Consider the following 224,694-nt stretch of genomic DNA (forward strand, 5'->3'; position numbering starts at 1 on the left):
CACGCGCTTGAGGTCGTACAGGATGAAGAACGAGAAGATGCCGATCACCAGCACCGACAGGGTGATCATCAGCGCGCCGCTTTGCAGGAACACGTTGGCGATGCCGGCCACCAGCACCAGGATGGCCCCGATGAACATGAACTTGGCCATGCTCGACAGGTCGCGCTTGACGATGGTGGACATCGTCGCCATGCCCAGGAAGATGGCGCCCGTGCCGGCGAACGCGGTCATCACCAGGCTGGCGCCGTTGCTGAAGCCCAGCACGATGCCCAGCAGGCGCGAGAGCATCACGCCCATGAAGAAGGTGAAGCCCAGCAGGATCGGCACGCCGGCCGCCGAGTTCTTGAACTTCTCGATGGCGAACATGAAGCCGAAGGCGCCGCCCAGGAACACGATCAGGCCGAGGCCGGGCGACAGCGCACGGGCGATGCCGGTTTGCAGGCCCAGCCAGGCACCCAGCACGGTCGGCACCATCGACAGGGCCAGCAGCCAGTAGGTGTTGCGCAGCACACGGTTGCGCTCCTGCGCCGGCGACAGGGCATAGCCGTAGCCGGCTGCGGAAGTGACTTGCTCGTTCATCCGGTAACTCCTTTGACTGGACGGTTATTGGATGCGGGGATTCTAGGTGGGTTCCCCGGCCGGCCCGAAAAAGAAAGACCACCGGGGGCCAGCCGGTATCCTCGGCCTTTTTCCAACGCGACAACCATGAAGACCAGACTCACCCTCGAACTCGCCGACCTGAAGGCCATTGCCGCCGCCGCCGAAGCCGAAGCGCTCAAGCACCAGTGGGCCGTCACCATCGCCATCGTCGACGACGGCGGCCACCTGCTGTGGCTGCAGCGGCTCGATGGCGCCCCGCCGGTGTCGGCCCACATCGCGCCCGCCAAGGCGCACACGGCGGCGCTCGGCCGGCGCGAGAGCCGCGTGTACGAGGAAATCATCAACGGCGGGCGCTACTCGTTCCTGAGCGCGCCCGACCTGCGCGGCATGCTGGAGGGCGGCGTGCCGATCCTGAAGGACGGCCAGTGCCTGGGCGCCGTGGGCGTCAGCGGCGTGAAGTCCAGCGAGGACGCGCAGATCGCCCGTGCCGGCATCGCCGCCATCGGGCTCTGACCGGCGCGTCGCCGCGCCTTCTTACTTGGTGAGGATCAGCTTGCCCAGCCGGGTGGCCTGCAGGCGGTAGACCTCGCCCTGGTGGCGGATCTCGACCCAGCGGTTGCCGGCCAGCAGCGCGTCGCTGTCCAGCGGCTTGCGGGCCGCCGGGGGCGGCGCCGGTGCCTGGCTGCACCGGGGCTCGCCAGGGGGCGCGGGGGCGGCCGGCCCGGCGTTCATGGCTGGCGCGGCTCCATGATGAATCCGATCTTGCGCAGCCCAGCCTGCTGGGCGGCCGCCATCGCCTGCGCCACCTTTTCGTAGCGCACCGCCTTGTCGCCGCGGATGTGCAGGTCGGGTTGCGGATCCCTGGCGGCCTCGGCGCGCAGCAGGGCGGGCAGTTCGCCTTCGCCGATGCGGCGTTCGTTCCAGAAGTACTGGCCGTCGGCATCGACCGACAGGCGCACCGTCTGCGGCTTGATGTCCTGCGGCTGGCTGCTGGCCCGCGGCAGGTCGATGTTGACCGAGTGCTTCATCACCGGCACGGTGATGATGAAGATGATCAGCAGCACCAGCATGACGTCCACCATGGGCGTCACGTTGATCTCGTTCATCACCTCGTCGGTGTCGTCCTGGGTGCCGAAGGCCATGCTCAGCTTCCCTTCTTCATGGAGACCACGTTGGCCGGCGCGCTGCCGGCGCTCACGCGCGTGCCGGTGAGGAAGTAGGCGTGCAGGTCGTGGGCGAAGCGGTTGAGCTTCATCAACACCGACTTGTTGCCGCGCACCAGGGCGTTGTAGCCGAGCACCGCCGGAATCGCGACCGCCAGGCCCATCGCCGTCATCACCAGCGCCTCGCCGATCGGTCCCGCCACCTGGTCGATCGTGGCCTGGCCGGCCGTGCTCATGGTCAGCAGCGCGTGGTAGATGCCCCAGACGGTGCCGAACAGGCCGATGAAGGGCGCCGTGGAACCGACCGAGGCCAGCACCGCCAGCCCCGATTGCAGGCGCGCGGTGGATTCGTCGATCGAGTTGCGCAGGCTGCGCGTGAGCCATTCGCTGGCGCCCAGCGTATCGTGCAGCTGCGGCTGCGCATGGTGGTGGGCGGTGGACTCGCGCCCCTCGGTGGCCAGCGCGCGGAACGGGTTGGCCGGGTCCGCCCCCAGTTTGGCCAGGCCGTCGGCGAAATCGGCGCTGTGCCAGAAGCTTTCGGTGCGGCGGGCCTGGGCGGCGTAGCGGCGCAGGTCCAATGCCTTGACCACGATCACCCACCAGGAGGCCAGCGACATGGCCAGCAGCATCAGGGCCGTGCCGCGCATCACGAGGTCGCCCTGGGCCCACAGGTGCAACAAGCCGAATTCGTTGTTCATCGCGTTCTCTCCGCGTATCTCACTGGAAAATCGTAGGTCCACTCGACCGGCACGCCGTTGCGCGTGGCCGGCCGGAACTTGAGCTTGCGCGCGCCCTCGAGCGCGGCCTTGTCCAGGCGGTCGTAGCCGCTGGAGCGAGCCAGCTCCACCCGCGTGGCGAAGCCGTTGACGCCCACGGTCACGCGCAGCAGCACGGTGCCGTACTCGCCCAGCCGGCGCGAAATCGCCGGTGGGCGGAAGGCCTCCTCGTTGGCGGCGTAGTCCGCGTCCACCATCGGCAGGCTCACCGGCGCCGGCGCCGGCGGGGCGGGCGGCGCGGGCACCGAGGCGGGCGCGGGCGGCGCCACCGGCGCGGCAATGGGCGGAGCCGGCGGCTGGGGCGCCGTCGTGCCCAGCGGTGCCGTCGGCGAAGGCGCGGTCTCGGGAATGGCGGCCGGCAGCGGTGCGGGCGGCCGCGGCGCGGGGCGGGGCGCCGGAGCCTTGCGGGGAACCGGCGCAGGCGCGGGCCTGGGCGGCGGCGGGACCGGGGGCGGTGGTGCCGGCGGCGGCGCGGCGGGCTCGGCCGGCTGCGCGGGGATGATTTCGCTGACGACCTGCACCGGCACCACGATCTCGGGCGGCTGCTGGCGCAGCAGCCCATGCTGCAGCGCCCACAGCGCCGCTGCGTGCGCCAGCAGCACGCCACCGGCTACGGCGGCGTTGCGGCGGCGGAAGGGCAGGGAAATCGGCGGCATCGACACGGTGCGGGGCGGCGGGGGCTCAGTCGCGCAGGGCCCACCAGGCAGCGCCCAGCACCAGCGGCAGGATCAGGCCAAGGAGGACGAACAACCCCATGCGCCCGCTCCGCAACCACAGCCTTCATGCTGCACCGCCGCGACGGGAGCCGCCGGGTTGCATTGTGCGACCACGTCCCGGGCGCAAGTCTCGCACTGGCCGCACTGGGTCGCCACGCCCAGCTCGAACTGGATGTCGTCGAAGCTCATCCCCGCGCGGGCATGGCGGGCGATCTCGCGGTCGGAGATACGGCGGCAGACACAGACGATCATGGCGGGGTACTGCGGAGGGGATGCTGGAAGGCGATGGGCAAATTTTAAATGCGAATCGATCGCATTTGCAATGACCCAGATCAATTTCCTTGATGGCGCCAAGGAGGCTGCGGCACCGCATGGCCGGACAAGGCCAAGTCGCGTGAAAGACTGGCCAGTGACGCCAGCCCGCACAGCGCCATGGCCGCTTCCAGCTCGTCGCGCAGCAGCCGGATGACGTGGGCCACCCCCATGGCACCGGCACTGGCCAGGCCCCAGACCAGCGGCCGGCCGATGAGCACGGCGCGGGCGCCGAGCGCCAGGGCCTTGAGCACATCGGTGCCGCGCCGGATGCCGCCGTCGACCAGCACCGGCACGGCGCCGCCGGCGGCCGCCACGATGGCTGGCAGGGCCGATGCCGTCGCGGGCGCGCCGTCCAGTGTCCGGCCGCCGTGGTTTGAGACGATCAGGCCGGCAGCCCCGGCCGCCACCGCGGCGCGGGCGTCGGCCGGGTGCAGCACGCCCTTGACCAGCACCGGCAGGCGCGTGGCGCCCAGCAGCCAGTCGAGGTCGGCCCAGCCGGGCGCCGTGGCCAGAAGCTCAGCCAGGCTTGCGGGGCCCGCCGCGGCCGGGAGGTTGGCCGCGATGACGCCCGGCGGCAACCGGAAGCCGGCGCGCCGCTCGCCATCGCGCACCCCGTTGACCGGCGCGTCCACCGTGAACACCAGCGCTTCGTAGCCGGCCGCCTCGGCCCGCTGCACCAGGTCCAGCGTCCGCCCGCGGTCGCGCTGGAAATACAGCTGGAACCACAACGGCCCGCGGCCCGCATCGCCGCACACGGCAGCGGCAACCGTCTCCAGCGACACGCTGGACAGCGTGCTGAGCGCGAAGCCGGCGCCCTGCGCGGCGGCGGCGATGGCGCTGGCCAGCTCGCCGTCGTCATCGAACAGGCGCTGGTAGGCCAGTGGCGCCAGCAGGACCGGATGGGCGAGGCGGCGGCCCAGCAGTTCCACCTGCGTGTGCAGGCCGGCGAGCGGCTGCAGCACGCGCGGCCACAGCCGCAGCCCGTCCCAGGCCGCTCGATTGGCGTCGGCGGTGTGGCCGTCGCCGGCCGCGCTGCCCAGGTAGGCCGCGGCATTCGGGTCGAGCCGCGCCAGCGCGCGGGTTCGGTGGTCGTCGAGGCTGACGACCTCCGGCGGCAGTGCCTGCGCCTTCACGTGGCCGCCCACATGCGCAGCAGGTTGTGGTACGTGCCCGTGAGCTGCACCAGCGCAGGGTCGTCGGCATCCCGCGAACGCAGCTGCAGCAGGGCCATGTCCATCTCGAACAGCAGCTGGCGCTGCTCGCCGCTGCGCACCATGCTCTCCACCCAGAAGAAGCTCGCGATGCGCGCGCCACGCACCACCGGCGTGACCTCGTGCAGTGTCGTGCCGGGATACAGCACCAGGTCGCCCGCCGGCAGCTTGAGGCGGCGCTCGCCCTGCGGCTCGCGGATCACCAGCTCGCCGCCCTCGTATTCGTCCGGCTCCGCGAGGAACAGCGTGCAGGACAGGTCGCTGCGCACCCACTGGGGCGGGTGCTGCGAACGCAGCACGGCGCCGTCGATGTGCTCGCCGTAGTGGTTGCTGTCACCGCCATAGCGGTTGAACAGCGGGTTGAAGATCTTGCGCGGCAGGGCCGCGGAGAAGAAGAGCGGATCGCGCTGCAGGGCCGCGAGCACCAGCTCGCGCAGCTGCGCCGCGGCGGCGCTGTCTTGCGCGAGCTGCTCGTTGTTCTTGCGCGCGACCGCCTGCGTGCCGGCGCTGCCGCGGCCGTCGATCCACGGTGCGTCGGGCCCGAGCAGGGCGCGCGCCTGCGCCACTTCGTCGGGCGCGAGGATCTTCTTCAGGTGCAGCAGCATGGGGAGCCTCAGAACATCGACTTGAGCGTCAGCTCCACCCGGCGCGGCGCGCCCGGCACGTAGAAACCCCGGTACAGCGAGTCGGCGTAGAGCCGGTCGGTCAGGTTGGTGACGTTCAGCTTGGCCGTCCAGCGATCGTTGATCAGGTACTCGGCCATGGCGTCCGCCGTAACGAAGCCGTCGGCGCGCACGGCGCGGTTGCCTTCCGGGTTCTGCGAACCGCGCCAGTTCAACCCCATGCCGAGCCGCAGGCGGGGGAGCACCCGGTAGCTGGTCCAGAGGCTGCCGCTGTGGCGCGGCGTCAGGCCGGGCCGGTCGCCGGCGACCTGCGGGCCGGTGCCGGCGGGGTTGGCTACCTGGTTGCTCTGGTCGATCGTCGCGTCGGGGATCCAGGTGTGGTTGAAGAACACCTCCCATTTCGGCGTGAGGCGGCCGGCCAGGTTGAACTCCATGCCGGCGGCGTGGCGCTTGCCGGAGAGCAGTTCCTGGGTGGCCGCGGTGTCCGGGTCGGTGTTGCGCTCGTTGTGCTTCTCGCTGTAGAAGAAGGCCACGCCCAGCAGCGCGCGTTGGTCGAACAGGTCCCACTTGCCGCCGACCTCGAAGTTGCGGCTCTTCTCGGGCGGCGTGTTGGCCGTGCGTTGCTGTCCCGCGTTGAAGTTGACCGCGAACTGATAGGCGTCGCCCGAGGTGTTGTACGAGGTGCCGTAGGAAACGTAGTAGCTGGCGCTGTCGTCCGGCTGGTACAGCACGCCGACGCGCGGACTCCACAGGTTGTCCGAGCGCTCGCCGGAGAGGGCTCCTTGCGCATCCCGGTAGGAAGCCGTGAAGCGGTCGAACCGCAGCCCTGCCAGCAGCTTGACCATCGGCGTCAGGGCGAAGGTGTCCTGGGCGTACAGGCCGATGTCGCGGGCATCGAAGGTGTTGAACGGCACCGGGCCCCGCGTGTCGGGGCGCACCGCACCGTCGTTGGGGGTGCCGATGGTGGTGGTCGGGGCGGCGGCGAGTCCGGTCGTGAAGCTGTTGTTGCGCCGCGCGTCGTCCTGGTAGATGTCGACGCCGGCGAGCAGCTGGTGCCGCCCGAACGTGCCCGAGTAGTCGCTGGTGAGCTGGGTCAGCTCGCTCTCGCCGATGCGCGCCTTGGGGTTGCGCCGCAGCACCGTGGCGTCGCTCAGGGTCGCCCGGGTGGTCGGCGTGGCGAATCCGATCGCGCTCGCCAGCAGGTCGCGCTCGTAGCGGCCATGGCGCAACTGCGTCCTCAGTTGTCCCTCGTGGTCGAAGCGGTACACGTGCGACAGGTTCAGGTAGGTCGCACTGGTGTTCAGGTGGTCGTTGGCCAGCCCGTAGTAGTTGCGTGCCGGCAGCACCTCGGTGATGCGGCCGTTGTCCAGGATCCAGGGGTGGTCGTAGAGCGGCCGACCCTCGATATCCAGGTGATAGAAGCCCACGGCGAACTCGTTGCGCGTGCCGATGCCCCAGCGGTAGGTGGGCGCGATGCCGGACTTGCGCTGCCGGGCGCCCCAGTTGTCGGCCTCGTGCGCCATCGCATTGAGGCGCAAGGCCGCGTTCTCGCCGGTGTGGAAGTTGAAGTCGCCGGTGAGGCGGTGCAGGCCGCCGCTGCCGGCGGTGTAGTCCACCTCGTGCTGGGTCATGAGGAAGGGCTGCTTGCTGACCTGGTTGACCACGCCGCCGGTGGAGCCCTTGCCGAACAGCATCGAAGCGGAGCCCTTGAGTACTTCCACCCGGTCCTCGTTGAACGTGTCGCGTTCATACAGCGCGCCGTCGCGCAGGCCGTCGCGGTAGATGTCGCCGGCCTGGCCCAGCGAGAAGCCGCGCAGGCGCACGTCCTCCTCGCCGGTCTCGCCGGCCTGGAAGGTGACGCCGGCCGTGCTCCTGAGCACCTCGCGGAAGTCGTCGAGGTTGCGGTCGTCCATCAGCCGCTCGGTCTGCACGGTCACCGATTGCGGGATGTCGCGCAGCTGCTGCGTGCCCTTGCCGATGGTGGTGGTGGTCGCGTGGATGGTGTCCTTGCCTGGCGCCGCGTCGGGTGAGTCGCGCACCACCATTTCACGCAGGGCGCGCGAGCCGTCCGCAGGCCCGCCCGGCGAGGCCTGGGCCAGGGCATTGCAGGACGCGGCCAGCAGCAGCGCGCCCAGGGGCAGCAGGGGAGTGGGTGCCGCAGCGGGAACGGCGGCGGGGGCCGGGCAGCAGGGCCAGGACAGGTTGGCGGATGACACCAGGAAAACCTCCAGCGAGAGCGGTCCCATGGGGGGACCGGGTCGATGACGAGGCTGGCTGGCGGAAAAGGCTGGCTGGCCGATGGATGGGGTACGGTCCCGCGGATTCTATGCGTAAATGCGAATCGATCGCATTAAGGGCGGAGCTCCCAGCGGGGCCTGGGGAAAAAAAACGGGCCCCGAAAGGGCCCGCGGGTCGGCGGCCGCGCCGCCTGCTAGGGGGGAAGAAAGCCGGGCCGAAGGTCCGTCAGCTCGCGTCCCCCATCTGCGACTGCAGGTAGTTCTGCAGCCCCACCTTGGACAGCAGTTCGATCTGCGTTTCCAGCCAGTCGATGTGCTCCTCGGTGTCTTGCAGGATGTCGGCCAGGATCTCGCGCGAGACGTAGTCCTGCGCGGCCTCGCAGGCGGCGATGCCCTGCTTGACTTCGGCCTGGGCGCCGCGCTCGCTGCGCAGGTCGCAGTCGAGGATCTCGGGCACGTCCTCGCCGACCAGCAGCTTGCCCAGGTCCTGCAGGTTGGGCAGGCCGTCGAGCATGAGGATGCGTTCGATCAGCCGATCGGCGTGCTTCATCTCGCCGATCGACTCCTCGTACTCCTTCTTGGCCAGCCGCTCGAACCCCCAGTGCTTGAGGATGCGGTAGTGCAGGAAGTACTGGTTGGTGGCGGTCAGCTCGTTCTTGAGCTGGGCCTGCAGATGCTGCAGGACTTGCGGGTTGCCTTGCATTGTTGTTCTCCGTGCGGGGCTGCGATGCGGGCATTCTCGCCCGAATCGCAGCCCGCGCGGATCACCCGCCGGGAAGTCCCGTCACGGCGGGCGGCGCGCGTGCTCAGGCCGGCACCGCCTCCTCGGCCGTTTGCGCTGCCGGCGTTGCATCGGCCGGCGCCGACGTGCGGATCAGGTGGTCGAACGCGCCCAGCGCCGCCTTGGCGCCATCGCCGGCCGCGATGATGATCTGCTTGAACGGCGTCGTCGTCGCATCGCCGGCGGCGAACACGCCCGGCACCGAGGTCTGGCCGCGCGCATCGACCACGATCTCGCCGTGCTTGGACAGTTCCACCGTGCCCTTGAGCCATTCGGTGTTGGGCACCAGGCCGATCTGCACGAACACGCCTTCCAGCTCGACGCGGTGCTCCTGGCCGGAGACCCGGTCCTTGTAGACCAGGCCATTGACCTTCTGGCCGTCGCCGGTCACCTCGGTGGTCTGCGCGTTGCGCAGCGTCGTCACGTTCGGCAGGCTGGCCAGCTTGCGCTGCAGCACCGCGTCGGCGCGCAACTGCTCACCGAACTCGATCAGTGTCACATGGCCGACGATGCCGGCCAGGTCGATCGCGGCCTCCACGCCGGAATTGCCGCCGCCGACCACCGCCACGCGCTTGCCCTTGAACAGCGGGCCATCGCAGTGCGGGCAGTAGGCCACGCCCTTGTTGCGGTACTGCTGCTCGCCGGGCACGCCCAGCTGGCGCCAGCGCGCCCCGGTGGTCAGGATCACGCTGCGGCCCCTGAGCGTCGCGCCGCTCTCCAGCTCCACCTCGATCAGGTCCTTGCCCGGCTTGAGCGCCTTGGCGCGCTGCAGGTTCATGATGTCCACGTCGTAGTGGCGCACGTGCTCTTCCAGGGCCAGCGCGAACTTCGGCCCTTCGGTCTCCTTGACCGACACGAAGTTCTCGATGCCCAGCGTGTCCAGCACCTGGCCGCCGAAGCGCTCGGAGGCAATGCCGGTGCGGATGCCCTTGCGCGCCGCGTACACGGCCGCCGCGGCACCGGCGGGTCCGCCGCCGACGATCAGCACGTCGAACGGGTCCTTGGCCGCGATCTTCTTGGCCTCGCGCTCGGCGGCGCCGGTATCGACCTTGGCCAGGATTTCCTCCAGGCTCATGCGGCCGGTGTCGAATAGGGTGCCATTCAGGAACACGGTCGGCACGCCCATGATCTGGCGCTGCTCGATCTCGTCCTGGAACAGGCTGCCCTCGATCATGGTGGCCTTGATGCGCGGGTTCTGCACCGCCATCAGGTTGAGCGCCTGCACCACGTCCGGGCAGTTGTGGCAGGTCAGCGAGACATAGACCTCGAATTCCAAGTCGGTGTCGATCGCCCGGATCTGCTCGAGCACGTCCTGCTCCACCTTGGGCGGGTAGCCGCCGACCTGCAGCAGGGCCAGCACCAGCGAAGTGAACTCGTGGCCCATCGGCAGGCCGGCAAAGCGCGGCCCGTGGCTTTCGCCGGGGCGGTTGATCGAGAACGAGGGCGTGCGGTGCGGGCCGTTCGACTGCACGCTCTCGCTGACGCGCACCAGCGGCGAGGCCTCGGCGATGTCGCGCAGCAGCGCCTGCATCTCCCCGGAGGCAGGCGTGTCGTCCAGCAGGGCGGTGATCTCCACCGGCTGGGTGATGCGTTGCAGGTAGGCGGCCAGTTGAGCCTTCAGGCTGGCGTCGAGCATGTTCGGAGTCCCTCTCTTGCTGGATGGTGAATGGAAAGAAAAAGGCCCGGGCGCAGGGCGCACCCGGGCCTTCAGCGTTGGCTGCAGCCGGCGGCGCTTAGATCTTGCCGACCAGGTCCAGCGACGGCTTGAGCGTCTCGGCGCCTTCGCTCCACTTGGCCGGGCAGACCTCGCCCGGGTGGGCGGCGATGTACTGGGCGGCCTTCAGGCGGCGCAGGGTCTCGGTGGCGACGCGGCCGATGCCGTTGTCATGCACCTCGATGGTCTTGATGCGGCCTTCCGGATCGATGATGAAGGTGCCGCGCAGCGCCAGGCCGGTGTCCTCGCCTTCGGTGATCAGCACGTCGAAGAAGCGGGCCAGCTGGTGGCTCGGGTCGCCGATCAGCGGGTACTGCACCTTCTTGATGGTGTCCGAGGTGTCGTGCCAGGCCTTGTGGGTGAAGTGGGTGTCGGTGGACACGCCATACACCTCTGCGCCCAGCTTCTGGAACTCGGCATAGTGGTCGGCCAGGTCGCCCAGCTCGGTCGGGCAGACGAACGTGAAGTCGGCCGGGTAGAACACCACCACCGACCACTTGCCCTTGAAGCTCTCGTCCGAAACCGGCACGAACTTGCCGTTGTGGTAGGCGGTCGCCTGGAAGGGGGTGATCTGGGTGTTGATGAGGGACATGCGGTTTCCTTCCTTTTAAGTCGAGGTTGCGATAGGTGTCAGAGCCGTAGTTTCGCCCCGTTGTTCCAATAAAGCCAATTTATTGATTCAATTCATGCCATTGGAAAGGTCTATTGGGTTGCCGCGCCAAGCCGCTGACGACGGCGTCAGTCGGGGCCACACTTGATTGGACGGCGGCTGTAACCGCCAAACTGCGCGATGAAGAACCTCCTGCGCGATCCCCGCTTTCGCTCGCGCAGCCTGGCCGAGGCCGTCGGCCGGGCCGGTTTCCGCAAGTGGTACGAACGGGAATTGCTCTCCAGCCATGCACACATGGTGCTGGCTTTTCTGAGTCTGGTTGCCGTGTTCGGTGCGCTGGAGGCGGCCCGCGAAGCCGCCCTCGGCGAACGGCTCGTCAACACCGTCTACGTGCTGCTGTCGGCGGCTATCGGGGCCTGGGCATTGCGCCGCTACTTCTTTCTACTGAGCCGCGCGGAGGACGTGGCCAACCAGGCCCAATGCGAAGGTTGCGGCGAATACGGCCGTTTCAAGGTGGTGGGCGGAAGCGAGGCCGAGGCGCAGGTCTGCTGCCACCGCTGCCACCACCGCTGGGTAATCAGCACGGTCGGCTGAGCCGGCTCAGTATTCCAGGCGCTCGGGCCGGATCTCCTGCAGGATGGTGGTTGCGATCTCCTCGATCGACTTGGTGGTGGTGGACAGCCAGCGAATGCCGGCGCGCCGCATCATCGCCTCGGCCTCGGCCACCTCCATCCGGCAGTTCTCCAGTGACGCATAGCGCGAATTCGGACGCCGCTCGTTGCGGATCTCGGACAGCCGCTCCGGCTGGATCGTCAGGCCGAACAGCTTGCGCCGGTTCGCCGCCAGCGCGGGCGGAAGCTGCTGGCGCTCGAAGTCGTCCGGGATCAGCGGGTAGTTGGCGGCCTTCAGGCCGTGCTGCATGGCGAGGTACAGCGAGGTCGGCGTCTTGCCGCTGCGGCTGACGCCCACCAGCACCACGTCGGCCTGTTCCAGGTCCCGCTGCATCTGGCCGTCGTCGTGCGCCAGGCTGTAGTTGATCGCCTCGATGCGGTCGTGGTAGGCCTGGCTCTTGCTGACGTCGGAAAAGCGCCCGACCCGGTGGTTGGACTTCATGCCCAGCTCGATCTCCAGCGGCCGCACGAAGGTGCCGAACATGTCCAGCAGCATGCCGCGGCAGCCCTCCTCGATGACCTGCAGGATCTCCACGTTGACCAGGGTGGTGAACACCAGCGGGCGGCGCCCTTCCAGCTCGGCGACGTGGTTGATCTGCCGCACCACCTGGTGCGCCTTGTCCACCGTGTCGATGAAGGGCAGGCGCACGTGCCGGGGCTTGAATTCGAACTGCGCCAGGATGGCGTTGCCGAAGGTCTCGGCGGTGATGCCGGTGCCGTCCGAGATGAAGAAGACGGTGCGCGTGTGCTGGGTGGACATCGGTACTTTCGGGCCGTGTGGCCGCCCCGGGGCAAGGGCGGGTGCCTACAATGGCCGGCAATTATCCGCCGCATGTCATGACGCGTTCAGGCCTCCTACAAGACCGACAAAGCCGACACGCCCGACACGGCCGCGCGCATCGCTGCAGCGCAGACCCGTTTTCAACTTCCGGAGTTTTTCCATGTCTGCACGCTTCAGCCCGGCCGCCCTGGTCGTGCCTTTCGAAAACCTGAGGATGAGCGACGTCGAGGTGGTCGGCGGCAAGAACGCCAGCCTCGGCGAGATGATCTCCCAGCTGCCCCAGGGGGTGCGCGTGCCCACCGGGTTTGCCACCACCGCCCACGCCTTCCGCGAGTTCCTCGCTTACGGCGCGCTCGGCGAGCGCATCAACGCGCGGCTGGACGACCTGGACACCGAGGACGTGCGGGCGCTGGCCGCCGCCGGCGCCGAGATCCGCGGCTGGGTCCTGCAGCAGCCGTTCCCGGCCGAGCTGGAGCAACAGATCCGCCAGCAGTTCGCGCGGTTGTCCGAGGGCAGCGCCGATGCCAGCTTCGCGGTGCGCTCCTCGGCCACGGCCGAGGACCTGCCGGACGCCTCCTTCGCGGGGCAGCAGGAGAGCTTCCTGAACGTGCACGGCATCGAGCACGTGCTGGACAAGATCAAGGAGGTGTTCGCCTCGCTCTACAACGACCGCGCGATCAGCTACCGCGTGCACAAGGGCTTTGCCCACGCCGACGTGGCGCTGTCGGCCGGTGTGCAGCGCATGGTGCGCAGCGACCTCGGCGCGGCCGGGGTGATGTTCACCATCGACACCGAATCGGGCTTTGCCGACGTGGTCTTCATCACCTCCAGCTACGGGCTGGGTGAGACGGTGGTGCAGGGCGCCGTCAACCCCGACGAGTTCTACGTCCACAAGCCGATGCTGCGCGAAGGCAAGCGGGCGGTGATCCGCCGCAACCTCGGCTCCAAGCTGATCCAGATGGTGTTCACCACGGCCGACGAAAAGGCGCGCGAGGGCAAGCTGGTCAAGACGGTGGACGTGCCGCTGGAGCAGCGCAACCGCTATTCGCTGACCGACGCCGAAGTCGAGCAACTGGCGCGCTATGCGCTGGTGATCGAGCAGCACTACGGCCGGCCGATGGACATCGAGTGGGGCAAGGACGGCGAGGACGGCCAGCTCTACATCCTGCAGGCGCGGCCCGAGACGGTGAAGAGCCAGCAGCAGGGCAAGACCGAGATCCGCTACAAGCTCAAGGGCAAGGGCAGCGTGCTGGCCGAGGGGCGCGCCATCGGCCAGAAGGTGGGCACCGGCCCGGTGCGGCTGGTGCACGGGCCGGCCGAGATGGATCGGGTGCAGGCCGGCGACGTGCTGGTGACCGACATGACCGATCCCAACTGGGAGCCGGTGATGAAGCGCGCCAGCGCCATCGTCACCAACCGGGGCGGGCGCACCTGCCACGCGGCCATCATCGCGCGCGAACTGGGCATCCCGGCCGTGGTGGGCTGCGGCGACGCCACCGAGATTCTGAGGGACGGCACGCTGGTCACCGTGAGCTGCGCCGAAGGCGACACCGGCCACATCTACGACGGCCTGCTCGAGACCGAGATCACCGAAGTGCAGCGCGGCGCCATGCCGCCGATCGCCACCAAGATCATGATGAACGTGGGCAACCCGCAGCTGGCGTTCGACTTCGCCCAGCTGCCCAACGAGGGCGTGGGGCTGGCGCGGCTGGAGTTCATCATCAACAACAACATCGGCGTGCACCCCAAGGCCATCCTCGACTACCCCAACGTCGATGCCGACCTGAAGAAGGCGGTGGAGTCGGTGGCGCGCGGCCACGCGTCGCCCCGGGCGTTCTACGTGGACAAGGTGGCCGAAGGCGTGGCCACCATCGCCGCGGCGTTCTGGCCCAAGCCGGTGATCGTGCGGCTGTCGGACTTCAAGAGCAACGAATACCGCAAGCTGATCGGCGGCAGCCGCTACGAGCCGGAGGAGGAGAACCCCATGCTGGGCTTCCGCGGGGCGGCACGCTACCTCAGCGGCGACTTCCAGGAAGCCTTCCGCATGGAGTGCGAGGCGCTGCGCCGGGTGCGCGAGGAGATGGGCCTGACCAACGTGCAGGTGATGGTGCCCTTCGTGCGCACCCTGGGCGAGGCGCGCGGCGTCACCGAGCTGCTGGCGCGCCAGGGGTTGAGCCGGGGCGAGAACGGCCTGCAGGTGATCATGATGTGCGAGATCCCGAGCAATGCCCTGCTGGCCGAGCAGTTCCTCGAGTTCTTCGACGGCTTCTCGATCGGCTCCAACGACCTGACCCAGCTCACCCTGGGCCTGGACCGCGATTCGGGCCTGGAGCTGCTGGCCGCCGAGTTCGATGAGCGCGATCCCGCCGTCAAGGCGCTGCTCTCGCGCGCCATTGCCGCCTGCCGCGAGCAGGGCAAGTACGTCGGCATCTGCGGCCAGGGGCCGAGCGACCACCCGGACTTCGCCCGCTGGCTGGCCGACGAGGGCATCGCCTCGATCTCGCTCAATCCGGACAGCGTAATCGCCACCTGGCAGCAACTGGCCGCGCGCTGAGGTCCACGTCGGCGAGACCAGGTAGCCCGGCAATGCGATGATGTGGCCCCGCGAGGAGGGCCGCACCGCATGGCTGAGAGGGACAGGGCCTATGAGCGCCGCCTGGCGCGCATCTTGGCCGGCTACGTGCTCGGGCTGTGTACCGTACTGCTGCTGCTGGCCTGGGCCGAGCAGCAGGGCCTGTCGCGGCAATGGCTCGGGCCCTTCCTGCTGTTCGCGACTGTGATGCTGTACGCCGGCATCGGCGTCTGGGGCCGCACCAGCGAGGCGCACGAGTACTACGTCGCCGGCCGCCGCATCCCGCCGATGTACAACGGCATGGCGGCGGCGGCCGATTGGATGAGCGCGGCCTCGTTCATCAGCCTGGCCGGTGGCTTGTACCTTCAGGGGTTCAGCGGCACGTCCGGCCAGCCTGGCGGCCTAGCCTATGTGCTCGGCTGGACGGGCGGCTTTTGCCTGGTGGCCTTGCTGGTGGCACCCTACCTGCGCGGGATGGGGCTGTACACACTGCCCGACTTCTTCCACCAGCGCTATGGCGGCGAGTGGCCGCGCCGGCTGGCGGCGCTGGGAGCCATCGCCTGCTCGTTCACCTACGTGGTGGCTCAGATCTACGGAATCGGGCTGATCGCATCGCGGTTGACCGGCGTGCAGTTCGAGATCGGTATCCTGCTCGGGCTGGGCGGAGTGCTGCTGTGCTCCTTCCTGGGCGGCATGCGCGCCGTCACCTGGACCCAGGTGGCGCAGTACGTCGTGCTGCTGCTGGCATTCTTGATCCCGGTGTCCTGGCTGGCCTGGAAGCAGGTTGGGAACCCGGTCGCGCCGCTGGTCTACGGCGGCCAGTTGCAACGCATCGGCGACATCGAGCAGCAACTGGTGGCTTCGCCGGCGGAGAAGGAGGTACAGGCCGAGTACCGGCGCCGCGCGCAGCAGTACCGCGAATGGCTGGCCGATGTCGAGGTCTCGTTGCAGCGCGAGCGCGAGGCGGCGCAGCAGCGCATCCGGCGACTAAAGGTTCAGGACGCCGATTCCGACCGCATCGTCGCAGCCTACCGGGAACTGGCGGCGCTGCCCCGGGATCCTGCGGCGGCTCGCGAGCTGTGGACGCGGGCCCTGCAGGAGGCCCTGGACCGCTCACGGCCGCTGACGGGACTGCAACCGCACGCCCGCCCCTTTGCGGGTGATCCGGACGGGACGCCGCAGCAGCAGGCCGCATTCGAGGCGTCGCGCCTCAATTTCCTCGCGCTGGTGTTCTGTCTGATGGCCGGCACGGCGGGGCTGCCGCACCTGCTCACCCGCTTCTACACCACGCCGGGCGTGGCCCAGGCACGCACCTCGGTGGCCTGGGCGCTGTTCTTCATCGCCTTGCTGTACCTGAGCGTGCCGGCGCTGGCAGTGCTGGTGAAGTTCGAGGTGATGCAGCACCTTGTGGGCAGCCGCTTCGACGCGCTGCCAGGATGGATCGTGCAGTGGGCACGGGTCGATCCGTCGCTGATTTCGGTGGCCGACGTCAACGGCGACGGGCTCGTCCAGTTCGGCGAGATCCGGCTCGGCGCCGACATCATCATGCTGGCCACGCCCGAGATCGGCGGGCTGCCCTACATCGTCTCGGGCTTGGTCGCTGCCGGCGGACTGGCGGCGGCGCTCTCCACGGCCGACGGACTGCTGCTGACCATCAGCAACGCCATGGTGCGCGACCTCTACAGCCATGACATCGCGCCGCAGATGACGCCGGAGCAGCGCGTCATCCTGTCCAAGTTCACGCTGCTCGCTGTCGCCCTGCTGGCCTCGTTGGTGGCTTCCCTCAAGCCGTCCGACATCCTGCCGCTGGTTGCCGCGTCGTTCTCGCTGGCCGCGTCGGTCTTCGTGCCGGCATTGGTGCTGGGGATCTTCTGGCCCGCCACGACGGGCATAGCGGCGGTCGCCGGAATGAGCGCGGGCTTTGGCGTGACCGTGTACTACATGATCGCCAATGCCGCGTCGGTGCGCGACGCGCTCGGCCTGGCGGGGCCGGGGCCGCAGTGGTTCGGAATCCTGCCTGTCTGCGCCGGAGTGTTCGGCGTCGGTCTCGGAACCGCCGTGATCGTCGTGGCCAGCCTGACGGCGCGGCGCCGCGCCCTGCCCGGCTGAGGCCCGCTCAGGCTCAGGCCGGTCGGTGTGCCTGCATGTCGGCCATGAAGGCGGCTGCCGCCTGCGCGCCCCGTGCCGTGCGGATCGCCAGCTCGGCCCGCTTGAGCACCGCCAGCAGGTCCTGCGCCGTGCGCGCGCGTTCGATGCGAAGGCACAGTTCGTCGGCGGTAGGCCCCAGCAGATCGGTGAGGCCGCGCACTGCGGCCCGCTGGGCCTCCGGCAGCGTGAGGATGCGCTCTGCAGACGCGGCGGTCGAGGGCGCCTGACCATTGCCGCCTGTTGGCGCCTGCGCTGCCTGCAGCGGTTCGATCATCCCGAGCTGGAGCAACTGCTCGAACAGTTGCTGCATCTCCGCCGGCGCGGCCGATAGCCTGGCCAGTTCATCGGCGCTTCGCTTGCCGTCGACCATGATCAGCAGCGAGCGCAGCCGCATGCTCAACGCCGGGTCTCGCGTGGCGAGCGCATCGGAGCCCCGCGCGGATTTCCGGTACACCGCAATCTTCTGGACCATGGGCCTACTCCAGTGACATGTCGGTCGCTGCAGGATAGCCCTGCAGAGCCAGCCGTGGCCCGAGCTCCGCAGCAGTCCACGACGAGCGGATGGGGATTTTCGGGAAATCCCTAGTGCGCCGGCAGACTCCTGTAAGGACACCGTAAGCGCACCTGAAAAGCATGGCGTTGCCCTTGAAGGAGGACGCGTTTGCTGCTGCTGGTCGAAACCCTCAAGCTGCTGGCCGAGATCGCCTTACTGTGTCTCGTCGGGCAAGGAGTGCTCGCAATCCTGGCTGGTGCGAAGCGCCAGCAGAACCTGTTCTATCAGCTGTTCCAGGTGTTGACCCGGCCGCTGCTGCGCGGCGCCCGCCTGGTATCGCCCCGAGTCGTGCTCGACCGCCATCTCCCGATCGTGGCCTTCCTGCTGCTGTCGTTCGTCTGGCTGGTCGCGACGATCACCAAGATCGACATCTGCGTGCGCATCGGAGTCCACCTATGCAAGACCTGATGCGGCGGCTTCGCTGGCGCGGGTTCAAGTGGCGTGCCATCGCGCTGCTGGCGCTCGGTCGCCGCGACGCGGCGCTGCAGGTGTTCCAGGACATGCTGGCCGAGTTTCCGGGTGACGCCTACCCCCTGGCCAGCATCGCCCACCTGCAGGGGCAGGGCGGCGCAACTGACGCCGCGCTCGCCACCATGGCCCGCTTGCTGAAGCTGCATCCCGGCGACGGTGCCCACTGGTTCAATCAGGGCTTCCTGCTGGAGGCTGCCGGCCGTTACGGGGAGGCGGAGACGGCCTTCCGCCGCGCTGTCGAATTGCGCCCCGCGCTCGACCGCGCCTGGTACGGCCTGGGACTTTGCCTGATTCGACTGGGCCGCCTCGACGAAGCCGTCGATGCGCTCAAGCGCAACACCCAATTGCAACCCATGAGCCCCTACGGCTGGTATCAGCTCGCACGGGTCCATGCGGATCGGCACGAAGCGGAGGAGGCCCGGCGGATCATCCGTCACCTGCAACGCTTCGAGCCCAAAGTGGCCGCTCAGCTGGTACGCGAGACGGGCCTGCTCGTCTCGTCCGCCAGCTGAGAGGGTACTTGAACCGGCCCGGTTGCAAGGCCGTCGGCGCGAGCCGGCGACCGGGCCGCAGGCGTTGACAATGCCAGGACCGGAGGGTCCGCAAGGAGACAAAAGCATGCAGCTCACAGAGCGACACAAGGAGTACTGGCGAAAGAACCTGAGAGTCACAGGTATCCTGCTGGTGATCTGGTTCGTGGTCACTTTCGTCGTCGGGTATTTCGCCCGCGACCTCAACTTCCAGTTCTTCGGCTGGCCGTTCAGCTTCTGGATGGGCGCCCAGGGCGCGCTCGTCGTGTACGTGGCCATCATCGGCTTCTATGCGCACTACATGAACAAGCTGGACCAGGAATACGGCGTGGCGGAGGAGGAATAAGCCATGGCAACGACCACCACAGCGGGCGCCAACGCCGCCTTCCGCAAGCAGCTCAACAAGGTCTATGGGTTCTACACGGGCGGCTTCATCGCCTTCGTGATCGTCCTGGCCATCCTCGAGCAGCTTGGTCTCAACCGCGACTGGATCGGCTTCATCTTCCTGCTGGCCACCATCGGGCTGTACGCCGGAATCGGCATCATGAGCCGCACCACCGACGCCGCCGAGTACTACGTGGCCGGCCGGCGCGTGCCGGCGGTCTACAACGGCATGGCCACGGGCGCCGACTGGATGTCGGCCGCCTCGTTCATCGGCATGGCCGGCACGCTGTACCTGACCGGCTACAGCGGCCTGGCGTTCATCATGGGGTGGACCGGCGGCTACTGCCTGGTGGCGCTGTTCCTGGCGCCCTACCTGCGCAAGTTCGGGCAGTTCACGATCCCCGACTTCCTTGGCGAGCGCTATGGCGGCAACCTGCCGCGCTTCCTGGGCATCTGCGCCGCCATCCTGTGCTCGTTCACCTACGTGGTGGCGCAGATCTACGGCGTGGGCATCATCACTTCCCGCCTGACCGGCGTGGCTTTCGAGCTGGGTATCTTCCTCGGCCTGGGCGGCATCCTGGTGTGCTCGTTCCTCGGCGGCATGCGTGCGGTCACATGGACCCAGGTGGCCCAGTACATCATCCTCATCATCGCCTACATGATTCCGGTGGTCTGGCTGTCCGTGAAGCAGACCAGCGTGCCGGTGCCGCAACTGGTCTACGGCTATCAGATGGAGAAGGTCACGGCGCTGGAGGAAAAGCTGATCAAGGACCCGAAGGAGCTGGAAGTCCGCAAGGTCTTCGCCGATGAGGCGAAGGCGCTGGACGGGAAGATCAAGGATCCGAAGACGGCACTTGCCGCGGACCGTGCCGCGGCGGAGAAGAAGGTGGCCGACCTCAAGGCCTCCAATGCGCTGACCAGCCAGCTGACCGCCGCAGAGAAGGAGCTTGCCGCCGTGCCCAAGGACGAGGCTGCAGCCGTCAAAGCCTGGACCGCCGCCAAGACCGCTGCCGAGGCGCGCGACAAGCCGCTGGCCGGCATGCCACGGCATGGCCAGATCTTCTCCGGCGATCCGAACGGCGATGCCAAGGCCAAGGAGACCTACGACACGTCGCGGCGCAACTTCCTCGCACTGATCTTCTGCCTGATGGTGGGAACCGCCGCGCTGCCGCACATCCTGATGCGCTACTACACCACGCCCAGCGTGAAGGAGGCGCGGCAGTCGGTCACCTGGTCGCTGTTCTTCATCTTCCTGCTGTACTTCACGGCGCCCGCGCTGGCGGTGCTGGTGAAGTACGAAATGTTCAGCGCGGTGGTGGGTGCGTCATTCAACGACCTGCCATACTGGATTTCTTCCTGGCACAAGGTCGATCCGAGTCTGCTCTCGGTGATGGACGTCAACAAGGACGGCATCCTGCAGCTGGGCGAGCTGAAGATCGGTGGCGACATCGTGGTGCTGGCCACGCCGGCCATCGGCGGGCTGCCCTACGTGATCTCCGGCCTGGTTGCGGCCGGCGGCTTGGCGGCGGCGCTATCCACTGCCGACGGCCTGCTGCTGACGATCGCCAACGCGCTCAGCCATGACCTGTATTACAAGATGATCGACCCTAACGCGCCGACGGCACGCCGGGTCATGATGTCCAAGATCCTGCTGCTGGTGGTGGCCCTCGCGGCAGCCGCGGTGGCGGCGCAGAAGCCGGCGGACATCCTGTTCCTGGTCTCGGCCGCGTTCTCGTTCGCGGCGGCGGCGTTCTTCCCGGCGCTGGTGCTCGGCATCTTCTGGAAGCGTGCCAACGGCATCGGCGCCACGCTGGGCATGGCCGCCGGCCTGGGCATCACGTTCTACTACATGGCCACGACGCAGCCCTGGCTGCGCGGCGTGTTCGGCGTCACCTCGCCGATCGAACTGTGGTGGGGCATCCAGCCGATCTCGGCGGGCATCTTCGGCGTGCCGCTGGGCTTTGCCGTGATCATCATTGTCAGCCTGCTGACGCCGGCCCCCGGTCAGAAGACCCAGGAGCTGGTCGAACACGTGCGCTACCCGAACCTGGCCTCGCCCCGCGCGGCCTGACGCGGCGCATGCCAGCCGAGCCCCGCGGCCAGACCGCGGGGCTTTTTTCTTGTGCCCGCGAAGGCGCCGCCCATAATCCTCGCATGACCGACCTTCATCCGACTGCGACGCTGACGCCGTCCGCCGGCTTGCTGTCGGTGCTGCGCAAGGAGCTGGCCGGCCATCCACCGTTCGCGCAGATGGCGCCGGCCGACATCGACTTCTTCGTCGCCCGCAGCGAGCAGCGCTATTACGCGCCGGGGGAGGCGGTGCAGGCGCCCGCGCTCGGCCCCGTGCAGTCGGTCTTCTTCATCCGCCAGGGTTCGGTGACCGGTCGCAAGGGCGTGGCCGAGCTCTCCGGCGGGGCCATCCACTACGAACCAGGTGACCTGTTCCCGCTGGCCGCGGCCGTGGCGCAGCGACCGGTGACGGCGACCTACGAATCGGCCGCCGACACCTTCGTGCTGGCGCTGCCGGTCGCCTCGATGCAGGAACTGGCCGAGCGCAGCGCACCCTTCGCCGATTTCCTCAACAGCCGCATCGGCCGCTACCTCGAGGTGTCGCGGCGGGCGATGCGCGACCTGCACGCGTCGGAGGTGCTGTCCGGGCAATCGCTGGAGACGGTGCTGGGCGAACTGGCCCGCCAGCCACTGGTGAGCTGCGCGTCCGGTGCCACGCTGCGCGAGGCGCTTTCCGAAATGGACCGGCGCCGCATCGGCTCGATCGTCGTGACCGGGCCCGATGGCGCCGCGGAAGGCATCCTGACGCGGCACGACGTGCTGGCCAAGGTGGCACTGGCCGAGGTGCCCCTGGACCAGCCGGTGTCGGCGGTGATGACCTCGCCCGTGCACACGCTGACGGTGGAGCACAACGCCGAGGACGCGGCACTGCTGATGTCTCGGCATGGCATTCGGCACGTGCCGGTGACACGCGCCGGGCAGGTGGTCGGCGTCGTGTCCGAGCGCGACCTCTTCGCGCTGCAGCGCCTGTCGCTCAAGCATGTCGGCACCTCGATCCGGCTGGCCGCCGATGTACCCGCGCTGCAGGACGCCGCCGCCGATGTGCGCCGCCTGGCCCGCAGCCTGCTGGGGCAGGGCGTGCAGGCGCGCCAGCTCACCGGGCTGATCAGCCACTTGAACGACCTGCTGACCCGCCGCATCCTGGAGATCAAGGCGGCGGCGCACGGCGTTTCGCTCGACCAGGCGTGCTGGCTGGCGCTGGGCTCGGAAGGCCGCAGCGAGCAGACCGTCGCGACCGACCAGGACAACGCGCTGATCCTGCCGGATGGCGCCGGCCCCGATCTGCGCCGACAGCTGGTTCGCTTCGCACTGGACGTGAACGCGACGCTGGACACCTGCGGCTATCCGCTGTGCCGCGGCGGGATCATGGCGGGCAGTCCGGCCTGCAGCCTGACGCTGGCTGAATGGCGCGAGCGGTTCTCGCACTGGATCGAGCACGGGTCGCCGCAGGACCTGCTGGACGCCAGCATCTTCTTCGACCTGCGCGGCCTGGCCGGCAACCTGTCGCTGGCGCAGCGGCTGCGCACCGAGGTGCTGGGCCGGGCCCAGGCCAATCCGCGCTTCCTCAAGCAACTGGCGCTCAACGCTCTCTCTCGCGAGCCGCCGCTCAACTGGCTGGGCGGCATCGAGACGAACGAAGTCGGCAGCATCGACCTGAAGCTGCAGGGCGCCGCGCTGTTCGTCGACGCCGCCCGCCTGTACAGCCTTGCGCACGGGCTCGACCTCACCGGCACCCGCGAGCGCCTGCAGGCGGTGGGCGAGCGCATCGGCCTGCCCGCGGCGGAAACCGGTGCCTGGATCGCAGGTTTCGAGTTCCTGCAGACGCTGCGCCTGCGCGTGCAACTGGGCGAGGCCGGGCCGGCAGCCGAGCCCAACCGGGTGCGGGTGCAGGACCTCCATGACATCGATCGCCGCATCCTCAAGGAAAGCCTGCGCATGGCGCGCCGGCTGCAACAGCGCATGCGGCTGGACTACGAGCGCTGAGGTGGGCTGGATTTCCGCATGGCGCGGCGCGCCGGCCGTGGACGAGCGCCGCTGGGTGGTGCTGGACGTGGAAGCCAGCGGGCTCGATGCGGCCCACGACCGCCTGCTGGCGATCGCCTCGGTGGCGGTGCGCGTCGACTGGGGTGCACGCGCGCTGGTCGTCGACCTGGGCGACAGCTTCGAGGCCGTGCTGCGCCAGGAACAGCCCTCCAGCCGCGACAACATCTTGCTGCACGGGATCGGCGTGGCACGGCAATCGGGCGGGCTGCCCATGGCGCAGGGGTTGCAGGCATTTGCCTCCCACGCAGGCCACTCGCCGCTGCTGGCCTTCCATGTCGCGTTCGACCGCACGCTGGTGCAGCGCCATGCCCAGGCGTCGCTGGGGCGGGCCCTTTCGCAGCCCTGGGTGGACATCGAGCACCTGTGCGGCGTCACTCACCCCGAGGTGCCGGCCCGCTCCCTGGATGAATGGATGGCGCACTTCGGTATCCGCTGCGCCGCACGCCACCAGGCCGCCGCGGACGCGCTGGCCGAATGCGAGTTGCTGCTGCGCGTCTGGCCCCGGGTGGCGGCCGAGTGCCGCTGCTGGCGCGACGTGCAGCGCCTGGCGCAGCGCCGCCGCTGGATCGCCCGCGGCTGAGGAGCGGAGGGCCGAGACCGCCCCTTGCTATAATGCCCGGCTTTGCCTTGCCACACTGCCACGACGCGGCGGGTGGCTCAACCACAAGGAGAGTCCATGCGTCACTACGAGATCGTGCTCTTGATCCACCCGGACCAGAGCGAGCAGGTTCCGGCCATGCTGGAGCGCTACAAGGGAATGATCACCGCCGGCAACGGCAAGATCCACCGCGTCGAGGACTGGGGCCGTCGCCAGCTGGCCTACCAGATCAACAAGCTCGGCAAGGCGCACTACCTGTGCATCAACATCGAGGCCGACCAGAACGTGATGGGCGAGCTCGAGCACGCCTTCCGCTTCAACGACGCCGTGCTGCGCCACCTGACGGTGCTGAAGAAGAAGGCCGACACCGGCCCCTCGGCGATGATGAAGACGGTCGAGCGCGAGGAAGCGCGCAAGGCCCAGCAGGCGGAGTTCCAGTCGTAAGGCGCGCGCCGTCGCGGACCGCCCGCCGGTGAACCACGTCGCCCTGAGCGCCTGCATCGCCGAAATCGGCGCCTTGCGCCACACCCCGGCGGGCCTGCCCGCCCTGGACCTGAGGCTCGAACACGAGTCGCAGGTGGTGGAAGCGGGGCAGCCGCGGCAGGTCAAGGCGGCGGTCCGGGCGGTGGCCCTTGGCAGCGTGGCGGAAGCGATCGCCCGCCAGCCGGTCGGCAGCCCCTGGGGCTTCACCGGTTTCCTGGCCACTCCGCGCAACGGCAAGCACCCCGTGCTCCACATCCAGTCGTTCGAATCCGTTTGAGAGAAAGAGGCACACCATGGCCACGTTCAAGAAATTCAACAAGGACAAGCGTCCCAAGCGCAACACCCAGTCGCTGCTGTTCAAGCGCAAGCGCTTCTGCCGCTTCACCGTCGCCGGCGTCGAGGAAATCGACTACAAGGACGTCGATACCCTGCGCGACTTCATCGGCGAGAACGGCAAGATCACCCCGGCGCGCCTGACCGGCACGCGCGCGATCTACCAGCGCCAGCTCAACACCGCCATCAAGCGCGCGCGCTTCCTGGCCCTGGTGCCGTACAGCGACCAGCACCGCATCTGAGGGAGCGACCAACATGCAAGTCATTCTTCTGGACAAGGTCGTCAACCTGGGCAGCCTGGGCGAGATCGTCAAGGTCAAGGACGGCTATGCCCGCAACTTCCTGATCCCGACGGGCCGCGCGCGCCGCGCCACCGAGGCGAACAAGGCCGAGTTCGAGGCCAAGCGGGCCGAACTGGAGAAGGCCGCCGCCGCCAAGCTGGCCGAGGCGCAGGCGCAGGGCGAGAAGCTCGCCGGCACCTCGCTGAAGCTGACGCAGAAGGCCGGCGTCGATGGCCGCCTGTTCGGCTCGGTCACCAACCATGACATCGCCGAGGAGCTCGAAAAGCAGGGCTACAAGGTGCACAAGTCGCAGGTGCGGATGCCCTCGGGCCCGATCAAGATGGTCGGCGAGTCCACCGTCCAGGTGGCTCTGCACACCGACGTGGTGGTGGAAATCATCGCGACGGTGTACGGCGAGACCGCGTAATCCGTTTCGCTCCAACAGGAACGAGGCTGCCTGCGTCAGCCTTGTCCCTCGATGACGCCGCCCTCCCGGGCGGCGTTCTTTTTGGGGACCGTGTTCGTCCACAGGTTTCAGGCCCCAATCCACAGCTTTTCCACCAGCTGTTCCCAGCGTTGTGCATGGACATCTCTCCAGTGCCCGATAGCATGATCAACCCCAGCCGAAAGCCTGCATGTCCGCTGTCCTGAGTCCCGCCGAGAACGATCCGTCGCGCGACCGGCAGGTCAGCCAGCTGCGGGTACCCCCGCATTCGGCCGAGGCCGAATCCAGCGTGCTGGGCGGCCTGCTGTTGGACAACGGGGCCTGGGATCGGGTCGGCGACCTGCTCACCGACGGCGACTTCTACCGCTACGAGCACCGGCTGATCTACGCGGCCATCGGCTCCCTGATCAACGCCACCAAGCCGGCCGACGTGGTGACGGTCTACGAGCAGCTGCAGGGCCTGGGCAAGGGCGAGGAGGTGGGCGGGCTGGCCTACCTGAACGCGCTGGCGCAGTACGTGCCCAGCGCCGGCAACATCCGCCGCTACGCCGAGATCGTGCGCGAGCGCGCCATCCTGCGCAAGCTGGTGTCGGCGTCCGACGAGATCGCCACCAGCGCCTTCAACCCGCAGGGCAAGCCGGTCGAGCAGATCCTCGACGAAGCCGAGCAGAAGATCTTCCACATCGGCGAGGAGGGCTCGCGGATGAAGCAGGGGTTCCAGGCCATGGAGAGCCTGGTGGTCCAGTTGCTGGACCGGGTCACCGAGATGGCCGACAACCCCAACGACATCACCGGCGTGCCCAGCGGTTTCCACGACCTGGACCGCATGACCTCCGGGCTGCAGGGCGGCGACCTGATCATCCTGGCGGCGCGGCCGTCCATGGGCAAGACCTCGCTGGCCATCAACATCGCCGAGCACGTGGCCCTGCACGAGGGCCTCCCGGTGGCGGTGTTCTCGATGGAAATGGGCGCAGCGCAGCTGGCGGTGCGTATCGTCGGCTCGATCGGGCGCATCGACCAGACCCACCTGCGCACCGGCCGCCTGACCGACGAGGAGTGGCCGCGGCTGACCGAGGCGATCGAGAAGCTGCGCAACGTCTCGCTGCACATCGACGAGACGCCCGGCCTCACCGTGAGCGAGCTGCGCGCCAACGCGCGCCGGCTGGTGCGCCAGTGCGGCGGCAAGCTGGGCCTGATCGTGGTCGACTACCTTCAGCTGATGAGCGTGTCCTCGGGCATGAGCGACGAGAACCGCGCCACCGCGGTCGGCGAAATCTCGCGCGGCCTGAAGGCGCTGGCCAAGGAACTGGGTTGTCCGGTGATCGCGCTGTCGCAGTTGTCGCGCGGGGTGGAGTCGCGCACCGACAAGCGGCCGATGATGAGCGACCTGCGCGAGTCGGGTGCGATCGAGCAGGACGCCGACGTGATCATGTTCATCTACCGCGACGACTACTACAACAAGGAGTCCAAGGAGCCCGGCGTCGCCGAAGTCATCATCAGCAAGCAGCGCAACGGCCCCACCGGCACCGTGAAGCTGGCCTTCGTCAAGCCGCTGACCAAGTTCGAGTCGCTCGCCAGCGGCACCGAGGACTTCTGATCGCCCTGCCTCAGTAGGCCCAGTAGGGACCGGCTCCGGCCGGCGTGGCGGCGCCGGCACGTGCCGTGAACACGGTGCGGCCGAAGAAGAACGGCAGGCCCCAGTCGAAGGTGTTCGCGAAACCGATGCTGCCTGCGATGTGCGCGGCCGCGGCATCGCTGCGGATCGCGGTGACGCTGTCCAGGATGAAGTCGATGCTGGCGCTGGTCAGGGGTGGGGCGGCCGCGGTGTTCACCGCCGTCAGGGACAGCGGGCTGCCGTCGGGGCAGTAGAAGTCGCCGCACTCGGTGAAGGCGTCGTTGAAGAAGTAGCCGTTCGAGCCGCTGTCGATGAAGCTGGCGTCATAGGCCACCCCCTTGTAGGTGGTGGTGAACACGTAGCCCAGGGTGGGCCTGAGGACGGGCCGATAGATGCCGGCCGAACCCAGCTGGTTGTTCGACTGCGTTCCGATGCCCAGGACGAGCCAGCCGGTGACGCTGGCGGCGCCGCCCGAGGGCACCGCCGGCAACGCGATCATCACGCCGTTGCCATTGGCCGCGAACGAGGCCGATGGGTTGGAGACCTGGGAGGCTGCGGCGAGGGCAATCGAATTGCAGGTGGCCCCGGCGCAGCGGAAGTAGGTTCCGTTCGACGCGTTGGTGGTGCATTCGGGGCAATCCTCCGTCGTGAAGCCGACGCCCAGGATGCCGTTGCCGCCGAGCGAGCTGCCGATGTCGGGCGCGCACTGGCCCAGCGGCTTCGGCGTGGCGGCGTCGTCGATGACCTGGATGGACACCCCGGCGGCCACTTCGCCGCCCATGCGCACGTCGGCCCGGCGGACCGCCCCCCAGGTGCGGCCACTCGCGAAGGCATGGCACTGGGCGACGTTCTGCAGGTTGTCGGTGACGGCCGGCAGCGCCAGTCCGCCCAGTGCCGAGCCGTTGATGCGCAGGCCCGATGACCCGGTATCGACCACGACGCGGTCCACATCGATGCAGGTTGCACTGCCCGGCAGGCAAACGCGAACCGTCACGAACGGCGTATTGATCAGGTTGGCCTGGCCGCTCTTCTCCACACGGATCTGGAGGACGTTGGCGCCGGCGATGGGTGCAGCGGCAACACTCGCGACGCCCGGTTCGGTGTCGCTGCGCAAGGCCGGCGCGTCGCCGCCGCCACCCCCGCCACAGCTGGCCACCACGAACGCTGCGCCGATCGCCGCCAGCCGGCGCAACAGCGCGCGCGCACGGCTCGAGTGCATGGCGGTCCTCATTGCAGCCCGCGGGTATCGAAACCCAGCGGCAGCCCGGCGGGCAGCCAGGCGTGCCCCTGGAAAGCGCCCATCCGGCCGCTGGAAACGATCACGAGCCCGGGCTGCCGCACGACCACGCTCGGGCTGCGGCCGACCGCCTTCGCGTGCTGCTCGAAGCTGGCGTAGTGGCGTCCCAGCAGCGCCTGCAGTTCGGGCAGGAACGGGCCGGCCCAGCCCACGGCGAAGACGATGCCCTGCGCATCGACGTATTCCGAGACGGTGGTCCCCGAGTCGAGCCGTTGCTGGACGCGCGTGTAGGCGGCTCCGGCCGGCGTGCGCAGCGTGGCGACCGTGACGCCCGGTGCGGGGCCACGAGGCGTGGCCGGGTCACCCAGCGCGGCCCAGCCGGTGCTGAACGCGGCCAGCAGGCTGGCGGCAAGCAGACGCTTCATGGGACCGGTGCTCCAGGCAGTGCGCAAGTCCCGAGCTTAGCGGCAGCCGGCGGCTTCGTGGGGCGCCGCTGGCCCGCCGCCGACGGCCCGATCGGGCTACAGCACTTCGCTGGCGAAATCGGCCAGGCGCGAGCGCTCGCCGCGCGCCAGCGTGATGTGGCCGCTGTGCGGCCAGCCCTTGAACTTGTCCACCACGAAGGTCAGGCCGGACGACCCTTCGGTCAGGTAGGGCGTGTCGATCTGTGCGAGGTTGCCCATGCAGATGATCTTGGTGCCGGGGCCGGCACGCGTGATCAGCGTCTTCATCTGCTTGGGCGTGAGGTTCTGCGCCTCGTCGATGATCAGCCACTTGTTGAGGAAGGTGCGGCCGCGCATGAAGTTCATGCTCTTGATCTTGATGCGGCTGCGGATCAGCTCGTTGGTGGCGGCGCGGCCCCATTCGCCGGCGCCGCTGTCGGTCTTGCCCAGCACTTCGAGGTTGTCGTCCAGCGCGCCCATCCAGGGGCCCATCTTTTCCTCTTCCGTGCCGGGCAGGAAGCCGATGTCCTCGCCCATGCTGACCGTGGCGCGGGTCATGATGATCTCGGTGTAGCGGCGGTCGTCCAGCACCTGTGTCAGGCCAGCGGCCAGCGCCATCAGCGTCTTGCCGGTCCCCGCCGTGCCGGTGAGGGTGACGAAGTCCACTTCCGGGTCCATCAGCAGGTTCATGGCGAAGTTCTGCTCGCGGTTGCGGGTGGTCACGCCCCAGACCGAGTTCTTCAGGTGACCGAAGTCCTTGAGCGTGCGCAGCACCGCGGTCTTGCCGCGGATCTCGGTCACCCGGGCGTACAGGCTGGGCTCGCCGGGCGCCTCGAAGTACACGAACTGGTTGATCATCAGACTGGGCACGATCGGCCCGGTGACGCGGTAGAAGGTGGTCTGGCCGCTCTGCCAGCTTTCCACCGTCTTGCCGTGGCGGGCCCAGAAGTCCGGCGGCAGGGCCAGCGCGCCGGCATACATCAGCTCCAGGTCGTCCAGCGTCTTGTCGTTGCGGTAGTCCTCCGTGGCCAGCCCGAGCGCGCGCGCCTTGACGCGCATGTTGATGTCCTTGGACACCAGCACCACGTCGCGCGGCGCGTACTGCTCGCGCAGGGCCTGCACCACGCCCAGGATCTGGTTGTCGGCCTTGCCCTGGGGCAGGCTGGGCGGCAGCTGGTTGGCCAGCGCCTGGGTCTGGAAGAACAGGCAACCGCCGGCCTCGCCGTGCCCCGTCGAGTTGAGCTTGAGACCGGCGCCGATGTCCGCGCCTTGCGCGCCGGCCAGCGCATCGAGCGACCGGCTGGCCTGGCGGGCGTTGCGCGCCACTTCGGTCGTACCCTTCTTGTGGCCGTCGAGCTCTTCCAGCACGACCATGGGCAGGAAGATGTCGTGCTCCTCGAAGCGGAACAGGCTCATCGGGTCGTGCATCAGCACGTTGGTGTCGAGCACGAACAGCTTGGCCGGGCCGGTAACCTTGGCTTTCCTGCGCGGCGCAGCCTCGGGCGCGGGCGTGGCGCGGCGGCGCGCTGCCGGCTTGTCCTTCTCCTGCACCGGCGTTTCGTCGAACAGCGCGGCCGGGTGCACGGGTTCGCGCTCCCCGCCGCCACGCGGGTCGAAGTCCTCGACGTGGAGCCGGTCAGCCAGGGGACTGTCGGCGGCGGGCGCCTCCGATTTGCGCGCGGCCTTGTGCGAGGACCGGGCCGGGGCGTCGTAGGCCTCGGGCGGGAGCAGGGCGGCGCGGCGGGTGGGAGCGGGGGGCAGCGGCATGGGTCAGCGGTTTCCCGGAAAAGCAGGTCAGGAAACGAAAAAGCCGCCGGGCGAGCCGGGCGGCTTTTCCTTCGGATGCGGTTTCGACGCGGGGCGCCGGGATCAACTGCATGAACCCATTATGCACAACGCATGTCGCGCTGCCATGACGGGTTGTGTGCTGTTGTGCTGCGGCGTCAACGCGCCTGTCAGGCGGCCTTCTTGAGCAGCTTGACCGCCTTGAGCACTTCGTCCACGTGGCCGGGCACCTTGAGGCCGCGCCACTCCTGCTTGAGCACGCCGTCGGGGCCGATCAGGAAGGTGCTGCGCTCGATGCCCTTGACCTTCTTGCCGTACATGATCTTGTTCTTGACCACCCCGAACATGTGGCACATCTTCTCTTCGGTGTCGGCGATCAGCTCGAATGGCAGCTCAAGCTTGGCCTTGAAGTCGTCATGGGACTTCATGTTGTCGCGCGAGACGCCGAACACGGTGGCACCGGCCTTGACGAAGTCCTTGTACTTGTCGCGGAACTGCATGGCTTCGGTCGTGCAGCCGGGCGTGTTGTCCTTGGGATAGAAGTACAGCACCAGCACCTGGCCGAGGTGGGAGGTGTTGCTCACCTTCAGTCCGCCTGTGGCGTTCGCTTCGAATTCGGGGATGGGCTTGTTGACAACGATCGCCATGGATTTTCTACTCGTGTGACAGGGGTTGCTCGTTGTTGGCGGCGCACGCGCAGCGGGCCGCCAAAGGACGATTTTACCCGATTCCCCCTTGGGCCGGGTCTCAGCGGGGCTGTTCCAGCAGCAGCGCAACCACCACCTGGCGCCCTTCTTGCGCCAGGATGTTGTAGGTGCGGCAGGCGGCCGCGGTATCCATCGTTTCGAGGCCGATGCCGCGCGATACCAGCTCGCGCAGCCAGGCCGGCCGTGGAAAGCGGATGCGATCGCCGCTGCCGAAGATCACCACCTCGGGCTGCAGTCGAGCCAGCTCATCGAAGTGGCCGGCGCCGAGCTCGTCGTAGCTCGCGCAGTTCCACGCGATTCGCTCGCCGCGCGAACCGATGATCACGCTGTGCTCGATTCGCTCCGGCCCCACCTGCACCCACCCCGGCCCCTGGCCGGTGATGGCCTGCACGTCGAACCGGTCGGGCTGCAGCTTCATGGGATATGGGGACGAAACGGGCTGCCTCAAGGGTGGGGCAGCCCATCGGAACTATGGTCAAATTATAGGTTTCACCCTTGACAGCGCTCCCCGGGAGGGGCTTTTGAAGACCGTCCACAAATCCGCCAAGCTCGCCAACGTGCTGTACGACATCCGCGGTCCGATCATGGACGCGGCCCGGCAGATGGAGGAGGAAGGGCACAAGATCATCAAGCTCAACATCGGCAACCTCGCGGTGTTCGGCTTCGATGCCCCGGAAGAGATCCAGCAGGACATGATCCGAAACCTCGGCAACTCGGCCGGGTACTCGGACAGCAAGGGCATATTCGCGGCGCGCAAGGCCGTGATGCACTACACCCAGCAGCAGGGCATCGAGGGCGTCACGCTCGACGACATCTGGCTGGGCAACGGCGCCAGCGAGCTGATCGCCATGGCCACCAACGCGCTGCTCGACGACGGCGACGAGCTGCTGCTGCCGTCGCCCGACTACCCGCTGTGGACGGCCGCCACCAGCCTGTCGGGCGGCACGCCGGTGCATTACCGCTGCGACGAGGCCAACGGCTGGATGCCCGACCTGCAGGACCTGCGCAGCAAGATCACGCCGCGCACCAAGGGCCTGGTGGTGATCAACCCGAACAACCCGACCGGCGCGCTCTATTCCGACGAGCTGCTGCGCGAGCTGGTGGGCATCGCGCGCGAGCACGGGCTGGTCATCCTGGCCGACGAGGTCTACGACAAGGTGCTGTACGACGGCGTCCGGCACACCGCCATCGCCAGCCTCTCGCAGGACGTGCTCACGCTGACCTTCAACTCGCTGTCCAAGAGCTACCGCTCCTGCGGCTACCGCGCCGGCTGGCTGGTGGTGTCGGGCGACAAGCGCGCCGCGGCCGACTACATCGAGGGCCTGACCATGCTCTCGAACATGCGGCTGTGCGCCAACGTGCCCGGCCAGTACGCGATCCAGACCGCGCTGGGCGGCTACCAGAGCATCAACGAGCTGGTCGGCCCTGGCGGGCGGCTGCGCCGCCAGCGCGACCTGGCCTACGAGCTGATCACCGCCATTCCCGGCGTCACCTGCATCAAGCCGCAGGCGGCGCTGTACATGTTCGCGCGGCTGGATCCCCGGCTCTACCCGATCGCCGACGACCGCCAGTTCTTCCTCGAGCTGCTGCAGCAGACGCGTGTCATGCTGGTGCAGGGCTCGGGCTTCAACTACCCGGACAACCAGCATTTCCGCATCGTCTTCCTCCCGCACGAGGACGACCTTCGCGAAGCCATCGGCCGCATGGCCCGATTCCTCGACAACTATCGCAAACGACACTCCCAATGAAAGCCATCCAGGTCGGCCTGCTCGGCGCCGGCACCGTCGGCAGCGGCGTCTTCACGGTCCTGAAGCGCAACCAGGAAGAAATCCAGCGGCGCGCCGGCCGCGGCATCGAGATCGCCATGGTGGCCGACCTCGACACCGCGCGGGCGGCGTCGATCGTCGGCGACCACGCCACGGTCGTGAACGATGCGCGCCAGGTCATCGCCAACCCGGACATCGACATCGTCATCGAGCTGATCGGCGGCTACGGCATCGCGCGCGAGCTGGTGATGGAAGCCATCGCCGCCGGCAAGCACGTGGTCACCGCCAACAAGGCGCTGCTGGCCGTGCACGGCACCGAGATCTTCGCGGCCGCCCACCAGCGCGGCGTGATGGTCGGCTTCGAGGCCGCGGTGGCCGGCGGCATCCCGATCATCAAGTCGCTGCGCGAGGGCCTGACGGCCAACCGCATCGAGTGGGTGGTGGGCATCATCAACGGCACCACCAACTTCATCCTGTCGGAGATGCGGGACAAGGGCCTGGACTTCGACGCCGTGCTGAAGCAAGCGCAGCGCCTGGGCTATGCCGAGGCCGACCCGACCTTCGACATCGAGGGCGTGGATGCGGCGCACAAGGCGACCATCCTGAGCGCCATCGCCTTCGGCATCCCGGTGCAGTTCGACAAGGCCTACGTCGAGGGCATCACCCGGCTGGCGCCGCAGGACATCCGCTACGCCGAGCAGCTGGGCTACCGCATCAAGCTGCTGGGCATCACCAAGCGCGTGCCCAAGGGCATCGAGCTGCGCGTGCACCCGAGCCTGGTGCCCTCGAAGCGGCTGCTGGCCAACGTTGAGGGCGCGATGAACGCCGTGGTGGTGCGCGGCGACGCGGTCGGCACCACGCTGCACTACGGCAAGGGTGCGGGCAGCGAGCCGACCGCCAGCGCGGTCATCGCCGACCTGGTGGACATCACGCGCCTGCACACCTCCGATGCGGCGCACCGGGTGCCGCACCTGGCCTTCCAGCCCGACCAGATGAGCAGCGAACCCGTGCTGTCCATGGACGAGGTGGTGACCAGCTACTACCTGCGCCTGCGCGTGGCCGACCAGCCCGGCGTGCTGGCCAAGGTCACCGGCCTGATGGCCGAGGCCGGCGTGTCGATCGATGCCGTGCTGCAGCGTGAGGCAGGCGAGGGCGAGAAGCAGACCGACCTGATCATCCTGACCCACGACGTGCGCGAAGGCGCGATGAACGAGGTGCTGGCCCGCGTGCAGCAGCTGCCCACGGTGCTGGCGCCGATCGTGCGCATCCGCAAGGAAGAGCTGGCCTGATGCGATACCTGTCGACGCGGGGCCATGCGGACCGCAAGCGCTTCTGCGAGATCCTGCTGGAAGGCCTGGCGCCCGACGGCGGCCTGTACCTGCCCGAGCACTATCCGGCCGTCGACGCTGCCACGCTGGCAAGCTGGCGCGGGCTGCCCTACCACGAGCTGGCCTTCGAGATCCTGTCGCTATACATCGACGACATCCCGGCCGCGGACCTGCGCGCGATCTGCGCCCGGACGTATACGCCCGAGGTGTTCGGCACGCCGCAGATCGCGCCGCTGAAGCCGCTGGAAGAAGGTCTCTTCCTGCTCGGCCTGTCGAACGGCCCGACGCTGGCCTTCAAGGACATGGCCATGCAGCTGCTGGGCAACCTGTTCGAGTACGAGCTGGGCCGCCGCGGCGAGGAGCTCAATATCCTGGGCGCGACCTCCGGCGACACCGGCAGTGCCGCCGAGTACGCCATGCGCGGCAAGCAGGGCGTCCGGGTCTTCATGACCTCGCCGCACGGCCGCATGAGCCCGTTCCAGCAGGCGCAGATGTTCAGCCTGCAGGACGCCAACATCCACAACCTGGCGATCCGAGGCGTGTTCGACGACTGCCAGGACATCGTCAAGGCCGTGTCCAACGACCTCGCCTTCAAGCGCCAGTACCGCATCGGGACCGTGAACTCGATCAACTGGGCCCGGCTGGTGGCCCAGGTGGTGTACTACTTCGCCGGCTACTTCCAGGCCACGCGAGCCAACGACGAGAAGGTTTCCTTCGCCGTGCCTTCGGGCAACTTCGGCAACATCTGCGCCGGCCACGTGGCGCGCCAGATGGGCCTGCCGATCGACCGGCTCGTGCTGGCGACCAACGAGAACGACGTGCTGGACGAGTTCTTCCGCACCGGCGTGTACCGGGTGCGCGTGGGCGTCGACACGCACGAGACCTCCAGCCCCTCGATGGACATCAGCAAGGCCAGCAACTTCGAGCGCTTCGTGTTCGACCTGCTGGGCCGCGACGCGGCGCGCACGCGGGCGCTGTTCGACGACGAGCTCGCGCGCCAGGGCCGCTTCGACCTCGACGGCGATCCCGCATTCGCCCGCGCGGCCACGCAGTTCGGTTTTGTCAGCGGCAAGAGCACCCATGCCGACCGGCTGGCCACCATCCGCGACACCTGGCAGCGCCTGGGCGTGATGGTGGACACGCACACCGCAGACGGCCTGAAGGTGGCGCGCCAGCACCTGCGCGCGGGCGTGCCCATGATCGTGCTGGAGACGGCGCTGCCGGTGAAGTTCGCCGCCACCATCGTCGAGGCGCTGGGGCGCGAGCCCGAGCGGCCTGCGAAGTTCGAGGGCCTGGAGCTGCTGCCCAAGCGCGTCACGGTGCTGCCGGCCGATGCCGGCGAGGTGAAGTCCTACATCGCGGCGCACTGCGCCTGAAGGTCGCCCATGAAAGTCGTCGGGTTTGCGGGTTTTTCCGGTTCGGGCAAGACCACGCTGGTCGAGGGCATCATTCCCGAGCTGCGGCAGCGCGGGCTGCGGGTGTCGGTGGTCAAGCACGCCCACCACAGCTTCGATATCGACCATCCCGGCAAGGACACGTTCCGTCACCGCGAGGCCGGCGCCTTCGAGGTGGTGGTGGCGTCCAACAAGCGGCTGGCGCTGATGCGCGAGTTCGAGCAGGAAGCGCGGCTGTCCGTGCACCAGCTCATTGCCGAGCTCTACGACGGCGTCGACTGGGTGCTGGTGGAAGGCTTCAAGGACAGCGACCTGCTCAAGGTCGAGGTGTGGCGGCCGGGCGCCGGCCCGAAGGCCCGCTACCCCGACGACGACTTCATCGTGGCGATCGCCACCGACGCACCGGACCGGCTTCCCGAAGCGACCCTGCGGCCGGTGCTGGACCTCAACGCCCCGGCTGCGGTGGCGCAGTGGCTGGTCGAGAATGGCCACCGGTTCGACTACAACCCGGAGATGTACGGATGAACGTGCGATGCCTGGATCGCGAGGAGGCGAGCCGGTGAGCACGCGCCCACCGCTCAAGCCGCTGGACGAAGCGCTGGCCGAGCTGCTGGCGCGCACGGAGCCGCTGCAGCAGGCCGAAGACGTGCCGACCTTCGACGCCGACGGCCGGGTGCTGGCCGAGGACCTGGTGTCCGCGCTGCAGGTGCCGCCGCAGGACAACAGCTCGATGGACGGCTACGCGGTGCGCCGCGCCGAGATCGCCGACGAAGGCGTGGTGCTGCCGGTCAGCCAGCGCATCGCCGCCGGCCAGGCGGCGCAGCCGCTGCAGCCCGGCACCGCCGCGCGCATCTTCACCGGCGCTCCGGTGCCGCCCGGCGCCGATGCCATCGTGATGCAGGAGCACACCGAAGCGGCCGGCGAGGGCGGGGTGCGGATCCTGTCGGTGCCGCAGGCCGGGCAATGGATCCGCCGCAGCGGCGAGGATGTGTCGCGCGGCAGCGTGGTGCTGCACGGCGGCCAGCGGCTGGACCCCGCGGCCTGCGGCCTGGCCGCCAGCATCGGCCGCGACCGGCTGCGCGTGGCGCGCCGGCCGCGCGTGGCACTGTTCTCCACCGGCGACGAGCTGGTCATGCCCGGCACGGTGGCCCCCGAGCAGATGCCGCCGGGCGCCATCTACAACTCCAACCGCTTCTTCCTGCGCCAGCTGCTGGCGCGCTGCGGCTGCGAGGTCAGCGACCTGGGCATCGTGCCCGACCGGCGCGATGCGACGGTCGACGCGATCGGGCAGGCCTCGCAAGGCCATGACCTGATCCTCACCAGCGGCGGGGTGTCGGTGGGCGAGGAAGACCACATCCGCCCGGCCGTCCAGCAGCTCGGCTCGCTGGACCTGTGGCAGATCGCCATGAAGCCGGGCAAGCCGTTCGCCCACGGCCGGGTGGGCGCCGCCCACTTCATCGGCCTGCCCGGCAACCCGGTGTCCAGTTTCGTCACCTTCCTGCTGCTGGTGCGGCCGTTCCTGCTCAAGCTGCAGGGCGCCAGCCGGCTGCAGCCGGCGGCCCTGATGCTGCCGGCGCACTTCGACTGGCCGCATGCCGACAAGCGCCGCGAGTTCCTGCGCGTGCGGCGCAACGCGGAAGGCGGGCTGGAGCTGTTTCCCAACCAGAGTTCGGGCGTGCTGACCTCCACGGTCTGGTGCGACGGCCTGCTCGACAACCCCCCGGGCCGCACCATCGCACGCGGCGACGCGGCCCGCTTCCTTCCTCTTGCGGAGCTGCTGGCATGAAGGTGTCGCTGCGTTATTTCGCTTCCGTGCGCGAGGCCATGGGCCGCGGCCTGGAAGAGCGCCAGACCGGCGCGTCCACCCTGGCCGGCCTGCGCGACGAGCTGCAGTCGCTGGGCGAGCCCTACGCCCAGGCGCTGGGCGCCGGCAAGGCCGTGCGCATGGCGCTGGACCAGGTCATGGCCGAGGGCGACGCACCGCTGCGCGACGGCTGCGAGGTCGCCTTCTTCCCGCCCGTCACCGGGGGCTGACATGGCGCCCCGCGTGTCCATCCAGGCGGCCGACTTCGACGTCGGCCAGGAACTGGCGCGCCTGCGCGCGGCCGACCACCGCGTGGGCGCCGTCTGCAGCTTCGTCGGCACCGTGCGCGCGGCGGGCGAGGGCGGTGCCGACGAGGTGCTGGGCATGGAGCTGGAGCACTACCCCGGCATGACCGAGAAGGCCATCGAGGCCATGATCCACGAGGCCCACCGCCGCTTCGAAATCTTCGCCGCCCGCGTGGTGCACCGGGTCGGCCCGCTCGCGCCCGGCGAGCAGATCGTGCTGGTGGCCGTCACGTCGTCGCACCGCGGCCAGAGCTTCCAGGCCTGCGAATTCCTGATGGACTACCTCAAGACCCAGGCGCCGTTCTGGAAGAAGGAGCGCACGCCCGCTGGCGAGCGCTGGGTCGATGCCCGCTCCAGCGACGATGAGGCCCTGGCCCGCTGGGGCATCCAGGCCCGCAACGGCTGACCGGGGTCAGGCCCGCCTTTCCGGCGCGCCGCGTGCCGCAGGGCCTCAGTTGAGGTAGCGGGGCCGCTCGCCGGCCAGCCCCGGTTCGGCGGCATCGGCCGGCGCCGGCAGCGCCGGCGTGGTGAACGGGTCGCGCCACTGGGAGCGCGCCAGCGACTGCTCCAGCAGGTGCATCAGGCCCTGCATCAGCTTGGGGTCCAGCTCCATCTGGAAGCCGCGCGCCTTGGCCGCGCCCGACACCGAGGCCCGCTCGTTGAAGGCCAGCCGCAGGCGGGCGTCGGCCAGCGGCGTCGCGTCCACGTCGGTCACCAGCAGCGGCTCGCTGCCCAGCGGGAGCTTGTGCTTGTCCTGGTAGGGCGTCTCGAAGTCGGCTTTCTGCAGGAACTCCTCCTTGCGGAACTCGGCGAACATGCGTTTGAGCTCCTCGTCGCCGCCCTCGACCGCGCTGGCCGAGGGCTCCGTCTTGATCACCTGGTCGGTGTGCAGCCTGCCCAGCAAGGGCCACAGGCCGTGCATCAGCCGGCGCGTGAGCCACATGCGCATCTCCTCGCCGCCGGTGCTGTTCACGCGCAGCAGGATGCGGTCCTGTTCGGCCTGGTAGGTCACCGACAACTGGTGGATCTGCATCGCCTTGATTCTAGTCAGCCCATCCATGCACGCCGGCCGCCAAGAGACCCTTGAAATCCGCGGGGAAAGGCGCAAGCTGGTACGCAGTTCGGAGATTCCCCACCCATGCGACTCGACAAACTCACCACCAAGTTCCAGGAAGCCCTGGCCGAGGCCCAGACGCTGGCGCTGGCCAACGACCACGCCTACATCGAAGCCGAGCACCTGCTCGTGGCCATGCTGCGGCAGGAGGACGGGCCGCGCGCGCTGCTGCAGCGCGCCGGCGCCAATGTGCCCGGCCTGCTGGCCGCCGCCGAAGGGGCGATGCACCGGCGGCCGCAAGTCCAGGGGCAGGAGCAGGTCCAGGTCGGCCGCGAGCTGGTCGGCCTGCTGCAGGCGGCCGAGAAGGAGGGACTCAAGCGAGGCGACCAGTTCATCGCCAGCGAGCTGTTCCTGCTGGCCGTGACGGACAGCAAGTCCGACATCGGCCGCATCGCCCGCGAGAACGGGCTGACCCGCAAGTCCTTCGAGGCGGCGGTGGAGGCGGTGCGCGGTGGCCAGAACGTGGACAGCGCCGAGGCCGAGGGCCAGCGCGAGGCGCTCAAGAAGTACACGCTCGACCTGACCGAGCGCGCCCGCCAGGGCAAGCTCGACCCGGTGATCGGCCGCGACGAGGAAATCCGCCGTGCCATCCAGGTGCTGCAGCGGCGCACCAAGAACAACCCCGTGCTGATCGGCGAGCCCGGCGTCGGCAAGACGGCCATCGTCGAGGGCCTGGCCCAGCGCATCGTCGCCGGCGAGGTGCCCGAGACGCTCAAGGGCAAGCGCGTGCTGTCGCTCGACATGGCAGCGCTGCTGGCCGGCGCCAAGTACCGCGGCGAGTTCGAGGAACGCCTGAAGAACGTGCTGACCGAGCTGGCCAAGGACGAGGGCAACACCATCGTCTTCATCGACGAGCTGCACACCATGGTGGGCGCCGGCAAGGCCGAGGGCGCGATCGACGCCGGCAACATGCTCAAGCCGGCCCTGGCGCGCGGCGAGCTGCACTGCGTGGGCGCGACCACGCTGGACGAATACCGCAAGTACATCGAGAAGGACGCCGCGCTGGAGCGCCGCTTCCAGAAGATCCTGGTCGGCGAGCCCAGTGTGGAGGCCACCATCGCCATCCTGCGCGGCCTGCAGGAGAAGTACGAGGTGCACCACGGCGTCGAGATCACCGACCCGGCCATCGTCGCCGCGGCCGAGCTCTCGCACCGCTACATCACCGACCGCTTCCTGCCCGACAAGGCGATCGACCTGATCGACGAGGCGGCCGCCAAGATCAAGATCGAGATCGACTCCAAGCCGGAGGCGATCGACCGGCTGGACCGCCGGCTGATCCAGCTGCAGATCGAGCGCGAGGCGGTGCGCAAGGAAAAGGACGAAGCCTCCCAGAAGCGCCTGGGCCTGATCGAGGACGAGATCGGCAAGCTGGGCAAGGAGATCGCCGACCTCGAGGAGATCTGGAAGTCCGAGAAGGCGACGGCCCACGGCAGCGCCCAGGTCAAGGAGGAGATCGACAAGCTGCGCCGCGAGATCGAGGAGCACACCCGCAAGGGCGACTTCAACAAGGTCGCCGAGCTGCAGTACGGCAAGCTGCCGGCGCTGGAGAAGCAGCTCAAGGAAGCGCAGGCCGCCGAGTCGGCCAAGGGCAAGAGCGGCAAGCCGCAGCTGCTGCGCACCCAGGTCGGTGCCGAGGAGATCGCCGAGGTGGTGGCGCGCGCCACCGGCATTCCGGTGTCCAAGCTGATGCAGGGCGAGCGCGAGAAGCTGCTGCACATGGAAGAGCGCCTGCACCAGCGCGTGGTCGGCCAGGACGAGGCGATCAGCGCGGTGTCCAACGCCATCCGCCGCTCGCGCTCGGGGCTGGCCGACCCGGATCGGCCGACCGGCTCGTTCCTGTTCCTGGGGCCCACCGGCGTCGGCAAGACCGAGCTGTGCAAGGCGCTGGCCGCCTTCCTGTTCGACACCGAGGAGCACCTGATCCGCGTCGACATGAGCGAGTTCATGGAGAAGCACTCGGTGGCCCGCCTGATCGGCGCGCCGCCCGGCTACGTGGGCTACGAGGAGGGCGGCTACCTGACCGAGGCGGTGCGGCGCAAGCCGTACAGCGTGATCCTGCTCGACGAGGTCGAGAAGGCGCACCACGACGTGTTCAACGTGCTGCTGCAGGTGCTGGACGATGGCCGCCTGACGGATGGCCAGGGCCGCACGGTCGATTTCAAGAACACCGTGATCGTGATGACCAGCAACATCGGCTCGCACATGATCCAGGCGATGGTCGGCAAGCCCTACGAGGACATCAAGGAAGCGGTCTGGGACGAGCTGAAGAACCACTTCCGCCCCGAATTCCTCAACCGCATCGACGAGACGGTGGTGTTCCACGGGCTCGGCGCCGAGCACATCGCGCAGATCGCGAAGATCCAGCTCGAGGTGCTGGAGCAGCGCCTGGCGAAGATGGACCTCACGCTGCAGGTCTCGCCGGCGGCGCTGGAGGAACTGGCCAAGGTCGGCTTCGATCCGGTGTTCGGCGCGCGGCCGCTCAAGCGGGCGATCCAGCAGCGCATCGAGAACCCGCTGTCCAGGCTTATCCTGGAGGGGCGCTTCCCGCCCAAGAGCGTGATCCCGGTCGAGGTGGATCCGGTGCTGCAACCCGGGGTGTTCCACTTCGGGTCGGTGCAGGAACCGGCCGAGGCCGCAACTTGAACCGGGCGAGTCCGATGGGCGAGAGGGTCAAATCCGCGCCGGCTTGCCCCGGTCGGCGCCCGGGGTCACACTGCATCAACCCATCGATTCGCCCATGTCTGCCCTGATTGCCTTCCTCGCCCGCCTGCTGGCCCTCGCGGCCGGTCTCGTCTTTGCCGCCAGCGTCGCGCTCGCGGCCGTGATCGCCGCGGCCGTGCTGCTGCTGCGGGCCGGCTGGGCCCGCCTGACCGGGCGTCCGGTCTCCGGTGTGCTGGGCGGTGCATGGCGCATGGGCGGTTTCCGGGCAGCCGCGCGTCGGCCGGGGCACCCCTTCGCGCCCCAGCGCGTGCGGGTGCGCGCCGACGTCACCGACGTCGATCCCAAGTAGGCGCTGCGGCGACGGCTCGCCCCTTGGGGAGGTGCCGGGCGCCAGGTTCGCTGGGCGCCGTGACCGCAAGGTCCGGCACGGCGCACGTAGGACAAGGCCGACAACTGCTGGGCTTGGGGCCTGCGGACGGGCTCCGCCCCCTAAGATGCGCGGCTTCATGCCCCATCCATGAAGCCGATCCCAGCCGCGCCGCTCGCGTTCGTCCTGCTTGCCTGGGCTGCCACCGCCCAGGGTGCCTCCGCCGTCCAGTTCGCTTCCGCCCACCCGCTGGCCGACCTGACGCTGGAGCAGCTGAGCCACATCGAGGTGACCTCGGTGTCCGGACGCCCGCAGGGGCTGATGCAGGCGGCGGCTTCGATCTACGTCATCACGGCGCAGGACATCCGCCGCTCGGCCGCCACCAGCCTGCCCGAAGTCCTGCGCCTGGCGCCCAACCTGCAGGTGGCGCAGACCAGCGCCGGCCAGTGGGCGATCAGCGCGCGCGGCTTCCAGGACTCGATCGCCAACAAGCTGCTGGTGCTGGTGGACGGTCGCACCGTCTACTCGCCCCTGTTCGCCGGGGTGTTCTGGGACGCCAACGACCTGGTGCTGGAAGACGTCGACCGGATCGAGGTGATCAGCGGCCCCGGTGGCACGCTGTGGGGCGCCAATGCGGTCAACGGCGTCATCAACGTGGTGACCCGCAACGCCGCCGAGACGCAGGGCGTGCTGGCCCTGGCCGCGCGGTCGGGCCATGGCGGCCGCGAGGTGGTGCGCTGGGGCGGCCGCATCGGGCCTGACGCCCACCTGCGCATCCACGGGCTGGCGGTGGACCGCGACAACACCTGGCTGCCCGGCGGCGCGCCGCGCGACGACGCCAGCAACCGCCTGCAGGGCGGATTCCGGGCGGACTGGGCCGACGGACCCTCGGCCCTCACGCTGCAGGGGGAGGCCTACCGCGGCGGCGAGCTGCCGTCCAACAACCTGGCGCCCGAGCTGCGCGGGCAGCACCTGCTGGGGCGCTGGAGCAGCCGCTTCGCGGACGGCTCGAGCTACACCTTGCAGGCCTACTACGACGGTTCCGAGCGCGACGACGGCAACCTGTTCCGCAACCACAGCCGCACCGTCGATCTCCGTTTCACCCACGAGCCGCGCGGGGCCGGCCCGGGCCAGTTGCTGTGGGGCGCCGGGCACCGGCGCGCCCGCGATTCCACGCAGCCGACCCCGATGCTGGCGTTCCTGCCGGCCGAACGCACGCTGAGCTGGACCCATGCCTTCGCCCAGTACCAATGGATGCTGGGCGACCAGCTGCAAGCCACCGCCGGCGCCAAGGTCGAGCACAACAGCTACACCGGCGCCGAGCTGCTACCCAGCGTGCGCCTGGCCTGGCTGCACTCGCCGCAGGCCACCACCTGGGCGGCGCTGTCGCGCGCGGTGCGGGCGCCGGCGCGGATCGACCGCGACTTCTTCCTGACCCTGCCGCCGGGCATCGCGGTGATCGCCGGTGGGCCGGACTTCCGTTCGGAAACGGCCACCGTGCTGGAGGCCGGCCATCGGGCCCAGCTGTCGCCGACCCTGAGCTGGTCGGCCACCGTGTTCCGCCACTTCTTTCATGGCCTGCGCTCCGGCCGTCCCGGGCAAGCGCCGCCGGCGACCGTGGAAAACCTGGTCGAAGGGCCGGTGGACGGGCTCGAAGCCTGGGGCCAGTGGCAGCCGCTCGAAGGCTGGCGGCTGTCGGCCGGCTACCTGGCGCTGCACAAGGACCTGCGGTTTGCCGGTGGGCTGAGTCCCGCGACCCGCTCCTTTCCCGGCCTCGGCAACGATCCGCGGTCGCAGGTGTCGCTGCGCTCGAGCCTGGACGTCGGAGCCAACGGCGCCTTCGACCTGGCGGTGCGCCGGGTCGGCGAACTCACCGACCCGCGGGTGCCCGGCTACACCGCGGTCGATGCCCGGCTGGGCTGGCAGGTGCGCCCCGACCTGCGCCTCGAACTGCTGGGCACCAACCTGCTGGGCCGGCGGCACGTGGAGTTCGCCGGCGGCAGCGAGATCGGCCGCCGTCTCCTGCTGCAGCTCACCTGGCAGCTGGAGGCCCGCAGCCGATGAGGGCGGCCCGGCACTGCCTGCCCCAAGGCTGGAGGCGGGGCATGCTGAAGCTGCTGCTCCTGTTGCCGGCGGTATCGGCCTGGTCGCAGGGGCCGGGCAGCGCGCGCGAAAGCGCCGTCAAGGCCGCCTTCCTCTACAAGTTCGCCGGCTTCGTCGAATGGCCGGCTGGCACCTTCCGGCGCGCCGACGAACCGCTGGTGGTCGGGGTGCTGGGCAACGAGGCGATCGCCGCCGACCTGGAGCAGATCGCCGCCGGACGCAACGTCGATGGCCGCGCGGTGGTGGTGCGACGGTTGCGCCCGGGCGAGGCGGCCGGCCCGCTGCACGTGCTGCTGATCGGCGCCGGCCCCGACCAGCAGGTGCGCGAGCAGGCGGCGGCGATGGCCGGGCCGGTGCTGGTCGTGACCGAGCAGCCGCAGGGCCTGGTTCCGGGCGGGGTGCTCAACCTCGTCACGGAGCGCGGGCGCGTCCGCTTCGCGGCCTCGCTGCCGGCCGCCGAGACGCGCGGGCTGAGGCTGAGCGCACGCCTGCTGGCGGTGGCGCAGAACGTGGAAGGCCGCAGCCGATGAAACCGGTCCGCGCCCGCTCGGTCCGCAGCAAGCTCAACCTGGCGCTGGCGGCCACCACCCTGATCGCGCTGGTGCTGGCCGGGCTGGCGCTGCTGGTGGTGGACCTGCAAAGCGAGCTGGAGGACATGCGCGAGGACCTGATGACGCACGCCGACGTGATCGCGCTGGTCAGTGCCCCGGCGCTGTCGTTCGCCGATCCGGCGGTGGCGGCGGAGAACCTGGCGGTGCTGCGGGTCAAGCGTGGCGTCACGGCAGCGGCGCTGTACGACGACCGCGGGCGGCTGTTCGCCAGCTACCGGCGCGACGGCGGCGAAACCATCCCGCCACGGCCTGAGCCGGTCGGCGGCGCCGCGGACAGCGTCCGGGTGAACGGCGACTGGGCCGTGGTCTGGCGCCCGGTGTTCTCCAGCGAGGACCGGGTGGGCACGATCTGGCTGCAGCTGCGGCACGACCGCTGGCGGCAGACGCTGGAATACCTGGGCGTGCTGGCCCTGGTGATGGGCTGCAGCCTGGCTGCCGCCCTGCTGCTGTCGCACCGGCTGCAGCGGACCCTGACGGCGCCGGTCCTGGGCGTGAGCGAAGTGGCCCGCAAGATCCTGCGCGGCGAGACCGGCAACCTGCGGGCCATCCGCACCAGCGACGACGAGGTCGGCGACCTGATCGACGCCTTCAACGCCATGCTCGACGAGCTGGGCCGGCGGGCCCGGGCGCAGGAAGACGCCAACCGCGCGCTGCGCGCGAGCGAGGCGCGCTACCAGCTCGCGGTGCGCGGCTCCAGTGCAGGCCTGTGGGACTGGGACATCGCCGCCGGCACCATGTTCTACTCGCCCCGCTTCAAGGCCCTGCTGGGCTACTCCGACGAGGACTTCCCCGACCGGCCCGATTCGGCCGGCAAGGTGCTGCACCCGGACGACCTGCCGGTCATGCAGGCTGCGCTGCGCGGCCACCTGCGCGAGCGCCAGCCGTTCCAGGTCGAGTGCCGGCTGCGCGACCGCGACGGCCGCTGGCGCTGGTTCTTGGTGGCGGGGGCGGCGCTGTGGGATGCCGCCGGGCAACCCTACCGCATGGCCGGCTCGGTGATCGAGGTGACCGAGCGCAAGCAGGCCGAGCAGGTCCTGCACGAGGCCAATCGGGCCAAGGACGAATTCATCGCCACGCTCGCGCACGAGCTGCGCAACCCGCTGGCGCCGATCCGCACCGGGCTGGAGATCCTGAAGAAGGACAAGGCGAACGGGCCGCTGTCCGAGCGGGCGCGCGCCACCATGGAGCGCCAGCTCAGCCACATGATCCGGCTGATCGACGACCTGCTGGACATCTCGCGCATCAACCGCGGCAAGATCCGGCTGGACATCTCGCGGCTGCGGCTGCGTCCGGTGATCGACGGCGCCGTCGAGATCGGCCGGCCTGCCGTCCAGGCCGGTCGCCACGAGTTGCACGTGGACTACCCCGGGGCCGACATCGAGCTGATGGGCGATCCGACCCGGCTGGCGCAGGCGCTGGGCAACCTGCTGAACAACGCGGCCAAGTACACGCCGCCGGGCGGGCGGATCGACTTGCGCGTGCGGCGCGAAGGCGACAGTGCGCTGATCGAGGTCGAGGACACTGGCGAAGGCATCCCGGCCGACATGCTGGAGAGCATCTTCTGCCTGTTCGCCCAGGTGCGCGGCAGCATGGACCGCGCGCAGGGCGGCCTGGGCATCGGGCTGTACCTGGTGCGCAGCCTGGTGGCCTTGCACGGCGGCAGCGTCGTCGCCAGCAGCGCCGGCCCGGCCCGCGGCAGCCGCTTCACCGTGCGGCTGCCCTGCCTGCCGGCCACGGCCCAGCCCCTGCCCGCCGCGCCGGCGATCCAGGCAGACGCGCGCACCAGCGGGCTGAAGGTGCTGCTGGTTGATGACAACGTCGATGCCGCCGAGACCCTGTCGCTGGTGCTGGGCATGGCCGGCTGCGAGACGCGCATGCTGCACGAGGGCACCGGCGTGCTCGCCGCGGCCCGCGCCTTCGGCCCCGATGCGGTGCTGCTGGACATCGGCCTGCCCGGCCTGAACGGCTACGAAGTGGCCGCGCAACTGCGCAGCGAGCCGCGCTTTGCCCGGACGCTGCTGGTGGCGATCACCGGCTGGGGGACCGACCAGGATCGCCGGCGCTCGCAGGAGGCCGGCTTCGACCACCACCTGACCAAGCCGGTGGACATGGCCGACCTGGAGCCCTTGCTGCAGGCACTGGCCGCCGGCGGCGACGGCAGCGACTGCGGCTGAACCCGGGTCGCCGGCGCGGCTCCGGCCGTTGCTACCGGCCGTCGCCGGGCCGGTGCTGTGCCAGCCGGTCGAGGAAGGGATGCTGCGCCGGCAGCAGCTTGCGGCGGGCGTCGGGCATTGCGAACCAGCCGGCGCGGTCGACCTCCGGGAACTGCTGGCGCCGGCCCGAGCGCGGCGGCCACTCCAGCTCGAACAGGTTGCAGCGCAAGGTGGCCGGATCGAAGTCGCCTTCGAATGCCCAGGCCTGCACCCGCTTGCCGCTCTTCTGCCGCACTTCGCCGAGGTCGACGAAGGGGCCGGCCGGCGCGCAGCCGGTTTCCTCCTCGAACTCGCGCAGCGCCGTGGCGAAGGCGTCCTCGCCGTCGTCGACCTCGCCCTTGGGCAGGGTCCAGGCGCCGTCGTCCTTGCGGGCCCAGAACGGCCCGCCGGGGTGGGCCAGCAGCACCTGCAGGCCGTCGCCGGTGCGGCGGAACATCAGCAGGCCGGCGCTGCGGGTCATGCCGCGACCGCGCCGCGGGCCTGGAAGTGGCGCGGCGGCTGGCCCATGGCGGCCTTGAACATGGCGCTGAACGCGCTCTCGCTGGCGTAGCCGGTCGCGGCCGCGACCTGGTTCACCGCGACGCCGCGTGCCAGCAGCGGCAGGGCGTGCGCCAGCACCACCTGCTGGCGCCACTGCTGGTAGCCGCTGCCCAGTTCGGCCTGGAACAGGCGGGCCAGGGTCCGCTCACTGGCGCCCACGCCGGCCGCCCAGCCGGCCAGGCTGGCCCGCTCGCCGGGCGAACGCAGCACCGCCTCGCACAGGGTGCGCAGGCGCTTGTCGCCGCCCGGCGGCGGCAGCGGCACACCCAGGGCCTGCGGGTCGGCATGACGCAGTTCCTCCAGCACCAGCGCGCTGAGCAGCTGCTCGCGCGGCCGCGCCAGCGGCGCCTGGTCGAGCGCCTCGACCAGCTCGCGCAGCAGCGGCGAAACGCGCAGCACGCGGCAGCCGGCCCAGCCCGCCGGGGTCACGTCCGCGTGCAGGTAGAGCGTGCGGAACTGCGCTTCCTGCAGCACGTGCACCGAGTGACGCGCGCCCGGCGCGATCCAGACGGCGCGCGAAGGCGGCACGATGTAGGCGACCTCGTCCGGTGCGCCGCCGCCGCGCTCGGCCGTGACCTGCAGCACCCCGCTGGCGCAGTAGGCCAGCTGGGCCCAGGCATGGCGGTGCGGCTCGAAGTGGGAGTCGGCGGGCAGTGAGCGCGCCCGCAAGCGCACCGGCTGGCCGGGAGTCGGCCGGAACGCGACGTCGTCGGCCAGCGGCTGGGGCAGGGCGGATCGGCGCGGCACGGCACCATTCTGGCTGAAATCCGCAAGAAGCTGGCATCCCGTCGCATTCCGGAAACCAGCGGCCGCGGCTAGCATCGCTGGCCATGAGTACTGCCGCTGCGATGCCGCTGCCGCCCTTGCGCCACGATGCCGGCGTCATCGGGCTGGTCGGCCTGGCCCACCTGATCAGCCACTTCAGCCAGTTGCTGCTGCCGCCGCTGTTTCCCTGGCTGAAGGACGCGCTCGACGTCAACTACGTGCAGCTCGGCTTCCTGATGACGGTGTTCTTCGTCGTCTCCTGCGGCGTGCAGGCGGCCTCGGGCTTCCTGGTCGATCGGCACGGGCCGCGGCCGGTGCTGTTCGGCGGGCTGGCGCTGGTGGGCCTGGCGGCGTTCGGCTTCGCCGCCAGCACCAGCTACTGGATGATGGCCGCGTTCGCGGTGGTGGCCGGCCTGGGCAACGGGGTGTTCCATCCGGTCGACTACACCCTGCTCAACCGCAAGGTCAGCGCGCCGCGCCTGGGCCATGCCTACAGCTTCCACGGGATCACGGGCAGCCTGGGCTGGGCGCTGGCGCCGGCGCTGGTGGTGCCGCTGGCCATCGCCTTCTCCTGGCGGGTCGCCCTGGCAGCGGCCGGCCTGCTGGCCTGGGGCGTGCTGCTGTTCCTGTGGCTGCACCGGCGCAAGCTGGAACTGCCCGCGGCGCCGGCGGCGCCGGTTTCCACCGCGGCCCCCGCCGGCGGCACGTTCGATTTCCTGCGGGTGCCGGCGGTGTGGATGTGCTTCGCCTTCTTCTTCGTGTACGCCGTCGTGCTGAGCGTGGTGCAGGCCTTCGCGCCGGAAGCCGCGCGGCTGCTGCATGGCGTGCCGGTCGGGCTGGCGGCGGCGTGCCTGACCATCTTCATGGTGTGCAGCGCCGGCGGCATGGTGCTGGGCGGCTTCCTGGCATCCGATCCAATGCGCTGCGAGCGCATCGTGGCCGCCGGCTTCGGCATGGCGGCGCTGGTGGCGCTGGCGGTCGGCGTGGCCCCGGTGCCGGCGCTGGCGGTGCCGGCCCTGTTCGGTGTCATGGGCTTCGCCAGCGGCATCGCCGGCCCTTCGCGCGACCTCATCGTCAAGCGCTCGACGCCGCCCAATGCGAGCGGGCGCGTGTTCGGCGTCGTCTATTCGGGGCTGGACATCGGGCAGGCAGCGGCGCCGCTGGTGTTCGGCAGCCTGATGGACCAGCACCGCTACGGCGGGGTCTGGCTGGGGCTGGCCGGCATGCAGCTGCTGCTGATCGCGAGCGCCTTCAACGTGCGCCGGGTGCGCCGAACCGCGCTGGCGCCGGCCTGAGCGCCGCGGTCGCGCTCGCGGCTTGGCGAGTGGGCGGCCCACGCGGGCTGCCTCGACGGTTATCCTTGTCGACCTATGTACGCGCCGTATTTCGGGCTGTCGCAGGAGCCGTTCTCGATCGCGCCGGACCCGCGCTACCTGTTCATGAGCGAGCGCCACCGCGAGGCGCTGGCCCACCTGCTGTACGGGCTGGGGGGCGGCGGCGGCTTCGTGCTGCTGACGGGCGAGATCGGCACCGGCAAGACCACCGTGTGCCGCTGCTTCCTGGAGCAGATTCCGGCCGACTGCAACGTCGCCTACATCTTCAATCCGAAGCTGACGGTCACCGAGCTGCTGCAATCGGTCTGCGACGAGTTCCGCATCGAAGTGCCCCGCCCCGAGGGGCGCGCGCCGACCGTCAAGGACTACCTGGATCCGCTCAATGCCTTCCTGCTGCAGTCGCACGCGCAGGGCCGCAACAGCGTGCTGATCATCGACGAGGCGCAGAACCTGTCGGCCGACGTGCTGGAGCAACTGCGCCTGCTGACCAACCTGGAGACGCGCGAGCGCAAGCTGCTGCAGATCATCCTGATCGGCCAGCCCGAACTGCGCGACCTGCTGGCGCAGCCGCAACTGGAACAGCTGGCCCAGCGCGTGATCGCGCGCTACCACCTCGACGCACTGCGCCGCGACGAGACCGAACACTACGTGCGCCACCGGCTGGAGGTGGCGGGCCTGTCGCGCGCATTGCCGTTCGAGCGGCGTGCGCTCGAGCGCATCCACCGGCGCAGCGGCGGTGTGCCGCGCCGCATCAACCTGCTGTGCGACCGTGCGCTGCTGGGTGCGTTCGGCCGCAGCGAGCCGGCCGTAACGCCGGCCATCGTCGACCAGGCGGCGCGCGAGGTGTTCGGGGGCGAAACGGCGCGCCCGGCGGCGACACGCTGGCGGCAATCGGCCGCGTTGCTGGCCATCGGCTTCGTGGCCGGCGCGGGCTTGCTGCTGGCAGCCCGGCTCTGGCTCGAGCCGACGACAGCCGCCGTTGCGGCCCCGGCAGCGGCCAGCGAGGAGGACGCCGCTGCACCGAGCCGGGCCGGCACCGGTACCGTGGCCGCCCCCGAGGCGGCGACCGCCGTGGTACCGGTCTCGGCGCCGGCCGCCGCAGTCCCGCCGACCCTGTTCGGCGACGAGAAGCAGGCCTGGCGCGAGCTGGCCCGGGGTTGGCAAGCGCAGGTCGGTGAGGGCGAGCCCTGCGCCGAGCTGGCGCGCGATTCGCTGCACTGCTTCACTCGCGTGCTGCCGCTGGCGCTGATCCGCCAGCTCGACCGGCCCGGCATCGTGGTGCTGGACCGCCACAGCGGCAAGCCTTCCTATGCGGTGCTCACGGCGCTGGGCGACAAGGCGGCCGTCCTGTCCGCCGCGGGAACCGAGCAGACCGTCACGCTGGCCGCCCTGGCCGCGCGCTGGAACGGCGAATGGGCCACCCTGTGGCGGGCGCCGCCCGGCTTCGATGCGCGCTCGCCCGAGCGCAGCAGCGCCGGCGTGGCCGCATGGGTGGGCGCGCAACTCGCCAAGGCGGGCGGCAACGAGGCGCGCGCCGGTGGCCTGCACGAGCGGATCCGCAGCTTCCAGCTGGCCCACGGCCTGCCCGCCGACGGCGTGCTGGGACCCTTGACCTTCATGCAACTCAATCGCAGTGCCGGCGTGGACGAGCCGCGGCTGCGCGCGGTGCCCTGAAGTGAAAGACCACCCCGAAGCGCCTGCGGCGCGAAACTGATATGTCCTACATCCTCGACGCCCTGCGCAAGGCCGACGTCCAACGCGAGCGCAACCGCCTGCCGGGGCTGCAGGCGCAGCCCCATGCCACGCCCGAGCCGGCAAGACCGATCGCTCGGGGCGCCTGGCTGCTGGCAGGCGCAGCCGCCGTGCTGGGAATCGGCGGGGTTGCCGCCTGGCAATCGCTGCAGGGCGGCCCGGTAACCGATTCCGCGCCGCCGGCTGCGCCGGCCGTGGCGGTTGCCGCGCCGTCGCCGACCCCGCAGCCGGCACCCGCCGCGCAGATCCTGCCGCCGGCGCCACCGCCGCTGCCCGCACCGGCACCGGCAGCGGCAGCGGCAGCGGCGAAGGTCCCTGCGGCCCAGCGGCCGCTCGCCGCCGCCTCTTCGTCGGGCGGCGCCGAGGCATCACTCGCGAAGGCAGAACCGGGGATTTCCTCGACTGTTCCGGCCGGGGCGCCGGCGCTGGCGATCAGCGGCGGCGTCTGGTCGCAGAACCCGGCCCAGCGCATGCTGATCGTCAACGGCCAGGTGTTCAGCGAGGGCAGCGAACTCGCGCCCGGCGTGCGGCTGCAGGAAGTGAAGCCGCAGCGGGCGGTGCTGGAGTTCCGCGGCCAGCGCTACTCGGTGCCGTACTGAAGTCAGCGCTCCAGCGGCGGCTGGAACACCGACCAGTGGCCGTCCTTGAACAGGTACAGCGCCGATGACACGCGGCGGCGCGCCGACGCGGCATAGAGCGCGGTGGCGCTGAAGCGCAGGGTGGCCACGGCTTCGTCGTCGTCGACCGGCGCGTAGAGCAGGCCGCCACGCACCGGAACCGCCGCGACCACGCCGCGCGGGTGGCGCGCCTCGAGCGCGCGCCAGAACGGGCGGTCGAGGAAGTAGCTGCTGTTCAGGTCGTCGGCGCGACCCAGCACCTGCATCAGTCCGCCTTGCCAGGGTTGCACGTCCGGCTCGCCGTAGGTGCGCCGCATGTTCTGCACCGCCAGCTGCACGGCCTGCTCGGGCGCCAGCCGCAGGCGCTGCAGGTCGTCCGGCGACGCGCTCTGCAACTCGGTGCGGCTGTCGAACACCAGCCGGATGTGCATGTCGCCCACGTAGCGGAACCAGCTCATCTCGAGCTCCACCTCGCGGCCATCGGGCAGCTCGGCGACCAGCTTGCCGTAGGGCTGCAGCGTCTCCTGCGGCTGGCTGCCACCGTCCGACGGCCGCAGCACGGCCAGCAGGTTGCCGGCCTCGGTGTCGAAGCCGGACGGCACGGCGGGTTGGGCCTGCGCCCCCAACACCGACAACGCCATCCAGGTGGCGGCCAGCGTGCGCGCGAATCGAGTCATGTCGGGGTGTCTCCTTGCTGCCGAGCATCCTGCTCAGCTGCGGCGCTCGGCGCAATCGCGTTACGAAATGTGTGGTGGACGCGCTGCAGACGCGTGGCATGTAAACAGTTACCGAACTTGCGTACACAACGATGCGTGTAAGCAAGCCCATCCCTAGCATTCATGGCTCATCCAATCCACCGAGGAGTTCATCGCGATGGCACTGCAGTCCCCCTTCTTCAACAACAAGCGCGACAACGAAGTGCGCCTTGGCACGCCCAACGCTGCCGCGCTGGCCGCCACCGTCACCGCGCCCGCTCCCGCTGTCCCCGCCGCCAACAGCGCGGCCTCCGCCGCCGTCGGCGAAGCCAAGCTGACGGTCGGCCCGAACATCAAGCTCAAGGGCGTCGAGATCACCGACTGCGACACACTGGTGGTCGAGGGCTCGGTCGAGGCGACGATGGATTCGCGCATGATCCAGATTTCCGAGCGCGGCTCCTTCACGGGCTCGGCCGAGATCGACGTGGCCGAAATCCGTGGCGCTTTCGACGGCAACCTGACCGTGCGCCAGAAGCTGGTGATCTATTCCACCGGCAAGGTGACCGGCCGCATCCGCTACGGCAAGGTGGTGATCGAGGAGGGCGGCCAGCTCTCCGGCGAGATCGAGTTCGGCACCAGCGGCGCCAGTGGCGCCAGCGCGGCCGTGCGTCCGCCCAAGCTGCAAGTGGCCTGAGTTCGAATTAGTCTCCATCTCCATTTCCTGACAAAGCGCGGCCGAGGCCGCGCTTTTTTTTGTTGCCTGGTGCCTGTGCCGCGCCGGGCGAGGCCGTCGCCGCCGCCGCTAAGATCGTGCGCAGCATGACGACCGAACCTGCCAGCCGCCTCGCCGGCCACCTCATCGTCGAGTGCCTCGTGGCACAGGGCGTGACCCACGCTTTCGGCGTGCCGGGCGAGAGCTACCTGGCCGTGCTCGACGGCTTCCATGCGCTGCGCGAGCGCATCCGCTTCATCGTCAACCGGCAGGAAGGCGGCGCCGCCTTCATGGCCGAAGCGGCCGGCAAGCTGACCGGCCGCCCCGGCGTGTGCTTCGTGACCCGCGGCCCGGGCGCCACCAACGCCTCGATCGGCGTGCACACCGCCTTCCAGGACTCCACGCCGATGGTGCTGTTCGTCGGCGACGTGGCCTCCGACCAGCGCGATCGCGAGGCCTTCCAGGAAGTGGATTACGCGAGCTTCTTCGGGCCGAGCACCAAGGGCATGGCCAAGCGGGTGGAGCGCATCGACGAGCCCGATCGCATTCCCGAAGCCGTCGCGCGGGCCTTCGCCACGGCCATGAACGGCCGCCCGGGTCCGGTGGTGCTCGTGCTGCCGGAGGACATGCTCGTGCGGCAGACCTCGGCACAGCCGTTGCCCCGGGTGGAGCCGGTGCAGGCGGGCTGCGATCCGCTGGCGCTGGAGCGGGTGCGCCCGCTGCTGCTCGCTGCCCGGCGGCCGTTCGTCATCGCCGGCGGCAGCGGCTGGACGCCGGCCGCGGCGCAGGCGCTGCAGCGCTTTGCCGAGCAGTGGCAGCTGCCGGTCGGCAACGCCTTCCGCTTCCAGGACTGCTTCGACAACCACCACCCGCTGTACGCCGGCGATGTCGGCATCGGCATCAACCCGAAGCTGGCCGCCCGGATTCGCGAGAGCGACCTGGTGCTGGCCATCGGGCCGCGCCTGGGCGAGATGACCACCGGCGGCTACACGCTGCTGCAGCCGCCGCGGCCGGCCCAGAAGCTGGTGCACATCCACGCCGGCGCCGAGGAGCTGAACCGGGTCTACCAGGCGGACGTGGCGATCAATGCCGGCATGGAAGCGGCCGCGCGGGCCTTGCAGGCCCTGCCGCCGCCGGCGCAAGCGGCCTGGCGCGACTGGACGGCCGCCGCCCACGCCGATTACGAGGCCAACCTGCTGCCGCAGCCGCTGCCGGGGGACATCGACATGCCGGCCCTCGTGGCGGTGCTGCAGGCGCACTTGCCGGCCGATGCGGTGCTCACCAACGGGGCCGGCAACTTCGCCAGCTGGGTGCACCGCTTCTATCGCCACCACGGCCTGGCCAAGGGCTTCAAGACGCAGCTGGCCCCGACCTCGGGCGCCATGGGCTACGGCGTGCCGGCCGCGATCGCCGCCAGCCTGGTCACTGGCCGCACCGCCTTCACGATCGCCGGGGACGGCGACTTCCTGATGACGGGGCAGGAGCTGGCCACGGCCATGCAGTTCGGCGGCAAGAGCATCGTCGTGCTGCTGAACAACGGCATGTACGGGACGATCCGCATGCACCAGGAGCGCGAGTACCCGCGGCACGTGCACGGCACCCAGCTGGACAACCCCGACTTCGCGGCGCTGGCACGCGCTTACGGCTACGCCGGCGTGCGGATCACGAGAACGGCGCAGTTCGAGCCCGAGTTCGTGGCGGCGCTGGAGCGGCCGCAAGGCACGCTGATCGAGGTCATGCTCGATCCGGAGGTGATCACCACGCGCGGCACGCTCAGCGCGATTCGGGAAGCGGCGCTGCAGCGCCGCTGAGCGGCCGCTGCGGAACGGCGACCGCGCCAAGCGGCGCCATGAAAAAGGGCCGCATGAAGCGGCCCTTGATGTCAGCGAACGCGGCTCGTCTTACTTGACGTGCTTGCCGATCAGGCCGGCCATCTCGAACATCGAGACCTGGGCCTTGCCGAAGATCTCGCGCAGCTTGGCGTCGGCGTTGACCATGCGCTTGTTGACGGAGTCCTGCAGCTTGTTCTTCTTGATGTAGGCCCACAGCTTGCTGACCACCTCGGTGCGGGGCATCGGGCTGGTGCCGACCACGGCCGCCAGCTGGGGGCTGGGGGTCAGCGGCTTCATGAAGGCCGCGTTGGGCGTGCGCTTCTTGGCGGGCGCCTTCTTGGCGACGGCCTTCTTCGCCGGCGCCGCCTTCTTGGCCGGAGCCGCCTTCTTGGCGACGGCCTTCTTGGCCGGTGCCGCCTTCTTGGCCGGAGCTGCCTTCTTCGCCGGCGCCTTCTTGACCGCAGCCTTCTTCGCCGGGGCCTTCTTGGCGGGGGCCTTCTTCGCCGCCGCTTTCTTCGCAGTTGCCATGATTTGATTTCCTTCTAGAAGTGGATCGATCGCCAGCGGCTACGGCTGGCCACCACTGGCAAAGCGGATGCTAATTGAGAAAAAACGCGTTTCCAAGGGGAAATCGGCATTTTTCGCTGGGGGCTGTCGCTTTTTTTCAGTGGCGCCCGAGGCGCGTCACCACCGTGCGTGGCCTCGATCCGCCGGGGCGGCTCCGCTCAGGCGTGCTCGCGGTTGCGCCGGCCGCGCACGATCAGCACGACGCCGGCCAGCACCACGGCGCAGGCACCCCATTCGGAGGCACTGACGGCTTCGGCTCCGACCGTGACGCCCAGCAGCAGTGCGATGACCGGGTTGACGAAGGCATAGCTGGTGGCCAGCGCCGGCGAGGCATGCGCGAGCAGGTACAGGTAGGCGCTGAAGGCCACGAGCGAGCCGGCAACCACCAGGTAGACCCAGGCCGCGACGGCCAGCGGCTGCGGCGGCCATTGCGGCCGCTCGCCCAATGCCATCGACGCGGCCATGAGGACCACCCCGCCGCACAGCATCTGGCTGGCGAAACCCGCGGCGCCCGGCGCCGGCGGCAGGCGCGTGGTCGACAGCACCGAACCGAGCGACCAGGCCAGCGTGGCGGCGCCGATGCTGGCCAGCGCCTGGGGCGAGGCGCCGAAGCTGGCGCCGCGCATCAGCAGCAGCACGCCCGCCAGGCCCACGGCCATCCCCGCGATTTCGAGCCGGCCGGGCCGCTGGCCGAACAGCAGCCCCCACAGGCCCACCAGCAGCGGCACGACCGCGATGAAGGCGGCGACCAGGCCCGAGCCCACGTGCTGCTCCGCGCTGGCCGTCAGACCCATGCCCAGGCCCAGCATCAGCGTGCCCACCACGCCGGCATGGGCCCACTGGCGTGCGGTCGGCCAGGCGCCGCCGCGCAGCGCGACCCAGCCGGCCAGCAGGGCGCCAGCGCACAGGAAACGGGTCCCCATCTGGAAGAAGGGCGGGAAGCTCGCCAGCGCCAGCCGGATCGCCAGGTAAGTGGAGCCCCACACCAGGTAGCAGGCCAGCAGCGCCGGCAGCAGCAGGCTGCGCGGGCGCGCCAGGGGCAGCGCGGCGGTGTTCATGGACGTCGATCGTAGGGGGCGCGTGCCGGCCTGCACATGCACAATCGAAGCTCGTCATCCATTGCAGCCTTCGAATTGAAGGTTCAAAGCCATGCCCGCCGAATTTTCCGGAATCGATGCCTACGACGCCCGCATCCTGGCGGAACTGCAGGGCGACGCCCGCATCAGCATGGCCGAGCTGGGCCGGCGCGTGCACCTGAGCCAGCCGGCAGTGACCGAGCGGGTGCGCAAGCTGGAGCTGCAGGGCGTGATCAAGGGCTATCGCGCCGTGGTCGATCTGCAGCGACTGGGCTACGGCATCCGGGCGCTGGTGCGGATCGGGCGGGTGGAGTACGCGCGGGTGGTGAAGCTGATCGAGCAGACGCCGGAGGTGATCAATGCCTTCAACGTCACCGGCGAGGACAGCTGGATCCTGGAGATCGCGGTCATCGACGTCGAGCACCTGGACGCCGTCGTCACGCGCTTCTGCCTTCTGGGCGAAACCTCGACCTCCATCGTGCTGAACATGCCGCGCGAGAACGCGCCGGTGCGGCCGGCCCGGCGCGAGGACATCAAGCCGGCGATCCGGAAGGTGACGGGGCGATGAGCCGGCGCGGCGGCCCGTTCAGCGGCCGGCGCCCGGCCCGAAAGGCAGCGTGGCCAGCAGCACCCCGGCCAGCGCCAGCGCGAAGGCCGTGGCCTGCAACGTGCCGAAGGGCTCGCCCAGGGCCAGCACGCCGACCGCCGCCGCCGACACCGGCAGCATCACGGTGAACACGCCGCCCTGCGAAGCAGGCAGCGAACGCAGCCCCGTCATCCACAGCCACACGCTCCAGATGCTGGCCGCCAGCGAATAGAACAGCAGCAGCCCCCAGGTGCCCGGCCCGGGCGCGCCGAAGTCGAATTGCCAGGCCTGGTACAGGCCGAGCGGCGTCATCAGGGCCAGGCCCCACAGGTTCACGATCGAGGTGATGCGGCGCGGCCCGACCGTGCCGGTGAGCTTCTTGCCGATCACCGCGTACGAGGCTTCGCACAGCACGGCACCGAACACCAGCAGGTTGCCCAGCCCGGAGCTCGCGCCGCCGCCGGCGCCGTTGCGTGCGAGCGCCAGCAGGCCGATGCCGGCTGCGGCGCAAGCCACCGCGCTCCACACGCGCAGGGGCACGCGCTCGCGCAGGAAGGCCCAGCTCAGGATGGCGACGACAGCCGGGATGGCCGCCATGATCACCCCGGCCGACACCGCGCTGGTCATGCTGACCCCGTACAGCATCAGGATCGAGAACAGGAAGTTGCCCAGCAGCGACTCGAGGAACAGGAGCCGGCGCACCTGCGGCGTGAGTGCCGGCTCGTTGGCCGGCCGCCGCAGCCAGTGCGGCATGGCCAGGGCGGCGATGGCGAAGCGCAGCCAGGCCAGCAGGAACACCGGGATGGCCGCGACCAGCGGCTTGGACAGCGCCACGTAGCTGCCCACCAGCGACATGCTGAGGGCGAGGCAGGCAAAGGCCAGAAACCGGGAAGGGCGGGTCGGCACGGTGGGCGAAAAGCGCGCATCTTGCCTGAGCCGGTGCCAGCCGCCCGCCACGGCATTTGACGGCCCGCAAGGTCCTCGCCATCGGGCGAAAGCGTGGGTGCGGGGGACTTGCCTGGCCAGCCGAGAACGTGCGCCACCCCGTGAGCCCGTTCCTCGCGCAAAGCCATTTCTTAATGCGGAAATCTCCTTTGTTGCGTCGCGGCAAATTTTCCCAATATGGGAAGTGGATTGCCACCATGCGGAATGTCGCAATCAAGTTATTGAATTTGAACGAAAAAATTATTGTCTTCTATAAGACAGAAGAGATGCCCAAGGTCTTCTACAAGACCTAAAGTGCTTGCCAGGGCGAAGCACTCGCCACCGCACTTGCAACCACCACGGAGAAAGACCATGAGCAACTGGACCCACCTCAGCCGCGAGCAGCAGATCGCGCAACTCGAAAAGGATTGGGCGGAGAACCCCCGCTGGAAGGGCATCAAGCGCGGCTACAGCGCGGCCGACGTGGTGCGCCTGCGCGGCTCGCTGCAGATCGAGCACACGCTGGCCAAGCGCGGCTCCGAGAAGCTGTGGAACCTGATCAACACCGAGCCCTTCGTCAACTCGCTGGGCGCGCTCACCGGCAACCAGGCGATGCAGCAGGTCAAGGCCGGCCTGAAGGCGATCTACCTGTCGGGCTGGCAGGTGGCGGGGGACGCCAACAGCAACGGCGAGATGTACCCCGACCAGTCGCTGTACTCGGTGGATTCGGTGCCCAAGGTCGTGCGCCGCATCAACAACACCTTCCAGCGCGCCGACCAGATCCAGTGGAGCGAGGGCAAGGGCCCCGGTGACGAGGGCTACGTCGACTACTTCGCCCCGATCGTGGCCGATGCCGAAGCCGGCTTCGGCGGCGTGCTCAATGCCTTCGAGCTGATGAAGTCGATGATCGAGGCAGGCGCCGCCGGTGTGCACTTCGAGGACCAGCTGGCCGCCGCCAAGAAGTGCGGCCACATGGGCGGCAAGGTGCTGGTGCCCACCCGGGAAGCCGTCTCCAAGCTGGTGGCGGCGCGGCTGGCCGCCGACGTGATGGGCACGCCCACCGTGCTGCTGGCCCGCACCGACGCCGAAGCGGCCGACCTGGTGACCAGCGACGTGGATGCCAACGACCAGCCCTTCTTCACCGGAGAGCGCACGGTGGAGGGCTTCTATCGCACCCGCAACGGCCTGGAGCAGGCCATCAGCCGCGGCCTGGCCTATGCGGAGTACGCCGACCTGATCTGGTGCGAAACCGGCACCCCGGACCTGGCTTTCGCCAAGGCCTTCGCCGACGCGATCCATGCGAAGTTCCCGGGCAAGCTGCTGGCCTACAACTGCTCGCCGTCCTTCAACTGGAAGAAGAACCTGGACGACGCCACCATCGCCAAGTTCCAGAAGGAGCTGGGCGCCATGGGCTACAAGTTCCAGTTCATCACGCTGGCCGGATTCCACAGCCTCAACTACTCGATGTTCAACCTGGCCTACGGCTACGCGCGCAACCAGATGAGCGCGTTTGTCGAGTTGCAGCAGGCCGAATTCGCCGCTGCCGACAAGGGCTTCACCGCCGTCAAGCACCAGCGCGAGGTCGGCACCGGGTACTTCGATGCCGTGACCACCACCATCGAGAAGGAAGCCTCCACCGCCGCCCTGAAGGGTTCGACCGAGGACGCCCAGTTCTTCGACGAGAAGAAGGCGGCCTGATCCGCCCGCGGCGGCCGCAAGGCCCGGAGGCTCGCCGGCCTTCCGGCTGTGGCCGTCCCAGCCGCGGCCGGAGTACCACTCGATCCAGCGGCGGCCCGGGCCGGGGCGCGGAGATCGTCCTGGTGCTGCCGATCGCCGGCCAAGGTCCGGGGCGGCAGTCTTCGGCCGAGGCCTCCGCCCCGTCCGCGGGCGGCTGACCTGCGGGCTGTACCTCTTGCGCTGCGGCCGTTCGCCGCTAGAGTGGCGCCAACACAGGCAGGCGGAGGGCGCATGACCGACGACAACGAGAAGACGGGCGTGTTCGACGCGCGCCTCCTGAACCAGCAGCGCTGCCCCGAATGCGGCGGCGCGGGCGTGCTTCACGTCGAGAGCGAGAACATCAACGAGCACTTCGAAGTGGAGAGGCAGGTCGTCATCGCCCCCTGCGCCCGCTGCAACGGCTCGGGCATCACCCCGGCAGGGTAGAATCGGGGCTTCCTCCACCAGTCAAGAAACGGGAAAGGCAGCTTCGGTTATGACACCGCGAACTACCCCGCACGGAACGGCCCGCTAGCGGCCGGGTAGTCGCGCACGCACTGAACGCATTCCCGATGTCCAGCAAGAGCGCGGCTACAGGCCGCGCTTTTCGTTTGTCCCGCTGGAGTCTTTTCCCCCGCCGGAGGTTTCCCCGCCCATGATCCAGATCACGCTTCCCGACGGCTCCCGCCGTGAGTACCCCGGCCCGGTGACGGTGGCCGAGATCGCCGCATCGATCGGCGCCGGCCTGGCCAAGGCCGCCCTCGCCGGCAAGGTGGACGGCAAGGTGGTGGACACCGCCTACACGGTGGAGCGCGACGCTCCGGTGTCCATCATCACGGCCAAGGATCCGGAGGGGCTGGAGGTGATCCGCCACTCCACCGCCCACCTGCTGGCGTATGCCGTCAAGGAGCTGTTCCCCGAGGCCCAGGTGACCATCGGCCCGGTGATCGAGAACGGCTTCTACTACGACTTCGCCTACAAGCGCCCGTTCACGCCGGAAGACCTGGCGGCCATCGAGAAGCGCATGGCGGAACTCGCGGCCAAGGACGAGCCGGTGGTGCGCCGCGTGCTGCCGCGCGATGCGGCCGTGGAGTACTTCAAGGGCCTGGGCGAGCACTACAAGGCCGAGATCATCGCCAGCATCCCGCAGAACGAAGACGTCTCGCTATACCGCGAGGGCGCCTTCGAGGATCTGTGCCGCGGCCCGCACGTGCCCAGCACCGGCAAGCTCAGGCATTTCAAGCTGATGAAGGTGGCCGGCGCCTACTGGCGCGGCGACCACCGCAACGAGATGCTGCAGCGGGTCTACGGCACGGCCTGGGCCAGCAAGGAGGACCTGCAGCAGTACCTGACCATGCTGGAGGAGGCGGAGAAGCGCGACCACCGCAAGCTCGGCCGCGAACTGGACCTGTTCCACATCGACGATGTCGCGCCCGGCGTGGTGTTCTGGCATCCCAAGGGCTGGGCCGTGTGGCAGCAGGTCGAGCAGTACATGCGGCAGGTCTACAAGGACACCGGCTACCAGGAGGTCAAGGGGCCGCAAATCCTGGACAAGAGCCTGTGGGAGAAGACCGGCCACTGGCAGAACTACCGCGAGAACATGTTCACGACGGAGAGCGAGAAACGCGACTACGCCCTCAAGCCGATGAACTGCCCCGGCCACGTGCTGATCTTCAAGTCGGCGCTGCGCAGCTACCGTGACCTGCCGCTGCGCTACGGCGAGTTCGGCCAGTGCCACCGCAACGAGCCCTCGGGCGCGCTGCACGGCATCATGCGCGTGCGCGGCTTCACCCAGGACGACGGCCATGCCTTCTGCACCGAGGACCAGATCCTCGACGAGTGTGTGGACTACACGGCCAGGCTGCAGCAGGTCTACGCGGACTTCGGCTTCACCGACATCCTCTACAAGGTGGCGACGCGTCCCGAGCACCGGGTCGGCTCCGACGAGCTCTGGGACAAGGCCGAGCACGCCTGCATGGAAGCGCTGCGCCGCTCGGGCGTGGAGTTCGAGATCTCGCCCGGCGACGGCGCCTTCTACGGCCCCAAGATCGAGTACACGCTGAAGGACGCGCTGGGCCGGCAATGGCAGTGCGGCACGATGCAGGTGGACTTCAACACCGCCGAGCGGCTGGGCGCGGAGTACGTCACGGAAACCAGCGGCCGGGCCCACCCGGTGATGCTGCACCGGGCCATCGTCGGCAGCCTCGAGCGCTTCATCGGCATGCTGATCGAGCACCACGCCGGCGCGCTGCCGGCCTGGCTGGCGCCGGTGCAGGTGGCCGTGCTGAACATCACGGACGGGCAGGCCGATTGGGCCCGCGAGGTTGCGAAAAGTCTGCGAAATCAAGGCTTTAGGGTCGAGCTGGACCAGCGCAACGAGAAGATCACGTATAAAATACGGGAGCATTCGATGCAAAAGCTGCCTTACATCCTGGTCGTCGGCGACAAGGAGAAGGCGGCAGGCGCCGTCGCAGTGCGCGCCCGGGGCAACCAAGACCTCGGTGCAATGCCCCTTCAGGCTTTCTCCGAAAGGCTGGCGGCGGACATTGCCGGCAAGAGCTGACCTTCACCGAAGTTGCGGCCTTGGCGTTCGCGCGGACCGCGGCGGTATTGCTGCTGGCGCAGCCATTTTTTTGAAGGATACTGACCATCGCTACTGACTTTCGCGACCGCCGCCACCGCGAGGAACGCAAGCACCGCCTGAACCGGGAAATCATGGCTCCGGAAGTGCGGCTCTCCGGCCCCGACAACGAGCCCCTGGGCATCGTCAGCCTCCAGGAGGCGCTGCGCATGGCCGGCGAACTGGACGTCGATCTGGTCGAGATCGCCGCCACTGCCAATCCGCCGGTGTGCCGGCTGATGGACTACGGCAAGTTCAAGTACCAGGAACAGAAGAAGGCCGCGGAAGCGAAGTCCAAGCAGACGGTCATCGAGATCAAGGAAGTCAAGTTCCGACCGGGTACCGACGACGGCGACTACAACATCAAGATGCGCAACATCCGGCGCTTCCTGGCCGAGGGCGACAAGTGCAAGATCACGCTGCGCTTTCGCGGTCGCGAGATCACGCACCAGGAGATCGGGATGGCGCTGCTGCAGCGCATCCGCGAGGAACTGGGCGACACCATCATGGTGGAGCAGTTCCCCAAGCTGGAAGGCCGCCAGATGATCATGATGATCGCGCCGAGCCGCAAGAAGTCGGTCCAGCCGAAGGCGGCGGCCGAAGCGGCGGCGTAGCCGCAGGGGTTTGGCAGAAGCCGGGTCGGTCGCCCGGCCGATGCGACAGGCGGCGGGCCCAGGCCCGCCCCACAAGTGGCTCGGGGCCATCAAGACGCGAAGGATTCGCGGCGCCTCACGAGCACAAACAAGAAGGAGCAGTCATGCCCAAGATGAAGACCAAGAGCGGCGCCAAGAAGCGCTTCCGTGTCCGCCCCGGCGGCACCGTCAAGCGCGGCCAGGCGTTCAAGCGCCACATCCTGACCAAGAAGACCACCAAGAACAAGCGCCAGCTGCGCGGTGCCGTGAACGTCCACGAGACGAACCTCGGCCAAATGGCGCAGATGTTGCCGTTCGCCGGCCTGTAACCCGCAGACGAAAGAAGGAGAACACACATGCCTCGCGTCAAACGTGGTGTCACGGCCCGCGCCCGCCACAAGAAGGTGCTCGCCCTAGCCAAGGGCTTCCGCGGCCGCCGCGGCAACGTCTTCCGCATCGCCAAGCAGGCGGTGATGAAGGCGGGCCAGTATGCGTACCGCGACCGTCGCAACAAGAAGCGCGTGTTCCGCCAGCTGTGGATCGCCCGCATCAACGCCGCCGCGCGCGAATGCGGCCTGACCTACAGCCAGTTCGCCAACGGCATCCGCAAGGCCGGCATCGAGATCGACCGCAAGGTGCTGGCGGACATCGCCGTGCACGACAAGGCCGCCTTTGCCGGCATCGTGGAGCAAGTCAAGGCCAGGCTGGCGGCTTGAGTTTCACGGTGGGCGCCGCCTTCTCGCAAGCGGCACCCGGCGCAACCCAATGGAACAGGGCTAGGGCTGGCAGGCACTAGCCCTGTTTTTTTTTCTTCCCATGACCGAAGACTTGCAATCCATCGTCGAAGGCGCCCGGCGCGCCTTCGCCCAGGCCGCCACCCCGGCGGAGCTGGAGAACGCCAAGGCGCAGTACACCGGCAAGGCCGGCCGCATCACCGAGTTGATGAAGGGCCTGGCATCGCTGCCGGTGGACGAGAAGAAGACGCGCGGCGCCGCGATCAACGTCGCCAAGCAGGCCATCGAAGGCGCGCTGGGCGAGCGTCGGCAGGCGCTGGCCGACGCCGAACTGGCGGGGCAGCTCAAGGCCGAGGCGCTGGACGTCTCGCTGCCCGGGCGCGGCCGCGAGCCGGGCGGCCTGCACCCGGTCAGCCTGACGCTGGAGCGCATCGAGCTGATCTTCGCCAGCATGGGATTCGACGTCGCCGACGGCCCCGAGATCGAGAGCGACTGGCACAGCTTCACTTCGCTGAACAACCCGCCCAACCACCCGGCGCGCTCGATGCAGGACACGTTCTATGTCGACATCGACGGCGAGGACGGCATTCCCTACAACCTGCGGCCGCACACCAGCCCGATGCAGGTGCGCTATGCCCACCGGCACGTGAAGCAGCACGCCGCCGCGGTCGCGGCCGGCCAGCCCATGCCGGAGATCCGCGTGATCTGCCCGGGCCGCACCTACCGGGTCGACAGCGACGCCACCCATTCGCCGATGTTCCACCAGTGCGAAGGCCTGTGGCTGGGCGAGAACGTCAGCTTCAAGGACCTGAAGGTCGTCTTCACCGACTTCTGCCGCACCTTCTTCGAGAGCGACGACCTGGCGCTGCGCTTCCGGCCCAGCTTCTTCCCGTTCACCGAGCCCAGCGCCGAGATCGACATCCAGTTCCAGAGCGGGCCGCTGGCCGGCCGCTGGCTGGAAGTGGCCGGCTCCGGCCAGGTGCACCCGGCGGTGGTGCGCAACATGGGGCTGGACCCCGAGAAATACATCGGCTTTGCGTTCGGCATGGGCCCGGACCGGCTGACCATGCTGCGCTACGGCGTCAACGACCTGCGCCTGTTCTTCGAGGGCGACATCCGTTTCCTGCGCCAGTTCCGCTGAGCACCGCAAGCCGAGGCAAAGACAAGACATGCAATTTCCCGAGTCCTGGCTGCGCGAGTTCTGCAACCCGCCGCTGTCCACGAAAGAGATCGCCGACGTGCTCACCATGGGTGGGCTGGAGGTCGAGGACCTGCGCCCCGTGGCCCCGCCCTTCAGCAAGGTGGTGGTGGGCGAGATCAAGGAAGCCGTCCAGCACCCCAACGCCGACCGCCTGCGCGTCTGCCAGGTGGACGTGGGGCAGGGCGAGCTGCTCAACATCGTCTGCGGCGCGCCGAATGCCCGCGTAGGCATCCGCGTTCCGACGGCTCTCGTGGGCGCCGAACTGCCGCCCGGCGACGACGGCAAGCCCTTCGCCATCAGGCTGGGCAAGCTGCGCGGCGTCGAGAGCCAGGGCATGCTGTGCTCGGCGCGCGAACTGCAGCTGTCGGAGGACCATGGCGGCTTGCTGGAGCTGGCCGCGGATGCGCCGCTCGGCCAGGATGTGCGCGAGGTGCTCCAGCTCGACGACCACGTCTTCACGCTCAAGCTCACGCCCAACCTGGCTCATGCGCTGAGCGTGTACGGCGTCGCCCGCGAACTGTCGGCGCTGACCGGTGCGCCGCTCAAGCAGCCGCAGTTCCAGCCCGTGCAGCCCGCGCACGACGCCCGCCTGCGCGTGAAGGTGCAGGCCCCCGACCTGTGCGGCCGCTTCTCCGGCCGCGTCGTGCGCGGCGTTGACACGAAGGCGAAGACCCCGGCCTGGATGGTCGACCGGCTGGCCCGCTGCGGCCAGCGCAGCGTCACGGCGCTGGTGGACATCTCCAACTACGTGATGTTCGAGTTCGGCCGCCCCTCGCACATCTTCGACTTCGACAAGATCCACGGCGGCCTGGACGTGCGCTGGGGCCGCCCCGGCGAGCAGCTCAAGCTGCTGAACGGCAACACCATCGCGGTGGACGAGAAGGTGGGCGTGATCGCCGACGACCGGCAGGTCGAGTCGCTGGCCGGCATCATGGGCGGCGACGCCACCGCCGTATCCGACGACACCCGCAACGTCTATGTCGAGGCCGCCTTCTGGTGGCCGCAGGCCGTGCAGGGGCGCTCGCGCCGGTTCAACTTCTCCACCGACGCCGGGCACCGCTTCGAGCGCGGGGTCGATCCGAGCCTGACGGTGGAGCACATCGAGCACATCACGCGCCTGATCCTGGATATCTGCGGCGGCGAAGCGGGCCCGATGGACGACCACGTGCTCGCACTGCCCGAGCGCCAGCCGGTGTCCCTGCGCGTGGCACGCGCCGCCAAGGTGATCGGCATGCCGATCGGACGCGAGCAGTGCCTGGACGCCTTCGACCGCCTGGGCCTGCCGGCAAAGGCCGAGGGCGACACGATCGTGGTCACCCCGCCGCCGTACCGTTTCGACCTGGCGATCGAGGAAGACCTGATCGAGGAGGTCGCGCGCATCGTCGGCTACCAGCAGCTGCCCACCACGCCGCCGCTGGCCCCGGTCACGCCCAACCTGCGGCCGGAGAACCAGCGTTCGCGCTTCGCGGTGCGCCGCCTGCTGGCGGCCCTGGGTTACCAGGAGACGATCAACTTCAGCTTCGTCGAGGAGGCCTGGGAGAAAGACCTGGCCGGCAACCCCGATCCGATCCGCCTGCTCAACCCGATTGCCAGCCAGATGGGCGTGATGCGGTCCTCGCTCATGGGCTCGCTGCTGCAGGTGCTGCGCCACAACCTGGATCGCAAGGCCGAGCGCGTGCGGGTGTTCGAGCTGGGCCGCGTCTTCCTGCGCGATGCGTCGGTGGCCACGGGCGACGCGACCGTGCGCGGCGTCCGCCAGCCGATGCGGGTGGCGGGCCTGGCCTATGGCGAGCCCGACGGCCTCCAATGGGCGCGCAAGAGCGTCGGTGCCGACTTCTATGACGCCAAGGGCGATGTGGAGGCGCTGCTGTCGCCGCTGCGCGCCACCTTCACGCCGGCGGAACACCCGGCGCTGCACCCGGGCCGCTGCGCGCGCATCCGCATCGACGGCCAGGACATCGGCGTGCTGGGCGAACTGCATCCGCGTTGGCGCCAGGCCTGGGAACTGCCGCAGGCGCCCATGCTGTTCGAACTCGACCTCGATGCGGTCACGGTGCGCCGCGTGCCGCAACTGCAGCCGGTGCCGCGCTTCCAGCCGGCCCAGCGCGACATCGCCGTGATCGTGGCCGAAGCGGTGGCGCACGACACGCTGATGGAGGCGATCCGCTCGGCCGACACGGGCGGGCTGCTGCGCGATGCGATGCTGTTCGACGTCTACCGGCCCAAGCAGGCCGTGGCGGGCATGGCGCCCGGCGAGAAGAGCCTGGCGGTTCGCTTGACGCTCGCCAGCCCGGGGGCCACACTGACCGACGAGCAGATCGACGCGGCCGTGCAGGCCGTCGTCGAGAAGGTCGCCGGCCGCCTGGGTGGGCGGCTGCGCGGCGCAGGAGGGTGAGCGTGCTCACGACAACAATGGAAAAGCCGTCCATGGACTTCACGGTCGAAAGCCTGGAGACGCCGGCCCTGACCAAGGCGCAACTGGCGGAATTGCTGTTCGAGCAGATCGGGCTGAACAAGCGCGAGTCGAAGGACATGATCGATGCGTTCTTCGACCTGATCGCTGGCAGCCTGGTCGAGGGCAAGGACGTCAAGATTTCCGGCTTCGGCAACTTCCAGATCCGCACCAAGGCACCGCGCCCGGGCCGCAACCCGCGCACCGGCGAGGCCATCCCGATCAAAGCGCGCCGGGTGGTCACCTTCCACGCCAGCCACAAGCTCAAGGAGCAGATCCAGGGCCCGGGCGCCGCCCCGGCCGGGGACGATTGAGCAACACCCGCGCGGCGCCCGCAGACCCTGCTTTGCACCCCGCGCGGTCTTAGAGTAACCTCGAAGCTTTCTCTTCTAGCGCATTGATTTCAGTGGAGAAAGCCCTCCCCGCCATTCCCGCCAAACGGTACTTCACCATCGGTGAGGTCAGTGACCTGTGCGGCGTCAAGCCGCACGTGCTGCGCTACTGGGAGCAGGAGTTCACGCAGCTGCGCCCGATGAAGCGGCGCGGCAACCGCCGCTACTACCAGCACCACGAAGTGCTGATGATCCGCCGCATCCGGGACTTGCTGTACGACCAAGGCTTCACCATCAGCGGCGCGCGCAACAAGCTGCAGGAACTGGTGCAGCTCGAGCGCGACCGCCGCCGCGCCGGCGAGGTGATGCTCGATGGCGTCGAGGTGATCGAGGTCGAGGACTCCCAGCTCGAGGACTTCGAGGACAGCGCGCCCCCGCCGGACAGCAGCGCCATCTCCGAGAAGCTGCTGCTGGTGCGACGCGAGCTGTTCGAGATTCGCGACCTGCTCTCGGCCAGCCACTGACGCCGGCTATAATGGCGGGCTCGGCGTGTAGCGCAGCCTGGTAGCGCACTTGCATGGGGTGCAAGGGGTCGCGAGTTCGAATCCCGCCACGCCGACCAACGACACGAAAGCCCGGTTTCCGCAAGGATGCCGGGCTTTCTCTGTTCTGGCTGCGAAAAGCTCGAAAAATCTAGGCGTTGCAAGCACTTAGCGGGCACGAGCAGAAGAATCCGGTCCGATACAGGAAGCGAAGTCGCTGAATGCCTGTGGTCTCCAGTGGTCCTGGTCGTGCGACAACTTTGCGACAACTGCAGGCACCTCTCAAAGGACGTGCTTGCTTACGTGGTTATAAGGTCGGCGAATAATTTCCCATAACGGGCCGCCGTGGGCTGGCGGCTACCGCACGTGTTCTTTGGCTCGACCGCGGGGGTATCCTTCCGACATGGAGCGCCCGAACTCTCCGCTGCCGCGCGCCAAGGAAGCCTTGGCCGCGTACTACGGCGAGCACGGCACCATGCCTAGCGTGCAGCGCTGGCGAAGCTCCTGGGCTCGCCTCGACGTCCTTCGCCAACTACCTCGTGCAGAAGCTCGCTTTCAGGTCGACATGGTCAAGAGCAGAGCTGTGGTAACTACGCTGGAGCGCGCCAAATAGGCCGTCCTTCGGTCTTGGCGACGCGCTTCAGGACGAGCTCGGATGGCGCGCTGCGTTCGCCGTGTGTTGAGCATTGACGGACGACGTCAGTACGTGAGTCGCCGCTTGTCGTGCTCCCAAAGACCGTATAGGGGCTGGCTCGCTCGACGGTGCTCGGGCAAGTCACACCGCATCAGGCATTGACGTTCAAAAAAAAACCAACCGAATGCGCACTGACCCTGCTGCAGCAGCAGAGGCATTCTGAAATGCGCACGGTTTGTGTACGGCCTTGGCCTTCAATGATTCGACTGTCGTTGAATTATGGCATTATACGGGTCATGACCGAAGCAGAAGTCGTCAAGTCCCTTGCGGCGCTCGCGCAGCCGGTTCGACTGCAGGTGTTCCGCGCCCTTGTCATCGCGGGGCCGCGTGGCATGACCCCGTCAACCATGGCGGAAGGCTTGGGCATCGCCGCGAGCTCTCTCTCCTTCCATTTGAAGGAACTGACAAACGCTGGCCTGGCAACCCAGGAGCGAGCTAGCCGCAACCTCATCTACCGCGCCGCGTTCGAGCACATGAACGAGCTGCTCGGCTACCTGACCGAGAACTGCTGCCAAGGCACCGAGTGCGCCGTCGAGCCTGCCGCGGCGGACTGCCGCTGCTGAACCGCCTTGTCCCCAAGGAGCTGACCATGCGTTTTCACGTCCACACACACGTCGACGACCTGCAGGCGAGCATCGCCTTCTACTCAAAGATGTTCGGCGCCAAGCCCGTTCGAACGGAGAGCGACTACGCCAAGTGGCATCTCGAGGATCCGCGCCTGAACTTCGCCATCAGCACGCGTGGCAGCAAGCCGGGTGTCGACCATCTGGGCTTTCAAGCTGACACTCCCGAGGAGCTTGCGGAGCTGAAAGCCCGTGCCGGGGCTGCCGATGCCGCAGTGCTGGATGAGGGCGCGACCACTTGCTGTTACGCCAAGAGTGAAAAGCACTGGGTCACCGACCCTCAGGGCATCGCGTGGGAGCACTTCCAGACCCTCGGCGACATCCCCGTGTTCAGCGAGTCGAAGACCATGCCATCGCCGGCCGCACAGGCGTCGGCCTGCTGCGCGCCGCGCGGCAAGCCGGTCGGAATCCCGGTGAAAGCCGGCTCGTCCTGCTGCTAAAGGCTGGCCATGGCCCACAAACCGTACAAAGTGCTGTTCCTTTGCACGGGAAACTCCGCACGCTCCATCATTGCCGAGGCGCTCCTGAACTCCGTCGCCGGAGACCGCTTCGTCGCGTACTCCGCCGGAGTCACCCGACAGGCAAGCTAAACCCGCTCGCCATGGAGGAGCTCATCAGGCTTCGCATCCCCACTGACGGTCTGCGCAGCAAGAGCTGGGAGGAGTTTGCCCGGTCGGGTGCGCCGGAGATGGACTTCGTCATCACGGTCTGTGACAACGCCGCGGGCGAAGTGTGCCCGGCCTGGCCAGGACAGCCCATTACCGCTCACTGGGGCATGCCTGACCCGGCGGCCGTGGAGGGTGCAGACGAGGCCAAACGTAGTGCGTTCCACGACGTCTTCGTGATGATGAAACGTCGCATTGACATCATGCGGTCGCTTCCGCTCGAAAGCCTCGACCGTCTGGCCATCCAGAAACAAGTTCGCGACGTCCCCAACCAATGACCACCAACGTCCTCATCCTGTGCACGCACAACTCCGCCCGCAGCGTGTTGTCCGAAGGCATGCTGAATCATCTAGCTCGCAAGCTTGACAAAGACGTGCAGGCGTACAGCGCCGGCAGCGCGCCCAGCGGCCGCATCAACCCTTACGCGCTGGAAGCGCTTTCCAGCGCCGGTATTTCGACTGAAGGCTATCGCAGCAAGAGCTGGGATGAGTTCACCGAGCCTGGGGCGCCGACCATGAGAGTGGTCATCACCGTCTGCGACAGCGCGGCCGCAGAGCAGTGCCCTTACTGGCCTGGTAGCCCGGTGAAGGTGCACTGGGGCTACCCCGACCCTTCGAACGCGCCGGAAGCCGACAAGAAGAACGCCTTCGAACTCACCCGCCAAGCTATCGGGTACCGGATGCTGCAGCTGCTGCAGCTGCAGCTCGATGCCATGAGCAATCAGGAGCTGCAGAAGGCTCTCACCGAAATCGCGAATTCCTGACATGAGCGCCACAGACCTCGCCGCGGGTTCCTCCGCCTCCGCCAAGCCAGCCATCGGCTTCTTCGAACGCTACCTGACCATCTGGGTTGCGCTGTGCATCGTCGCCGGTGTGACGCTCGGGCAGTTGCTGCCGGGCTTCTTCCAAGCCGTAGCGTCTCTTGAGGTGGCGAAGGTGAACCTGCCGGTAGGCGTGCTCATCTGGGTCATGATTATTCCAATGCTCCTGAAGATTGACTTCGGGGCACTGGGGCAGGTGAAGTCGCACGCGCGCGGCATCGGCGTGACGCTCTTTATCAACTGGGCGGTCAAGCCGTTCTCAATGGCGCTGCTCGGCTGGATTTTCATCCGGCATGTGTTCGCCCCGTACCTGCCGGCCGACCAAATCGACAGCTACATCGCCGGCCTCATCCTGCTTGCGGCCGCGCCGTGCACCGCGATGGTGTTCGTGTGGTCGCAGCTGTGCAAAGGCGACCCGTACTTCACGCTGTCGCAGGTGGCGTTGAACGACTCCATTATGGTCGTGGCCTTCGCACCCATCGTGGCGCTGCTTCTCGGGCTGTCATCCATCACGGTGCCCTGGGACACGCTGCTGACGTCCGTCGGCCTCTACATCGTCGTGCCGGTCGTCATCGCCCAAGTCTGGCGTAAGGCGCTGCTGCGCAAAGGCGTTAAGCACTTCGAGCAAGTTGTGGGCAACCTTGGGCCGTTCTCAATCTCGGCGTTGCTGCTGACGCTCGTCCTGCTGTTCGCGTTTCAAGGTGAGGCCATTCTCGACCAGCCCCTGGTCATCGCACTTCTCGCCGTGCCCATCCTGATTCAGGTGGTGCTGAACTCCGGACTGGCGTATTGGCTGAATCGGCGCATGGATGTACAGCACTGCGTGGCCGGCCCATCTGCGCTCATCGGGGCAAGCAACTTCTTCGAGCTTGCGGTGGCGGCCGCCATCAGCTTGTTTGGCTTTCAATCTGGAGCCGCGCTGGCGACGGTGGTAGGAGTGCTTATCGAGGTGCCGGTGATGCTGGCCGTCGTGGCTATTGTGAATCGCAGCCGCGATTGGTACGAAGCTGGGCTGGGGAGAGCGGGCTAGGCGCGGACAACCGACTCGGGACGAGACGTCATGCAAAACGAACCCTTGAGTTTGTCGGTGTTAAAGGCGCCACCCGCCTTCCTGTTCTTCACTGGGAAGGGCGGCGTCGGAAAGACGTCGCTCGCCTGTGCCTGTGCACTTGCTCTCACGGAGTCCGGAAAGCGCGTACTTCTGGTCAGCACGGACCCTGCCTCGAACCTCGACGAAATGCTGCGGACCACTCTGTCCGACGAGCCCCGTCCAGTCTCCGATGCGCCGAACCTGTTTGCCATGAACATCGACCCCGATGTCGCGGCACAGAGGTACCGCAGCCGAGTCCTTTCTCAGATGGCGCCAAGCAGTCCTGAGTCGGAGCGGGAAAAGGTGCGTGAGCAGCTCTCCGGAGCTTGCACGACCGAGATTGCAGCGTTTGACGAGTTTGTCGGGTTGCTGGCAGGCAACGCAAGGGACTATGACCACGTTGTCTTCGACACCGCGCCGACTGGACACACGCTGCGCTTGCTCAGTTTGCCGCAGGCGTGGGCAGGCTTCTTGGCGGGAAACGACCGCGGAGCATCGTGCCTGGGTCCGCATTCCGGGTTGAAGATGCAAGAGGACCGATTCCGAGCCGGGTTGGCCGCACTGGGAGACCCGGCACAAACCGCCATCGTGCTGGTCACACGCGCGGACCGCGCCGCTCTGCGCGAAGCAGAGCGAACTCACGGCGAATTGCTCGCGCTGGGACTGGCCAATCAACGTCTGGTCGTCAATGCGGTGTTTTGGGCTTCTGTTGCAGACGACCAAGTTGCTGTGGCCCTCCAGCGGACCGGTGAGGAGGCGATGGCAGCCATGCCGGAGACCCTTCGCGCGCTCCCTCAGGACCAAGTGCCGCTGCGCCCGTTTGACATGGTGGGTCTACCGGCGCTGCGAGCGTTGTTGAAGCCCCATGCGCCTGCGCTCGACTCCCCGCTCGCGAGTCCTCCATCAACTGATGTGCCACCGCTGAGGGAGCTTGCGGAAGAACTGGCCACCAAGGAGCGCGGCCTCATCATGGTCATGGGAAAAGGTGGCGTTGGAAAGACAACCATCGCCGCCGCGCTGGCCCTGGAACTTGCGCGTCGCGGCAAGACGGTCCACCTGTCGACGACGGACCCGGCTGCACATCTCGCATCCACCCTCGAAGGGCAGATGCCTGGCCTGGAAGTGAGTCGCATCGACCCAAAGGTGGAGACCGACAGGTACATCGCCAAAGTCATGTCCAGCCGCGCAGCGGAGTTGGACAACGCTGAACGGGCGCTGTTGCTGGAGGACCTTCAATCCCCGTGTACGGAGGAGGTCGCCGTCTTCCATGCGTTCTCGCGTACTGTGAACGAGGCGACGAGCGCGTTCGTGGTGCTCGACACCGCGCCAACCGGCCACACCCTGCTGCTGATGGACGCTACGGGCGCCTACCACCGCCAGATGGTGAGTTCGATGGAGAAAAGGGGGGCAGTTCCCCGCTTCGTCACTCCCCTGATGCGACTGCAAGACCCCGAGTACACGCGCATCGTGCTTGTTGCCTTACCGGAAGTCACCCCGGTTTCGGAAGCAGCTTCTCTCCAGGAGGACCTGCGCCGCGCGCGGATTGAGCCGTTCGCCTGGGTGGTGAACCGCAGTCTTGCCTCCTGTGGCTCGCGTGACCCGGTTCTCTCCTCACGTATTGCTCGAGAGCAGGAGCAGATTCAACGGGTCAAAGGGCTCGCGAAGCGCACTTATCTCGTGCCTTGGTTTGCAAGGCCTCCCGTGGGCCTTGGTCCTCTATTGGAACTTGCTGGTCACCATGACTGACATCACCATTTTTCACAACCCGGCGTGCGGCACGAGCCGCAACACGCTATCCCTAGTTCGCCAAGCCGGCATCGAGCCGCGGGTGGTCGAATATCTGAAGACGCCTCCATCCAAGGAAGAAGTTCGCCAGCTTCTGAGCGAGATGGGCATCAGCGTGCGAGAGCTGCTGCGGGAGAAGGGCACCCCCTATACGGAGCTTGGCCTGGCCGACCCGAAGTGGACCGATGAGCAACTCCTCGACTTCATCCAGAAGCACCCCATCCTGATGAACAGGCCGGTGGTGCGGACTCCCCTCGGCACCAAGCTTTGCCGCCCGTCGGAGGCGGTCCTTGAACTGCTGCCGGTGGGCAAGCTGCCGCCGTTCACCAAGGAGGACGGCGAGGTTGTCCAGGACAGTGGGGTGCGCCGTGCTTGAGAAGGAACCTACTTTCCCGGCGCTGCGGGCGGACTTGTTCGATGTCCCGACTCTGGACCGGCTGCTGCCCGCCAAACCGGCGCAGCACCGACCTCGGTTCCTGATGCTGTACGGCTCGCTTCGCGAGCGCTCGTACAGCCGCCTTCTGACGTTCGAGGCCGCGCGGCTGCTGCAGGCGATGGGCGGTGAGGTAAAAATCTTCGACCCTACTGGGCTACCTTTGGCGGATGGTGCACCCGACACGGACCCAAAGGTCCAGGAGCTGCGCAGGCTCGCCGAGTGGTCTGAGGGGATGGTCTGGTGCTCACCTGAGCGCCATGGCTCGATGACCGGGGTGATGAAGACGCAGATTGACTGGATTCCGCTTTCCGCCGGCGCGGTGCGGCCGACTCAGGGAAAGACACTTGCTGTCATGCAGGTCTCTGGAGGCTCACAGTCGTTCAATGCCGTGAATCAGCTGCGTGTGCTCGGTCGGTGGATGCGTATGGTGACCATCCCGAACCAGTCGAGCGTGGCCAAAGCGTTCAACGAGTTTACGGAAGACGGCCGGATGAAGCCGTCCGCCTACTACGACCGTGTGGTGGACGTGATGGAAGAACTCTTCAAGTTCACGCTGCTGACTCGGGACGTCGGGCCGTACCTTGTCGACAGGTACAGCGAGCGCAAAGAGAGCGCCGAAGAACTCTCTAAGCGGGTGAACCAGACGGCCCTCTGAGGAGGCCATCATGCTGCGCGAAATCCTGCTTGCATACGACAACAGCCGCAACTCGGAAGCAGCATTGGCGCTAGGTTTCGACCTGGGCCGCAGCCTGAATCCGCTGCTGCACGTGGTCACCGTTATTGGCGGGGGAACCGGGCCCGCGAAGGGCCCTGAACTTGAGGCGGACCGGCGCGCGGCGTGGCAAACCCTTCGAAGCCTGGAACGCGGAGCTGCTCGCGCCGGCATCTCGATTCAGATGAACGTCTTGGTGGGGGACGCGGCGGCCGAAATTTTGAAGCGGACGACTGAGATGTCGGCTGACATCTTGGTGTTGGGGCGCTCGCAATCGACGACCGTTGAGAGACTCGCCTTCGGTTCCGTCGCCGACCTGGTGCTGGCCGAAGCACCTTGTGCGGTCCTCTTGCCGAAAGTTGCCAACCCGTGAGCAAGCGTGAAGCAGTGGTCGCCGCGCTCGGCGTGGCTCAGACTCTTGCTTGGGCTTCAACGTACTACCTGCCGGCCATCTTGGCTGCTCCGATGGCACGGGACCTGGGCGTCTCTGTTCCGACGGTCTTTGCAGCATTCTCACTGTCGCTGGTGGTGGCGGCTTTTCTCGGCCCGCATTCAGGACGCGCCATCGACAGGTGGGGAGGACGTCCGGTGCTCATGGCCACGAACGTCGTCTTCTCCGCAGGCCTGGCGCTCCTCGGCTCATCCCAGAGCGTCGGAATGCTGTTCCTGGCGTGGGCGGTCCTCGGCATCGGCATGGGCAGTGGCTTGTACGAGGCTGCTTTTGCCGCCTTGGTGCGCCTGTACGGTAGTGCAGCGAGGAAGCCCATCACCGGAATCACGCTGCTCGCGGGTTTTGCGAGCACAGTGGGATGGCCGCTCACGGCTTGGCTGGAGACGAACTCAGGCTGGAGGGAAGCCTGCTACGTGTGGGCTGGCCTGCACCTTCTCCTTGGACTGCCCCTGAACTGGTCTCTCCCGAGGGCGGCTGCGCTTGCTGAGTCCGCCGCGGCTCCCGTTGCGGCTCAATCGGCCGGGGTCCCGCTACGGTCGGTTGTGCTGCTCTCGTTCGTCTTTGCGGCAACCTGGTTCGTCAGCACGGCCATGGCGGCTCACCTGCCGCGTCTGCTCCAGGCCAGCGGCGCCACGTCGACGGCGGCTGTCGCTGTGGGTGCGCTAATCGGGCCAGCGCAGGTCGCAGCCCGAGTGCTCGAGTTCAGATTCTTGAGCGGAGTGCATCCTCTACTTTCGGCACGCGTAGCAGCGGCGATGCACCCAGTTGGTGCCGGCGTCCTGGCGCTGTTTGGCGCTCCGGCCGCTCCTGTGTTTGGCGTCCTGCACGGCGCAGGTAACGGCATCCTGACCATCGCGAAGGGTACGCTGCCGCTCGTGCTTTTCGGGTCGCTTGGGTATGGCCACATCCAAGGTGTACTCATGGTGCCGGCGAGGTTGGCGCAGGCATTCGCACCTTGGTTGTTCGGGCTCGCCTTGGACAGCTGGGGAGCCGGGTCGCTGATGCTGTCAGCCGGGATTGGTATGGCGGCATTCGCGGCCTTGCTCGTCCTTCCCACAGCAGCACGCGAGCCAGTCCAAGCAGGCGGCCGCTTCAAGACACCAGAGAACGCGGCCCCCTCACCACCGAAACGATGAAGTGACGCCGGTTTTTCTGTCATATGGGGAACTGTGACGGACCCCGATTTCGCCCACCGGGCGCGCCCTGCAATCAGGAGCGCAAGGATGGCAGCACTGTCAATGGGTTCTCAGAGAGCATGAAGCCGCCCCCGCCACGCCGACCATCTTTGCCAGACGGCCCGAAAACCGGCGCGACACCTGTCGCGCCGGTTTTTTTTGGTCTCGGCTGTGCCTTTCGATCGGCTGCCGGCTGTGTCCGTCCCTTCCAGGCCGCCCGGGCCCATTTTTCGGCTGTCGCCGTCCGTTCTTTCGACTGCCACCGCCCCTTTTTTCGGCCCCCACCGTCCCTTTTTCCCGGCAGAGCTGGCGCATACAATGATTGCCACATGGCCACCGTCGTTTTTGCTGACCTCGTCGGAAGCACCGGCATCTTCGAGCGGCTGGGCGACGAAACGGCCGGCCGCTTCGTCACCCAGCTGACCACGGCTTTGTCGCGCAGCTTCGAGCAGCACCGTGGCCGGGTCGTGAAGCTGCTGGGCGACGGATTGTTCGTGGTCTTTCCCGAGGAATCCGACGCGATCGCCGCCTGCATCGGCATCCAGAAGCGCCTGCAGGAGACGCCGGTCTATCCCGGCGGTACCGGCAAGGCCGTGCAGATGCAGATGGGCGTCGAATCCGGCGAAGTCGTGGAGATCGAAGGCGACTGTTACGGCGACGCCGTCAACAGCGCGGCCCGGCTGGCCGACCTGGCCGGCGCCGAGCAGATCCTCGCCACCGGCCGCGTGCGCGAGGCGCTCGCCCCCGAGCTGCGCGGCAAGCTGCGCAGCCTCGGGCCGATGTTCCTGCGCGGCAAGAACGAGCAGACCGAGGTCTATCGCGTGCAGTGGCAGCCCGAGCGCGACGTCGATGCCACCATGATGGGCGCGTCCATGTTCAAGGCCACGCCCAACGCACGCCTGGAGCTCACGGCCAACGGGCAGACCTTGCGGCTGGATCCGCACGGCCCGTCGCTGACGCTGGGTCGCGCCACCACCGCCACCCTGTCGATCAACGACTCGCGCGTCTCGCGCGTGCATGCCACCGTCGACTGGAAAGGTGGCCACTTCATCCTCAACGACCAGTCCAGCTTCGGCACCTGGGTCTACATGGGCGGTGGCAACACGCCCCTGGTGTTGCGCCGCACCGAGTGCTACCTGGTGGGCAACGGCCTGATCACGCTCGGCTGCGAACGCGAGGCCGAGGCCGCGCCGAGGGTGGAGTTCACCGTGGTCGCCTGACCGCGCGGCCGGAGGGGCAGCCGTGCATCTGAAGAAGCTGGGCCGCTACGAGCTCGTCCGGGTGCTCGGCAAGGGCGCGATGGGCGTGGTCTATGAAGGCCGCGATCCCAACCTGGACCGCCGCGTCGCCCTCAAGACCATCATGGTCGATGGGCTGTCCGGCGACGCCGCCGCCGAATACGAATCGCGCTTCCGCACCGAGGCACGCTCGGCGGCGCGCCTGCAGCACCCCAACATCGTCACCGTCCACGATTCCGACCGCGACGGCGACACCGCCTTCCTGGTGATGGAGTACATCCAGGGCGAAGACCTCAAGCAGCACCTGGACCGTGGCAAGCGCCATTCGCTGGGCGAGGCGTTGCGCCTGCTGCACGACCTGCTGGCGGCGCTCGAGTTCGCCCACCGCCAGGGCGTCGTCCATCGCGACATCAAGCCGGCCAACCTGCTGGTGGAGGAGGGGGGCAGCCTCAAGCTCACCGACTTCGGCGTCGCGCGCATCACCGGCGAGGCGACGCGCACCCAGGGCTCCATGATCGGCACGCTGAAGTACATGGCGCCCGAGCAGGTGCAGGGCCTGAAGGTCGATGCGCGGGCGGACCTGTTCTCGGCCGGCGTCGTCGCCTACCAGCTGCTCACCGGCACCCGCCCGTTCGACGGCGACAACGACTTCTCGATCATCCAGCAGGTCATCGGGCACACGCCGCCGCCCCCCACCAGCCTGGCGCCGCTGCTGCCCGCGGCCGTCGATGCGGTGCTGGCCCGGGCGCTGGCCAAGAACCGCGACGAGCGGTTCCAGTCCGCCGCCGAGTTCTCGCAGGCGCTGCGCGAGGCTTTCGCCGGGATGGACGCAGGCGCGCTGGCCTCGGTGCAATCGCCGGCTCCCGCATCGCCGGCCGCGGCGCCCACGGCGCCCCTGTCGCGGCCGGCCCTGACCGTGCCCGGCGCGCCGATCACCCAGGAGCTGGAACTGGAGTACTGGCGCGACGTGCGCGACGCGACCGACGCGCGCGAGCTCGAAGGTTTCCTGGCGCGCTTTCCGCAAGGCATCTACGCCGACCTCGCGCGCCGCCGGCTGGAACGGCTGACCAGCACCAGCGACGACCCCGAACGGACCGTGCTGCACGGCATGACGCGTCCGCCGAGGCCGGCGCACGCGCAGTCGGAGCCTGCTCCCGCGATCGAGTCGCCGGTGCCGGCCGCATCGGCCGCAGCTGCGCCGGCCGACGAAACGCCAACCCCGCCGCACGCACCGGCGCCACAACCGGTTCCCGTGCCAGTGGCCTCCGGCTCCGCGCCGGCGCCGAACCAATCTCGCCCGCGCCGCGGCGTCCTGTGGGCTGCTGCTGCCGCCGCCGGGTTGGCGGTGGCGGTCGTGCTGATCGCCGGGCGTGCAGGGGGGCCGGTTGAAACCCAGGCGGCGGCGTCCGAAGCAGCCTCCTCCGTGGCGCCAGCCGCCTCCGCGGCAGTCCTGCCGGCGGCTGCGGTTGCCGTTGCGGCTAGCGCCGCCGCCGCCCCGGTTGCCGCCCGCGCGACGAAGCCAGCGGCCTCCGGCGCGCCGGTGCCCAGGTCCGCTGCGGCTTCCGTGGCCGCGCGTCGCGCGGCGCCCGCGGACACCGCGCCCTCGGCCGCCGAGCCGCCGGCGCCCGCGGCGGCGACCGACAAGCCGGAGAGCACCGCGGCCGTGCAGCAGGCCACCCGGCCGCAAGGCCAGCGGCTGGTGCCGCCGGGGGAAACCTGCGGCGACAAGTTCTTCCTGGCCCGGGAGTTCTGCCTGCAGAGCGAGTGCGCCAAGCCCGGCTACCAGAACTTCCCGGCGTGCCAGAAACTCAGGGAACAGGCGCGCCTGCGCGAAGAAAGCAAGGTGCGCAACTGAGAAGCCGCGTGCGTGCGGCTTCCAGGCCGGGCGCTGCTACAGCACCTCGAGGTTGTGCACGCCGAACTGGCCGCGCCGGCGGTCCTCGAAGTAGCGCAGCAGCGTTTCGCGCACGGTACGGAAGGCGATTTCTTCCCAGGGGATCTCGTGCTCGGCGAACAGGCGGGCTTCCAGGGTTTCGTGTCCCGGCTCGAACCGTTCGCTCAGGAGCCGGGCGCGGTAGTACAGGTGCACCTGGCCGACCCGCGGCACGCTGATCACGGTGAGCAGGTCCTCCATCTCGATCTGCGCGCCGGCCTCCTCGTCGGTTTCGCGCTCGGCGCCCTGCACGGTGGTTTCGCCCAGCTCCATGAAGCCGGCAGGCAGCGTCCATTTGCCCCAGCGCGGCTCGATGTTGCGCTTGCACAGCAGCACCCGGTCGCCCCAGTGCGGCACGGTGCCGACCACGTTCAGCGGGTTCTCGTAGTGGATGGTGCCGCAGGCCGGGCAGATGGCGCGCTCGCGCGTGTCGCCGTCGTCGGGAACCCGGTAGGCCACCGCCGCGCCGCAGTTGCGGCAGTGCTTGATCGGGATACGGAAGGCGGGCACGGCGGGTGTCGGTCGGCTCCCGGACGAAAGCAAAGGGCTCCCGAGGGAGCCCTTTGCGCGGGAAGGCCGGTGAAGTTTAAGCCTTCTTGGGCGCCGGCGTGGTCTTGCCGTGCTTCTCGATCAGCGCCTTGGCCGTCTCCAGCAGCTTCTTGCCGTCGAAGCCGCGCTTGTTCATGTCCTCCACCCACTCGGCCTCGACCCGGGCGGAGCGCTTCTTGAACTCCTGCGCGTCGGCGGCGGGGATGGTGTAGATGGTGCTGTTGCGGTCGACCGCGGTCTTGCGGCCGGGGATGTCGTTGCCCTGCTGCACCTTGCCCAGCCAGCCCGAGGTCTCCATGCCGGAGTTGGCGTCGATCACCTTCTTCAACTCGGGCGACAGCGACTCGTACTTGGCCTTGTTCATCGCCATCACGAAGGTCGTGGTGTACAGCGCGCCGCCGGCGGGGTCGAACTCGCTGTGGAACTTGGTCAGCTCGTGCACCTTGACCGAGGGCACCACTTCCCAGGGAATCACGCAGCCGTCGATGGTGCCCTTGGACAGGGCGTCCGGGATCTGCGGCAGCGGCATGCCCACCGGGATGGCGCCCAGGTAACCCAGCATCTTGGTGATCTGGCGGGTCGGGCCGCGCAGCTTCATGCCGCGCAGGTCATCCGGGTGCTTGATCAGCTTGTCCTTGGTGTGGAACATGCCCGGGCCGTGCACCTGCAGCGCGATCGGGTGGGTGTCCTTGAACTCGTCCTGGGCGACGGTCTGCACGTACTCCCAATAGGCCTTGGAGGTGGCCTCGGCGTTGTTCATGATGAACGGCAGCTCGAACACCTCGATGCGCGGGAAGCGTCCGGCGGTGTTGCCCGGCAGCGTCCAGACCACGTCGACCACGCCGTCCTTGGCCTGGTCGTACAACTGCACCGGCGTGCCACCGAGCTGCATGGCCGGGTAGGCCTCGAACTTGATCTTGCCGCCCGAGTCCTTCTCGACCTTTTCCATCCACGGCTTGTGCATGCCCAGCCAGACGTTCGACTGGGGCGACATGAAGGTGTGGAATTTCAGGGTGACGGCCTGTTGCGCCAGGCCGCTGAGGCCGGGCGCACCGAGGACCACCGCTGCGGCAGAGGATTTCAGCAGGGTGCGTCGCTGGATCATGGGGGTTCTCCGAGGGAATGGATTGCAACTTGACGAAAGTACAACAGCGGGGGCCCCGCAGGTTACGGGGCTTTCCCTCAGCAGTGCGTCAGCCGACGAACTGCACGAACCACAGGGAGATCGGCGGGAAGAACAGCAGCAGCAGCGTGCGGATCACGTCGCTGGCGAGGAACGGCATCACGCCGCGGTAGCTCTCGCCGATCGGGATGTCGCGCGCCATGCCGTTGACGATGTACACGTTCAGTCCCACCGGCGGCGCCAGCAGGCCGAAGCCGACCGTCATCAGCACCATGATGCCGAACCAGATCGCCACCGATTCGGGCGGCATGCCGAAGTCCAGCCCCATGACCATGGGGAAGAAGATCGGGATCGTCAGCAGGATCATGGACAACTCGTCCATCACCGCGCCGAGCACCACGTAGAACAGCAGGATCGCCGAGACCACCGCCACCGGCGACAAGCCCCAGCTGCCCACCACGCTGGCCAGCTGCGCCGGCACCTGGGTCAGCGCCAGGGCGGCGTTCATCAGGTCGGCGCCCAGGAAGATCATGAAGATCATGGCCGACCCTTCGGCCGTGGCGTAGAAGCAGTGCTTGAACTTCTGCCAGGTGATCTCGCGCTTGAGCAGCGCCGCGACGAAGGTGGCCGCTGCACCGACGGCGGCGCCCTCGGTGGGCGTGAAGAAGCCGCCGTAGATGCCGCCGAACACCAGCAGGAAGATCACCGCGATCGGCAGCACGCCGCCCAGGGCCCGGAGCGTCAGGCGCGGCGCATCGTCGTCGTGCCGCTCGGGCGCATGGCCCGGCACCAGCCGGACGTACACCGCGATGGCGATCATGTAGCCCAGCATGGCGATGATGCCGGGGATCATGGCGGCGGCGAACACCTTGGCGATGTTCTGCTCGGCCAGGATGGCGTAGATCACCAGCGGCACCGAAGGCGGGACCAGGATGCCCAGCGTGCCGCCGGCCGCCAGCGTGCCGGTGGCCAGGCGGCCGGAGTAGCCGTGCCGCTTCATCTCGGGCAGCGCCACCGAGGTGATGGTGGCGGCGGTGGCGACCGAGGAGCCGCAGATCGCCCCGAAGGCCGCGCACGCCATCACCGACGCCATCGCCAGGCCGCCGCGGAAGCGCGACATCACGGCGCTGGCGAACTCGAACAGCGCGCGCGAGATGCCGCCCTGGGTGGCGAAGTGCCCCATCAGGATGAACAGCGGAATGACCGACAGGTCGTAGCTGGCGAAACGGGCGAAGGCCTGGGTGTTGAGGAAGTTCGCCAGCGGCAGCCAGCCGGCCTGCAGCACGTAGCCGATGGCGCCGGCCGCGAACATGGAGATGGCGATCGGCGTGCGGATCGCCATCAGCAGCAGCATGATCCCGAAGATCAGCGCGGTGAGGGCCAGCGGGCTCATTGCACCTCCGGGCCGAAGCCGCGCAGCGCCTGCCACAGCGCGATCACCACCGTCAGCACCAGCGGCGGCACCATGCAGGCGTAGACGACCCACTCCGGGAAGCCCAGCATCATGGTGCCGGACTGCGTCTTCCAGGCGTTGACGCCGCCCAGCACCGTGCGCCAGGACAGCAGCGCCATCGCCAGGGCCAGCAGCAGCGCACCGAAGCGGTCCAGCGCCGCGTTGGTGCGCGCGCTGGCCTTGGTGGTGAAGAAGTCGACGATGATGTTGCCGCGGCGAACCTGGCACCAGGGTATGAAGAGGGCGATTGCGGCGCCGGCGGCGACGCCGGTCAGCTCGAAGTCACCGACCAGGGTGATGCCCACCGTGTTGCGGCCGATCAGGCTGCCGCACGTCATCAGGGTGATGGCGGTCAGCAGCAACCCGGCCAGCACGGCACACAGCTTGGCCAGGGGTTCCAGTACGCGCAAGGCGATGCTCCTCTCTCTCGTTCTTCGTTGCAGCGGCCATCGAGGGCCGCTGCCGGCGCCCCTCGCGCCGGTGCCGGATTATGGTCGCGCCGGCCGTCGCCTGGCGCGCCTCAGGCGATGCGCACGCGCAGCTCGCCCAGGCCGTCCACGCCGCCCACCAGCGTGTCGCCCGACGCCACGGCAGCCACGCCCTCGGGCGTGCCGGTGAAGATCAGGTCGCCGGGCGCCAGCTCCCAGGCGGCCGACAGGTGCTCGATGGTTTCACCGATGTTCCAGATCAGCTTGGAGACGTTGCTGCGCTGGCGGTCCTGGCCGTTGACCTGCAGCCAGATCGCGGCGTTGACGACGTCGCCGGCCTGGTCCGCCGGGGTGATCGGGCCCATCGGGCCGGACTGGTCGTAGGCCTTGCCGATGTCCCAGGGCCGGCCCTGCTTCTTCATCTCGCCCTGCAGGTCGCGGCGCGTCATGTCCAGGCCGATGCCGTAGCCGAAGATGTGCTTGTGCGCGTCGGCGGCCTTGATGTTGCGCCCGCCGGTGCCGATGGCCACCACCAGCTCGATCTCGTGGTGCAGGTTCTTGGTGAGCGTGGGGTAGGGGATGGAACCGGTCTCGCCCTGCGCCACCGGCACGATGGCGTCGGCCGGCTTGAGGAAGAAGAAGGGCGGCTCGCGGCCGGTGAAGCCCATTTCCTGGGCGTGCTCGACGTAGTTGCGGCCGACGCAATAGACGCGGCGGACCGGGAAGCGCTCGGCGCGGCCCAGCACCGGAACGGATGTGACCGCGGGGGCGGCGAAGACGTAGCTCATGACAACCTTTCTTCTCTGTGGATGGCCAGCGCCTGGTGCACCGGCCGGTCGGAAAAACTGAACAGCACGCAGCCGCCCGGCGAAGACAGGCGGGCGGTGTGCCAGGACGGGATGACGAAATGGTCGCGCGGCCCGAAGTCGAAGCGCCAGCGCTGCTCGCCCGCTTCGACCTCGACGCTGCCGGAGCCTTCGACCACGCTGTAGACCGCGCCGTCGGTCTGGCGCCAGCACTTGCCGGCAAAACCCGCCGGCAGCTTCTGCATGAAGGTGGCCATGGTCGGCATCGGGTAGCCGCCGGTCAGCGGGTTCACGTAGCGCAGCTTGACGCCGTCCCAGGCGTCGATCGGGGCGTCGCGCTCCAGTTGCTCCAGCGCCTGGCGGCTGCGCTCGTACGGGTAGCTGAAGATCGGCGAGGTGGCGCCGAACGGGGCATCGTGGCGCACCGGCACCATGTTGTGGCCATAGCGCGCGAGGCTGCTGCCTTCGGCGCGCGTCACCTGCTGGGAGCGCGCGGTGTCGTTCTCGGCGAAGCCGGCGTCGAGGAAACGCACCATCGGGATGTCCAGCCCGTCCAGCCACACCACCGGGCCGTCGGCCTCGTTGCCGTGGTCGTGGAAGGTCCAGCTCGGCGTGATGATGAAGTCGCCCGGGTGCATGGTGGTGCGCTCGCCATCGACTGCGGTGTAGGCGCCGCTGCCTTCGACGATGAAGCGCAGCGCGCTTTGCACATGGCGGTGGCTTGGCGCCACTTCGCCTGGCAGGATCAGCTGCAGGCCGGCATACAGCGACTGGGTGGCGGCGGACTGGCCGCGCAGCGCCGGGTTCTCCAGGATCAGCACGCGGCGCACCGCCTCGTCCGCCGTGATGGCCTGGCCGGCGCGCATGAGGAAGGGACGCACCTCGTCGTACTTCCAGTGGGCGGGCACGCAGGGGCTGCGCGGCTGTGGCGGCACCAGCGCATGCAGCACCTCCCACAGCGGCGTCAGGTTGTGCGGGTCCATGTCGCGGTACAGCTGCTGCCGTGCCTGCACGGCGGCGTCGGGCGCGTTCATTGGCAGTCTCCTGGCGGTTGGAATCAGTCTTCGCGGCCGAGCCAAGCGCCGTGCGCTTCGAGCCGGGCCTGCAGGGCGCCGACATCGACGGCGGCGGCGCTGCTGCCGGCCGAGAGGGCGAGGTCGGCCGCGCTGCCGGCCGCCTGCCCCATGACGAAGCAGGCGCCGGTCACTCGGGCGGCGGATTGTGCCTCGTGCGACATCGAGGCGCAGCGGCCGGCCACCCAGAGGTTGTCGACGCCCTGCGGCACGACCATGCGGTAGGGCAGGTGGTTGAAGCCGCGGCTTTGCGGGATCGGCGGCCAGCGGAATTCGACGTCGCCCTTCAGGTGCAACTCCAGCGGCCAGCCGTTGACGCCGATGGTGTCGTCGAAACTGGCGCAGCCCAGCACGTCCGCCTCGGTGAGCTGGTACAGGCCGCGCATGCGGCGCGTCTCGCGGATGCCGACCTGTGCCGGCAGGTCCACGATGTAGCTGCGCTCGAAGCCCGGCACCTCGCGCAGGAAGCCGGCCACGCTCGCGATCTGCCGGCGCCCCTGCAGCTCGGCCTGGGTCAGTGCGTCGGCATCGGTGCCGTCCAGCGCGTTGCCGCGCTCGTCGGCCAGTTGCGTGAGGTTGACGCGCCACTCGATGCCGCTCTTTTGCGGCCGCACGATCGGCGTCTTGCGCGGAAAGCGATGGCGGCCTTCGGCCTCGGCCTGGAGCATCAGGCCGGGAATCGTCTCCCAGGCCTTGCCGGCGCGCTGCGGGTCGATGTCGTTGAGGCGGAACAGGGTGGACGGGTAGAGGAAGTTGCCGGCGCCGTCGCCCATGTCGTACGGCACGCCGGCCCAGGCCGCCAGGTCGCCGTCGCCGGAGGCGTCGATGAAGGCGCGGCCCAGCACGGCCCGGCGTCCCGATTTGGTCTCGAGCAGCAGGGCGCCGATGCGGCCGGGCGCGTCCATCACGACGCCCGCCGCCAGCGCATGGAACAGCAGCTTCACGCCGGCCGACTGCATCAGCTGGTCGGCGGCGATCTTGTAGGCCGGCGTGTCGTAGGCCTGTGCCACGGTCTTGCCGAACAGGGCATGGGGCGCATTCAGGCCGCCGAGGGCATCGATGCGCGCCAGCAGCTCGGTGGCGACGCCGTGCACCACCTGGCGGATCTCGCCGTGCACGTTGGCGTGCAGGCCGCAGAAGTTGGTGACGCCGGCGGCGGTGCCCATGCCGCCGAGGAACCCGTAGCGCTCCACCAGCAGGGTGCTGCGGCCGGCCTGCGCGGCGGCGACGGCCGCCGCCATGCCGGCCGGGCCGCCGCCGAGCACGACCACGTCGTACTCGCCATAGATCGGGGTCTGGCGGCTGGGCTCGGTCAGGCTGTGGGGCGGCATGGATGATCTCAAGGGAAAGGTGCGAAGGCCCGTGGGGGCAAGTTGTCCGGAGTTCGGGGTGAACTGCTAAGCATACATACTATGACGCAGCTGCCCATCGGGGTTGGCCCGCGCGGCGGCTGGCTACACTGGCGCCCCATGCCCAAGAGCTACGACTTCGAGCATGCGCCCGGCTACCTGATCCGGCGCGCGCACCAGGTCGCCGTGGCCGTCTTCATGGAAGAGACCGGCGAGCACGAGGTCACGCCGGTGCAGTTCGCCATCCTCAATGCGCTGATGGCCGCCCCCGGCGAGGACCAGGTCACCCTGGCCACCAAGGTCGCGTTCGATGCCGCCACCTTCGGTTCGGTGATCGGCCGGCTCGAGGCCCGGGGCTGGGTCTGGCGCGAGCCCGATCCCGCCGACCGTCGCCGCAAGCGGCTGTGGGTCACGCCGGAGGGCAAGCAGGCGGCCCAGCGGATGAAGCGCCCCGTGGCCCGGTCGCAGCGGCGCCTGCTCGGGGCGCTGCAACCGCAGGAGCGCGAGGCGCTGCTCGCCTTGCTGGCCAAGCTCGTGCGCGGGCACGAACAGGTCGGCTGAGCCTGGCGGCATTGTCCTGCACGGATCGTTGGCTTCCGCGTGCACGGCGGCACGCGGCGCGGCGTTGAATCGGGGCATCGCCGTCCGTGGAGGTTTGCCATGCACAACCGCATCCGGGTTCCCCGCCACATCCTGCTGAGCGTCACCGCGGCCACTGCCCTGGCCGGCTGCGCCGACATGAACCTGCCGCAGATGAGTCCCACGGCCCGCAACACGGCCATCGGCGCGGGTGTCGGCGCCGTCGCTGGCGGCGTCATCGGCCGTGACGCCGGCAGCGCGGCCGTCGGTGCCGGCCTGGGTGCACTCGGCGGCTACGTCTGGTCCACCCAGATGGAGCGCAAGAAGCAGGAAATGCAGCGGGCCACCGCCGGCACCGGCGTGACCGTGGCGCAGACGCCTGACAACCAGCTCAAGCTCGACATCCCGAGCGACATTTCCTTCGACACCGGCCGCGCCGACATCAAGCCGAACCTGCGCCCGGTCCTCGACCAGTTCGCCACCGGCCTGTCGAGCCAGCCGAACACCGAGGTGCGCATCGTCGGCCATACCGACAGCACCGGCTCGGATGCCATCAACGACCCGTTGTCGCAGCGGCGTGCCGATGCCGCGCGCAGCTACCTGGCCGAACGCGGCATCGATCCGCGGCGCATCGTCACCAGTGGTCGCGGCAGCCACGAGCCGGTTGCCGACAACAACAGCGACGCCGGCCGCGCCAGGAACCGCCGGGTGGAGATCTTCCTGGGCGAGCGGGCCAATGTCGCGGGCGGACCGGCACCGCAGCCGGCACCCGCGAGCCCGGGCATTCCGGCCACCCAGGTGCGCTGAACCGGCGCAGGGTCCGGTGGGCTGCCGGGTCGCGGTCGGCTCTGCCGCGCAGAGCACCGTCAGTTCTGCGTGGCCGGCAGGTCCACCGTCAGGCCGTCCAGCGCCGGCTCGAGCCGGATCTGGCAGGACAAGCGGCTGTTCGCCTGGCGCGGCGACGCGGTGAACGCCAGCATGCCCTGTTCGTCGCCATCGGCCGGCGGCAGCATCGCGGCGAACGGCTCGCGCACGTACACGTGGCAGGTCGCGCAGGTCAGCAGCCCGCCGCACTCGGCGTCGATGCCCGGGGCGTTGGCCGCCACGGCCGCCTGCATCAGGCTCTGGCCGGGCTTGCCTTGAAGGGTGACGGGCGTGCCGCCGCCGGCGGGTACCAGGTGGACCTTGATCATGGTTCGGGGTTTAGAAGCGGCTGAAGTATTCGCGGCGCTGGAAGTCGGCGTTGTCCTCGGCCTGCAGGTGGCGCTGCAGTTCCGATTGCTTGACGTTGCAGAAGTAGTCGACGAAGGACTGGCCGAACCCTTCCACCATCACGGCGTCGGCCTGCAGGGCCTCCAGCGCATCGCCCAGGCTGGTCGGGATGCGCTCGCCCGAGACGCCGTAGGGCGAGTCGGTGGCGGGCGGCGCCTCCAGGTGCTGCTCGATGCCGTCCAGCCCGGCGTGGATCTGCGAGGCCAGGTACAGGTAGGGATTGGCGGCCGGCTCGCCGATGCGGTTCTCGATGCGGGTGGCCTTGTCGCCGCATTCGCCCACCACGCGCAGCATGGCGCCGCGGTTGTCGCGGCCCCACAGCACCGACTGCGGCGCCAGCGCGTTGGGCCGGAAGCGGCCGAAGCCGTTCACGGTGGGCGTGCAGAACACGGCCATTGCGCGCGCGTGCGCCAGCAGGCCGGCCAGGTAGTTCTCGCCCAGCTCCGACAGCGTGTGGCCCGCGTCGTCCGGCAGGCTGCCCGGCGCCGGCGCTTCCCGCACGAAGGCGTTGCGGCCGGTCTGCGCATCGACCAGCGACTGGTGCAGGTGCCAGCCGCTGGACATGATGTTGGGAAAGGGCGGCCGGCACATGAAGGTGGCGTGGTAGCCGGCGCGGCGCAGCGCCTGCCGCACGCCGTTGCGGAACAGCACCATGTTGTCGGCGGCGGCGAGGGCGTCGGTGACGTCGAACACCGCTTCCACCTGGCTCGGGCCCAGCTCGATCTCCAGCGACAGCAGCGGCAGGCCGAGCGCCTGCGCGGTGTGCTGCACGATGCGCAGCGGCTCCTCGGCCAGGTCGAACCAGTTCTCGGTCAGCAGGTTGTAGCCGGGGTGGATCAACCGCACGGCCGGCGGCAGGCCGGGCCAGGCCGCCTGGTCGGGGTCGAGCTGGGCGGCGGTGTCCTCGATGCGGTAGATGTGGAACTCGATCTCCAGCCCGCAGCGCATGCGCAGGCCGGCGCGCTCGAGCCGCTGCAGCGCGCGCTGCAGCACGCGCCGCGTGTCCAGCTCGACCGGCTGGCCGTCCTGGAACCAGGGCTGGGCACGCAACCAGCCGCTGCCCGGCGACCAGGGCAGCTGGCGCAGGCTTTCCGGCTCGGGCAGCAGCACCAGGTTGTTGGCGAAGCCGAAGCCGGGCAGGGTGGCGGTGCCGCCCGGCTCGAACACCTTGTAGGCCGTGCGGTCCGAGGTGTCCTTGAGCATCAGCGTGCTGACCATGCCGACGCCGTCGTCGAAGGCGCGGCGGGCGGCCGAGGCGACCAGCGTCTTGCCGCGCGTCACGCCGTGCAGGTCGCACCAGGCGACGCGCACCAGCTCCAGGCCGTCGGTGCCGATCTGCCGGGTAGCGCGCTGGGTCGCTTCCTCGCGGGCGGCGTCGTGCAGGCCGCAGCGCTGGGCAAACGTCGTCATGCGGTCTCCGCGGCGGCCGGGGCCTTGGCGATCCAGGGTGCGCCGTCGCGCTTGGCCTGCACGCGCGCCTGCCACCACGTCGGCCACTCGCCGGCGGGGGCGATGCCGTCGACGGTGTCCGGCCCGACCATCTGCGCCGCCAGCGAAGCGTCGGCCACGCCCGGCGCGGTGCCGCCGGCCTGCACGGTCTCGATCGCCTTGAGCAGCATGCGGCGGTTGGCCATGATCACCTTGTCGGTGGTGCCCAGGTGCTCGCGCGTGCGGTCCTGGATCGGGCCCATGCTCTCCACTGCCCACTGGTCGTGCACGTTGATGTCTTCCTCGCCCATGCCCAGGTAGGTCTGCGAGCGCTGTTCGTCGGCGTTGAAGCCCCAGTTGTTGTGGCGGCCGGACTTGGGGATGTAGTCGGGCAGCGAGACGAACTGCAGCCGCTGGTTGCGCATTGCTTCCTTGTCGACCGGGCCGGCGAAGCTGGTGAAGATGGAATACCAGTAGGTGTGGGTGTCGTCCACCGGCACGTGCATCTGGGTGATCGTCAGCGTCTCGGACAGCGGGATGACGAAGGTGTGCGGGAAGATCGCGTTGGTGATGCGCACGTGCGTGAGCTCGTCCGTCATCGGCCGCAGCGCCGTCAGCCGCAGGCCCCAGGGCATGGACTCGAAGCTGATCTCGGGCTGGCAGAACTCGCGCATGATGCGCGTCATCGGCCAGCGCTCGCCGCCGGCGGCCTCGCCGGCGCTGGCGCTGCGGAACTGCTTGCCGGCGGCGTTGTCGCCGATTGCGTCCAGCGGGGCGTCGTTCAGGAAGCGGTGCAGGAACGACGGGTGGGCCGGATCGATCCCGACTTCGAAGGCCTGCAGCCAGTTGGCGTTCCACAGCCCCTTGAAGGCGAAGGTGTGGCTGGCCGGCGCCGCGAAGCAATCGAAGTGCGGGAACGGCGGCGGCTCGCTGCCGGCCTCGCCGAACCAGCCGAACAGCACGCCGCTTTTCTCCACCACCGGGTAGCTGCGCTGGCTGACCCGCTCGCACAGCTTGCTGCCGGCCGGCTCGCCCGGCGTTTCCAGGCAGGCGCCGGCGGCATCGAACTTCCAGCCGTGGAAGGGGCAGCGCAGGCCGTCGCCCTCGAGCCGGCCGAAGGACAGGTCGGCGTTGCGGTGCGGGCAGTCGCGGTCCAGCAGGCCCCAGCGGCCCTGGTCGTCGCGGAACAGCACCAGGTCCTGGCCCAGCACGCGCACGGCCTTGACCGGCCGCCCGGCCATGCGCGGGTCCAGCGCCGGGTCGAACTCGTCCACCAGCGCGACGGGCTGCCAGTACTGGCGCAACACGGCCCCGCAGGCCGTGCCCGGGCCGATGCGCGTGACGAGTTCGTTCTGCTCTGCCTTCATGGGGCTTCCTTCCTAAACGGTATACCGATTTGAAAGTTCAGTGTACAGTTGCTCCCATGAACCTGCAAGAGACCGTGCTGATGCAGCTGCGCGACCTGATCCTGCGGGGCGAGTTCGCCCCCGGCCAGCGCCTGGCCGAGCAGCAGCTGGCCGAGCGCCTGGGCGCCTCGCGCACCCCGGTGCGCGGGGCCTTGGTCACGCTGGAACAGGAAGGGCTGGTCGAGGCCAACGAGACCGGCAAGTACCTGGTGCGCCAGTACACGCCGCGCGAAGTGGCCGACGCGATCGCGGTGCGCGGCCACCTGGAAGGCATGGCGGCGCGGCTGGTGGCCGAGCATGGCGTGTCGCGCCAGCTGCAGCTGGACCTGGAAGCCTGCCTGGCCGATGGCGACCGCCTGCTCGCTGCCGATCCGCTCGGCTACGAGAACTACGCCGGCTACGCCGCGATGAACGACCGCTTCCATGCGCTGGTGCTCGAAGCCAGCGGCAACCGCGCCCTGCAGCGCGCGATCGCCCTGAACAACGCGCTGCCGTTCGCGCCTGCGTCGGCGACGCTGCCCATGATGTCCACCGCCGAGCAGGATCGCGAGTGGATGCTGTATGCGCACCGCCAGCACCACATGCTGTTCGACGCCCTGCGCCGCGGCGAGGGCGCGCGGGCACAGGCGCTGGCGGTGGAGCACACCGAGGTTGCGCAGATGAACATGCGGCTGGCGCTGGAGCGGCGCAGCGAGACCGAGCGCGTGCTGCCGGCGATCCGGCTGGTGGTGGGCGGCTGAGGCCGCGGCGGGCACCGGCGGTTTATCCTCGCCGGCATGAAGCTGCACAACTACTTCCGCTCCTCGGCCTCGTTCCGCGTGCGCATCGCGCTGGCGCTCAAGGGCCTGCCTTACGAGTACCTGCCGGTGCACCTCGCCAAGGGCGAGCACAAGCAGCCGGGCTACGCCCGGGTGTCGCCCTCGCTGCTGGTGCCGACGCTGGAAACCGACGGCGGCGAGCGGCTGGGCCAGTCGATGGCGATCATCGAATACCTGGACGAGACGCACCCGCAACCGCCGCTGCTGCCGGCCGACCCGCTGGCCCGCGCCCGGGTGCGCGCGCTGGCGCAGCTGGTCGCCTGCGAGATCCACCCGCTCAACAACCTGCGCGTGCTCAAGTACCTGGTCCACGACCTGAAGGTCAGCGAGGACGCCAAGAACGCCTGGTACCGGCACTGGGTGCGCGAAGGCCTGCTGGCGTTCGAGCGCGAACTGCAGCAGCTGCCGCGCGGCACCTACTGCTTCGGCGACACGCCCACGCTGGCCGATTGCTGCCTGGTGCCTCAGGTCTTCAACGGCAAGCGCTTCGGCGCCGACTTCTCCGGCCTGGACCGCACCATGGCGGCGTTCGAGGCCTGCATGCAGCACCCGGCCTTCATCCAGGCGCAGCCCTCGAGCTGCCCGGACAACGAGGCCTGAGCCACACGAAGGCAGGAGCTGCGGGCGTGATCGTTCCCGACTGGCCGGCGCCGCCCGGCGTGCTCAGCCTGCTGTCGCTGCGCGAGGGCGGCGTCTCGCATCCGCCCTACGACAGCCTGAACCTGGGCGACCACGTGGGCGACGACCCGGCCGCGGTGGCCGAGAACCGGCGGCGCTTCGCCGCGACGCTCGGTGCGCGGCCGGTGTTCCTGAAGCAGGTGCACGGCTCGCGGGCAGCGCACCTCGATCGCGACAGCGTCGATGGCCTGGAGGCCGACGCGTGCTGGACGAACGAGCCGGGCGTCGCCTGCACCATCATGGTGGCCGACTGCCTGCCCGTGCTGCTGGCCGACCGCGAAGGCCGCGCCGTCGCGGCGGCGCATTGCGGCTGGCGCGGGCTGGCGGGCGAGGGCGGACGCGGCGTGCTGGAGGCCTTGTGGGAAGCGTTCTGGCCCCAGCTCGCCGGCACGCCCGCCGAGGCCGCGGCCCGCACGCTGGCCTGGCTCGGCCCCTGCATCGGACCCGGCGCCTTCGAAGTGGGCGCCGAGGTCAAGGCGGCGTTCGAGTCAGCGGCGCCGGGCGCCGCCACGCGCTTTCGCGCTGCGCCTGCCGGCAAGTGGCTGGCCGACCTGCCCGGGCTGGCGCGCGACCGGCTGCGCGCGCTCGACATCACCCGCCTTCACGGCAACGACGGCAGCGCCGACTGGTGCACCGTCACGCAGGCCTCACGGTTCTTCTCGCACCGGCGCGACCGGATCAGTGGCCGCTTCGCGGCCAGCATCTGGCTGGCCTGAACCGCCGGCCGGGGGCGCTGCCTGGCGCGCCCTCGCGGCCTGCTCAGCTTCGGCCTTCTCGCGCGCCCGGATCGCCCGCTTGCGGGCCGGCGTCGCCATCAGGTAAACCACCAGCGCCACCGGCAACACGCCATACAGCAGGAAGGTGATGATGGCGCCAAGCACGGTGCCGGTGGTGTTGGTGGCTTCGGCCACCGCCATCATCAGGGCCACGTACAGCCAGCCTATGACGACGAGGTACATCGGGACGTCCGGAGTGTTGATGTTGCGATGCAACATGATTGATGAAATACTCCGGCGCAAGACCGAATAAACCGACAAGAGCGCAGGAGACAAGCATGCATTCTCAGACAGACTGGAACGCCATCGCCCAGCGCTTCCATCAGGACCTGGGTGAGGGCTGGAAGAAGGCCATGGAAGCCTTCGCGGGGGGCAAGGGCCTGGAAGCGTTCTCGGGCCTGGGTCCCGCCCTGGTGCATGGCCAGCCGGTGCCGCAGCTGAGCTTCTCGCCGGACAAGCTCGCATCCCTGCAGCAGGCCTACCTGAAGGAAGCATGCGAGCTCTGGAACCACGGGCTGTCCGGCGCCGCCGCCGGTGACAAGCGCTTCAGTTCCGAGGCCTGGGGCAGCAACCCGATCGCCGCGTTCAGCGCCGCCGCCTACCTGCTCAACGGGCGCACCATGCTGGGGTTGGTGGAAGCGGTGGAGACCGACCCCAAGACCAAGGCCCGGCTGCGCTTCGCGGTCGAGCAGTGGATGGCCGCGACCGCGCCGTCCAACTTCCTGGTGCTCAATGCCGAGGCCCAGCAGAAGGCGATCGAGACGCGCGGCGAGAGCATCGCCCGCGGCATGCAGAACCTGCTGAACGACCTGCAGCAGGGCCACGTGTCGATGACCGACGAAAGCCGGTTCGAGGTCGGCCGCAACGTCGCCACCACCGAGGGCGCGGTCGTGTTCCAGAACGAGCTGATCCAGCTGATCGAATACAAGCCCCGCACGGCCAAGGTGTACGAGCGTCCGTTCCTGGTGGTGCCGCCCTGCATCAACAAGTTCTACATCCTCGACCTCCAGCCCGACAACTCGCTGGTGCGGCACCTGGTCGAGCAGGGCCACCGCACCTTCGTGGTGAGCTGGCGCAACCCGGACCCGTCGCTCGGCGACAAGACCTGGGACGACTACGTGGGCGATGGCGTGCTGGAGGCGATCCGCGTGGTGCGCGAGATCGGCGGCGCCAAGCCGGTCAACGCGCTCGGCTTCTGCGTCGGCGGCACGCTGCTGGGCACGGCACTGGGCGTGCTGGCGGCACGGGGCGAAAAACCGTTGGCCAGCGTCACCCTGCTGACCACGCTGCTCGACTTCAGCACCACCGGCATCCTGGACGTCTTCATCGACGAGGCCTCGGTGCGTTTCCGCGAGGCCCAGATGGGCCAGGGCGGCCTGCTCAAGGGCCAGGAACTGGCTTCCACCTTCAGCTTCCTGCGGCCCAACGACCTGGTCTGGAACTACGTGGTGGGCAACTACCTCAAGGGCGAGACGCCGCCGCCGTTCGACCTGCTGTACTGGAACAGCGATTCCACCAACCTGCCCGGGCCGATGTACGCCTGGTACCTGCGCAACACGTACTTCGAGAACAACCTGGTCAAGCCGGCCAGGCTGACCATCTGCGGCGAGAAGCTGGACCTGCGCAAGATCGAGCTGCCGACGTACATCTATGGCTCGCGCGAGGACCACATCGTGCCGATCGAGGGTGCCTATGCCAGCGTCCATGTCCTGCCCGGCAAGAAGCGCTTCGTGATGGGCGCGTCCGGCCACATCGCCGGCGTGATCAACCCGCCGGCGAAGAACAAGCGCTCTTACTGGACCAACGACAAGCTGCCCAAGACCCATGCCGCGTGGGTGGAAGGTGCGAAGGAGCACCCCGGCAGCTGGTGGCCCGACTGGATGGCCTGGCTCAAGCCGCACGCGGGCAAGCAGATTGCCGCGCCGAAGCGCTACGGCAAGGCCGCTGCCTACCAGGCCATCGAGCCCGCGCCCGGGTCCTACGTGAAGGCCAAAGCCTGAAGGCCTGGCTTGCGCCGAGCCCGCAGCCCCTCAGTCCCCCAAGGAGTCCCTCATGCAACACGACATCGTCATCGTCTCCGCCGTCCGCACCGCCGTCGGCAAGTTCGGCGGCACGCTTGCCAAGACGCCCGCCACCGAGCTGGGCTCGATCGTGATCCGCGAGGCGCTGGCCCGTGCCCGGGTCGAGCCGGCGCAGGTCGGTGAAGTGATCATGGGCCAGGTGCTGGCGGCCGGCGCCGGCCAGAACCCGGCGCGCCAGGCCTCGCTCAAGGCCGGGCTGCCCAGGGAAGTGCCCGGGCTCACCATCAACGCCGTCTGCGGCTCCGGCCTCAAGGCCGTGATGCTGGCGGCGCAGGCCATCGCCTGGGGCGACAGCGAGATCGTGGTGGCCGGCGGCCAGGAGAACATGAGCGCGGCGCCGCACGTGCTGCTGGGCTCGCGCGAGGGCCAGCGCATGGGCGACTGGAAGATGATCGATTCGATGATCGTCGACGGCCTGTGGGACGTCTACAACCAGTACCACATGGGCGTGACCGCCGAGAACGTGGCGCGCGAATACGGCATCGCCCGCGACGCCCAGGACGAGCTGGCCCTGGCCAGCCAGAAGAAGGCCATGGCCGCGCAGGACGCGGGCCGCTTCAAGGACGAGATCGTGCCCGTCGCCATTGCGCAGAAGAAGGGCGACCCGGTGCTGTTCGACGCCGACGAGTTCATCAACCGCAAGACCAGTGCCGAGGCGCTGGCCGGCCTGAGGCCTGCGTTCGACAAGGCCGGCAGCGTGACGGCCGGCAATGCCTCGGGCATCAACGACGGCGCCGCCGCCGTGGTGGTGATGTCGGCGCGCAAGGCCGCCGCGCTGGGCCTCAAGCCGCTGGCGCGCATCGCCGGCTTCGCCACGGCGGGGCTGGACCCGGCCACCATGGGCATGGGGCCGGTGCCGGCCTCGCGCAAGGCGCTGCAGCGCGCCGGCTGGAACGCGGAGGACGTCAACCTGTTCGAGCTCAACGAGGCCTTTGCCGCCCAGGCCTGCGCCGTCAACAAGGAGCTCGGCCTGGACCCGGCGCGGGTCAACGTCAACGGTGGCGCCATCGCGCTGGGCCACCCCATCGGTGCATCCGGCTGCCGCGTGCTGGTGACGCTGCTGCACGAGATGCAGCGGCGCGAAGCCAAGAAGGGCCTGGCCGCGCTGTGCATCGGCGGCGGCATGGGAGTTTCCCTCGCGGTCGAACGCGCCTGATTGACTAGAGTGGAGCGGCAGGCCGGCCCGGATGGGCGGCCACGCTGTCGCACACCTCAAGGAGAGAACAAATGGCACAGAAAACGGCGTACGTCACCGGCGGCATGGGCGGAATCGGCACCGCGATCTGCCAGCGCCTGCACCGGGAAGGCTTCAAGGTGATCGCAGGCTGCGGGCCCACGCGCGACTTCGCGAAGTGGCTCGACGAGCAGAAGACCAAGGGCTTCACCTTCCATGCGTCGGTCGGCAATGTCGGCGACTGGAATTCCACGGTCGAAGCCTTCAGCAAGGCCAAGGCGGAACATGGCCCGATCGACGTGCTGGTCAACAACGCCGGCATCACGCGCGACCGCATGTTCCTGAAGATGACCCGCGAGGACTGGGACGCGGTGATCGAGACCAACCTCAACTCGATGTTCAACGTCACCAAGCAGGTGGTGGGCGACATGGTCGAGCGCGGCTGGGGCCGCATCATCAACATTTCGTCCGTCAACGGCGAGAAGGGACAGGCCGGCCAGACCAACTACTCGGCGGCCAAGGCCGGCATGCACGGCTTCACCATGGCGCTGGCGCAGGAGCTGGCCAACAAGGGCGTCACCGTCAACACGGTCAGCCCCGGCTACATCGGCACCGACATGGTCAAGGCGATCCGCCAGGACGTGCTGGACAAGATCGTCGCCACCATCCCGGTTCGCCGGCTGGGCGAGCCGAGCGAGATCGCGTCGATCATCGCCTGGCTGGCTTCGGACGAAAGCGGCTACTCCACCGGGGCCGACTTCTCGGTCAACGGCGGCCTGCACATGGGGTGAGCTCGTGAGGCCGGCTCTGGCCTTCGCCGAGAGCAGGCTCACGACATCACGCGCAAGGCAGCAGGGCGCATCCGCCCGGGCTAGGCCAGGTCCTCGATCACCAGCCGCCGGTACCGCTGCGCGTGCGAGGGCGGCTGCTGGTGTTCCTCCAGCGTCTTCATCACCCGCTCGGCGGTGGCGTTGTCCGGGGCGTGGATCATCAGCGCCCAGTGGCCTTGCGCCGCCAGCTGGCCGAAGCGCCGGACGGTGTCGGCTTCGGTCCCCGGCGACGGCAGCGGGATGTCGGCGCTGCCCACGCTGCGCACCACGTCGCGCATCATCACCTCGGGCGTGATCAGGCTGAGGCCGTCCTCGCTGATGCCGGCCTCCACCAGCGTACGGCCGGCCGAGCGCGCGGCGTCCTCGCCCGGAAACAGCGCGATGATCTGGTTGACCGGATAGAACTGGCCGCGGATGTTCAGCAGCTCGGGGGTGAGTTCGAAGTATTTCAAGGGGCCTCCGTGGGCAGTCGGCGAACCGGACCATTGCAACCCGGCCGCCGCCGCCGGCATGTCGGCAGTCGGGGGCCGGCCCTGTAGGAGCCTGCGCACGGTGTCCGCCGTCGCAGGCCGTGGGTCACTGGCTCGTAGAGATGTCGGCACGCGGCCGACATCGCCGTTGCACGCGGCCGTGCTGCGGCCGCCTCGCAGCCAGGCCGTGCTCAGCGCGGACAATGGCGACTTCCATGACGACCCCTCCCGAATTCCTGGACCGCGCGCGGCGCCTGTGCGTCGCGCCGATGATGGACTGGACCGACCGCCACTGCCGCTACTTCCACCGGCTGCTGAGCCGACACGCGCTGCTGTACACCGAGATGGTGACGGCGGGCGCGCTGCTGCACGGCGACGTGCCGCGCCACCTGGATTTCCTTCCCGAGGAGCACCCCGTCGCATTGCAGCTGGGCGGCAGCGAGCCGGCCGAACTGGCGCAGTGCGCCCGGCTGGGCCAGCAGTGGGGCTACGACGAGATCAACCTCAACTGCGGCTGTCCCAGCGAGCGGGTGCAGCGCGGCGCGTTCGGCGCCTGCCTGATGGCCGAGCCGGCGCTGGTGGCCGATTGCGTCAAGGCCATGGTCGATGCGGTGGCTGTGCCGGTCACGGTCAAGCACCGCATCGGCATCGACCAGGAGGAGCGCTACGGCTTCGTGCGCGACTTCGTCGGCACGGTGGCCGAGGCCGGCTGCCGGGTGTTCATCGTCCATGCCCGCAACGCCTGGCTCAAGGGCCTGTCGCCCAAGGAGAACCGCGAGGTACCGCCGCTGCGCTACGAGGTCGTGCACCGGCTCAAGCGCGAGTTCCCGCACCTGCAGATCGTGGTCAACGGAGGCATCGCCGAAAGCGGGCAGGTGCATGAGCAGCTGGCGCAGCTCGACGGCGTGATGGTCGGGCGCGAGGCCTACCACAACCCCTGGTGGCTGGCGTCCTGGGAGCACGACTTCTTCGGCGCCGAGCCGCTGGCGCGCAGCCGCGACGATGTCGAGGCGGCCATGGCCGACTACATGGCGCGGCAGGCGCGCGAGCACGGCACGCCCTGGAGCGCGATCGCCCGGCACATGCTGGGCCTGCGCAACGGCCTGCCCGGCGCGCGCCGCTGGCGCCAGGTCTGGAGCGACCACCGCCTGCGCGAGCTCGATCCGCGCGAGGTGATGGACCTGGCGCACCGGCCGGCCGCGCTGGCCGCCTGATCGGCCGAGCGCCGCCAACCTGATCACGTCGACTTGCCGCCGCGCCCAAATGCTTTAAACTTAAATTATCCAGGCTTGGAGTATCCGGATGAAGATCGTCTGCATCGGCGGCGGCCCCGCGGGGCTGTACTTCGCGCTTCTGATGAAGAAGCAGGACCCGCGCCACGACATCACGGTGGTCGAGCGCAACAAGCCGTACGACACCTTCGGCTGGGGCGTGGTGTTCTCGGACCAGACGCTGGGCAACCTGCAGGCGGCCGATGCGCAGACCGCCGGCGAGATCCTCGGCGCGTTCAACCACTGGGACGACATCGAGGTCAACATCCGCGGCCACCAAATCCGCTCCGGCGGCCACGGCTTCTGCGGCATCGGCCGCAAGCGGCTGCTCAACATCCTGCAGAAGCGCTGCGAGGATCTGGGCGTCAAGCTGGTGTTCGAGCAGGACGTGCAGGGCGACGAGCAGTTCCCCGACGCTGACCTGATCATCGCCAGCGACGGGCTGAACAGCCGCATCCGAACCAAGTACCAGGCCAGCTACCAGCCCGACATCGACGTGCGCGATTGCCGCTTCGTCTGGCTGGGCACGCACAAGAAGTTCGAGGCGTTCACTTTCGCCTTCGAGGAAACCGAGCACGGCTGGTTCCAGGCCCACGCCTACCAGTTCGACGGCGACACCTCCACCTTCATCGTCGAGACGCCGCAGGCGGTCTGGGAGAAGGCCGGCATCGACCGGATGGAGAAGGAGGAGTCGATCGCCTTCTGCGAACGCCTGTTCGCCAAGTACCTCGATGGCCACAAGCTGATGTCCAACGCCGCCCACCTGCGCGGCTCGGCCCAGTGGATCCGCTTTCCGCGCGTCGTGTGCAAGACCTGGGTGCACCACAACGGCCGCCAGCCGGTGGTGCTGATGGGGGACGCCGCCCACACCGCGCATTTCTCCATCGGCTCGGGCACCAAGCTGGCGCTGGAAGATTCGATCGAGCTGGCGCGCTGCATCGGCACCGCCGGCGGCGACCTGAACCGGGCGCTGGCCGACTACCAGGCGGTGCGCAGCGTGGAGGTGCTGAAGATCCAGAACGCGGCGCGCAATTCCACCGAGTGGTTCGAGAACGTGGCGCGCTACGTCAACCTGCCGCCGCCGCAGTTCGCCTACTCGCTGCTGACCCGCAGCCAGCGCATCAGCCACGAGAACCTGCGCCTGCGCGACAAGGGCTACGTCGAGGGCTACGAGGACTGGATCGCGCAGGCCTGCGGGGTGCAGCGCGCGCCGGCGCAGCAGCCGGTGCCGCCCATGTTCACGCCGTTCCAGCTGCGCGGCACGATGCTGAAGAACCGGGTGGTGGTCTCGCCGATGGCGCAGTACCTGTGCCAGGACGGCCAGCCCGGCGACTACCACCTCGTGCACCTCGGTGCGCGCGCGATGGGCGGCGCCGGCATGGTGGTGGCCGAGATGACCTGCACCTCGCCCGATGCGCGCATCACGCCCGGTTGCCCGGGCCTGTGGAACGAGCAGCAGCAGGCCGGCTGGAAGCGCATCGTCGATTTCGTGCACGGCTTTTCCGACGCGAAGATCGCCATGCAGCTGGGCCACGCCGGCCCCAAGGGCTCGACCCGGGTGCCATGGGAAGGCGAGGACCAGCCGCTCGAATCCGGCAACTGGCCGCTGCTGTCGGCTTCGCCCGAGCAGTACATCGACGGCGTGAGCGACTGGTCGCGCGCCATGACCCGCGCCGACATGGACCGGGTGAAGGGCGACTTCGTGCGTGCCGCGCAACTGGCGGCCGGGGCGGGCTTCGACTGGCTGGAGCTGCACTGCGCCCACGGCTACCTGCTGTCCAGCTTCATCTCGCCGCTGACCAACCAGCGCACCGACGACTACGGCGGCTCGCTGGAGAACCGGCTGCGCTACCCGCTGGAAGTATTCCGCGCCATGCGCGCCGTCTGGCCGGAGCACCTGCCGATGTCGGTGCGGATCTCGGCGCACGACTGGGTCGAAGGCGGCATCACGCCCGACGACGCGGTGGCGATCGCCCGGGCCTTCAAGGCGGCCGGCTGCGACCTGATCGACTGCTCCTCGGGGCAGGTGAGCAAGAAGCAGAAGCCGGTGTACGGGCGCATGTACCAGACGCCCTTCGCCGACCGCGTGCGCAACGAGGCCGGCATCGCCACCATGGCCGTGGGCGCCATCACCGACGCCGACCAGGTCAACAGCATCATCGCCGCCGGCCGCGCCGACCTGTGCGCGATCGCCCGGCCGCACCTGGCCAACCCGGCCTGGACGCTGCTCGAGGCGGCCAAGCTCGGCTACGGCGACGTGAAGTGGCCGGTGCAGTACCTGTCGGGCAAGGCGCAGCTGGAGCGCAACCTGGAGCGCGAGAAGGCGATGGCGGCGCAGGCCGCCGGCCTGTCGCCGCTGGAGCAAGCCAACCAGGCGCAAGGCGTCTGACCACCCGACTGACAGGAGACCCCATGACGAACGACAACCAGGACCGCGTCGACCCGGCGCTCGTCGCCGGCAACCGCAAGCAGCTGGCCGGCTACCAGGCCCGCCACTTCGGCTGGTCGGTGCAGGGCAAGGTAGCCACGGTCACGCTCAATCGCCCCGAGCGCAAGAACCCGCTCACCTTCGACTCCTACGCCGAACTGCGCGACCTGTTCGGCCAGCTTCGCTATGCCACCGACGTCCAGGCGGTGGTGGTGGTGGGAGCCGGCGGCAACTTCTGCTCCGGCGGCGACGTGCACGAGATCATCGGTCCGCTGGTGCGGCTGGAGGCGCCGGAGCTGCTGATGTTCACCCGCATGACCGGCGACCTGGTCAAGGCCATGCGGGCCTGCCCGCAGCCGATCGTGGCGGCGGTGGACGGCGTCTGCGCCGGCGCCGGCGCCATCGTGGCGATGGCCTCGGACCTGCGCCTGGGCACGGCGCGCAGCAAGACCGCCTTCCTGTTCAACCGCGTCGGCCTGGCCGGCTGCGACATGGGCGCCTGCGCCATCCTGCCGCGCATCATCGGCCAGGGCCGCGCCAGCGAGCTGCTCTACACCGGCCGCTCGATGGCGGGCGAGGAGGGCGAGCGCTGGGGCTTTTTCAACCGCCTGTGCGAGCCGGAAGCCGTGCTGGCCGAAGCGCAGAAGCTGGCCGCCGACCTGGCCGACGGCCCGACCTTCGCCAACGGCATCACCAAGACCATGCTGCACCAGGAATGGGCCATGACGCTGGAGCAGGCGATCGAGGCGGAAGCGCAGGCCCAGGCGATCTGCATGATGACCGGGGACTTCAAGCGCGCCTATCACGCGTTCGTGGCGAAGCAAAAGCCGGTGTTCGAGGGGAACTAGGGTGGCCGACCGCGACTACCTCGACTGGCCCTTCCTCGAGCCACGCCACCGCGAACTGGCGCTGGCGCTGGACGGCTGGGCCGCGCAGAACATCGCGCATGCGCATGGTCCCGACGTCGACGCCGAGTGCCGCGCGCTGGTGAAGTCGCTCGGCGCGGCCGGCTGGCTGCGCCACGCCGTCGGCGGCGGCCACGGCGCGGCGCCGGCGATCGACACCCGCGCCATCTGCCTGATCCGCGAAACCCTGGCGCGGCACAGCGGCCTGGCCGATTTCGCCTTCGCCATGCAGGGCCTGGGCTCGGGCGCGATCAGCCTGCAGGGCACGCCCGAGCAGAAGCAGCGCTACCTGCCGCGCGTGGCCGCCGGCGAAGCCATCGCGGCCTTCGCCCTGTCCGAACCCGAAGCCGGCTCCGATGTCGCCGCCATGCAGTGCAGCGCCCACATCGAAGGCGACCACGCCGTGCTGAACGGCGAGAAGACCTGGATCTCCAACGGCGGCATCGCCGACTTCTACGTGGTGTTCGTCCGCACCGGCGAAGCGCCGGGCGCGCGCGGCATCTCGGCCTTCATCGTCGATGCGGGCACGCCCGGTTTCGAGATCGCCGAGCGCATCGACGTGATCGCGCCGCACCCGCTGGCCCGCCTGCGCTTCACCGATTGCCGGGTGCCGCTGGCGCAGCGCATCGGCGCCGCCGGCGAGGGCTTCAAGGTGGCGATGCGCACGCTCGACGTGTTCCGCACCTCGGTGGCGGCCGCCGCGCTCGGCTTTGCCCGCCGTGCGCTGGACGAGGCGCTGCAGCGCGCCACCACCCGGCGGATGTTCAACCAGGTGCTGGCCGACTTCCAGCTCACCCAGGCCAAGCTGGCCCAGATGGCGACCACCATCGACGGCTCGGCCCTGCTGGTCTATCGCGCCGCCTGGCAGCGCGACCAGGGCCGCAACGTCACGCGCGAGGCCGCCATGGCCAAGCTGACGGCGACCGAGGGCGCGCAGCAGGTGATCGACGCCGCCGTGCAGCTGTTCGGCGGGCTGGGCGTGGTCAGCGGCCAGCCGGTCGAGGCCCTGTACCGCGACATCCGCGCCTTGCGCATCTACGAAGGGGCGAGCGAAGTGCAGCAGCTCATCATCGCCCGCGAGCTCTTGAAGACCATTGGAGAAGCGAAATGACCCACGAGGTGGTGCTACCGGCCGGCTGGCCGCGTCCCAAGGGCTACGCGAACGGGGTGATCGCCACCGGCCGCCAGCTCTACATCGCCGGCATGATCGGCTGGGACGCCGACCAGCGATTCCACAGCGACGACTTCGGCGACCAGGCCCGGCAGGCGTTGCAGAACGTGGCCGACATGCTCAAGGCTGCCGGCGCCCAGCCCCAGCACATCGTGCGCATGACCTGGTACGTCACCGACAAGCGCGAGTACCTGGCCGCCGGCCGTGCGGTCGGCCAGGCCTTCCGCGACTGCATCGGGCACTACGACATCGCCATGACGGCGATCGAGGTCAAGGACCTGATCGAGGACCGGGCCAAGGTCGAGATCGAGGTGACCGCCGTCATCCCCGACGCTGCGTAGCCGGCGCTGCCGTCCCGGCGCACTCGTCCAGCAACCACTGGCGCAGCTCGGCCACGGCCGGGCTTTCCTCCCGGTCGGCGGGGGTGACCAGGTAGTAGCCCAGGCTGCCCATGGCGTGCCGCACGGGCACCACCAGGCGCCCGGCCGCTTCCTCCGCCGCCACCAGGTAGTCGGGCACCAGGGCCACGCCCAGTCCGGCCACGGCCGCCTGCAGCGAGAACGAGAACAGCTCGTAGCGCGGCCCGGCCAGCGCGTTGACGTCGGTCACGCCGGCCGAGGCGAACCACTCGCGCCAGCCGTAGGGCCGCGTGGCCTGCTGCAGCAGCGGCAACTGCGCCAGCTTGCGCGCGCTGACCTGGCGCGCCGGCGCGATCAGCGCCGGGCTGCACACCGGCACCACGCGCTCGGGCATCAGAAAGGTGGCCTGGGTGCCGGGCCAGGGGCCGGTGCCGGCGTGGATCGCGGCGTCCAGCCCCGAGTCCTGGAACAGGAAGGGGCGGGCCCGGCTGGCCAGGTGCACCGTCAGGTCCGGGTTGCGCTCGCGCAGCCGCGGCAGCCGCGGCACCAGCCACTGGGCGCCGAAGGTGGGAACCACGCCCAGCTCGATGCTGCCGCCGCGCCCGCGCCGCCCCTGCAGGTCCAGCACCTCGCGCTCCATGTCGTCGAGGGCGCGGGCCGCGTGCCGGTAGTAGGCGATGCCGGCGTCGGTCAGCGCGATGCCATGGCGGGTGCGGCGGAACAGGGGCACGCCCAGCAGGTCCTGCAGTGCAGCCACCTGCCGGCCGACGGCACTTTGCGTCAGCGCCAGCTCGCTGGCGGCGGCGGTGAAGCTCTGGTGGCGGGCGGCCGCCTCGAAGGCGGCCAGCATGGCCGTGCCGGGCAGCTTGCGTCGCATCGGGAATCCCTCCAGTTCTGCAATTCTTGCAGAACTACGTGCGAAACCGTCGTTTGCCGTAAAGGCCGGACGGGACTAAAGTGCCGCGTGTTCCAAGACTTTCCCGCACATCTGAAATGAGCCAAGCCAAAGCCAAAGCCGCCTTCAACTGGGCCGACCCGCTGCTGCTGGACCAGCAGCTCAGCGGCGACGAGCGCGCCGTGCGCGATGCCGCCCAGAGCTATTGCCAGGACCGGCTGGCGCCGCGCGTGCTGGAGGCGTTCCGCGCCGAGTCCAGCGACCCGGCGATCTTCCGCGAGATGGGCGAGCTGGGCCTGCTGGGCCCGACGATTCCCGAACAGTACGGCGGCGCGGGCCTGAACTACGTCTGCTACGGCCTGATCGCGCGCGAGGTCGAGCGGGTCGATTCGGGCTACCGCTCGATGATGAGCGTGCAGTCCTCGCTGGTGATGGTGCCGATCTTCGAGTTCGGCAATGAAGCGACCAAGCAGAAGTACCTGCCGAAGCTGGCCACCGGCGAGTGGATCGGCTGCTTCGGCCTGACCGAGCCCAACCACGGCTCGGACCCCGGCAGCATGGTCACGCGCGCACGCAAGGTCGACGGCGGCTACAAGCTGACCGGCAGCAAGATGTGGATCTCCAACTCGCCGTTCGCCGACGTGTTCGTGGTCTGGGCCAAGGACGACGAGGGCGCGATCCGCGGCTTCGTGCTGGAGAAGGGCTGGAAGGGCCTGTCGGCGCCCAAGATCCACGGCAAGGTCGGCCTGCGCGCCTCCGTCACCGGCGAGATCGTGATGGACGAGGTGTTCTGCCCCGAGGAGAACGCGTTCCCCGAGGTGCGCGGCCTGAAGGGCCCTTTCACCTGCCTGAACTCGGCCCGCTACGGCATTGCCTGGGGTGCGCTGGGCGCGGCCGAGGACTGCTGGCACCGCGCCCGCCAGTACGTGCTGGACCGCAAGCAGTTCGGCAAGCCGCTGGCGGCCAACCAGCTGATCCAGAAGAAGCTGGCCGACATGCAGACCGAGATCACGCTGGGGCTGCAGGGCTGCCTGCGGCTGGGCCGCATGAAGGACGAGGGCACCGCATCGGTGGAGATCACCTCGATCATGAAGCGCAACTCGTGCGGCAAGGCGCTGGACATCGCCCGCCTGGCGCGCGACATGATGGGCGGCAACGGCATCAGCGACGAGTTCGGCGTCGCCCGCCACCTGGTGAACCTGGAGGTGGTCAACACCTACGAGGGCACCCACGACATCCACGCGCTGATCCTGGGGCGGGCGCAGACCGGGATCGCGGCGTTCTGAGGCAGGCCGCCGGCGCGCGCTTCAACACTGGATCGTGTTGCGGCAGAAGTGGCTGAGCTCGCTGACGACCGATTGATCGGCCACGGGGTTGACGGCGCGGGCGCCCATCTCCAGGCTCAGCCGCATCTCGTACTTGCGGAAGAACTCGCTGAACAGCTCGCCGCCCAGCGTGCCCCAGGCCGTGAGCGTGTCGGTCCGGGGGTCGTGCGACAGCAGCACGGCGCACAGCGGCTGCTCGGCCGGGCCTGACAGCACGCGGGCACCCTGGGCCGGGTCGTACTGGCTGTTCTCCGAGCAGCAGTGGATCAGCTGGTCGCGCACGCCCTTGGTGGCCCGCGTCTTGCGGAAGCTGATGAAGCTCACCTCCCGCGTCGGGTACACCAGTCGGTGCGCGCAGATGGCCGAGAACGCGACGATGCTGCGTCGCGGGCCGACTCCGCCCGGCCAGGCATAGCGTTCGCTGCCCTTGGTGCTGAGCGCGGCCGGTTCCGCGGCCTTGCCCAGGTCCAGCAGGAACACCGGCGTCGCTTCGTACGGATAGTGGAAGACGTAGTTGGTCTGCGGCTGCAGGCTCGAGGCCTTGAACGGGCGCCGTTGCTCGTCGACCAGCAACGCCTTCGCGTACTCCCGCGGCTGTGCATCCTCGGCCCAGGCGGCTGCCGGCAGGCTCGCGACCGACAGGCTGCCCACGCGGGCGGCACACGACTCGATGAAGCTGCGGCGATCCATGCGGAACTCCTTGCGGCGACCAGCGACTCCGCGCAGGGTATGCGAGTCCGCACGGGATATCAATCGAGTGGCATCAGGCATGGCACCACGCGCGGCCCACGGGAGCCGTCTGTCCGCCCGGCGAGGGCCACGCGGCGTTGGCGCTCAGCGCGAGCCGGGCGTCGGCGCCGCCGACGGGCTGGCGCCCATGGCGCTGCCCGGCTGGCCGGCGTCGCGCATTCGTGCCAGCGTCTCCTGCGACACCAGCCGGGCCTGCCCGTCCTGCACCATGAGCGCGACCGCCGGCGCGGCGGCGCTGCCGGTGCCCAGGAGCAGGCCGTTCGGCCCGGCCGTGACCACCGCCAGCGGCTGGCGGTCCTCTCCGGTGAGCGTGGGCATGTACTGGTGGCGGTCGCGCAGCGAGACGCGGTTCCAGTCGGTGGGTGGCGGAGCGGCGCAGCCGGCCACCGCGAGCAGCGCCGCGACCAGCAGCACCCGCCTGGCCGGGGCCCCCTGGGGCTTGTTCATCAGGACCTCCCTGCGACGGCGCCGATGCGCGCGCTTGCCGCTCAGCCAATCTAGGAGGTCGGCTGCAGCTCGTGTGTGTGCGCGTGTGTCAGCTGTGTACGGCCGTGCGGCCGGCCCCCACACCTTGCGCGGTCGCAGTCCTCAGAAGATCAGCTTGCCGAAGCCGAGCACGACCAGCAGGCCGATGAGGAAGATGATCCCGACGATCCACAGCAGCACTTTCATTGCAGCGACTCCGTTGTTGCGGCCACTCTATCGGGCCGATGCGCTGGCCGTGTCGGCCCGGCGCGCCTCGTCGCGTCGGTGATGCGCCAAAGCTGCCGCGCACCGGCCGAGCCATCTCTGGGACACTCGGCGCGTCGATCACTCACTCTTCCGGACTCGCCATGAAGCTTCCACAGGACCCCCAGTTCCAGACCGGCCTCGCGACCCGCCGCCAGGTGCTCGGCGAGGAGTACGTGCAGGGCTCGCTCGACAAGGCCACCGATTTCACGGCGCCGCTGCAGGAGTTCGTCACCCGCAACGCCTGGGGCAACACCTGGCAGCGGCCCGGCATCGACCTGCGCACGCGCAGCATCGTGACGCTGTCGCTCCTGCTGGCGCGCGGCCAGATGCACGAGTTCAAGATCCACGTGCGCGGCGCGCTGAACAACGGCGTGACGCCGGCGGAGCTGCAGGAAATCATCCTGCACGCCGGCGTGTACTGCGGCGCGCCGATCGCGGTGGACGGTTTCCGTGCCGCGGCGGAGGTGATCGAGCCGAAGTCGTAGCCGCCGGTCACTGGGCTCGCCCGATCAGGGACCTGCGGCGAGCCGCCGCCCGGGCGCTTGAGCACGGTGGCTTGCACCTAAGCGCCCCGCGCCGATTGCTTAAGCCGGTTACGGCACTGTCGGTGCCGGCACCGGAACATCCCGCCTTCGCCTAGGCGGATGGCTGCCGCCAGCTCATCCGTGCGCTTCCAGACTGCCTTCCAGGGCCAAGTGGTTCGGGAGGTGCGTGATGGAGGGCAGGCGGGCGGTGGCCATGGCGGCGCTGCTGGCAGGCTGGCTGTCGTGGGGCGCTCCCGCTGCCGCCGCGACCCGCTGCGAACCCACCGCGCAAGCCGGCGTGGAGCGCTGCGTCAGCGGGCTGCCCGCGGCGACCCTGAAGGCGATGGCGCAGGCCCAGCGCGCCAGCCAGTGGTGCTGGGCCGCCAGCATCAGCATGGTGCTTCGCGCCTGGGGCGTGGACGTGCCGCAGGAGCAGATCGTGCGCCAGCACTACGGGGCGGCGGCGGACCTGGGCGTGGAAGGACCCGTGATCGACGAGCTGCTCAGCCGCACCTGGCACGATCGGCTGGGCCGCTCGGTGTCGGTGTCGGCCGGCGCGCTGCCGCCGTCCGCGAGCCGCATGACGCTGGCGGCGCCCGAAATCGTGGACGACCTGGACAACGAGCGGCCGGCCGTGCTGGTGCTGCCGCGGCATGCCGTAGTGCTGGTCCAGCTCGAGTACGAGCGCAGCGCTTCCGGCGAGGTGACGGTGCTCGATGCGCAGGTGCTGGATCCGGCGCAGCCGCAGGTGCTGCGCCGCCTGCGGCCGCAGGCCGACATCGTGCACCTCACCCGGGTCGTGGAGGCATCCGCGGCCGACCCGGAGGATCCGGCGCGCGTCGCCGCCCAGCAATGAGGCGCGCGCTCAGTGCTGCGTGACCGTGCCGCGCCAGCCGCCGGTCTCGGCGCCGCGCGACTCGACCAGCTGCTTGAAGCGCTGCAGGTTGCCCCTGGCGGTCATCCTGACGCCGCCGACGGCGTCGCCCACCTTCTCGGCCAGCGACTCGGGCCGGTAGTCCATCTGCAGGCGCACCCGGGTGCGGTCCTCGCCGATCTTGTCGAAGGTCACCACGCCGGTGTTCATCGGACCGCTGGTGCTGCGCCAGGCAATGCGCTGGTCGGGAATCTGCTCGGTGATCTCGGCGTCCCACTCCTTGGTCTTGCCGGCCACCACCGCTTTCCAGTGCAGGTGGGTGTCGTCGATCTGCCGCACCTCGTGCACGCTGGCCATGAAGCGCGGGAACTGCTCGAACTGGGTCCACTGGTTGTAGGCGGTGCGCACGGGCACCGCCAGGTCGACCGATTCCTCGATCGTGGATAGCGAATAGCCGTGCTCGCCGGCCCGCATGCGGCTCGACAGCAGGAGGCCGCCCACGGCCACGGCCGCGGCCGCGGCCAGCAGCGTGCCGGCGTGGTGGCGGCCCTCGTGCACGTGGCCATCGGTCCAGCCGTCTTCATGACCGCCTTCGAAGGAAGTCTCCTGGTGGTGGTGCTGGCGCATCCGGTTCGACAGCAGCAGGCCGCCGGCAGCCAGCGCGGCGATGGTCGGGAGATTGGCTCGCATGAAGGAATCCTCCGGAATTGGGTGAAGGGAAGGTCGAGGTACGCAGGTACCGCCCGATCCATGCTGGCAAGCCCGGGTGCGGGCCGTGGCAACAGAATGCAAACCGCCGGCCTTCCTGGGGCGGTCGGCGGCTGGCGCTCGCCGTGCCCCATCGCGTCATGGGCCCCGTCCACGCGTCGCAGGTGCAGGTGTGACTGCGTGCCAGGGATTTACAGAGTGATTCGCAAGCGGATGCGCAGCGCCGCGCTGCTGGCGCGCTACTCCAGCGGGGCAGGGCGGCTGTTGCGCGACTGGCGCAGGTACGGGCCGATGCTGTCGGCGCCTTCGCCGCTGCGCTGCCCGGGCGGTGCCAGGTCACGGTCGGCCCGGGGCCGCGCGCGCAGTTTTCCGATCAGTTGGCGCACCAGGCCGCTCGCTCCACCGCCCGGGGGCGAGGTGGGCGGCAGCTCCGCGCCCCAGCGCTTGTGCTTCATGGATCGCTCTCCTCTGCGGTCGTGTGCTGCTCAAAGGATCAGCTTGGCGTGGTGCCCGGCATTGATCAAGGAGCGGCTTGCAACAAAAGCCGTGCAAACGTAACGGCTGAGCTGGCGGCGCGAGGGGCCGCCGCGCGGCCCCCGAGGCGGCGGCCGAGCACAATCGCGGGCAGCCTTCTCTGCCCACTCCGGCCGCCACGCAACGCCCGACCTGGATGAAGCCTGCGGACACCCTGCCCAACCCCGCCGCGGCGCCGCGCCCGGCTGCGGCGCTCGCGCCGCCGCGCCGCGTGCTGCCGGTCCTCGTGGGCGCGCAGTTCGCCGGCACCTCGCTGTGGTTCGCCGTCAATGCCGTCATGCCCGACCTGCAGCACGCCTGGGGCCTGCCGGCGGCGGCCGTCGGCTCTCTCTCCTCGGCGGTCCAGCTGGGCTTCGTGGCCGGCACGCTGGTGTTCGCGCTGGCCATGGTGGCCGACCGCTTCGCCCCGACCCGCGTGTTCCTGGCCTGCTCGCTGCTGGGAGCCGCCGCCAACGCCGGCATCGTGCTGGCCGACGGCAGCCTGCCCGCGTTGCTGGCCCTGCGCTTCGCCGTCGGCTTCCTGCTGGCCGGCATCTACCCGGTCGGCATGAAGATCGCCGCCGCCTGGTTCCGGGAGCGGCTCGGCGCCGTGCTGGGGGTGCTGATCGGCGCGCTGGTGCTGGGCACGGCGTTGCCGCACGGCCTGCGCGCCCTGGCCGCCATGGGCGCCGCCGGCGCGGTGTCCTGGCAGGCGGTGGTGCTGGGCGTGTCGGCGCTGGCCGCGCTGGGCGGGCTGGCCACCGCGCTGTGGATCCCCGACCGGCCGGTGCCGCCCGGCACGCGCATCAGCCCGCGTGCGCTCGGCGCGATCTGGAGCGACCGGCGGCTGCGCGCGTCGGTGTTCGGCTACTTCGGCCACATGTGGGAGCTGTATGCCTTCATCGTGCTGGCGCCGGCGATCGCGGCGGTGCGCTTCGCCGACGGCGCCACGGTCAGTGCGCTCGCCTTCTGGGCCATCGCCGCCGGCGCCGCCGGCTGCGTCGGCGGCGCCCTGCTGGTGCGCCGCGTCGGCAGCGCCTGGGTGGCACAGGCGCAACTGGGCACCAGTGCGGCCTGCTGCCTGCTGGCGCCCCTCATGCTGGCGGCGCCGCTGCCGGTGTTCGTCGGCTGGCTGCTGCTGTGGGGCGCCACCGTGGCCGGCGACTCGCCCCAGTTCTCGGCGCTGACGGGGCAGAACGCGGCACCGGCGGTGGTCGGCAGCGTGCTCACCTTCGCCAACTGCATCGGCTTCGCGATCTCGGTGCTCAGCATCGAGCTGTTCGTCGCGGCCGCCCAGTCGGCTCCGCTCGGGCAGGTGCTGCCCTGGCTGGCGATCGGCCCGCTGGGCGGGCTGTGGATGATGCGGCCGCTGCTGGCGCGGGGCCGGCCGTCATGACCGGCCGGACGCTGGCCGGGCGCAGCCGACCGGCTTGCGCGCGATGAGCTTCATGGATTCGCTGCTGGCGTTGCTGCAGTCGCTGCAGGGCGCACCCGCGTACCTGCTGCTGTTCGCCGTGCTGGTCGGCAGCGGCGTGGGCCTGCCGGTCAACGAAGACCTGCTGCTGGTCGGCGCCGCCGCGCTGACCTTGCGCCATGTGATGGAGCCGGTGCCGCTGGTGGCGGTGGCCTGGTGCGGCGTGCTGTGCGCGGACGGCCTGATCTTCCACTGGGGCCGGCGCTTCGGTCCGCAGTTGCTGCGCCACCGGCTGGCGGCCAGGGCGCTGTCGCCGCGGCGGGTGGATGCGATGCAGCGCGCGGTGCAGCGCTGGGGCCCGGCGATCATCTTCGCCGTCCGGTTCATGCCGGGCGTGCGCAGCGCCCTGCTGTTCGCCGCCGGGTCGATGAAGATTCCGTACCGCCACTTCTTCCTGTTCGACGGCGCCGCCGCCCTGGTGGAATTGCCGCTGCTGGTGTGGGCGGTGCGCGCGGTGGGCGGACGCTGGGAGGCGATCCTGGCGGCGATCGAGCGCTGGCAGGCCGTCCTGGTGCCTGTCGTGCTGCTGGTGCTGGCACTGGCGCTCGCGGGCTGGCTGACGGTTCGCTGGCGGCGGCGCCGCTCCAACGGCTGAGCTTGACAAAACGCAACCGGGTCAGGCGCAGCAGGCGGCAGCATCGGCCGGGTGCAGGACCAGGCTTCCAACCCGAACCATTCCCTTTTCCAACCCGTCGCCCGCGTCGTCTATGCCAGCCAGGCCAACATCGCCGGTTCCGTCTATGCGCAGATGGAACACATCCGCGCCGCGGCGGTTCGCCACAACCAGCCGCTCGGCGTCTACACCGCGCTGCTGCACCAGTCCGGCTGGTTCATCCAGTGGAAGGAAGGCCCTGGCGGCGCGCTGCGCGAGCTGATGGACCGGGTGGCGGCCGACCCGCGCCACCACTCGCTGCGCCTCGTGCACGCCAGCCGCGGCCCGCGCCTGTTGTGCGGTCCATGGTCGATGGCGATCGTGCAAGGCACCGGCACGCCGGACGACATGGCCCGACGCGTCGCCTTGCTGCGCCGGAAGATGGACGCCGGCTGGCAGTACGCGCCGCCCGCGGTCTGGCGGCAGTTGTCCACGCCGCTGCAGCACCCCGGCGCCGAATTCCAGGCCGACCCGGAGGCGTTCCAGCGCGTGCTGGTGTGCTCGGCGCGCGGCTTGCTCGCCTTCGAACTGGTGCACTGGCTGGCCCAGGGCCATGGACAGGAGGCGGTGCAGCGGCGCTTCGCCGGCGCCGAGCACCTGGACGTCGGCACCGACTACGTCGATTTCCAGCAAGGCGAGCGCGTGATGCGCGTGATCGCCATGGCCCGCCGCGGCCTGGCGCTGCCGCTGACCCGTGCCTTCGTTCCCGACTACTCGCACGTCGTGGTGCTGCTGGCGGACGACCCGGCGGCCGACATCCACCTGCTGCACAAGGTGGCGCTGGCCTGCGCGCACGCACCGGTGCGCCCCGTCCTGCTGGGCGTGGCGGCGCGGCCGGACACGCACGGACCGCTGCTGCGGCTGGCGCGCGAGCTGGATCTCGACTACCAGGCGCTGCAGGCGCCCGGCGGCGACGCCGCGCTGGCCTGGTCCGCCATCGAGCCCGCCCTCGCGCGCTGGCGCGAGGCGGCCAATGCCAGCCAGGCGCAGCCGCTGCAGGCAGTGCTGCACGGCTAGGCGCACGGCCGGCCAACCCCTTCGAAACCACCACAGGAGTTCCCCATGTCACCCGTCGAGCTGTTCCGGAACAAGGACCATGCCTGCCTGATGTTCACCGACCTGGTCGAGGAGGACGGGCAGGCGGTGCAGGCCAACCAGTTCCTGGTGGTGGACCACGGCCAGGGGGCGCTGATCGACCCGGGCGGCAACAACGGCTACAACGAGCTGTTCCTGGCGATCTCGCGCTTCTTTCCGCCGCAGAACCTGAGCTACCTGATCGCCTCCCATGGCGATCCGGACATCATCGCGTCGCTGGACCGCTGGCTGACCTCGACCCGGGCGCGGCTGGTGATCTCGCGCCTGTGGGAGCGCTTCGCGCCGCACTTCACCAAGGCCGGCAAGACCGAGGACCGGATCATCGGCGTGCCCGACGCCGGCGGCCGGCTGCCGCTGGGCAAGAGCGAGCTGTGGCTGCTGCCCGCCCACTTCATGCACGCCGAGGGCAACTTCCATTTCTGGGATCCGGTCAGCCGCATCCTCTTCACCGGGGACCTGGGCGTGTCGCTGGGCAGCGGCGCCGATGCGCAAAAGCCCGTGCGCGAGTTCGCGCCGCAAATCCCGAAGATGGAAGGCTTCCACCGGCGCTACATGGTGTCCAACAAGATCCTGCGCATGTGGGTGCGCATGGCGCGCCAGCTGCCGGTGGCCATGCTGGTGCCGCAGCATGGTGCGCCGATCGAGGGCAAGTCGGCGATCTCGGACTTCTACGACTGGATCGAGCAGCTGTCGGTCGGCGTGGACCTGTTCGACGACCGCAACTACCAGCTGCCCAACGGTCAGATCGACGTGCACAGCGGCCAGTTGCGGCCGGTGCTGCGTGCCGTGGGAGCCTGAAGGCGGCGAGGCTGCGGTATACGGTCGAGTGGAGAACTGCCCGGTTGTTGCAAACTTCCGCCGGTTCGTTGCGGCTAAGATGACGGCCTTGGGGGGCATCCGCCCGGCAGTGCAGCGCGGCGTCGACCGCGCGGCTGTCACATACAAAAGGCACAAGGTTCCATGGCGAACATCGGCACCGTCCTGAAGGACGAAATCGCGCGCGTGGCCCGCAAGCAGCAGCGCGCCGAGCTGGCCCAGCTGAAGAAATCGGTCGCCCAGTACCGCAGCCAGATCGCGCAGCTCAAGCGCCGCATGCTGGCGCTGGAGCAGCAGGTGCGCAAGCAGGCGCGCGGCACCGGCCGCGCGGCACCGGCCGCGGCGCCGGAGGACGAGGAGCAAGGGCCGTCGCTGCGCTTTTCCGCCAAGGGGTTCGCCGCCCAGCGCCAGCGCCTGGGCCTGTCGGCCGCCTCGGTGGCCAAGATCCTGGGTGTGTCGGCGTTGTCGGTCTACAAGTGGGAGAGCGGCAAGACCCGCCCGCGCGCGCGCCAGCTGGAAGCCATCGCCTCGCTGCGCAAGATGGGCAAGCGCGAAGCCATGGCCCGGTTGGCGGCGTAACCACGGCGTCCTGACCGATGCCCTTGCCCGAACCGGCCGCGCGTCGGCACCTGCACACCCGCGCCGTCACCTACCGCGGCTTCCTGCGTGAAGACGGCCTGTGGGACATCGAAGGCGAGCTGTCCGATACCAAGACCTACGGCTTCCAGCGCTCCGACGGCAGCGAGTTGCCGGCCGGCCGGCCCATCCACCACATGGCCATCCGCATCACGGTTGACGAATCCATGACCATCCGCGCCATTGCCGTGGCGATGGACCACACCCCGTTCGGCGAATGCAGCCAGGGCGAGGACCCGATGCAGCGCATGGTGGGCGTCCGGCTCGGCCCCGGCTGGCGCCAGGCCATCGAGCGTGCGCTCGGCGGCGTGCGCGGCTGCACCCACCTGCGCGAGCTGCTGTTCAACATGGCGACGGCGGCCTACCAGACCATCTTCCCCTGGCAGGAGCGGGAACGGCGCCGGGCCGGCCACGCCAGCCAGGCGCTGACCGAGCCGCCTTACCACCTGGGCCGCTGCATCGCGTGGGACCCCGGCGGCGCCGTGACGGCGCGCTATTACCCGCAGTTCTTCGGCCAGCCGCTCAGGAAGCCGCTGGGGCCGAAGGACCCGCCGGCTTGATCCAGGTGAACACCCGAACCGGCGGGACATTCATCCACTCCCAGCGCTTGTCCGGCGCGCCGAGGTAGGGCGTTGCGAAACCCGCCACATGCGCGCGCACCTGGTAGGCCACGAAGCGTCCGCCCGGGCGCAACACCTGCGCGATGGTTGCGGCAATGCGGTCCGACACCTCCGGCGGCATGGTGGAAAAAGGGATGCCCGACACGATCGCGTCGGGCGCCGGCAGGCGGCGCGCAGCGAGGATCGCCGCCAGCCGCTCGGCACTGCCCAGCTCCAGCAGCAGCCGTGCATCGTGCATCGAAGCGCGCAGGTGGGCATGGAACACCGGGTCCAGCTCGATGGCCAGCAGCCGCCCGGTCGGTGCCAGCGCCTGCAGGAAGGCCGCCGTGGTGCCGCCGGTGCCGGGCCCCAGCTCGACCACGGTGCGGGCCTGCGGGATGGCCGCGTTGCGCACCAGCCGCTGCTCCAGCCGATGCGAGCTCGGGACCACCGAGCCGACCTGGGCCGGGTGCCGCAGGAAGCCGCGCAGGAACTCGAGGCGATCACGCCGCAGACCGGACGGGGCCGGGCCGGCAGGCAGCACGTTGGATCCGGCCGCCTGGCCGGCACGGGGTTCGGGTGGCGCCATGGGATGGGAGGATGGGGTTGTCTGGAGCGTCCGGCGATTCTGGTGGTGCGGCGCAGCCATCCGTGTCGGACAGGGCCGACAAGGCTGCCCTCGAAGCGCCCCGGCGTCAAGCGCGCATGACGCCCGGCGCGGCAGGCTGGGGCGTCACGGTCCTACATTCCAGGGGCGCCACCGGCCCTAGATTCGCAAGATGAACCCAGCCATGCGGCAATGGCTGTCCGCCGCGGCGGACAGGCTCCGGCGGGGCGCGCAGGCTGCGCGCCGCCATCCCTGGCGGGCGGCGCTGCTGCTGCCCGGCGGGGCGCTGCTGTACGTGCTGCTGCTGGTGCCCTTCACGCCCGGCATCGACAACCTGCGCAAGGCCCGGGTGGATGCCCCGGCGGCGCTGGTGTCGGCCGATGGCGTCGTGCTGGCGCGTTTCCAGCGCGTGCACCGCGAATGGGTGCCGCTGGCGCGGGTGGCGCCGGCCGCGGTGCAGGCCCTGATCGCCACCGAGGACCATCGCTTCCACCAGCACCACGGCATCGACCTGTACCGCACGGCCGGCGCGCTGTGGCACACGCTGCGCGGCGACCGCCAGGGCGGCTCCACCATCACCCAGCAACTGGCGCGCAACCTGTTCCCGGAGGAGATCGGCCGGGCGCCGACGCTGCACCGCAAGGTCAAGGAAGCGATCACGGCCCTGAAGATCGAGGCGGTCTACAGCAAGGACGAAATCCTCGAGACCTACCTCAACACGGTGCCGTTCCTCTACAACGCGTTCGGCATCGAGATGGCCGCGCGCACCTATTTCGACAAGTCGGCGCGCGACCTCGACCTGCTGGAGAGCGCCACCCTGATCGGCATGCTCAAGGGCACCAGCTACTACAACCCGGTGCTCAATCCGGACCGGGCGCGCGCGCGGCGCAACGTGGTCCTGGGGCAGCTGGCGCGGTACGGCAAGCTGCCGCCCGAACGGGCACAGGAGCTGGCCAAGCGGCCGTTGCGCATCGACTTCGAGCGGCAACCCGAGCCGCTCGGCCCGGCGCCGCACGCCGCCCAGCAGGTGCGCAAGTGGCTGATCGCCTGGGCCGACCGCAACGGCTACGACATCCATTCGGACGGGCTGGTGGTGCGCAGCACGCTCGACACGCGCCTGCAGAAGGCCGCCAACCAGGCCGTGGCGCGCCAGCTCGCGCAGCTGCAGCCGCTGGCCGACCGCCGGCGCAAGGCCGGGCAGGAGCGCGAGCTGCTGCAGGCCGGCTTCATGGCCATGGACCCGCGCAACGGCCATGTGCTGGCCTGGGTGGGCAGCAGCGACTTCGCGGTCGACCAGTTCGACCACGTCAACCGGGCGCGCCGCCAGCCCGGCTCGACCTTCAAGCCCTTCGTCTATGCGGCCGCCTTCATGGAAGGGTGGCGGCCCACCGACACGCTGCTGGACCAGCCGGTCGCGCTGCAGGGGGAGGGCGGCGAGGTGTGGCGGCCGGGCGATGCCACGCCGCCCACCCAGCGCCCGTGGACGCTGCGCGAAGGGCTGGTGCAATCGCGCAATTCGATCACCGCCCAGCTGATGGCGCAGGTGGGCCCGCAGAAGGTCGCGCGGCTGGCCGAGGCGATGGGCGTGCGCGACAGCGAACTGCAGGCGGTGCCTTCGCTGGCGCTGGGCACCAGCGCGGTGACGCTGCGCGAGATGGTCTCGGGCTACGCGACGATCGCCAACAACGGCCGCTGGATGGACCCGCTGCTGGTGCTGCGCGTCGAAGACTCGAGCGGCAAGGTGCTGGACACCTTCGTGCCGCCGCGCTCGCAGGAGGCCATGCCCCGGGCACGGGCGCTGACGCTGGTCAACGTCATGCGCGGGGTGGTGGACGAGGGCACCGGCAGCGCCATCCGCAGCCGCTATGGCATCCAGGCCGACGTCGCCGGCAAGACCGGCACCACCCAGGACAACACCGATGCCTGGTTCATCCTGATGCACCCGCAGCTGGTGGCGGGCGCCTGGGTGGGCTTCAACGACGCGCGGGTGACCATGGGCGAGAGCTGGGGCACCGGGGCGCGCAGCGCGCTGCCGATGGTGGGCGACTTCTTCCAGCAGTCGCTGCGCCAGCGCTGGATCGACGCCGGCGCCGAGTGGGACATCCCGCGGCCCAAGCCCAAGCCGAAGCCGCTGCCGGCGGATCCCGTCGGGCAACTGGTCAAGGACGTGATCGACCAGGTGTTGAAGATCTTCCAGTGACCGGCACGCCACAGCCGATCGCGCGGCGCACATGAAAAAGCCGGGCCTCGCGGCCCGGCTCGGTCAGCCCTCCCTGAAGGGTGACAGCTTGCTTGTTACGGGCGGCTTCCCGTGGACAGGAAGATCGGGCCGCTGACGTTGGTGTCGAAGCGTCCCTTGGCCGCGGCCAGGCGGGTGGCGTCGGCCGACATCGTGACGGTGCGCCAGTAGGCGTCCGGCTCCGCCGTGCCGCCGACGCTGACCGCCAACGGAGCGAAGGTGGTGCCTCCGTTGCTGGACAGCAGGATCTGGCCGGCGCCGGCATCGGCCGCGGTGTTGCTCGAGTGGGTCACCGCGATCACGCCGCCATCGGCCGACATCGCGATGCCGGTGTAGTCGGCGGTCAGGGTGTGCGCGAGGGTGAACGTCGCGCCCTGGTCCTTCGACACGTAGATGCCGTCACCGGAGTTGCCGCCGAAGGCGTTGGCGGCCATGACGATGGTGTTGCCGTCGCCGGACACCTTCACCCGGTACCAGTTCTGGTTGACCACGGCCGCCGGCGGCGTGCCCACCGCGACCGGCAGTGCCGCCCAGGTGGCGCCGCCGTTGGTGGAGATGAAGGCCGCCGGGTCCTGTCCCACCGCCACCATCACCTGGCCGTTGTTCGAGCTGTCGATCGAGCGCCAGCCGGTGGCCACGGCGGGCAGGCCGGTCGGCGTGAGCCAGGTCACGGCGCCGGCGGCATCGATGGTGCCGGCCAGCACCGGCCCGTCCATGGACACCGCCGCAACGCGCGTGCCGTCCTGCGACAGGGTGACGCCCTCGAAGGCGGGCGCCACCACGCCGGCCGGCAAGGGGACGGCCGCGAAGGTGGCGCCGCGGTCGTTCGAGATGAACATGCCGCCTGCCAGGTTGACGGCCACGATCCGGTCGCCGGTGCCCGAGACGTCGGACGCGATCCAGATCGCACCGGGCAGGCCGGCCGGGTTGGTCCAGGTCTGGCCGCCGTCGGTGGACAGGCTCAGCAGGCTGGCCGGGATGTCGGCGGCCTGCGCCTGGCCGGCGACCATGACCTGGCCGTCGTCGCTCGACGACAGCGAGTGCCAGACGTCCACCGGTCCGGGCGCGGTCCAGTTCACGCCGACGGCGGCCGCCGGAGCCGGTGCGGGCGCCGGCGCCGGTGCACCGCCGAGCGGCGGATTGGGCGCGGCAGCCACGTCGTCGCCGCCACCGCCACCGCAGGCGCTGAGCCAGAGTGCGGCGACTGCGGCCGTCACCACGACTCTCGTTGTGTTAGATCCCTTGAACATCTGGAGCCTCCAAGTTGCGTTGAATTGACGCGGTCGATACACGTCGAAACGGATGCTCTGCGTCCTGCAATGGCTGCGCTTGCCGGTTTGGAGCGTGTCCGTGTAGGAGAACTTCCTTCGCGAAACCCTTCCGTTTGCAAGGTGTGTCGAAGGGTGGCCTGACTGGGCCATTGACGTTGCAGACCCGCTGCAGCGGGACCCATCGGTGGCGGCGGCTTGCATTGCGCGGGGCCGGCCCCACGTGCGCGGCATGAGCGGTCCGCTGCACGTCGTCTGCCCTTCCTGCCGGGCCACCAATCGCGTCCGCGCCGGTGATCTCGGCCGTTCGCCCAACTGCGGCCAGTGCAGGCAGCCGCTGTTCACCGGACACCCCGTGGAACTCGACGAAGCCGGGTTCGAAAGGCAGGTGCAGCGCAGCCAGATCCCGGTGCTGGTGGATTTCTGGGCGCCCTGGTGCGGGCCCTGCCGGATGATGGCGCCGGCCTACGACCAGGCCGCGGGGCTGCTGGAGCCGGACATCCGGGTGGCCAAGCTCGACACCGAGCAGGCCCAGGCGCTGGCCGCCCGGCTGAACATCCGCAGCATCCCGACACTGTCGCTGTATGTGGGCGGGCGCGAAGTGGCGCGCCAGCCCGGCGCCATGACTCGCCCCGACGAGATCGTCCGCTGGGCGCGCGCGCACGCGGCTGCGCACGGCACGCCGCAAGGCACCTGAACACGGGCGAGCAGCCGGACGGTGGCGCGCCGTCGCACTTTCAGTGCGTTGCCCGCGACGACAGCTTGTTACGACGCCCTCCTACACGGCGGCCCGAAGGACCGTGCCTACGCTTGGCCATCGCAGCATGCGCCCGGGAGAACAACCATGCAGGACGGACAGCAGAGCCAGCGGGCCGCCGAGCGTTTCGGGCTGGCGTTGCCCATCACGATGGAAGGCGAGGAATGCGCCAGCCATGACATCAGCGCCACCGGCGTGCTGCTGGAATGCCCGGCGGCGCCCGCGCTCGGCGCCACCGTGTCGCTGACGCTGCAGTACCGGGCCGAAGGGCAGGAGTTCAGCCTCGACTGCCGGGGCGAGGTGGTGCGGGTGCAGCGCCACGGCGAGAACTGGAACATCGCGGTGCGGCTCTCCAAGCCCCTGTTCGCCGACACCGTGCCGCAGGAAGGCGGAACGGGCTGACAGTGGCGCAGGGGCCGAAGGCCGAATGGTTGGGCCGCGGCGGCGGCCAGGGAGAGCAGGACATGGCAACGGGCGAACCCCGGGTGGTGGTGCCGCTGGGCCGGCTGCAGGAAAAGCGCGGCGCCGAGCGGTTCGAGATGGAACTGCCGCTGATGCTGGCCCAGGGCCAGGGCGGGGTGACGCGCGACATGAGCGTGAGCGGCCTGTCGTTCACCTCGCGCCAGCCCCATGCGGCGGGGGACCGCATCGAACTCACCGTGGAATACCTGCTGGACGGCCACAACTACCCGCTGCGCTGCGAGGTGGTGGTGGTGCGCTGCGAGCCATGCCCGGGCGGCTTCACCACCGGCGTGCGGCTGGCGACCGCATTCGTCGAGGAAGGCCCTGATGGGCCAACCGGGGCCGGCGCGTGATAATGCGCGCATGGGGCTGTTCGACAAGTTCTTGAAGGCGGACCAGCGCAGCGTCGCGCACTCGGTCCTGCCGTCCGGCACCCAGTTCCAGGACAGCGATGCCGAGCCGGAAGATGCCGCCGCCGCCCGCACCGCGGTGCGGCGCGAGCTGGTCCAGGTCACGCTGCGCGAGTCCATGCGCCACCATGCGGTGCCGTCCGACTGGCTGGAAGTGCGCATGCTCCCGGTGGTGTCGCGCAGGAACAAGAACGGCCTGCACGTGCAACTGGTGGTCAAGCAGGGGCAGGGCAACCTGCTGCGCTACATCCCGGCCTTCCAGTCCAGCTTCATGGCCGAGATCGAGAAGTTCGATCCGCGCGCCTGGGAGTGGCTGCTCAGCATTTCCTGGCAGTTCGCGGGCATCACCTCCAGCAGCGCCGGTGAGATGCCCGCCATGGCCGAGCCGCGTGCAGCCGGACCGGCGATGGGTTCTGCGGCCGCGGCCGGCGCCGCTGCTGCCGTGGCGAGCGACCCGGGGCACGACGACCTGTCGGAAGACCTGCAGGCCCTGTTCGCGATCCGCGATGCCGCCCTGCAGGGCGATGCGCCTGGCCAGCAGCCCGACTTCGAGCCGACCCGGCCCGGCGAGGACAGCTGAGCATCCACCGCGCTCGTGGCGCGGCGTCGCCGGTCAGAGGAACTCGACCCGCTCGGCGACCAGCACGTCGTCGACCACGCGCGAGCCCGTGACGCGGGTGCGCCGGCCGTTGGCGATGTCGGCCGCGCTGCCGTTGACGAACACCACGCCGGGCCCGCTGGCATCGATCGCCTGGCCCTGGATGCGGAAGTCGGCCGGCGAGCGGGCCGCGCCGATCGGGCCGGAGGCGCTGAAGTTCGACTCGGGCGTGGCACCGGGGCCGTGGCGCAGCCTGAGGCGGCTGGCGAGCAGCACGCCGTCGCGCAGGGTGCCGGCGACTTCGACCCGTGCCCCGGCCACCACGTCGCGCGCCGGCCCGCCGCTCACCTGGGCCTGCGAGGCATCCACCGCCAGCCCATCGACCCGCAGCTGCGCCAGCCCGTCGGCCTGCGTGACCAACCCGCCCAGCGAGAAGCGGCTGCCATCGGCCAGCGCGACGGCATGCCACGGCTCGATGGAACTGGCCACCAGCGGGTCGCCCGCGCTGGTTCCGCGCACCCGCACCAGTTGCCCTTCGGCCAGCCCGGAGGGCGGCCAGGCGCCGGTCAGGGCGGCCCCGGCATAGCTCACCCGGGCGCCGCCGATGCGGAACGTCTGCCCGGCCGCATCCAGCTGGCGGACGGTGCCCGACAGCACCGGTGTGGCGCCGGGGCCGAGGCGCTCGACCCGGGTGGCGCGCAGCTGGGCGTCGGTGCCGGGCAGGCCATGCACCTGGACCGCATCGCCGGCGCGCAGGTCGGCGATCGAGCCGAGCCCACCGGCAAGGACGGTCGAGGCATCCGTGGCCACCGCCTGCGAGAGCAGGGTGAAGGTGCCGGCCACCGCATCGACCGAGGCCACCGTGCCGCGCAGGTCGGCGGCGGAGCGCACCAGCGCGGCGGTGCCTTCGGCGAGGTCGGCGCTGAGCGTGCCCGTGACCCGCACGGTCATGCCCAGCCGCAGCGTCGCGCTGTCGTCCAGCTGCAGCTGGGCATGGTCGGTATCGAACCGGGTGCCGTTGACGATGATGCTGCCGAAGCCATCCACCGCGCCGATGCCGCCGCCGGCCACCGCCCCGGTCCCGCCCGAACCCACGCCGCCGTCACCCGAGATGCCGGTGCCACCGGAGCCGATGCCGGCCACGCCGGTGCCGCCGGTGCCGGCGTCGCCGGCGCCGGGGGACCCGGCTGCCCCGGCGCCCTCCATGAACCCGCCCGCGCCGCCGATGCCGAACCCGCTGCCGCCACCGCATGCCGCCAGCCCCAGCCCGGCGGCGACCAGCAGCGCGAACAGGGCCCGGCCGCAGCGCCTCATTCGCCGGGCGCCTCCCGTTCGCCGTAATAGAAATAGACCCCCACCCGCAATCGCTGCGAGCCCTGCGCGCCGCTGCGCGTGATGGCTTCGCTCAACTGGCTGACCAGTTCGCGGTGCAGGCCGGCCCAGCGCTGGCGCATCCACTGGTGCACGGCCTCGCAATCGGCCTCGCTCAGGCCTTCGGCGAACACGGCGCGCTCCAGCAGCAGGGGCGCTTCACCCATCGCGTTGGAGACCGCGGCGGCAGCGTGGTCGCGCAGGTTGTCGCCGAGGAAGGCCAGGGTCGCCTGCAGGTCCGCGGTCGGAACGAAGCCCTCCGCCGCCAGTTCGACATGGCTCGGGCTCGCCTTGATCACCATGCCCAGGCGCATCAGCTCGTCGAGCACCGCCCGGTGGTGCACGTCGCCGCGGCTGGCCTCGCGCGCCACCTCTTCGAAGGACAGGCCGCCCTCGTCGCTGCCGGCGATCGGCAGCCGCTGCAGCGCCGGGTCCTGGCCGGCCAGTTGCAGCCAGCGGGTGAAGGTCTTGGCGGCCGCCGACAGCTCCGTGTGGGGCAGGGGATCGGTGGGCCGGCGCACCCGGGCCGTCACGTCCTTGCGATTGAGGCCGGTGGTCACCGCCAGCTGGCTGATGTTGGGCGACGCGACGCCCTGCTGCTGCCACAGCCGCGTCGCTTCATCCAGCAGCAGCTCGCGCAGCAGGGTCTCGAGGTGCGGATGCTTCAGGCCCATGCCGAGCGCGAGCCGCACCAGCGGTCTCATCACGCGTGCGCAGGCGGCTTGGGCCCATGAGAGGCGGTCTTGCATGAGGGGCGGACGCAGTTCCGTCCCATTGTTCCGGGCGCAGCGCGCGTTGTGCGCGTTCTTCCCATGCGCTCCCCGCTACGGACGCTGCCGGTAGTCCGAACGGGCCATGCCCGCCTCAGCTGCTGGCCCGGCCGTAGCTGCGAAGCAGGCGATAGCCCTGCGCCGGGATGCTGCGCACCAGTGCATAGCCGGTCCCGGCTTTCCACTGCGCCGGCTCGACCGGAGCGGCGGGTCGGTGCGCGCCGGCGGCCTTGCGCGCCAGCGTCACGTGCGGACGCCAGCGCAGCGCCTGCGCCGGCCAGCCCAGGGTGGCGAGGGATGCGGCGAGCAGGCCATGCAGGTGCAGCAGCGCCGGCGTCGGCGTGAACTCCAGCACGGCGATGCCGCCGGGCCACACGGTCGGCCGTCCCTCCTGCAGGTCCAAAGCCACCGGCTGCGCCTCGACCGCGAGGACATCGGCGAACTCGTCCAGCCGCTGCAGCGGCACGTTGCCCAGGAAGTGCAGGGTGAGGTGCAGCTGGTCCGCGCGCACTGGCGCCGCACCCGCGGGCCACGTCCAGCCCTGCTGGTGCCGCTGCAGCCGGCGCCGGATGCCATCGTCCGGCCACAAGGCGAGAAACAGCCGGGCTGCCGGCAGCGTCAGGGTCGCCACGGCACGGATTCCATGGATGAGTCCACAAGCGCAGCCTTAATTGGTAGAGTCCGCCGCTCCATGTCCTTGCGTTCCCATCCCACGGCGCCGTGAACCGGCCCGAGCTGCCCGCGGACCTGCGGCGCTTCATCCTCACCAGCATCCCCTCGGTGCCCTACCTGGAGGCGATGCTGTTGCTGCGGGCCGATCCTGCGCGCGACTGGTCGTCCTCCGACGTCGCGCGCCGCCTGTACCTGCCCGAGCAGCGCGCCGACGAGCTGCTCCAGCAACTGGCCAGTGCCGGCGTGGCGGCCCCGGGGCAGGCCGGTGCCTGGCGGTACCACCCGGCGGCCGACGAGTTGCGCGTAATGCTCGACCGGCTCGCCGTGCAGTACGCGGCCGATCTCGTGGGGGTCAGCGACCTGATCCATTCCAGCGTGGACAAGAAAGCCCGGCAGTTCGCGGACGCATTCCGCTGGAGAAAGGACGCCTGAAATGGCCGCCATCGTGTACGCGCTCTGCGCGCTGACCAGCCTGACCTGCTTCGTGCTGCTGTGGCGCGCGTGGCGCGGCGGCGGCCACCGGCTGCTGTTCTGGGCGGCGCTGTGCTTCGCCGGCATGACGCTGAACAACTTCATGCTGGTGGCCGACAAGGTGATCTACCCGACGGAAATCGACCTGAGCAGCTGGCGGCTGTGGGCCGCACTCGGCGCGGTGCTGCTGCTGCTGTTCGGCATGGTGTGGGAGGAGGAGTAGCGCATGGACCAGATGATGATGGGCGCGATTGCCATGGGGTCGACCGTGGTGGGGCTGTTCTTCTTCCGTTACTGGCGCAGCACCCGCGACAACTTCTTCCTGTGGTTCGCCCTGTCGTTCTGGCTCGAGGCTGTCAACCGGGTGGCGCTGGCGCTGCTGTTCGCCGCCAGCGAGCTGGAGCCCCTGTTCTACCTGCTGCGGGTGGTCGCCTACGGCCTGATCGTGCTGGCCATCCTGCAGAAGAACCGCCGGCGCCCGCCGGCACCCTGAGGGGCCTCACAGCTTGGGGATGCGCAGGGTCTTGCTGACCATCAGGGTGCCCGACAGCACGAACAGCAGCGCCAGCGGGTGCAGCACCCAGGGGCCCAGCTCCAGCGCGCCGCCCCACAGCGCGTCGCCCAGCCGGTCTTGCCAGGCGGCCCAGGCCAGCATCCCGGTCAACAGCACGCTGGTGGGAATGGGCGTGCCTTCGAAATACCTGACCTTTCCGCCCGCTTCGGCCAGCGCCTCGGCCGTGACGTTGTAGCGGGCCAGCCGGCTGACGCCGCAGCAGACGAAGTAGATCAGCGCCGCGGCGTCCCACCCGCCCTGCAGGCCGGCCGCAAAGCCCAGCGCCGCCGGCGCCACGCCGAAGGAGATCACGTCCGACAGCGAATCGAGCTCGCGCCCGAGCGGCGAGTGCTCGTGGCGCGCCCGCGCGATGCGTCCGTCCAGCACGTCGAAGGCGAAGGCGGCCGGCGCCAGCGCGGCCGAGGCCAGGAAGTGCGAAATGTCGCCGCTGGCCAGGTACAGCATCGCCAGGAAGACTGCGCCGACGCCGCAGGCCGCGTTGCCGAGGGTGAAGAAATCCGCGAGGTGGAAGCCTCGCAGCATGGAGAAGTGGCGCGGGGCGGTCTGCTGCATGGCGGGGTGGGGGCTGGCTCCACCTTAGGCCGCCAGGGGCGCCGGCCCGGTCGTCCCCGGGCACGCCCCCTTGTAGTCGGCTTCCGACGGCGGCCCGGTCGCCGGCCCGGCGGCGCGCTACTGCCGGATCCGGCCGCTGCCGCTGATGATGGACAGTTCGACGAAGCGCGAGCCGGTGCGCATGCCCGGCTTGAAGCCGATCAGGTAGCCGCCGAGGTCGACCCGCTCCATGGCGTCGAGCGCGCCGGCCATGCCCTCGCGCGACGGGCGTGCGCCCTGGCGCCGCACGGCCTCGACGATCACCTTGGCGGTGATGAAGCCCTCCATCATGGCGTAGCTCACCGGCACCTCGAGGTTGGGCGTGCGGGCGACCTGGTCGGTGAATTCCTTGGCCAGGCGGTTGGTGATCTTGTACGGGCTGGGCGTGACCTGCGCGATGGCCACCCCCTGCATCTGCTCCTCGCCCAGGCGCTTGGACATCTGCTCGATGTCGGCGCCGGAGTGCGCAAACAACTGGGCGGTGCCGCCGTTGCCGCGGAACTGCTCGATGAAGGCGGCGGCGGCGGCGCCGCTGGACACCATCAGGATGGCCTGCGGCTGCTGCTTGACGAACAGGTCCACCGCCTTGGTCACGGAGGCGCCGCCGGCGGGGTAGGAGCCGCGCGTGGTGATCTGCGCCTTGGCCCTGCCCGCCGACTCGTCGGCCGCCGCGATCAGTGCCGGGGCACCGGGCCCGTCTTCATAGAACAGGCCCAGCCGTGTGATGCCGATGGTGGCCAGGTGCTCGGTCAGCTTGTTCAGCTCGTCGCGCAGCCCGGCGCGCACGCTGTAGACCCAGGGCTTGTCGGGCCGGATCTCGGCCGTGCGGTAGCCGACCAGGGCGATGCGCTCCTTTTCCAGCACGCCCGACTCCAGCAGCTCGCCGACGTTGCGGCTCCCGATGTAGCCGGCCAGCACCATCGGCTTGTCGTCGGCCAGCAACTGGCGCGTGACCGGCACCGTGTCTTCGGCCCGGCCGCCGTCGTCCTTGCGCACCAGGTTGAAGGTGTGGCCATTGACGCCACCCGCTGCGTTGACGCTGGCGAACACGAGCTGCATGCCGGCGGCATAGGCACGGCCCTGGCTGGCCTCCAAGCCCGTCATCGCGGCCACCTGGCCGACGACGATGGGGGCGGCATGGGCGAGCGGGGCGGCGAGGGCGAGCGCCGTGGCGATGGCGCGCAGTTGCTTCATGGCGGTTTCCTACTCCTTGCTGATCAGCAGACGATAGCAAAACCCGCGCGCGGCGCCACCGTGGCGAATTGCCTAGGCGTGCACCGGCTGCGGACCCGGCGGCGCCAGTGTTCCAATTCACCCCATGCTCCGGTCCGCCACGCTCGGCTCGCCTGCCGTTTCCGCCCGCCATGCCATCGAGTCGCCGTACGCCTGGCGGCGCCTGGTCGTCTGCCTGCTGCTGATGACCATCGGCGGCTCCGGCATGTACTCGGTGTCGGTGGTGCTGCCGGCGATCCAGGCCGACTTCCGCATCGACCGGGGCGCCGCTTCGCTGCCCTACACGCTGACCATGATCGGCTTCGGCGTGGGCGGCGTGCTCATGGGCCGCCTGGCCGACCGCTTCGGGGTCATGGTGCCGGTGGCGCTGGGCGGGGTGTCCCTGGGCGGCGGCTTCATCGCGGCCGGCCTGGCGCCCGGCATGTGGACCTTCGGCCTTGCCCAGGGCTTGCTGATCGGGCTGCTCGGCACCTCGGCGACTTTCGCACCCCTGGTGTCGGATACGTCACAGTGGTTCGACCGCCGGCGCGGCACGGCGCTGGCCATCTGCATGAGCGGCAACTACGTGGCCGGCGCCATCTGGCCGCCGGTCATGCAGCACTTCATCGAAGTCGTGGGGTGGCGCCAGACCTACATCGGCATCGGCGTGTTCTGCCTGCTCAGCATCGTGCCGCTGGCGCTGTTCCTGCGACCCCGGCCGCCGCTGCTGGCGACGGCGCCCGCAGCCTCGCCGGAGGCGGCGGCGGCGCAGGCGGCCGGTACCGACCGCCCGATGGGGCTGCGTCCGGCAACGGCGCAGGCGCTGCTGTGCGTGGCCGGCGTGGCCTGCTGCGTGGCCATGTCGATGCCGCAGGTGCACATCGTCGCCTACTGCACCGACCTCGGCTTCGGTGCCGCGCGCGGCGCCGAGATGCTGGCGGTGATGCTGGGCATGGGCGTGATCAGCCGGCTGGTGTCGGGCTGGATCTCCGACCGCATCGGCGGGCTGCGCACGCTGCTGCTCGGCTCGGTGCTGCAGGGCATCGCCCTGCTGATGTTCCTGCCGTTCGACGGCCTGGTCTCGCTGTACCTGGTGTCGGCGATGTTCGGGCTGTTCCAGGGCGGCATCGTGCCCGCCTACGCGCTGATCGTGCGCCAGCACTTCTCGCCGGCGCAGGCCGGGGCGCGGGTCGGCACGGTGCTGATGGCCACGCTGTTCGGCATGGCGCTCGGCGGCTGGCTGTCCGGCGCAGTGTTCGACCTGACCGGTTCGTACCGCGCCGCCTTCCTCAACGGCATCGGCTGGAATGCGCTGAACCTGGCCATCGTGCTGTTCCTGTTGCACCGCGTGCACAGGCTGGCCCGCGCCGGCGCCGCCTGAGCCGCCGCTGGCGGCGCGGCTCGTGCCATCCGTCCGCCGCCCGGCGGGCGCCACAGATGGGTTGATATAGTGGCTCGGCCATGCGCGCAGGTTCCTTGCCGGATTGCCGTCGAGCCCCATTGCCGGCCGTTGCGGCCGGTCGGGCAGGGCACGCCTGGCGCCTGGCCCTGATACTGGCCTGCCTGCTGTGGCTGGCACTGCAGCCCGTGCGTGCCGGGGTCGTGCGGCTGGATGCGCCCGGCCCGCATGAACTCTCCAGCAGCCTCCAGTACCTGGAAGACCCGTCCGGCGCGCTCGGCTTCGCCGACGTGCTCGCCGCACCGCAGCGCTGGCAGCCGCTGCCGGCGAGCGGCGTCGGCCCCAACTTCGGCCTGACCCGTTCTGCCTACTGGCTCAAGGCGGAGCTGGACGTGCCGGCCGGCGGCCCGGGCGAGTGGCTGCTGGAAGTGGGCTACCCGCCGCTGGACCGCATCGACGTCTGGTCGCCCGACCAGGCCTTCGGCTACGAGCACCACCTCGGCGGTGACCGGGTGCCCTTTGCCGAGCGGGCGGTGGCCCACCGCAACCATGTCGTGCCGATCCGGCTGCTGCCGGGCACCCCGGCCACGGTGTACCTGCGGGTGCAGTCGGAAGGCTCGGTGGTGGCGCCGGTGCGCCTGTGGCAGCCGGCCGCGCTGGCCAGCAGCGACCAGGCCGGCTACGCCTTGCTCAGCCTCTACTTCGGCCTGCTGCTGGGCCTGCTGCTGTACAACCTGCTGCTGTTCGTCTCGGTGCGCGAACCCGGCTACCTGTACTACGTGGCCTTCGTGGCGGCCATGGGCCTGAGCCAGGCGGCGCTCAGCGGCCTGGCGGCGCAGTACCTGTGGCCGCGGGCCGGCTGGTGGAACGACGTGTCGGTGCTGGTGGGCCTGTCGGCGTCGTCGGTGTTCGGGCTGATGTTCGCGCGCGACTTCCTGTCGAGCGCGGCGCGGCTGCCGCGGCTGGACCGCCTGCTGCTGGCGCAGATGGCGGGCTGGGGCGCGGCGCTGCTGGCGGCGCTGGCCTTGCCCTACGCCGTGGCGGCGCGCATGGTCATCGTGCTGGCGGTGGTCAGCGTGGTCACGATGGCGGTGGTCGGGGTCATCAGCATCCGCCGCCAGTACGCCGGCGCCCGCTGGTTTTTCACCGCCTGGGCGCTGCTGCTGCTGGGCGCGGGCACGCTCGGCCTGCACGACACCGGCTGGCTGCCGTCGAACGCCTGGACCGCCCATTCGCTGCTGATCGGCTCGGCGCTGGAGATGGTGCTGCTGTCGTTCGCGCTGGGCGACCGCATCAACGTCGCGCGGCGCTTCAAGGAGCTGGCGCAGGCGCGCATCGCGGCCGAGCATGCGATGGTGGAGGCGCTGCGGCAGTCCGAGGCGCGCGTCAAGGAGGTGCTGCTGGAGCGCGAGATCGTGCTGGAGAACTCCATCGTCGGCATCGTCTTCCTGACCGCCGACGGCCGGATGAAGTGGGCCAACAAGGCCATGCTCGCCATCTTCGGCGCCGGCCGGCAGGCGGTGACCTCGATGGAGCCGTTCTACCTGTCGCGCGAGCAGTACCTGCAGGTGGGCGGCGACGTGGCCGACGCGGTGGCGCGCGGCGAGGCGTTCGAGCGCGAGCTGCAGGTGCAGCGCTACGACGGCACGCGCATCTGGATCCAGCTGTCGGGCAAGGCGGTGAACGGCCGCGACCTGAGCGGCGGCACGGTCTGGGTCATCATGGACATCAGCCAGCGCAAGCAGCTCGAGCAGCAGCTGCGCGTGACCATGTCCGAGCGCGAGGCGATCCTGAACAACGCCGTGGTCGGCATCGTGCTGTCGGTCAACCGCCGGCACGAATGGGTGAACGAGAAGTTCGCCCGCATGATGGGGTACCCGCGGCAGGTGCTGATCGGCCAGTCGTCGGTGTACCTGCACGCCGACGAGAGCCGCTGGGAGCAGTTCGGCGAGGAGTCCCGCGACACGCTGATCGCCACCAATGCCTACATGTGCGAGCACCAGGTGCGGCGCCGCAACGGCGAGCTGCTGTGGGTGCAGATGGGCGGCAGCTGCATCCGGCCGCACGACCCCGATGCCGGCGTGATCTGGACCTTCCTGGACATCACCGGCCGCAAGGCCGCGGAAGCCGAGATGCGCAGCGCGCTCGAGCAGCAGCAGGCCCTGAACGAACTGCGGGCCCGCGTGGTCGCGCTGGCCAGCCGCGAGTTCCGCACGCCGCTGGCGGCCATCCGGGCCGCCGCGCAGGACCTGCGCGAGGGCGGCGAGGCCCTGTCGCCTGTGCAGCGGCTGCAGGCGCTGGACGCGATCGGCGCCGCCTCGCAGCGCATGTCGCGCCTGCTCGACCGGGTGGGCGTGCTGGCGCGCGCCGACGCCGGCCTGCTCGCCTTCAACCCGGGGGAAGTGGATCTGGCCGCCCTGTGCCGCCAGTGGGCGGAGGAAGCCAGGATCCAGCAGCCGGACGCCGCCAGCCGCATCGAGGTGCGCTGCGGCGAGGACGTGGGACGCGCCCTGGCCGATGGCCGGCTGCTGCGGCACATCCTGCTCAACCTGCTGTCGAACGCCCTCAAGTACTCGCCGCACGGCGGGGACATCGGCCTGGCGGTGCGGTGCGAAGGCGGCGAGATGGTGTTCGAGGTGAGCGACCGCGGCATCGGCATCCCGCCGCAGGAAATCCAGCACCTGTTCGGCTCGTTCCACCGGGCCAGCAACGTCGGGGCGATCCAGGGCACCGGGCTCGGCCTGGCGATCGCGCGCAACGCCACGGAAACGCACGGCGGCCGCATCGAGGTGGCGAGCGAGCTGGGCGTGGGCACCACGTTCACCGTGCGGCTGCCGCTGCAGGCACAGGCGGCGGAAGCGGCGGCGTAGCGAAGCGCCGCGAGCGGCAAGGGCGCGTGCCGCGCCCGCCGGTCAGTCGAACAGCTCCAGCAGCCGGTCCAGTCCGCCCTCGTTGATCTGCACCATCGCCTGCTCGCGCACCCGGGGCTTGGCGTGGTAGGCCACCGACAGCCCGGCTTCGCCCATCATCGGCAGGTCGTTGGCGCCGTCGCCCACGGCGATCGCCTGCCGCGGCGAGATGCCCAGCTGCTCGCAGGTCTCCAGCAGCATCCGGCGCTTCTCGGCGCCGTCGCAGATGTCGCCCCAGGGCTGGTCGACCATGCGGCCGGTGAGCTGGCCGCAGTTGGGGCCGGACTCGACCTCCAGCACGTTGGAGCGGGTGAAGTCGATGCCCAGCCGGTCGCGGATGCGGTCGGTGAAGAAGGTGAAGCCGCCCGACACCAGCAGCGTCTTCATGCCGGCGGCCTGGCAGGCCTTGACCAGCCGCTCGGCACCGGGATTGAGCTGCAGCCGGCCGGTGTAGATCAGCTCCATGTCGGCGATGGTCACGCCCCGCAGCAGCGCCACGCGCCGGCGCAGGCTCTCCTTGTAGTCGGCGATCTCGCCGCGCATCGCAGCCTCGGTGATGGCCGCCACTTCCTCCTTGAGGCCGACGGCATCGGCGATCTCGTCCACGCACTCGAGGTTGATCAGCGTGGAGTCCATGTCGAAGGCGGCGAGCTTGTAGTCGGACAGCCTCAGCGGCGGCGTGAAACCCCGGATGACGAGTCCGGGGGCGAATTCTCGGGTGGTCATGCGCGGGATTGTCCCATCTGGCCGGCGTGCCTCCGGGCAGCGGCTGAGCCGCCACGGCGCTTGCGAGGTCATCTGGTGTCGAGTTGGAAAGGGGGCTTGGCGGTGCCCCGGGCGGACCCGGCGTGACCGGCCACCCGCCCTGGCAGCCGGAGCATCCGCATCGGCCGCCGCGGCGCCGGCTCAGGCTTCCGGTGCGCCCGTCAGCTTGCGCACCAGCGGCCCGATCAGCTCCAACGGGAGCGGGAACACGATGGTCGAGTTCTTGTCGGCGGCGATCACCGTCAACGTCTCGAGGTAGCGCAGCTGCAGCGCCTGGGGCTGGCGCGCCAGCACCTCGGCGGCTTCGGCCAGCTTGTGCGACGCCTGCAGCTCGCCTTCGGCGTGGATCACCTTGGCGCGCCGCTCGCGTTCGGCCTCGGCCTGCCGCGCGATGGCGCGCACCATGGTGTCGTTCAGGTCCACGTGCTTGATCTCCACGTTGGTGACCTTGATGCCCCAGGTGTCGGTCTGGGCGTCCAGGATCTTCTGGATGTCGAGGTTGAGGCGCTCGCGCTCGGACAGCAGGTCGTCCAGTTCGTGCTTGCCCAGCACGGCCCGCAGCGTGGTCTGCGCGAGCTGGCTGGTGGCCTCGAGGAAGCGCTCCACCTGGATGATGGCCCGGGCCGGATCGACCACCCGGAAGTACAGCACCGCGCTCACCTTGACCGACACGTTGTCGCGCGTGATCACGTCCTGGCTGGGGATGTCCATCACCACCACGCGCAGGTCGACCCGCACGAGTTGCTGGATGCCCGGGATCAGGATCACCAGCCCTGGGCCCTTCACCTTCCAGAAACGCCCCAGCTGGAACACCACGCCGCGCTGGTACTCGCGCAGGACGCGCAGCGCGGTGGCCAGGAACACCACGACCAGGAGCACCACGAAGCCCAGGCCGATGCCGCCAGCAATCATCTCGTTCTCCTTCGCCCTTGTCGCGGCACGGCGCCGCTTCAGGCCGCCACCACGTCCAGCACGCCGTCCTGCAGGCTGCTCACCCGCACCCGGTCGCCCGCCCGCAACTGCGCCGGCCCGCGCACCTTCCAGTGCTCGCCCTGCACCAGCGCCCAGCCCCGGCCGTCCGCGAACTCCACCAGCTCGCCGGCGACGCCCACCAGCGTCTGCGCGCCGGTCACGACCGGGCGGCGCCGGGCCCTGGCGGCCATGCCGGCGACCAGCAGGACGAAGGCGGCCGTCACCAGCGCCAGCCCGCCCACCAGCGGCAGCGGGATGCCCCAGCCCGGCGAGTCGCTGTCGATCAGCATCACGCAGCCGAACGCGAAGGCCACGACCCCGCCCAGGCCCAGCACGCCGAAGCTGGGCAGGAAGGCTTCGGCGACCAGGAAGGCGATGCCCAGCAGGATGAGCGCCAGCCCCGCGTAGTTGACCGGCAGCATCTGCAGCGCGAACAGCGCCAGCACCAGGCAGATGGCGCCGACCACGCCCGGCGCCACCATGCCGGGGCTGCTGAATTCGAAGATCAGGCCGTACACGCCGATCATCATCAGCAGCAGCGCCAGGCTGGGGTTGGTGATCACCGTCAGCAGCCGGCTGCGCCAGTCCTCGTCGAAAACCACCACCGGCGCGTCGCGGGTGTGCAGGCGCCGCAGCGTGGCGCCCATGCGCAGCTCGCGGCCTTCGAGTTTCTGCAGCAGCTCGGGCAGGTCGGCGGCGACCACGTCCACCACCTTGAGCTGCAGCGCCTCCGGCGCGGACAGGCTGACGGCCTCGCGCACCGCCTTCTCGCCCCATTCGGCGTTGCGCCCGCGCAGCTGCGCCAGGCTGCGGATGTAGGCGGCGGCGTCGGCGATGCGCTTGGCCGCGAGCGCGTCGCCGGTGTCGGCCGGGGCGGGCGCGCTGGTGCCGGAGGCGGGCTGGCCCGCCTTCGGCGCGGGATTGTTCGGCGGCGGACCGCCCGGCATGCCGATGGCCACCGGCGTGGCCGCGCCCAGCGTGCTGGCCGGCGTCATGGCGGCGACGTGGCTGGCGTACAGGATGAAGGTGCCGGCGCTCGCCGCCCGCGCGCCGCCGGGAGCGACGAAGGTCGCCACCGGTAGCGGCGAGGACAGGATGTCCTTGATCATCATGCGCATCGAGCCGTCGAGGCCGCCCGGCGTGTCGATCTCCAGCACCAGCAGCTGCGCCTGCTGCTTCTGCGCCAGCGCCAGGCCGCGGCGCAGGTAGTCGGCGCTCGCGGGGCCGATCGCGCCATCGACCTGCAGCACCACGACCGCCGGCCGGGCAACGCCTTGCGCCGTGGTCCAGGGCGCGGCGAGCCACAGGGCCAGGAGGCAGAGCAGGCGGAGGGCGCGGCTCATGCGAGGAGTCTCGACACTCGTCAGCCGTTTCGCAAGCTCGGCCATTGGCCTTTGGCACGGCTGGGTTGCGCACGGCCGGGCTGGGAAGGGCGGGGTGCGTGGCGGCAGTCACCACCGCCGTGCTTCGTCATTCCCGCAAAGGCGGGGATCCCCGCAGCGCGGTGCACGAGCGCCGCAGCCGCGTTGCGCGAAATCCTCCGCCTTCACGCAGGATGACCGGGCTGCTTACGCCGGCTCGGTCACCTTCGGTTGGCCCAGCGCGCGCAGCACGTCGCGCACCATCAGCGCCCGGTCCTTGGGCTCCTTGAGCTCGCGCTCGATGCGCAGCTTGTCGTTGCCGGCCAGCTTGATGTGGCGGTTCTTCTGCACCAGCTCGATGATGCGCATCGCATCCACCGGCGGGTTGGCACGGAAGGTGATGTTCGTCACCCCCGGCGCCGCGTCGACCTTGGCCACGCCGTAGGGCCGCGCCAGCACCCGCAGCCGGTGCACGTCGACCAGGGTCTGCGCCTGCGGCGGCAGCTTGCCGAAGCGGTCGACCAGTTCCTCCATCAGCGTGTCGATCTGGTCGCCGGTCTTCGCCGTGGCCAGCTTCTTGTAGAACGACAGCCGCAGGTGCACGTCGCCGCAGTAGTCGTCGGGCAGCAGGGCCGGCGCGTGCAGGTTGATCTCGGTGGTGACCGACAGCGGCGCCAGCAGGTCGGGCTCCTTGCCGGCCTTGAGCGACTTGACCGCCTCGGCCAGCATCTCGTTGTACAGCTGGAAGCCGACTTCCAGCATGTTGCCGCTCTGGTTCTCGCCCAGCACCTCGCCGACGCCGCGGATCTCCAGGTCGTGCATGGCCAGGTAGAAGCCAGAGCCCAGTTCCTCCATCTGCTGGATCGCATCCAGCCGCTGCGCCGCCTGCTTGGTCAGGCCGTCGGTGTCCGGCACCATCAGGTAGGCATAGGCCTGGTGGTGGCTGCGGCCGACCCGGCCGCGCAGCTGGTGCAACTGCGCCAGCCCGAACTTGTCGGCGCGGGCGATGACGATGGTGTTGGCGGTGGGCACGTCGATGCCGGTCTCGATGATGGTCGAGCACAGCAGCACGTTGAAGCGCTGGGCCACGAAGTCGCGCATCACCCGCTCCAGTTCGCGCTCGGGCATCTGGCCGTGCGCCACGGCGATGCGCGCTTCCGGCAGCAGCTGCTGCAGCCGCTCGCGCCGGTTCTCGATGGTCTCGACCTCGTTGTGCAGGAAGTAGGCCTGGCCGCCGCGCTTCAACTCGCGCAGGATGGCCTCGCGGATCACGCCGCTGCCCTCGTTGCGCACGAAGGTCTTGATCGCCAGCCGGCGCTGCGGGGCGGTGGCGATGACCGACAGGTCGCGCAGGCCTTCCAGCGCCATCCCGAGCGTGCGCGGGATCGGCGTCGCGGTGAGCGTGAGCACGTCGACCTCGGCGCGCATGGCCTTCATCGCCTCCTTGTGGCGCACGCCGAAACGATGCTCCTCGTCGATGATCAGCAGCCCCAGGTTCTTGAACTGCACGCTGGGCGAGAGCAGCTTGTGGGTGCCGACCACGATGTCGACGCTGCCGTCGGCCAGGCCCTTGGCGGCGGCGGTGATCTCCTTCTGCGAGCGGAAGCGGCTCATCTCCGCCACCTTGACCGGCCACTTGGAGAAGCGGTCCACCAGCGTCTGGTAGTGCTGCTCGGCCAGCAGGGTGGTGGGGGCGAGGAAGGCGACCTGCCGGCCGCCGGTGACGGCGACGAAGGCGGCGCGCAAAGCGACTTCGGTCTTGCCGAAGCCGACGTCGCCGCAGACCAGCCGGTCCATCGGCCGCGGCGAGATCATGTCCTGGATCACCGCGTGGATCGCCGCGTTCTGGTCGGCCGTCTCCTCGAAGCCGAAGTCGTTGGCGAACACCTCGTAGTCCTGCGGCGAAAAGCGGAACGGGTGGCCTTCGCGTGCGGCGCGGCGGGCGTAGATGTTCAGCAGCTCGGCGGCAGTGTCGCGCACCTGCTCGGCGGCCTTGCGCTTGGCCTTCTCCCACTGGCCGGAGCCGAGCTTGTGCAGCGGCGCCTCGTCGGCCGACACGCCGGTGTAGCGGCTGATCTGGTGCAGCTGGCTGACCGGCACGTAGAGCGTGGCCTGGTCGGCGTACTCCAGGTGCAGGAACTCGGTGTTGCCCTGGCCCAGGTCCATATTGACCAGGCCCTTGTAGCGGCCGATGCCGTGCTGGGCATGGACCACCGGGTCGCCCACGTTCAGCTCGGACAGGTCCTTGATCAGGGACTCGACGTCGCTGACCTGCTCCTGCTTGCGCCGGCGCCGGGTGGTGGGGCCGGCGGCGAACAGCTCGGTCTCGGTGACGAAGTCGATCGCCGCTTCGGGCCAGGCGAAGCCTTCGACCAGCGCCGCGGTGGCGATGCCCAGCTTCTCGTCGCTGCCCTGGAATTCGTCCAGCGAGTCGAAGGCCGGCACGGTGAGCTGGCTGGCGCGCAGGAAATCGAGCAGGCTCTCGCGCCGGCCGGCGCTCTCGGCCAGCACCAGCACGCGGTGCGGGGTGGCGGCCAGGTGCTGCTTGAAGCGCGCGAGCGGTTCCTCGGCGCCGCGCACCACCGACAGCTCGGGCAATTTCCGGAACAGCGCGCTGTCTTCCACGTCCTGCACGCCGGGGCGGATCGACAGTTGCGCGTGCTCGTTGGCGCGGCCGTAGAACTGTTCGACCGAGAGGAACAATTCTTCCGGCGGCAGGATGGGATGCTCGGGGTCGCCCTGCAGCAGGCGATGGCGATCCCTGGTGTCCTGCCAGAAGCGCTGGAACGCCGGCTCCAGGTCGCCGTGCAGCACCAGCGTGGCCTGCGCGCCCAGGTAGTCGAACACCGTCGCCGTCTCGTCGAAGAACAGCGGCAGGTAGTACTCGATGCCGGCGGTGGCCACGCCGTTGCCCATGTCCTTGTAGATGCGGCTGCGCGTGGGGTCGCCCTCCAGCAGTTCGCGCCAGCGGTGGCGGAACTTGGCCCGCGCTTCCTCGTCCATCGGGAACTCGCGGCCGGGCAGCAGGCGCACTTCGGGCACCGGGTACAGGCTGCGCTGGGTGTCGGGGTCGAATGTGCGGATCGAGTCGATCTCGTCGTCGAACAGATCGACCCGGTACGGCACCGCCGAGCCCATGGGGAACAGGTCGATCAGGCCGCCGCGCACCGCGTACTCGCCCGGGCTGACGACCTGCGTCACGTGGTTGTAGCCGGCCAGGGTGAGCTGGGCCTTGAGCTTGGCTTCCTCCAGCTTCTGCTTGTCCTTGAAGTGGAAGGTGTAGCGCGCCAGGAACGAAGGCGGCGCGAGCCGGTACAGCGCGGTGGTCGCCGGCACGATCACCACGTCGGCCTCGCCCTGCGAGATGCCCCACAGCGTCGCCAGCCGCTCGCTGATCAGGTCCTGGTGCGGCGAGAAGCTGTCGTAGGGCAGCGTCTCCCAGTCCGGGAACATGCTGCTGCGCAGGTCGGGCGCGAAGAAGGCCAGTTCATCGAGCAGGCGCCGCGCGTCGGTGGCGGCGGCGGTGACGATCGCGACCGGGCGGCCGGCGGCGTGCTCGCGTTCGGCCAGGCGGGCCAGCAGCAGGGCATCGCCGGAGCCGGGCGGGCGCGGCAAGGCGAATCGCTTGCCGGGAGAAAGCTTGGGAAGGTCCATCGGGAAAGGCGAGACAAACGCAAACACCCCTCACGGCGCAGGTGAGGGGTGTGCGGGGATTCTAGAATGCCCGTCTGTCCGGCGCGCGTCCGTTACGGGTTGGCCGTGTCGGACCGCCCCCCTTTCCGTGAATCCTTCCGACGCGCCGGACCGCCCACCTTCCGTGAACCTTTCCGCGCGCTGCCACGTCCTCATCCCTGCCGGGGGTACCGGCAGTCGCGCCGGCACGGCCGCGCCCAAGCAGTACGAGCTGCTGGCCGGCCGCATGCTGGTGCTGCACACCCTGGACGCCTTCCTGCGCCTGCCGCGCATCGCCTCGATCCTCGTGGTCGTGGCACCGGGCGACGAACGCATGCCGCGCGGAGAGGGCTGGCGGGTTGCGGCCTGCGGTGGCGAGACCCGGGCGCAGACCGTGGCCCATGGCCTGGCCGACTTGCAGGCGCACGGCGCCAGCGACGACGACTGGGTGCTGGTGCACGACGCCGCCCGTTGCCTCCTGCGATCGCAGCAGGTCGAACGGCTGATCGATGCCTGCAGCCGCGACGAGGTCGGCGGCCTGCTGGCCCAGCCGCTGGCCGACACGCTGAAGGAAGAGGAGGGCGGGCGGGCCAGCCGCACCTTGCCGCGCCAGCACAAGTGGCTGGCGCAGACGCCGCAGATGTTCCGGCTGGGCCTGCTGCGCCGCGCGCTGGAGCGGGCCGGCAGCGTGACCGACGAGGCTTCGGCGATCGAAGGCCTCGGTCTCAAGCCGCTGCTGGTGCCCGGCAGCGCGGACAACATCAAGGTGACCTGGCCGGAGGATTTCGCGCTGGCCGAGGCGCTGCTCAGGAGCAGGACGCAATGAACGGAATCCGGATCGGCGAAGGCTGGGATGTGCATGCGCTGGTGCCGGGGCGCCCGCTGGTGATCGGCGGCATCGTGGTGCCGTACGAGCGCGGGCTGCTGGGGCATTCGGACGCCGACGTGCTGCTGCACGCGATCACCGACGCGCTGCTCGGGGGCGCCGGGCTGGGCGACATCGGGCGGCACTTTCCCGACACCGATGCCCGCTTCAAGGGCGCCGACTCGGTGCTGCTGCTGAAGGAGGCCGCGGCCCGGGTGGCGGCGGCGGGCTGGCGCATCGGCAACATCGACAGCACGGTGGTGGCGCAGGCGCCGAAGCTGGCGCCGCACATCGACGCCATGCGCCAGCGCATCGCCGAAGCGCTGGGCCTCGCGGCGGACCAGGTCAACGTGAAGGCCAAGACGGCCGAGCGGCTGGGCCCGGTGGGGCAGGGCCAGAGCATCGAGGCGCGGGCGGTGGTGCTGCTGGTGCAGGGCTGAGCAGTTTGTCCCCGCCTGGGCGGGGATGATCCGGGGACGTCACCCCGCCGCTTCCAGCCCGTTCCTGAAGTGCTCCTGCATGCGCTGCTGCGCGACCGAGGCGTCGCGCTGCTCCAGCGCCTGCATGACCCGCCGGTGCTCGGCCAGGCTCTCCTCGACGCGGCCGGACTTGAGCAGCGAGTTGTGCCGGTGCAGCTTCATCAACTTGCGCAGGTCGGCCACCATCTGGTTGCGCCAGCGGTTGCCGGCGATCTCCAGCAGGCGCATGTGGAAGCGCTCGTTGACCGCGAAGAACTTCTCGCGGTTCTTCGCCGCGCCTTCCAGTTCCTTGTGCAGCGACTGCAGCTCGCGCAGCTCGGCGTCGCTGGCCCGGGTGGCGGCCACGGCCGCCGCATCGCTCTCCAGCAGCGCAAGCAGGTGGTAGACCTCGGCCAGGTCCTGCTCCGAGACCTCGGTGACGTAGGCGCCGCGGCGCACCTTCATGGTCACCAGGCCTTCGGCGGCCAGCACCTTGAGCGCCTCGCGCAGCGGGGTGCGGCTGATGCCCCACTCCTGCGCGATCTTCACTTCGTCGATCCAGCTGCCGGGCTCCAGCTCGCGCCGGAAGATGCGCTGGCGCAGCAGCTCGGCCACCTCTTCGTAGAGGGCGCGGGGGGCGAGCGGGACGGCGGACATGGCTGGATATTCAGTGGAGGCAGGTGCCGGCGGCCAAGTGGCCGCCGGCGGTGCTCGCATTTTGCATCAATAATTATGAATCAGGTAAGATTCCGGGATCTCCGGAAGAACCCGCCCATGAGCTCTGCCCCCGAATTCAAGCCAGCCAACCTGGCCGACTGGTCCAAGGCCGCCGCCAAGTCGGCGCCCGGCGGCGACCCCGCCGCCCTGAACTGGGTCACGCCCGACGGCATCACCGTCAAGCCGCTGTACACCGCGGCCGACCTGCAGGGCCTGCCGCACACCGACACGCTGCCCGGCTTCGAGCCCTACCTGCGCGGCCCCCAGGCCACCATGTACGCGGCTCGGCCCTGGACCATCCGCCAGTACGCCGGCTTCTCGACGGCCGAGGAATCCAACGCGTTCTACCGCAAGGGCCTGGCGGCCGGCGGCCAGGGCGTGTCGGTGGCCTTCGACCTGGCCACCCACCGCGGCTACGACAGCGACCACCCCCGCGTGACCGGCGACGTCGGCAAGGCCGGCGTGGCGATCGACTCGGTGGAGGACATGAAGATCCTGTTCGACGGCATCCCGCTCGACAAGGTCAGCGTGTCCATGACCATGAACGGCGCCGTGCTGCCGGTGCTGGCCGGCTACGTCGTGGCGGCCGAGGAGCAGGGCGTTGCGCAGGACAAGCTGTCCGGGACCATCCAGAACGACATCCTCAAGGAGTTCATGGTCCGCAACACCTACATCTACCCGCCCGAGCCGAGCATGCGGGTGGTCGGCGACATCATCGCCTACACGGCGAGGAACATGCCGAAGTTCAACTCGATCTCGATCTCCGGCTACCACATGCAGGAGGCGGGCGCGAACCAGGCGCTGGAGCTGGCCTTCACCCTGGCCGACGGCAAGGAGTACGTGAAGACCGCGCTGGCCAAGGGCCTGGACGTCGACGAGTTCGCCGGCCGCCTGTCGTTCTTCTGGGCGATCGGCATGAACTTCTACCTGGAGATCGCCAAGATGCGCGCCGCCCGCCTGCTGTGGTGCCGCATCATGAAGGGCTTCGGCGCGAAGAACCCCAAGAGCCTGATGCTGCGCACGCACTGCCAGACCTCGGGCTGGTCGCTGACCGAGCAGGACCCGTACAACAACGTGGTGCGCACCACCATCGAGGCGATGGCGGCGGTGTTCGGCGGCACCCAGTCGCTGCACACCAACAGCTTCGACGAGGCGATCGCGCTGCCTTCGGAGTTCTCCTCGCGCATCGCCCGCAACACCCAGCTGATCATCCAGGAAGAGACCCACGTCACCCACGTGATAGACCCCTGGGCCGGCAGCTACATGATGGAAAAGCTGACCCAGGACATGGCCGACGCCGCCTGGGCCATCATCGAGGAAGTCGAGGCGATGGGCGGCATGACCCGCGCCGTCGATTCCGGCTGGGCCAAGCTGAAGATCGAGGCGGCGGCCGCCGAGAAGCAGGCCCGCATCGACTCGGGCAAGGACGTGATCGTCGGGGTCAACAAGTACCGGCTGGCCAAGGAAGACCCGGTCGAGATCCTCGAGGTGGACAACCACAAGGTGCGCGAGCAGCAGGTCGCGCGGCTGCAGCAGATCCGCGCGACGCGCGATGGTGCCAAGGTGCAGGCGGCGCTGGAAGCGCTGACTGCCGCGGCCAAGAGCGGGCAGGGCAACCTGCTGGACCTGAGCATCCAGGCGATCCGCCTGCGCGCCACGGTCGGCGAGGTGTCCGACGCACTCGAGAAAGTCTTCGGGCGCCACCGCGCCGATACGCAAAAGGTGACCGGCGTGTATGCAGCTGCCTACGACTCGGCCGAGGGCTGGGACAAGTTGAGGGGCGAGATCGACCAGTTCGCCAGCGAGCAGGGCCGCCGGCCGCGGGTGATGATCGCCAAGCTGGGCCAGGACGGCCATGACCGCGGCTCCAAGGTGGTCGCCACCGCGTTCGCGGACCTGGGCTTCGACGTCGACATCGGGCCGCTGTTCCAGACCCCCGAGGAGTGCGCGCGCCAGGCGATCGAGAACGACGTGCACGCCGTCGGCGTGTCGACGCTGGCGGCCGGCCACAAGACCCTGGTGCCGGCCATCCTGGCCGAGCTGAAGCGGCAGGGCGCCGACGACATCATCGTGTTCGTCGGCGGCGTGGTGCCGCAGCAGGACTACGACTACCTGTACCAGGCCGGCGTCAAGGGCATCTACGGACCCGGCACGCCGATCCCGGCCAGCGCCAAGGACGTGCTGGAGCAGATCAAGAAAGCGGTGGCCGAGTGAGCTTGCGGTTCGCTCCCTCCGCCCCCACGGGAGGGACGCCATGAGCCTCGCGCCGCTGGTGACGGGCCCGGCCGGTGCGGCGCAGCGCCGCGCCATCGCCAAGGCCATCACCCTGCTGGAGTCGACCCGGGCCGACCACCGGGCGCAGGCCGACGAGTTGCTCACCGAGCTGCTGCCGCACGCCGGCCGCTCCTTTCGCCTGGGCATCTCGGGCGTGCCCGGCGTCGGCAAGAGCACGTTCATCGAGACCCTGGGCCTGTACCTGATCGGGCAGGGACATCGGGTCGCGGTGCTGGCGGTCGATCCGTCCAGCACCGTCTCGGGCGGCTCCATCCTGGGCGACAAGACGCGGATGGAGCAGCTCTCCGCGGACGAGCGCGCCTACATCCGGCCCAGTCCGTCCGGCGGCACGCTGGGCGGGGTGGCCGACAAGACGCGCGAGGCGCTGCTGGTGTGCGAGGCCGCGGGCTACGACGTCGTGATCGTCGAGACCGTCGGTGTCGGCCAGAGCGAGACCGCGGTGCACGGCATGACCGACATGTTCGTGCTGCTGCAACTGCCCAATGCCGGCGACGACCTGCAGGCGATCAAGAAGGGCGTGATGGAGCTGGCCGACCTGGTGGTGATCAACAAGGCCGACCTCGATGCAGTCGCCGCCACCCGCGCCCAGGCGCAGATCACCAGCGCGCTGCGGATCCTGACCCAGCAGGGGCGCGAGCGCGGCGGCTGGTTGCCGCAGGTGCTGGAGATCAGCGCGCTCAAGGGCGAGGGCGTGGACCGCTTCTGGTCCGCCGTCAGCCGCTTCCGCGAGCTGCGTCAGGCCAGCGGCGAACTCGCATCGCGGCGCCGGCACCAGGCCCGCGCCTGGATGTGGGAGCGCATCGAAAGCGGCCTGCGGCACGACTTCCGCCAGCACCCTCAGGTGCAGGCGCTCCTGCCGCAGCTGACCGACGAGGTGGAGCAGGGCAGCGTGCCGGCCTCCACCGCCGCCCGGCGCCTGCTGGCGACGTGGCAGGCCAAGACCTGATCCGCAAGGACAACGAATACCCGGAGAGAAAACGATGCAGGACATCCTGGACCAACTGGAGAAGAAGCGCGCCGCGGCGCGCCTGGGCGGCGGCGCCAAGCGCATCGACGCTCAGCACAAGAAGGGCAAGCTGACCGCCCGCGAGCGGCTGGAGCTGCTGCTGGACGAGGGCACGTTCGAGGAATGGGACATGTTCGTCGAGCACCGCTGCCACGACTTCGGCATGCAGGACAACAAGGTGCCGGGCGACGGCGTCGTCACCGGCTACGGCATGATCAACGGCCGGCTGGTGTTCGTCTTCAGCCAGGACTTCACCGTGTTCGGCGGCGCGCTGTCGGAGGCGCACGCCGAGAAGATCTGCAAGGTGATGGACCAGGCCATGAAGGTCGGCGCGCCGGTGATCGGGCTGAACGACTCCGGCGGCGCCCGCATCCAGGAAGGCGTGGCCTCGCTGGGCGGCTACGCCGACGTGTTCCAGCGCAACGTGCTGGCGTCCGGCGTGGTGCCGCAGATCAGCATGATCATGGGGCCGTGCGCGGGCGGTGCGGTGTATTCGCCGGCCATGACCGACTTCATCTTCATGGTGCGCGACAGCTCCTACATGTTCGTCACCGGTCCCGAAGTGGTGAAGACGGTGACGCACGAGGAGGTGACGGCCGAGGAACTGGGCGGCGCCACGACCCACACCACGCGCAGCGGCGTGGCCGACCTGGCGTTCGAGAACGACGTCGAGGCGCTGGTGATGCTGCGCCGGCTGTTCAACTACCTGCCGCTGAACAACCGCGAGAAGCCGCCCACCCGCCCCAGCAACGATCCGGTGGACCGCATGGACTACTCGCTCGACACGCTTGTGCCGGACAACCCCAACAAGCCCTACGACATGAAGGAGCTGATCGTCAAGACGGTGGACGACGGCGACTTCTTCGAGCTGCAGCCCGAGTACGCCAAGAACATCGTGATCGGCTTCGCCCGCATGGAGGGCCAGACCGTGGGCATCGTGGCCAACCAGCCGCTGGTGCTGGCCGGCTGCCTGGACATCAAGAGCTCGATCAAGGCGGCGCGCTTCGTGCGCTTCTGCGATGCCTTCAACATCCCGGTGCTCACCTTCGTCGACGTGCCCGGCTTCATGCCCGGCACCAGCCAGGAGTACGGCGGCATCATCAAGCACGGCGCCAAGCTGCTGTTCGCCTATGCCGAGTGCACCGTGCCCAAGGTGACGGTGATCACGCGCAAGGCCTACGGCGGCGCCTACGACGTGATGAGCTCCAAGCACCTGCGCGGCGACGTCAACTTCGCCTGGCCCAACGCCGAGATCGCGGTGATGGGTGCCAAGGGCGCGGTGGAGATCATCTTCCGCGAGGACAAGAACGACCCGGCCAAGCTGGCCGCGCGGGAGGCCGAGTACAAGGCCCGCTTTGCCAACCCGTTCGTCGCCGGCGCCCGCGGCTTCATCGACGACGTGATCCTGCCCCACGAGACCCGCAAGCGCATCTGCCGCTCGCTGGTGATGCTGCGCGACAAGAAGCTGGAGAACCCGTGGCGCAAGCACGGGAACATCCCGCTCTGATGGACGGCAAGGACCAGAACATGTTCGACAAGATCCTTATCGCGAACCGCGGCGCTCGCGCCGAAGGTGCGGGGGTGCACTCACATGCGCAGCATGTGACGTGCGCACCAAATGGCCTGGCACGCGCAGCGTGCGCAGGCGATCTCGCCGCGGAGACAACCCATGTTTGACAAGATCCTTATCGCGAACCGCGGCGAGATCGCCTGCCGCGTCATCAAGACCGCCCGCAAGATGGGCATCAAGACGGTGGCCGTGTACTCGGACGCCGACCGCGACGCGCGGCACGTGCAGCTGGCCGACGAGGCGGTTCACATCGGCGCCGCCCCCAGCCGCGAGAGCTACCTGCGCGCCGACCGCATCATCGAGGCCTGCAAGCAGACCGGCGCGCAGGCGGTTCACCCTGGCTACGGCTTCCTGTCGGAGAACGAGGCCTTCGCCCGGCAGGTCGAGGAAGAGGGCATCGCCTTCATCGGCCCCAAGCACCACTCGATCGCCGCCATGGGCGACAAGATCGCCTCCAAGAAGCTGGCCAAGGAAGCGAAGGTCAACACCATCCCCGGCTGGAACGACGCCATCGAGTCGGCCGAGCAGGCGGTGCAGATCGCGCGCGACATCGGCTACCCGGTGATGATCAAGGCCAGCGCCGGCGGCGGCGGCAAGGGCCTGCGCGTGGCCTGGAACGACAAGGAGGCGCTGGAGGGCTTCACCTCCTGCCGCAACGAGGCCCGCAACAGCTTCGGCGACGACCGTGTGTTCATCGAGAAGTTCGTCGAGGAGCCGCGCCACATCGAGATCCAGGTGCTGGGCGACGCGCACGGCCACGTGATCTACCTGAACGAGCGCGAATGCTCGATCCAGCGGCGCCACCAGAAGGTGATCGAGGAGGCGCCGTCGCCCTTCATCAGCGACGAGACGCGCAAGGCCATGGGCGAGCAGGCGGTGGCGCTGGCCAAGGCGGTGAAGTACCAGAGCGCGGGCACGGTGGAGTTCGTGGTCGGCAAGGACCAGAGCTTCTACTTCCTGGAGATGAACACCCGGCTGCAGGTGGAGCACCCGGTCACCGAGTGCATCACCGGGCTCGACCTGGTCGAGCTGATGATCCGGGTCGCGGCCGGCGAGAAGCTGCCGCTGGCGCAGGCCGACGTCAAGCGCGAGGGCTGGGCGATCGAGTGCCGCATCAATGCCGAGGACCCCTTCCGCAACTTCCTGCCCAGCACCGGGCGGCTGGTGCGCTTCCAGCCGCCGCGCGAGACCATGTGGGCGGCCGATCCCGAGCACCTCCTCGGCGTCCGCGTGGACACCGGCGTGGCCGAAGGCGGCGAGATCCCGATGTACTACGACTCGATGATCGCCAAGCTGATCGTGCACGGGTCGGACCGCAACGATGCGATCGCGAAGATGCGCGCGGCGCTCGACGCCTTCGTCATCCGCGGCATCTCCAGCAACGTGCCGTTCCAGGCGGCGCTGCTGGCCCATGCCGAGTTCGTCGCCGGCCGGTTCAACACCGGCTTCATCGCCGAGCACTACGGCAAGGGCTTCCGGTCCGAGGACGTCACGCACGACGACCCCGACTTCCTGGTGGCGCTGACCGCCTACGTCAACCGCCGCGCCCTGCAGCGCTCGGCCGGCATCAGCGGCCAGATGCGCGGGCACGAGTTCCGCGTCGGCGAAGACTACGTGGTGGTCAAGCTGGGCGAGGACGGGCAGCACCAGCGGCAGGCGGCCCGGGTGACCGACTTCAAGGCGGTGTCCGGCTCCAGCGTCGTCGAGACCAACGGCCGCCGCTACGAGATCTGCTCCAACTGGCACCTGGGCGGCGCGCGCATCCGCGGCACCGTCGATGGCAAGCCGTTCACGGCGCAGGTCGAGCGCGGGTTGCCCAAGAACCCGCTGGCCATCGCGGTCAGCCACAACGGCACGCGGCTGGCGGCCCTGGTGTTCACTCCGCGCACCGCCCAGCTGCACGAGCTGATGCCCTACAAGGCGCCGCCGGACATGAGCCGCTATGTGCTCTCGCCGATGCCGGGCCTGCTGGTGGACGTGGCCGTGCAGCCCGGCCAGAAGGTGCAGGCCGGCGAGCGGGTGGCCGTGATCGAGGCCATGAAGATGGAGAACGTGCTGTTCGCCGCGGCCGACGGCGTGGTGGGCAAGGTGCTGGCCGCCAAGGGCGAGTCGCTGGCGGTGGACCAGCCGATCGTGGAGTTCGTCTGATGGGAGCGGCTGACGCGGGCCTCGGCAAGCCCATCGCGGTGCATCGCGCCCCCAAGCCCTCGAAGGAGGTGGGTGGCCGCTGGTCCGTGGAGGCCGTGCAGGCTCTGCTGGACCTTCCGTTCAACGACCTGCTGTTCGAGGCCCAGAGCGTGCACCGCCGGCATTGGCCGGCAGGCGACATCGAGCTGGCCACGCTGCTGTCGGTCAAGACCGGCGGCTGTCCGGAGAACTGCGGCTACTGCCCGCAGTCGGCCGAATTCGACACCGGCGTCGAGGCGGGCAAGCTGATGTCGGTGGACGAGGTGCGCCGTGCCGCCCAGGCGGCAAAGGATGCCGGTGCGACGCGCTTCTGCATGGGGGCGGCCTGGCGCGCACCCAAGGATCGGGACATCGAGAAGGTGGCCGAGCTGGTGCGCACGGTCAAGGACCTGGGCCTGCAGTCGTGCGCCACCCTGGGCATGCTGCAAGCCCACCAAGCACAGGCCCTGCGCGAGGCCGGCCTCGACTACTACAACCACAACCTGGACACGGCGCCCGAGTACTACGGCGACATCGTCGACACGCGCAGCTACCAGGACCGCCTGGACACGCTGGCCCACGTGCGGGCCGCCGGCATCAGCGTGTGCTGCGGCGGCATCGTGGGCATGGGGGAGGCGCCGGTGCACCGCGCCGGCCTGATCGCGCAGCTGGCCAACCTCGATCCGTACCCGGAATCCGTGCCGATCAACAGCCTGGTGCGGGTGCCGGGCACGCCCCTGGCCGACGCGCCGCCCATCGATCCGCTGGACTTCGTGCGCGTGATCGCGGTGGCGCGCATCACCATGCCGAAGGCGCGCGTGCGGTTGTCGGCCGGCCGCCAGCAACTCGGCGAGGCGGTCCAGGCCCTGTGCTTTGTGGCCGGAGCCAATTCGATCTTCTATGGCGACAAACTGCTGGTGACCGGCAATCCCGACGTGGATGCCGACCGCCGGCTGTTGAGCAAGCTCGGCTATACCGGCCGGGAGGTTCGCATCGAACACGGAGAACAGGCATGAGCAGCGAGCGCCCCTTCCAGGTGCTGGGCGTCCAGCAGATCGCCATCGGCGGCCCCGACAAGCAGGCCTTGCGCAAGCTGTGGGTGGACATCTTCGGGCTGGAGGTCACCGGTACCTACCGCAGCGACCGCGAGAACGTGGACGAGGACATCTGCGCGCTCGGCGCGGGACCGTTCAAGGTCGAGGTCGACCTGATGCAGCCGCTGGACCCGGACAAGAAGCCGGCGGTGCACGCCACGCCGCTGAACCACGTCGGCCTCTGGATCGACGACCTGCCCGCCGCGGTGAAATGGCTGGAAGGCCAGGGCGTGCGCTTCGCCCCCGGCGGCATCCGCCGCGGCGCCGCCGGTTTCGACATTTGCTTCATCCATCCCAAGGGCAACGAGCAGTTCCCGGTCGGCGGCGAGGGTGTGCTGATCGAGCTGGTGCAGGCGCCGGCCGAGGTGGTGCAGGCGTTCGCCGCACTTGCTGGACAATCGGCCGATGGACCTGTCTAGATTCCCCCGCCGGCAGTACACGCCGTTCGCCACCCCGATCGAGTTCCTGCCCCACTTCAGCGCGGCGCTGGCGACCAGCTGCCCGGGCGGCAAGGGGCCGAAGGTCTGGATCAAGCGCGACGACATGCTGGGGCTGTTCCCCGGCGGCAACAAGACGCGCAAGCTGGAATTCCTGGTCGCCGACGCGCTGGAGAAGGGGGCCGACACGCTGGTCACCTGCGGCGCGCCGCAGTCCAACCACTGCCGCATCACGCTGGCGGCCGCCCTCAGGGAAGGCCTGAAGTGCCGCTTCGTGATCGAGGAGCGCGTGCCGGACAGCTACGACGAGCAGGCCAGCGGCAACAACTTCATGTTCCGCCTGCTGGGTGTCGAGGCCATCACCGTGGTGCCCGGCGGCAGCGACATGGCGGCGGCCATGCAGAAGGTGGCCGACGAGTTGGCGGCGCAGGGCCGCAAGGGCTACATCATCCCGGGCGGCGGTTCCAACGCGCTCGGCGGCCTCGGCTACGTGGCCTGCGCGCAGGAGCTGCAGCAGCAGCTGTTCGAGCAGGGCCTGCAGATCGACCGGCTGGTGGTGGGCTCCGGCAGTTCCGGCACCCACGGCGGCCTCGTCGCCGGCTTCCTGGGCAACAACATCCGCATCCCCATCACCGGCATCGGCGTCAGCCGCGACCCGGCCGACCAGGAGCCGCTGGTGTTCAAGGAAGCGCAGGCGGTGATGGACCTGCTGGGCACCGGCATCCAGGTGCCGCGCGAAGCGGTGCAGAGCGTCGGCGGCTACTGGCAGCCCAAGTACTCGGTGCCCAACGCCGCCATGGTCGAGGCGGTGCAGATGCTGGCCCGCACCGAAGGCATTCCGCTGGACCCGGTCTATACCGGCAAGATCATGGCCGGGCTGATCGGCCTGGCGCGCAAGGGCTTCTTCAAGCCCGCAGAAAACGTGCTGTTCCTGCACACCGGCGGGCTGCCCTCGCTGCACGCGTACGAGCGCGTGGTGCTGGGCGAGGCGCCGCCGGCCGGTTAAGGCCGAGGTGGGCCGCGGCTTGGGGTTAGCCCGAACCCCCGGCCCCGGGCCCGCGAGCATAGTCGGGGGAAGGGGCCCGCGGTCCCTTCCCGGCAGGGCTGCAAGGCGCTGGCGGGCATCGCAAAGGAGCCTCAGCCTTGCAGCGAACCGACACCGCCAATCCGGCCTACTTCCACAAGGTCGTCGATTGCCAGTACGCCTGTCCCGCCCACACCCCCGTTCCCGAGTACATCCGGCTGATCGCCCAGGGTCGCTACGACGACGCCTACATGGTCAACTGGGTGTCGAACGTCTTTCCCGGCATCCTGGGCCGTACCTGCGACCGGCCCTGTGAGCCGGCCTGCCGGCGCAGCCGGGTCGAGCAGGCGCAGGCCCAGCAGCCGGAGCCGGTGGCGATCTGCCGGCTCAAGCGCGTCACGGCCGACTTCAAGAACGACGTGCGCGGCCGCATGCCCAAGGCCGGGCCGCGCAACGGCAAGCGCATCGCCTGCGTGGGGGCCGGTCCGGCGTCGCTGACGGTGGCGCGCGACCTGGCGCCGCTGGGCTACGAGGTCACGATCTTCGACGGCGAGGCCAAGGCGGGCGGCTTCATGTGGACCCAGATTCCCCGGTTCCGCCTCCCCGAGTCGGTGATCGACGAGGAGACCGGCTACATCCTCGACATGGGCGTGCGGTTCGAGCCGGGCCGGCGCATCGACTCGATGAAGGCGCTGCTGGCCCGGGACTACGACGCCATCTTCGTCGGCTGCGGCGCCCCGCGCGGGCGCGACCTCGACCTCCCCGGCCGGCGCGAGGCGGCCGGCCAGATCCACATCGGCATCGAATGGCTGGCCTCGGTGTCCTTCGGGCACGTCAAGAAGATCGGCCAGCGCGTGATCGTGCTGGGCGGCGGCAACACCGCCATGGACTGCTGCCGCTCGGCCCGGCGGCTGGGCGGCGAGGACGTCAAGGTCATCGTGCGCAGCGGTTTCGAGGAGATGAAGGCGTCGCCCTGGGAGAAGGAGGACGCCATGCACGAGGGCATCCCCATCCTCAACTACCACGTGCCCAAGGCCTTCATGCACGAGGGCGGGCGGCTGACCGGCATGACGTTCGAGATCGTCAAGGCCGACTATGACGCCAAGGGCCGCCGCAGCCTGGTGCCCACCGGCGACCCGGACGTCTTCTTCGCATGCGACGAGGTGCTGGTGGCGGTGGGGCAGGAGAATGCCTTCCCCTGGATCGAGCGCGATTGCGGCATTGCGTTCGACGAGGGCGGCCTGCCGAAGCTGTTCAAGGACAGCTTCCAGTCCAGCCTGCCAAGAGTCTTCTTCGGCGGCGATGCGGCCTACGGGCCCAAGAACATCATCACCGCGGTGGCGCACGGCCATGAGGCGGCCGTGTCCATCGACCGCTTCCTCAACGGACTGGACACCGCCACGCGCCCGGCGCCGATGACCAACCTGATGTCCCAGAAGATGGGCATCCACGAGTGGAGCTACGACAACGACACCTCGCTGGATGCGCGCTACAAGGTTCCGTGGGCCAAGGCGGCCCAGGCGCTGGCCAGCATCAAGGTCGAGGTGGAACTGGGCTTCGACGCGGCCACTGCCTTCAAGGAGGCGCAGCGCTGCCTCAACTGCGACGTGCAGACCGTCTTCGCCGAGAGCGCCTGCATCGAGTGCGACGCCTGCGTCGACATCTGCCCGATGGACTGCATCACCTTCACCGAGGACGGCGAGGAGGGCGAGTTGCGCCGGCGGCTCAAGGCGCCGGCGCTGAACCTGGCGCAGGACCTGTACGTCGCCGGCCCGCTCAAGACCGGCCGCATCATGGTCAAGGACGAGGACGTCTGCCTGCACTGCGGCCTGTGCGCCGAGCGCTGCCCGACCGGCGCCTGGGACATGCAGAAGTTCCTGCTCAACACCACGCAGGCCGGGCCGCGCGCCCGCAGCGCCACGCCGGGGAGGGTTGCCGCATGAAGCCGATCGAAGCCGTCAACGACTTCGTCGTCAAGTTCGCCAACGTCAACGGCTCGGGGTCGGCCTCGGCCAACGAGCTGTTCGCCAAGGCCATCCTGCGCATGGGCGTGCCGGTCAGCCCGCGCAACATCTTCCCCAGCAACATCCAGGGCCTGCCCACCTGGTACGAGGTGCGGGTCAGCGAGGCCGGCTGGCTGGGCCGGCGCGGCGGCATCGACATGATGGTGGCGATGAACCCGCAGACCTGGGACACCGACGTCGCCGAGCTGGAGCCGGGCGGCTACCTGTTCTACGACAGCACGCGGCCGCTGCCGCCCTCGAAGTTCCGGCCCGACATCCAGGTGATCGGCATGCCGCTCACCGAGATCTGCAACGCGGTCTACAGCGACCCGCGCCAGCGCCAGCTGTTCAAGAACATCGTCTATGTCGGCGCGTTGTCGGTGCTGCTGGAGATCGAGCCGCAGGTGATCGAGAAGCTGTTCGGCGAGCAGTACCGCGGCAAGGAGAAGCTGCTGGCTTCCAACGTGCAGGCGCTGCACCTGGGCCGCGACTTCGCGCACGAGCACCTGAAGGGGCCGCTGGGCATCCGGGTGCGCCGGGCCGACCAGGTAGGCGACCGCATCTTCATCGACGGCAACAGCGCGGCCGCGCTGGGCTGCGTCTACGGCGGTGCCACGGTGGCGGCCTGGTACCCGATCACGCCCTCGTCCTCGGTGGCCGAGGCGTTCCAGAAGTACTGCTCGAGGTACCGGATCGATCCGGCGACCGGGCAGAACCGCTTCGCCATCGTGCAGGCCGAGGACGAGATCGCCTCCATCGGCATGGTGGTGGGCGCCGGCTGGAACGGCGCGCGGGCGTTCACCGCCACCTCGGGACCGGGCGTGTCGCTGATGACCGAGTTCATCGGGCTGGCGTACTTCGCCGAGATCCCGGTCACCATCATCAACGTGCAGCGCGGCGGCCCTTCCACCGGCATGCCCACCCGCACCCAGCAGGCCGACCTGCTGTCCTGCGCCTACGCCTCGCACGGCGATACCAGGCACGTGCTGCTGTTCCCGGAGGATCCGCACGAGTGCTTCGAGCACGCGGCGGCGGCGCTGGACCTGGCGGACCGGCTGCAGACGCCGGTGTTCGTGATGACCGACCTGGACATCGGCATGAACCAGCGCCTGTGCCGCCCGTTCGCCTGGGAGGAAGGCCGGGCCTACGACCGCGGCAAGGTGATGACGGCGCAGGAGCTGGAGGCCGGCAAGGACTTCGGCCGCTACAAGGACGTGGACGGCGACGGCATTCCCTGGCGCACCCTGCCGGGCACGCACCCGACCCGCGGCAGCTACTTCACCCGCGGCACCACGCGCGACCCCTATGCGCGCTACTCCGAGCGCGGCCCCGACTACATCTACAACGTCGAACGGCTGCTGCGCAAGTTCCGCACGGCGGCGACGCTGGTGCCGCAGCCGCTGCTGCGGATCGCGTCGCAGCCGACCCGGCTGGGGGTGCTGTACTTCGGCTCGACCAGCCCGGCCATGGCCGAGGCGCTGGGGGCGCTGGAAGAGGAGGGCGTGCACCTGGACGCCATGCGCCTGCGCGCGTTCCCGTTCCCGGACAGCGTGGCGCAGTTCATCGCGGCCCACGACAAGGTGTTCGTGGTCGAGCAGAACCGCGACGCCCAAATGCGCAGCCTGCTGGTCAACGAGCTGGAGGTCGATCCGGCCCGGCTGGTCAAGGTGCTGCATTTCGACGGAACGCCGATCACCGCCCGCTTCATCACCGCCGCCATCCTGCGGCAGGTGGAGGCGATGGCGCCCAGGGCGCGCCCGAGACCCGCCGCGCAGGAGCTGCTGAAATGACCTACCTCGCCAAGCCGCCGCTGCACCACCCGACGCTGGAGAAGAACCGGGTCGGCTACACCCGGCGCGACTACGAAGGCAAGATCTCCACGCTGTGCGCCGGCTGCGGCCACGACTCGATCTCCGCCGCCATCGTGCAGGCCTGCTGGGAGCTGGACATCGAGCCGCACCGCGTGGCCAAGCTGTCGGGCATCGGCTGCAGCTCCAAGACGCCGGACTACTTCCTGGGCGCCTCGCACGGCTTCAACACCGTGCACGGCCGCATGCCCAGCGTGCTGACCGGCGCCAACCTGGCCAACCGCGACCTGCTGTACCTGGGCGTGTCGGGCGACGGCGACTCCGCCTCCATCGGCCTGGGCCAGTTCGCCCACGCCATGCGGCGCGGCGTGCGCATGGCCTACATCGTCGAGAACAACGGCGTCTACGGCCTGACCAAGGGCCAGTTCTCGGCCACGGCCGACCAGGGCTCCCGCAGCAAGAAGGGCGTGGTCAACAGCGACAGCCCGGTCGACCTGGTCGGCATGGCGCTGCAGCTGGGCGCCACCTACGTGGCCCGGGGCTTTTCCGGCAACAAGGGGCAGCTGGTGCCGCTGATCAAGGGCGCGCTCCAGCACGGCGGCGCTGCCTTCATCGACGTGATCAGCCCCTGCGTGGCCTTCAACAACCACCCGGGCAGCACCAAGAGCTACGACTACGTGCGCGAGCACAACGAGGCGGTCAGCCGCATCGACTTCATCTCGCCCGGCGCCGAGATCACGGCCGAGGCCGGGCCGGGTGAGGTGGTGGACGTGCGCCAGCACGACGACACATTGCTGCGCCTGCGCAGCCTGCACGCCGGCTACGACCCCACCGACCGCCACAAGGCCATGGCCTGCATGCAGGAGTACCAGGCCCGCGGCGAGATCGCCACCGGGCTGCTGTACGTGGATCCGCTGGCCACCGACCTGCACCTGGCGCTGAACACCAGTGCCCTGCCGCTCAACGCGCTGGGCGAAGGCGAGCTGTGCCCCGGCATCGCGGCGCTGGACAAGCTCAATGCCGCGCTGAGGTAGGCGCGCAGGCGCCAGGCGCTCGGCATCTTCGAGGAGGCGCACATGGACGAACGCACCGTCTTTCAATCCATGGCCACCCGGCACGTGGTGCGTGTCGGGCCCGAGGCCAGCGTGTTCGAGGCCGCGTGCGCCATGACGCGCACCGGCTGCAGCAGCGTGCTGGTGATGGAGCCGCCCGACGTGCTGCTGGGCATCGTCACCGAGCGCGACCTCACCACCCGCGTGCTGGCCCGCTCGATGGATCCGGCCCGCACCACCGCGCGCGAGGTGATGACCGCCAAGCCGATCTGCGTGCCGCCCGAGATGCCGGTGTCGGAGGCCGTGGTCATCATGCTGGAGCGGGGCTTCCGCCACCTGCCGGTGGTCAGCGGCACCCGCGTCATGGGCGTCTTCGCCGCCCGCGACGCCCTGCCGCGCGAGATCGGCACGGCGATGGGGATCGCGGAGTTCAACGAGCAGGTGAACGATGCGGGCGGGGGGTGACCGCGCGGCTCAGCCTTGCTGCCGCCGGGCCCGCGCCCGTGCCAGCGCCGCCTCGATGATCGCCCGCTTGCGATCGGCCTCGGCGCCTTGCGCGCCATGCGTCTGCGCCGGCAGGTCCGCCAGCTTGGCTTCGGCCTTGCGTTCCAGCCGCTCTTCGTGTTCCAGCGCCTCGCGTTGCAGGCGCTGCTGGCGCCATTCGTAACGCTCGAGCGCCTGATCCGCCTGCTCGGCGCTCCAGGCCTGCCAGCCGGTGCGCTCGCCGGTCACGTTCTCCAGCGAGATGCAGTCCACCGGGCAGGCCGGGATGCACAGCTCGCAGCCGGTGCAGTACGGCTCGATGACCGTGTGCATGCGCTTGTTCAGGCCCAGGATGGCATCGGTCGGGCAGGCCTTGATGCACAGGGTGCAGCCGATGCACCAGTTCTCGTCGATGACGGCGATGGTGCGAGGCGCTTCCACGCCGTGGGCCGGGGCCAGCGGCAACGCCGGCTGTCCCGTCAGGGCAGCCAGGCGCTCGATACCTTCGGCGCCACCGGGCGGACACTGGTTGATGCCGGCTTCGCCCGCCGCGATGGCGCGCGCGTACGACTCGCAATCAGGATAGCCGCAGCGCGTGCACTGCGTCTGCGGCAGCGCGGCGTGCAGCCGCGCCGCGAGGTCGTTCATGCTGCGGGTTCGGTTGCCGTCTTGCGGGCGGCCGCCTTGGCCGGCGCGCTGCGCTGGGCGTGGGCCAGCACCGGCCCCTCGTTGAAGCGGGCGATGAACTCGCGCACCTGCGGATAGACCGCCTCGCGCCAGCGGCGGCCGGAGAAGATGCCGTAGTGGCCGGCGCCTTTCACCTCGATGTGCTTCTGGCGCGACTTGGGCACGTTCACGCACAGCTCGTGCGCGGCGGCGGTCTGGCCGGCGCCGGAGATGTCGTCCAGCTCGCCCTCGATGGTCAGGTGGGCGGTGGTGGTGATGTCCTCCGGCCGCACCCGCTCCAGCTCGCCGTCCTCGCTGATCACGTCCCAGGTGCCGTTGACCAGGGCGTACTCCTGGAACACGGTGCGGATGGTGTCCAGGTAGTAGGCCGCATCCATGTCGAGCACGGCGTTGTACTCGTCGTAGAACTTGCGGTGTGCCTCGGCGCTGGCATCGTCACCGGCGACCAGGTGCTTGAAGAAGTCGTAGTGGCTCAGCAGGTGCCGGTCGGGGTTCATCGCCACGAAGCCGGTGTGCTGCAGGAAGCCGGGATAGACCTCGCGCCCGGCGCCCGGGAAGCTGGGCGGCACGCGGTGGATCACGTTGTTCTCGAACCACTCGTAGCTCTTGTTCATCGCCAGGTTGTTGACCGCCGTGGGTGACTTGCGGGCGTCGATCGGGCCGCCCATCATGGTCATGGTCAGCGGCGTGACTTCCCCGCGCGAGGCCATCAGCGACACCGCGGCCAGCACCGGTACGGTGGGCTGGCACACGCTGATCACGTGGCAGTTGCCGTAGGTGCCCTGCACGTAGCGGATGAACTCCTGCACGTAGGCGACGTAGTCGTCGAGGTGGAACACGCCCTGGTCGAGCGGGACCATGCGCGCGTTCTTCCAGTCGGTGATGTAGACCTTGTGGTCGGCCAGCAGGCTGCGCACCGTGTCGCGCAGCAGGGTGGCGTAGTGCCCGGACAGCGGCGCCACCACCAGCACCGTCGGCTGGGCCTTCATCTTCGCCAGCGTGGCCGGGTCGTCGGAGAAGCGCTTGAAGCGGCGCAGCTCGCAGAACGGCTTGTCGATCTCGACCACCTCGTGGATGACCACGTCGGTGTCGTCGACCTTCACGGTCTGGATGCCGAATTCGGGCTTCTCGTAGTCCTTCCAGAGCCGATGCATCAGCTCGTAGCCGGCTGACACGCGCTGGGACAGCGGCGTCTGGCCAAACGGGGTGAGCGGATCGCTGTAGAGCTTGGCCGCCGCCTGCGCGAAGTCGGCGAAGGGTTCCATCACCGCCCGTTGCGCTTCGTAGATCTGGTAGAGCATTCGGACCCCCGGATTTGTGCGATGCAATATAACAGCCCGACCGTGGCGGCGCTCATCCGTGGATACCTTAAGTGCTGCCTCAGGCACGCCTGTCCACTTCCGCACAGCTTGTCGCTTGTGCGGTGCACGATGTGACGGACTTGCGGCCGATTCCTTGTAGAACAAGCGCCTGCCGGCGGCGCAGGCGGGCCGTGGGCCGCCGCGCTGGCCGGATCAGTCGATCACGCGCGCAATCGACTGGCAGACGTAGTCGATGTTGCGGCTGTTCAGTGCCGCCACGCACATCCGTCCGGTATCGGTGCCGTAGACGCCGAATTCATTGCGCAGGCGGACCATCTGGTCCTTGCTTAGGCCCGAGTAGCTGAACATGCCGACCTGGGTGGCGATGAAGCCCATGTCCTGCTTGACGCCGGCCTCCTTGAGCTTGGAGACCATCAGCAGCCGCATCTGGCGGATGCGCTGGCGCATCTCGGCCAGCTCCTTTTCCCACAGCGAGCGCAGTTCCGGCGTGTTCAGCACGGTGGCCACCACCGTGCCGCCGTGGATCGGCGGGTTGCTGTAGTTGGTGCGGATCATGATCTTGAGCTGGCTCAGCACCCGGGCGGCTTCGTCCTTGTCCTGGCACAGCACCGACAGGGCGCCGACCCGCTCGCCGTACAGGCTGAAGCTCTTGGAGAAGGAGGTGGAGACGAAGAAGTCCTGGCCCGAGGCGACGAACTTGCCGACCACGGCGCCGTCTTCCTCGATGCCCTGGCCGAAGCCCTGGTAGGCCATGTCCAGGAAAGGCACCAGCTGGCGCGCCTTGGTGGCGGCGATCACCTGGTCCCACTGGGCCGTGGTGATGTCGTAGCCGGTCGGGTTGTGGCAGCAGGCGTGCAGCACGACGACGGTGCCGGCCGGCGCCGCGTTCAGCGCCGCCAGCATGCCGTCGAAGTCGAGGCCGCGCCGGGCCGCGTTGTAGTAGGGGTAGGCCTCGACCGTGAAGCCGGCTTGGCTGAACAGGGCCCGGTGGTTCTCCCAGCTCGGGTCGCTGATCAGCACCTTGGCGCCCGGGCTCACCTTGCGCAGGAAGTCGGCGCCGATCTTCAGCCCGCCGGTGCCGCCCAGCGCCTGCACCGTGGCGACGCGGTTGCTCTTGACGGGCTCGCTGTCGGCACCAAATACCAGGTTCTTGACGGCCGCGTCGTACGCGGCGATGCCGTCGATGGGCAGGTAGCCGCGCGCCTTGGGCGCTTCCATCATCTGCCGCTCGGCCTGCTGCACGCACTGCAGCAGGGGGAGCTTGCCGGCGTCGTCGTAGTAGACCCCGACCCCCAGGTTGACCTTGTTGGGGTTGGAATCGGCGTTGAACTGCTCGTTGAGACCCAGGATGGGGTCGCGCGGGGCCATTTCGACGGACTGGAACAACGACATGCGGAAGGATCCTTGAGCGGGTGGGGGTGGGCGCGGCGCCGGGGCATGCGTTAGGCTGTCCGGCTGCCCGCGATTTTATGCGCCCGCCCGCGCACCAGCCCTGCAGGACCCATGCCAGAGACCATTGAAGCCCCCCCGCTGCAGCAGAACGGCGAGTTCGTCCGCTTTCCCGATTCGCCGTTCGAGCTGTTCCAGCCCTACCCGCCGGCGGGCGACCAGCCGCAGGCGATTGAGCAGCTGGTGGAGGGCGTGCGCGACGGCGAGGTGTTCCAGACCCTGCTGGGCGTCACCGGCTCGGGCAAGACCTTCACCATGGCCAACGTGATCGCCCGCCTGGGGCGGCCGGCCATCGTGTTCGCGCCGAACAAGACGCTGGCGGCGCAGCTCTATTCGGAGTTCCGCGAGTTCTTCCCGAAGAACGCGGTGGAGTACTTCGTCAGCTACTACGACTACTACCAGCCCGAGGCCTACGTTCCCCAGCGCGACCTGTTCATCGAGAAGGACAGCTCGATCAACGAGCACATCGAGCAGATGCGGCTGTCGGCCACCAAGAGCGTGCTGGAGCGGCGCGACACGGTGATCGTGGCCACGGTCAGCGCCATCTACGGCATCGGCGCCCCGGAGGACTACACGCAGATGCGTTTCATCTGCCGCGTCGGCGACCGGATCGGCCAGCGCGACGTGATCAGCCAGCTGATCCGCATGCAGTACACCCGCAACGAGCACGATTTCTCGCGCGGCACCTTCCGGGTGCGCGGCGACACCATTGACGTGTTTCCCGCCGAGCACAGCGAGCTGGCGGTGCGGCTGGAGCTGTTCGACGACGAGATCGAATCGCTGCAGCTGTTCGACCCGCTCACCGGGCGCATCCGCCAGAAGGTGCCGCGCTTCACCATCTATCCGTCCAGCCACTACGTGACGCCGCGCGAGAAGGTGGTGTCGGCGGTGGAGTCGATCAAGATCGAGCTGGCGCAGCGCCTGAAGGAGCTGCTGGACGCCGGCAAGCTGGTGGAGGCGCAGCGGCTGGAGCAGCGCACCCGGTTCGACCTGGAGATGCTCAGCGAGGTCGGCCACTGCAAGGGCATCGAGAACTACACGCGGCACCTGTCGGGATCGCCCCCTGGGGCGCCGCCCTCGACGCTGACCGACTACCTGCCCAGGGACGCGCTGATGTTCCTGGACGAGAGCCACCAGATGATCGGCCAGCTGAACGCGATGTATGCCGGCGACCGCCAGCGCAAGACCACGCTGGTGGAGTACGGCTTCCGGCTGCCCTCGGCGCTGGACAACCGGCCGCTGAAGTTCGAGGAGTTCGAGGCCCGCATGCACCAGGTCGTCTTCGTTTCGGCCACGCCGGCCGACTACGAGAAGGAGCACGCCGGCAACGTGGTCGAGCAGCTGGTGCGGCCCACCGGGCTGGTCGATCCGGAGGTGGAAGTCCGTCCGGCCACGCACCAGGTCGACGACGTGCTGCAGGAGATCCGCATCCGCGCCGACAAGCACGAGCGGGTACTGATCACCACCCTGACCAAGCGCATGGCCGAGCAGCTGACCGACTACCTGGCCGACAACGGGGTCAAGGTGCGCTACATGCACAGCGACATCGACACCGTCGAGCGGGTCGAGATCCTGCGCGACTTGCGGCTGGGTGCCTTCGACGTGCTGGTGGGCATCAACCTGCTGCGCGAGGGGCTGGACATCCCCGAGGTCTCTCTGGTGGCGATCCTGGACGCCGACAAGGAGGGCTTCCTGCGCGCCGAGCGCTCGCTGATCCAGACCATCGGGCGGGCGGCGCGCAACCTGAACGGCAAGGCCATCCTGTACGCCGACAACATGACGGCGTCGATGAAGAAGGCGATCGGCGAGACCGAGCGGCGGCGGGCCCGGCAGATCGCACACAACGAGGCGCACGGCATCACGCCGCGCAGCATCCGCAAGCAGGTGCGCGACCTGATCGACGGCGTCTACAGCGAGAAGGCCAGCCGCGAGCAGGAAAAGCAGGAACTGCAGCGCGCCATGGCCGAGGAGCTGTCCGAGAAGGACATGGCCAGGGAAATCCGGCGGCTGGAAAAGCAGATGCTGGAGCACGCCCGCAACCTGGAATTCGAGAAGGCGGCCCGGGTGCGCGACCAGCTCGCGCTGCTCAAGGAGCAGGCCTTCGGCGCCTCGGGACACGACAGCGTGGCGCCCGCGCCGGGCGGGCCGGCGGCCTGAGCAGGCGCCCCGACCTCGTCCGCCAGTTCCACCCGGCGGTCGGGCCTGCGGCCGCGCCGGGAACTTACGCTGGGTTCCGGCAATCCTTAAACCCGAGCGGGGAATCAGGTTTTAGGATATACTTGACGGAAACGCTCGGGATAGAGAGCAAGAACGGCGCCTCCTGCGCCGGCTGGCCGGCGCAGACGCCGGGATTCGAGGTGGGAGCAGGCTGCGGCAACGATGTTGCTTCGGTGCAGCACCCACGACAAGCAACAAGGAGGTTGCCATGCGTCTCACGACCAAGGGCCGCTTTGCGGTCACCGCCATGATCGATCTGGCCCTGCGCCAGAACAACGGTCCCGTCACGCTGGCGGCGATCAGTCAGCGCCAGCAGATTTCGCTGTCCTATCTGGAGCAGCTGTTCGGCAAGCTGCGCCGGCATGAGCTGGTGGAGTCCACCCGCGGGCCGGGTGGCGGCTACACGCTGGGCCGCAAGGCGGCCGACATCACCGTGGCCGACATCATCGTGTCGGTCGACGAGCCGATCGACGCCACGCAGTGCGGCGGCAAGGAAAATTGCAGCGACGGCAGCCGGTGCATGACGCACGAGCTGTGGGCGCAGCTGAACCAGCGCATGGTCGAATTCCTGGATTCGGTCACGCTGCAGAAGCTGGTCGACGAGCAACTGGCCAAGGGCATCCAGATCGAGGACAAGCCGGCCGTCAAGCGTGCCATTTCCAGCACCCCGGTGGTCAAGCCGATCCGGGTGAACGCGCCCAACTCGGTGTTCGCGCTGGGTAGCATGTCGCCGGCGAAGTAACGAACAAACAGAGAGAATTTCTCAGTGCCCATCGATTCCCCGCGAGCCGGCCTGCGTGCCGGCCGCGACGGAGTTGACAAGATTCCTGATTGCCTGCATGGACATGACCCCCCATCTCCCGATCTACATGGACTACGGCGCCACCACGCCGGTCGACCCGCGCGTGGTGGACGCCATGATTCCCTGGCTGCGCGAACACTTCGGCAACCCCGCGTCGCGTAGCCACGCCTGGGGCTGGGAGGCGGAAGCCGCGGTCGAGAAGGCGCGCGAGCAGGTGGCCGAGCTGATCGGCGCCGACCCGCGCGAGATCGTCTGGACCTCCGGCGCGACCGAGTCGGACAACCTGGCGATCAAGGGCGCCGCGCAGTTCTACAAGACGCGCGGCAAGCACCTGGTGTCGGTCAAGACCGAGCACAAGGCGGTGCTGGACACCCTGCGCGAGCTGGAGCGCCAGGGCTTCGAGGTCACCTACCTCGACGTGCAGGAAGACGGCCTGCTGGACCTGGACGCGTTCAAGGCCGCGCTGCGGCCCGACACCATCCTGGCCAGCGTCATGCTGGTCAACAACGAGATCGGCGTGGTCCAGGACATCGCCGCCATCGGCGCAATCTGCCGCGACAAGGGCATCGTCTTCCATGTCGATGCGGCGCAGGCTACCGGCAAGGTGGAGATCGACGTCAAGGCGCTGCCGGTGGATTTGATGAGCCTGGCATCGCACAAGAGCTACGGGCCCAAGGGCATCGGCGCGCTCTACGTGCGCCGCAAGCCGCGCGTGCGGCTGGAAGCGCAGATGCACGGCGGCGGCCATGAGCGAGGCCTGCGCTCGGGCACGCTGCCCACCCACCAGATCGTGGGCATGGGCGAGGCCTTCCGCATCGCCCGCGAGGAGATGGCACAGGACAACGCCAAGGCGCGCGCCTTGCAGCAGCGCATGCTCGACGGGCTGAAGGACATCGAGCAGGTGTTCATCAACGGCAGCCTGGAGCCGGGCAAGCGGGTGGCGCAGAACCTGAACATGAGCTTCAACTTCGTCGAGGGCGAGTCGCTGATCATGGGCATCAAGGGCCTGGCGGTGTCGTCCGGCTCGGCCTGCACGTCGGCTTCGCTGGAGCCCAGCTACGTGCTGCGCGCGCTGGGCCGCAGCGACGAGCTGGCCCACAGCAGCCTGCGCATGACCATCGGCCGCTTCACGACCGAGCAGGAGATCGACTACGCGGTGGCCACCATCCGCACGAACGTGGCCCGGCTGCGCGAGCTTAGCCCGCTCTGGGAGATGTACCAGGAGGGCGTCGACCTCAGCACCATCCAGTGGGCAGCGCACTGAATGGCCCCATCGGTCATGAGGCAGTGACCCACGCGAGAGACTCGGGGCTGTTGAGAGTACGGAAGGAAAAGGATAGATGGCTTATTCGGACAAGGTCGTGGACCACTACGAGAACCCGCGCAACGTGGGCTCGTTCGACAAGGGCGACCAGTCGGTCGGCACCGGCATGGTGGGCGCGCCGGCCTGCGGCGACGTGATGAAGCTGCAGATCAAGGTCAACCCGGCCACCGGCGTGATCGAGGATGCCCGCTTCAAGACCTACGGCTGCGGCTCGGCCATCGCGTCGAGCTCGCTGGTGACCGAGTGGGTCAAGGGCAAGACGCTGGACGAGGCGGCGGCGCTGAAGAACAGCCAGATCGCCGAGGAACTGGCGCTGCCGCCGGTGAAGATCCACTGCTCAATCCTGGCCGAGGACGCGATCAAGGCTGCGGTGGACGACTACCGCAAGAAGCACGCGCATTGAACCCTTTTTCGGCGCTGCCACCGAAGGCGGCGCCGGCAGACGAGCAAGACCATGGCAGTGACATTGACCGAAGCCGCCGCGCGCCACGTGCAGCGCTACCTGGGCAAGCGCGGCAAGGGCGTGGGCGTGCGGCTGGGCGTGAAGACCACCGGCTGCTCCGGGCTGGCCTACAAGCTCGAGTACGTGGATGAGGCGGCGCCGGAAGACGTCGTGTTCGAGCAGCACGGCGTCAGAGTGCTGATCGACCCCAAGAGCCTGGCCTACATCGACGGCACCGAGCTGGACTTCGTTCGCGAGGGCCTGAACGAGGGCTTCCGCTTCAACAACCCGAACGAGCGCGACCGCTGCGGTTGCGGCGAGTCGTTCCGGGTGTGAGGGTCGACTCGACGCCCCAGGACCCGAAGACCCCCGCCGGGCGCAGTGAGCCCGAAGGGCGGGCGCGGGGGCACATGGACATCTCCGATACCGATTTCGCGCTGTTCGGCCTGCCCGAGCAGTTCGCGCAGGATCGCACGGCCATCGAAGCGCGCTGGAAGGAACTGCAGCGCGAAGCCCACCCCGACCGGTTCGCCGCGCAGGGCGCCGCTGCCCAGCGCGTGGCGATGCAGTGGTCGGTGCGCATCAACGAAGCCCACCAGCGGCTGAAGAACCCGCTGCGGCGAGCCGCCTACCTGTGCGAGCTGCGCGGCGCCGCCATCGATGCCGAGCGCAACACGGCCATGCCGGCGCAGTTCCTGCACGAGCAGATCGAGTGGCGCGAGGCGCTGGACGAAGCTTCGTCCGAAGCCGAGCTGGATGCCCTGGTCGCGCGACTGGAGCGGGCGCGATCGGGCGTGCTGACCGAGGTGGAGCGGCTGCTCGACCAGGCCGGCGACTCCGCTGGCGCCGCGCAGCAGGTGCGAGCCCTGATGTTCCTGGAGCGTTTTGCGCACGCCGTCGAAGCGCGATTCGATCAACTGGGACAATAGAAAGCTGATGGCTCTCCTCCAGATTTCCGAGCCGGGCCAGGCGCCCGATCCGCACCAACGCCGCATCGCGGTCGGCATCGATCTCGGCACCACGCATTCGCTGGTCGCGGCCGTTCGGCACGGCGTCGCCGAATGCCTCCCGGACGCGCAGGGCAGGGTGCTGCTGCCCTCGGTGGTGCGCTACCTCGAGAATGGCGGCCGCCAGGTCGGCCATGAAGCGCTGCCTGCGCAAAGCGCCGATCCGCTGAACACCATCGCCTCGGCCAAGCGCTTCATGGGCCGCGGTTTCGCCGACATCGCCGACCGCGAGCGGCTGCCCTACGACTTCGTCGAGCAACCCGGCATGGTGGCGCTGCGCACCCGCGCCGGCGAGAAGTCGCCGGTGGAGGTCAGCGCCGAGATCCTGGCGACCCTGCGCTACCGGGCGGAGGACACCTTCGACGACGACCTGTACGGCGCGGTGATCACCGTGCCGGCCTACTTCGACGAGGCGCAGCGCCAGGCCACCAAGGACGCCGCCCAGCTGGCCGGCTTGAAGGTGCTGCGCCTGATCAACGAGCCCACCGCGGCCGCCATCGCCTACGGCCTGGACAACGGCAGCGAGGGTCTGTACGCGGTGTACGACCTGGGCGGCGGCACCTTCGACATCTCCATCCTGCGGCTGGCCCGCGGCGTGTTCGAGGTCATCGCCACCGGCGGCGACTCGGCCCTGGGCGGTGACGACTACGACCAGGCGCTGGCCGAGCACCTGCTGGTTACGGCCGGCGTGAACGCGCCCACGCCGGCTGACAAGGCCGCCGTGAAGATCGCCGCCCGCTCCGCCAAGGAGCAGCTGACCGAAACGGATCGGGTCGAGGCCGTGCTGCCATTGTCGGGGGGCGATGTGCGCGCCACCGTGACCCGCGCCGACTTCGATCGCGTGACCACGCATTTGACGCAGCGCACGCTGGCGGCTGTGCGCAAGGCCTTGCGCGACGCCAGGCTGCCGCGCGACGACATCAAGGGCGTGGTGCTGGTCGGCGGCTCGACCCGCATGCCGTCGGTGCGACACGCGGTGGGTGAATTCTTCGGACACGAGCCGCTGGTCAACCTCGACCCCGACCAGGTCGTGGCGCTCGGCGCCGCCGTGCAGGCCAACCAGCTGGCCGGCAACGATGCCGCCGGCGAGCTGCTGCTGCTGGACGTGATTCCCCTGTCGCTGGGTATCGAGACCATGGGCGGGCTGGTCGAGCGCATCGTCCCGCGCAACGAAACCATCCCCACCGCCAAGGCGCAGGACTTCACCACCTACAAGGACGGCCAGACCGCGATGGCGCTGCACGTGGTGCAGGGCGAGCGCGACCTGGTGCAGGACTGCCGCAGCCTGGCCCGCTTCGAGCTGCGCGGCATCCCGCCGATGGCGGCGGGTGCGGCGCGCATCCGTGTCACCTTCACCGTCGATGCCGACGGGCTGCTGAGCGTCAGCGCGCGCGAACAGGCCAGCGGCGTGGAAGCGAAGATCGACGTCAAGCCGTCGTACGGCCTGTCGGACCAGCAGATCGCTGCCATGCTGCAGGAAAGCTTCGCCACCGCGCAGCAGGACATGCAGGCGCGCGCCCTGGCCGAGGCGCGGATCGACGCGCAGCGCATGCTGCTGGCGACCGAAAGCGCCTTGCAGTCCGACGGCGCGCTGCTGGAGGCGGCCGAGCGTGCCGCCATCGACGTCCTGATGGGCGAGCTGCGCGTCAAGGCGTCCAGCGCTGCCGATGCCGCGGCCATCGAATCCGCCACCGAAGCGCTGGCCAAGGGCACGGAAGCCTTCGCCGCCCGGCGCATGAACCAGAGCATCCGGCAGGCGCTGGCCGGCCGCAACGTGGAGACCCTCTGACGCCATGACCGTCATCCGCATCCTGCCGCACCCCGAGTACTGCCCCGAGGGCACGCAGGTGCAGGCGCCGCCGGGCACCAGCATCTGCGAGGCGCTGCTGGACAACGGCATCCGGATCGAGCACGCCTGCGACATGAGCTGCGCCTGCACCACCTGCCACGTGATCGTGCGGGAGGGCTTCGACTCGCTCAACGAGCTGGACGAGAACGAGGAGGACCTGCTCGATCGCGCCTGGGGGCTGGAGCCCAACTCGCGCCTGTCCTGCCAGGCCATCGTCGCTCAGCAGGACCTGGTGGTCGAGATCCCGAAGTACTCGATCAACCACGCGAAAGAGAACCACTGAGTTCCCGGCCGTGGTCGTCCACCACGCGAAGGCGAGCTGCTGGTTTCCCTGCCCGTGGTCGTCCACCACCGGTTTTCCCGTCCGCGGTCGTCATCCTCCGCGAAGGCGAAGGATCCAGCGCAACGCGCCTGCGATGGAATCCAAGCGCAGCGCATGAATCGCTTCATGAGAGCGATGCCGGGCCGCATGGCACAGCCATAATCGGCCCATGCGCCAGATCGTCCTCGACACCGAAACCACCGGCCTGTCCGCCGAAACCGGCGACCGCATCATCGAGATCGGCTGCGTGGAACTGGTGGCGCGCAAGCTCACCGGCAACAACCGGCACTGGTACCTGAACCCGGATCGCGAGAGCCACGAGGATGCGCTCAAGGTCCACGGCATCACCAGCGAATTCCTGCGCGACAAACCGCGCTTCCCGCAGATCGCCGACGAACTGCTGGAGTACGTGCAGGGCGCCGAGATCATCATCCACAACGCGGCGTTCGACCTCGGCTTCCTGAACAAGGAACTCGAGCTGGTGGGCAAGCCGGCGTTTCGCTCGCACGTGGACAACGTGATCGACACCCTGGCCATGGCCAAGGAGCTGTACCCCGGCAAGCGCAACAGCCTCGATGCGCTGTGCGACCGCCTGGGCGTGGACAACTCCGGCCGCACGCTGCACGGCGCGCTGCTCGACGCCGAATTGCTGGCCGACGTCTACATCAACCTCACGCGCGGCCAGGAAGCGCTGCTGATCGACATCGGCCCGTCCGACGACATCGCCGCCATCGAAACCCGCGTGGACCTGCGCGCCTTCACGCTGCCCGTGCTGCGCGCCAACGAGCAGGAGGCCGCCGCCCACGAGGAAGTGCTGTCCCAATTGGACAAGGCCAGCGGTGGGAAGACGCTCTGGCGCATCCAGATCCGCGAGGACGCCGCTTCACCTGTGGCATAATTGCACGCTTTCCGGCAGTGGACATACGCGGTCCACCGGCCGAAAGAGGGGTGATTAGCTCAGCGGTAGAGCACTGCCTTCACACGGCAGGGGTCACATGTTCGATCCATGTATCACCCACCAAGATTCCAAGAACGCGTTTGGGGTCAGTGAGTCAGGCGCACGCTTGTGGCGATTTCCTGAGCCGGTCACGGCAGTGGCCGCAGGAGAATCGAGGTGCGCAACACCACTGCAAGACGCATCGATCTGGCCACCGCCATTCGCGCGGTGGCGGAGTAGCCTGAGGTCGATCTGGCGCACGCCGAACTGGCGCGGGCGCATGTAATCGCAACTCTCGAAGCCAGCAGCGAACAACGCATGAAGAAGTGGCTCGCGGCCCTCTTGCCACGAGCCCGCCTGCATCACCTCCGAACGCGTTGAGTGATTCGCCGGTGGGGGTCCTCTCGACATTCTTCATTCGCCGAGTGCGCTGAGTTGTGTCTCGGACGGGCTGTGCTTCCTCTCGGGCGTTCGTCCTGCGATCGGCATCGAGCCGATGGCGCGCCAAGAGTCGCGTAGCGGAGGGGCGGCCACATCCGCGGAAGCGTTTGGCGCAGTTGAGGCGCCTCCATCCTTTGGATCGAATCGCGCAGGCGCCTCTGCCTGGCTGTTGCGAAAGCGCGGTGGACGCGCGATTTTTCTCAGGCTGTTGACGATCGGCTCTGATTCGATGCATAATCATGGGCTTCGCCGAAAGCGATTCGCCAAAGCTTCATCACGAAGCGGCAGGCGAAAAGAAGACGGCAGGAGTTTGACAGAGCTTAAAAAAATCTGTTAGAATTCAAGGCTTCGCTGATCGCAGCGAGTCAGGCAAAGCAGGGCGATGAGCCGGTGGCGCCGCAAGGTTCGTTAACAACATACAGCCGATAAGCGTGGGCGTTTGATGGCGATTGCCAAGTTCTTCGGAACAATTAAACGCTCACTGAAGAGAAGTGAAGTTCACTTCGATTCCTTTTGAGCGGCCCCGCGAGGGGCAACAAATCAAGATCGAACTGTAGAGTTTGATCCTGGCTCAGATTGAACGCTGGCGGAATGCTTTACACATGCAAGTCGAACGGCAGCACGGGGGCAACCCTGGTGGCGAGTGGCGAACGGGTGAGTAATACATCGGAACGTGCCCAGTCGTGGGGGATAACTACGCGAAAGCGTAGCTAATACCGCATACGATCTCTGGATGAAAGCGGGGGACCGCAAGGCCTCGCGCGATTGGAGCGGCCGATGGCAGATTAGGTAGTTGGTGGGGTAAAGGCTCACCAAGCCTGCGATCTGTAGCTGGTCTGAGAGGACGACCAGCCACACTGGGACTGAGACACGGCCCAGACTCCTACGGGAGGCAGCAGTGGGGAATTTTGGACAATGGGCGAAAGCCTGATCCAGCCATTCCGCGTGCAGGATGAAGGCCCTCGGGTTGTAAACTGCTTTTGTACGGAACGAAACGCGCTGTGCTAATACCACGGCGTAATGACGGTACCGTAAGAATAAGCACCGGCTAACTACGTGCCAGCAGCCGCGGTAATACGTAGGGTGCAAGCGTTAATCGGAATTACTGGGCGTAAAGCGTGCGCAGGCGGTGATGTAAGACGGATGTGAAATCCCCGGGCTCAACCTGGGAACTGCATTTGTGACTGCATCGCTGGAGTGCGGCAGAGGGGGATGGAATTCCGCGTGTAGCAGTGAAATGCGTAGATATGCGGAGGAACACCGATGGCGAAGGCAATCCCCTGGGCCTGCACTGACGCTCATGCACGAAAGCGTGGGGAGCAAACAGGATTAGATACCCTGGTAGTCCACGCCCTAAACGATGTCAACTGGTTGTTGGTCCTTTACTGGATCAGTAACGAAGCTAACGCGTGAAGTTGACCGCCTGGGGAGTACGGCCGCAAGGTTGAAACTCAAAGGAATTGACGGGGACCCGCACAAGCGGTGGATGATGTGGTTTAATTCGATGCAACGCGAAAAACCTTACCCACCTTTGACATGTACGGAATCCTGCAGAGATGCGGGAGTGCTCGAAAGAGAGCCGTAACACAGGTGCTGCATGGCTGTCGTCAGCTCGTGTCGTGAGATGTTGGGTTAAGTCCCGCAACGAGCGCAACCCTTGCCATTAGTTGCTACGAAAGGGCACTCTAATGGGACTGCCGGTGACAAACCGGAGGAAGGTGGGGATGACGTCAAGTCCTCATGGCCCTTATAGGTGGGGCTACACACGTCATACAATGGCTGGTACAGAGGGTTGCCAACCCGCGAGGGGGAGCCAATCCCATAAAGCCAGTCGTAGTCCGGATCGCAGTCTGCAACTCGACTGCGTGAAGTCGGAATCGCTAGTAATCGCGGATCAGAATGTCGCGGTGAATACGTTCCCGGGTCTTGTACACACCGCCCGTCACACCATGGGAGCGGGTTCTGCCAGAAGTAGTTAGCCTAACCGCAAGGAGGGCGATTACCACGGCAGGGTTCGTGACTGGGGTGAAGTCGTAACAAGGTAGCCGTATCGGAAGGTGCGGCTGGATCACCTCCTTTCTGGAAAACCGCAATCCAAATCAAATGCCCACACTTATCGGTTGTTGGAAGGTTGTCGCCACCGACCGGGTCTGACCTGAGTTGACTAGCGACCGGCTTGGGTCTGTAGCTCAGTTGGTTAGAGCACCGTCTTGATAAGGCGGGGGTCGTTGGTTCGAGACCAACCAGACCCACCATCCCTTCTCTAATCCTGGGGGGATTAGCTCAGCTGGGAGAGCACCTGCTTTGCAAGCAGGGGGTCGTCGGTTCGATCCCGTCATCCTCCACCATTCATCAGTCAACACCAAAGCGGCTTTTCACGAGGCTGCTTTGTTGTTGAATCCGGCATTGTCTGGAATCAATCGGCTGTTCTTTAACAATTCATAGAGTCGAATCAGCGTTGTTCGCGGAAACTGCTTCATGGCAGACCGTGCCGCGGACAACAATTTTGATTGCGTCAACTGAACTTCACTTCGAAGCAATTCGAATGAAGACGGCATAACGCGCCAGGTGAAAGACCTGGCCATTCCTTGATTGACTTTGCTTCTCGTGAGAGGCGTCAAAGTTATAGGGTCAAGTGAATAAGAGCATGTGGTGGATGCCTTGGCGATGATAGGCGACGAAGGACGTGATAGCCTGCGATAAGCTTCGGGGAGCTGGCAAATTAGCTTTGATCCGGAGATTTCCGAATGGGGAAACCTACCCTTATGGGTATCGCATGATGAATACATAGTCATGCGAGGCGAACCGGGTGAACTGAAACATCTCAGTAGCTCGAGGAAAAGACATCAACCGAGATTCCGAGAGTAGTGGCGAGCGAAATCGGAACAGCCTGCTAGTGATAGCGCAGAACTTAGCGGAACGGCTTGGAAAGGCCGGCTACAGAGGGTGATAGCCCCGTACGCGAAAAGATCTGTGTGGTACTGAGCTAGCGAAAAGTAGGGCGGGACACGTGTAATCCTGTCTGAACATGGGGGGACCATCCTCCAAGGCTAAATACTCATCATCGACCGATAGTGAACTAGTACCGTGAGGGAAAGGCGAAAAGAACCCCGGGAGGGGAGTGAAATAGATCCTGAAACCGCATGCTTACAAAAAGTCGGAGCCCGCAAGGGTGACGGCGTACCTTTTGTATAATGGGTCAGCGACTTACATTCAGTGGCAAGGTTAACCGAATAGGGAAGCCGCAGGGAAACCGAGTCCGAACAGGGCGTCCAGTCGCTGGGTGTAGACCCGAAACCAAGTGATCTATCCATGGCCAGGATGAAGGTGCCGTAACAGGTACTGGAGGTCCGAACCGACTAGTGTTGCAAAACTAGCGGATGAGCTGTGGATAGGGGTGAAAGGCTAAACAAACTTGGAAATAGCTGGTTCTCTCCGAAAACTATTTAGGTAGTGCCTCAAGTATTACCTTCGGGGGTAGAGCACTGTTTTGGCTAGGGGGTCATGGCGACTTACCAAACCAAGGCAAACTCCGAATACCGAAGAGTACAGCTTGGGAGACAGAGCACCGGGTGCTAACGTCCGGACTCAAGAGGGAAACAACCCAGACCGCCAGCTAAGGTCCCTAAAATTGGCTAAGTGGGAAACGAAGTGGGAAGGCTAAAACAGTCAGGATGTTGGCTTAGAAGCAGCCATCATTTAAAGAAAGCGTAATAGCTCACTGATCGAGTCGTCCTGCGCGGAAGATGTAACGGGGCTAAGCCAGTTACCGAAGCTGCGGATTTGCACGCAAGTGCAAGTGGTAGGAGAGCGTTCTGTAAGCCTGTGAAGGTGTCTCGAGAGGGATGCTGGAGGTATCAGAAGTGCGAATGCTGACATGAGTAGCGTTAAAGCGGGTGAAAAGCCCGCTCGCCGTAAGCGCAAGGTTTTCTACGCAACGTTCATCGGCGTAGAGTGAGTCGGCCCCTAAGGCGAGGCAGAGATGCGTAGCTGATGGGAAACAGGTCAATATTCCTGTACCGATGTGCAGTGCGATGTGGGGACGGAGAAGGTTAGCTCGGCCGGGTGTTGGATGTCCCGGTTCAAGCCTGTAGTCGTGCCTGGTAGGCAAATCCGCCAGGCTTAGATGAGGGGTGATAACGAGGCGGCTTGCCGCCGAAGCGAGTGATACCCTGCTTCCAGGAAAAGCCACTAAGCTCCAGCTGCACACGACCGTACCGCAAACCGACACTGGTGCGCGAGATGAGTATTCTAAGGCGCTTGAGAGAACTCGGGAGAAGGAACTCGGCAAATTGACACCGTAACTTCGGAAGAAGGTGTGCCCTTAGTAGGTGAAGTCCCTCGCGGATGGAGCCCAATGGGGTTGCAATAAATCGGTGGCTGCGACTGTTTAATAAAAACACAGCACTCTGCAAACACGAAAGTGGACGTATAGGGTGTGACGCCTGCCCGGTGCTGGAAGATTAAGTGATGGGGTGCAAGCTCTTGATCGAAGTCCCAGTAAACGGCGGCCGTAACTATAACGGTCCTAAGGTAGCGAAATTCCTTGTCGGGTAAGTTCCGACCTGCACGAATGGCGTAACGATGGCCACACTGTCTCCTCCCGAGACTCAGCGAAGTTGAAATGTTTGTGATGATGCAATCTCCCCGCGGAAAGACGGAAAGACCCCATGAACCTTTACTGTAGCTTTGTATTGGACTTTGAACGGATCTGTGTAGGATAGGTGGGAGGCTTTGAAGTGCGGTCGCTAGATCGCATGGAGCCAACGTTGAAATACCACCCTGGTGCGTTTGAGGTTCTAACCTAGGCCCGTTATCCGGGTCGGGGACAGTGCATGGTAGGCAGTTTGACTGGGGCGGTCTCCTCCCAAAGCGTAACGGAGGAGTTCGAAGGTACGCTAGTTACGGTCGGACATCGTGACGATAGTGCAATGGCATAAGCGTGCTTAACTGCGAGACTGACAAGTCGAGCAGATGCGAAAGCAGGACATAGTGATCCGGTGGTTCTGTATGGAAGGGCCATCGCTCAACGGATAAAAGGTACTCTGGGGATAACAGGCTGATACCGCCCAAGAGTTCATATCGACGGCGGTGTTTGGCACCTCGATGTCGGCTCATCTCATCCTGGGGCTGTAGCCGGTCCCAAGGGTATGGCTGTTCGCCATTTAAAGAGGTACGTGAGCTGGGTTTAAAACGTCGTGAGACAGTTTGGTCCCTATCTTCCGTGGGCGCTGCAGATTTGAGGAAGCCTGCTCCTAGTACGAGAGGACCGGAGTGGACGCACCTCTGGTGTATCGGTTGTCACGCCAGTGGCATTGCCGAGTAGCTAAGTGCGGAAGAGATAACCGCTGAAAGCATCTAAGCGGGAAACTCGTTCCAAGATGAGATCTGCCGGGGCCTTGAGCCCCCTGAAGAGTCGTTCTAGACCAGGACGTTGATAGGCTGGGTGTGGAAGCGCAGCAATGCGTTAAGCTAACCAGTACTAATTGCTCGTGCGGCTTGACCCTATAACTTTGATCGCTCAGATCAGGGTTGTTGTGCCGAGTGACGCAATCCAAATAAGCTGATTGGCTCTATGAATTGGTTGTCTTGACCCGCTCAAGATGACGACAAGTTATGCCTGATGACCATAGCGAGGTGGTCCCACTCCTTCCCATCCCGAACAGGACAGTGAAACGCCTCTGCGCCGATGATAGTGCGGATTCCCGTGTGAAAGTAGGACATCGTCAGGCTATTACAGCAGCAAAGGCCCGGCAGATATGCCGGGCCTTTTGCTTTTCCGGCATGTCGCGTATTTTCGGGTTGAGTCAACGACATTCGATACAGAAATCATGGCGACTCGTCAGGAGCTGGAGCCTTAAGGCGGGAGAAGGCTGTGCACCTGTACCAGACATGCGTCTCATTGGCTTACTCTCCCGTGCACGCTGATAAACGGGGCAAGGGATGGACCAAGTCGATGCAGTGGTGATTGGGGCCGGCGTGGTGGGGCTCGCCGTAGCCCGGGCCCTGGCCCGGGGCGGCCGGGAAACGCTGGTCCTGGAGGCCTGCACCGGCATCGGCCAGGGCGTCAGTTCGCGCAACAGCGAGGTGATCCACGCCGGGCTGTACTACGCGCCCGGTTCCCTCAAGGCCAGGCTGTGCGTGCGCGGCAAGGAATTGCTCTATGCGCTGTGCGCCAGCCACGGGGTGGCGCACCGCCGCTGCGGCAAGTTCACGGTGGCGAACACCGAAGCCGAGGTGGCGGCCTTGCGCGGGCTGCGGGACCGGGCGGCGGCCAACGGCGTCGAGGTCGAGTGCCTGGAAGGCGGGCAAGCGATGGCGCTGGAGCCGGCGCTGCGCTGCATCGCCGTCCTGCATTCACCCAGTACCGGCATCGTCGACAGCCATGGCTTCATGTTGGCGTTGCAGGGCGACCTGGAGCGGGCCGGGGGCGTGGTCGCGCTCGGTTCACCGGTGGATGGCGCGCGCCTCGACGCGAACGGCGGCCCGCACGTCTTCGAGCTGCGCGACGGCACCGAACTGGCCGCGCCGGTCCTCGTCAATGCGGCTTCGCTGCACGCCTGCGCCCTGGCGCGGCGCTTCGACGGCCTCGACCCCCGCCACGTCCCGCGCGAGTGGTTCGCCAAGGGCAACTATTACGCGCTCTCCGGCCGCGCGCCCTTCGCGCGCCTGATCTACCCCGCACCGGCCGACGCCCACCTGGGCACCCACCTCACGCTGGACCTGGGAGGCCAGGCCAAGTTCGGCCCGGACATCGAATGGCTGGACATCCGCACGCCCGAGGACATCGATTGGCGCGTGGACCCGGCGCGCGCCGACGGCTTCTACGCCGAGGTGCGGCGCTACTGGCCTGGCCTGCCGGACGGCAGCCTGCAGCCCAGCTACAGCGGCGTGCGCCCCAAGATCCACGGCCCGCACGAGAAGGCGCCGGACTTCCGCATCGACGGCCCGGCGCTGCACGGCGTGCCGGGGCTGGTCAACCTGTTCGGCATCGAGTCGCCGGGCTTGACCAGCGCGCTGGCGATCGGCGAGCACGTCGCCGCACTGCTGGCGGACTAGGCGCCGGCGCGCAGGTCCTTCAGGGCCTGCGCCACCTCCCGCACCAGCCCGGGGCCCTTGTAGATGAGCCCGGTGTAGATCTGCACCACGTCGGCCCCGGCGCGCAGCTTGCTCGCTGCATCCGCCCCGCTCAGGATGCCGCCCACCCCGATGATCGGAAACCCCGGGCCCAGCGCGGCGCGCAGCTGCGAGATCACGCGGTTGCTGGCCGCCAGCACGGGTGCGCCGCTGAGGCCGCCGGCTTCCCCGGCATGGGGCAAGTCCTTCACGGCTTCGCGCGAGATCGTCGTGTTGGTCGCGATCACGCCGTCCATGCCGTGGCGGCGCAGGGTGGTGGCGATGACTTGGACCTGGGCCTCGTCGAGGTCCGGCGCGATCTTCACGAACAGCGGCACCCGGCGACCGTGCTCGCGTGCCAGCGTCTCGCGCCGCTGGGCCAGCGCACCCAGCAACGCGTCCAGCGCCTCGTCGGATTGCAGCGCGCGCAGGTTGCTGGTGTTGGGGCTGGAAATGTTCACCGTCACGTAGTCGGCGTGCGGGTACACGCCGGCCAGCCCAAGCAGGTAATCCTGGGTGGCCGACTCGATCGGGGTGGCGGCGTTCTTGCCGATGTTCAGGCCGAGGATGCGGCCCTGGCGACGGAACGAGGAGCGCTGCACGTTGGCGACGAAGGCGTCCAGGCCGTCGTTGTTGAAGCCCAGCCGGTTGATCAGGGCCTGGGCCTGCGGCAGGCGGAACATGCGCGGCTTGGGGTTCCCCGGCTGTGGCTTGGGCGTAACGGTGCCGACCTCGACGAAGCCGAAGCCCATGGCGCCCAGCCCGTCGATGGCGCGCGCATTCTTGTCCAGCCCGGCTGCCAGGCCGACGCGGTTGGGAAATCTCAGCCCGGCCAGCTCGATCGGATCCTCGACCAGGCCGGCGCACCAGGCCCAGGCCAGCGGCGTGCCCTGCAGGCGCGCCAGCGACTCCATCGTGAGGTCGTGCGCGGCTTCGGGGTCCAGGCCGAACAGGAAGGGGCGGGCGAGCGAGTAGGGCAGCAGGGGCATGGATAATTCTTCTCGAATCAACAGCCCGGGATTGTCGCGTGACGCAGGATGAACTGAAGGCCCTGGTCGGCCAGGCCGCATTGCAGTACGTGGTGCCCGGCGAGATCGTCGGTGTGGGCACCGGCTCCACGGTGAACAAGTTCATCGAGGCGCTGGCCGGCATGAAGGATCGGATCCGCGGCGCCGTCTCCAGCTCGCTGGCCTCGACCGAGCGCCTGCGCGCCATCGGCGTGCCGGTGTTCGATGCCAATGAAGTGAAGGAGCTGTCGGTCTACATCGACGGCGCCGACGAGATCGATGGCCGCGGCCACATGATCAAGGGCGGCGGCGCGGCGTTGACGCGCGAGAAGATCGTGGCGGCCCAGTCGAGGCGCTTCGTGTGCATCGCCGACGAATCCAAGCTGGTCACGGCGCTGGGCGCCTTCCCGGTGCCGGTCGAGGTGATTCCGATGGCGACAGCGCGCATCACGCGCCAGTTCGCGGCAATGGGCGGGCAGGCCCACCTGCGGCTGAAGGACGGCGCGCCGCTGGTCACCGACAACGGGCAGCACATCCTGGACGTGGGCGGCCTGCGCATCCAGGATCCGCTGGCCTTCGAAAGCGAAGTCAACCAGTGGCCGGGCGTAGTCACCGTGGGTGTGTTCGCCCACCAGAAGGCCGCCGTGTGCCTGCTTGGCACGGCGGCGGGCGTGCGGACGCTGCAGTTCTAACTAGAAGACGATGCCGGCCGGGTTGCTGCCCGGTGGCGTCGCCGGGGCGGCCGGCGCGGGGGCCGCGGTCGGCGCCGGGGAGGCGGCCGGTGCGGCAGCGCGCACGGGTTGCGCGACCACCATCGGCGTCGGTTCCGGCTGGCGGTAGCCGCTGGGCAGCTGGGAGCTGCGCGGATAGCCCGCGGCAGTCAGAAACTGCGACCACTCCGACTCCGAGTAGCCCTTGAGCTGCTGCGAGCCCACCGTCATCAGCGGCAGGGCGGGCGTAGCGCCACTCAAACGCTCGAGTGCCGCGATGTCCTCGGCCGAGGTGACCGTCTTCTCGGTGAACGGGATGCCCCGCTGCAGCAGGTAGGTGCGGCCGGACCCGCAGGGCGCGCAGTCGGCCCCCGTGTACAGGATTACCGGGTAGCGATTGGCCACCTGGCGCAGGTCGAAGGGGAGGGCGGGGTTGCCGCTGCCGACGGCAAGCCCGGGCGCGGCCGCCGCCGACCCCACCGATGCCTTGGCGCCCGGTTCGCTGGGCGGCTTGTCGGAGAAGGTCACCCGCCCGTCCGGCCCGACGATCCGGTACACCTGCTGGGCGCCGGCCGTGCTGGCCGCCACGGCCAGTGCGAGCACGGCCAGTCGGAAGGCAAGGGTCGTAGGGGCGCAAGTCATGGGCCCCGATTTTCTGCGCGTGACCGATGTCACGCCATGCCCTGGTGGCGTAACAGTGCGTCGAGTGTGGGCTCGCGGCCACGGAAGGCCTTGAACGACTCCATCGCCGGCCGGCTGCCGCCCGTCTCGAGGATGGCCTGGCGGTAGCGGCGCCCCGTTTCGACGCTGGGCATGCCGTCGGGCGAGGCCGTTTCCTCGAAGGCCGCATAGGCATCGGCCGACAGCACCTCGGCCCACTTGTAGCTGTAATAGCCGGCCGCATAGCCGCCCGCGAAGATGTGGCTGAAGGTGTGTGGCGTGCGGCTGAATTCCGGCGAAGGCAGCACGGCCACCTCGGCCCGCACCTGCCGCAGCAGGGACATGAAGTCGCCGGCCGGGTCGTGGTCGGTGTGCAGCAGCATGTCGTACAGCGCGAACTCGATCTGGCGCAGCGTGGCCAGGCCGCTCTGGAAGTTCTTGGCCGCCAGCATCTTGTCGAACAGCGCGCGCGGCAGCGGCTCGCCGGTATCGACATGGGCGGTCATGTGGCGCAGCACCGCCCATTCCCAGCAGAAGTTCTCCATGAACTGGCTGGGCAACTCCACGGCGTCCCATTCCACGCCGCTGATGCCGGAGACGTCGCGCTCCTTCACCCGCGTCAGCATGTGGTGCAGCCCATGGCCGGTCTCGTGGAACAAGGTGATCACGTCGTCGTGCGTCAGCAGCGGCGGCTTGCCATCGACGCCATCGGCGAAGTTGCACACCAGGTGCGCCACCGGGGTCTGCAGGCGGTTGTCGTCCGGGCGCTGCCAGCGGGCGCGCACGTCGTCCATCCAGGCGCCGCCCCGCTTGCCGTTGCGGGCAGCCGGGTCCAGGTAGAACTGGCCCACCAGCTCGCCGCCGCGCTCGATGCGATAGAACTCCACACGCGGGTTCCACACGGGCGCTTCGTCGCGACGGATACTCACCTCGAACAGCGTCTCGACGATCTTGAACAGGCCGGCCAGCACCTTGGGCGCGGTGAAGTACTGCTTGACGGCCTGCTCGCTGAAGGCGTAGCGGGCTTCCTTGAGCTTCTCGCCGATGTAGCTCCAGTCCCAGGGCTGCGGGTCGGCGATGCCGAGCTTGTCGGCGGCGAACGCGCGCAGGTCGGCCACGTCCTGCTCGGCGTGCGGCCGGGCCTTGGTCGCCAGTTCGCGCAGGAAGGCGATCACCTGCGCGGGCGAATCGGCCATCTTGGGCACGAGCGAGACCTCGGCGAAGTTGCGGTAGCCCAGCAGGCCGGCTTCTTCCTTGCGCAGCGCGAGGATCTCGTGGATGTTCGCCGTGTTGTCGTACTTGCGGAATTCCTCCGGCGCCTGGTCGCTGGCGCGGGTGACGTAGGCGCGGTACAGGCGCAGGCGCAGCTCGCGGCTGTGGGCGAACTGCATGACCGGCAGGTAGCTGGGCATCTTCAGCGTCAGCTTGTAGCCGTCCTTGCTCTCGGCCTGCGCCGCGGCGCGAGCGGCATGGACCACGTCCCGGGGCACCCCGTCGAGCTCGTCCTGGCGGGCGTAGTAGGCGTAGCTGTCGGTGGCGTCCAGCGCGTTCTCGCTGAACTTCTGGCTCAGCTCGGCCTGGCGCTCCTGGATCTGGGCGAAGCGCTCCTTGGCCGCGCCCTGCAGCTCGGCGCCTCCCAGCACGAAGTTGCGCATGGCGTTCTTCAGCGCCTGGCGCTGTTCCGCGTCGAGCAGGTTCGGGTCCATCGCCTTGTACTTCGCATAGAGGCGCTCATCGGAGCCCAGGCGGGTCCAGAAGTCGGTGATCTTCGGGAGGGCCGCGTTGTAGGCGGCGCGCAGCTCGGGCGTGTCGGCCACGCTGTTCAGGTGGCTGACGGCGCCCCAGGCACGGCCGAGCCGTTCGGTGGTGCAGTCCAGCCGGCTGGCCATGGCCTTCCAGTCGGCCGGGAAGGCCGGCGCGACCACCTCTTCCAGCGCGGCTTCGCTCTCGGCGAGCAGGCTGTCGATGGCCGGAGCGACGTGCTCCGGCCGGATCTGGTCAAACAGGGGAAGGTCGTGGAAGTCGAGCAGGGGATTGGGCATGCCGGTCATTTTGCGGCAGCCCCGCCGACTTCAACGGTCCGGGGAGATTGGCTTGGCCGATGGCGCCGATCAGCCGGCGGCCCGCTCGGCCGCTTCCAGCGTATTGACCAGCAGCATGGCGCGCGTCATGGGACCGACGCCGCCGGGCACCGGCGTGATCCAGCCGGCGACCTGCCGGACGCCGTCGAAATCGACGTCGCCGCAGAGCTTGCCTTCGTGGTTGCGGTTCATGCCGACGTCGATGACCACCGCGCCGGGCTTGACCATGTCGGCCGTCAGCACGCTGCGCTTGCCGACCGCGGCCACCACCACGTCGGCCTGCAGCGTGAGGGCCTTCAGGTCGCGGGTGCGGCTGTGGCAGACGGTGACGGTGGCGTCCTTCTGCAGCAGCATCAGGGCCATCGGCTTGCCGACGATGTTGCTGCGGCCGATCACCACCGCGTGCTTGCCGCGCAGGTCGTAGCCGATGCTCTCGAGCATCTTCATGCAGCCGTAGGGCGTGCAGGGCCAGAAGCCGGGCTGGCCGGTGACGAGCGCGCCGGCGCTGGCGACGTGGAAGCCGTCCACGTCCTTGGCCGGCGCGATGGCTTCGATTACCTTGCTGGCGTCCATGTGCCGGGGCAGCGGCAGCTGCACCAGGATGCCGTGCACGGACGGATCGGCGTTGAGCGTGCGGATGCGATCGAGCAGCGCGGACTCCGCCAGGTCGGCGGGATAGGTCTCGAGCGTCGCCTTCAACCCGGTCTGCGTGCTGTCGCTGACCTTGTGCCGCGTGTAGACCTGGCTGGCCGGGTCTTCGCCGACCAGGATGATCGCGAGGGCCGGTTCGACGCCGCGAGCCTTCAGCGCCTGGGTGCGGCCGGCGACTTCGGCGCGGATCTGCTGGGCGAGGGCGTTGCCGTCGATCAGTCGGGCCGTCATGCCTTGGCCGGGTGTTGCTGGCCGAGGGCGATCTTCAGCAGGTCGGCCACCGTGTTGGCGTTGAGCTTTTCCATGATGTTGGCGCGGTGCGCTTCCACGGTCTTGATGCTGATGCCCAGGTCGTCAGCGATCTGCTTGTTCAGGCGGCCGGCGACGATGCGCTCGAGCACCTGGGCCTCGCGGCTGGTGAGCTTGGACAGCAGGGCGTCGCGGCTCGCCGCGCTCTGGTACTCGGCGAAGGCACCCTTGGCGTGCTCCAGCATGCGCTCGACCAGGCTGACCAGCTCTTCTTCCTTGAAGGGCTTCTGGATGAAATCCATCGCGCCCTTCTTCATCGTGTTCACGGCCATCGGCACGTCGCCGTGTCCGGTGATGAACACCACCGGCAGCGGCGACTTGCGCTCGATCAGGCGGTCCTGCAGCTCCAGCCCGGTCATCCCCGCCATGCGGATGTCGACGATCAGGCAGGCGACCTCGCGCGGGTCGTAGCGGGAAAGGAAGGACTCGGCCGACTCGAAGCAGCGGACACGGTAGTCCTTGCCTTCGAGCAGCCATTGCAGGGAGTCGCGCACGGCTTCGTCGTCATCGACGACATAGACGGTGCCCTTCTTTGGAATCAGGCTCATGCAACGGCTCCAGCGTCCTTGTTTGCTGCGGAACTGATAGCGCCGGACACTGGTATCCAGAAGGAGAAACGGCAGCCGGCGACTTCGCTGCCATTGTAGATGTTCTCCGCATGCATCCGACCCTGGTGCGATTCGACGATCGACCGGCACAAATTCAGCCCGATGCCCATGCCTTCGGGCTTGGTGGAGAAGAAGGCCTGGTACAGGCGCTCCAGCACCTCGGGCGACAGACCCTGGCCGCTGTCCTGCACCGAGAAATCGACCACCGGCTGGTCATCGACGTGGCGCGGCACCACCCGCAACTCCACGCTGCGCTGCGCCGTCGGGCGGCGCGCGTGCTCGATCGATTCGGCGGCGTTCTTCAGCAGGTTGACCAGCACCTGCTCGATCAGGATCGGATCGACCAGCAGCTTGGGCAGCCGCGCGGCCACGTAGTGCGACAGGCGCACGTTGCGCCGGCGCAGCTCGATCTCGGCCAGCTCCACCGCCTCGCCCACCATCGTGGGCACGTCGGCCAGTGTGCGATTGGGCTCGCTGCGGCGCACGAAGCTGCGGATGCGCTGGATGATCTGGCCGGCGCGATGCGCCTGGCGCGCGGTCTTGTCCAGGGCCTGCAGCAGGTCGTCGTCCTTCATCTGCCCGGCCCGGATGCGCGACACCATGCCGTTGCAGTAGTTGTTGATGGCGGTGAGCGGCTGGTTCAATTCATGCGCCACGCTGGAGGCCATTTCGCCCATGGTCACCAGCCGGCTGGCGGCCTGGGCGCGCTCGGCTTGCGCCGCCGCCTGCTCCTCGGCATGCCGGCGCGGCGTGATGTCGGTGGCGATCACCATCTGCGCCAGCCGCCCGTCCACCCAGTTCAGGTAGCGCGAGCGCACCTCCAGCCACTTGCCCAGTTCGGGCACGAAGATCTCGGCGTTCTCGGACTGCGCGGTGGTCAGGTGGCCGGTGGGCAGGCCCGCGAAGGCGTCGACCTCGTCGAGCTGTTCCTCGCTGCGCGGCTGGTCCGGCACGCCGGCCTGGGCGACCATCTGCAGGTGGCCGCCGGTGTTCAGGCCGAACCACAGCCGGTACAGCTTGTTGGCGAACAGCAGCTCCTCGCTGCCCAGCGGCGCCACCGACACCGACGCATCCAGCGCTTCCAGCACCGTGGTGAAGCGCTCGTAGGAAGCCGACAGCTGCTCGCGGATGCGGTTCGGCTCGGTGATGTCGGTCATCGACGTCATCCAGCCGGTCTGGTGCCCCTTGGGGTCGATCAGCGGCGAGACGTACAGGCGGGCGTCGAACAGGCTGCCGTCCTTGCGCTTGACACGGGTCTGGAAGCCGCCCGGCGTGCTGCGGCCATGGAGCTCGTCGTCCAGCCGCGCCGTCAGTTGCTCGCGGTCGGCATCGGGCCAGTAGGGGAAGGGCGCGGTGCGGCCGACCAGCTCCGACTCGGACCACCCCGTCATCTGGCAGAAGGCCGGGTTGACGTAGCTGATGCGGCCCTGCATGTCCAGCGCCCGCATGCCGGTGAGCATGGAGTTCTCCATCGCCCGGCGGAAGTTGGTTTCGGCGATCAGGGCCTGCTGGGCCTGCATGCGCCGCCGCGTGTGGCGCCAGTTGCCGATCAGCATCCAGGCGGTCATCGCGCTGAGCGTGCCCACCAGCCAGAACAAGCCGCTGCCGACCACGCCCAGCGAGGTGCGATAGGCCTGGCCGCGCAGCACCAACCCGTTGCCCACCGGCGAGACCGGCACCTCGAATTCGTTGGCCTGCGGCGCCGCCCACGACAGCAGCCGGCTGGCCGTGCCGCGCGGCGGCAGCGCCTGGCCCGCCAACAGGCGGCCCTTGGCGTCCAGCAGCGACACGGCATAGCGCGCCGACACCTCCGCCGGCACGCCGTAGCGCAGCAGGCTGTCGATCGAGTACTCGGCCAGGATCACCCCGGCAAAGCGCGCCTGGTCGGCCAGCGGCACGTGCAACTGCAGCATCTGCGGCGGATCGCTGCCGGCGCTCGGCTGCGAATAGAGCGGCTGCTGCACGTCGCGCACCAGCGAGTAGGTGGCCTCGGTTTCGCTGCCGGGGCGCAGCACGTCGCCGGGCACGCGCAGTTGCTGCACCGGCACGCTCGGGCCGGCATGGGACGCCCGCACGCGGCGGCGCTCGTCGACCCAGGCCATGGCCTGCAGCTCCGGGTGCTGGATCACCATGGTTTCGGCGCGGCTGGAAAACTCCTCGGCATCGACATCCTTGTTGGAGATGTCGCGGGCGATGCGCATCAGCTGTTCCTGCCGTTCCAGCAGGCGCAACCGGAGGCGCTGCTGGGCGTACTCGACGTCGCGCCGGACCGCCTCCTGCTCGCGGTCCATTTCTTCCAGCCGCAGGTAGCCGAAGGCCGAAATGATGGCGGCCAGGAACAGCAGCACGGCCGCCAGCGGGGCCAGCATCGCGAAGCGGTCCTGCCGGCCCGGGGTCTGCCGCCGCCACCAGCGCCGCAGCCCCGGCACCGGCGGGGTGGCCTCGTGCAACTCGTGGGCGCTGCTGTCTTGCATGGAGGCTGAGAGTGTAGGTGAGGCCTTTGCGTGCCCTTGCTGTCACATTGTGAAATGGTGCGGCGCAATTTGAAAAGAGGCACTTTCTGTGCGAAACTGCCCGCGCCGCCGCAGCCAAGGTCGCCCGTTCCATGGGCAAGCCAGCCGTTGCGCCCGTACTAAATTACCCCGAACCCACAGGAGACCTCCCGATGTCAGCCCAGCCCGAGCACGCGTTCGGCGCGGCCGCCAACGATGCGGACGCCGAGGAAACCCGCGAATGGATCGACGCGCTGTCCGCGGTGATCGCCAATGAGGGCCGCGATCGCGGCCACTTCCTGCTGGAGCACCTGCTGGAGCAGGCCCGGCAGGAGGGCATCGACATGCCCTTCTCGGCCACCACCGGCTACGTCAACACCATCGAGCCGCAGGACGAGGAACGCTGCCCCGGCAACCTGGAGATGGAGGAGCGGCTGCGCGCCTACATGCGCTGGAACGCCATGGCCATGGTGGTCAAGGCCAACCGGCTGCACCCGGAGGACGGCGGCGACCTGGGCGGCCACATCAGCTCGTTCGCTTCGGTGGCCACCATGTTCGGCTGCGGCTTCAACCATTTCTGGCACGCCGAGAGCGAGAACCACGGCGGCGACTGCCTCTACATCCAGGGCCATAGCGCGCCCGGTGTCTATGCCCGCGCCTTCCTGGAAGGCCGGCTGACCGAGGACCAGTTGCTGAACTTCCGCCAGGAAGTCGGCGGCAAGGGGCTGTCGAGCTACCCGCACCCCAAGCTGATGCCGGAGTTCTGGCAGTTCCCGACGGTGTCCATGGGCCTGGGCCCGCTGATGGCGATCTACCAGGCGCGCTTCCTGAAGTACCTGCACGCGCGCGGCATCGCCGACACCGCCAACCGCAAGGTCTGGGCCTTCCTGGGCGACGGCGAGATGGACGAGGTCGAGTCGATGGGCGCCATCGGCGTGGCTGCGCGCGAGAAGCTGGACAACCTGGTCTTCGTCGTCAACTGCAACCTGCAGCGGCTGGACGGCCCGGTGCGCGGCAACGGCAAGGTCATCCAGGAGCTGGAAGGCGAGTTCCGCGGCGCCGGCTGGAACGTGATCAAGCTGGTCTGGGGCAGCTACTGGGACCCGCTGCTGGCGCGCGACAAGGAAGGGATCCTGCGCCAGGTCATGATGGACACGCTGGATGGCGACTACCAGCACATGAAGGCCAACGACGGCGCTTACGTGCGCAAGCATTTCTTCGGGCGGCACCCCAAGCTGCTGGAGATGGTCGCCAAGATGAGCGACGAGGACATCTGGCGCCTCAACCGCGGCGGCCACGACCCGCAGAAGGTCTATGCGGCCTACCACCGCGCCGCGAATCACAAGGGTCAGCCGACGGTGCTGCTGGTCAAGACCGTCAAGGGCTTCGGCATGGGCCGCGCCGGCGAGGGCAAGAACATCGCCCACCAGGCCAAGAAGATGAGCGACGAGGACATCCGCACCTTCCGCGACCGCTTCAACATCCCGATTCCCGACGACAAGCTGCCGGAGATCCCCTTCTACAAGCCGGAAGAGGACACGCCGGAGATGAAGTACCTGCACGCCCGGCGCCAGGCGCTGGGCGGCTACCTGCCCAAGCGCCGGGCCAGGGCCGAGGAGCAGCTGCCGGTGCCGCCGATCGACACCTTCAAGGCGGTGCTGGAGCCGACCGCCGAGGGCCGCGAGATCAGCACCACGCAGGCCTTCGTGCGCTTCCTGACCACGCTGCTGCGCGACAAGCAGCTCGGCCCGCGCGCCGTGCCCATCCTGGTGGACGAGGCGCGCACCTTCGGCATGGAGGGGTTGTTCCGACAGATCGGCATCTACAACCCGGAAGGCCAGAAGTACACCCCGCAGGACCGCGACCAGGTCTCCTACTACAAGGAAGACCAGTCCGGCCAGATCCTGCAGGAGGGCATCAACGAGGCTGGCGGCATGGCCAGCTGGATCGCGGCGTCGACCTCGTACTCGACCAACAACCGCATCATGGTGCCGTTCTACATCTACTACTCGATGTTCGGCCTGCAGCGGGTGGGCGACCTGGCCTGGGCGGCCGGCGACATGCAGGCGCGCGGCTTCCTGCTGGGCGGCACATCCGGGCGCACCACGCTCAACGGCGAGGGCCTGCAGCACGAGGACGGCCACAGCCACATCCTGGCGCAGACCATCCCCAACTGCGTGAGCTACGACCCGACGTTCGCGCACGAGGTGGCGGTGATCCTGCACCACGGCCTCAAGGGCATGGTGGAGCGGCAGGACAACGTCTTCTACTACATCACGCTGCTCAACGAGAACTACGCCATGCCGGGCCTGCAGCCCGGCACCGAGGAGCAGATCATCAAGGGCATGTACCTGTTCAAGCCCGCCGCGGGCAAGGACAAGGCGCCGCTGGTCAACCTGCTGGGCTCCGGCTCCATCCTGCGCGAGTCGATCGCCGCGCAGGAGCTGCTGGAGAAGGACTGGGGCGTGCGCGCCAACGTCTGGAGCTGCCCCAGCTTCAACGAGCTGGCACGCGAAGGCCAGGACTGCGAGCGCTGGAACCTGCTGCACCCGACCGACCAGCCGCGCGTGCCGTTCGTCACGCAGCAGCTGCAGCCGCACGCCGGACCGGTGGTCGCGTCCACCGACTACATCAAGGCGTACGTCGAGCAGATCCGGCCGTTCATCCCCCAGGGCCAGGCCTACAAGGTGCTGGGCACCGACGGCTTCGGCCGCAGCGACTTCCGCAGCCGGCTGCGCGAGCACTTCGAGATCAACCGCCACTACATCGTGGTGGCGGCGCTCAAGGGCCTGAGCGAGGACGGCAAGGTGCCGGCCTCCCGGGTGGCCGAGGCGATCGCGAAGTACGGCATTGCCGCCGACAAGATCAACCCGTTGTACGCATGAGCAGGAGGCGGCCCCCCGAAAGGGCCAGCGCCGCAGCCTGCAGCGCGGGGTATCGTTGTTGACCGCCGGCCGGCGGCTCACAAGAACAAACAGGAGAACAGGCCCATGGCATCGGTCGAAGTGAAGGTTCCGGACATCGGGGACTTCAAGGACGTCGCCGTCATCGAAGTGCTGGTCCAGCCGGGTGACCGGATCAAGCCGGAGCAGTCACTGGTCACCGTCGAGTCGGACAAGGCCTCGATGGAGATTCCTTCCAGCCACGGCGGCGTGGTGAAGGAGCTGAAGATCAAGCTGGGGGACAAGCTGTCCGAGGGCAGCGTGCTGCTGGTCCTCGAAGCCAGCGATGCGGGCGCCGCGAGCCCTGCGCCTGCGGAGCAGGGCAGGGTGGGGGCGCAGGCCTCGACGCCTGCAGCGCCGGCCCCGTCGGCCCCCGCCTTGGCTCCAGCCCAAGCGTCCGCCCGGACGGGAGGAGGGGAGAGCCAGCCGGCCGCCATCGAAGTCCGCGTCCCCGACATCGGCGACTTCAAGGACGTCGCCGTCATCGAACTGCTGGTCAAGCCGGGCGATGCCGTCCGGTTGGAGCAGTCGCTGATCACGGTGGAAAGCGACAAGGCCTCGATGGAGATCCCGTCTTCGGCAGCGGGGGTGCTCAAGGAGCTCAAGGTCGGCCTCGGCGACAAGGTGAACATCGGCGACCTGATCGCGGTGATCGAGGGTGCAGCGGGCGAAAGCGCCGCACCGCCGCCCGCTGCAGCGCGGGCCGAGGCTGCGGCCACCCCGGCGCCTTCGCCCGAAACCGCGGGCAAAGCTGCGCCGGCGAGCCAGGGCCGGGCGGGTGAGCGCATCCTGCCCACCGCCGCGCTTGCGCCGCACGAACCGGCGGCGCCCGCCGGCAAGCTGCCGCACGCGTCGCCCTCGGTGCGCAAGTTCGCGCGCGAACTGGGCGTGCCGCTGGAGGAGGTCCGGGGCTCCGGCCCCAAGGGCCGGATCCTGCAGGAGGACGTGCAGAACTTCACCAAGGCGGTGATGCGCGGCGACGCCCGCACGCAGATGGCCGCCGGCAAGGGCGGGGCGGCCGCGGGCGGCGCCGGCCTCGGCCTGCTGCCCTGGCCTGAGGTGGACTTCGCGAAGTTCGGCCCGGTCGAGCGCAAGGACCTGTCGCGCATCCGCAAGATCGCCGGCCCCAACCTGCATCGCAACTGGGTGATGATCCCGCACGTCACCAACCATGACGACGCCGACATCACCGAACTGGAAGCGTTCCGCCTGCAGCTCAACAAGGAAAACGAGAAGAGCGGCGTCAAGGTCACCATGCTCGCGTTCCTGATCAAGGCCTGCGTGGCGGCGCTCAAGCAGTTCCCCGAGTTCAACAGCTCGCTGGACGGCGAGCAGGTGGTCCTGAAGCGCTACTGGAACATCGGCTTCGCTGCCGACACGCCCAACGGCCTGGTGGTGCCGGTGATCAAGGAGGCCGACCGCAAGGGCATCCTGCAGATCAGCACCGAGATGTCGGAACTGGCGAAGAAGGCGCGCGACGGCAAGCTGTCGCCGACCGAGATGAGCGGCGCGACCTTCACGATCTCGTCGCTGGGCGGTATCGGCGGGCGCTACTTCACTCCCATCATCAATGCCCCGGAAGTCGCTATCCTCGGGGTGTGCCGCAGCCGGACCGAACCGGTCTGGGACGGCCAGCAGTTCCAGCCGCGGCTGGTGCTGCCGCTGTCGTTGTCCTGGGACCACCGCGTGGTCGACGGCGCCGCCGCGGCCCGCTTCAACGCCTTCCTGGGCGCCATCCTGGCGGATTTCCGCCGCATGCTCCTCTGACCGAGAGCCGATCCGCAAGCAAGAAGAACATCGCTTATGACGACTGTGGTGGTAGTAAGGAAGGCCGGCCAGATCGCCATCGCCGCCGATACCCTGGTGACCTTCGGTGACACGATGCTGTCCAAGCGCTACGAAGACAACACCAAGATCTTCCGCGTCGACACCGAAGCCGGTCCCAGCTACATCGGCATGGCCGGCACCGTGGCGCACTTCCCGGTGCTGCGCAAGGCCATCGGCTCCATGCCCCGCGAGATCCTCCAGCTGGGCAGCAAGGACGAGGTGTTCGACACCTTCACCAAGCTGCACCCGTACCTGAAGGACAACTTCTTCCTGCAGACCAAGGAAGAGGACAGCGATCCCTACGAGTCCAGCCAGTTCAGCGTCGTGATCGCCAACGCCAGTGGCATCTACGGCCTGTACAGCTACCGCGAGGTGTTCGAGTTCAAGGAGTTCTGGGGCATCGGCTCGGGCCGCAGCTTCGCGCTGGGCGCCATGCATTCGATCTACGGCAAGGCCAAGACCGCGCGCGAAGTGGCCGAGGCCGGCATCACCGCCGGCTGCGAGTTCGACCGCAACTCGGCGCTGCCTTTCGACCTGTTCACGCTGCGGATGAAGGAAGCCAAATGAGCCGGGTCGATGTCAAGGTCCCCGATATCGGGGACTTCAAGGATGTGGCCGTGATCGAGCTGCTGGTGCAGCCCGGCGACGAAGTGAAGCAGGAGCAGTCGCTGGTCACGGTGGAGAGCGACAAGGCCTCGATCGAGATTCCGTCCAGCCACGCGGGCGTGGTGAAGGAACTCAAGGTCAAGCTCGGGGACCGGGTGTCCGAAGGCAGCTTGCTGCTGGTGCTGGAGGCCCTTGATGCGAGTCCTGCACCCCAGCCCTCGCCCCTGCAGGAAGAGCGCGCGGCGCCGGCGCAGGAGCCGGCAGCGCGTGCTCCGGCGCCAGCGGGAGTAGAGCGGGATGAGCCGGCCGCTGCCCGAACGACGGGCGAGGCCGGCAGTGCCAGTTTCGACTGCGATGTCCTGGTGCTCGGCGGCGGCCCCGGCGGCTACTCGGCCGCGTTCAGGGCGGCCGACCTGGGCCTGAAGGTGGTGCTTGTCGAGCGCTACGGCACGCTGGGCGGTGTGTGCCTCAACGTCGGCTGCATTCCGTCCAAGGCGCTGCTGCACGTCGCGGCCGTGATGGACGAGGCCAGCCACTTCGAATCGCTGGGGGTGAGCTTCGGAGCGCCCCAGGTCGACCTGGACAAGCTGCGCGCCCACAAGGCCAAGGTCGTGGGCAAGCTCACCGGCGGCCTGGCGGCGATGGCGAAGATGCGCAAGGTCACGGTGCTGCGTGGCGTGGGCCAGTTCACCGGCCCGCACGAGCTGGAAGTGGCCGAGACCGCCGGCCCGGCGCAGGAGCCCACCGGCCAGAAGCAATCGCTGCGTTTCCGCAACGCCATCATCGCCGCCGGCTCGCAGGCCGTTCGCCTGCCGTTCCTGCCGCAGGATCCGCGCATCGTCGATTCCACCGGTGCGCTGGAGCTCCCGGCGGTCCCCAAGCGCATGCTCGTCCTGGGCGGCGGGATCATCGGGCTGGAGATGGGCACGGTGTACTCCACGCTGGGCGCGCGGCTCGACGTGGTGGAGATGCTCGACGGCCTGATGCAAGGCGCCGACCGCGACCTGGTGCGGGTGTGGCAGAAGATGAACGCGCGCCGCTTCGACAAGGTCATGCTCAAGACCAAGACCGTTGGCGCCGAAGCGACGAAGGACGGCATCCTGGTTCGCTTCGAGGGCGAGCAGGCGCCCGCCGAACCCCAGCTCTACGACCTCGTGCTGCAGGCGGTCGGCCGCAGCCCCAACGGCCGGCGCATCGCCGCCGACAAGGCCGGCGTGCAGGTCGACGAACGTGGCTTCATCCCGGTCGACATCCAGATGCGCACCAACGTGCCGCACATCTACGCCATCGGCGACATCGTCGGCCAGCCCATGCTCGCACACAAGGCCGTGCACGAGGGGCATGTGGCGGCCGAAGCGGCCGCCGGCCTGAAGAGCGCGTTCGAGGCGCGGGTCATTCCGAACGTCGCCTACACCGACCCGGAAGTGGCCTGGGTGGGCCTGACCGAGGACCAGGCCAAGGCCCAGGGCATCGCCATCACCAAGGGCCACTTCCCCTGGTCGGCCTCCGGCCGGGCGATCGCCAACGCCCGGGACGAGGGCTTCACCAAGCTGCTGTTCGATGCGCAGACGCACCGCATCCTGGGCGGTGCCATCGTCGGCACCCACGCCGGCGACATGATCGGCGAGGTCGCGCTGGCCATCGAGATGGGCGCCGACATGGTGGACATCGGCAAGACCATCCACCCGCACCCGACGCTGGGCGAGAGCATCGGCATGGCGGCGGAGATCGCCGAGGGCACCTGCACCGACGTGCCGCCCCCGCGCAAGTAGTGCGGGGCAGGGCGAGCGTTATGGCTCGGCCGCCGGGGAAGGCTGGGCCACCAGCACCCGGCGGGCGCCGTCGAAGCGGCGCTGCCAGTAGCTGCCGTTCATGCTCTCCAGGCGCACTTCGGCGCCGGGCTTGGGCGAGTGGATGAACTTGCCGTCGCCGACGTAGATGCCGACATGGCTGAAGGCGCGCCGCATGGTGTTGAAGAACACCAGGTCGCCGGGGCGCAGGTCCTGCTTGTCGATCGCCTGGGTGGCGGCGGCCTGCTGGTCGGCCTTGCGCGGCAGCACCAGCCCGACCGTCTGCTCGTACATGGCCTTGACGAAGCCGCTGCAATCGAAGCCGGTGTCGGCGCTGTTGCCGCCGCGGCGGTAGGGCACGCCCAGGAAGCCCATGGCCGTGACCACCAGCTCCGAGGTGGTGTCGGTGATGCGCTCGCGCACCGCATCGAGCCGGCTCAAGACGCCTTTCTCGGCCATGAAACGGTGCAGGTCATCCTCGGCCGCAGTTGGCGCGCCATGCGCCGCCGACACGGCCAGGGCCAGGACTGGAACAATGCTGAGCCACCTCGACATGGCGCGCAGGGTAAGGAGCGTGATACAAGAAGTCAAGCGAGGTTCGCAATGTAAGCCGTTGATGCTGATGCATTTTCACCTCGGTTCTTTCAGGCCAGAGTGCGAACGGGCGGCGTCCCCGTCACAGGAGGTCATGGAGATGGTTCCTTTCGATGCGAGCGCCCGGCTCCGGCGAGCGTCACTGTTTGCCGCCCTGCTGGCCAGCCTGGCCGCCGGGGTCGCGGCCCAACCCCGGGCCACGCCCGTAGCAGCCGGGCTGGAGCATCCCTGGGCGGTGGCCTTCCTGGACGAGGGCCGCTTCCTCGTGACCGAGCGGCCGGGCCGGATGCGGGTGGTGGAGCCGGATGGGCGGCTCGGGCCGCCGCTGCCCGGCGTGCCCGAGGTGGTCGCCGCCGGCCAGGGCGGCCTGCTGGACCTGGTGCTGGACTCGGGCTTCGCGACCAACCGGACGCTGTACTTCTGCTTCTCCGAGCCGGGCAGCGGCGGCAACTCCACCGCCCTGGCCAAGGCGCGGCTGGCCAGCGACCGCAGCCGGCTGGAGGACGTGCAGGTGATCTTCAGCCAGAAGCCCAAGGTGGACAGCCGGATGCACTTCGGCTGCCGCATCGTCGAGGCGCGTGACGGCACCCTGTTCCTGACCACCGGCGATCGCTATTCGCGCATGCAGGACGCGCAGCGGCTGGACAACCATCTCGGCAAGGTGATCAGGGTCACCAAGAATGGCGCGCCGGCGCCCGGCAACCCCTTTGTCGGCCGCGATGGCGCGCTGCCCGAGATCTGGAGCTACGGCCACCGCAATTCGCAGGGCGCGACGCTGGCGCCGGATGGCCGCTTCTGGATGCACGAGCACGGCGCCCAGGGCGGCGACGAGATCAACCTGCCCGAAGCAGGCCGCAACTACGGCTGGCCGGTGATCACCTGGGGCGTGAACTACGGCGGCGCCAAGATCGGCGAAGGACTGACCTCCAAGCCCGGAATGGAGCAGCCGCTGCACTACTGGGTGCCGTCGATCGCCCCATCGGGCATGGCCTTCCTGACCAGCGACCGCTACGGCCCGGGCTGGAAAGGCAACCTCTTCATCGGCTCGCTCAAGTTCGGCTACCTCGACCGGGTCGAGCTGGAAGGCGGCAAGGTCGTGCGCGAGCACCGCCTGCTCGAGGGCGTGGGCCGGGTGCGCGACGTGCGCCAGGGGCCCGACGGGCTGCTGTACCTGCTGACCGACAGCGCCAACGGCCGGCTGCTGCGACTGCAGCCCTGAAGCGGCGGCTCAGGCCTTCACCAGGCCCTTGCGCACCGCGTAGCGGGTCAGGCTGGCGATGTCGTTGAGCTTGAGGCGCTCCATGATCCGGGCCCGGTGCACGTCGACCGTCTTGGACGACAGCCCCAGTTCGAAGGCGATTTCCTTGGAAGCCCTTCCCTGCGCGATCAGCTTGAGGATCTCGAGCTGCCGGTCGGTCAGCTCGTCGCTGGCGGCCGGTTCCGAGGGTTGCAGCAGGCGCTGCGCGATGACCGGGCTGAAGTAGGTGCCGGTGGCCATCACGCTGCGGATCGACTGCTCCAGTTCGAACGGCGGCGCGTCCTTCATCAGGTAGCCGCAGGCGCCGCTGGCTACCGCGCGCTTGACGAAATCGACCGTGTCGTACATCGACAGCACCAGCAGGCGCACGCCGGGGTGCTTGCCGTGGATCTCGGCGATGGCGGCAATGCCATCCATGCCCGGCATCGAGATGTCGGTCATCACCACGTCGGGCTGCAGCGAATCGACCAGGGTCACCAGCTCGCGGCCGTCGCGCGCCTCGGCGATCACCTCGACGCCTTCCACCATCGTCAGCAGGGCCTTGATGCCCGATCGCACCAGGTCATGGTCGTCGGCCAGCACCACGCGGATGGGCTTTGCGGCCGTCTTCGGTTGGACTTCTCTCATCTTCTCTTTTTACAGCACGGCCCGGACGGCGACACCGGCACCCGGACGAGTGCGGATGTGCAGCCGCCCGCCGGCCACCTCCGTGCGCTCGATCATGCCGTACAGCCCGACATTGCGTTCGCTGGGCTGGCCGTCGAGGACCGAATGCTTGTCGAAGCCGGCGCCGTCGTCCAGCACCAGCAGCCCGATGCGGCCATCCGGCAGGAAGCGCAGGCGCACGCGCACCAGGGCGGCGCGCGCATGGCGCACGGTGTTCACCAGCGCCTCCTGCACCAGCCGCATGGCCACCGAAGCATTTTCACCGGGCGGCCGCGGTTCGGCCCCGCGCGCAGTGACCTCGAACGCCAGCCCGGCCGGCTCGGCGATGCGCTGCACCGCGGCCTGCACGGCGGGCACCAGTCCCAACAGGTCCAGCTGGGCCGGACGCAACAGGAACGACAGGGTCTTGACCTGCTCGACGGCCGCCTGCGCCATCTCCATCGCGGTGCCGGTGTGCTGGCGGGCCGCCTGCGGGTCGGGCGAGCGCTGGGCGGCGTGCAGGTGGATCACCATGCCGGTCAGGGTCTGCCCGAGCTGGTCGTGCAGCTCGCGCGAGATCAGGCTGCGCTCGCGCTCCTGCGCGGCCACCAGCCGCGCCGACAGCTTCTTGAGGCGGCGGTACGCCGCTTCCAGCTCGCGCGCCATGCGCTCCTGGTCGGCCGCACGCCGGCGCTCGGCCATCACCCGCTCGATGATCTGCGGCAGCGTGCCCAGCTTGTCCTTGGTGACGTAGTCCTTGGCGCCGCAGCGCAGCACGTGCACCGCCGCTTCCTCGCCGATGGCGCGGGTCACCACGATCAGCGGCACGGCCAACTGCCGCGCCATCAGGATCTGCAGGGCCGCGTAGGGCGAGAAGCGCGGCATGTTGAAGTCGCACAGGATCGCGTCGTAGTCCTCCTGCAGGCCCTGGCCGAAGCTGGTGGCGTCGTCGACGCGGTGCAGTTCGTAGCGCCGGGTCGCGTCGGCCCGCTGCAACGCGATGCCCATCAGTTCGACATCGTCGGGGTTGTCCTCCACGCAGAGCAACCGCACGGCAGGCAAGAAAGCAGAAGACATTTGCGCGGCCATGGCTGAGCGGGACCGCGGAAAGTTTACCCGCGGCTCGAGCGGGGCCCTGTCGCGCTGGCGGCGCGCTGCTAGGCAAATTCCTTAAGAGCGGACCTGAACGCGCTTAATCGCACTGTCACTCATCAGTGGTTTCATCTGGTCACTCGATGTAAACGCGGCGCCCGACTGCAGCCGCGTGCCAACCCCCAGTGAACGAAGTCAGCACGCCCGCCGATACGCCCGCGCCGTCCAGCCGCCCCGGACACGGTTCGCGCAGCGGCAGCCGGCCCGGCCTGCCGCACAGCTGGGTGTCCAGCAGCGTGCGCCGGATGGAGCCCTGGCTGCTGGGGGCGATGGGTGTCAGCCTGACGGCACTCGCGGTTTACCTGCAGGCCGACCTGCAAGCGGCCGGCACCGTGGCCCTGCTGCCGCTGCTGGCTGCCGCGTGGGCCCAGGCACGTCCGGCCCGGCGCCAGCGCGAACTCGGCGGCCGGGCCTTCGCGGTCACCGCCGCCGCGCTCTTCCTGCCCCTGCAGGCAGCGGTCGGCGCGGTTTCGGTGGATGCCCTCTGGCTGGCCTGGCTGGCGATCGCCGTCGTGGCCTATGGGGTGGTGCTGCGCCCAGCCTGGAGCCTGGGCCTGGCCGCGTTCGCCTTGCTGCAGGCGGCCCCGGTGGTGATGCTGGCCGAAGCGGCGGTCGTCCCCGGCGGACCGATGACCGCCTTGCTGGCGCTGCCGCTCGTGGCGGCAGCGGTGGCGGCGGGCCGGTGGTTGCGGCGCCTGCACGCGCGTCGAGAGGCGCACTGCTTCGATTCCGCCACGGGCTTGTGCTCGCTGGCGGGTCTGCTCGCCTATGGCGAGGAACTGCTGGCGGCTAGAAGCCCGGCGGTGGCGACCCTGGTGGTGTTCGATTGCCGCGACCTGCTGGAAGTGCGCCAGATCTATGGCAGCCGGGTGGCCCGGATCCTGCTGCAGCGCCTGTCCGGCAAGCTCGCGGAGATCGCCGGCGAGCGCGGGCTGGCGGCGCGCACCGGTCCGGTCGAGTTCGCCGTGCTGCTGCCGGGCGCCGGCCGCGAGCGGGCCTTGCAGGCGCTGCAGCAGGTTCTGGGCGCGCCCTCGCGCATCGAGTTCGAGGCCGGCGACAGCGAGATCATGCTGGTACCCGACTTCCTGCTCGGCCGCCTCGGCGAGGAGGAGGATGACCTGCGGGCGCTGCACCGCACGCTCGGCCGCAAGCTGGCCTGGGGGCGCGAGCAGGAAGAGCGGCGGCGCCGCTACCTGCGGCGCGAGCGCGAGCGGCATTCCCGGCCGATGCCGCTGCAGGACGATCCGCCAGCCGCCCCACCATCGGGCAATCCGCGCCGTCCGGTGCTGCAGGACCGTTCGTTCGCGCAAACCGAACTGCCGCCGACCGTGCCGATGCCGCTGCCGCTGAACGTGGCGGCGCGGTGACGCCCCGGCCGCGGGGATAATCGGCGGCCCCTCCCGACCGATCGCTCGCATGCTGCTGGACGCCGAAGATTCCCAACTGGTGCTGGTCGACTACCAGCAACGCCTGATGCCGGCGATCCACGACGGCGCCGCCGTGATCGCCAATGCCCTGCGCCTGGCCCAGGCCGCGCAGTTGCTGGACGTGCCCAGCTGGGGCACCGAGGAGAACCCCGCCGGCCTGGGTCCGCTCGATGCCTCGTTGACGCCCCTGCTGGGCAAGGTGCTGCCCAAGATGGCGTTCAGCGCCGCCCAGGATCTGGCGCCGCGGTTGCGGCCGCCGGCCCGCGGGCCCCAGGGCAACGCCCGCAGCCTGCCCAGGCACCTGCAGAAGCAAGCCGCGCCCGAACCCGGACGCAACAGCATCGTGCTGGCCGGCTGCGAAGCCCACGTGTGCCTGCTGCAGACCGCGCTCGAGCTGCTGGAAGACGAGTTCGAGGTCTGGGTGGTCACCGACGCCTGCAGCTCGCGCACCGAGCGCAACCGCGACGCCGCCTTCGACCGGCTGGCGGGCGCCGGCTGCGAACTGGTCACCACGGAGATGGTCGTCTTCGAGTGGCTGCGAAGCGCGGAGCACCCGCGCTTCCGCCAGGCCTTGGCCCTCGTCAAGTAGGGGTCCGGCGGCGCGGCGTCAGCCTCGGGCAAGGCCGGGGGCCACAATACCCCGGCACAGCAGCCGAGAGGAGACGCCCATGGGCTACGCCGAGTTCTACCGCCGCTCCGTCGAGCAACCCGAGGAATTCTGGGCCGAGCAGGCCCGGTTGATCGACTGGCACGAGCCGCCGCGGCAGATCCTCGACGACAGCCGGGCGCCGTTCACGCGCTGGTTCGTCGGCGGCACCACCAACCTGTGCCACAACGCGGTCGACCGGCACCTGCAGGAGCGTCCCAACCAGCCGGCGCTGATCCACGTCTCCACCGAGACGGGCACCGAACGGGTCTACAACTTCGGCGAACTGCATGCCGAAGTCCAGCGTGCCGCCGCCATGCTGCAGTCGCTCGGCGTGGCCAAGGGCGACCGGGTGCTGATCTACATGCCCATGATTCCGGAAGCGGTATTCGCCATGCTGGCCTGTGCCCGCATCGGTGCCATCCACTCGGTGGTGTTCGGTGGTTTCGCCTCGGTGTCGCTGGCCACCCGCATCGAGGATGCCGCGCCGCGCGTGATCGTCAGCGCCGACGCCGGCTCGCGGGCCGGCAAGGTCATCGCCTACAAGCCGCTGCTGGACGAGGCGATCCGCCTGTCCTCGCACAAGCCCGATGCCGTGCTGCTGGCCGACCGCGGGCTGGCGCCGATGGAGCGGGTCGCCGGCCGCGACCACGATTGGGCCGCGCTGCGCGAGCGGCACCTGGACGCCCAGGTGCCCTGCGAATGGCTCCAATCCACCGACATCAGCTACACCATCTACACCAGCGGGACGACCGGCAACCCCAAGGGCGTGCAGCGCGATGTCGGCGGCTATGCCGTGGCACTGGCGGCCAGCATGCGGCACATCTTCATGGGCCGCCCCGGCGAGACCTATTTCTCCACCAGCGACATCGGCTGGGTGGTCGGCCACAGCTACATCGTCTATGGCCCGCTGATCGCCGGCATGGCGACCATCCTGTACGACGGCCTGCCGATCCGGCCCGACGCCGGCATCTGGTGGAGCCTGGTCGAGAAGTACAAGGTCACGGCCATGTTCAGCGCGCCGACCGCGGTGCGGGTGCTCAAGAAGCAGGACCCGGCTTACCTGAAGAAGTACGACCTCTCCAGCCTGCGCGCGCTGTTCCTGGCCGGCGAGCCGCTGGACGAGCCGACCGCCCGCTGGATTTCCGACGCGCTCGGCATCCCCGTCATCGACAACTACTGGCAGACCGAGAGCGGCTGGCCCATCCTGACCGTCGCCAACGGCGTCGAGGCCAAGCCCAGCAAGCTCGGCAGCCCGGGTGTGCCGATGTACGGCTACAAGGTGAAGATCCTGCACGAGTCCACCGGCGAGGAACTCACCGCTGCCGGCCAGAAGGGCGTGGTGGTGATCGAGGGGCCGACGCCGCCGGGTTTCATGCAGACGGTGTGGCGCGACGACGAGCGCTTCGTGCGCACCTACTGGCAGACCATCCCCGGCAAGCAGGTCTACAGCACCTTCGACTGGGGCATCCGCGACGAGGACGGCTACTACTACATCCTGGGCCGCACCGACGACGTGATCAACGTGGCCGGCCACCGGCTGGGCACGCGCGAGATCGAGGAAAGCATCTCCAGCCACCCGGGCGTGGCCGAGGTGGCGGTGGTCGGCGTCGCCGATCCGGTCAAGGGCCAGGTGGCGATGGCCTTCGCCGTGCCGCGCGACGCGGCGGCGCTGGCCGAGCCGCAGGCGGCGCTGAAGCTCGAAGGCGACATCCTGAAGCTGGTCGACCAGCAGCTCGGCGCCGTGGCGCGCCCGGCGCGGGTGCGCTTCGTCGGGCTGCTGCCCAAGACGCGCAGCGGCAAGCTGCTTCGCCGCGCCATCCAGGCCGTCTGCGAAGACCGCGACCCCGGCGACCTGACCACCATCGAGGACCCGTCGGCCCTGCAGCAGGTGAAGGACCTGATGGGCCGCTGACATCCGACTGCGCACGACGCGGGGCGAGCCGCCTCATGGCACAATCCCCCGTGCAACAGTCCACGGCCCTTCCAGCCCACAGTTCGCATCCGCCAACCGGTCCAGCCGTGTCGCGGAAGGTTTCTTCAACCAACTGAAGCTCCCTGAAGGGGGGCAGAAAGTCAGCGAGATGAGCGATCCCAGCTCCGTCTACACGGCCTATCGCGGCAACTCCTATCTGTTCGGCGGCAACGCGCCCTACGTGGAGGAGATGTACGAGAACTACCTGGCCAACCCGGGCAGCGTTCCCGACAACTGGCGCGAATACTTCGACGCGATGCAGCACGTGCCGGCGGCCGACGGCAGCGAAGCGCGCGACGTCCCGCACCTGCCCGTCATCAACGCCTTCGCCCAGCGCGCCAAGCAGGGCGGCACCAAGGTGGTGGTGGCCGGCGGCGCCGATCCCGAACTGGCCCGCAAGCGCACCGCGGTGCAGCAGCTGATCGCCGCCTACCGCAACGTGGGCAGCCGCTGGGCCGACCTCGACCCGCTCAAGCGGACCGAGCGCGAGAACATCCCCGAGCTGGAGCCGTCCTTCTACGGCTTCACGGCCGCCGACCAGGAAGTGGTGTTCAACACCAGCAACACCTTCTTCGGCAAGGAAAGCATGTCGCTGCGCGAGCTGATCAACGCGCTGCGCGAGACCTACTGCGGCTCCATCGGTGCCGAGTACATGTACATCAGCGACCAGGGCCGCAAGCGCTGGTGGCAGCAGAAGCTCGAATCGATCCGCACCAACCCGAACTTCGGGCCGGAGAAGAAGAAGCACATCCTCGACCGGCTGACCGCGGCCGAGGGCCTGGAGCGCTTCCTGCACACCAAGTACGTGGGCCAGAAGCGCTTCTCGCTGGAAGGCGGCGAGAGCTTCATCGCCTCGATGGACGAGCTGATCCAGCGCGCCGGCGAGAAGGGCGTGCAGGAGATCGTGATCGGCATGGCCCACCGCGGCCGCCTGAACGTGCTCGTCAACACGCTCGGCAAGATGCCGGCCGACCTGTTCGCCGAGTTCGAGCACACCGCCAAGGAAGACCTGCCGGCCGGTGACGTCAAGTACCACCAGGGCTTTTCCTCCGACGTCAGCACGCCCGGCGGCCCGGTCCACCTGTCGCTGGCCTTCAACCCCTCGCACCTGGAGATCGTCAACCCGGTGGTCGAGGGCTCGGTGCGCGCCCGCATGGACCGCCGCGCCGACCCCAGGGGCAAGCAGGTGCTGCCGGTGCTGGTGCACGGCGACGCCGCCATCGCCGGCCAGGGCGTGGTGCAGGAGACGCTGGCGCTGGCCGAGACCCGTGGTTACTTCACCGGCGGCACGGTCCACATCGTCATCAACAACCAGATCGGCTTCACCACCTCCGACCCGCGCGACACCCGCTCCACGCTGTACTGCACCGACGTGGTCAAGATGATCGAGGCGCCGGTGCTGCACGTGAACGGCGACGACCCCGAAGCGGTGGTGCTGGCCACCCAGCTGGCGCTGGAGTACCGCATGGAGTTCGGCACCGACGTGGTGCTGGACATCGTCTGCTTCCGCAAGCTGGGCCACAACGAGCAGGACACGCCCTCGCTCACCCAGCCGCTGATGTACAAGAAGATCGCGGCCCACCCCGGCACGCGCAAGCTGTACGCCGACAAGCTGGCAGCCCAGGGCCTGGGCGACACGCTGGGCGACGACATGGTCAAGGCCTACCGCGCCGCCATGGATGCCGGCAAGCACACGGTCGATCCGGTGCTGACCAACTTCAAGAGCAAGTACGCGGTCGACTGGACCCCGTACCTCGGCAAGAAGTGGACCGACGCCGCCGACACGGCGATCCCCACGGCCGAATGGAAGCGCCTGGCCGAGCGCATCACCACCGTGCCGGACAACTTCACCGTGCACCCGCTGGTGCGCAAGGTGCTCGAGGACCGCGCCGCCATGGGCCGCGGCGAGGTCAACGTCGACTGGGGCATGGGCGAGCACATGGCGTTCGCCTCGCTGGTGGCCAGCGGCTACCCGGTGCGCCTGTCGGGTGAGGACTGCGGCCGCGGCACCTTCACCCACCGGCACGCGGTGCTGCACGACCAGAACCGCGAGAAGTGGGACACCGGCACCTACGTGCCGCTGCAGAACGTGGCCGAGAACCAGGCTCCGTTCGTGGTGATCGACTCGATCCTGTCGGAAGAGGCAGTGCTGGGCTTCGAGTACGGCTACGCCTCGAACGACCCGAACACGCTGGTGATCTGGGAGGCCCAGTTCGGCGACTTCGCCAACGGCGCGCAGGTCGTGATCGATCAGTTCATCGCCTCCGGCGAAGTGAAGTGGGGCCGCGTCAACGGCATCACGCTGATGCTGCCGCACGGCTACGAAGGGCAGGGCCCGGAGCACAGCTCGGCGCGCCTGGAGCGCTTCATGCAGCTGTCGGCCGACACCAACATGCAGGTCTGCCAGCCCACCACGGCCAGCCAGATCTTCCACCTGCTGCGCCGCCAGATGGTGCGCCCGCTGCGCAAGCCGCTGGTGATCATGACGCCCAAGTCGCTGCTGCGGAACAAGGACGCCACCTCGCCGCTGTCCGAGTTCACCCGGGGCGGCTTCCAGACCGTGATCCCCGAGCACAAGGAGCTCAAGGCCGACAAGGTCAAGCGGGTGGTCATCTGCTCGGGCAAGGTCTACTACGACCTGGCCAAGAAGCGCGAGGAGAAGGGCGCCGACGACGTCGCGATCCTGCGCGTGGAGCAGCTCTACCCGTTCCCGCACAAGGCCTTCGCCGCGGAACTGCGCAAGTACCCCAACGCCACCGACCTCGTGTGGTGCCAGGACGAGCCGCAGAACCAGGGCGCCTGGTTCTTCATCCAGCACAACATCCACGAGAACATGCAGGAAGGCCAGAAGCTCGGCTACGCCGGCCGTGCCGCCTCGGCCTCGCCCGCGGTGGGCTACGCCCACCTGCACCAGGAGCAGCAGAAGGCCCTGGTGGAGGCCGCGTTCGCGAAGCTCAAGGGATTTGTCCTCACCAAGTGACCCGTGACTGGCCGCTGCGCGGCGGCGATGACGAATGACGCAAGGGTCGATGGTCATCGGGCGCGCGGCGCGCAGTCATGCGTCATGCATGCAAGAAACACAAGGAACGAACTCAAATGGCAATCGTTGAAGTCAAGGTGCCGCAGCTGTCCGAATCGGTGGCCGAGGCCACCTTGCTGCAGTGGAAGAAGAAGCCCGGCGAGGCTGTCGCCCAGGACGAGATCCTGATCGAGATCGAGACCGACAAGGTGGTGCTCGAGGTGCCGGCGCCCAGCGCCGGCGTGCTGGCCGAGATCGTGGTGGCCGATGGCGGCACGGTGGTGGCGGAGCAGGTGATCGCCAAGATCGACACCGAAGCCCGCGCCGGTGCGCCGGCTCCCGCCGCGGCTGCGGCTGCGCCCGCGCCCGCTGCTGCGCAACCCGCCGCAGCCCCGGCGGCGGCCGGCGGCGCCAAGTCCGACATCGCCATGCCGGCTGCCGCCAAGCTGATGGCCGACAACCAGCTGGCGGCCGGCTCCGTGGCCGGCACCGGCCGCGATGGCCGCGTGACCAAGGGTGACGTGCTGTCCGCGGTGGCCGGGGGCACCGCCAAGGCCGCCGTGGCGCCGCTGGTGCCGGCCGCGCGGCCGGCTGCCCCGGCCCTGCCGCAAGTCGCCGCGCCGGCCGGTCCGGCCGACCTGGGCGACCGCCCCGAGCAGCGCGTGCCCATGAGCCGCCTGCGCGCGCGCGTGGCCGAGCGGCTGCTGCAGTCGCAGGCCACCAACGCGATCCTGACCACCTTCAACGAGGTCAACATGGCCCCGGTGATGGAGATGCGCAAGAAGTTCCAGGAGAAGTTCGAGAAGGAGCACGGCGTCAAGCTCGGCTTCATGAGCTTCTTCGTCAAGGCCGCGGTCCATGCGCTGAAGAAGTACCCGGTGATCAACGCCAGCGTGGACGGCACCGACATCGTCTACCACGGCTACTTCGACATCGGCATCGCGGTGGGTTCGCCGCGCGGGCTGGTGGTCCCGATCCTGCGCAACGCCGACCAGATGTCGTTCGCCGACATCGAGAAGAAGATCGCCGAGTTCGGCGCCAAGGCGCGCGACGGCAAGCTGGGGCTGGAGGAGCTCACCGGCGGCACGTTCTCGATCTCCAACGGCGGCGTGTTCGGCTCGATGCTCTCGACCCCGATCATCAACCCGCCGCAGTCGGCCATCCTGGGCGTGCACGCCACCAAGGACCGCGCCGTGGTGGAGAACGGCCAGATCGTGATCCGGCCGATGAACTACCTGGCCATGAGCTACGACCACCGCATCATCGACGGCCGCGAGGCCGTGCTGGGGCTGGTGGCCATGAAGGAAGCGCTGGAGGATCCGGCGCGCCTGCTGTTCGACATTTAAGCAACCGGAAACGAGGCCCCTTTCGGGGCCTCGTACTTTGAGGCGGGCTGCGCCCGAAAGAGACTTTTCCCATGGCCAACAAGCAATTCGACGTCGTCGTCATCGGCGGCGGGCCCGGCGGCTACATCGCCGCCATCCGCGCGGCGCAGCTCGGTTTCAGCACCGCCTGCGTAGACGAGTGGAAGAACAAGGACGGCAAGCCCGCCCCCGGGGGCACCTGCACCAACATCGGCTGCATCCCGTCCAAGGCGCTGCTGCAGTCCTCGGAAAACTACGAGCACGCGGGCAAGCACTTCGCCGACCACGGCATCGCCGTCAGCGGGCTGTCGATCGACATCGAGAAGATGATCGCCCGCAAGGACGCGGTCGTGAAGCAGAACAACGACGGCATCCTGTACCTGTTCAAGAAGAACAAGGTCAGCTTCTTCCACGGACGCGGCTCCTTCGCCAAGGGCGGCGCCGACGGCTACGAGATCAAGGTCTCGGGCACGTCCGAGGAGACCCTGACCGGCAAGGACGTGATCGTCGCCACCGGCTCCAACCCGCGCGCGCTGCCCGGGGTGAACTTCGATGAAACCAACATCCTGTCCAACGACGGCGCGCTGCGCATCCCGGCCGTGCCGAAGAAGCTGGCCCTGATCGGCTCCGGCGTGATCGGACTTGAGATGGGTTCGGTGTGGCGCCGCGTCGGTGCCGAAGTCACCGTGCTGGAAGCGCTGCCCACCTTCCTGGGCGCGGTCGACGAGCAGATCGCCAAGGAGGCGCGCAAGGCCTTCGACAAGCAGGGCCTGAAGATCGAGCTGGGCGTCCAGGTCGGCGAGGTGAAGAACCGCGGCGACAAGGGCGTCTCCGTGGCCTACACCGACGCCAAGGGCGAGGCCCGCAAGCTGGACGTGGACAAGGTGATCGTCTCGATCGGCCGGGTGCCGAACACGATCGGCCTGAACCCCGAAGCCGTGGGGCTGAAGCTGGACGAGCGCGGCGCCATCGTGGTCGACGACCAGTGCCGCACCAACCTGCCCAACGTCTGGGCGGTGGGCGACGTGGTGCGCGGCCCGATGCTGGCGCACAAGGCGGAGGAAGAGGGCGTGGCGGTGGCCGAGCGCATCGCCGGCCAGCACGGGCACGTGAACTTCAACACCATCCCCTGGGTGATCTACACCAGCCCGGAGATCGCCTGGGTCGGCCGCACCGAGCAGCAGCTCAAGGCCGACGGCGTGGCGTACAAGGCCGGCACGTTCCCCTTCATGGCCAACGGCCGTGCGCGGGCGCTGGGCGACACCACCGGCATGGTCAAGGTCCTCGCCGATGCCCAGACCGATGAGATTTTGGGCGTGCACATCGTCGGCCCGATGGCCAGCGAGCTGATCTCCGAGGCGGTGGTGGCGATGGAGTTCCGCGCCTCCAGCGAGGACATCGCGCGCATCTGCCATGCCCACCCGTCCCTGTCGGAGGCGACCAAGGAAGCGGCGCTGGCGGTGGACAAGCGGACGCTGAACTTCTGAGCGGCCCGCCACCGGTGATGAGTGTCCGCGAGGCCTACGAGCGGGAGTTGCAGGCGCGCGGCTACCAGAGCGACCCGGCCCAGTTGCGCGCGGTCCAAGCGCTGGACCGCTGCGCGCGCGAGTGGGCGCAGTTCAAGGAGCAGCGCTCCAACGTCTTCAAGAAGCTGATCAACCGGCCCGAGGTGCCGCGCGGCGTCTACATGTACGGCGGGGTGGGGCGCGGCAAGAGCTTCCTGATGGACTGCTTCTACAACGCCGTGCCGCTCAAGCGCAAGACGCGGCTGCACTTCCACGAGTTCATGCGCGAGGTGCATCGCGAGCTGGCCGAGCTGCAGGGCACGGTCAACCCGCTCGATGAGCTGGGCGAGCGCATCGCCAGGCGCTTCCGGCTGATCTGCTTCGACGAGTTCCACGTCGCCGACATCACCGACGCCATGATCCTGCACCGGCTGCTGCAGGCCCTGTTCGACAACGGCGTCGGCTTCGTCACGACCTCCAACTTCCGACCCGACGACCTGTACCCCAACGGCTTGCACCGCGACCGCATCCTGCCGGCGATCGCCTTGCTCAACCAGAAGCTGGAGGTGATCAACGTCGACAACGGCACCGATTACCGGCGCCGCACGATGGAGCACATCCGCCTCTATCACACGCCGCTGGGTCCCGGCGCCGACGCCGAGATGGGCCGGGCCTTCGACGAACTGGCCGAGGTGCACGACGAGGATGCGGTGCTGCAGATCGAGCAGCGCCAGATCCGCGCCCGGCGCAAGGCCGGCGGCGTGGTCTGGTTCGACTTCCGCACGCTGTGCGGCGGGCCGCGCTCGCAGAACGACTACCTGGAGATCGCCAGCCAGTTCCACACCGTGCTGCTGTCCGACGTGCCGTTCATGCCGGTCAACCTGGCGTCGGAAGCACGCCGATTCACCTGGCTGGTGGATGTGCTCTACGATCGGCGCGTGAAACTGATCCTGTCCGCCGCCGTGCCGCCCGAACAGCTGTACACCGAAGGGCCGCTGGCGCACGAGTTCCCGCGCACCGTCTCGCGCCTGAACGAGATGCAGTCGGCCGAGTACCTGGCGCAGGAGCGCCGCACGGTGGACACCCGCCTGACATGAACAAGTCCTGCCTGCTGCTGGCCCTCTGGGCCGTGCTGCCGGCCGCCGCCCAGACGCCGGCGGACGAAGCGGCCGAGCGGGCGCGCATCGCCACCGAGCGCAGCCGCATCGAGGGCGATTTCGAACGCGACCAGCGCGCCTGCTACGGCAAGTTCGCGGTCAACGACTGCCTGGCCGAGGCCCGCTCCAGGCGGCGCGATGCGCTAGCTCCGCTGCGGGCCCAGGAGATCACCCTCGAGGATGCCGAGCGCAAGCGCCGGGCCGCCGAGCGCATGAAGGATCTCGACGAGCGCCGCGATGCGCAGGCGCGCCAGCGCGAGGAAGACCGTGCCCGCGCGCAGCAGGACGAGCGCGATCGCCAGCAACGCGCTGCCGCCAAGGCCGGGGATGCGCAGCGCAACCGCGAGCAGGCCCAGGGGCGCGCCGAACGCGCGGCCCAGCCGCGCGACGCCCGGACCGAGCCCGACACGCAGCAGAACGCACAGCGCCACCGCGAGCGGGTGACGGAAGCGCAGGAGCGCAAGGCCAGGATGCTGGAGCGCGCCGCGCGGGAAGGGAAGCCGGCCAAGCCGCTGCCGGTTCCGCCCTGAGCGTGCAGCGGCGCGCGCCGCGCGGGAGGGGCCTCAGCCCTCCAGCGGCTCGAGCTTGACGATCACCAGCGACAGGTTGTCGCCGGCGCCGCGCCCGCGCGAGCGCGCCTTCTCGATCAGGAACTCGCTCGCCTCGCGCGGCGACAGCGAGGACAGCACCGAGCTCAGCTCGTCGGGGCTGAAGTAGTGCCAGACGCCGTCGCTGCAGGCCATCAGCACGTCACCCGGGCGAAGCTGGGGCACGAAGTGCAGCGTGGCCGGAGGATCCTCCTCCGCGCCCAGGCAGCCCATCAGGATGTTGGACTGCGGATGGACGTTGGCCTCTTCCTCGGTCAGCTGCCCGGCGTCGACCAGCGTCTGCACATACGAGTGGTCGAGCGTGCGCTTGACCAGCTTGCTGCCATGGAAGTGGTAGATGCGCGAGTCGCCTGCATGCACCCAGTGGCAGTCGCCCGCCGGGTTGATCAGGTAGGCGGCGATGGTGCTGTGCGGCTCCTGCTCGGCGGCAATGGCGGTGAGCTTGATCACCAGGTGCGCTTCCTGCACCACCTGCTTGAGCAGGCCGCCGGCCTCGTCGTGGTCCGGCGAGTAGCGCTCGAACAGCTGCTTGGCCGTCAGCATCACCTGGTCGGACGCCTTGCGCCCGCCGCTGCGGCCGCCCATGCCGTCGGCCACCACCGCCAGCACGCAGCCGCTGACCCGCGGGTGCGCGATCAGCGCGACCTGGTCCTGCTGGTATTCGCGGTCACCCTTGTGGATGCCGGTGGCGGCGGTGAGTCGATAGCCTTTAGCCATGCTGCTGGAGGAAGTGCGCCGGCCCGGCGCTCTCGCTTGTTGCCCTCGGAAGACGTATTATCGTCCGACACCCGCCGAGCTCCCGGCGCGTCCTCGCCAACAACTCCCGTGGAATCCAACCTGCACTCGCCCGAGCGGCGCCTGATCGAGCTGCGGATGGAGCACGCCGACCTGGATGCGCTGATCGACCGCGCCGGGCAGCAGAACCCGATCGACGAACTGGCGCTGCGCCGCCTGAAGAAGCGCCGCCTCGCTTTGCGCGACCAGATCGTGCAGTTGGAACTGGCGCTCGATCCCAAAGAACCCGCCTGATGACGTTGACCGAAGCCGTGGGGCTGGCCTTTGCCGCCGATGGCGCCTTGCCCCGCGCGGTGCCGGCCTTCCGGGCCCGGCCGGCCCAGACCGAGATGGCGCTGGCCGTGGCAGCCGCCATCGAACAGGGCGGCGCGCTGGTGGTCGAGGCCGGCACCGGCGTTGGCAAGACCTTCTCCTACCTCGTGCCGGCGCTGCTGTCGGGCGAGCGGGTGCTGCTGTCCACCGCCACCAAGACCCTGCAGGACCAGCTGTTCGGCCGCGACCTGCCGCGCCTGGTGGAAGCGCTGGGGCTGCCGGTGCGCACCGCGCTGCTCAAGGGCCGGGGCAGCTACCTGTGCCTGCACCGGATGGAGCTGGCGCGCCAGGACCCCGGCGCCGCCGATCGCAGCGCCATGGCCGCCCTGGCCCGGGTCGAGCAGTGGGCGCAGGCCACCCGCACCGGCGACCTGGCCGAGCTGCCCGGCCTGGACGAGCGTTCGCCCGTCATCCCGCTGGTGACCTCGACGCGCGAGAACTGCCTGGGCTCCGCCTGCCCGCGCTTTCGCGAGTGCCACGTCAACCACGCGCGGCGCGAGGCGCTCGCGGCCGACGTGGTGGTGGTCAACCACCACCTGTTCTTTGCCGACCTGGCGGTGCGCGAGTCGGGCATGGCCGAGCTGTTGCCGACGGTGCGCGTGGCCGTGTTCGACGAGGCGCACCAGCTCAATGAAACCGGCGTGCAGTTCCTCGGCCGCCAGCTCGGCACCGGGCAGTTGCTGGACTTCACGCGCGACCTGCTGGCGGCCGGGCTGCAGCTGGCGCGCGGCCTGCAGGACTGGCAGCAGGTGGCCGGGGCGCTGGAGCGCGCCACGCGCGAGCTGCGGATGGTGGTCGGGCGCGCCTCGGCCTCGAGCCGGCTGCGCTGGGCCGGCGCGGCGCCCGAAGGCGTGCCGGCGGCCGACTGGCAGGCGGCGCTGGCCGACGTGCAGTCGGCCTGCGAAGATGCGATCGATGCGCTCGCGACCGTCAGCGAGATCGCGCCCGACTTCATCCGGTTGCAGGAGCGCGCCGCCGCCCTGGCTGAACGGGCGGCGCGCTTCCTGTCCGAGGCCGAGCCCGGCTCGGTGCGCTGGCTCGACGTGGGCTTGCAGTTGCGGCTGGTGGAGTCGCCGCTGGACATCGCCGAAGCCGTGCGCGGCAAGCTGCTCAAGGCCGAACCGGCCGCCGACACGGCCACCGAGCCGGCCGACGAGTGGGGCGAAGCGCAGGACGCCGCGCCGCCGCGCCGCGCCTGGATCTTCACCTCGGCGACGCTGGGCGACGACGAGCGCCTGAGCTGGTTCACCGAGCCCTGCGGCCTGCAGGACGCGCGGGTGCTGCGGGTGGGCAGCCCGTTCGACTACCCGTCGCAGGCGGCGCTGTACCTGCCGCGCGACCTGCCCCGGCCGGCCGACCCGGGCCACGCCGGCGCCGTCGCGCAGCTGGCCGCCGGCGCCGCGCAGCGGCTGGGCGGCCGCACCATGGTGCTGACCACCACGCTGCGGGCCCTGCGCGCCGTCGGCGAGGACCTGCAGCAGCGCTTTCGGGATTCGAGCGAGGTCGAGGTGCTGGTCCAGGGCCAGTGGCCCAAGCGCCGCCTGATCGAGCGCTTCCGGGAAGGCTCGCAGCAGGGCGGACCCGGCTGCCTGCTGGTCGCGTCGGCCTCGTTCTGGGAAGGCGTGGATGTGCCGGGCGATGCGCTGGAGCTGGTCGTGATCGACAAGCTGCCGTTCCCGCCGCCGGGCGACCCGCTGGTGGAAGCGCGCTCGCAGCGCCTGGAAGGGCAGGGCCGCAACGCCTTCAAGGACTACTTCGTGCCCGAAGCCGCCGTGGCCCTCAAGCAGGGCGCCGGCCGCCTGATCCGGCGCGAAACCGACCGCGGCATCCTGGTCGTGTGCGACACCCGCCTGGCCGGCATGCCGTACGGGCGCCGCCTGCTCGCGGCGCTGCCGCCGATGCGGCGGCTGACCACGCAGGACGAATTCGAAGCGGCGCTCGACGACCTGTCCGCCGTCCGGGCCCTTGCATCGGCCTAGAAACGACGAGGCCCGCCGAAGCGGGCCTGTTGTCGTCGTGGCGCCGGCAGCTCACCAGAACTTCCACCAGGGTTCGGCTGCCTTGGCCTTGAAGCCCTTGGTCAGGTAGTCGCTGTCCGGGTAGTTCTTCTCCAGCACGCGGCGGCTGTCGTCGCGCAGCTGGGCCATGCCGAGCGCGTCGTACGAGCGCATCAGGATGAACAGGGCTTCCTCCAGCGCCGGCACTTCGCGGTAATCGGCCAGCGCCGACTGCGCGCGGTTGATGGCGGCCACGTAGGCGCCCCGGGTGTAGTAGTAGCGCGCCACGTGCACTTCGTATTGCGCCAGCGAGTTGACGATGTACGTCATGCGGGCGCGCGCATCGGGCGTGTAGCGCGACTCCGGGAAGCGGGTCACCAGCTCGCGGAACGACTCGAAGGATTCCTTGGCCGCCTTCTGGTCGCGCTCGGACAGGTCCTGCCGCGACAGGAACGAGAACAGGCCCAGGTTGTCGTTGAAGTTGACCAGGCCCTTGAGGTACAGCGCGTAGTCGACGGCGGGGCTGGCCGGGTGCAGCTTCATGAAGCGGTCCAGCGTCGCCATGGCCTGGGCTTGGTCGCCGGCCTTGTAGTGGGCGTAGGCCTTCTCGAGCTGCGCCTGCTGCGCCAGCGGCGTGCCGGCCGCGCGGCCCTCGAGCTTCTCGAACAGCGGCACCGCCTTGTCGTAGGAGCCGGCGTTCATCTCGTCGCGGGCCTCGGCGTAGATCCGGTTCGGGCTCCAGGTCGCCGTCTTGTCCGTCTCGGTCGTGGAGCACCCCGCCAGCAGCAGCATCGATACGGCGGCGGCAAACGATAATTTCGCTCGAAGCATGAAGCGCAGACCTTCTTGAAACAGGGCGTCACGATTATAGAAGCGGCCCCCCCCGACGCCGCGGCGCCGCCCGACGACGAGGCCGACGCCGCCGAGGCGGCGTCCGAGTTGCGCACGTTCGCCGTCGAGCCGGCGCAGCACGGCCTGCGGCTGGACCAGGCACTGGCGGAGCGGGTGCCGGAGTTCTCGCGCAGCTACCTGCAGCAACTGGTGAACGGCGGGGCGGTGGCCCTGAACGGCCGCCGGGCGGCGCGCCCGGCGCACCGGGTCAAGGCCGGCGACCAACTGGCCATCGAGTTGCGCCCGACCCCGCAGAGCCTGGCGTTCCGGCCCGAGCCGATGCCGATCGCGGTGGTGCACGAGGACGAGCACCTGCTGGTGATCGACAAGCCGCCGGGGCTGGTGGTCCACCCGGCGCCGGGGAACTGGAGCGGCACGCTGCTCAATGGCCTGCTGGCGCGGGACCCGCAGGCCGGCCGGCTGCCGCGCGCCGGAATCGTGCACCGGCTGGACAAGGACACCAGCGGGCTGATGGTGGTGGCGCGCACCCGCGCCACCATGGACGCGCTGGTGCGCCTGATCGCCGCGCGCGAGGTCGCGCGCCAGTACCTCGCCATCGGGCTGGGCCGCTGGCAGGGCGCCGCCACGCAGGTGGTGGAGGCGCCGATCGGGCGCGATCCGCGCAACCGCCTGCGCATGGCCGTGGTCGACCCGGCGCGCGATGCGGGCAAGTCGGCCATGACCACCTTCGAGCTGCTGGACAACGGGGCCGCTGCCTGCCTGGTGCGCGCCAGCCTGCACACGGGGCGCACCCACCAGATCCGGGTGCACATGGCGCACCTGGGCCATCGACTGCTGGGGGACGAGCTGTATGGTGCGCCGACCCCGCCGCCGGATGGCGAGGGCAGCCTGGCGCGGCAGGCGCTGCATGCGTTCCGGCTCGCCTTCGTCCACCCGGCCACGGGCCAGCCGCTGGCCTTCGTTTCCCCGCTGCCGGCCGACTTCCGGCATGCGCTGTCGGCCTGGGGGCTGCGTTACAATCCCCCTCCAGCGCTGGCGCCAGCAGCCACGCCTGCCGGGCCTGCCTAGCGGCCCGCCGGACGCCAGCCGCGATGACGCCGCCCCTTCTGACGGGCCCGCACTGACGGGAATGCCGCCGGCGACCCGATCCAGCCAGGAAGTACGCAAGAAGATGAATACCGCCGACGCCAGGCGCGTCCTGGAGACAGCGTTGATCTGCTCGCCGCAGCCGCTGCAGGTGCGTGAGTTGCGCGTGCTGTTCGACGACGAACTCGGCGCCGACACCGTCAAGTCGCTGCTGCAGGACCTGCAGGACGAGTGGGCCCCGCGCGGCGTCGAGTTGGTCTGCGTGGCCAGCGGCTGGCGTTTCCAGAGCCGGCCCGAGATGCGGCCGTACCTCGACCGGCTGCACCCGGAAAAGCCGCCGAAGTACACCCGCGCGGCGCTCGAGACGCTGGCCATCATCGCCTACCGCCAGCCGGTCACGCGCGGCGACATGGAAGACATCCGCGGCGTCACCATCAACAGCCAGATCCTCAAGCAGCTCGAGGACCGCGGCTGGGTCGAGGTGATCGGCCACCGCGAGGCGCCGGGCCGCCCGGCCCTGTACGCCACCACCCGCCAGTTCCTGGACGACCTGGGCCTGGGCTCGCTCGACCAGCTGCCCATGCTGGAGTCGCCCAGCCAGCAGGCCGATGTCTTCGCCGCCCTGGCGCAGGAGGCCGATGCCGTCCAGCCGGCGCTGCAGATGGAGGTCGGCGACGACGGCACCGACGATGGTGACGCGCCGGCCGCTGGCGACGGCGAGGCCGCCGGCGGCGAGCACGCCGCAGCCGCCCCGGCGCCGCACCCCCCCGCCGACGACACCGAAGCGCCGCCGTCCTCCCCGAAGTCGCATGAACTCCACTGACCCTTCCCCTTCCCCCGCCGACGCGGCGCCCGCCGAGAACGAGGAGCAGTCCCTGGCCGCCGCACCCGACGCGCAGCAGGCTCCCGCGGCCGCCGTGTCGGCTGTCGATGCGGCGGGCGCCCGTGGCGACGACGATCACGACGATCGCGACGACGAGGAGCGTGACGATGACGATCGCGACGACGACGAAGACGATCCGGACGAGCAGCCCGGTGCTGCCGCGAAGGGACGGCGCGAGCGCGCCGCCGCCGCGCCCCCGGCCGAGCCCGTGCGCTTCGAGGACGTGGTGTCCGGCCGCTTCGACGAGCAGGAGCAGGCCGCCGACGCCGCGCCGTCCAAGCGCGTGCTGGCGCCGCAGGCCGAGACGCCCAAGCTGCACAAGGTGCTGGCCCAGGCCGGCCTCGGCTCGCGGCTGGAGATGGAGCAGCTGATCATGGAGGGGCGGATCTCGGTCAACAACGAGCCCGCCCACATCGGCCAGCGCATCCAGTTCGGCGACCAGATCAAGGTCAACGGCAAGCCGATCCGGGTGCGCATCGCGCCGCCGGCGGCGCGCGTGATCGCGTACCACAAGCCGGTGGGCGAGGTGGTGACGCACGACGACCCGCAGAACCGGCCCACCGTGTTCCGCAAGCTGCCCCGGCTGCAGCAGGGCAAGTGGCAATCGGTCGGCCGGCTCGACCTGAACACCGAAGGGCTGCTGCTGTTCACCAGTTCGGGCGAACTGGCCAACCGGCTGATGCACCCGCGCTTCGGGCTGGAGCGCGAGTACGCGGTGCGCGTGCTGGGCGCACTGTCGGCCGAGGGCCGGCAGCGCCTGCTGGACGGCATCGAGCTCGATGACGGCCGCGCCCAGTTCGGCTCGATCGAGGACGGCGGCGGCGAAGGCGCCAACAACTGGTACCGCGTGACGATTTCCGAGGGCCGCAACCGCGAGGTGCGGCGCCTGTTCGAGGCGCTGGGCCATGCGGTCAGCCGCCTGATCCGGATCCGCTACGGGGCGATGGTGCTGCCGCGCGGACTCAGGCGCGGGCAGTGGATGGAGCTGGACGAGCGCGACATCCGCGCCCTCACGCAGGCCGCCGGCGGTACCCCGGCGGGCGAGCACGCGCCCGGCGAGGGCGGCGGCAAGTCGCGCAACCGGCGGCGCGGCAATCGCAGCGGCGGCCCGCGGCCCGATGGCACGCGCGGCGCCGGCCAGCCCAATGGCAAGGCGCAGGGGCAGCAGCGCCGCACCAAGGACCGCTCCGGCGGCGGCGGTGGCGGTGGCGGTGGCGGTGGCGGCAGCCAGCCCGATCCGATGAAGACCTCGTTCGGCTACATCGGCGCCGACAGCTTCCTGCGCCAGCGCGGCGGCCGCCAGGGTGGCGGTGGTGGCGGTGGCGGTGGCGGTGCCGGCGGCGGTGGCGGTGGCGGCCAGCGGCGCGGCGGCCCCCGGCGCAACAACCGCGGCGGCCGCTGAGGCGGTCGACGGCCTTCGCCCGGTTTAAAATGCCGGGTTCTTCCGGGCGGCCGCCCGGACTTTGATCAGCGCCGCGCGTTCGAAGCGCGGCTCAGCCCCTTTTCCACATCAACAGGTACGCACCCATGGCGATCGAACGCACCCTTTCCATCATCAAGCCCGACGCGGTGGCCAAGAACGTGATCGGCCAGATCTACGGCCGCTTCGAGGCCGCGGGCCTGAAGATCATCGCCGCCCGGATGGCCCACCTGTCGCGCCGCGAGGCCGAGCAGTTCTACGCCGTGCACAAGGAGCGCCCGTTCTTCAAGGACCTGGTGGACTTCATGGTGTCGGGCCCGGTGATGATCCAGGTGCTGGAAGGCGAGAACGCCATCCTGAAGAACCGCGAGCTGATGGGCGCCACCGACCCGAAGAAGGCCGACAAGGGCACCATCCGCGCCGACTTCGCCGACAGCATCGATGCCAACGCGGTGCACGGCTCCGACGCGGCCGAGACGGCCGCGGTGGAAGTGGCGTTCTTCTTCCCCGGCATGAATATCCATTCCCGCTGAAGCGGGAATCCTCCATGCGATGACGTCCCCTCCCGAGTCCGGTCGCAGGGCCAACCTGCTCGATTACGACCTCGAGGGGCTGGCCGCGTTCTGCGCCTCGCTCGGCGAGAAGCGCTTCCGCGCGACCCAACTGTTCCGCTGGATCCACCAGCGCGGCGCGCGCGACTTCGACCAGATGACCGATCTGGCGAAGTCGCTGCGCGACAAGCTCAAGGCCTGCGCCACGATCGAGGGGCTGGCCGTGGCCAGCCGCCAGGAATCGGCCGACGGCACGATCAAGTGGCTGTTCGACGTCGGCGGCGGCAATGCGGTCGAGGCCGTGTACATCCCGGAGGCCGACCGCGCCACGCTGTGCGTGTCGTCCCAGGCCGGCTGCGCCGTCGGCTGCCGCTTCTGCTCGACCGGCCACCAGGGCTTCTCGCGCAACCTCACCACCGGCGAGATCGTCGCCCAGCTCTGGTACGCCGAGCACCACCTGCGCGAGCAGCTGGGCACGCGCGAGCGGGTGATCTCCAACGTGGTGATGATGGGCATGGGCGAGCCGCTGCAGAACTACTCGGCGCTGGTGCCGGCCCTGCGGGTGATGCTGGACGACCACGGCTACGGCCTGTCGCGCCGCCGGGTGACGGTGTCCACCTCCGGCGTGGTGCCCATGATGGACCGGCTGGCGCAGGACTGCCCGGTGGCGCTGGCGGTCTCGCTGCACGCGCCGGGCGATGCGCTGCGCGACAACCTGGTGCCGTTGAACCGCAAGTACCCGCTGGCCGAGCTGCTGGACGCCTGCAACCGCTACCTGGAACACGCGCCGCGCGACTTCATCACGTTCGAGTACTGCATGCTCGATGGCGTGAACGACCAGCCGGAGCACGCCCGGGAGCTGATCGAGCTGGTGCGGCACCACGCCGGCCGCGGCGTGAACTGCAAGCTGAACCTGATTCCCTTCAACCCCTTCCCGCAATCGGGACTGACGCGCTCGCCCCACAGCCGGGTCGCCGCCTTCGCGGCATTGTTGAGTGATGCTGGTATCGTCACCACCGTGCGCAAGACGAGGGGGGACGACATCGCCGCCGCCTGCGGCCAGCTGGCCGGCGACGTGAAGGACCGGACCCGGGTGGGCGAACGCATCGCCCGCCAGCGCACCGTGATCCTGAAACGGGCGCCGGCCGGTGCCGTGGCCAAGGAGTCTTGAGCATGAAGCGCGGGGTGGGGCTGGTGGGCCTGCTGGCGGCCATGGTGCCGTGGGCGGGCGTGGTGTCGGCGGGGCTGCTGCTGGGCGGCTGCGCCCAGACGGCCGATGGCAGCGGGGCGGCGGGCGACTTCGCCACCGCTTCCGACGAGAGCGAGGCGAGGCGCCGCGCGCGCATCCGCATGGAGCTGGCGGTCGGCTACTTCGAGCAGGGCAAGACCGCCGTCGCGCTCGACGAGCTCAAGCAGGTCATCGCGATCGACCCGACCTTCTCCGATGCCTACAACCTGCGCGGCCTGATCCACATGCGGCTCAACGACGCCGGCCAGGCCGAGGAGAGCTTCCGGCGCGCCGTGTCGCTGAATCCGCGCGACGCCAGCACCATCCACAACCTGGGCTGGCTGCAGTGCCAGCAGCGCCGCTTCCCCGAGGCCGAGCGCGCCTTCGACCAGGCGCTGGCCAACCCGCTCTACCCCGACCGCGCCAAGACGCTGATGGCCAAGGGCCTGTGCCAGCTGCAGGCCGGCAAGCCGGCCGAGGCCGAGCAGAGCCTGGCGCACGCCTACGAGATCGATGCCGGCAATCCCATCATCGGCTACAACCTGGCCGCGCTGCTGCACAAGCGCGGCGACCTGCAGCGTTCGCAATTCCTGATCCGGCGCCTCAACAACAGCCAGCTGGCCAACGCCGAGACGCTCTGGCTGGGCGTCAAGGTCGAGCGCCAGCTGGGCGACCGGCTGGCCATGAGCCAGCTGGCCGACCAGCTCAAGCGGCGCTTCCCGCAGTCCCGCGAGGCTGCGGCCCTGGACCGCGGGGCTTTCGATGAGTGAGGCCGCCGCACCGCAGGTGTCTGCCGGCGCGTTGCTGCGCCAGGCACGCGAGGCCGCCGGGCTGCATGTCGCGGCCCTGGCCGTCTCGCTGAAGGTGCCCGTGCGCAAGCTCGAGGCGCTGGAGGAAGACCGCCACGCCGACCTGCCCGATGCCGTCTTCGCCCGTGCACTGGCCTCCAGCGTCTGCCGCCACCTCAAGGTCGATCCGCAGCCGGTGCTGGCGCGCCTGCCGCAAACCGCCGCGCCGCGGCTGGTGCAGGCCAACGAGGGCATCAATGCGCCATTCCGCGCGCCCGGCGACGTGGTCACGGCCAGCTGGCAGCAACAGCTCGCGCGGCCGGTGCCGCTGATCGTGGGGGCGCTGCTGCTGGGCGCGATCGTGATCCTGCTGCTGCCCCGCCTGCGCATCGAGGACAGCCTCGCGGCCGCCCGCTCCGAAGCGCCAGCGGTGCCGATGGCGGCGCCGGTGGTGGTCGAGTCCGGTGCAACTGCAGCGGCCGGAGGGCAGCCGGGCGCCGGCGCAGCCCATCCGCAACCGGTGGGCCCGGCCCCGGACGTTGGCGCAATCCCTCAAGTCACCGCGGCCGCTGTTACGCCACAGGCCGCGGTGGCCGTGGCCCAGCCGGCCCTGGCCGCCGCAGCGACTCCGGCAGCCCCAGCAGAAGCTCCTGCCGCGCCAGCAGCGCCAGCCATCGGCCTGGTGGTGTTCAAGGCCAGCGGCCCGTCCTGGGTCCAGGTCCTCGACAGCCGGGGCGAAGTGGCGCTGCGCCGCCTGCTGGCGGCCGGCGAGAGCGCCGGCGCCACCGGCAGCCTGCCGCTGTCGGTGACGGTCGGCAGCGTGGACAGCACCGCCGTCGAAGTGCGCGGCAAGCCGTTCGACCTGTCCCGGGTCGCGACCAAGGACAACGTGGCCCGATTCGAAGTGAAATGACCCACCTGCCCGGTGTTTTTTTCTGGTGTTGAATGAAGTCCGCTGAACCCTGCCTGCCGGTGCTGCCGGCGGCGCCCGCTTCCCGCCGCAGCCGCCAGGCCCGCGTGGCCTGGGGCGCGCGCGTGGTCACGGTGGGCGGCGACGCGCCGGTGCGGGTGCAGTCCATGACCAACACCGACACCGCGGACGCGATCGCCACCGCGATCCAGGTCAAGGAACTGGCGCAGGCCGGCTCCGAACTGGTGCGCATCACCGTCAACACGCCCGAGGCCGCGCAGCAGGTGCCCTACATCCGCGAGCAGCTCGACCGCATGGGCGTCGACGTGCCGCTGGTGGGCGACTTCCACTACAACGGCCACCGGCTGCTGACCGAATTCCCGGACTGCGCGCAGGCGCTGTCCAAGTACCGCATCAACCCGGGCAACGTCGGCAAGGGCGACAAGCGCGACCGCCAGTTCGGCCAGATGATCGAAGCGGCGATGCGCTGGGACAAGCCGGTGCGCATCGGCGTCAACTGGGGCAGCCTCGACCAGGAACTGCTGGCCGCGCTGATGGACGAGAACGGGCGCCGGGCCGAACCCTGGGACGCGCGCAGCGTGATGTACGAGGCGCTGATCACCTCGGCCATCGAATCCGCGCGCAGGGCCGAGGAAATGGGCATGCGCGGCGAGCAGGTCATCCTGTCGTGCAAGGTCAGTGGCGTGCAGGATCTGATCTCGGTCTACCGCGAGCTGGCGCGCCGCTGCGACTACCCGCTGCACCTGGGCCTGACCGAGGCCGGCATGGGCACCAAGGGCACGGTGGCCTCCAGCGTGGCGCTGGGCATCCTGCTGCAGGAGGGCATCGGCGACACCATCCGCGTGTCGCTGACGCCGCAGCCGGGCGAGTCGCGCACGCAGGAGGTGGTGATCGCCTCGGAGATCCTGCAGTCGCTGGGCCTGCGCACCTTCGTGCCCAGCGTCACCGCCTGCCCCGGCTGCGGGCGCACCACCAGCACCACCTTCCAGGAGCTGGCCAAGCAGATCGACGACCACCTGCGCGCCAACATGCCGGTCTGGCGCGAGAAGTATCCCGGCGTCGAGAAGCTGCGCGTGGCCGTGATGGGCTGCATCGTCAACGGCCCGGGCGAGAGCAAGCATGCCGACATCGGCATCAGCCTGCCCGGCACCGGCGAGGCGCCGGCCGCGCCCGTCTTCATCGACGGCCAGAAGGCGCTGACCCTGCGCGGCGAGCACATCGCCGCCGAATTCCACCAGATCGTCGAGAACTACATCGAGAAGCGCTTCGGCACCGCTGCCGAAACCGCCTGAGCGGGCAACCCATGGCTGAAAAATTGAGTGCCGTCAAAGGCATGAACGACATCCTGCCGCCCGAGTCGGCGCGCTGGGAGTGGCTGGAAGACAAGGTGCGCGGCCTGATGGCGCGCTACGCGTACCGCAACGTGCGCACGCCGATCCTGGAGCACACGCAGCTGTTCGTGCGCGGGCTGGGCGAGGTGACCGACATCGTCGAGAAGGAGATGTACTCCTTCGAGGACCGCCTCAACGGCGAGCACCTGACGCTGCGCCCCGAGAACACCGCCGGCCTGGTGCGCGCGGTGGCCGAGCACTCGCTGCTGTACGACGGCGGCAAGCGCCTGTACTACATGGGGCCGATGTTCCGCCACGAGCGCCCGCAGCGCGGCCGCTACCGCCAGTTCCACCAGATCGGCGCCGAGGCGCTGGGCTTCGCCGGCCCGGACGTCGATGCCGAGCTGATCCTGCTGGCCGACGCGCTCTGGAAGGAGCTGGGCCTGGCCGACGTGCGGCTGGAGATCAACAGCCTGGGCCAGCCGGCCGAGCGGCGCCAGCACCGGGCCGCGCTGATCGCCTACCTGGAGCAGCACGCCGACCTGCTGGACGAGGATGCGAAGCGCCGCCTGCACAGCAACCCGCTGCGCATCCTCGACACCAAGAACCCGGCCATGCAGGCGATGGTCGAGGGCGCGCCGCGGCTGATCGATTTCCTCGGCGCCGAATCGCTGGCCCACTTCGACGGCCTGAAGGCCATGCTCGAGGCCAACGGCATCGCCTACCGCATCAACCCGCGGCTGGTGCGCGGCCTCGACTACTACAACCTCTCGGTGTTCGAGTTCGTCACCGACCGCCTGGGCTCGCAAGGCACGATCTGCGCCGGCGGCCGCTACGACGACCTGATCGGCCAGATCGGCGGCAAGCCGGCCCCGGCCGTGGGCTGGGCGATCGGCGTCGAGCGCGTGCTGGAGCTGGTCAAGGAGCAGGGCGCGGCCTTCGACGCGCCGGCGCCCGACGCCTATGCGGTGGTGCCCGATGCCGCGGCCTTCCCGGCGGCCCTGAAGACCCTGCAGGTGCTGCGCGCCGCCGGCGTCGCGGTGCAGATGCACGCGGCTTCGGCCGACGGCCTGGGCAGCATGAAGTCCCAGTTCAAGAAGGCCGACGCCAGCGGCGCGCGCCATGCGCTGGTGTTCGGCGCCGACGAGCTGGCTGCCGGCGAAGTCACCGTCAAGGCCCTGCGCGACGGCAGCGGGGCGCAGCAGCGCCAGCCGCTGGCGGACGCGGCCGGCTGGGCCGGCATCCTGAAGAGCTGAGCCGCCGGCTCACTACAATGCCCGGCTGCCCCGGCGTAACCGGCTGCCCACAAGGAATTCATGGCTTCACACCTCGACCTCGAAGAACAGGAGCAGCTTGACCAGCTCAAGCACTTCTGGAAGACCTACGGCAACCTGATTTCCTGGCTGCTGATCGCCGTGTTCGGCTCGATCGCCGCCATGAACGGCTGGCAGTGGTACCAGCGCACCCAGTCGGCCAAGGCCTCGGCGATCTACGAAGAGGTCGAGCGGGCCGTGCAGTCCGGCGACCTGGCGCGGGCCGAGCAGGGCTTTGCCGATGCCAAGGACAAGTACGGCGGCACCGTGTTCGCCCAGCAGGCCGGGCTGCTGGTGGCGCAGGCCGCGACCGACGCCGGCAAGGCCGGCGAGGCCCGGGCCGCGCTGGCCTGGGTGGCCGACAAGGCCTCCGACGAGGGCCTGCAGGCGATCGCGCGGTTGCGGCTGGCGGCGCTGCTGGTCCAGGACAAGGCCTACGACGAAGCGCTCAAGCAGCTCGAGGCCGGGCTCCCGGCCGAGTTCGCTCCGCTGGCGGCCGACCGCCGCGGCGACATCTACAGCCTGCAGGGCAAGAAGGCCGAGGCCCGGGCCGAGTACGAGAAGGCCTGGAAGGGCCTGCAGGCCGAGACCGACTACCGTCGCCTGGTCGAGGTCAAGCTGACCGCCCTGGGGGTCGATCCGAAGAGCCTGGCCGGCCAGAAAGCGGGGGGCGCCAAATCATGACGAGGGGGAGTGTCCAAGTGGTCTTCCAGCGCGGCCTGGCCGCAGCCGCCCTTGCGGCCACCCTGTCCGGTTGCTCCATGCTGCCGTTCTTCGGCGGCGGCGTCGAGAAGCCCAAGCCGGCCGAGCTGCAGGCCAACCCGGCCACGCTGGGCATCCGTCCGGCCTGGACCCAGCGCATCGGCGCGGTGTCGTTCCCGCTCGAAGTCAACGTGACCGGCCAGCAACTGGCGCTGGCTTCCAGCGACGGCACGGTGGCCGTGCTCGATGCCTCCAGCGGACGCGACATCTGGCGGGCCAGCGTGGGCGCGCCGATCGCCGCCGGCGTCGGCAGCGACGGCAGCACGGCGGCCGTGGTCACCACCGGCAACGAGCTGGTGGCACTGTCCGGCGGCCGCGTGCTGTGGCGCGAGAAGCTGCCGGCCCAGGCCTACACGGCGCCGCTGGTGGCCGGCAAGCGCGTGTTCGTGCTGGCGGCCGACCGCTCGGTCAGCGCCTTCGACGGCGCCACCGGGCGCCGCCTGTGGAGCCAGTCGCGCCCCGGCGAGCCGCTGGTGCTGCGCCAGTCCGGCGTGCTGCTGGCGGTCGGCGACACGCTGGTGGCCGGCCAGGGCGGCCGCCTCGCCGGCCTGAACCCGAGCAACGGCAGCGTGCGCTGGGAGGCCCCGATCGCCACCGCGCGCGGCACCAACGACGTCGAGCGGCTGGTCGACCTGGTCGGGCCGGTCAGCCGGGTCGGCAACGCCGTCTGCACCCGCGCCTACCAGGCCGCGGTCGGCTGCGTCGACGCGGTCCGCGGCACCCTGGCCTGGTCGCGCCCGGCGCGCGGCACCGAGGGCGTGGGCGGCGACGACCGCCTGGTGGTCGGCTCCGAGAGCGACGACCGGGTCCTGGCCTGGCGCCGCGACAGCGGCGAGCGTGCCTGGGTGCACGACAAGCTGCTGCACCGCGGCCTGTCGGCGCCGCTGGTGGTGGGCAGCTCGGTCGCGGTCGCCGACAGCACCGGCTTGCTGCACGTGCTCTCGCGCGACGACGGCTCGCTGCGCAACCGCGTGGCCACCGACGGCAGCGCGCCGGCGGCGGCGCCGGTGGTGGCCGGCACGACCCTGGTGGTGGTGACCCGCAGCGGCGGCGTGCACGCCTTCGTGCCGCAGTAAGCAAACCTGACAGGAAAGAGGGCGGTCCCTTGAAACCCGTGATGGCCCTGGTGGGCCGCCCCAACGTCGGCAAGTCGACGCTGTTCAACCGGCTGACGAAGACGCGAGACGCCATCGTGGCCGACTTCGCCGGCCTGACGCGCGACCGCCACTACGGCAACGCGAAGCACGGACCGCACGAGTTCATCGTCATCGATACCGGCGGCTTCGAGCCGACGGCCGAGAGCGGCATCTACATGGAGATGGCGCGCCAGACCCGGCAGGCAGTGGCCGAGGCCGACGTGGTGGTCTTCGTGGTCGATGCGCGCGAGGGCCTGTCGGCCCAGGACCACGACATCGCGGCCTACCTGCGCAAGCTGGGCAAACCCACGGTGCTGGCGGCCAACAAGGCCGAGGGCATGACCGAGGGCGTGCAGCTGTCCGAGTTCTACGAGCTGGGCCTGGGCGAGGTGCACGCCGTCTCGGCGGCGCACGGGCAGGGCATCCGCAGCCTGGTCGAGCTCGCGCTGGCGCCGCTGAACCTGCCCGAGCCGGACGAGGAGGGCGCCGAGGCCGAAGCGGACGTGATCCGGCTGGCCGTGGCCGGCCGCCCCAACGTCGGCAAGTCGACCCTGATCAATACCTGGCTGGGCGAGGAGCGGCTGGTCGCCTTCGACCTGCCGGGCACCACCCGCGACGCCATCTCGGTGCCGTTCGAGCGCGGCGGCCAGCGCTACGAGCTGGTCGACACCGCCGGGCTGCGCCGCAAGGGCCGGGTGTTCGAGGCGATCGAGAAGTTCTCGGTGGTCAAGACGCTGCAGGCGATCGAGTCGGCCAACGTCGTGGTGCTGCTGCTGGACGCCACCCAGGGCGTCACCGACCAGGACGCGCACATCGCCGGCTACATCCTGGAGAGCGGCCGCGCCGTGGTGATCGCGGTCAACAAGTGGGATGCGGTCGATGCCTACCAGCGCGAGCAGGTGCAGCGCCAGATCGAGGGCCGGCTGGCTTTCCTGAAGTTCGCCGCGCTGCACCTGATCTCGGCCAAGAAGCGCCAGGGGCTGGGGCCGCTGTGGGCCTCCATCGCCCAGGCCCACAAGGCGGCCATGACCAAGATGTCCACGCCGGTGCTGACCCGGCTGCTGCAGGAGGCGGTGCAGTTCCAGGCGCCCAAGCGCTCGGGCATGTTCCGGCCCAAGCTGCGCTATGCCCACCAGGGCGGCATGAACCCGCCGGTGATCGTGGTGCACGGCAACTCGCTCGAGCACGTCACCGATGCCTACAAGCGCTTCCTGGAGGGGCGCTTCCGCAAGGCCTTCGACCTCATCGGCACGCCGCTGCGCGTCGAGATGAAGACCTCGAAGAACCCGTACGCCGACAAGGACTGAAGGTATTTCGGCCCTCGCCGGCCGCCCGGGCCCTTGAACCCGTCCGTGCCGGCCCCATGTCTGTCGGACCGGCCGCCGTGCCGTCGCCCTTGCGCAGCAGGTTGCTGTGGTAAGGTGCGCTTTCCAACACCACGAACACGGAGAATATCGTGAGCAACAAGGGCCAGCTACTACAAGATCCCTTCCTCAACACGCTGCGCCGAGAGCATGTGCCGGTGTCGATCTACCTGGTCAACGGGATCAAGCTGCAGGGGCAGATCGAATCCTTCGACCAGTACGTCGTCCTCCTGAGGAACACCGTCACCCAGATGGTCTACAAGCACGCCATCTCCACCATCGTCCCCGGCCGCGCCGTGAATTTCTCGGCTGCGGAGAGCAACGAAGCCGCCGCCGCGGGCTGACCCGCCGCGCGGCACGCGCCCTCCGGTCGGGGTCCAGCCGGGCCCGACAGCCCCGATTCCCGTTTTGCCCCAATCCCCCGCAAGACCTGAAGCCCCCGCCATCCTGGTGGGGGTCGATCTGGGCCTTCCCCATTTCGACGCCGAGCTCGACGAGCTGGGCGAGCTGGCGCGCACCGCCGGCCTCGAGCCGGTGGCGCGCCTGACCGCCCGCCGCAAGGCGCCCGATGCGGCGCTGTTCGTCGGGCGCGGCAAGGCCGACGAGATCAAGGCGCTGGCCGAGGAGAGCGGCGCCACCGAGGTGCTGTTCGACCAGTCGCTCAGCCCCGGCCAGCAGCGCAACCTGGAGCGCCACCTGGGCCTGCCGGTCAACGACCGCACCCTGCTGATCCTGGAGATCTTCGCCCAGCGCGCGCGCAGCCACGAGGGCAAGCTGCAGGTCGAGCTGGCGCGGCTGCAGTACGTCAGCACCCGGCTGGTGCGGCGCTGGTCCCACCTGGAGCGCCAGACCGGCGGCGCCGGCGTGCGCGGCGGCCCGGGCGAAAAGCAGATCGAGCTGGACCGCCGCATGATCGGCGACGCCATCAAGCGCACCCGCGAGCGGCTCGAGAAGGTCAAGCGCCAGCGCCACACCCAGCGCCGCCAGCGCGATCGCCAGGGCGCCTTCACCATCTCGCTGGTCGGCTACACCAACGCCGGCAAGTCGACGCTGTTCAATGCGCTGGTCAAGGCGCGCGCCTATGCCGCCGACCAGCTCTTCGCCAC

Annotated in this window: 209 protein-coding genes, 4 tRNA genes, 3 rRNA genes and 1 pseudogene (2 of these 217 cut by a window edge); 148 read left to right on the forward strand and 69 right to left on the reverse strand. The window is 69.1% G+C overall.

Features of this window, described 5'->3' with window-relative positions; all coding sequences use genetic code 11:
• Positions 1 to 579 carry the 5' portion of a Bax inhibitor-1/YccA family protein gene (locus PE066_RS19830; RefSeq protein ID WP_271234239.1) on the reverse strand. Its footprint begins 114 nt before the window's first position, so 579 of the gene's 693 nt are visible here — the first part of the coding sequence; the start codon lies at positions 577 to 579; its stop codon lies off the left edge, out of view.
• A gap of 126 nt (positions 580 to 705) precedes the next feature.
• Between PE066_RS19830 and PE066_RS19835 the strand changes: the two genes are divergently transcribed.
• Positions 706 to 1,113, forward strand: a complete 408-nt coding sequence (locus PE066_RS19835) for a GlcG/HbpS family heme-binding protein (RefSeq protein WP_271234240.1) — start codon at positions 706 to 708, stop codon at positions 1,111 to 1,113.
• A gap of 21 nt (positions 1,114 to 1,134) precedes the next feature.
• Here the strand turns inward: PE066_RS19835 and hemP are convergent, their stop codons facing one another.
• From hemP to ahpC, 11 genes are all read right to left on the reverse strand, one after another.
• Complete coding sequence (gene hemP, locus PE066_RS21390) at positions 1,135 to 1,332, reverse strand: hemin uptake protein HemP (protein ID WP_336298442.1); 198 nt, start codon at positions 1,330 to 1,332, stop codon at positions 1,135 to 1,137.
• Positions 1,329 to 1,742 (reverse strand): ExbD/TolR family protein, encoded by a 414-nt coding sequence (locus PE066_RS19845; protein ID WP_271234241.1) that lies wholly within the window; start codon positions 1,740 to 1,742, stop codon positions 1,329 to 1,331. Before PE066_RS19845 ends, hemP begins: the two co-directional genes overlap by 4 nt.
• 2 nt (positions 1,743 to 1,744) lie before the next feature.
• A complete protein-coding gene (locus PE066_RS19850) occupies positions 1,745 to 2,461 on the reverse strand; it encodes a MotA/TolQ/ExbB proton channel family protein (protein ID WP_271234242.1) in 717 nt (238 codons plus the stop codon).
• Positions 2,458 to 3,195 carry an energy transducer TonB gene (locus PE066_RS19855; RefSeq protein WP_271234243.1) on the reverse strand — a complete coding sequence of 246 codons (738 nt, stop codon included), beginning with the start codon at positions 3,193 to 3,195 and terminating at the stop codon, positions 2,458 to 2,460. Before PE066_RS19855 ends, PE066_RS19850 begins: the two co-directional genes overlap by 4 nt.
• A gap of 72 nt (positions 3,196 to 3,267) precedes the next feature.
• Positions 3,268 to 3,507, reverse strand: a complete 240-nt coding sequence (locus PE066_RS19860; RefSeq protein WP_271236626.1) for a (2Fe-2S)-binding protein — start codon at positions 3,505 to 3,507, stop codon at positions 3,268 to 3,270.
• A gap of 80 nt (positions 3,508 to 3,587) precedes the next feature.
• The gene (locus PE066_RS19865; RefSeq protein ID WP_271234244.1) at positions 3,588 to 4,715 is read right to left on the reverse strand and encodes an alpha-hydroxy acid oxidase; all 1,128 of its coding nucleotides are present in this window, start codon (positions 4,713 to 4,715) and stop codon (positions 3,588 to 3,590) included.
• On the reverse strand, positions 4,700 to 5,386 hold the full coding sequence (locus tag PE066_RS19870) for a Fe2+-dependent dioxygenase (RefSeq protein WP_271234245.1): 687 nt from the start codon (positions 5,384 to 5,386) through the stop codon (positions 4,700 to 4,702). Before PE066_RS19870 ends, PE066_RS19865 begins: the two co-directional genes overlap by 16 nt.
• Positions 5,387 to 5,394: 8 nt before the next feature.
• On the reverse strand, positions 5,395 to 7,650 hold the full coding sequence (locus tag PE066_RS19875; RefSeq protein WP_271234246.1) for a TonB-dependent receptor: 2,256 nt from the start codon (positions 7,648 to 7,650) through the stop codon (positions 5,395 to 5,397).
• Between the two features lie 217 nt (positions 7,651 to 7,867).
• Positions 7,868 to 8,344, reverse strand: coding sequence for a bacterioferritin (gene bfr / locus PE066_RS19880; protein WP_271234247.1), 477 nt, complete (start codon positions 8,342 to 8,344; stop codon positions 7,868 to 7,870).
• 103 nt (positions 8,345 to 8,447) lie between these two features.
• Entirely contained in the window at positions 8,448 to 10,058 is a 1,611-nt protein-coding gene (ahpF, locus tag PE066_RS19885; protein WP_271234248.1) for an alkyl hydroperoxide reductase subunit F, read from the reverse strand.
• A gap of 97 nt (positions 10,059 to 10,155) precedes the next feature.
• Positions 10,156 to 10,728: an alkyl hydroperoxide reductase subunit C gene (gene ahpC, locus PE066_RS19890; protein ID WP_271234249.1), complete on the reverse strand. Its 573-nt coding sequence runs from the start codon at positions 10,726 to 10,728 to the stop codon at positions 10,156 to 10,158.
• 198 nt (positions 10,729 to 10,926) lie between these two features.
• Here ahpC and PE066_RS19895 point away from each other — a divergent pair, with 198 nt between their 5' ends.
• Positions 10,927 to 11,340, forward strand: a complete 414-nt coding sequence (locus PE066_RS19895; RefSeq protein WP_271234250.1) for a hypothetical protein — start codon at positions 10,927 to 10,929, stop codon at positions 11,338 to 11,340.
• 6 nt (positions 11,341 to 11,346) lie between these two features.
• Here PE066_RS19895 and ppsR read toward each other — a convergent pair whose 3' ends face one another.
• Positions 11,347 to 12,177, reverse strand: coding sequence for a posphoenolpyruvate synthetase regulatory kinase/phosphorylase PpsR (gene ppsR, locus PE066_RS19900; protein WP_271234251.1), 831 nt, complete (start codon positions 12,175 to 12,177; stop codon positions 11,347 to 11,349).
• A gap of 181 nt (positions 12,178 to 12,358) precedes the next feature.
• On the opposite strand from ppsR, the gene ppsA reads away from it, so the two are divergent.
• Together ppsA and PE066_RS19910 are read left to right on the forward strand one after the other, a co-directional pair.
• Entirely contained in the window at positions 12,359 to 14,752 is a 2,394-nt protein-coding gene (gene ppsA, locus PE066_RS19905) for a phosphoenolpyruvate synthase (RefSeq protein ID WP_271234252.1), read from the forward strand.
• 69 nt (positions 14,753 to 14,821) lie between these two features.
• A complete protein-coding gene (locus PE066_RS19910; RefSeq protein WP_271234253.1) occupies positions 14,822 to 16,879 on the forward strand; it encodes a VC_2705 family sodium/solute symporter in 2,058 nt (685 codons plus the stop codon).
• A 13-nt stretch (positions 16,880 to 16,892) separates the two neighbouring features.
• Here the strand turns inward: PE066_RS19910 and PE066_RS19915 are convergent, their stop codons facing one another.
• On the reverse strand, positions 16,893 to 17,390 hold the full coding sequence (locus PE066_RS19915) for a hypothetical protein (protein ID WP_271234254.1): 498 nt from the start codon (positions 17,388 to 17,390) through the stop codon (positions 16,893 to 16,895).
• A gap of 189 nt (positions 17,391 to 17,579) precedes the next feature.
• Between PE066_RS19915 and PE066_RS19920 the strand changes: the two genes are divergently transcribed.
• From PE066_RS19920 to dnaB, 11 genes are all read left to right on the forward strand, one after another.
• Complete coding sequence (locus PE066_RS19920; protein WP_271234255.1) at positions 17,580 to 17,879, forward strand: hypothetical protein; 300 nt, start codon at positions 17,580 to 17,582, stop codon at positions 17,877 to 17,879.
• Positions 17,867 to 18,454: a tetratricopeptide repeat protein gene (locus tag PE066_RS19925; RefSeq protein ID WP_271234256.1), complete on the forward strand. Its 588-nt coding sequence runs from the start codon at positions 17,867 to 17,869 to the stop codon at positions 18,452 to 18,454. The genes PE066_RS19920 and PE066_RS19925 overlap by 13 nt, the downstream gene beginning before the upstream one ends.
• A 106-nt stretch (positions 18,455 to 18,560) precedes the next feature.
• The gene (locus PE066_RS19930) at positions 18,561 to 18,818 is read left to right on the forward strand and encodes a DUF4212 domain-containing protein (RefSeq protein WP_271234257.1); all 258 of its coding nucleotides are present in this window, start codon (positions 18,561 to 18,563) and stop codon (positions 18,816 to 18,818) included.
• Positions 18,819 to 18,821: 3 nt separating this feature from the next.
• The gene (locus tag PE066_RS19935) at positions 18,822 to 20,927 is read left to right on the forward strand and encodes a sodium:solute symporter family protein (RefSeq protein WP_271234258.1); all 2,106 of its coding nucleotides are present in this window, start codon (positions 18,822 to 18,824) and stop codon (positions 20,925 to 20,927) included.
• 83 nt (positions 20,928 to 21,010) lie between these two features.
• Positions 21,011 to 22,909, forward strand: a complete 1,899-nt coding sequence (locus PE066_RS19940; protein ID WP_271234259.1) for a DUF294 nucleotidyltransferase-like domain-containing protein — start codon at positions 21,011 to 21,013, stop codon at positions 22,907 to 22,909.
• Between the two features lies 1 nt (position 22,910).
• The gene (locus PE066_RS19945; RefSeq protein WP_271234260.1) at positions 22,911 to 23,549 is read left to right on the forward strand and encodes a 3'-5' exonuclease; all 639 of its coding nucleotides are present in this window, start codon (positions 22,911 to 22,913) and stop codon (positions 23,547 to 23,549) included.
• A 96-nt stretch (positions 23,550 to 23,645) separates the two neighbouring features.
• Complete coding sequence (gene rpsF / locus PE066_RS19950) at positions 23,646 to 24,011, forward strand: 30S ribosomal protein S6 (RefSeq protein WP_271234261.1); 366 nt, start codon at positions 23,646 to 23,648, stop codon at positions 24,009 to 24,011.
• A gap of 28 nt (positions 24,012 to 24,039) precedes the next feature.
• Positions 24,040 to 24,327 (forward strand): primosomal replication protein N, encoded by a 288-nt coding sequence (gene priB / locus PE066_RS19955; RefSeq protein WP_271234262.1) that lies wholly within the window; start codon positions 24,040 to 24,042, stop codon positions 24,325 to 24,327.
• Positions 24,328 to 24,343: 16 nt separating this feature from the next.
• Positions 24,344 to 24,625, forward strand: a complete 282-nt coding sequence (gene rpsR / locus PE066_RS19960) for a 30S ribosomal protein S18 (protein WP_271234263.1) — start codon at positions 24,344 to 24,346, stop codon at positions 24,623 to 24,625.
• Positions 24,626 to 24,638: 13 nt separating this feature from the next.
• The gene (gene rplI, locus PE066_RS19965) at positions 24,639 to 25,091 is read left to right on the forward strand and encodes a 50S ribosomal protein L9 (protein WP_271234264.1); all 453 of its coding nucleotides are present in this window, start codon (positions 24,639 to 24,641) and stop codon (positions 25,089 to 25,091) included.
• Positions 25,092 to 25,299: 208 nt separating this feature from the next.
• Positions 25,300 to 26,706, forward strand: coding sequence for a replicative DNA helicase (dnaB, locus tag PE066_RS19970; RefSeq protein ID WP_271234265.1), 1,407 nt, complete (start codon positions 25,300 to 25,302; stop codon positions 26,704 to 26,706).
• 10 nt (positions 26,707 to 26,716) lie between these two features.
• On the opposite strand, the gene PE066_RS19975 is transcribed toward dnaB, so the two are convergent.
• From PE066_RS19975 to PE066_RS19995, 5 genes are all read right to left on the reverse strand, one after another.
• The gene (locus PE066_RS19975) at positions 26,717 to 27,943 is read right to left on the reverse strand and encodes a DUF3443 family protein (protein WP_271234266.1); all 1,227 of its coding nucleotides are present in this window, start codon (positions 27,941 to 27,943) and stop codon (positions 26,717 to 26,719) included.
• 8 nt (positions 27,944 to 27,951) lie between these two features.
• Positions 27,952 to 28,386: a DUF2844 domain-containing protein gene (locus PE066_RS19980; protein ID WP_271234267.1), complete on the reverse strand. Its 435-nt coding sequence runs from the start codon at positions 28,384 to 28,386 to the stop codon at positions 27,952 to 27,954.
• Between the two features lie 96 nt (positions 28,387 to 28,482).
• Positions 28,483 to 30,171, reverse strand: a complete 1,689-nt coding sequence (locus PE066_RS19985; RefSeq protein WP_271234268.1) for a PhoH family protein — start codon at positions 30,169 to 30,171, stop codon at positions 28,483 to 28,485.
• 188 nt (positions 30,172 to 30,359) lie between these two features.
• Entirely contained in the window at positions 30,360 to 30,836 is a 477-nt protein-coding gene (locus tag PE066_RS19990) for a peroxiredoxin (RefSeq protein ID WP_271234269.1), read from the reverse strand.
• 100 nt (positions 30,837 to 30,936) lie between these two features.
• On the reverse strand, positions 30,937 to 31,314 hold the full coding sequence (locus tag PE066_RS19995; protein ID WP_271234270.1) for an Mth938-like domain-containing protein: 378 nt from the start codon (positions 31,312 to 31,314) through the stop codon (positions 30,937 to 30,939).
• Between the two features lie 103 nt (positions 31,315 to 31,417).
• Here PE066_RS19995 and PE066_RS20000 point away from each other — a divergent pair, with 103 nt between their 5' ends.
• From PE066_RS20000 to PE066_RS20030, 7 genes are read left to right on the forward strand one after another with little or no spacing between them, the layout of a single operon-like run.
• Positions 31,418 to 32,644, forward strand: coding sequence for a pyridoxal phosphate-dependent aminotransferase (locus tag PE066_RS20000; RefSeq protein WP_271234271.1), 1,227 nt, complete (start codon positions 31,418 to 31,420; stop codon positions 32,642 to 32,644).
• Entirely contained in the window at positions 32,641 to 33,951 is a 1,311-nt protein-coding gene (locus PE066_RS20005; RefSeq protein ID WP_271234272.1) for a homoserine dehydrogenase, read from the forward strand. Before PE066_RS20000 ends, PE066_RS20005 begins: the two co-directional genes overlap by 4 nt.
• Complete coding sequence (thrC, locus tag PE066_RS20010; protein WP_271234273.1) at positions 33,951 to 35,366, forward strand: threonine synthase; 1,416 nt, start codon at positions 33,951 to 33,953, stop codon at positions 35,364 to 35,366. Before PE066_RS20005 ends, thrC begins: the two co-directional genes overlap by 1 nt.
• A 9-nt stretch (positions 35,367 to 35,375) precedes the next feature.
• Positions 35,376 to 35,909, forward strand: coding sequence for a molybdopterin-guanine dinucleotide biosynthesis protein B (mobB, locus tag PE066_RS20015; protein ID WP_271234274.1), 534 nt, complete (start codon positions 35,376 to 35,378; stop codon positions 35,907 to 35,909).
• A 7-nt stretch (positions 35,910 to 35,916) separates the two neighbouring features.
• Positions 35,917 to 37,170: a molybdopterin molybdotransferase MoeA gene (locus PE066_RS20020; protein WP_271234275.1), complete on the forward strand. Its 1,254-nt coding sequence runs from the start codon at positions 35,917 to 35,919 to the stop codon at positions 37,168 to 37,170.
• The gene (locus tag PE066_RS20025) at positions 37,167 to 37,418 is read left to right on the forward strand and encodes a MoaD/ThiS family protein (RefSeq protein WP_271234276.1); all 252 of its coding nucleotides are present in this window, start codon (positions 37,167 to 37,169) and stop codon (positions 37,416 to 37,418) included. Before PE066_RS20020 ends, PE066_RS20025 begins: the two co-directional genes overlap by 4 nt.
• Before the next feature lies 1 nt (position 37,419).
• Complete coding sequence (locus PE066_RS20030; protein WP_271234277.1) at positions 37,420 to 37,899, forward strand: molybdenum cofactor biosynthesis protein MoaE; 480 nt, start codon at positions 37,420 to 37,422, stop codon at positions 37,897 to 37,899.
• 45 nt (positions 37,900 to 37,944) lie between these two features.
• On the opposite strand, the gene PE066_RS20035 is transcribed toward PE066_RS20030, so the two are convergent.
• On the reverse strand, positions 37,945 to 38,526 hold the full coding sequence (locus PE066_RS20035; RefSeq protein ID WP_271234278.1) for a hypothetical protein: 582 nt from the start codon (positions 38,524 to 38,526) through the stop codon (positions 37,945 to 37,947).
• Between the two features lie 105 nt (positions 38,527 to 38,631).
• Between PE066_RS20035 and clpB the strand changes: the two genes are divergently transcribed.
• The 5 genes from clpB (at position 38,632) to PE066_RS20060 (ending at position 46,523) form a co-directional block, all read left to right on the forward strand.
• On the forward strand, positions 38,632 to 41,250 hold the full coding sequence (gene clpB, locus PE066_RS20040) for an ATP-dependent chaperone ClpB (protein ID WP_271234279.1): 2,619 nt from the start codon (positions 38,632 to 38,634) through the stop codon (positions 41,248 to 41,250).
• Positions 41,251 to 41,344: 94 nt separating this feature from the next.
• Complete coding sequence (locus PE066_RS20045) at positions 41,345 to 41,617, forward strand: hypothetical protein (RefSeq protein WP_271234280.1); 273 nt, start codon at positions 41,345 to 41,347, stop codon at positions 41,615 to 41,617.
• 168 nt (positions 41,618 to 41,785) lie between these two features.
• Entirely contained in the window at positions 41,786 to 43,699 is a 1,914-nt protein-coding gene (locus PE066_RS20050) for a TonB-dependent receptor plug domain-containing protein (RefSeq protein ID WP_271234281.1), read from the forward strand.
• Positions 43,700 to 43,740: 41 nt separating this feature from the next.
• Entirely contained in the window at positions 43,741 to 44,268 is a 528-nt protein-coding gene (locus tag PE066_RS20055) for a YfiR family protein (protein ID WP_271234282.1), read from the forward strand.
• On the forward strand, positions 44,265 to 46,523 hold the full coding sequence (locus tag PE066_RS20060; protein WP_271234283.1) for an ATP-binding protein: 2,259 nt from the start codon (positions 44,265 to 44,267) through the stop codon (positions 46,521 to 46,523). Before PE066_RS20055 ends, PE066_RS20060 begins: the two co-directional genes overlap by 4 nt.
• A 31-nt stretch (positions 46,524 to 46,554) precedes the next feature.
• On the opposite strand, the gene PE066_RS20065 is transcribed toward PE066_RS20060, so the two are convergent.
• Positions 46,555 to 47,022, reverse strand: coding sequence for an NUDIX domain-containing protein (locus PE066_RS20065; RefSeq protein WP_271234284.1), 468 nt, complete (start codon positions 47,020 to 47,022; stop codon positions 46,555 to 46,557).
• The gene (locus PE066_RS20070; protein ID WP_271234285.1) at positions 47,019 to 47,849 is read right to left on the reverse strand and encodes an AraC family transcriptional regulator; all 831 of its coding nucleotides are present in this window, start codon (positions 47,847 to 47,849) and stop codon (positions 47,019 to 47,021) included. Before PE066_RS20070 ends, PE066_RS20065 begins: the two co-directional genes overlap by 4 nt.
• 83 nt (positions 47,850 to 47,932) lie before the next feature.
• Between PE066_RS20070 and PE066_RS20075 the strand changes: the two genes are divergently transcribed.
• From PE066_RS20075 to PE066_RS20085, 3 genes are all read left to right on the forward strand, one after another.
• Positions 47,933 to 49,162, forward strand: a complete 1,230-nt coding sequence (locus tag PE066_RS20075; RefSeq protein ID WP_271234286.1) for an MFS transporter — start codon at positions 47,933 to 47,935, stop codon at positions 49,160 to 49,162.
• 75 nt (positions 49,163 to 49,237) lie between these two features.
• Positions 49,238 to 50,875 (forward strand): ExeA family protein, encoded by a 1,638-nt coding sequence (locus PE066_RS20080; RefSeq protein WP_271234287.1) that lies wholly within the window; start codon positions 49,238 to 49,240, stop codon positions 50,873 to 50,875.
• A gap of 41 nt (positions 50,876 to 50,916) precedes the next feature.
• Positions 50,917 to 51,552: a general secretion pathway protein GspB gene (locus PE066_RS20085; protein ID WP_271234288.1), complete on the forward strand. Its 636-nt coding sequence runs from the start codon at positions 50,917 to 50,919 to the stop codon at positions 51,550 to 51,552.
• Positions 51,553 to 51,554: 2 nt separating this feature from the next.
• Here the strand turns inward: PE066_RS20085 and PE066_RS20090 are convergent, their stop codons facing one another.
• Entirely contained in the window at positions 51,555 to 52,247 is a 693-nt protein-coding gene (locus PE066_RS20090) for a hypothetical protein (protein WP_271234289.1), read from the reverse strand.
• A gap of 196 nt (positions 52,248 to 52,443) precedes the next feature.
• Between PE066_RS20090 and PE066_RS20095 the strand changes: the two genes are divergently transcribed.
• Positions 52,444 to 52,959, forward strand: coding sequence for a bactofilin family protein (locus tag PE066_RS20095; RefSeq protein ID WP_271234290.1), 516 nt, complete (start codon positions 52,444 to 52,446; stop codon positions 52,957 to 52,959).
• Positions 52,960 to 53,084: 125 nt separating this feature from the next.
• A complete protein-coding gene (locus PE066_RS20100; protein WP_271234291.1) occupies positions 53,085 to 54,788 on the forward strand; it encodes a thiamine pyrophosphate-binding protein in 1,704 nt (567 codons plus the stop codon).
• A 90-nt stretch (positions 54,789 to 54,878) separates the two neighbouring features.
• Here the strand turns inward: PE066_RS20100 and PE066_RS20105 are convergent, their stop codons facing one another.
• Together PE066_RS20105 and yedA are read right to left on the reverse strand one after the other, a co-directional pair.
• Positions 54,879 to 55,337, reverse strand: a complete 459-nt coding sequence (locus PE066_RS20105; RefSeq protein WP_271234292.1) for an SWIB/MDM2 domain-containing protein — start codon at positions 55,335 to 55,337, stop codon at positions 54,879 to 54,881.
• 197 nt (positions 55,338 to 55,534) lie between these two features.
• Positions 55,535 to 56,434 carry a drug/metabolite exporter YedA gene (gene yedA / locus PE066_RS20110; protein ID WP_271234293.1) on the reverse strand — a complete coding sequence of 300 codons (900 nt, stop codon included), beginning with the start codon at positions 56,432 to 56,434 and terminating at the stop codon, positions 55,535 to 55,537.
• 91 nt (positions 56,435 to 56,525) lie between these two features.
• Between yedA and PE066_RS20115 the strand changes: the two genes are divergently transcribed.
• A complete protein-coding gene (locus PE066_RS20115) occupies positions 56,526 to 57,020 on the forward strand; it encodes an Lrp/AsnC family transcriptional regulator (protein WP_271234294.1) in 495 nt (164 codons plus the stop codon).
• 18 nt (positions 57,021 to 57,038) lie between these two features.
• Here PE066_RS20115 and PE066_RS20120 read toward each other — a convergent pair whose 3' ends face one another.
• Positions 57,039 to 57,893, reverse strand: a complete 855-nt coding sequence (locus PE066_RS20120; protein WP_440480612.1) for a DMT family transporter — start codon at positions 57,891 to 57,893, stop codon at positions 57,039 to 57,041.
• Positions 57,894 to 58,334: 441 nt separating this feature from the next.
• On the opposite strand from PE066_RS20120, the gene aceA reads away from it, so the two are divergent.
• The 23 genes and pseudogenes from aceA (at position 58,335) to PE066_RS20235 (ending at position 79,735) form a co-directional block, all read left to right on the forward strand.
• Complete coding sequence (gene aceA, locus PE066_RS20125; RefSeq protein WP_271234296.1) at positions 58,335 to 59,660, forward strand: isocitrate lyase; 1,326 nt, start codon at positions 58,335 to 58,337, stop codon at positions 59,658 to 59,660.
• 270 nt (positions 59,661 to 59,930) lie between these two features.
• Entirely contained in the window at positions 59,931 to 60,125 is a 195-nt protein-coding gene (locus PE066_RS20130) for a hypothetical protein (RefSeq protein ID WP_271234297.1), read from the forward strand.
• 208 nt (positions 60,126 to 60,333) lie between these two features.
• Complete coding sequence (thrS, locus tag PE066_RS20135) at positions 60,334 to 62,241, forward strand: threonine--tRNA ligase (protein ID WP_271234298.1); 1,908 nt, start codon at positions 60,334 to 60,336, stop codon at positions 62,239 to 62,241.
• A 77-nt stretch (positions 62,242 to 62,318) separates the two neighbouring features.
• Positions 62,319 to 62,912, forward strand: coding sequence for a translation initiation factor IF-3 (infC, locus tag PE066_RS20140; protein ID WP_271236627.1), 594 nt, complete (start codon positions 62,319 to 62,321; stop codon positions 62,910 to 62,912).
• Between the two features lie 143 nt (positions 62,913 to 63,055).
• A complete protein-coding gene (gene rpmI / locus PE066_RS20145) occupies positions 63,056 to 63,259 on the forward strand; it encodes a 50S ribosomal protein L35 (RefSeq protein WP_271234299.1) in 204 nt (67 codons plus the stop codon).
• Positions 63,260 to 63,286: 27 nt separating this feature from the next.
• Positions 63,287 to 63,646, forward strand: a complete 360-nt coding sequence (gene rplT, locus PE066_RS20150) for a 50S ribosomal protein L20 (RefSeq protein ID WP_271234300.1) — start codon at positions 63,287 to 63,289, stop codon at positions 63,644 to 63,646.
• Between the two features lie 100 nt (positions 63,647 to 63,746).
• Positions 63,747 to 64,805, forward strand: coding sequence for a phenylalanine--tRNA ligase subunit alpha (gene pheS, locus PE066_RS20155; RefSeq protein ID WP_271234301.1), 1,059 nt, complete (start codon positions 63,747 to 63,749; stop codon positions 64,803 to 64,805).
• 28 nt (positions 64,806 to 64,833) lie between these two features.
• The gene (gene pheT, locus PE066_RS20160; RefSeq protein WP_271234302.1) at positions 64,834 to 67,260 is read left to right on the forward strand and encodes a phenylalanine--tRNA ligase subunit beta; all 2,427 of its coding nucleotides are present in this window, start codon (positions 64,834 to 64,836) and stop codon (positions 67,258 to 67,260) included.
• Between the two features lie 32 nt (positions 67,261 to 67,292).
• Positions 67,293 to 67,631 carry an integration host factor subunit alpha gene (locus tag PE066_RS20165; protein WP_271236628.1) on the forward strand — a complete coding sequence of 113 codons (339 nt, stop codon included), beginning with the start codon at positions 67,293 to 67,295 and terminating at the stop codon, positions 67,629 to 67,631.
• A 92-nt stretch (positions 67,632 to 67,723) separates the two neighbouring features.
• A complete protein-coding gene (locus PE066_RS20170; protein WP_271234303.1) occupies positions 67,724 to 68,173 on the forward strand; it encodes a MerR family transcriptional regulator in 450 nt (149 codons plus the stop codon).
• A gap of 21 nt (positions 68,174 to 68,194) precedes the next feature.
• Positions 68,195 to 68,271, forward strand: a tRNA-Pro gene (locus PE066_RS20175).
• 850 nt (positions 68,272 to 69,121) lie between these two features.
• Positions 69,122 to 69,448 carry an ArsR/SmtB family transcription factor gene (locus PE066_RS20180; protein WP_271234304.1) on the forward strand — a complete coding sequence of 109 codons (327 nt, stop codon included), beginning with the start codon at positions 69,122 to 69,124 and terminating at the stop codon, positions 69,446 to 69,448.
• 26 nt (positions 69,449 to 69,474) lie between these two features.
• On the forward strand, positions 69,475 to 69,948 hold the full coding sequence (locus PE066_RS20185) for an ArsI/CadI family heavy metal resistance metalloenzyme (protein WP_271234305.1): 474 nt from the start codon (positions 69,475 to 69,477) through the stop codon (positions 69,946 to 69,948).
• Between the two features lie 9 nt (positions 69,949 to 69,957).
• Positions 69,958 to 70,451: pseudogene (locus PE066_RS20190) on the forward strand (arsenate reductase ArsC).
• Positions 70,448 to 70,936, forward strand: a complete 489-nt coding sequence (locus PE066_RS20195) for an arsenate reductase ArsC (RefSeq protein WP_271234306.1) — start codon at positions 70,448 to 70,450, stop codon at positions 70,934 to 70,936. Before PE066_RS20190 ends, PE066_RS20195 begins: the two are co-directional and overlap by 4 nt.
• Before the next feature lies 1 nt (position 70,937).
• The gene (gene arsB / locus PE066_RS20200) at positions 70,938 to 72,023 is read left to right on the forward strand and encodes an ACR3 family arsenite efflux transporter (RefSeq protein ID WP_271234307.1); all 1,086 of its coding nucleotides are present in this window, start codon (positions 70,938 to 70,940) and stop codon (positions 72,021 to 72,023) included.
• A gap of 30 nt (positions 72,024 to 72,053) precedes the next feature.
• Positions 72,054 to 73,829: an arsenical pump-driving ATPase gene (gene arsA, locus PE066_RS20205; protein WP_271234308.1), complete on the forward strand. Its 1,776-nt coding sequence runs from the start codon at positions 72,054 to 72,056 to the stop codon at positions 73,827 to 73,829.
• Positions 73,822 to 74,244: an arsenate reductase (glutaredoxin) gene (gene arsC / locus PE066_RS20210; RefSeq protein WP_271234309.1), complete on the forward strand. Its 423-nt coding sequence runs from the start codon at positions 73,822 to 73,824 to the stop codon at positions 74,242 to 74,244. Before arsA ends, arsC begins: the two co-directional genes overlap by 8 nt.
• Positions 74,237 to 74,959, forward strand: coding sequence for an arsenical resistance protein ArsH (gene arsH / locus PE066_RS20215; protein ID WP_271234310.1), 723 nt, complete (start codon positions 74,237 to 74,239; stop codon positions 74,957 to 74,959). The genes arsC and arsH overlap by 8 nt, the downstream gene beginning before the upstream one ends.
• Positions 74,960 to 74,969: 10 nt before the next feature.
• Positions 74,970 to 75,389, forward strand: coding sequence for a universal stress protein (locus PE066_RS20220; protein WP_271234311.1), 420 nt, complete (start codon positions 74,970 to 74,972; stop codon positions 75,387 to 75,389).
• Positions 75,386 to 76,603, forward strand: coding sequence for an MFS transporter (locus tag PE066_RS20225; protein ID WP_271234312.1), 1,218 nt, complete (start codon positions 75,386 to 75,388; stop codon positions 76,601 to 76,603). The genes PE066_RS20220 and PE066_RS20225 overlap by 4 nt, the downstream gene beginning before the upstream one ends.
• A gap of 368 nt (positions 76,604 to 76,971) precedes the next feature.
• Positions 76,972 to 77,862: an adenylate/guanylate cyclase domain-containing protein gene (locus PE066_RS20230; protein ID WP_271234313.1), complete on the forward strand. Its 891-nt coding sequence runs from the start codon at positions 76,972 to 76,974 to the stop codon at positions 77,860 to 77,862.
• A 22-nt stretch (positions 77,863 to 77,884) separates the two neighbouring features.
• Positions 77,885 to 79,735: a serine/threonine-protein kinase gene (locus tag PE066_RS20235; protein ID WP_271234314.1), complete on the forward strand. Its 1,851-nt coding sequence runs from the start codon at positions 77,885 to 77,887 to the stop codon at positions 79,733 to 79,735.
• A gap of 36 nt (positions 79,736 to 79,771) precedes the next feature.
• Here the strand turns inward: PE066_RS20235 and PE066_RS20240 are convergent, their stop codons facing one another.
• The 7 genes from PE066_RS20240 to PE066_RS20270 form a co-directional block, all read right to left on the reverse strand.
• Positions 79,772 to 80,323, reverse strand: a complete 552-nt coding sequence (locus PE066_RS20240; RefSeq protein WP_271234315.1) for an NUDIX hydrolase — start codon at positions 80,321 to 80,323, stop codon at positions 79,772 to 79,774.
• A 76-nt stretch (positions 80,324 to 80,399) separates the two neighbouring features.
• Positions 80,400 to 81,467, reverse strand: coding sequence for a TRAP transporter substrate-binding protein (locus PE066_RS20245; protein ID WP_271234316.1), 1,068 nt, complete (start codon positions 81,465 to 81,467; stop codon positions 80,400 to 80,402).
• A gap of 88 nt (positions 81,468 to 81,555) precedes the next feature.
• Positions 81,556 to 82,878 (reverse strand): TRAP transporter large permease, encoded by a 1,323-nt coding sequence (locus tag PE066_RS20250; protein ID WP_271234317.1) that lies wholly within the window; start codon positions 82,876 to 82,878, stop codon positions 81,556 to 81,558.
• The gene (locus PE066_RS20255) at positions 82,875 to 83,348 is read right to left on the reverse strand and encodes a TRAP transporter small permease (protein WP_271234318.1); all 474 of its coding nucleotides are present in this window, start codon (positions 83,346 to 83,348) and stop codon (positions 82,875 to 82,877) included. The genes PE066_RS20250 and PE066_RS20255 overlap by 4 nt, the downstream gene beginning before the upstream one ends.
• Before the next feature lie 110 nt (positions 83,349 to 83,458).
• Positions 83,459 to 84,154 carry a fumarylacetoacetate hydrolase family protein gene (locus tag PE066_RS20260; protein WP_271234319.1) on the reverse strand — a complete coding sequence of 232 codons (696 nt, stop codon included), beginning with the start codon at positions 84,152 to 84,154 and terminating at the stop codon, positions 83,459 to 83,461.
• Positions 84,151 to 85,206: a gentisate 1,2-dioxygenase gene (gtdA, locus tag PE066_RS20265; RefSeq protein WP_271234320.1), complete on the reverse strand. Its 1,056-nt coding sequence runs from the start codon at positions 85,204 to 85,206 to the stop codon at positions 84,151 to 84,153. Before gtdA ends, PE066_RS20260 begins: the two co-directional genes overlap by 4 nt.
• A gap of 23 nt (positions 85,207 to 85,229) precedes the next feature.
• Positions 85,230 to 86,576, reverse strand: a complete 1,347-nt coding sequence (locus tag PE066_RS20270; RefSeq protein ID WP_271234321.1) for an FAD-dependent oxidoreductase — start codon at positions 86,574 to 86,576, stop codon at positions 85,230 to 85,232.
• A 138-nt stretch (positions 86,577 to 86,714) separates the two neighbouring features.
• On the opposite strand from PE066_RS20270, the gene PE066_RS20275 reads away from it, so the two are divergent.
• Positions 86,715 to 87,155 (forward strand): MarR family winged helix-turn-helix transcriptional regulator, encoded by a 441-nt coding sequence (locus PE066_RS20275; RefSeq protein ID WP_271234322.1) that lies wholly within the window; start codon positions 86,715 to 86,717, stop codon positions 87,153 to 87,155.
• Positions 87,156 to 87,254: 99 nt separating this feature from the next.
• Positions 87,255 to 87,980, forward strand: a complete 726-nt coding sequence (locus PE066_RS20280) for an OmpA family protein (protein WP_271234323.1) — start codon at positions 87,255 to 87,257, stop codon at positions 87,978 to 87,980.
• Positions 87,981 to 88,039: 59 nt separating this feature from the next.
• Here the strand turns inward: PE066_RS20280 and PE066_RS20285 are convergent, their stop codons facing one another.
• Genes PE066_RS20285 through PE066_RS20295 form a run of 3 tightly spaced genes read right to left on the reverse strand, consistent with a single transcriptional unit; the run spans position 88,040 to position 91,240 of the window.
• Entirely contained in the window at positions 88,040 to 88,366 is a 327-nt protein-coding gene (locus tag PE066_RS20285; RefSeq protein WP_271234324.1) for a 2Fe-2S iron-sulfur cluster-binding protein, read from the reverse strand.
• A 10-nt stretch (positions 88,367 to 88,376) separates the two neighbouring features.
• Positions 88,377 to 89,855, reverse strand: a complete 1,479-nt coding sequence (locus tag PE066_RS20290) for a glutamine synthetase family protein (RefSeq protein WP_271234325.1) — start codon at positions 89,853 to 89,855, stop codon at positions 88,377 to 88,379.
• Entirely contained in the window at positions 89,852 to 91,240 is a 1,389-nt protein-coding gene (locus PE066_RS20295; protein WP_271234326.1) for a Rieske 2Fe-2S domain-containing protein, read from the reverse strand. The genes PE066_RS20290 and PE066_RS20295 overlap by 4 nt, the downstream gene beginning before the upstream one ends.
• A 56-nt stretch (positions 91,241 to 91,296) precedes the next feature.
• Between PE066_RS20295 and PE066_RS20300 the strand changes: the two genes are divergently transcribed.
• The 3 genes from PE066_RS20300 to pgeF are packed head-to-tail and all read left to right on the forward strand — an operon-like array spanning position 91,297 to position 93,491.
• A complete protein-coding gene (locus PE066_RS20300) occupies positions 91,297 to 92,019 on the forward strand; it encodes a GntR family transcriptional regulator (protein ID WP_271234327.1) in 723 nt (240 codons plus the stop codon).
• 36 nt (positions 92,020 to 92,055) lie between these two features.
• Positions 92,056 to 92,697 (forward strand): maleylacetoacetate isomerase, encoded by a 642-nt coding sequence (gene maiA / locus PE066_RS20305; protein ID WP_271234328.1) that lies wholly within the window; start codon positions 92,056 to 92,058, stop codon positions 92,695 to 92,697.
• Positions 92,698 to 92,723: 26 nt separating this feature from the next.
• Entirely contained in the window at positions 92,724 to 93,491 is a 768-nt protein-coding gene (gene pgeF / locus PE066_RS20310; protein ID WP_271234329.1) for a peptidoglycan editing factor PgeF, read from the forward strand.
• On the opposite strand, the gene PE066_RS20315 is transcribed toward pgeF, so the two are convergent.
• The gene (locus PE066_RS20315; protein WP_271236629.1) at positions 93,423 to 93,734 is read right to left on the reverse strand and encodes a hypothetical protein; all 312 of its coding nucleotides are present in this window, start codon (positions 93,732 to 93,734) and stop codon (positions 93,423 to 93,425) included. The genes pgeF and PE066_RS20315 overlap by 69 nt on opposite strands.
• Positions 93,735 to 93,829: 95 nt before the next feature.
• On the opposite strand from PE066_RS20315, the gene phaC reads away from it, so the two are divergent.
• The 3 genes from phaC (at position 93,830) to phbB (ending at position 97,597) form a co-directional block, all read left to right on the forward strand.
• Positions 93,830 to 95,551, forward strand: a complete 1,722-nt coding sequence (gene phaC, locus PE066_RS20320; protein ID WP_271234330.1) for a class I poly(R)-hydroxyalkanoic acid synthase — start codon at positions 93,830 to 93,832, stop codon at positions 95,549 to 95,551.
• Positions 95,552 to 95,603: 52 nt separating this feature from the next.
• Positions 95,604 to 96,788, forward strand: coding sequence for an acetyl-CoA C-acetyltransferase (locus tag PE066_RS20325; protein WP_271234331.1), 1,185 nt, complete (start codon positions 95,604 to 95,606; stop codon positions 96,786 to 96,788).
• A gap of 71 nt (positions 96,789 to 96,859) precedes the next feature.
• Positions 96,860 to 97,597 carry an acetoacetyl-CoA reductase gene (gene phbB / locus PE066_RS20330; protein ID WP_271234332.1) on the forward strand — a complete coding sequence of 246 codons (738 nt, stop codon included), beginning with the start codon at positions 96,860 to 96,862 and terminating at the stop codon, positions 97,595 to 97,597.
• 80 nt (positions 97,598 to 97,677) lie between these two features.
• On the opposite strand, the gene PE066_RS20335 is transcribed toward phbB, so the two are convergent.
• The gene (locus PE066_RS20335) at positions 97,678 to 98,088 is read right to left on the reverse strand and encodes a hypothetical protein (RefSeq protein WP_271234333.1); all 411 of its coding nucleotides are present in this window, start codon (positions 98,086 to 98,088) and stop codon (positions 97,678 to 97,680) included.
• Positions 98,089 to 98,321: 233 nt separating this feature from the next.
• Between PE066_RS20335 and dusA the strand changes: the two genes are divergently transcribed.
• The 5 genes from dusA to PE066_RS20360 all read left to right on the forward strand — a co-directional run bounded on the left by dusA (position 98,322) and on the right by PE066_RS20360 (position 104,222).
• Positions 98,322 to 99,320: a tRNA dihydrouridine(20/20a) synthase DusA gene (gene dusA / locus PE066_RS20340; protein WP_271234334.1), complete on the forward strand. Its 999-nt coding sequence runs from the start codon at positions 98,322 to 98,324 to the stop codon at positions 99,318 to 99,320.
• 88 nt (positions 99,321 to 99,408) lie between these two features.
• Positions 99,409 to 101,766: a bifunctional salicylyl-CoA 5-hydroxylase/oxidoreductase gene (locus tag PE066_RS20345; protein ID WP_271234335.1), complete on the forward strand. Its 2,358-nt coding sequence runs from the start codon at positions 99,409 to 99,411 to the stop codon at positions 101,764 to 101,766.
• Positions 101,767 to 101,789: 23 nt separating this feature from the next.
• Positions 101,790 to 102,653 (forward strand): enoyl-CoA hydratase family protein, encoded by an 864-nt coding sequence (locus PE066_RS20350; protein WP_271234336.1) that lies wholly within the window; start codon positions 101,790 to 101,792, stop codon positions 102,651 to 102,653.
• 1 nt (position 102,654) lies between these two features.
• Positions 102,655 to 103,821, forward strand: a complete 1,167-nt coding sequence (locus PE066_RS20355) for an acyl-CoA dehydrogenase family protein (RefSeq protein WP_271234337.1) — start codon at positions 102,655 to 102,657, stop codon at positions 103,819 to 103,821.
• Positions 103,818 to 104,222, forward strand: coding sequence for a RidA family protein (locus PE066_RS20360; RefSeq protein WP_271234338.1), 405 nt, complete (start codon positions 103,818 to 103,820; stop codon positions 104,220 to 104,222). Before PE066_RS20355 ends, PE066_RS20360 begins: the two co-directional genes overlap by 4 nt.
• Here PE066_RS20360 and PE066_RS20365 read toward each other — a convergent pair.
• A complete protein-coding gene (locus tag PE066_RS20365; protein ID WP_271234339.1) occupies positions 104,203 to 105,117 on the reverse strand; it encodes a LysR family transcriptional regulator in 915 nt (304 codons plus the stop codon). The genes PE066_RS20360 and PE066_RS20365 overlap by 20 nt on opposite strands.
• A gap of 116 nt (positions 105,118 to 105,233) precedes the next feature.
• Here PE066_RS20365 and PE066_RS20370 point away from each other — a divergent pair, with 116 nt between their 5' ends.
• Positions 105,234 to 106,421 (forward strand): acyl-CoA dehydrogenase, encoded by a 1,188-nt coding sequence (locus PE066_RS20370; RefSeq protein ID WP_271234340.1) that lies wholly within the window; start codon positions 105,234 to 105,236, stop codon positions 106,419 to 106,421.
• A gap of 21 nt (positions 106,422 to 106,442) precedes the next feature.
• On the opposite strand, the gene PE066_RS20375 is transcribed toward PE066_RS20370, so the two are convergent.
• Complete coding sequence (locus PE066_RS20375) at positions 106,443 to 107,150, reverse strand: (2Fe-2S)-binding protein (protein WP_271234341.1); 708 nt, start codon at positions 107,148 to 107,150, stop codon at positions 106,443 to 106,445.
• Between the two features lie 144 nt (positions 107,151 to 107,294).
• Positions 107,295 to 107,657, reverse strand: a complete 363-nt coding sequence (locus PE066_RS20380) for a hypothetical protein (RefSeq protein ID WP_271234342.1) — start codon at positions 107,655 to 107,657, stop codon at positions 107,295 to 107,297.
• A gap of 386 nt (positions 107,658 to 108,043) precedes the next feature.
• Here PE066_RS20380 and PE066_RS20385 point away from each other — a divergent pair, with 386 nt between their 5' ends.
• Both PE066_RS20385 and PE066_RS20390 read left to right on the forward strand, forming a co-directional pair.
• Entirely contained in the window at positions 108,044 to 108,427 is a 384-nt protein-coding gene (locus PE066_RS20385; RefSeq protein WP_271234343.1) for a carboxymuconolactone decarboxylase family protein, read from the forward strand.
• Between the two features lie 229 nt (positions 108,428 to 108,656).
• Entirely contained in the window at positions 108,657 to 109,322 is a 666-nt protein-coding gene (locus PE066_RS20390; protein WP_271234344.1) for a papain-like cysteine protease family protein, read from the forward strand.
• A gap of 9 nt (positions 109,323 to 109,331) precedes the next feature.
• On the opposite strand, the gene PE066_RS20395 is transcribed toward PE066_RS20390, so the two are convergent.
• Together PE066_RS20395 and PE066_RS20400 are read right to left on the reverse strand one after the other, a co-directional pair.
• The gene (locus PE066_RS20395) at positions 109,332 to 110,030 is read right to left on the reverse strand and encodes an SRPBCC family protein (RefSeq protein WP_271234345.1); all 699 of its coding nucleotides are present in this window, start codon (positions 110,028 to 110,030) and stop codon (positions 109,332 to 109,334) included.
• A gap of 257 nt (positions 110,031 to 110,287) precedes the next feature.
• Positions 110,288 to 110,503, reverse strand: a complete 216-nt coding sequence (locus PE066_RS20400) for a hypothetical protein (RefSeq protein ID WP_271234346.1) — start codon at positions 110,501 to 110,503, stop codon at positions 110,288 to 110,290.
• A gap of 215 nt (positions 110,504 to 110,718) precedes the next feature.
• On the opposite strand from PE066_RS20400, the gene PE066_RS20405 reads away from it, so the two are divergent.
• The 6 genes from PE066_RS20405 to PE066_RS20430 all read left to right on the forward strand — a co-directional run bounded on the left by PE066_RS20405 (position 110,719) and on the right by PE066_RS20430 (position 115,794).
• The gene (locus PE066_RS20405; RefSeq protein WP_271234347.1) at positions 110,719 to 111,957 is read left to right on the forward strand and encodes an MFS transporter; all 1,239 of its coding nucleotides are present in this window, start codon (positions 110,719 to 110,721) and stop codon (positions 111,955 to 111,957) included.
• 43 nt (positions 111,958 to 112,000) lie between these two features.
• Entirely contained in the window at positions 112,001 to 112,630 is a 630-nt protein-coding gene (locus PE066_RS20410) for a DedA family protein (RefSeq protein ID WP_271234348.1), read from the forward strand.
• 51 nt (positions 112,631 to 112,681) lie between these two features.
• Positions 112,682 to 113,704, forward strand: coding sequence for a BLUF domain-containing protein (locus PE066_RS20415; protein ID WP_271234349.1), 1,023 nt, complete (start codon positions 112,682 to 112,684; stop codon positions 113,702 to 113,704).
• Between the two features lie 45 nt (positions 113,705 to 113,749).
• Entirely contained in the window at positions 113,750 to 114,580 is an 831-nt protein-coding gene (locus PE066_RS20420) for an MBL fold metallo-hydrolase (RefSeq protein ID WP_271234350.1), read from the forward strand.
• Positions 114,581 to 114,742: 162 nt separating this feature from the next.
• Positions 114,743 to 115,177, forward strand: coding sequence for a helix-turn-helix domain-containing protein (locus PE066_RS20425; protein ID WP_271234351.1), 435 nt, complete (start codon positions 114,743 to 114,745; stop codon positions 115,175 to 115,177).
• Between the two features lie 17 nt (positions 115,178 to 115,194).
• Positions 115,195 to 115,794, forward strand: a complete 600-nt coding sequence (locus PE066_RS20430; protein ID WP_271234352.1) for a DUF2889 domain-containing protein — start codon at positions 115,195 to 115,197, stop codon at positions 115,792 to 115,794.
• Here the strand turns inward: PE066_RS20430 and PE066_RS20435 are convergent.
• Positions 115,757 to 116,422 (reverse strand): class I SAM-dependent methyltransferase, encoded by a 666-nt coding sequence (locus PE066_RS20435; protein ID WP_271234353.1) that lies wholly within the window; start codon positions 116,420 to 116,422, stop codon positions 115,757 to 115,759. The genes PE066_RS20430 and PE066_RS20435 overlap by 38 nt on opposite strands.
• Positions 116,423 to 116,612: 190 nt before the next feature.
• On the opposite strand from PE066_RS20435, the gene PE066_RS20440 reads away from it, so the two are divergent.
• Positions 116,613 to 118,640: a penicillin-binding protein 1A gene (locus PE066_RS20440; protein WP_271234354.1), complete on the forward strand. Its 2,028-nt coding sequence runs from the start codon at positions 116,613 to 116,615 to the stop codon at positions 118,638 to 118,640.
• Between the two features lie 95 nt (positions 118,641 to 118,735).
• Here PE066_RS20440 and PE066_RS20445 read toward each other — a convergent pair whose 3' ends face one another.
• Positions 118,736 to 119,896 carry a sialidase family protein gene (locus tag PE066_RS20445; RefSeq protein ID WP_271234355.1) on the reverse strand — a complete coding sequence of 387 codons (1,161 nt, stop codon included), beginning with the start codon at positions 119,894 to 119,896 and terminating at the stop codon, positions 118,736 to 118,738.
• 283 nt (positions 119,897 to 120,179) lie between these two features.
• Between PE066_RS20445 and PE066_RS20450 the strand changes: the two genes are divergently transcribed.
• The 4 genes from PE066_RS20450 (at position 120,180) to PE066_RS20465 (ending at position 122,156) form a co-directional block, all read left to right on the forward strand.
• Positions 120,180 to 120,644, forward strand: a complete 465-nt coding sequence (locus tag PE066_RS20450) for a thioredoxin family protein (RefSeq protein ID WP_271234356.1) — start codon at positions 120,180 to 120,182, stop codon at positions 120,642 to 120,644.
• A gap of 147 nt (positions 120,645 to 120,791) precedes the next feature.
• Complete coding sequence (locus tag PE066_RS20455; protein WP_271234357.1) at positions 120,792 to 121,106, forward strand: PilZ domain-containing protein; 315 nt, start codon at positions 120,792 to 120,794, stop codon at positions 121,104 to 121,106.
• Positions 121,107 to 121,168: 62 nt separating this feature from the next.
• Positions 121,169 to 121,519 carry a PilZ domain-containing protein gene (locus PE066_RS20460; RefSeq protein ID WP_271234358.1) on the forward strand — a complete coding sequence of 117 codons (351 nt, stop codon included), beginning with the start codon at positions 121,169 to 121,171 and terminating at the stop codon, positions 121,517 to 121,519.
• A 10-nt stretch (positions 121,520 to 121,529) separates the two neighbouring features.
• Positions 121,530 to 122,156 carry a hypothetical protein gene (locus tag PE066_RS20465; RefSeq protein WP_271234359.1) on the forward strand — a complete coding sequence of 209 codons (627 nt, stop codon included), beginning with the start codon at positions 121,530 to 121,532 and terminating at the stop codon, positions 122,154 to 122,156.
• Between the two features lie 33 nt (positions 122,157 to 122,189).
• On the opposite strand, the gene PE066_RS20470 is transcribed toward PE066_RS20465, so the two are convergent.
• The 3 genes from PE066_RS20470 to PE066_RS20480 all read right to left on the reverse strand — a co-directional run bounded on the left by PE066_RS20470 (position 122,190) and on the right by PE066_RS20480 (position 124,946).
• Positions 122,190 to 123,488: a DUF5666 domain-containing protein gene (locus tag PE066_RS20470; protein ID WP_271234360.1), complete on the reverse strand. Its 1,299-nt coding sequence runs from the start codon at positions 123,486 to 123,488 to the stop codon at positions 122,190 to 122,192.
• Positions 123,485 to 124,249 carry a DUF6502 family protein gene (locus tag PE066_RS20475; RefSeq protein WP_271234361.1) on the reverse strand — a complete coding sequence of 255 codons (765 nt, stop codon included), beginning with the start codon at positions 124,247 to 124,249 and terminating at the stop codon, positions 123,485 to 123,487. Before PE066_RS20475 ends, PE066_RS20470 begins: the two co-directional genes overlap by 4 nt.
• A gap of 160 nt (positions 124,250 to 124,409) precedes the next feature.
• Entirely contained in the window at positions 124,410 to 124,946 is a 537-nt protein-coding gene (locus PE066_RS20480; protein WP_271234362.1) for a 2'-5' RNA ligase family protein, read from the reverse strand.
• A gap of 89 nt (positions 124,947 to 125,035) precedes the next feature.
• On the opposite strand from PE066_RS20480, the gene PE066_RS20485 reads away from it, so the two are divergent.
• Genes PE066_RS20485 through PE066_RS20495 form a run of 3 tightly spaced genes read left to right on the forward strand, consistent with a single transcriptional unit; the run spans position 125,036 to position 125,951 of the window.
• Complete coding sequence (locus tag PE066_RS20485) at positions 125,036 to 125,419, forward strand: hypothetical protein (protein WP_271234363.1); 384 nt, start codon at positions 125,036 to 125,038, stop codon at positions 125,417 to 125,419.
• Position 125,420: 1 nt separating this feature from the next.
• A complete protein-coding gene (locus PE066_RS20490; RefSeq protein ID WP_271234364.1) occupies positions 125,421 to 125,681 on the forward strand; it encodes a DUF5985 family protein in 261 nt (86 codons plus the stop codon).
• 3 nt (positions 125,682 to 125,684) lie between these two features.
• The gene (locus PE066_RS20495; RefSeq protein ID WP_271234365.1) at positions 125,685 to 125,951 is read left to right on the forward strand and encodes a DUF5985 family protein; all 267 of its coding nucleotides are present in this window, start codon (positions 125,685 to 125,687) and stop codon (positions 125,949 to 125,951) included.
• A gap of 6 nt (positions 125,952 to 125,957) precedes the next feature.
• On the opposite strand, the gene PE066_RS20500 is transcribed toward PE066_RS20495, so the two are convergent.
• Both PE066_RS20500 and PE066_RS20505 read right to left on the reverse strand, forming a co-directional pair.
• Positions 125,958 to 126,584, reverse strand: a complete 627-nt coding sequence (locus tag PE066_RS20500) for a CDP-alcohol phosphatidyltransferase family protein (RefSeq protein ID WP_271234366.1) — start codon at positions 126,582 to 126,584, stop codon at positions 125,958 to 125,960.
• A 117-nt stretch (positions 126,585 to 126,701) separates the two neighbouring features.
• On the reverse strand, positions 126,702 to 127,817 hold the full coding sequence (locus PE066_RS20505) for an ABC transporter substrate-binding protein (RefSeq protein ID WP_271234367.1): 1,116 nt from the start codon (positions 127,815 to 127,817) through the stop codon (positions 126,702 to 126,704).
• Positions 127,818 to 127,941: 124 nt separating this feature from the next.
• Here PE066_RS20505 and PE066_RS20510 point away from each other — a divergent pair, with 124 nt between their 5' ends.
• On the forward strand, positions 127,942 to 129,216 hold the full coding sequence (locus tag PE066_RS20510; RefSeq protein ID WP_271234368.1) for an MFS transporter: 1,275 nt from the start codon (positions 127,942 to 127,944) through the stop codon (positions 129,214 to 129,216).
• A gap of 206 nt (positions 129,217 to 129,422) precedes the next feature.
• A complete protein-coding gene (locus PE066_RS20515) occupies positions 129,423 to 132,104 on the forward strand; it encodes a sensor histidine kinase (protein WP_271234369.1) in 2,682 nt (893 codons plus the stop codon).
• Between the two features lie 42 nt (positions 132,105 to 132,146).
• Here PE066_RS20515 and serB read toward each other — a convergent pair whose 3' ends face one another.
• The 4 genes from serB to mfd all read right to left on the reverse strand — a co-directional run bounded on the left by serB (position 132,147) and on the right by mfd (position 138,895).
• The gene (serB, locus tag PE066_RS20520) at positions 132,147 to 132,869 is read right to left on the reverse strand and encodes a phosphoserine phosphatase SerB (RefSeq protein WP_271234370.1); all 723 of its coding nucleotides are present in this window, start codon (positions 132,867 to 132,869) and stop codon (positions 132,147 to 132,149) included.
• Between the two features lie 180 nt (positions 132,870 to 133,049).
• Positions 133,050 to 133,820, reverse strand: a complete 771-nt coding sequence (locus PE066_RS20525; protein WP_271234371.1) for a slipin family protein — start codon at positions 133,818 to 133,820, stop codon at positions 133,050 to 133,052.
• 38 nt (positions 133,821 to 133,858) lie between these two features.
• Positions 133,859 to 135,223: an NfeD family protein gene (locus PE066_RS20530; protein WP_271234372.1), complete on the reverse strand. Its 1,365-nt coding sequence runs from the start codon at positions 135,221 to 135,223 to the stop codon at positions 133,859 to 133,861.
• A gap of 225 nt (positions 135,224 to 135,448) precedes the next feature.
• A complete protein-coding gene (mfd, locus tag PE066_RS20535) occupies positions 135,449 to 138,895 on the reverse strand; it encodes a transcription-repair coupling factor (RefSeq protein ID WP_271234373.1) in 3,447 nt (1,148 codons plus the stop codon).
• 163 nt (positions 138,896 to 139,058) lie between these two features.
• Here mfd and ispD point away from each other — a divergent pair, with 163 nt between their 5' ends.
• A complete protein-coding gene (ispD, locus tag PE066_RS20540) occupies positions 139,059 to 139,739 on the forward strand; it encodes a 2-C-methyl-D-erythritol 4-phosphate cytidylyltransferase (RefSeq protein WP_271234374.1) in 681 nt (226 codons plus the stop codon).
• Complete coding sequence (gene ispF, locus PE066_RS20545; protein ID WP_271234375.1) at positions 139,736 to 140,218, forward strand: 2-C-methyl-D-erythritol 2,4-cyclodiphosphate synthase; 483 nt, start codon at positions 139,736 to 139,738, stop codon at positions 140,216 to 140,218. The genes ispD and ispF overlap by 4 nt, the downstream gene beginning before the upstream one ends.
• A 39-nt stretch (positions 140,219 to 140,257) precedes the next feature.
• On the opposite strand, the gene PE066_RS20550 is transcribed toward ispF, so the two are convergent.
• On the reverse strand, positions 140,258 to 140,893 hold the full coding sequence (locus PE066_RS20550) for a GntR family transcriptional regulator (RefSeq protein WP_271234376.1): 636 nt from the start codon (positions 140,891 to 140,893) through the stop codon (positions 140,258 to 140,260).
• 117 nt (positions 140,894 to 141,010) lie between these two features.
• Here PE066_RS20550 and scpA point away from each other — a divergent pair, with 117 nt between their 5' ends.
• The 12 genes from scpA to PE066_RS20610 all read left to right on the forward strand — a co-directional run bounded on the left by scpA (position 141,011) and on the right by PE066_RS20610 (position 155,873).
• Complete coding sequence (gene scpA, locus PE066_RS20555) at positions 141,011 to 143,167, forward strand: methylmalonyl-CoA mutase (protein ID WP_271234377.1); 2,157 nt, start codon at positions 141,011 to 141,013, stop codon at positions 143,165 to 143,167.
• A 40-nt stretch (positions 143,168 to 143,207) separates the two neighbouring features.
• Entirely contained in the window at positions 143,208 to 144,194 is a 987-nt protein-coding gene (gene meaB / locus PE066_RS20560; RefSeq protein WP_271234378.1) for a methylmalonyl Co-A mutase-associated GTPase MeaB, read from the forward strand.
• A gap of 34 nt (positions 144,195 to 144,228) precedes the next feature.
• Entirely contained in the window at positions 144,229 to 145,761 is a 1,533-nt protein-coding gene (locus tag PE066_RS20565; protein WP_271234379.1) for an acyl-CoA carboxylase subunit beta, read from the forward strand.
• A gap of 20 nt (positions 145,762 to 145,781) precedes the next feature.
• Positions 145,782 to 145,931: a hypothetical protein gene (locus PE066_RS20570; protein WP_271234380.1), complete on the forward strand. Its 150-nt coding sequence runs from the start codon at positions 145,782 to 145,784 to the stop codon at positions 145,929 to 145,931.
• On the forward strand, positions 145,924 to 147,972 hold the full coding sequence (locus PE066_RS20575; protein WP_271234381.1) for an acetyl-CoA carboxylase biotin carboxylase subunit: 2,049 nt from the start codon (positions 145,924 to 145,926) through the stop codon (positions 147,970 to 147,972). Before PE066_RS20570 ends, PE066_RS20575 begins: the two co-directional genes overlap by 8 nt.
• Positions 147,972 to 149,006 (forward strand): biotin synthase BioB, encoded by a 1,035-nt coding sequence (bioB, locus tag PE066_RS20580; protein WP_271234382.1) that lies wholly within the window; start codon positions 147,972 to 147,974, stop codon positions 149,004 to 149,006. Before PE066_RS20575 ends, bioB begins: the two co-directional genes overlap by 1 nt.
• On the forward strand, positions 149,003 to 149,503 hold the full coding sequence (locus PE066_RS20585) for a VOC family protein (RefSeq protein WP_271234383.1): 501 nt from the start codon (positions 149,003 to 149,005) through the stop codon (positions 149,501 to 149,503). Before bioB ends, PE066_RS20585 begins: the two co-directional genes overlap by 4 nt.
• Positions 149,490 to 150,527: a D-cysteine desulfhydrase gene (locus PE066_RS20590; protein WP_271234384.1), complete on the forward strand. Its 1,038-nt coding sequence runs from the start codon at positions 149,490 to 149,492 to the stop codon at positions 150,525 to 150,527. Before PE066_RS20585 ends, PE066_RS20590 begins: the two co-directional genes overlap by 14 nt.
• A 137-nt stretch (positions 150,528 to 150,664) precedes the next feature.
• The gene (locus PE066_RS20595; RefSeq protein ID WP_271234385.1) at positions 150,665 to 152,488 is read left to right on the forward strand and encodes an FAD-dependent oxidoreductase; all 1,824 of its coding nucleotides are present in this window, start codon (positions 150,665 to 150,667) and stop codon (positions 152,486 to 152,488) included.
• Entirely contained in the window at positions 152,485 to 154,338 is a 1,854-nt protein-coding gene (locus PE066_RS20600) for a 2-oxoacid:acceptor oxidoreductase subunit alpha (protein ID WP_271234386.1), read from the forward strand. Before PE066_RS20595 ends, PE066_RS20600 begins: the two co-directional genes overlap by 4 nt.
• Positions 154,335 to 155,390, forward strand: coding sequence for a 2-oxoacid:ferredoxin oxidoreductase subunit beta (locus tag PE066_RS20605; protein ID WP_271234387.1), 1,056 nt, complete (start codon positions 154,335 to 154,337; stop codon positions 155,388 to 155,390). Before PE066_RS20600 ends, PE066_RS20605 begins: the two co-directional genes overlap by 4 nt.
• A 42-nt stretch (positions 155,391 to 155,432) precedes the next feature.
• Positions 155,433 to 155,873, forward strand: coding sequence for a CBS domain-containing protein (locus PE066_RS20610; protein ID WP_271234388.1), 441 nt, complete (start codon positions 155,433 to 155,435; stop codon positions 155,871 to 155,873).
• Positions 155,874 to 155,882: 9 nt separating this feature from the next.
• Here PE066_RS20610 and rsxB read toward each other — a convergent pair whose 3' ends face one another.
• The 3 genes from rsxB to PE066_RS20625 all read right to left on the reverse strand — a co-directional run bounded on the left by rsxB (position 155,883) and on the right by PE066_RS20625 (position 159,292).
• Positions 155,883 to 156,539 carry an electron transport complex subunit RsxB gene (rsxB, locus tag PE066_RS20615; RefSeq protein ID WP_271234389.1) on the reverse strand — a complete coding sequence of 219 codons (657 nt, stop codon included), beginning with the start codon at positions 156,537 to 156,539 and terminating at the stop codon, positions 155,883 to 155,885.
• Complete coding sequence (locus PE066_RS20620; RefSeq protein ID WP_271234390.1) at positions 156,536 to 157,879, reverse strand: polyhydroxyalkanoate depolymerase; 1,344 nt, start codon at positions 157,877 to 157,879, stop codon at positions 156,536 to 156,538. The genes rsxB and PE066_RS20620 overlap by 4 nt, the downstream gene beginning before the upstream one ends.
• A gap of 213 nt (positions 157,880 to 158,092) precedes the next feature.
• Positions 158,093 to 159,292, reverse strand: a complete 1,200-nt coding sequence (locus PE066_RS20625) for an amino acid aminotransferase (protein WP_271234391.1) — start codon at positions 159,290 to 159,292, stop codon at positions 158,093 to 158,095.
• A gap of 111 nt (positions 159,293 to 159,403) precedes the next feature.
• Here PE066_RS20625 and uvrB point away from each other — a divergent pair, with 111 nt between their 5' ends.
• The 16 genes from uvrB (at position 159,404) to PE066_RS20705 (ending at position 175,749) form a co-directional block, all read left to right on the forward strand.
• Complete coding sequence (gene uvrB / locus PE066_RS20630; RefSeq protein WP_271234392.1) at positions 159,404 to 161,506, forward strand: excinuclease ABC subunit UvrB; 2,103 nt, start codon at positions 159,404 to 159,406, stop codon at positions 161,504 to 161,506.
• Positions 161,507 to 161,774: 268 nt separating this feature from the next.
• Positions 161,775 to 162,308 carry a Fe-S cluster assembly transcriptional regulator IscR gene (gene iscR / locus PE066_RS20635; RefSeq protein ID WP_271234393.1) on the forward strand — a complete coding sequence of 178 codons (534 nt, stop codon included), beginning with the start codon at positions 161,775 to 161,777 and terminating at the stop codon, positions 162,306 to 162,308.
• Positions 162,309 to 162,405: 97 nt separating this feature from the next.
• Positions 162,406 to 163,632, forward strand: coding sequence for an IscS subfamily cysteine desulfurase (locus PE066_RS20640; RefSeq protein ID WP_271234394.1), 1,227 nt, complete (start codon positions 162,406 to 162,408; stop codon positions 163,630 to 163,632).
• A gap of 76 nt (positions 163,633 to 163,708) precedes the next feature.
• Complete coding sequence (gene iscU, locus PE066_RS20645; RefSeq protein WP_271234395.1) at positions 163,709 to 164,095, forward strand: Fe-S cluster assembly scaffold IscU; 387 nt, start codon at positions 163,709 to 163,711, stop codon at positions 164,093 to 164,095.
• A 51-nt stretch (positions 164,096 to 164,146) separates the two neighbouring features.
• Positions 164,147 to 164,470 carry an iron-sulfur cluster assembly protein IscA gene (iscA, locus tag PE066_RS20650; RefSeq protein ID WP_271234396.1) on the forward strand — a complete coding sequence of 108 codons (324 nt, stop codon included), beginning with the start codon at positions 164,147 to 164,149 and terminating at the stop codon, positions 164,468 to 164,470.
• 74 nt (positions 164,471 to 164,544) lie between these two features.
• Positions 164,545 to 165,063 carry a Fe-S protein assembly co-chaperone HscB gene (gene hscB / locus PE066_RS20655; protein WP_271234397.1) on the forward strand — a complete coding sequence of 173 codons (519 nt, stop codon included), beginning with the start codon at positions 164,545 to 164,547 and terminating at the stop codon, positions 165,061 to 165,063.
• 7 nt (positions 165,064 to 165,070) lie between these two features.
• Positions 165,071 to 166,930 (forward strand): Fe-S protein assembly chaperone HscA, encoded by a 1,860-nt coding sequence (gene hscA, locus PE066_RS20660; protein WP_271234398.1) that lies wholly within the window; start codon positions 165,071 to 165,073, stop codon positions 166,928 to 166,930.
• Positions 166,931 to 166,934: 4 nt separating this feature from the next.
• Positions 166,935 to 167,273 carry an ISC system 2Fe-2S type ferredoxin gene (fdx, locus tag PE066_RS20665; protein WP_271234399.1) on the forward strand — a complete coding sequence of 113 codons (339 nt, stop codon included), beginning with the start codon at positions 166,935 to 166,937 and terminating at the stop codon, positions 167,271 to 167,273.
• Between the two features lie 208 nt (positions 167,274 to 167,481).
• Entirely contained in the window at positions 167,482 to 168,210 is a 729-nt protein-coding gene (gene dnaQ / locus PE066_RS20670) for a DNA polymerase III subunit epsilon (RefSeq protein ID WP_271234400.1), read from the forward strand.
• A gap of 48 nt (positions 168,211 to 168,258) precedes the next feature.
• A tRNA-Val gene (locus tag PE066_RS20675) sits at positions 168,259 to 168,333 on the forward strand.
• A 905-nt stretch (positions 168,334 to 169,238) separates the two neighbouring features.
• Positions 169,239 to 170,769, forward strand: a 16S ribosomal RNA gene (locus PE066_RS20680).
• A 99-nt stretch (positions 170,770 to 170,868) separates the two neighbouring features.
• Positions 170,869 to 170,945, forward strand: a tRNA-Ile gene (locus PE066_RS20685).
• 17 nt (positions 170,946 to 170,962) lie between these two features.
• Positions 170,963 to 171,038, forward strand: a tRNA-Ala gene (locus tag PE066_RS20690).
• 281 nt (positions 171,039 to 171,319) lie between these two features.
• Positions 171,320 to 174,197 (forward strand): 23S ribosomal RNA (locus PE066_RS20695).
• A gap of 112 nt (positions 174,198 to 174,309) precedes the next feature.
• Positions 174,310 to 174,422, forward strand: a 5S ribosomal RNA gene (gene rrf / locus PE066_RS20700).
• Together the 16S, 23S and 5S rRNA genes with 2 tRNA genes alongside form the textbook arrangement of a ribosomal RNA operon.
• A gap of 211 nt (positions 174,423 to 174,633) precedes the next feature.
• A complete protein-coding gene (locus tag PE066_RS20705) occupies positions 174,634 to 175,749 on the forward strand; it encodes an NAD(P)/FAD-dependent oxidoreductase (RefSeq protein WP_271234401.1) in 1,116 nt (371 codons plus the stop codon).
• On the opposite strand, the gene PE066_RS20710 is transcribed toward PE066_RS20705, so the two are convergent.
• Positions 175,746 to 176,795 (reverse strand): quinone-dependent dihydroorotate dehydrogenase, encoded by a 1,050-nt coding sequence (locus tag PE066_RS20710; protein WP_271234402.1) that lies wholly within the window; start codon positions 176,793 to 176,795, stop codon positions 175,746 to 175,748. The genes PE066_RS20705 and PE066_RS20710 overlap by 4 nt on opposite strands.
• Before the next feature lie 38 nt (positions 176,796 to 176,833).
• Between PE066_RS20710 and rpiA the strand changes: the two genes are divergently transcribed.
• Positions 176,834 to 177,505, forward strand: a complete 672-nt coding sequence (gene rpiA, locus PE066_RS20715) for a ribose-5-phosphate isomerase RpiA (RefSeq protein WP_271234403.1) — start codon at positions 176,834 to 176,836, stop codon at positions 177,503 to 177,505.
• On the opposite strand, the gene PE066_RS20720 is transcribed toward rpiA, so the two are convergent.
• From PE066_RS20720 to PE066_RS20740, 5 genes are all read right to left on the reverse strand, one after another.
• The gene (locus tag PE066_RS20720) at positions 177,506 to 178,165 is read right to left on the reverse strand and encodes a DUF4124 domain-containing protein (protein ID WP_271234404.1); all 660 of its coding nucleotides are present in this window, start codon (positions 178,163 to 178,165) and stop codon (positions 177,506 to 177,508) included.
• 29 nt (positions 178,166 to 178,194) lie between these two features.
• Positions 178,195 to 180,225: a M3 family metallopeptidase gene (locus PE066_RS20725; protein WP_271234405.1), complete on the reverse strand. Its 2,031-nt coding sequence runs from the start codon at positions 180,223 to 180,225 to the stop codon at positions 178,195 to 178,197.
• Positions 180,226 to 180,294: 69 nt separating this feature from the next.
• Positions 180,295 to 181,146, reverse strand: coding sequence for a bifunctional methylenetetrahydrofolate dehydrogenase/methenyltetrahydrofolate cyclohydrolase FolD (gene folD / locus PE066_RS20730; RefSeq protein WP_271234406.1), 852 nt, complete (start codon positions 181,144 to 181,146; stop codon positions 180,295 to 180,297).
• A complete protein-coding gene (locus PE066_RS20735; RefSeq protein WP_271234407.1) occupies positions 181,143 to 181,772 on the reverse strand; it encodes a response regulator transcription factor in 630 nt (209 codons plus the stop codon). The genes folD and PE066_RS20735 overlap by 4 nt, the downstream gene beginning before the upstream one ends.
• Positions 181,769 to 184,306, reverse strand: coding sequence for a PAS domain-containing sensor histidine kinase (locus PE066_RS20740; RefSeq protein ID WP_271234408.1), 2,538 nt, complete (start codon positions 184,304 to 184,306; stop codon positions 181,769 to 181,771). Before PE066_RS20740 ends, PE066_RS20735 begins: the two co-directional genes overlap by 4 nt.
• Positions 184,307 to 184,497: 191 nt before the next feature.
• On the opposite strand from PE066_RS20740, the gene aceE reads away from it, so the two are divergent.
• The 4 genes from aceE (at position 184,498) to lpdA (PE066_RS20760) (ending at position 191,471) form a co-directional block, all read left to right on the forward strand.
• Entirely contained in the window at positions 184,498 to 187,209 is a 2,712-nt protein-coding gene (gene aceE / locus PE066_RS20745) for a pyruvate dehydrogenase (acetyl-transferring), homodimeric type (protein ID WP_271234409.1), read from the forward strand.
• A 105-nt stretch (positions 187,210 to 187,314) separates the two neighbouring features.
• Positions 187,315 to 189,033 carry a dihydrolipoyllysine-residue acetyltransferase gene (aceF, locus tag PE066_RS20750; RefSeq protein WP_271234410.1) on the forward strand — a complete coding sequence of 573 codons (1,719 nt, stop codon included), beginning with the start codon at positions 187,315 to 187,317 and terminating at the stop codon, positions 189,031 to 189,033.
• 36 nt (positions 189,034 to 189,069) lie between these two features.
• A complete protein-coding gene (locus PE066_RS20755; protein ID WP_271234411.1) occupies positions 189,070 to 189,660 on the forward strand; it encodes an MFS transporter in 591 nt (196 codons plus the stop codon).
• Positions 189,657 to 191,471: a dihydrolipoyl dehydrogenase gene (lpdA, locus tag PE066_RS20760; protein WP_271234412.1), complete on the forward strand. Its 1,815-nt coding sequence runs from the start codon at positions 189,657 to 189,659 to the stop codon at positions 191,469 to 191,471. The genes PE066_RS20755 and lpdA (PE066_RS20760) overlap by 4 nt, the downstream gene beginning before the upstream one ends.
• Before the next feature lie 18 nt (positions 191,472 to 191,489).
• Here the strand turns inward: lpdA (PE066_RS20760) and PE066_RS20765 are convergent, their stop codons facing one another.
• Positions 191,490 to 192,044 carry a C40 family peptidase gene (locus PE066_RS20765; RefSeq protein ID WP_271234413.1) on the reverse strand — a complete coding sequence of 185 codons (555 nt, stop codon included), beginning with the start codon at positions 192,042 to 192,044 and terminating at the stop codon, positions 191,490 to 191,492.
• Positions 192,045 to 192,183: 139 nt separating this feature from the next.
• Between PE066_RS20765 and PE066_RS20770 the strand changes: the two genes are divergently transcribed.
• Positions 192,184 to 193,302 carry a PQQ-dependent sugar dehydrogenase gene (locus PE066_RS20770; protein ID WP_440480613.1) on the forward strand — a complete coding sequence of 373 codons (1,119 nt, stop codon included), beginning with the start codon at positions 192,184 to 192,186 and terminating at the stop codon, positions 193,300 to 193,302.
• Between the two features lie 9 nt (positions 193,303 to 193,311).
• Here PE066_RS20770 and PE066_RS20775 read toward each other — a convergent pair whose 3' ends face one another.
• Together PE066_RS20775 and PE066_RS20780 are read right to left on the reverse strand one after the other, a co-directional pair.
• A complete protein-coding gene (locus tag PE066_RS20775) occupies positions 193,312 to 193,968 on the reverse strand; it encodes a response regulator (RefSeq protein WP_271234414.1) in 657 nt (218 codons plus the stop codon).
• Between the two features lie 9 nt (positions 193,969 to 193,977).
• The gene (locus PE066_RS20780) at positions 193,978 to 195,063 is read right to left on the reverse strand and encodes a hybrid sensor histidine kinase/response regulator (RefSeq protein ID WP_271234415.1); all 1,086 of its coding nucleotides are present in this window, start codon (positions 195,061 to 195,063) and stop codon (positions 193,978 to 193,980) included.
• A gap of 200 nt (positions 195,064 to 195,263) precedes the next feature.
• On the opposite strand from PE066_RS20780, the gene PE066_RS20785 reads away from it, so the two are divergent.
• The 8 genes from PE066_RS20785 to PE066_RS20820 all read left to right on the forward strand — a co-directional run bounded on the left by PE066_RS20785 (position 195,264) and on the right by PE066_RS20820 (position 206,761).
• Positions 195,264 to 196,505 carry a GGDEF domain-containing protein gene (locus PE066_RS20785; protein ID WP_271234416.1) on the forward strand — a complete coding sequence of 414 codons (1,242 nt, stop codon included), beginning with the start codon at positions 195,264 to 195,266 and terminating at the stop codon, positions 196,503 to 196,505.
• A gap of 49 nt (positions 196,506 to 196,554) precedes the next feature.
• Complete coding sequence (locus tag PE066_RS20790) at positions 196,555 to 197,154, forward strand: isochorismatase family protein (protein WP_271234417.1); 600 nt, start codon at positions 196,555 to 196,557, stop codon at positions 197,152 to 197,154.
• A gap of 79 nt (positions 197,155 to 197,233) precedes the next feature.
• Positions 197,234 to 199,126 (forward strand): propionate--CoA ligase, encoded by a 1,893-nt coding sequence (locus tag PE066_RS20795; RefSeq protein ID WP_271234418.1) that lies wholly within the window; start codon positions 197,234 to 197,236, stop codon positions 199,124 to 199,126.
• 169 nt (positions 199,127 to 199,295) lie between these two features.
• The gene (locus tag PE066_RS20800; protein ID WP_271234419.1) at positions 199,296 to 202,166 is read left to right on the forward strand and encodes a 2-oxoglutarate dehydrogenase E1 component; all 2,871 of its coding nucleotides are present in this window, start codon (positions 199,296 to 199,298) and stop codon (positions 202,164 to 202,166) included.
• Between the two features lie 116 nt (positions 202,167 to 202,282).
• Complete coding sequence (gene odhB, locus PE066_RS20805; RefSeq protein WP_271234420.1) at positions 202,283 to 203,551, forward strand: 2-oxoglutarate dehydrogenase complex dihydrolipoyllysine-residue succinyltransferase; 1,269 nt, start codon at positions 202,283 to 202,285, stop codon at positions 203,549 to 203,551.
• 71 nt (positions 203,552 to 203,622) lie between these two features.
• The gene (gene lpdA / locus PE066_RS20810; protein WP_271234421.1) at positions 203,623 to 205,056 is read left to right on the forward strand and encodes a dihydrolipoyl dehydrogenase; all 1,434 of its coding nucleotides are present in this window, start codon (positions 203,623 to 203,625) and stop codon (positions 205,054 to 205,056) included.
• Positions 205,057 to 205,073: 17 nt separating this feature from the next.
• On the forward strand, positions 205,074 to 206,171 hold the full coding sequence (zapE, locus tag PE066_RS20815) for a cell division protein ZapE (protein ID WP_271234422.1): 1,098 nt from the start codon (positions 205,074 to 205,076) through the stop codon (positions 206,169 to 206,171).
• Entirely contained in the window at positions 206,168 to 206,761 is a 594-nt protein-coding gene (locus PE066_RS20820; protein ID WP_271234423.1) for a hypothetical protein, read from the forward strand. The genes zapE and PE066_RS20820 overlap by 4 nt, the downstream gene beginning before the upstream one ends.
• Before the next feature lie 33 nt (positions 206,762 to 206,794).
• On the opposite strand, the gene PE066_RS20825 is transcribed toward PE066_RS20820, so the two are convergent.
• On the reverse strand, positions 206,795 to 207,556 hold the full coding sequence (locus tag PE066_RS20825; RefSeq protein WP_271234424.1) for a PP2C family protein-serine/threonine phosphatase: 762 nt from the start codon (positions 207,554 to 207,556) through the stop codon (positions 206,795 to 206,797).
• Between the two features lie 108 nt (positions 207,557 to 207,664).
• Between PE066_RS20825 and PE066_RS20830 the strand changes: the two genes are divergently transcribed.
• Together PE066_RS20830 and PE066_RS20835 are read left to right on the forward strand one after the other, a co-directional pair.
• Positions 207,665 to 207,868 (forward strand): YdcH family protein, encoded by a 204-nt coding sequence (locus PE066_RS20830; protein WP_271234425.1) that lies wholly within the window; start codon positions 207,665 to 207,667, stop codon positions 207,866 to 207,868.
• Positions 207,868 to 209,925, forward strand: a complete 2,058-nt coding sequence (locus tag PE066_RS20835; RefSeq protein WP_271234426.1) for an ATP-dependent DNA helicase — start codon at positions 207,868 to 207,870, stop codon at positions 209,923 to 209,925. The genes PE066_RS20830 and PE066_RS20835 overlap by 1 nt, the downstream gene beginning before the upstream one ends.
• Positions 209,926 to 209,976: 51 nt before the next feature.
• Here the strand turns inward: PE066_RS20835 and PE066_RS20840 are convergent, their stop codons facing one another.
• Complete coding sequence (locus tag PE066_RS20840; RefSeq protein ID WP_271234427.1) at positions 209,977 to 210,774, reverse strand: outer membrane protein assembly factor BamD; 798 nt, start codon at positions 210,772 to 210,774, stop codon at positions 209,977 to 209,979.
• 15 nt (positions 210,775 to 210,789) lie between these two features.
• On the opposite strand from PE066_RS20840, the gene PE066_RS20845 reads away from it, so the two are divergent.
• The 14 genes from PE066_RS20845 to hflX all read left to right on the forward strand — a co-directional run.
• The gene (locus tag PE066_RS20845) at positions 210,790 to 211,863 is read left to right on the forward strand and encodes an RluA family pseudouridine synthase (protein ID WP_440480551.1); all 1,074 of its coding nucleotides are present in this window, start codon (positions 210,790 to 210,792) and stop codon (positions 211,861 to 211,863) included.
• 103 nt (positions 211,864 to 211,966) lie between these two features.
• Positions 211,967 to 212,704, forward strand: coding sequence for an SMC-Scp complex subunit ScpB (gene scpB / locus PE066_RS20850; protein WP_271234428.1), 738 nt, complete (start codon positions 211,967 to 211,969; stop codon positions 212,702 to 212,704).
• Positions 212,691 to 214,166: a pseudouridine synthase gene (locus PE066_RS20855; protein ID WP_271234429.1), complete on the forward strand. Its 1,476-nt coding sequence runs from the start codon at positions 212,691 to 212,693 to the stop codon at positions 214,164 to 214,166. Before scpB ends, PE066_RS20855 begins: the two co-directional genes overlap by 14 nt.
• Before the next feature lie 125 nt (positions 214,167 to 214,291).
• The gene (gene ndk, locus PE066_RS20860) at positions 214,292 to 214,717 is read left to right on the forward strand and encodes a nucleoside-diphosphate kinase (protein ID WP_271234430.1); all 426 of its coding nucleotides are present in this window, start codon (positions 214,292 to 214,294) and stop codon (positions 214,715 to 214,717) included.
• A gap of 19 nt (positions 214,718 to 214,736) precedes the next feature.
• Positions 214,737 to 215,906 (forward strand): 23S rRNA (adenine(2503)-C(2))-methyltransferase RlmN, encoded by a 1,170-nt coding sequence (gene rlmN, locus PE066_RS20865; protein WP_271234431.1) that lies wholly within the window; start codon positions 214,737 to 214,739, stop codon positions 215,904 to 215,906.
• Between the two features lie 2 nt (positions 215,907 to 215,908).
• On the forward strand, positions 215,909 to 216,733 hold the full coding sequence (gene pilW, locus PE066_RS20870; RefSeq protein ID WP_271234432.1) for a type IV pilus biogenesis/stability protein PilW: 825 nt from the start codon (positions 215,909 to 215,911) through the stop codon (positions 216,731 to 216,733).
• Positions 216,726 to 217,664 carry a helix-turn-helix domain-containing protein gene (locus PE066_RS20875; RefSeq protein WP_271234433.1) on the forward strand — a complete coding sequence of 313 codons (939 nt, stop codon included), beginning with the start codon at positions 216,726 to 216,728 and terminating at the stop codon, positions 217,662 to 217,664. The genes pilW and PE066_RS20875 overlap by 8 nt, the downstream gene beginning before the upstream one ends.
• A gap of 32 nt (positions 217,665 to 217,696) precedes the next feature.
• Positions 217,697 to 218,974: a flavodoxin-dependent (E)-4-hydroxy-3-methylbut-2-enyl-diphosphate synthase gene (gene ispG / locus PE066_RS20880; protein WP_271234434.1), complete on the forward strand. Its 1,278-nt coding sequence runs from the start codon at positions 217,697 to 217,699 to the stop codon at positions 218,972 to 218,974.
• 11 nt (positions 218,975 to 218,985) lie between these two features.
• Positions 218,986 to 220,269 (forward strand): histidine--tRNA ligase, encoded by a 1,284-nt coding sequence (gene hisS, locus PE066_RS20885; RefSeq protein ID WP_271234435.1) that lies wholly within the window; start codon positions 218,986 to 218,988, stop codon positions 220,267 to 220,269.
• A gap of 60 nt (positions 220,270 to 220,329) precedes the next feature.
• A complete protein-coding gene (locus tag PE066_RS20890; protein WP_271234436.1) occupies positions 220,330 to 221,010 on the forward strand; it encodes a YfgM family protein in 681 nt (226 codons plus the stop codon).
• On the forward strand, positions 221,007 to 222,164 hold the full coding sequence (gene bamB / locus PE066_RS20895; protein WP_440480552.1) for an outer membrane protein assembly factor BamB: 1,158 nt from the start codon (positions 221,007 to 221,009) through the stop codon (positions 222,162 to 222,164). The genes PE066_RS20890 and bamB overlap by 4 nt, the downstream gene beginning before the upstream one ends.
• 29 nt (positions 222,165 to 222,193) lie before the next feature.
• Positions 222,194 to 223,531 carry a ribosome biogenesis GTPase Der gene (gene der, locus PE066_RS20900; RefSeq protein ID WP_271234437.1) on the forward strand — a complete coding sequence of 446 codons (1,338 nt, stop codon included), beginning with the start codon at positions 222,194 to 222,196 and terminating at the stop codon, positions 223,529 to 223,531.
• Positions 223,532 to 223,680: 149 nt separating this feature from the next.
• The gene (gene hfq, locus PE066_RS20905) at positions 223,681 to 223,932 is read left to right on the forward strand and encodes an RNA chaperone Hfq (protein ID WP_271234438.1); all 252 of its coding nucleotides are present in this window, start codon (positions 223,681 to 223,683) and stop codon (positions 223,930 to 223,932) included.
• Positions 223,933 to 224,038: 106 nt separating this feature from the next.
• Positions 224,039 to 224,694, forward strand: partial view of a GTPase HflX gene (gene hflX / locus PE066_RS20910; RefSeq protein WP_440480553.1) — the 5' portion only. The gene runs 484 nt beyond the window's last position; only the first 656 of its 1,140 coding nucleotides appear in the window; it begins with the start codon at positions 224,039 to 224,041; its stop codon lies off the right edge, out of view.

Source organism: Ramlibacter tataouinensis (assembly GCF_027941915.1).
GTDB lineage: Bacteria > Pseudomonadota > Gammaproteobacteria > Burkholderiales > Burkholderiaceae_C > Ramlibacter > Ramlibacter tataouinensis_C.

Bases quoted from the DNA above. Each gene is read 5' to 3' on its own strand.
- lpdA (WP_271234412.1), top strand. From the start codon at position 189,657: ATGAGCCGGGTCGATGTCAAGGTCCCCGATATCGGGGACTTCAAGGAT.
- PE066_RS20300 (WP_271234327.1), top strand. From the start codon at position 91,297: ATGAACCTGCAAGAGACCGTGCTGATGCAGCTGCGCGACCTGATCCTG.
- bamB (WP_440480552.1), top strand. From the start codon at position 221,007: ATGACGAGGGGGAGTGTCCAAGTGGTCTTCCAGCGCGGCCTGGCCGCA.
- PE066_RS20405 (WP_271234347.1), top strand. From the start codon at position 110,719: ATGAAGCCTGCGGACACCCTGCCCAACCCCGCCGCGGCGCCGCGCCCG.
- rplI (WP_271234264.1), top strand. From the start codon at position 24,639: ATGCAAGTCATTCTTCTGGACAAGGTCGTCAACCTGGGCAGCCTGGGC.
- PE066_RS20390 (WP_271234344.1), top strand. From the start codon at position 108,657: ATGGAGGGCAGGCGGGCGGTGGCCATGGCGGCGCTGCTGGCAGGCTGG.
- PE066_RS20030 (WP_271234277.1), top strand. From the start codon at position 37,420: ATGGCGCCCCGCGTGTCCATCCAGGCGGCCGACTTCGACGTCGGCCAG.
- PE066_RS20790 (WP_271234417.1), top strand. From the start codon at position 196,555: ATGCTGCTGGACGCCGAAGATTCCCAACTGGTGCTGGTCGACTACCAG.
- PE066_RS19860 (WP_271236626.1), bottom strand. From the start codon at position 3,507: ATGATCGTCTGTGTCTGCCGCCGTATCTCCGACCGCGAGATCGCCCGC.
- PE066_RS20230 (WP_271234313.1), top strand. From the start codon at position 76,972: ATGGCCACCGTCGTTTTTGCTGACCTCGTCGGAAGCACCGGCATCTTC.
- PE066_RS20610 (WP_271234388.1), top strand. From the start codon at position 155,433: ATGGACGAACGCACCGTCTTTCAATCCATGGCCACCCGGCACGTGGTG.
- PE066_RS20800 (WP_271234419.1), top strand. From the start codon at position 199,296: ATGAGCGATCCCAGCTCCGTCTACACGGCCTATCGCGGCAACTCCTAT.
- PE066_RS20325 (WP_271234331.1), top strand. From the start codon at position 95,604: ATGCAACACGACATCGTCATCGTCTCCGCCGTCCGCACCGCCGTCGGC.
- PE066_RS20720 (WP_271234404.1), bottom strand. From the start codon at position 178,165: ATGACTTGCGCCCCTACGACCCTTGCCTTCCGACTGGCCGTGCTCGCA.
- yedA (WP_271234293.1), bottom strand. From the start codon at position 56,434: ATGAACACCGCCGCGCTGCCCCTGGCGCGCCCGCGCAGCCTGCTGCTG.
- PE066_RS20440 (WP_271234354.1), top strand. From the start codon at position 116,613: ATGAACCCAGCCATGCGGCAATGGCTGTCCGCCGCGGCGGACAGGCTC.
- PE066_RS20120 (WP_440480612.1), bottom strand. From the start codon at position 57,893: ATGTCGCTGGTGGGCAGCTACGTGGCGCTGTCCAAGCCGCTGGTCGCG.
- PE066_RS20475 (WP_271234361.1), bottom strand. From the start codon at position 124,249: ATGAGACCGCTGGTGCGGCTCGCGCTCGGCATGGGCCTGAAGCATCCG.
- pilW (WP_271234432.1), top strand. From the start codon at position 215,909: ATGAAGCGCGGGGTGGGGCTGGTGGGCCTGCTGGCGGCCATGGTGCCG.
- PE066_RS20065 (WP_271234284.1), bottom strand. From the start codon at position 47,022: ATGACCCGCAGCGCCGGCCTGCTGATGTTCCGCCGCACCGGCGACGGC.
- PE066_RS20385 (WP_271234343.1), top strand. From the start codon at position 108,044: ATGAAGCTTCCACAGGACCCCCAGTTCCAGACCGGCCTCGCGACCCGC.
- PE066_RS20525 (WP_271234371.1), bottom strand. From the start codon at position 133,820: ATGATTGCTGGCGGCATCGGCCTGGGCTTCGTGGTGCTCCTGGTCGTG.
- PE066_RS19835 (WP_271234240.1), top strand. From the start codon at position 706: ATGAAGACCAGACTCACCCTCGAACTCGCCGACCTGAAGGCCATTGCC.
- PE066_RS20465 (WP_271234359.1), top strand. From the start codon at position 121,530: ATGGGGCTGTTCGACAAGTTCTTGAAGGCGGACCAGCGCAGCGTCGCG.
- PE066_RS20875 (WP_271234433.1), top strand. From the start codon at position 216,726: ATGAGTGAGGCCGCCGCACCGCAGGTGTCTGCCGGCGCGTTGCTGCGC.
- PE066_RS20060 (WP_271234283.1), top strand. From the start codon at position 44,265: ATGAAACCGGTCCGCGCCCGCTCGGTCCGCAGCAAGCTCAACCTGGCG.
- arsA (WP_271234308.1), top strand. From the start codon at position 72,054: ATGCAAAACGAACCCTTGAGTTTGTCGGTGTTAAAGGCGCCACCCGCC.
- scpA (WP_271234377.1), top strand. From the start codon at position 141,011: ATGAGCTCTGCCCCCGAATTCAAGCCAGCCAACCTGGCCGACTGGTCC.
- ispG (WP_271234434.1), top strand. From the start codon at position 217,697: ATGAAGTCCGCTGAACCCTGCCTGCCGGTGCTGCCGGCGGCGCCCGCT.
- PE066_RS20095 (WP_271234290.1), top strand. From the start codon at position 52,444: ATGGCACTGCAGTCCCCCTTCTTCAACAACAAGCGCGACAACGAAGTG.
- PE066_RS20130 (WP_271234297.1), top strand. From the start codon at position 59,931: ATGACCGACGACAACGAGAAGACGGGCGTGTTCGACGCGCGCCTCCTG.
- PE066_RS20350 (WP_271234336.1), top strand. From the start codon at position 101,790: ATGACGAACGACAACCAGGACCGCGTCGACCCGGCGCTCGTCGCCGGC.
- pheT (WP_271234302.1), top strand. From the start codon at position 64,834: ATGCAATTTCCCGAGTCCTGGCTGCGCGAGTTCTGCAACCCGCCGCTG.
- PE066_RS19990 (WP_271234269.1), bottom strand. From the start codon at position 30,836: ATGGCGATCGTTGTCAACAAGCCCATCCCCGAATTCGAAGCGAACGCC.
- PE066_RS20180 (WP_271234304.1), top strand. From the start codon at position 69,122: ATGACCGAAGCAGAAGTCGTCAAGTCCCTTGCGGCGCTCGCGCAGCCG.
- PE066_RS20710 (WP_271234402.1), bottom strand. From the start codon at position 176,795: ATGCCCCTGCTGCCCTACTCGCTCGCCCGCCCCTTCCTGTTCGGCCTG.
- folD (WP_271234406.1), bottom strand. From the start codon at position 181,146: ATGACGGCCCGACTGATCGACGGCAACGCCCTCGCCCAGCAGATCCGC.
- PE066_RS20705 (WP_271234401.1), top strand. From the start codon at position 174,634: ATGGACCAAGTCGATGCAGTGGTGATTGGGGCCGGCGTGGTGGGGCTC.
- hisS (WP_271234435.1), top strand. From the start codon at position 218,986: ATGGCTGAAAAATTGAGTGCCGTCAAAGGCATGAACGACATCCTGCCG.
- PE066_RS20035 (WP_271234278.1), bottom strand. From the start codon at position 38,526: ATGCAGATCCACCAGTTGTCGGTGACCTACCAGGCCGAACAGGACCGC.
- PE066_RS20245 (WP_271234316.1), bottom strand. From the start codon at position 81,467: ATGATCCAGCGACGCACCCTGCTGAAATCCTCTGCCGCAGCGGTGGTC.
- bioB (WP_271234382.1), top strand. From the start codon at position 147,972: ATGGGAGCGGCTGACGCGGGCCTCGGCAAGCCCATCGCGGTGCATCGC.
- PE066_RS20285 (WP_271234324.1), bottom strand. From the start codon at position 88,366: ATGATCAAGGTCCACCTGGTACCCGCCGGCGGCGGCACGCCCGTCACC.
- PE066_RS20050 (WP_271234281.1), top strand. From the start codon at position 41,786: ATGAAGCCGATCCCAGCCGCGCCGCTCGCGTTCGTCCTGCTTGCCTGG.
- PE066_RS20455 (WP_271234357.1), top strand. From the start codon at position 120,792: ATGCAGGACGGACAGCAGAGCCAGCGGGCCGCCGAGCGTTTCGGGCTG.
- PE066_RS20085 (WP_271234288.1), top strand. From the start codon at position 50,917: ATGTCCTACATCCTCGACGCCCTGCGCAAGGCCGACGTCCAACGCGAG.
- PE066_RS20290 (WP_271234325.1), bottom strand. From the start codon at position 89,855: ATGACGACGTTTGCCCAGCGCTGCGGCCTGCACGACGCCGCCCGCGAG.
- PE066_RS20755 (WP_271234411.1), top strand. From the start codon at position 189,070: ATGACGACTGTGGTGGTAGTAAGGAAGGCCGGCCAGATCGCCATCGCC.
- PE066_RS20435 (WP_271234353.1), bottom strand. From the start codon at position 116,422: ATGGCGCCACCCGAACCCCGTGCCGGCCAGGCGGCCGGATCCAACGTG.
- PE066_RS20045 (WP_271234280.1), top strand. From the start codon at position 41,345: ATGTCTGCCCTGATTGCCTTCCTCGCCCGCCTGCTGGCCCTCGCGGCC.
- PE066_RS20890 (WP_271234436.1), top strand. From the start codon at position 220,330: ATGGCTTCACACCTCGACCTCGAAGAACAGGAGCAGCTTGACCAGCTC.
- PE066_RS20370 (WP_271234340.1), top strand. From the start codon at position 105,234: ATGAGCCAAGCCAAAGCCAAAGCCGCCTTCAACTGGGCCGACCCGCTG.
- gtdA (WP_271234320.1), bottom strand. From the start codon at position 85,206: ATGAACGCGCCCGACGCCGCCGTGCAGGCACGGCAGCAGCTGTACCGC.
- PE066_RS20280 (WP_271234323.1), top strand. From the start codon at position 87,255: ATGCACAACCGCATCCGGGTTCCCCGCCACATCCTGCTGAGCGTCACC.
- PE066_RS20165 (WP_271236628.1), top strand. From the start codon at position 67,293: ATGGACTTCACGGTCGAAAGCCTGGAGACGCCGGCCCTGACCAAGGCG.
- rpmI (WP_271234299.1), top strand. From the start codon at position 63,056: ATGCCCAAGATGAAGACCAAGAGCGGCGCCAAGAAGCGCTTCCGTGTC.
- serB (WP_271234370.1), bottom strand. From the start codon at position 132,869: ATGACCACCCGAGAATTCGCCCCCGGACTCGTCATCCGGGGTTTCACG.
- PE066_RS20020 (WP_271234275.1), top strand. From the start codon at position 35,917: ATGCCTGGATCGCGAGGAGGCGAGCCGGTGAGCACGCGCCCACCGCTC.
- PE066_RS20620 (WP_271234390.1), bottom strand. From the start codon at position 157,879: ATGCTCTACCAGATCTACGAAGCGCAACGGGCGGTGATGGAACCCTTC.
- PE066_RS20625 (WP_271234391.1), bottom strand. From the start codon at position 159,292: ATGTCGTTGTTCCAGTCCGTCGAAATGGCCCCGCGCGACCCCATCCTG.
- PE066_RS20260 (WP_271234319.1), bottom strand. From the start codon at position 84,154: ATGAGCTACGTCTTCGCCGCCCCCGCGGTCACATCCGTTCCGGTGCTG.
- PE066_RS20375 (WP_271234341.1), bottom strand. From the start codon at position 107,150: ATGGATCGCCGCAGCTTCATCGAGTCGTGTGCCGCCCGCGTGGGCAGC.
- ndk (WP_271234430.1), top strand. From the start codon at position 214,292: ATGGCGATCGAACGCACCCTTTCCATCATCAAGCCCGACGCGGTGGCC.
- uvrB (WP_271234392.1), top strand. From the start codon at position 159,404: ATGCCAGAGACCATTGAAGCCCCCCCGCTGCAGCAGAACGGCGAGTTC.
- thrS (WP_271234298.1), top strand. From the start codon at position 60,334: ATGATCCAGATCACGCTTCCCGACGGCTCCCGCCGTGAGTACCCCGGC.
- PE066_RS19930 (WP_271234257.1), top strand. From the start codon at position 18,561: ATGCAGCTCACAGAGCGACACAAGGAGTACTGGCGAAAGAACCTGAGA.
- PE066_RS19935 (WP_271234258.1), top strand. From the start codon at position 18,822: ATGGCAACGACCACCACAGCGGGCGCCAACGCCGCCTTCCGCAAGCAG.
- PE066_RS20005 (WP_271234272.1), top strand. From the start codon at position 32,641: ATGAAAGCCATCCAGGTCGGCCTGCTCGGCGCCGGCACCGTCGGCAGC.
- dnaB (WP_271234265.1), top strand. From the start codon at position 25,300: ATGTCCGCTGTCCTGAGTCCCGCCGAGAACGATCCGTCGCGCGACCGG.
- hemP (WP_336298442.1), bottom strand. From the start codon at position 1,332: ATGAACGCCGGGCCGGCCGCCCCCGCGCCCCCTGGCGAGCCCCGGTGC.
- PE066_RS20080 (WP_271234287.1), top strand. From the start codon at position 49,238: ATGTACGCGCCGTATTTCGGGCTGTCGCAGGAGCCGTTCTCGATCGCG.
- arsB (WP_271234307.1), top strand. From the start codon at position 70,938: ATGAGCGCCACAGACCTCGCCGCGGGTTCCTCCGCCTCCGCCAAGCCA.
- bfr (WP_271234247.1), bottom strand. From the start codon at position 8,344: ATGCAAGGCAACCCGCAAGTCCTGCAGCATCTGCAGGCCCAGCTCAAG.
- PE066_RS20090 (WP_271234289.1), bottom strand. From the start codon at position 52,247: ATGACTCGATTCGCGCGCACGCTGGCCGCCACCTGGATGGCGTTGTCG.
- rpsR (WP_271234263.1), top strand. From the start codon at position 24,344: ATGGCCACGTTCAAGAAATTCAACAAGGACAAGCGTCCCAAGCGCAAC.
- mfd (WP_271234373.1), bottom strand. From the start codon at position 138,895: ATGGACCTTCCCAAGCTTTCTCCCGGCAAGCGATTCGCCTTGCCGCGC.
- PE066_RS19925 (WP_271234256.1), top strand. From the start codon at position 17,867: ATGCAAGACCTGATGCGGCGGCTTCGCTGGCGCGGGTTCAAGTGGCGT.
- PE066_RS20315 (WP_271236629.1), bottom strand. From the start codon at position 93,734: ATGTACCTCGTCGTCATAGGCTGGCTGTACGTGGCCCTGATGATGGCG.
- PE066_RS20100 (WP_271234291.1), top strand. From the start codon at position 53,085: ATGACGACCGAACCTGCCAGCCGCCTCGCCGGCCACCTCATCGTCGAG.
- ppsA (WP_271234252.1), top strand. From the start codon at position 12,359: ATGTCTGCACGCTTCAGCCCGGCCGCCCTGGTCGTGCCTTTCGAAAAC.
- odhB (WP_271234420.1), top strand. From the start codon at position 202,283: ATGGCAATCGTTGAAGTCAAGGTGCCGCAGCTGTCCGAATCGGTGGCC.
- rpsF (WP_271234261.1), top strand. From the start codon at position 23,646: ATGCGTCACTACGAGATCGTGCTCTTGATCCACCCGGACCAGAGCGAG.
- mobB (WP_271234274.1), top strand. From the start codon at position 35,376: ATGAAAGTCGTCGGGTTTGCGGGTTTTTCCGGTTCGGGCAAGACCACG.
- PE066_RS20115 (WP_271234294.1), top strand. From the start codon at position 56,526: ATGCCCGCCGAATTTTCCGGAATCGATGCCTACGACGCCCGCATCCTG.
- PE066_RS20470 (WP_271234360.1), bottom strand. From the start codon at position 123,488: ATGAGGCGCTGCGGCCGGGCCCTGTTCGCGCTGCTGGTCGCCGCCGGG.
- PE066_RS20505 (WP_271234367.1), bottom strand. From the start codon at position 127,817: ATGAAGCAACTGCGCGCCATCGCCACGGCGCTCGCCCTCGCCGCCCCG.
- PE066_RS20495 (WP_271234365.1), top strand. From the start codon at position 125,685: ATGGACCAGATGATGATGGGCGCGATTGCCATGGGGTCGACCGTGGTG.
- PE066_RS20775 (WP_271234414.1), bottom strand. From the start codon at position 193,968: ATGAGAGAAGTCCAACCGAAGACGGCCGCAAAGCCCATCCGCGTGGTG.
- PE066_RS20735 (WP_271234407.1), bottom strand. From the start codon at position 181,772: ATGAGCCTGATTCCAAAGAAGGGCACCGTCTATGTCGTCGATGACGAC.
- PE066_RS20295 (WP_271234326.1), bottom strand. From the start codon at position 91,240: ATGAAGGCAGAGCAGAACGAACTCGTCACGCGCATCGGCCCGGGCACG.
- maiA (WP_271234328.1), top strand. From the start codon at position 92,056: ATGAAGCTGCACAACTACTTCCGCTCCTCGGCCTCGTTCCGCGTGCGC.
- PE066_RS20795 (WP_271234418.1), top strand. From the start codon at position 197,234: ATGGGCTACGCCGAGTTCTACCGCCGCTCCGTCGAGCAACCCGAGGAA.
- PE066_RS19915 (WP_271234254.1), bottom strand. From the start codon at position 17,390: ATGGTCCAGAAGATTGCGGTGTACCGGAAATCCGCGCGGGGCTCCGAT.
- PE066_RS20600 (WP_271234386.1), top strand. From the start codon at position 152,485: ATGAAGCCGATCGAAGCCGTCAACGACTTCGTCGTCAAGTTCGCCAAC.
- hscA (WP_271234398.1), top strand. From the start codon at position 165,071: ATGGCTCTCCTCCAGATTTCCGAGCCGGGCCAGGCGCCCGATCCGCAC.
- PE066_RS20780 (WP_271234415.1), bottom strand. From the start codon at position 195,063: ATGTCTTCTGCTTTCTTGCCTGCCGTGCGGTTGCTCTGCGTGGAGGAC.
- ahpC (WP_271234249.1), bottom strand. From the start codon at position 10,728: ATGTCCCTCATCAACACCCAGATCACCCCCTTCCAGGCGACCGCCTAC.
- PE066_RS20275 (WP_271234322.1), top strand. From the start codon at position 86,715: ATGCCCAAGAGCTACGACTTCGAGCATGCGCCCGGCTACCTGATCCGG.
- aceE (WP_271234409.1), top strand. From the start codon at position 184,498: ATGTCAGCCCAGCCCGAGCACGCGTTCGGCGCGGCCGCCAACGATGCG.
- PE066_RS20490 (WP_271234364.1), top strand. From the start codon at position 125,421: ATGGCCGCCATCGTGTACGCGCTCTGCGCGCTGACCAGCCTGACCTGC.
- iscU (WP_271234395.1), top strand. From the start codon at position 163,709: ATGGCTTATTCGGACAAGGTCGTGGACCACTACGAGAACCCGCGCAAC.
- aceF (WP_271234410.1), top strand. From the start codon at position 187,315: ATGGCATCGGTCGAAGTGAAGGTTCCGGACATCGGGGACTTCAAGGAC.
- ispF (WP_271234375.1), top strand. From the start codon at position 139,736: ATGAACGGAATCCGGATCGGCGAAGGCTGGGATGTGCATGCGCTGGTG.
- PE066_RS20055 (WP_271234282.1), top strand. From the start codon at position 43,741: ATGCTGAAGCTGCTGCTCCTGTTGCCGGCGGTATCGGCCTGGTCGCAG.
- PE066_RS20500 (WP_271234366.1), bottom strand. From the start codon at position 126,584: ATGCAGCAGACCGCCCCGCGCCACTTCTCCATGCTGCGAGGCTTCCAC.
- PE066_RS20400 (WP_271234346.1), bottom strand. From the start codon at position 110,503: ATGAAGCACAAGCGCTGGGGCGCGGAGCTGCCGCCCACCTCGCCCCCG.
- PE066_RS20570 (WP_271234380.1), top strand. From the start codon at position 145,782: ATGTTCGACAAGATCCTTATCGCGAACCGCGGCGCTCGCGCCGAAGGT.
- PE066_RS20425 (WP_271234351.1), top strand. From the start codon at position 114,743: ATGGCGAACATCGGCACCGTCCTGAAGGACGAAATCGCGCGCGTGGCC.
- PE066_RS20195 (WP_271234306.1), top strand. From the start codon at position 70,448: ATGACCACCAACGTCCTCATCCTGTGCACGCACAACTCCGCCCGCAGC.
- meaB (WP_271234378.1), top strand. From the start codon at position 143,208: ATGAGCCTCGCGCCGCTGGTGACGGGCCCGGCCGGTGCGGCGCAGCGC.
- PE066_RS20220 (WP_271234311.1), top strand. From the start codon at position 74,970: ATGCTGCGCGAAATCCTGCTTGCATACGACAACAGCCGCAACTCGGAA.
- dusA (WP_271234334.1), top strand. From the start codon at position 98,322: ATGACGACCCCTCCCGAATTCCTGGACCGCGCGCGGCGCCTGTGCGTC.
- ahpF (WP_271234248.1), bottom strand. From the start codon at position 10,058: ATGCTCGACGCCAGCCTGAAGGCTCAACTGGCCGCCTACCTGCAACGC.
- clpB (WP_271234279.1), top strand. From the start codon at position 38,632: ATGCGACTCGACAAACTCACCACCAAGTTCCAGGAAGCCCTGGCCGAG.
- PE066_RS20450 (WP_271234356.1), top strand. From the start codon at position 120,180: ATGAGCGGTCCGCTGCACGTCGTCTGCCCTTCCTGCCGGGCCACCAAT.
- PE066_RS20825 (WP_271234424.1), bottom strand. From the start codon at position 207,556: ATGGCTAAAGGCTATCGACTCACCGCCGCCACCGGCATCCACAAGGGT.
- zapE (WP_271234422.1), top strand. From the start codon at position 205,074: ATGAGTGTCCGCGAGGCCTACGAGCGGGAGTTGCAGGCGCGCGGCTAC.
- PE066_RS20430 (WP_271234352.1), top strand. From the start codon at position 115,195: ATGCCCTTGCCCGAACCGGCCGCGCGTCGGCACCTGCACACCCGCGCC.
- PE066_RS19875 (WP_271234246.1), bottom strand. From the start codon at position 7,650: ATGGGACCGCTCTCGCTGGAGGTTTTCCTGGTGTCATCCGCCAACCTG.
- iscR (WP_271234393.1), top strand. From the start codon at position 161,775: ATGCGTCTCACGACCAAGGGCCGCTTTGCGGTCACCGCCATGATCGAT.
- phaC (WP_271234330.1), top strand. From the start codon at position 93,830: ATGCATTCTCAGACAGACTGGAACGCCATCGCCCAGCGCTTCCATCAG.
- PE066_RS19845 (WP_271234241.1), bottom strand. From the start codon at position 1,742: ATGGCCTTCGGCACCCAGGACGACACCGACGAGGTGATGAACGAGATC.
- dnaQ (WP_271234400.1), top strand. From the start codon at position 167,482: ATGCGCCAGATCGTCCTCGACACCGAAACCACCGGCCTGTCCGCCGAA.
- PE066_RS20270 (WP_271234321.1), bottom strand. From the start codon at position 86,576: ATGCCGCCCCACAGCCTGACCGAGCCCAGCCGCCAGACCCCGATCTAT.
- scpB (WP_271234428.1), top strand. From the start codon at position 211,967: ATGAATACCGCCGACGCCAGGCGCGTCCTGGAGACAGCGTTGATCTGC.
- PE066_RS20345 (WP_271234335.1), top strand. From the start codon at position 99,409: ATGAAGATCGTCTGCATCGGCGGCGGCCCCGCGGGGCTGTACTTCGCG.
- PE066_RS19850 (WP_271234242.1), bottom strand. From the start codon at position 2,461: ATGAACAACGAATTCGGCTTGTTGCACCTGTGGGCCCAGGGCGACCTC.
- PE066_RS20365 (WP_271234339.1), bottom strand. From the start codon at position 105,117: ATGCGACGCAAGCTGCCCGGCACGGCCATGCTGGCCGCCTTCGAGGCG.
- PE066_RS19910 (WP_271234253.1), top strand. From the start codon at position 14,822: ATGGCTGAGAGGGACAGGGCCTATGAGCGCCGCCTGGCGCGCATCTTG.
- thrC (WP_271234273.1), top strand. From the start codon at position 33,951: ATGCGATACCTGTCGACGCGGGGCCATGCGGACCGCAAGCGCTTCTGC.
- PE066_RS20550 (WP_271234376.1), bottom strand. From the start codon at position 140,893: ATGTCCGCCGTCCCGCTCGCCCCCCGCGCCCTCTACGAAGAGGTGGCC.
- rplT (WP_271234300.1), top strand. From the start codon at position 63,287: ATGCCTCGCGTCAAACGTGGTGTCACGGCCCGCGCCCGCCACAAGAAG.
- PE066_RS20395 (WP_271234345.1), bottom strand. From the start codon at position 110,030: ATGCGAGCCAATCTCCCGACCATCGCCGCGCTGGCTGCCGGCGGCCTG.
- PE066_RS20410 (WP_271234348.1), top strand. From the start codon at position 112,001: ATGAGCTTCATGGATTCGCTGCTGGCGTTGCTGCAGTCGCTGCAGGGC.
- PE066_RS20250 (WP_271234317.1), bottom strand. From the start codon at position 82,878: ATGAGCCCGCTGGCCCTCACCGCGCTGATCTTCGGGATCATGCTGCTG.
- PE066_RS19870 (WP_271234245.1), bottom strand. From the start codon at position 5,386: ATGCTGCTGCACCTGAAGAAGATCCTCGCGCCCGACGAAGTGGCGCAG.
- arsC (WP_271234309.1), top strand. From the start codon at position 73,822: ATGACTGACATCACCATTTTTCACAACCCGGCGTGCGGCACGAGCCGC.
- PE066_RS20530 (WP_271234372.1), bottom strand. From the start codon at position 135,223: ATGAGCCGCGCCCTCCGCCTGCTCTGCCTCCTGGCCCTGTGGCTCGCC.
- PE066_RS20640 (WP_271234394.1), top strand. From the start codon at position 162,406: ATGGACATGACCCCCCATCTCCCGATCTACATGGACTACGGCGCCACC.
- PE066_RS20360 (WP_271234338.1), top strand. From the start codon at position 103,818: ATGACCCACGAGGTGGTGCTACCGGCCGGCTGGCCGCGTCCCAAGGGC.
- PE066_RS20105 (WP_271234292.1), bottom strand. From the start codon at position 55,337: ATGGCAACTGCGAAGAAAGCGGCGGCGAAGAAGGCCCCCGCCAAGAAG.
- PE066_RS19985 (WP_271234268.1), bottom strand. From the start codon at position 30,171: ATGCCGCTGCCCCCCGCTCCCACCCGCCGCGCCGCCCTGCTCCCGCCC.
- ppsR (WP_271234251.1), bottom strand. From the start codon at position 12,177: ATGTCCACCCAGCACACGCGCACCGTCTTCTTCATCTCGGACGGCACC.
- PE066_RS20565 (WP_271234379.1), top strand. From the start codon at position 144,229: ATGCAGGACATCCTGGACCAACTGGAGAAGAAGCGCGCCGCGGCGCGC.
- PE066_RS19975 (WP_271234266.1), bottom strand. From the start codon at position 27,943: ATGCACTCGAGCCGTGCGCGCGCGCTGTTGCGCCGGCTGGCGGCGATC.
- PE066_RS20820 (WP_271234423.1), top strand. From the start codon at position 206,168: ATGAACAAGTCCTGCCTGCTGCTGGCCCTCTGGGCCGTGCTGCCGGCC.
- pheS (WP_271234301.1), top strand. From the start codon at position 63,747: ATGACCGAAGACTTGCAATCCATCGTCGAAGGCGCCCGGCGCGCCTTC.
- rsxB (WP_271234389.1), bottom strand. From the start codon at position 156,539: ATGAACGACCTCGCGGCGCGGCTGCACGCCGCGCTGCCGCAGACGCAG.
- PE066_RS20855 (WP_271234429.1), top strand. From the start codon at position 212,691: ATGAACTCCACTGACCCTTCCCCTTCCCCCGCCGACGCGGCGCCCGCC.
- aceA (WP_271234296.1), top strand. From the start codon at position 58,335: ATGAGCAACTGGACCCACCTCAGCCGCGAGCAGCAGATCGCGCAACTC.
- PE066_RS20770 (WP_440480613.1), top strand. From the start codon at position 192,184: ATGGTTCCTTTCGATGCGAGCGCCCGGCTCCGGCGAGCGTCACTGTTT.
- PE066_RS20460 (WP_271234358.1), top strand. From the start codon at position 121,169: ATGGCAACGGGCGAACCCCGGGTGGTGGTGCCGCTGGGCCGGCTGCAG.
- fdx (WP_271234399.1), top strand. From the start codon at position 166,935: ATGACCGTCATCCGCATCCTGCCGCACCCCGAGTACTGCCCCGAGGGC.
- phbB (WP_271234332.1), top strand. From the start codon at position 96,860: ATGGCACAGAAAACGGCGTACGTCACCGGCGGCATGGGCGGAATCGGC.
- iscA (WP_271234396.1), top strand. From the start codon at position 164,147: ATGGCAGTGACATTGACCGAAGCCGCCGCGCGCCACGTGCAGCGCTAC.
- PE066_RS20585 (WP_271234383.1), top strand. From the start codon at position 149,003: ATGAGCAGCGAGCGCCCCTTCCAGGTGCTGGGCGTCCAGCAGATCGCC.
- PE066_RS19995 (WP_271234270.1), bottom strand. From the start codon at position 31,314: ATGAAGCTGCAGCCCGACCGGTTCGACGTGCAGGCCATCACCGGCCAG.
- hscB (WP_271234397.1), top strand. From the start codon at position 164,545: ATGGACATCTCCGATACCGATTTCGCGCTGTTCGGCCTGCCCGAGCAG.
- PE066_RS20575 (WP_271234381.1), top strand. From the start codon at position 145,924: ATGTTTGACAAGATCCTTATCGCGAACCGCGGCGAGATCGCCTGCCGC.
- PE066_RS20185 (WP_271234305.1), top strand. From the start codon at position 69,475: ATGCGTTTTCACGTCCACACACACGTCGACGACCTGCAGGCGAGCATC.
- rlmN (WP_271234431.1), top strand. From the start codon at position 214,737: ATGACGTCCCCTCCCGAGTCCGGTCGCAGGGCCAACCTGCTCGATTAC.
- PE066_RS20025 (WP_271234276.1), top strand. From the start codon at position 37,167: ATGAAGGTGTCGCTGCGTTATTTCGCTTCCGTGCGCGAGGCCATGGGC.
- PE066_RS19895 (WP_271234250.1), top strand. From the start codon at position 10,927: ATGAAGAACCTCCTGCGCGATCCCCGCTTTCGCTCGCGCAGCCTGGCC.
- PE066_RS20835 (WP_271234426.1), top strand. From the start codon at position 207,868: ATGACGTTGACCGAAGCCGTGGGGCTGGCCTTTGCCGCCGATGGCGCC.
- PE066_RS20075 (WP_271234286.1), top strand. From the start codon at position 47,933: ATGAGTACTGCCGCTGCGATGCCGCTGCCGCCCTTGCGCCACGATGCC.
- PE066_RS19980 (WP_271234267.1), bottom strand. From the start codon at position 28,386: ATGAAGCGTCTGCTTGCCGCCAGCCTGCTGGCCGCGTTCAGCACCGGC.
- PE066_RS19855 (WP_271234243.1), bottom strand. From the start codon at position 3,195: ATGCCGCCGATTTCCCTGCCCTTCCGCCGCCGCAACGCCGCCGTAGCC.
- PE066_RS20420 (WP_271234350.1), top strand. From the start codon at position 113,750: ATGTCACCCGTCGAGCTGTTCCGGAACAAGGACCATGCCTGCCTGATG.
- PE066_RS20380 (WP_271234342.1), bottom strand. From the start codon at position 107,657: ATGAACAAGCCCCAGGGGGCCCCGGCCAGGCGGGTGCTGCTGGTCGCG.
- PE066_RS20740 (WP_271234408.1), bottom strand. From the start codon at position 184,306: ATGCAAGACAGCAGCGCCCACGAGTTGCACGAGGCCACCCCGCCGGTG.
- PE066_RS20590 (WP_271234384.1), top strand. From the start codon at position 149,490: ATGGACCTGTCTAGATTCCCCCGCCGGCAGTACACGCCGTTCGCCACC.
- lpdA (WP_271234421.1), top strand. From the start codon at position 203,623: ATGGCCAACAAGCAATTCGACGTCGTCGTCATCGGCGGCGGGCCCGGC.
- PE066_RS20765 (WP_271234413.1), bottom strand. From the start codon at position 192,044: ATGTCGAGGTGGCTCAGCATTGTTCCAGTCCTGGCCCTGGCCGTGTCG.
- PE066_RS20510 (WP_271234368.1), top strand. From the start codon at position 127,942: ATGCTCCGGTCCGCCACGCTCGGCTCGCCTGCCGTTTCCGCCCGCCAT.
- PE066_RS20840 (WP_271234427.1), bottom strand. From the start codon at position 210,774: ATGCTTCGAGCGAAATTATCGTTTGCCGCCGCCGTATCGATGCTGCTG.
- PE066_RS19940 (WP_271234259.1), top strand. From the start codon at position 21,011: ATGACCGACCTTCATCCGACTGCGACGCTGACGCCGTCCGCCGGCTTG.
- PE066_RS20605 (WP_271234387.1), top strand. From the start codon at position 154,335: ATGACCTACCTCGCCAAGCCGCCGCTGCACCACCCGACGCTGGAGAAG.
- PE066_RS20725 (WP_271234405.1), bottom strand. From the start codon at position 180,225: ATGCCCAATCCCCTGCTCGACTTCCACGACCTTCCCCTGTTTGACCAG.